Below are 230,686 nucleotides of genomic sequence, written 5' to 3'. Positions count from 1 at the left end.
GATACCTACAAGAAAGACCTGGATGCGATCGTGAGCGAATCCCTGCATTTCGACTGGGAGCAGCTGCGCGAATCCATCAAAACCCACGGCCTGCGTAACTCCACGCTCTCCGCATTGATGCCGTCTGAGACCTCTTCGCAGATCTCCAACGCCACCAACGGCATTGAGCCGCCGCGCGGCCACGTGAGCATCAAAGCGTCGAAAGACGGGATCCTGCGCCAGGTCGTTCCGGATTACGAAAATCTGCAGAACGCCTACGAACTGCTGTGGGAAATGCCGAATAACGACGGCTATCTGCAGCTGGTCGGCATCATGCAGAAGTTTATCGATCAGTCGATTTCCGCCAACACCAACTACGACCCGACGCGTTTCCCGTCCGGAAAAGTGCCGATGCAGCAGTTGCTGAAAGACCTGCTCAACGCCTATAAATTCGGCGTGAAAACGCTGTACTATCACAACACCCGTGATGGCGCGGAAGACGCCCAGGATGACCTGGCGCCGTCAATTCAGGACGACGGCTGCGAAAGCGGCGCATGTAAGATCTAAGGTATTTTTGCCGGGTGGCGCGATGCCTACCCGGCCTACGGTTTTGTAGGCCCGGCAAACGCAGTGTTGCCGGGCGATACAATCTCAACAGGACCCACTCATGGCATACACCACTTTTTCACAGACGAAAAACAATCAACTGCTTGAGCCGATGTTTTTTGGCCAGCCGGTTAACGTGGCCCGCTACGATCAGCAAAAATATGACATCTTTGAAAAGCTGATTGAAAAGCAGCTTTCCTTCTTCTGGCGCCCGGAAGAAGTCGACGTTTCGCGCGATCGCATCGACTATCAGGCGCTGCCGGAACATGAAAAGCATATTTTCATCAGCAACCTGAAATATCAGACGTTGCTCGACTCCATCCAGGGCCGTAGCCCGAACGTCGCGCTGCTGCCGCTGATTTCCATCCCCGAACTGGAAACCTGGGTGGAAACCTGGGCCTTTTCCGAGACGATCCACTCGCGCTCTTACACCCATATTATTCGCAACATCGTCAACGATCCGGCGACGGTGTTCGACGATATCGTGACCAATGAGCAGATCCAGAAACGCGCGGAAGGCATCTCGCACTATTACGATTCGCTGATCGAAATGACCAGCTACTGGCATTTGCTGGGCGAAGGCACCCACACCGTCAACGGCAAAACCGTGACCTTGAATCTGCGCGAGCTGAAAAAGAAACTGTATCTGTGCCTGATGAGCGTCAACGCGCTGGAAGCGATCCGCTTCTACGTTAGCTTCGCCTGCTCCTTCGCCTTTGCCGAACGCAAGCTGATGGAAGGCAACGCCAAGATTATTCGCCTGATCGCCCGTGATGAAGCGCTGCACCTGACCGGCACTCAGCATATGCTGAACCTGCTGCGCTCCGGCAGCGACGATCCGGAAATGGCGGAAATCGCCGAAGAGTGCAAACAGGAGTGCTATGACCTGTTCGTGCTGGCGGCGCAGCAGGAAAAAGAGTGGGCGGACTATCTGTTCCGCGACGGCTCGATGATCGGCCTGAACAAAGATATTCTCTGCCAGTACGTCGAGTACATCACCAATATCCGCATGCAGGCGGTGGGCCTCGATCTACCGTTCCAGACCCGCTCCAACCCGATCCCATGGATCAACACCTGGCTGGTTTCCGACAACGTTCAGGTCGCGCCGCAGGAAGTGGAAGTCAGCTCTTATCTCGTCGGCCAGATCGATTCTGAAGTCGACGCTGACGATCTGAGCAACTTCCAGCTGTAATGAAGCGGATTTTCTTGAGGATTTCTGACACTCGCCTTGAGTGTCAGGATGAACATCCTTCCCTGTTGGCCGCGCTTGAATCGCATAACATCGACGTGGAGTATCAGTGCCGCGAAGGCTATTGCGGTTCCTGCCGCACGCGTCTGGTGTCAGGCCAGGTTGACTGGCTGACCGAACCGCTGGCGTTTATCCAGCCGGGAGAAATTTTGCCCTGCTGCTGCCGGGCGAAAGGCGATATTGAGATCGAGATGTAGTGTTGTCGATGTGTGCGGCCTGATGCCCTCACCCCGGCCCTCTCCCACAGGGAGAGGGGGAAAACATAAAAAAGGGCCTTACGGCCCTTTTGTTTTATTTCGCGTCCAGGAACTGCACCGCTTTATCCGGGAAATCGGTAAACAAGCCGTCGACGCCCGCCTGGTTATACAGCACGTCATAGAGCTGATTAACGTTAGTGGCGTACTCCGGCAACTGATCCGCGCGCACGGTGTACGGATGTACCTGCAGATGGCTGGCGTGCGCCTCTTTTACCATCGCCGTCAGCTTCACCGCGCCCGGCTTCGAGCCTTCCGCTACCAGCATATGGTAATCCGGGCCGATACCGTCGGCGTACTGCGCAATCTGCGCCATCGCCCCCGGCTTGAACATCCAGTCATAGCTGTAGTTCACCCATTTACCATCGGCCTGTTTCTGCTGCGTTTCATTCCAGTCGGTATAGGCGATGAGCTGCACCAGATTGAGATCCATCCCCATCTTCGGCTCCAGCTCATTCTTAATGCGTTTGAGCTCGTTGGCGTCAAAGCACTGCAGATAAACCTTATCCTGCTTGCTGGTGTAGCCATATTCCTTCAGCACTTTCAGCGTGCTGGCGGCAATATCTTTGCCTTCCTGATGGTGGAACCACGGCGCTTTGATTTCCGGGTAGATACCGATATTTTTACCCGTCGAATGGTTTAGCCCCTGTACAAACTCAATCTCTTCTTCAAAGGTATGAATACGGAAATCGGATTTACCCATCGGGAAACGCCCGGGATAGGTTTGCACGTTTTTACCATCTTTCGGCTCAAAACCTTCGGTGAACTTCAGCGACTTAATCTCGGCCAGGGTAAAGTCAATAGCGTAAAAACGACCATCTTTACGCGCCCGCTGCGGGAAACGCTGCGCTACGTCAGTCACCCGATCAAGATAGTGGTCATGCAACACCACCAGCCGGTCGTCTTTGGTCATCACCAGGTCTTGCTCAAGGTAATCCGCCCCCTGAGCGTAAGCCATCGCTTTCGCCGGCAGGGTATGTTCCGGCAGATACCCGCTGGCGCCGCGGTGGGCGATGACAATTTTCTCTGCCGCGACGGCGCTGAAGCACAGCGCCGCACTGGCCAAAATCATTCCGCTCATTAGCGCGGTAAGTTTCATTTTCATCGCCGCTCCTTAGGCTTGTTTCAGTTGTTGATGATGACGACGCTCGCCAAGCATAACGATAATCAGCAGCAGAACCGCCAGTACGCTACCGCCAATCATTACCATGAAGCCGCCGTCCCAGCCGAAGAAATCGACGGTATAGCCAACAATGGCGCTCGCGGCTACGGAACCGCCGAGATAACCGAACAGACCGGTGAAGCCCGCAGCGGTGCCGGCAGCTTTTTTCGGCGCCAGTTCCAGCGCATGCAGACCGATCAGCATCACCGGGCCGTAAATCAGGAAGCCAATGACGATCATACAGGCCATATCGACGCCCGGATTACCCGGAGGGTTCAGCCAGTAAACGATAGTGGCAATCGTCACCAGGGTCATAAAGAACACGCCGGTTGCGCCGCGGTTGCCTTTAAATACTTTGTCCGACATCCAGCCGCACAGCAGGGTGCCGGGGATCCCCGCGTACTCATAGAGGAAGTAGGCCCAGGAGGACTTATCCAGCGCGAAGTGTTTGACCTCTTTCAGGTAGGTCGGCGACCAGTCCAGAATGCCGTAGCGCAGCAGATAAACGAAGACGTTAGCGATAGCGATGTACCACAGCAGCTTGTTTGGCAGAATGTACTGCATAAAGATCTGCTTCGCCGTCAGCTCTTCTTCGTGCTTTTCGCTATAGTCATCCGGATAGTCGTTTTTATACTCTTCGATCGGCGGCAGACCGCAGGACTGCGGGGTATCTCGCATCATCGCAAAAGCAAAAATGGCCAGCAGAATCGCGCCGAAGGCGGGCATATACAGCGCCGCGTGCCAGTCGTTAAACCACGCCATCCCCAGCAGGAACAGCAGCGGCGGAATACCGCCGCCGACGTTATGCGCGCAGTTCCACACCGAGACAATCCCGCCGCGCTCTTTCTGCGACCACCAGTGCACCATGGTACGTCCACACGGCGGCCAGCCCATCCCCTGGAACCATCCGCAAAGGAACAGCAATACGAACATGATCATGATGCTGGAAGTCGCCCACGGCACGAAGCCCATCACCAGCATCACCAGCGCCGCCAGAATTAACCCTGCGGGCAGGAAAATGCGCGGATTCGAGCGGTCGGAGACCGATCCCATGATGAATTTCGAAAATCCGTAGGCGATGGAGATACCGGAAAGCGCGAAACCGAGGTCGCCACGAGAGAACCCCTGCTCAATCAGATAAGGCATCGCCAGCGCAAAGTTCTTACGAACCAGATAGTAAGCGGCATAACCGAAGAAGATGCCAATAAAGATCTGCCAACGTAATCGACGATACAACGGGTCGATTTCCGCCGCCGGCAAACGCGCTTTATGCGCTGCGGGTTTAAAAATACTTAACATATCAGCCTCCGTGGCCATTGCTGTTTCACTGACATCGACGCAAAAAATCTAATTTATTCACGCACTTCTAATTAGGTCGCGATGGTAGGCAAAGCGTAGAACTAATACTGTGAAATATCGCACATTTTGTTACAGATATATGACAAAATTTTCCATTGTGAGCACAAAATCACAGCAAACGCTCGAATTGCGCGCAAATATGCTCGAAATCAAACATTCCACACTTTTGATATGGCTAAATGGTGTAAAACGAAAGTAGAGGACCGGAAGATGGCCGAGACGCAAGAATTTGATGCGCTGATTATTGGCGGCGGCGCCACCGGCGCGGGAATCGCCCGCGACTGCGCCCTGCGCGGGTTACGCGTAGCGTTGATTGAGCGGCACGATATCGCCACCGGCGCCACCGGCCGTAACCATGGTCTGTTGCACAGCGGCGCACGCTATGCCGTCACCGATGGCGAATCCGCGCGCGAATGCATCAGCGAGAATCGCATTTTACGCCGCATCGCCCGCCACTGCATTGAACCCACCAACGGGCTGTTTATCACCCTACCCGAAGATGACATCGCCTGGCAGCAAACCTTTATCAACGCCTGTCAGCAGGCCGGTATCGATGCCAAACCGCTTACCCCCGCTGAAGCTTTGCGTCTGGAACCCGCGGTCAACCCGACGCTGCTTGGCGCCGTACAGGTACCGGACGGCACCGTCGATCCGTTCCGCCTGACGGCCGCTAATATGCTCGACGCCCGCGAACACGGCGCGCAGATCCTCACCGGCTGCGAGGTTACCGGCCTGCTACGTCAGGGCGATCGTGTGTACGGCGTACAGATCTACGATCATCAACGTCACGAAGCGCGCAGTATGCGTGCACAGGTCGTCGTCAACGCCGCCGGGATCTGGGGCCAACGCATCGCGGAATACGCCGATCTGCGCGTCTCCATGTTCCCGGCAAAAGGCTCGCTGCTGATCCTCGACCACCGCATTAATAACCAGGTGATTAACCGCTGCCGCAAGCCGGCGGATGCCGATATTCTGGTGCCCGGCGATACCATCTCGCTGATTGGCACCACCTCGACGCATATTCCTTATGACGAAATTGACGATAACCGGGTGACGACGGAAGAGGTCGATACGCTGCTGCGCGAAGGTGAAAAACTGGCGCCGATCATGGGACGTACCCGAGTACTACGCGCTTACTCCGGCGTCCGGCCGCTGGTCGCCAGCGATGACGATCCCAGCGGACGCAGCGTCAGCCGCGGTATTGTGCTGCTCGACCACGCCGCGCGCGACGGTATGGAAGGCTTTATCACCATCACCGGCGGTAAGTTGATGACCTACCGTCTGATGGCGGAATGGGCCAGCGACGCCGTCTGCCGCAAACTCGGCAATACTGAGCCGTGCCGCACCGCGGAGCGTCCGCTGCCGGGCTCGCAGGAAGCTACAGAAACCACGCTGAAAAAGATTATCTCGCTACCGACACCGCTGCGCGGGTCGGCGGTCTATCGCCACGGCGACCGCACCCCGGCATGGCTCGGCGACAGCCGCCAGCACCGCAGCCTGGTCTGTGAATGTGAAGCGGTCACCGCCGGGGAAGTGCAGTACGCGGTAGAGAATCTGGCGGTGAAGAATCTGCTCGACCTGCGCCGCCGGACCCGAGTCGGTATGGGCACCTGCCAGGGGGAACTGTGCGCCTGCCGCGCCGCCGGGCTGCTACAGCGCTTCAACGTCGCCACACCGGCGCAGTCGTTAACTCAGCTGTCGGAATTTCTTAATGAACGCTGGAAGGGCGTTCAGCCCATCGCCTGGGGCGACGCGCTGCGCGAAAGTGAATTTACCCGCTGGGTCTACCTCGGCTTATGCGGACTGCAAAAGGAGCATCAGGATGAAATTTGATTGCGCCATCGTCGGCGGCGGACTAGCCGGTCTACTGTGCGGGCTGGCGCTGAATCAATACGGCCTACGCTGCGTGATAATCAGCCGCGGGCAAAGCGCGCTGCACTTTTCCTCTGCTTCGTTAGACCTGCTCTCGGCGCTGCCGAACGGTGATACCGTCACAGACGTCGCACAAGGTCTTCAGCAACTGGCCGTTCAGCTTCCTGAACACCCTTACTCCCGCCTCGGCGCAGACGCGGTGCTCGAATACGCCAGGCAGACCGAAACGCTGCTGGCCGCTTGCGGCGCGAACATGCAAGGCGAAGCGCGCCAACCTCATCTGCGGGTGACGCCGCTGGGGACGTTGCGCCCGGCGTGGCTGTCGCCGGAAGAGGTTCCGCTGGCGCCCTTCGCGCAGCAACGGGTATGCCTGGTAGGAATTAGCGGTTTTGCCGATTTTCAGCCGCACCTGGCAGCCGCCGCCCTCGGGCAGAGCGGAGTGAATGCCACCGCCGCGGAGATTGATTTACCGCTGCTTGATGTGCTGCGCGATAACCCTACGGAGTTCCGTGCCGCCAACATCGCCCGCGTGCTTGATAATGAAAACCTGTGGCCTGCCCTGCAGTCCGCGCTGCTGCCGCTGGCGCAAGAGTACGAGCTGCTGATGATGCCCGCCTGTTTTGGGCTCGCGGATAATCGCCTCTGGCATTGGCTACAGGAACATCTGCCCTGCCCGCTGCGTCTGCTGCCGACGCTACCGCCTTCGGTGCCGGGGATGCGCCTGCATAGCCAGCTTCAGCGTCAGTTCATCCGCACCGGCGGTACCTGGCTTGCCGGTGACGAAGTGGTGAAAATCAGCCATCAGCAGGGCGCCGTCGAGGCCGTATGGACGCGAAATCACGGCGATATCGCGCTGCGCCCGCGCTTTACCGTGCTGGCGAGCGGTAGCTTTTTCAGTAACGGTCTCGTCGCCACGCGTGATAGCGTGCGCGAACCGATTCTCGGCCTCGATCTGCAGCAAACTCTGGCGCGCGATAGCTGGTATCAGCGTGATTTCTTCGCGTCACAACCGTGGCAACGCTTTGGTTTAAAGACGGACCCCATGCTGCGCCCACACCTGCTCGGCCAGCCGCTGAGTAATCTTTTCGCTATCGGCTCGCTGCTCGGCGGTTTCGATGCCATTCAACTCGGCTGCGGCGGCGGCGTTTGCGCCGTCACCGCGCTGCATGCCGCCAGACAGATCCACGACCTTGCAGGAGGCCGGCCATGAACGATACCCGCTTTGAAAGCTGCATAAAGTGTACGGTCTGTACCACCGCCTGCCCGGTGAGCCGGGTGAATCCGCGCTATCCTGGCCCGAAACAGGCGGGGCCGGACGGCGAACGTCTGCGTCTGAAAGATGGCGCGCTGTACGACGACGCGCTGAAATATTGTATTAATTGCAAACGTTGCGAGGTGGCCTGTCCATCTGATGTGAAAATCGGCGATATCATTCAACGCGCGCGTGCGCAGTACAGCCAGCAAACACCGACTCTGCGCGATGCTATCCTCAGCCATACCGACCTGATGGGTACCCTTTCCACGCCTTTTGCGCCGCTGGTCAACGCCACGACCGGTTTAAAACCGGTGCGCCGCCTGCTCGATGCGGCGCTGAAAATCGACCATCGCCGCACGCTGCCAAAATATGGCTTCGGCACCTTCCGCCGCGCTTACCGCCAGCTCGCCGCCGCACAGGCGCAGTACAGCGAGCAGGTGGCTTTCTTCCATGGCTGCTACGTCAACTATAACCACCCGCAATTGGGTAAGGATCTGATTCGCGTCGTCAACGCGCTGGGTACCGGCGTGCAGCTCTTATCAAAAGAAAAATGCTGCGGCGTCCCGCTTATCGCCAACGGCTTTTTTGACAAAGCGCGCAAGCAAGCGCACAGCAACGTCGCCGCCATGCGCGAAAACACCTTGCCGATCATCGCCACCTCTTCAACCTGTACTTTTACCCTGCGCGATGAATATCCCCATCTCCTGGATATCGATAACAGCGATCTGCGGGATCGGGTGGAGTTAGCAACCCGCTGGATTTGGAAACAGCTCGATGCCGGCAAAACCCTTCCATTGCGCCCGCTGCCGCTGAAGGTGGTCTATCACACTCCATGTCACATGGAAAAAATGGGCTGGTCGCTATACACCCTTGAGCTTTTGCGCCAAATCCAGGGCCTACAGCTGGAAGTACTGGATTCGCAGTGCTGCGGTATCGCCGGCACCTTCGGCTTTAAGTCGGAAAACTATTCGTCGGCGCAGGCGATTGGCGCACCATTATTTCGCCAGATTGAGGAGAGCGGCGCGGACTTAGTGATTACCGATTGCGAAACCTGCAAATGGCAGATAGAGATGTCCACCAGCAAGCGCTGCGAACATCCCATTACTCTGCTGGCGCAGGCGCTGGGGGCGCCTGCCTGAATCAGTCGATAAACAGCGTCTCGACGACGTTGATCCAGCCATGCTCGCCGCTGACCGGCTTACCGTTGAGCCAGCGGCGCAGCATATTCAGCGCCATCATGGCGCACACTTCTTGTCGCACCGCCAGCCCGTGGCGATTCACGCTGAACTTAACCCGCAGCGCGTGCGTACCTTCCGGCGTCGCCAGCACAAAGTTCAGGTAATCGGCCTCCTGACCGCTGACCGACAATGCCAGTCCGGCAAAATGGTTTACGCGCCGCTCGGCGGCCCAGCGCGCCGATTGCGCTAACGTCTCCTCCTGCGCCGGCACCACTTCGCTGGCGAGAAGCGGCGCGTTCGCCCGCCTCAGCTGCAGCGCCAGCAGGCCGCTGGTGAACTGTTCGCTCAAGGTCAGGCTAAGCTGACGCTCCTGCAGGCAGCGCGCGATCTGCGCCGGTAACCCTTCCGTGCCCTCGAAGATAACGCTCTCCCCGGCCACTTTACGCACCTCTGGCCACAGCGCCAGCATCGCATCGCGCTGCGTCGCGGGACCGGTCAACTTCAGTTCGATAATCGGCATTGACGAGCGATAGCCCATCACCACACCCGGGGGGAGTTGCAGGTGGTTGAGGCTCTGCGCCAACTCGCTTTCCGAACGTCCGAAGGTAGTTAAACGCAGACAAACCGGCGGCGACGGAAGCGTGAAGCGCGCACGTAAACGCGGTACGATCTCCTGCTCGACCATAACTTTGAATTCAGACGGCACGCCGGGGGTGAAAAACATCAGGCAGCGGTTGAGCTGTACGGCGAACCCGCAGGCGGTGCCCACCGGATTATTGATCATTTCGGCGCTGGCGGGGATTTCCGCCTGCTTGCGATTGCTTTGCGCCATTGGCCGACCGCGCTCGGCAAAGAATCGCGTCATCGTCTCCAGCCATTCAGCGTTGAGGACCAAACCTTCGCCTTTCGCCGTCGCCGCCGCCAGCGCGCTAAGATCGTCGCTGGTCGGCCCCAGACCGCCATTCACGATCAGCACATCCGCCTGTTCGCTGCGTTCGCGCAGAATAGCCACCAGCGCGTCGAGGTCATCGCCGACGGTATTGCGGCGCGTTAACGGTAAACCCTGATTAAAAAAGTAATCCGCCAGCCAGGCGGCATTGGTATCGACAATCTGCCCATGCAGCACTTCATCGCCGGTGGACAGCATTTCCACTTGTAGCATTATGAACTCCAGCCTGATAAGTCGAATTACTATAGCGCAAAGGCGCGGGCTGGCGACGAAGAAATTTGGCGCGGCGGCAGGCCGCGCCGGAGGATTAGAAGCTGGCGCTGGCGCCGATGTACGGACCGTCGGCGATAGTGTTATCACGGTTGCCGTCTTTACCCGCCAGGTTCAGATAGCGATAGCCTGCCTGGATGCTAAGCGGACGCATAATGGTCCAGCTGGCGCCGACGTTAGCTTCTTCATAGCTATCGATGCCGCTGGAGAGTGAATCAGGCGAGTAGTAATAGTCGCCGTACAGACGGAAGCTATCGCCGATTTTCCACTGCAGGCCGCCGCCGACCGCCGCCGCGTAACCTTCATCGCCCTGCTTCGGATTGGTGTAGATACCTTTGCCGCCCACGGTCGCCAGGAATGGTCCCAGCGGAATATTCAGACCCAGACCCAGGCCCGCGGCGTCGCCGTCGTTATCGCTATGCAACCAGTTGCCGGAAATTGCCAGGCCGGTGGATTCGGTGCCGAAGCCAACGCCGAGGTTGGTATAGTGCTCGCCGGCTTCGCCGGTAACGCTAATAGCATGGGCCGCCGAGGAAACCATCATTACCCCGGCCAGGGCCATAAAAATGCTCTTTTTCATTATTTACTCTATCCAGAAAAGAAGAATCAAAGAAGTCCCGAAAAAACCAGAAAATTCTACTGCGCACCCGTCAGGAATCAATGACCTGGCGAAATGATTTTTCACAAGAGTGTAACCAGTTGCGTCTTTTTACATCAATACCGACGCGCATTTGCGAAAGAAAGTAAATTCCACCGAATTCAAATTCAGCGTAGTTATATTTAATTAGGTTGTATTGATTAAATAAATATATATTAACCTGCGCAATCAGCGTCGCGCAGGCCGTTTGAAAGAAGCAGAAAAATTAATGGGCGAGCAGGGCCAGACGCTCCGGCGCAAGCCCCGTCAGCTTCGCCACCAGCGCCAGGTCAAGCCCGTTTTCCAGCATCGCCTGGGCAATACGTTGCGTAGCCAATTGTTCTCCCTGTTCAAGACCTTGCTGCAGGCCCTGCTGATGGCCGCGTTGTTCCAGAAACTGGGCAATGTTCATTAGCGTCTCCTTATGCGGCCGTCTGGGGACATTTTGCGCAAGATTACGTAAAAAGGCGACCGGATCGGCGGCATTTCCTGCCTGCAATAAATAGTGAAGCAGCGTCCTGAGCTGTCTGCGGCTAGTGTATCCCAGCGCCAACAGGCTGGCTAGTTGCTCCTGCAGTTCCATCATATCGCGTTGCCGGATATGCTTTTGCAGCAACTCAAGCATCGCGACCCGTCGGTGCTGCATTATTGTATCGTCAGGAAGCACCGTGATATCGATTAAGTGAAAATCCTGATTGTATACCTGCCGCGCGGTTTGCGGATGAGCAAATCCTTCCAGCCAGCACATGGGATACGGCCAGGGCGAGACTTGCCCATGATAAAAAAGCAGCGGGATCACCAATGGCAGTTGTGTATGCCCTTTATCCAGATGCCGCTGCATCGCTGCTATCGCATAACGCATCAGGCGAAATGCCATATGACGGTCCACAGAGCTTTGATGTTCGATAAGCAGATAGATATATCCGTCTCCCGCCTGAGTTTGCAGCGAGTAAAGAATATCGGAATGGCTGGCGCGCAGGTCTTCATCGATAAAACTTCCGGATTCCAACTGCAGCGTTTGCAGATTGCATAATTCTCGCAAATGTTCAGGAAGGTGAATATCCAGAAAATCCCGCGCCGTCGCCCGATGCGACAGCAGGTGTTTAAACACGGCGTCATGTGGGGAATGGGTGGTCCTTTCCATGGTGGCTCTCCATAAGATAATTTCGCCTAACTTAGCACTCTGTAGAGCCAGCGCCGTATTTCCCTTGCGGTTTGCCGAGGCGCCTCGCAAACTGTTTCCTCGATACCCGGCCCGACTCACTGCGAAGGAGAAAAATCATGCGTCAAAGGACGATTGTTTGCCCGCTAATCCAAAATGATGGCCATTACCTGTTGTGCAAGATGGCTGCCGACCGCGGGGTTTTTCCCGGACAGTGGGCGCTGTCCGGCGGCGGCGTGGAACCGGGGGAAAGTATTGAAGAGGCGCTGCGACGCGAAGTCCGCGAGGAGCTTGGCGAAAAACTGCAGTTGACCCACATCACGCCATGGAGCTTCCGCGATGATACCCGCGTGAAAACCTATGCCGATGGTCGCCAGGAAGAAATCTACATGATCTATTTGATTTTCGATTGCACAAGCGCCAACCGCGAGGTCACGATCAACGAGGAATTCGACGATTACGCCTGGGTGAAGGGCGAAGACCTGCAACATTACGATCTTAATGCCGCGACCCGCCTCACCCTCAGCCAGAAAGGGCTGCTTTAAGCCACGGTCAGCAGACGCAGCGTCACCTTTAATCCTCCCAGGCTTTCGCTGCGCGACAGCTGCGGCCGGCTACGATGCAGACGCGCGATATCGTTTACCAGCGCCAGGCCCAGCCCGGCGCCGGGTAGACCGCCGCCATTCTCCAGCCGTCGAAACGGCGTTAGCGCCTGGTTAATCAGGTTTTCCTCGATACCCGGGCCGCTATCCTCCACGCTCAGCGTGACGGCTTCGCCATCGCGATGCAGGCTCAGCGTCACCGTTCCGCGTTCCGGCGTGTAGCGAATCGCATTGTCGAGCAGGTTGGCGCACAGTTCGCCCAACAAAACGCCATCACCCAAAACGTACACCGGCGACTGTTCGCCCTCATAACCCAGATCGATGTTTTTACTGCGCGCCTGAGCAATACGCGAAAAACAGCTATGGTGCACGACCTCCTGCAGATCGACCGCGGCAAACGCCTGCTCGCCCTGCTCCCGGCGTTTCACCGTCGCCAGTTGCAACAAACGTTCGGTGAGTAAAATCGTATCATCCAGCGTCGCGCGCATGGCCTGCAAACTCTCGCGCCACAGCCGCGGATCGTCGCTGGCCAGCGCCACCGAAGCCTGGGTTTTCAGGACCGCCAGCGGCGTTTTCAACTGATGTGAAGCATCGGCGCTAAAGCGTTCCTGCCGGGAGATCATCACCCGCAGGCGGTCGATATAGCGGTTAAAAGCCACGATCAGCAGCCGCGTTTCCGACCACGGCAACAATTCCGGTAGCGGCGTCAGCAGGCCGGGTTCACGGCGCACCATCAGCGCCGAGAGCTGACGCATTGGCCGCAGAACGCGGCGCAGTAGCCACCCCGCCAGTACCAACGTCAACAGCACTAATAAGCCCTGCGACACCCAGGATGAGAACAGCAGTTGCCCGGCCAGCCAGCGCCGCGACTGCAGCGTTTCGGCAATATAAATCTCCGCCATACCAACGATGCCGCCTTCGTTGACCGGCTGCAGCAGGCGCGCCACGCGGATGGCCTGACCGCGGTATTCGGTATGATAAAACCATGCCAGCGCCGGATAAAGTTGAGTTCGTGAAGTGGCCGGCGGCATTGCCGGCAGATCGTCAAAGCCGGAAATCACTTTCCCCTGCGGGTCGACCACCTTGTAATACAGCCGGTCGTTCATGTTGAGTTCAAAGCTGTCCAGCACCACCCAGGGCACATTGACCTCCAGATGGCCGCCGCGCACTACCAGCCGCTCCGCTACGGTACGCGCCGAGGAGAGCAGCGTACGATCGTAGGCCTGCGTCGCCGCCTGCAGTGCGCTCACGTAGCTATTGAATGCCGATAACCCCCATAACAGCGCCAGCGGCAGGCCGAGAAACAGCAGCAGTTGGGCATACAGCGATTGCGGTTTACCCCAGCTCATGCGGCTCACACTCCAGCAGATAGCCCAGCCCGCGTAGCGTAGTGACACGCACGTTACTCTGCTGGAGCTTCTTGCGCAGACGGTGAATGTAAAGTTCGATGCTTTCCGGACTGACGTCGTCGCTGAGGCTAAACACCTGTTCAAACAACTGCTGGCGGGAAACCGGACGGGTACGGCGAAACATCAGCACTTTCAATAGCGCCAGCTCGCGCGGCGTCAGGGGCAACATCTCACCGCGCAGCAGAAAATAGCCTTCATCGCGATATTCCAGATCGCCAAGCTGCTGCACCTCATGGACCTGCCCTTCGCTACGTCGCAGCAGCGCCCGCAGCCGGGCGTCGAGCTCCTCCAGCTCGAAAGGTTTAGGCAGGTAATCGTCGGCGCCGACGTTCAGCCCTTTCACCCGGTCAGCTACCGCGCTGCGCGCGGTCAACAGCAGCACCGGCAGCGTTTGTCCGCGCTTACGTAACCGCTGTACCACCTCGAGGCCATCTAAGCCCGGCATACCGATATCCAGCACCGCCAGCGCATATTTTTCGCTTTGCAGCAGGTGATCCGCCGCCCGGCCATCAAAAACGCAATCCACGGCAAAACCGCCCTGCACCAACGCTTTTTCCAGCCAGTGAGCCAGCTCACGGTTATCCTCGGCTAATAAGAGACGCATATCACATCCTGTAAAGTTGCTGCCGCATTGAAAGGGAAATGAAAGGTAACTGTTTTAACAATCACGCAACCGAATCGCCACATGTCGGTTCACATAATCAGAAAAACATTCCCTGTACCAACTGAGGAAGCCTATGAAAACGCCATTTTTCCGCCATCTTAGCGCCATCGCGCTGTGCCTCTGTACAACCACCGCTTTCGCGGCGCAAGCCCCGTCCCGCACCGAATGTATCGCGCCCGCCAAGCCCGGCGGCGGCTTCGACCTCACCTGTAAGCTGATTCAGGTGAGCCTGATGGAAACCGGCGCGATCGAGAAACCGATGCGCGTCACCTATATGCCCGGCGGCGTCGGCGCGGTAGCCTATAACGCCATCGTCGCCCAGCGCCCGGCGGAAGCCGGAACCGTGGTCGCCTTTTCCGGCGGCTCGCTGCTGAATTTGTCGCAGGGGAAATTCGGCCGCTACGGCGTTGATGACGTGCGCTGGCTGGCCAGCGTCGGTACCGACTACGGCATGATTGCCGTACGCGCCGATTCGCCATGGAAAGACCTGAAGTCATTCATGACCGCGATGGAGAAAAATCCCGCCACTATCGTCATTGGCGCCGGGGCCTCCATCGGCAGCCAGGACTGGATGAAAGCGGCGCTGCTGGCGCAAAAAGCCAACGTTGACCCGCACAAGATGCGCTACGTCGCCTTTGAGGGCGGCGGCGAGCCGGTAACCGCGCTGCTCGGCAACCATGTGCAGGCGGTCTCCGGCGATCTCAGTGAAATGGTACCGTACCTGCGGGGAAATAAGATCCGAGTCCTTGCGGTCTTCTCCAACGAACGTCTGCCGGGCGCGCTGGCCGATGTCCCTACCGCTAAAGAGCAGGGCTATGACCTGGTCTGGCCGATTATTCGCGGCTTCTTTATGGGCCCGAAAGTAAGCGATGCCGACTACCAGTGGTGGGTTGATGAATTCACTAAACTGCAGCAAACCGATGAGTTCAAAAAGCAACGTGAACTGCGCGGCCTGTTTGAATTCAACATGAACGGCAAGGAGCTCGATACCTATGTAAAACAGCAGGTCAGCGATTATCGCGAACAGGCGAAAGCCTTTGGCCTGGCTAAATAATCCGCGGAGGCGCTAATGAGCGATCGTATCTTTGCCGGAGTCTGGCTGTTGTTATGCATTGGCGGCCTGTTTATCGCCTGGCAGATCCACAGCGAATACTCGTATGAACCCGTCGGCCCGCGCCCTTTCCCATTGGGTATTATCGGCCTGATGCTGCTGTGTTCGGCGCTGATGCTGCTGCGTCGCCCGGACGCCATCGAGTGGCCGGGACGACATGTCCTGCAACGGCTGTTAACCATGGTCGTGGTGCTGGTGATCTATGCCTGGGGATTTGAATGGCTGGGCTTTCCGCTAGCCACCGCGCTGCTGACGGCGGTGATCGGCCTGCTGTTCGGCGCCACGCTACCGGCGGCAGGTATTGCCGGCGTGGTGATGGGCGTCTCGTTATGGTACGCCTTTGATACCTTACTTGATGTGACTCTGCCGCTTGGCGTCTGGTTAAATTAACGGAGAAGCTTATGGATACCTGGATCTATCTGTCGCAGGGTTTCGCCGTCGCCATGACGCCGGAAAATCTGCTTATCGCCCTCATCGGCTGCTTTGTCGGAACCATCGTCGGGCTGCTGCCCGGCCTCGGGCCGATTAACGGCGTCGCCATTCTGCTGCCGCTGGCCTTTGCCCTGCACCTGCCCGCGGAATCGGCGCTGATCCTGTTGGCGACGGTCTATATCGGTTGCGAATATGGCGGGCGTATTTCGTCTATCCTGCTGAACGTGCCCGGCGATGCCGCCGCCATCATGACGGCGCTTGATGGCTATCCCATGGCGCAGCAAGGGCGCGGCGGCGTCGCGCTGTCGATTTCCGCCGTCAGCTCTTTCTTCGGTTCGCTGATTGCGATCGGCGGTATTATTCTGTTCGCGCCGCTCCTCGCCCAGTGGTCGCTGGCGTTCGGCCCGGCGGAATATTTCGCGCTGATGGTGTTTGCCATCGCCTGCCTCGGCAGCATGATGGCGCAAAACCCACTGAAATCGTTCCTCGCGGCGTTAATCGGTTTGGGCCTGGCGACGGTCGGCGTCGATGCCAACACCGGGGTTTACCGCTTCACCTTCGACAGCGTCCATCTCTCCGATGGCGTGCAATTTATTGTGGTGGTTATCGGTCTGTTCTCCGTTTCGGAGATTCTGTTGATGCTGGAGAGCACCAGCGGCGGGCAAACGCTGGTGCGTAAAACCGGGCGCATGCTGTTTAACACCAAAGAGGCCGCGCAGTGCGTCGGCGCGACCCTACGCTCTTCCGTGGTGGGTTTCTTCGTTGGTATTCTACCCGGCGCCGGGGCGACCATCGCCAGCGCCATCACCTATATGACGGAGAAAAAAATCAGTGGTAATAGCGATAACTTCGGCAAGGGGGATATTCGCGGCGTGGCGGCGCCGGAAGCCGCGAATAACGCCTCCGCCTGCGGTTCGTTTATTCCGATGCTGACGCTTGGCGTGCCTGGCTCCGGCACCACCGCGGTCATGATGGGCGCATTGACGCTGTATAACATTACGCCCGGCCCGGCGATGTTCACCGAACAGCCGGATATCGTCTGGGGGCTCATCGCCGCGCTGCTTATCGCCAACGTGATGCTGCTTATTATGAACATTCCGCTGATTGGCCTGTTCACCCGCATGCTGACAATCCCGCTATGGTTCCTGGTACCCGCCATCGCCGCCGTTTCCGCCGTTGGCGTCTATGCGGTTCACAGCACCACCTTTGACCTGTTGCTGATGGTTGGCCTCGGCGTGCTCGGCTACATCATGCGTAAAATGCACTTCCCGATGTCGCCGCTGATCCTCGGTTTTGTATTGGGCGAGATGCTGGAGCAGAACCTGCGCCGCGCGCTGTCAATCAGCAACGGTAATCTGGCTATCCTCTGGGAAAGCGGCGTAACCAAAACGCTGCTGATGCTGGCTGTCGCCGTGCTGGTGGTACCGCCGCTGCTGCGTCTGAGACGTAAACAGCGCCAGCGCCGCGCCGAGGCCAATATCGGCTAAACCGGCGAATTGACCCATTCGCGCAGCGCCCGGCGCGAAATCTTAATCCCGCCGTTCTTTAACGTTTCCGGCAGCCGTAGCCACTGTATCGGCTGCTGGAAACGCGCTAACCGTTCAGCACTCCATGCCGCCAGGGTGGTCATTTCGCAGCCATCCTCGCATTCAACCACCGCCACCGGGCGCTGGCCATATTCGACATCATCCTGCGGCACAATAAACACCTGCTGAACCTGCGGATGGGCGAGTATCACGCGCTCAACCTCCTCCGGCTGAATGCCTTCGCCGCCGCTAAAAAAGAGATTATCCAGTCGCCCAATAACCGACAGTCGACCGGCACGTAACTCCCCGCGATCGCGCGTCGCAAACCAGCCTTCATCGTTGGTTAATGACAACAGTTGACCATTCCGCCAGTAGCCGGCGGCCATGCTCGCCGCCCGTAGCCAGATCTCGCCGGCGACAATTTTCACCTCCCGCCCCGGCAGCGCTTCGCCCACATCCGCCTCGCCGTCGGCCTCTTTAGCGCAGACCGTGGAGGCGAATTCGGTGAGGCCATAGCCGCAGAAGCTGCGTATCCCCCGCGCTCGCGCCCTTTCGGTCAGCTCGACGGGGATCGCCGCGCCGCCAAGCAGCACCGCCTTGAGTGAAACATCGGCATCGCCATTCAGCAGGCGCCATAGCTGAGTCGGTACCAGTGAAGCATGGGTACAGCCCAGCAGCGCTTGCTCCAGCGGTTGTCTATCGCGCACCGTCAGCCGCGCGCCAGCCAGCAGCCAACGCCAGATGATCCCCTGCCCGGAGACATGGAACAATGGTAGCGACAGCAGCCAGTCGTCCTCCCCGGCAAACGGCATCAGCGCCAGCACGCCAGCGGCGCTGGCCAGATGGGCGCTGGCGCTATGCACCGCCGCCTTCGGCAGGCCGGTTGAGCCGGAGGTTAACGTCATCGACACCAGCCGTTCGCCATGCCAGCAAACGGCATGGGCGGCTTCTGCCGCCTGCAGAGTTAACGCCGGTAAATTCCCCGGCAGCGTATCACCGTTAAGCACCAGTTGATGCTGTACGGTTAACGCAGGCAGCAGTTCCTGCAGCAATGCCATAGGCAGCTGCGGATTAAGCGGCAGCACCCGCGCCCCGCACTGCAGCAGCGCCAGCCAGGCGAGTAGCGTCTCCGGCTGGTTGTAGGCCCGTAGCGCCACGCCCTGACCTTCCATTACGCCCTGCGCGGCAAAACCAGAAGCCAGCGCGTCAATCCGCGCGCACAGCTCACGCCAGGTCAACGCCTGGTCATTCAGGCGTAGCGCCTGCGACTCGCCGCGTAACTGACGCCAGTGGCGCCACGGCCAATCGGAAAACATCACAGCAGTTGCTCCAGCTCATCAGCATTGAATATTGGCAGCGTACTCTCCGGCCACGCCCGCACCAGCTGCGCGCCCATCAGCGCCAGCGTGTCGAGTCCGGGGATAGTCTGCGGGGTCAGCCAGGCGGCGATCCGCGCCAGCTGCGTTAACCCCAGGCTGGACTCGATCGACGAGCTAATCACCGCGCTCAGCCCCAGCGCATGCGCCGCAGCAACCTGTTGCTGAACCTTTTGCAAGCTGCCGGTCAGCGTCGGTTTGATCACCACCGCGCGCACGCCGGGCTCGGCGACAAAGCGGAAATCCGCCTCGCGCAGGCTTTCATCCCAGGCGATAGCGATACCGGTCTGCTGGCTGAATTCGCGCGAATCGTCGCGGCTTTTGCACGGTTCTTCGAGAAAGGCAATGCGTTGGCGATACGCCGGATTAACGTATTTGGCGAACTGCTGCGCTTTGACCGGCGTCCACGCCCGGTTGGCATCCAGCCGCAGCTGCAGGTCGGGGATCGCTTCCAGCAGCAGATTCACCACCATGCCGTCACGTACCGCCTCCCACAGCCCCACTTTCACCTTAGCGACTTTCTCGCCGGGCATCGCCGCCAGTTTGGCGAACAGTTCATCCGGGTCGCCGGAACAGAGCGGCGCCGCGCGATAATCCGCCGCCTGCGGTAGTTCGCCGCCAAGCTCCGCCTGCGCGCAGCTAATACCAAAAGCAACGGAGGGCTGCATGGGAAGCGGCGGCTCGGCGCCGTCGCGCCAGGCCCGCGCCCACGCCAGCAGCGTCATTTGCGCCTCTTCCAGCGTTTCGTCACTGAATCCCGGCAGGGGAGAAATTTCCCCCCAGCCTTCGCGTTCGCCCTCCTGCAGGCGGATGAACAGCCCATCGCGGGTTTTTAACCGCCGTTCGCGCAGAACCACGCCCGCGTCCATCGGTATCTGCCAGCGGTAAACCTGCGAAACGCGCATTATGGATTCCGTTTAAATTTGCTGAAGTCCGGCTGACGTTTCTGGTTAAAGGCGTTACGCCCTTCTTGCCCTTCTTCCGTCATGTAGAACAGCATGGTGGCGTTACCCGCCAGCTCCTGCAGCCCGGCCTGGCCATCGCAGTCGGCGTTCAGCGCCGCTTTCAGGCAACGCAGCGCCATCGGGCTGTTTTGCAGCATTTCACGGCACCAGCGCACGGTCTCTTTTTCCAGATCCGCCAACGGGACCACGGTGTTCACCAGCCCCATATCCAGCGCCTGCTGGGCGTCGTACTGACGGCACAGGAACCAGATTTCGCGCGCTTTTTTCTGCCCGACGATACGCGCCATATAGGAAGCGCCCCAGCCGCCATCAAAGGAGCCGACTTTAGGCCCGGTCTGGCCGAAGATGGCATTATCCGCCGCGATGGTCAGGTCGCACATCATGTGCAGTACGTGGCCGCCGCCGATAGAGTAACCGGCGACCATCGCTACTACCGGTTTCGGGCAGGTGCGGATCTGGCGCTGGAAGTCGAGTACGTTGAGATGGTGAACGCCGGAGTCGTCCTGATAGCCGCCGTAGTCGCCGCGGACTTTCTGGTCGCCGCCGGCGCAGAAAGCTTTATCGCCTTCACCGGTCAGCACGATGACGCCGATATTGTCGTCATAGCGGGCATCCGCCAGCGCCTGAATCATCTCTTTAACGGTCAGCGGACGGAAGGCGTTGCGCACCTGCGGACGATTGATGGTGATTTTAGCAATCCCGTCAGTCGATTTTTGATAACGAATATCGGTATAGCCTTCTGAGCAATCGTGCCATTCAACGGGGGCATAGAGCATTGCTTCATCAAGAGAGATCATAGAATGTCCTTCAGTTAACTTGCCAGAATCTGCGCCAGACAGGCAATCACCGCCGCGGGGTTGTCCCGGTGCGCGTTGTGTCCGGCATGGTGAATGATATGGGTATCGGCGGCGAGCGCTTGCGCGATAGCGCGAAACTTCGCGTCGCGTTCGCCGCACAGGTAGTGAAAAGGAAAATCGCGAGCCTGCAGAGACGGGCGCAAATCGGCCTGCCGGGCAAGGGAGGTCGCCTCCAGCATCGCCGCCAGCGTAGCGCCGTTATTGTGGCGACGTAGGGCGACCAGCGACGCGCGCTGCGCCGCATTCAGCGAAGCGAAGACCGGCTGCTGATACCAGTCGGCGAAGACCTGCGCTAACGGCTCGCGGCGAAAGCGTTCCGCCCAGGCGCTATCATTGCCGCGCCGCGCCTGCCGCGACGCTTCATCCTGTAGGCCCGGATGTCCGCCCTCGACGATCAGGCCGCGCAGGCCCGCGCGCGGCTGGCAGGCGAAGTTCATCGCCACCCGGCCGCCCAGGGAGTAGCCAACCAGCCAGTAATCCAGGATGTTGTAACTATTTAGGGTAGCCTGCAGTAATTCGCTGACCCCGGCAAAGCCATCGACCGCGATATCCGCCGATCCGCCGTGTCCCGGCAGATCGAGATACAGCCGCGGCCAGGCCGGAAACGCTTCGCCAACCGTACGCCACTCGTCGCGGTCTCCGGAAAAGCCGTGCAGGAATACCAGCCAGGGATAACCCGGCTGGCCGCTTTCAACCGCCGCGTTGAGCGTCACAGCCGGCTTACCTGCGCCAGCAGTTGCTGGAGAGTCTGCGTACCGTCGGTCTCGTTAACCGCCAGCTCAATCACCGTCGCCCCGGCGCGGCGCCACGCGCCTGCCATCGCCTCATCCAGCGACTGCCAGTCATCAGGGCGGTGATAAGCCAGACCGAACATCGCCGCCGCGTGGCTGAAATCCACGTCCTGCGGCATTAAATAGAACTGACGCCTCTCGTCCTGCGGCGTCGGCAGCATAGAGAAAATCTGCCCGCCGTTATTATTGACCACGACCAGCACCAGCGGCGCCGAAGCCTGGCGCAGCAGGGCCAGCGAGTTGAGATCGTATAACGCCGAAAGATCGCCGACGATCGCAAGCGTAGGCCGGGCGCTCGCGCGCTGCACGCCGGCGGCTGTCGCCAGTAGGCCATCGATGCCGCTGGCGCCGCGATTACTATAGACCGGATAACCCGCCGGCAGTTGCCCCAGCGCGTCTATCAGGCGTACCACTAAACTGTTGCCAACAAACAGCTGTCCCTGATCCGGCAAATAGCGCCGAATGCGCTGCGCCAGCTGCGCTTCGCCAAAGGGCTCGTTGCTGGCGACCGCGGCCTGCCACGCCTGCCCGGCAAGCTGCGGGATCACCGTCGCCCACGGCTGGCGTTTCTCCGCCGGATGCAGTTCGAGCCAGCGCTCAACGCTTGAGAGCAGACGGCGACCGCGGTGCTGCGCCGGATCGAGGCGACCGCGCAGATTATCCACCAGCCAGTATTCATCCGGCTCGCAGGTCGCCTGCCACTGGAGCACGCGTTTGCCGGTCAGACTGCTACCGAGTTGCACGACGATTTGCGCCTGCGCCAGTTCGCTGACCGCTTTACCGTTTCCCAGCCACAGGTCGGCGCACGGCAACGGCTGCCCGGTCTGCGACAGGACATCGCCAATCAGCGGCCAGCCGAGGGTTTGCGCCCATTCGGCCACTTTTTTACCTTCCGCGGCGCTCATCCTGCCCGCGACTACTACGCCGCGTTTTTGCCGCCAGAAGAACCAGTCGCGCTGTTTCTCACTCTCCATCTGCAGCGCCTGACGCAACCAGGGTTTATCGCTCTGCCACCAGTTGCCGAGCTGCTGTTGCCACTCCAGCCCGCTATCGTCCATATCGCCATATAGCGGCTCAGCGAACGGGCAGTTGATATGCACCCCGCCGGCATGCAGCTCGCCCAGCGCCTGATCGATGGTCGAGACCAACCAGCGGGCGGAAATATCCTGCGAAGGACGCGGTAAAGAAACGGTCTGCGCAGGATGAGAAGCAAACATTCCCGGTTGGCGGATGGCCTGATTGGCGCCGCAGTCGATAAGCTCCGGCGGGCGGTCGGCGGTCAGCAGGATCAGTTTTTCACCCGTCAGGCCCGCTTCAATCAGCGCCGGATAGAGATTCGCGGTCGCGGTTCCGGAGGTGACAATCACCGCCACCGGCTGGCGGCTGGCCTTCGCCAGTCCCAGTGCCAGGTGACCAAGGCCACGTTCGTCAAAATGAGTGTGATGAATAAAAGCGCGGTTTTCCGCCGCCGCCAGGGTTAAGGGCGTCGAGCGCGAGCCTGGGGCAATGCAAATGTGCTGCACGCCGTGGCGGGTTAAAGCTTCAAGGATCACCGCCGCCCAGCGTCGGTTAAATGCGCTTACTGACATGAAATTGTCCGGTATCAAATATTGATGCTAAGTATAGATAAGGCAGAGTTGCGTCGTTTTGATATACGTCGTCTCTCTACGTTTCTGAAAGTAATAACGTTCGTAGTCCCGCCGCTTTATTTTCTATTTCTTGCCACTCCTGCTGCGGGTCAGATCCGCTGACAATACCGGCCCCGGCATACAGCCGCAGGGTGTCGTTTTCGACTTTTGCCGAGCGCAGCGCCACGCAAAACTCGCTTTGCGCCAGTGAAAGATAACCTGCGGAGCCGGCATACCATTCGCGGGCGAAAGGCTCATGACGGCGGATGAAAGCCAGCGCCGCCTGGCGCGGTAGCCCCGCCACCGCCGCGGTAGGCTGCAGCTGCAGCAAGCAGCGGCTATCGTCGGGCTCGGCCAGTTCGCTCCAGATACAGCGCCGCAGATGCTGCACCTTGCGCAGGCGTACGACCTGCGGCGGCAGAACGTCAAGCGTCGGCGACTCGCCCTGCAAACGCTGGCAGATATCCTCCACCACCAGCATATTCTCCCGCTGGTTTTTATCGTCTTTCATTAGCCAATCGGCCAACTGCTGCGCCCGGGCGTCATCGTGATGGTTAGCGACGGTGCCCGCCAGCGCTTCGGTGCGCAGCAGCGCGCCGCGTCGCCGCCATAGCCGTTCCGGCGTGGAGCCGAGAAACGCCTGCTGCGGGCTAAAGGCCATCAGGAAGTGGAAACAGTTAAGATTGCTGCGCCGACTGGCCGCCATAATGGCAAACGCCTGCAGCGGCGCGCTAAAGCGTAAATCCGTGACCCGCGCCAGCACAACCTTATCCATTTCGCCGGCGCCGATTGCCTGCGTCGCCTGCATAATCAGCTCGCGCCACTGCGGGTATTCCGGCGCATGCTGCTCGCTTCGCAGCGACGGCATCGATGCCGCCGTCGCCTGCTCGCTATTTAATGATTGAAGAAACGCCCGCGCGGCCACCGCGTCGTCAAGCAGCGAGGTCGCGCTATGTACCACCAGCCGTAAAGTCGCTTTACCGCCCAGGCGGCGCCACTCCAGCCGCGGCAGAAACAGATTACCCTGATGAGGGTCGAACGCGTTCAGCCCGCTGATGCGCAGATCTTCCCGCCCCTGCGCGCATAAAAAATCATGCGCCGCGGACAAAGAGGCAAAGGTGGTTACCGCCCCCAGCGCCGCCAGCTCTTCATCACCGTTACGCTGCTGCCAGTAGAATTGCGGCCAGCACGGCTGATGCGCGCACCACAGTAACGGGTCGAAGGCGTCGTTTAACGGGAAGGGGATATCAAAAATTCGCGTGCCGGATGACGGAGGGAAATCTTCAGCCAGGCAACCCAACAGGCTTTCCAGCGCAGTGGAAACAGACAGCACGCGAACCTCCACGAAATTAAAAACCCCACATTATAAAGGGTAGCTGCGATAAATAGCAGTACCCATCATGAGGGAGCGAACCTTAACAGGCCCGGCGAACGCCAGCCACTGGATTCGCTACAGGAGGAAAAGTATAGATAATTGATAGCGATACGCTATTACTATTTAGCTTCTTAATGAGTTGTGATGTCACGCGCCATACCGATATGGGCAATACCGTCCTCATCGTATACGTCCGTCACCGGCACAAAACCAAAGCTGGCATAAAATTTCTGCAGATGCGCCTGCGCCCCAAGATAAATCGCCTTCTGCGGCCAGTTCTGCCGGCAGCTGGCCAGCGCCTGCTCCATCAGTTGGTAGCCCAGTTTCTCGCCGCGCACGGTCGGGCTGACGATAACCCGGCCGATCACCACCGGTTCGAACTCCTCTTCGCTTTTGAGGATCCGCGCATAGGCCACCAGCTCGCCGTCGCGCCAGCCGAGCAGATGACGGTTCTCACCGACTAAATCATCGCCGTCGATATCCTGATAGACGCAGTGTTGTTCGACGACAAACACCGCGCTGCGCAGCTTCAGCAAGGCGTACAGTTGGGCAACGGTGAGCTCACTGTGATGTAAATCCTGCCAGGTCATCATTTGTTACTCCTTATTGATATACTGATGCTTTACCACTCGCCTGAGGACACTGGACGATGGAATTAACATTTTTGGGGACATCCGCCGGCGTGCCGACCCGTACGCGTAATATGACGTCGATAATACTGAATTTGCAACAACCCACCAGCGCTGAAATGTGGTTGTTTGACTGCGGCGAAGGCACCCAGCATCAGTTTCTCCACACCCCTTACCACCCAGGCAAACTGAATAAAATTTTCATCACTCACCTGCACGGCGATCATCTGTTCGGCCTGCCCGGCCTGTTGTGCAGCCGCTCGATGCAGGGAAATTCGCTGCCGCTGACGGTCTACGGACCAAAAGGGATTAAAGAATTCATCGAAACCGCGCTGCGCCTGAGCGGCTCGTGGACCGATTATCCGCTCACTATCATTGAAGTCGGCCCCGGTCTGGTCTTCGACGAAGACGGCTATCGGGTCAGCGCGTACCCGCTCAGTCATCCGGTGGAGTGCTACGGCTACCGCATCGAACAACATGACAAACCCGGAACGCTCGATGCCGCCCAACTGATTGCCGATGGCGTGCGTCCGGGGCCGCTGTTCCATCAACTCAAGCTCGGCCAGCGCGTTGAGCTGGAAGATGGTCGGGTCATTGACGGTAGCCGCTATCTGGGGCCATCGACGCCGGGTAAAACGCTGGCCATTTTTGGCGATACCGCCCCCTGCCCGCAGGCGCTGGAGATGGCGCGCGGCGCGGATGTGATGGTCCACGAAACCACCCTTGAGCAGGCGATGGCGGAGAAAGCCAATAGCCGTGGCCACTCTTCCAGTCAGCAAACCGCGGCGCTTGCCAAAGAAGCGGGGGTCGGCACGCTAATCGCCACCCACTTTAGCTCGCGCTACGATGCCGAAGGCTGCCTGCGTATGCTGGCGGAATGCCGGGAGATTTTCGCTAATACGCTACTGGCGGAGGATTTTATGGTCTATCGGCTGGCGTAAACCGCGGGCATAAAAAAACCGCCGACAAGTCGGCGGTTTTTTATTTATAGCGCAGATTACATCAGCGGCGTCGCCAGCTGCACGATGCTAATCAGCGGCTGCGGCCACACGCCAAGCACCAGCACCAGCAGCGCGGAGATCAGCACCACGATACCGCCGGCGCTGTACTGCCAGTTTGACGGCGCATCGCGGTTCAGCTGCTCCGGGGCGCTCAGGTACAGGCTGACGGCAACGCGCAGGTAGTAGTAGAGACCAATCGCCGAGCCGATCACTACCGCGGCAACCAGCCACCACAGGTGCGCATGCACACCGACGGCCAGCACGTAGAACTTACCGATAAAGCCGAGGGTCATCGGAATACCGGCCAGCGACAGCATCATCACCGTCATTACCGCCGACAGGATCGGACGGTGCCAGAACAGACCGCGGTAGGAGAACAGCGAGTCAGCATCCGGGCCGCGGTACGGGCTGGACATCAGGCTGACCACGCCGAACGCGCCGAGGCTGCTGAACAGATAACCGGCCAGGTAGACGCCCACGGCTTCCATCGACATTTCGCCGCTCTGCAGGGCGATTAACGCCACCAGCAGATAGCCGAGGTGGGAAATGGAAGAGTAACCGAGCAGACGCTTAATGTTGGTCTGGCTCAGCGCCATCAGGTTACCGAAGATGATAGAGGCGAAGGCGATCAGGCCCAGCACCACGCGTACCGCTTCGCTGTCGCCCACCGGCATGTACAGGAACAGACGCATCACCACGCCGAAGATGGCAATCTTGCTGGCGGTCGCCAGGAAGGTGGATACCGGCGCAGGCGCGCCCTGGTATACATCCGGCGTCCACAGGTGGAACGGCACCAGCGACAGTTTAAAGCCAAGACCGACGATCATCAGACCGAGGCCCGCCAGCAGCAGCGGCTCGTGCAGCGCGTTGTCAGCCAGGCTCTTGCCCAGCGCGAGGAAGGACAGGTTGCCGGAGTTCGCATACACCAGCGCCATACCGAACAGCAGGAAAGACGAGGCTGCCGCGGAGAGGATGGTGTATTTGATGCTCGCTTCCAGCGAACGTTTCTGGCGGAAGGCGTAGCCGACCAGGCCGAACAACGGCAGCGAAATTAATTCGATACCGAGGAACAGCGAGGCCAGGTGATTGGCGCCGGCCAGCAGAATGCCACCCAGCGCGGCGATCAGCACCAGCAGGTAGAACTCTTCTTTATTGTCCTTGTAACCCTCAAGCCATGGGTAGGCGAAAGTACAGGTCGCGAGGCTCGCCAACAGCACCAGCCCGGTATAGAGCATCGAGTAACCGTCAACGCGGATCAGCGGGGTGACGTCCATCGCCCCGTTCTGACCGACAAACCAGAGCGAGACCAGCGCGGCGTTTAGTCCGAGAACCGACAACGTGGCATTGAGAAAATGATTGCGTCGCCACGCAATGGAGAGCATCACAACCACCACCGTCAAGCCGACGATCAGCAGCGGTAGCAGTGCGATCAGTTGTTGTGGAGTTATTGTCATGGCGAATTACGGCCTTGTAGTAGAAACAGAATTAACAAACCACTGCTGAATGTTGCTCATCGCAGCATGCGAGGTGTCGAGAATCGGCTGCGGGAAGAAGCCCAACAGCACCAGCAGCACCACCAGCAGCAGGATGATAGACAGTTCACGCAGGGACATCCCCGGCAGCTCTTTCGTCGCGATTTCGCTCTTCGCCTTACCGAAGTAGGCGCGATGCAGCATCGACAGCGAGTAAACGGAAGCGAATACCAGACCAAAGGTCGAGATAACGGTAATCACCGGCACCACTTTATAGCTGCCGAACAGAATCATAAATTCGCCGACAAAGTTACCGGTGCCCGGCATCCCCAGGGTGGCGACAGCGAAGAACATCGACATCGCCGGCAGCCATTTAATTTTGCTCCACAAACCGCCCATCTGGCGCATATCGCGGGTGTGCAGACGTTCGTACAGCTGACCGCACAGAATGAACAGACCCGCCGCGGACAGACCGTGGGCAATCATCTGAATCACCGCCCCTTGATAAGCCAGCTGGCTACCGGTGTAGATAGCAATCAGCACGAAGCCCATGTGGGAAACGGAGGTGTATGCAATCAGACGTTTGATATCGGTCTGGGCGAAGGCCATCCACGCGCCGTAGAAGATACCGATCACGCCCAGCCACATGGCGATTGGCGCAAACTCGGCGGAGGCGTTCGGGAACAGCGGCAGCGCAAAGCGCAGCAGACCGTAGGCCGCGGTTTTCAACAAGATGCCCGCGAGGTCGACGGAACCGGCAGTCGGCGCCTGGGAGTGGGCGTCCGGTAGCCAGCCGTGCAGCGGCACCACCGGCATTTTCACCGCGAAGGCGATGAAGAAGCCGAGCATCAGCATGTATTCCACGCCGTGCGACATCGGGGTTTTCAGCAGCTCTTCATAGTTGAAGGTCCACACGCCGGTGGCGTTGAAGTGAACGAATGCCAGCGCCAGAATGGCGATCAGCATCACCAGGCCGCTCGCCTGGGTATAGATGAAGAACTTGGTGGCCGCCGTGATACGCGTTTTACCGTCAGAGGCTTTGTGACCCCACAGCGCGATCAGGAAGTACATCGGCACCAACATCATTTCCCAGAAGAAGAAGAACAGGAACATGTCGATGGCGAGGAATACGCCGATGACGCCGCCCAGGATCCACATCAGGTTGAGGTGGAAAAAGCCCTGGTACTTTTCGATTTCGCGCCAGGAACAGAGCACCGCCAACACGCCGAGCAGGCCGGTCAGCACCACCATGAGCAGCGACAAACCGTCAATCGCCAGATGGATGCTAATGCCGAAACGTGGGATCCACGGCAGCACGAATTCCGACTGCCACTGCGGAATCCCCGCGGATTGCGTCAGAGAATAGCCGCCCTGCATCCACAGCTGCAGGCCAAGCACCAGCGTCAGTCCCATGGTAATCAGCGCAATCCAGCGCGGCAGTTTCACGCCAAAGCGTTCAGTCTGCCAGCACAGGAAGCCGCCAATAAAGGGGATTAATATCAACCAGGGTAATAACATAGCTAAGTATGTCCCTTATATTTACTCCTGCTCAGGCTATCTCACTCGTCAGCCCAAATCCCGGCAGTGCTCGCAATCCTCACGTACTTCAGTACGCTCCGGTTGCTCTGCGCTGGCGGTCTCCGGTCTGACTTCGCCGATGACGCCTGTACATCAGGAACAGATTTTCAACGAATTCTAAAAATTATTTTTGGGTTTGTAGGCCGGATAAGCGCAGCGCTATCCGGCAATCGTTCATCCAGCCAACAAACTCAACGCAGTACCATCAGCAGAGCCAGCACCACCACCGCGCCGATGCTCATTGAAGCCACATACCAGCGCAGATAGCCGTTCTCGCTCACCAGCAGACCTTTGCCTGCGAAGCGGGACAGAATCGCCGGGATATTCATCAACGAGTTCAGCGGATCGCTCTTCAGCAGCCAGGCAATACCGAGGAATGGTTTCACGAACACTTTGTCGTATAACCAGTCGAAGCCCCAGGCATGGAACCACCAGGTACCGAAGAAGCGGCCAGGCGCGCTGTTGGCGATGGAAGTCACCAGCGTACGTTTGCCCAGCCACAGCCACGCGGCGATCAGGATGCCGGCGATAGCGATAATCCCGGAGGTCATTTCCAGCGTCATCACGCTACCGTGAGCGAGCTCAGTGGTCTGCGGCAGAACGCCTTCCAGAGGCGGCACAATCAGCGCGCCAACGAAGGTGGACAGAACCAGCAGCACAATCAGCGGCAGATGGTGGGTAATCCCCTTCCCTGCATGCGCGTGAATTTGCTCTTTACCGTGGAACACGATGAAAATCATACGGAAAGTATACAGCGAGGTCATAAAGGCGCCGACCAGGCCCGCAACCATCAGATTGATATGGCCGTTGGCCATCGCGCCAGCCAGAATCTCATCCTTACTGAAGAAGCCTGCGGTGATAAGCGGCAGAGCGGACAGCGCCGCGCCCCCCACCAGGAAGCAGACATAAACCAGCGGAATGGATTTGCGCAGGCCGCCCATCTTGAAGATGTTCTGTTCGTGATGGCAGGCGAGGATCACCGAACCGGACGACAGGAACAGCAGCGCTTTAAAGAACGCGTGCGTCATCAGGTGGAAGATCGCCGCGTCCCAGGCCTGCACGCCCAGCGCGAGGAACATGTAGCCAATCTGGCTCATGGTCGAGTAAGCCAGCACGCGTTTGATGTCGGTCTGCACCAGCGCGGCGAAGCCCGCCAGCACCAGCGTGATTGCGCCAACGATACCGACCAGATGCAGCACTTCCGGCGTCATCAGGAACAGGCCGTGGGTACGGGCAATCAGGTACACGCCCGCGGTCACCATGGTAGCCGCGTGGATCAGCGCAGAGACCGGCGTCGGGCCCGCCATCGCATCGGCAAGCCACGTTTGCAGCGGCAGCTGAGCGGATTTACCGACCGCGCCGCCGAGCAGCATCAGCGTCGCCCACTGCAGCGTGGTGCTGCCGTTAGCGAAGTGCTGCGGCGCCAGCTCAACCATTTCACGGAAGTTCAGGGTGCCCAGTTCGTTATAAAGAATGAACAGCGCGAAGGCGAGGAACACGTCGCCGACGCGGGTGACCACGAACGCTTTCATCGCCGCGGCGTTGTTCTTCGGATCGGTGTAGTAGAAACCGATCAGCAGGTAAGAACAGAGACCCACGCCTTCCCAACCCAGGTACATCAACAGCAGGTTATCGGCCAGCACCAGAACGACCATGCTGGCGATAAACAGGTTGGTGTAAGCGAAGAAGCGAGAGTAGCCCTCTTCGCCGCGCATGTACCAGGAGGCGAACATGTGGATCAGGAAGCCGACGCCGGTAACCACGGAGAGCATGGTCAGAGACAGGCCATCCAGCACCAGGTTGAAGCCGATGTTGAAATCACCGACCGACATCCAGTTCCACAGCGGTACGCTGACCGCCTGTTTGCCGTTAGCGAAAAAGTCGACGCCGACGTACGCCGTCACCAGCGCCGCCAGGCCTACCGAGCCCATCCCAACGGTGGCGGAAAGATTTTCCGACCAGCGTCCGCGGGAGAAGGCCAGCAGCACAAAGCCAATCAATGGCAGAAGAATGGTTAAGGCAAGCATGTTCATCCACGCAACTCACTTACTGAATCGATGTTCAGGTTCTGGCGGCGACGATGGAGCTGCAGCAGCAGCGCCAGACCGATACTCGCTTCCGCAGCCGCGAGGCTGATAGCGAGGATATACATAATCTGACCATCAGTCTGGCCCCAGTAGCTTCCCGCGACCACGAATGCCAGCGCGGCGGCGTTAATCATGATTTCCAGGCTAATCAGCATAAATAGCAGATTGCGGCGGATCACAAGACCAGTCAGGCCGAGCACAAACAGGATGGCGGCGAGGATCAGTCCATGTGTTAAGGGGATCATGCGTGTTCCTCCGTTTTTCTTTTGTCGCTGTCGTTCACGCGGTTGCTCAGCACCTCACCGGCGCGCTCTTCGCGGCCAATGTGGAAGGCGACAACCAGGCCCGCCAGCAGCAGCATGGAGGCCAGCTCCACCGCCAGGACGTACGGCCCAAACAGCGCAATACCCACTTCTTTGGCGTTGATCGCCGCGCCGTCGATACCCTGGTCATTGATGCCCAGGATGGCGTAAACGATAACCACCAGCAGCACCGCGGAAAGGATGGCCGGGCCAATCCAGATCCCCGGCTGCAGCCATTTGCGTTCCTGTTCGATCTCGGTGCCGCCCAGGTTGAGCATCATCACCACGAACACGAACAGCACCATAATGGCCCCGGCGTAAACGATGATTTCCAGCGCACCGGCGAAGTAAGCGCCCAGCGAGAAAAACACCCCGGCAATCGCTAACAGCGAAATGATCAGGTACAGCAGCGCGTGCACCGGATTGGTGTGGGTGACGACCCGCAAGGTTGCGAGGATGGCTATCAGGCCACAGATATAAAAAGCGAATTCCATTGCCCCTCTCCTTACGGTAACAGGCTCTTGACGTCGATTGGCTTAGCTTCGTTTTCCGCTTCGCCCTTATCTTTGCCGTCGATTGCCATACCCGCCATCCGGTAGAAGTTATATTCCGGGTATTTGCCCGGACCGGAAATCAGCAGATCCTCTTTTTCGTACACCAGATCCTGACGTTTGTATTCGCCCAGTTCGAAGTCCGGGGTCAACTGAATCGCCGTGGTCGGGCACGCTTCTTCGCACAGGCCGCAGAAAATGCAGCGTGAGAAGTTGATGCGGAAGAACTCCGGGTACCAGCGGCCGTCTTTGGTCTCTGCTTTCTGCAGAGAGATACAGCCAACCGGGCAGGCTACCGCACACAGGTTACAGGCAACGCAGCGCTCTTCACCGTCCGGATCGCGCGTCAGCACGATACGGCCACGATAGCGCGGCGGCAGATATACCGGCTCTTCCGGATACATCTGAGTTTCACGTTTGGCGAAGGCGTGCATCCCGATCATGCAAATACTGCGGACCTGGGTGCCGAACCCTACCAATAATTCTTTTAAGGTCATGTTCAATTCACCCCTTATTGCGCCTGCCAGAGAATGACAGCCGCCGTTACCAACAAGTTGACCAGCGTTAACGGCAGGCATACCTTCCAGCCAAAGGACATTACCTGGTCATAACGCGGACGCGGTAATGATGCGCGGATCAAAATGAACATCATCATGAAGAACGCGGTTTTCAGCGCGAACCAGATGAAAGGCGGTAACCACGGGCCATTCCAGCCGCCGAAGAACAGCGTCACGATCAGCGCTGATACGGTGACGATACCGATGTATTCACCGACGAAGAACAGACCGAATTTCATACCGGAATATTCAATGTGGTAACCATCGGCCAGTTCCTGCTCCGCTTCCGGCTGGTCAAACGGGTGACGGTGACACACCGCCACGCCGGCGATGGCGAAAGTCACGAAGCCGAAGAACTGCGGGATGACGTTCCACAGATGCGCCTGGTTGTTGACGATATCGGTCATGTTGAATGACCCCGCCTGCGCCACCACGCCCATCAGGGAGAGACCAAGGAACACTTCGTAGCTCAACGTTTGTGCGGAAGCACGCATCGCCCCCAGCAGCGAGTACTTGTTGTTGCTCGACCAACCGGCGAACAGGACCGCGTAAACCGCCAGGCCTGCCATCATCAGGAAGAACAGAATACCGATGTTCAGGTCGGCGACCACCCACGACGGGCTAACCGGCACGATAGCAAAGGCCAGCAGCAACGAGGTAAAGGCGATAACCGGCGCCAGAGTAAAGATCACGCGATCGGAGAAGCGCGGGATCCAGTCCTCTTTGAAGAACATCTTGATCATGTCGGCGACCAGCTGCAGCGAACCGCCCCAGCCCACGCGGTTAGGTCCGTAGCGGTTCTGGAACAGGCCGAGCAGACGACGCTCGCCGAAGCTCATGAACGCGCCGCAGGTGACGACCACCAGCAGAATGACCACGGCCTTCAGGATGCTTAACAGAATGTCGATAAGATCCGGCGTTAACCAACTCATGCTTGCGCCTCCTGCAGTGAATCAATACGCGCCCCGGCCAGTACCGGCGCGATGCCCGGCATGCCCATCGGTAAGCCAACCTGTCCTGCGGTCAGCCCTTCAGAGATAACCAGCGGCAGACTCAGCGTCTGGCCTTCTACGCTGAAGGAAACCATCGCCCCGGCGTTGACGCCAAGCTTTGCGGCATCCGCCGGGTTCAGCTTGATGTACGGCTCAGGCATCCGGCTCTGGAACACCGGAGAACGCTGCGACAGCTCATCGCTGCCAAACAGGTGATAGTACGGCGCGATACGCCATTTGCCTTCTTCCGCGTGGAAGCTGGCCGGAACCGCCGTGAAGTACTCCAGCCCGCTGGCGGAAGCTTCAATCAGACGCACGCCCGGATCGCCGTGGCGCAGTTTACCGCCCACTTCATCCTGGAATTTGTTCCATGCCTGCGGGGAGTTCCAGCCCGGCGCCCAGGCGAACGGGATCTGCGAACGCGGCGCGGACGGCTGGTTGTTCCCTTCCATTGAGAAGGCGAACATGGTGTCTTTATCCTGCGGCTGACGCGGCTCGTGCACGCTGATGTTAGCGCGCATCGCCGTGCGGCCGCTGTAGCGGTGCGGTTCACGCGCCAGCTTCTGGCCGCGAATGCGGAAGGTCGCATCCGGCGCGGCATCTTTAATGCCCGCCAGCTGCGGCAGGGCGGCAATCGCCGCATCGATGACGTGGTCCAGCTGCGTCCAGTCAACCTGACGGTTGTTAACGGTACTGTGCAGCGAATGCAGCCAGCGCCAGCTTTCCAGCATCACGGTTTTCGCGTCGTAGTAAGCCGGATCGTAAACCTGGAAGAAGCGCTGGGCGCGGCCTTCGTTGTTCACCACGGTACCGTCGCTTTCCGCAAAGCTTGCCGCGGAGAGCACCAGGTGCGCTTTGTCCATAATCGCGGTGCGCTGATGGTCAACCACCATCACCAGCGGCGCTTTCGCAAGCGCTGCGTCGACGCGCGCGGCGGAAGCATGACGGTGCAGGTCGTTTTCCAGCACGATAACCGCGTCTGCGGCGCCGCTTTCCAGTTCGTCCAGCGCCTCTTCAAGCGAGCCGCCGCCGATCATGCCCAGACCGACGCTGTTCACCGCGCGGGCAACCATCGTGATGCCAACATCGGCGCCGCGGCCTTTCAACGCTTTCGCCACGTTAGCGGCAGCCTGAATGATTTCCATGCTGCCGGCGTTAGTGCCGGAGATAATCAGCGGTTTTTTCGCCCCGGCCAGCGCCTGAACGATCACATCGACTTTACCCTGCAGGTCATGGCTCAGGCCATCAACCGCCGGCGCGCTGTCATCCAGCGCATGAGCGATAGCGAAGCCCAGACGCGCCTGATCTTCCACCGGCGCGCGGTAGGTCCACGCCGCGATGTCATCCAGGCGCGTGTCGTCGATATTAGTGACAAATAACGGATGCTTGGCGCGCTGTCCGATGTTGAGAATTGCCGCAATCTGCCAGTCGGCCACTTTCTGCGCCGCCGCCATTTCACGTGCTTTCCCTTTCACCGCCTGGCGTACCGCCAGGGCAACGCGCGCGCCGGTCTGGGTAATGTCTTCGCCCAGCACCAGTACCGCATCGTAGGATTCGATATCGCGCAGCGTCGGGGTATGGATCCCGCCTTCACGCAGCACTTTAAGCATCATCTGCAGGCGCGCTTGTTCGCCTTTAGCGATGCCGGTATAGAAGTTTTCGCTACCGACCAGCTCACGCAGCGCGAAGTTGCTTTCAATGCTGGCGCGCGGAGAACCGATACCAATGACTTTCTTCGACTGACGCAGGATATCCGCCGCCCCCTGCATCGCCTGTTCGGCGTTGAGCGCGATCAGATCGTCGCCGCGGCGCTGAACCGGCTGACGCGGACGATCTTTGAGGTTTACGTAGCCATAGCCGAAACGACCGCGGTCGCAGAGGAAGTAGCGGTTAACGGTACCGTTATAGCGGTTTTCGATACGACGCAGCTCGCCATAGCGTTCGCCAGGGCTGATGTTACAGCCAATGGAACACTGCTGGCAGATGCTCGGCGCAAACTGCATGTCCCACTTACGGTTGTAACGCTCGGAGTGCGTTTTATCGGTGAAGACGCCGGTCGGGCAAACTTCAACCAGGTTACCGGAGAACTCGCTTTCCAGCGTGCCATCTTCCGGGCGGCCGAAGTAGACGTTGTCATGAGCGCCATAAACGCCCAGATCGGTGCCGTCGGCATAATCTTTATAGTAGCGAACGCAGCGGTAGCAGGCGATGCAGCGGTTCATTTCGTGAGAAATAAATGGCCCCAGATCCTGGTTGCGGTGGGTACGCTTGGTGAAACGATAGCGGCGGAAGCTATGACCGGTCATGACCGTCATATCCTGCAGGTGGCAGTTGCCGCCCTCTTCGCAGACCGGGCAATCGTGCGGGTGGTTGGTCATCAGCCACTCCACCACGCTTTCGCGGAACTGCTTCGCTTCGCCGTCGTCAATAGAAATAAAGGTGCCGTCGGATGCCGGAGTCATACAGGACATCACCAGGCGACCACGCGTGTCTTCCGCGTTCTGATATTGCTTCACCGCACACTGGCGGCAAGCACCGACGCTCCCTAGCGCCGGGTGCCAGCAAAAGTATGGAATATCAAGACCAAGAGAGAGACAAGCCTCTAGCAGGTTGTCCGCTCCGTTGACCTCGTATTCTTTGCCGTCTACATGAATCGTAGCCATTTGCGTGCTTCCAAAAATAAAAAACCTTTAGATTACCAGCGCGTCTTAAGCAGGTTCGGCTGAATACCGTTAATTGCATGGGTATTGCTGAACTGCTGCTTAATGCCAGCCTCGAATTCTTCGCGGAAATATTTGATAGCGCTCTGCAGCGGTTCAACCGCGCCCGGCGCGTGCGCGCAGAAGGTTTTACCCGGCCCGAGGAATCGACACAGTTGCTCAAGGGTTTCGATGTCGCCAGGCTGGCCTTCGCCGCGCTCCAGGGCGCGCAGGATCTTCACGCTCCACGGCAGACCGTCGCGGCAAGGCGTACACCAGCCGCAGGATTCACGGGCAAAAAATTCTTCGAGGTTGCGCACCAGCGGAACCATGCCGATCTCGTGGTCGACGGCCATCGCCAGCGCGGTGCCCAGACGGCTCCCTGCCTTACCAATGCTTTCAAACTCCATCGGCAAATCGAGGTGCGCTTCGGTCAGGAAGTCGGTACCGGCGCCGCCCGGCTGCCAGGCTTTAAACTTCAGGCCATCGCGCATGCCGCCAGCGTAATCTTCGAGGATCTCGCGCGCGGTGGTGCCGAACGGCAGTTCCCAGACGCCCGGATTCTTCACGCGCCCGGAGAAGCCCATCAGCTTGGTGCCGGCATCTTTGCTGGTTGAAATATTCTGGTACCACTCCACGCCGTTGGCGAGAATGGCTGGCACGTTGCACAGGGTTTCAACGTTGTTGACGCAGGTCGGTTTGCCCCATACGCCCGAGCTCGCCGGGAACGGCGGCTTGGAGCGCGGGTTCGCGCGGCGGCCTTCCAGCGAGTTGATAAGCGCCGTCTCTTCACCGCAGATATAGCGCCCTGCCCCGGTATGCACGAACAGCTCGAAGTCAAAACCGGTGCCGAGGATATTTTTCCCCAACAGGCCCGCTTCGGTGGCTTCGGCGATCGCGCGACGCAGATGCTGCGCCGCTTCGATATATTCGCCGCGCAGGAAGATGTAACCGCGGTATGCCTTCAGCGCAAAGGCGGAGATCAGCATACCTTCCACCAGCAGGTGCGGCAGCTGTTCCATCAGCAGACGGTCTTTATAGGTGCCCGGTTCCATTTCATCAGCGTTACACAGCAGGTAACGGATGTTCATGGACTCGTCTTTCGGCATCAGGCTCCACTTCAGACCGGTGGAAAAGCCCGCGCCGCCGCGCCCTTTCAGGCCGGCGTCTTTTACCGCATTGACGATTTCATCCGGCGCCATGCCGCTTAAGGCTTTGCGCGCCCCTTCATAACCGTTTTTGCTGCGATACTCGTCCAGCCACACCGGCTGCTTGTCATCGCGCAGACGCCAGGTTAATGGATGCGTTTCGGCAGTACGAATAATGGTTTTCATTTATACCGCTCCAGGAGGTCAGGAATCGCTTCCGGCGTCAGATAACTGTGCGTGTCGTCATCAATCATCATGGTCGGCCCCTTGTCGCAGTTGCCAAGGCAACAGGTCGGCAGCAGCGTGAAGCGGCCATCAAAGGTGGTTTGACCCGGTTTGATGTCCAGCTTTTTCTCGATAGCCGACTGGATCCCCTGGAAGCCGGTGATATGGCACACCACGCTATCGCAGTAGCGGATCACGTGACGGCCAACCGGCTGGCGGAAGATCTGGCTATAGAATGTCGCCACGCCTTCGACGTCGCTTGCCGGGATCCCCAGCACATCGGCGATCGCATAGATCGCGCCATCCGGCACCCAGCCGCGCTGTTTTTGAACAATTTTCAGCGCTTCGATGGACGCCGCACGCGGGTCTTCGTAGTGGTGCTTCTCGTGCTCAATAGCCTCACGCTCTGCCGCACTCAGCTCAAAAGCCTCGGTTTGTGGTTGTTGATTCTCGTGCATAATTAGCGGTCCACGTCTGACATAACAAAATCGATACTACCCAGATAGACGATAAGGTCGGATACCAGGCTACCGCGGATCGCCGCCGGGATCTGCTGCAGGTGCGCATAGCTCGGGGTACGAATACGGGTACGGTAGCTCATGGTGCTGCCGTCGCTGGTCAGGTAGTAACTGTTAATCCCCTTCGTCGCTTCAACCATCTGGAAGGATTCGTTGGCCGGCATCACCGGGCCCCAGGATACCTGCAGGAAGTGAGTAATCAGGGTCTCAATGTGCTGCAGCGTGCGCTCTTTCGGCGGCGGCGTGGTCAGCGGGTGATCCGCTTTGAACGGGCCTTCCGGCATATTATCGAGGCACTGCTGGAGAATGCGCAGGCTCTGGCGCAGCTCTTCCACTTTTAGCATCACGCGGGTGTAGCAGTCGGAAACGCCGCCGCCGGTCGGGATTTCAAAGTCGAAGTTTTCGTAGCCAGAATAAGGACGCCATTTACGCACGTCGAAGCCGATACCGGTCGCGCGCAGACCTGCGCCGGTGGTGCCCCACTCCAGCGCTTCTTTCGCGGTGTAGGCGGCAACGCCTTTCGAGCGGCCAATCAGAATGGTGTTGCGCAGCGCGGCTTTCTCATACGAATCCAGGCGCTTCGGCATCCACTCAAGGAATTCACGCAGCAGGCGATCCCAGCCGCGCGGCAGGTCGTGGGCGACGCCGCCGATGCGGAACCACGCCGGGTGCATACGGAAACCGGTGATCGCTTCGACCAGATCGTAGATTTTCTGACGGTCGGTAAAGGCGAAGAAGACCGGCGTCATCGCGCCGACGTCCTGAATAAAGGTCGAGATATACAGCAGGTGGCTGTTGATGCGGAACAGTTCGGACAGCATCACGCGGATCACGTTCACGCGATCCGGCACAGTGATCCCGGCCAGTTTTTCCACCGCCAGCACGTACGGCATCTCGTTGACGCAGCCGCCGAGGTATTCAATACGGTCGGTGTAAGGGATGTAGCTGTGCCAGGACTGGCGTTCGCCCATCTTCTCCGCGCCGCGGTGGTGGTAGCCGATATCCGGCACGCAGTCGACGATCTCTTCGCCATCCAGCTGCAGAATGATACGGAATGCGCCGTGAGCGGACGGGTGGTTCGGGCCGAGGTTGAGGAACATAAAGTCCTCGTTTTCGGTGCCGCGCTTCATGCCCCACTCTTCCGGCTTGAAGGTTAACGCTTCCATTTCCAGATCCTGCTTGGCTTTAGTCAGCTCAAACGGATCGAATTCGGTGGCGCGCGCCGGATAGTCTTTACGCAGCGGGTGGCCTTCCCAGGTCGGCGGCATCATGATGCGGCGCAGATTCGGGTGACCGTCAAAGGTCACGCCAAACATTTCCCAGGTTTCACGCTCATACCAGTTGGCGTTAGGGAAAAGTTTGGTGAAGGTCGGCAGATGCAGATCGTTTTCAGACAACGCCACCTTGAGCATGATATCGCGGTTGCGGTCTACTGAGATCAGGTGGTAGAAAACGGAAAAATCCGCGGCTGGCAAGCCATCGCGGTGCGTACGTAAACGTTCGTCCATGCCGTGCAGGTCAAACAGCATCACGTAAGGTTTCGGCAATCTCTTCAGGAAATCACCCACCTCGAGCAGCTGTTCGCGCTTCACCCACACCACCGGAACGCCGGTACGGGTAGGCTGAACGGTAAAGGCATCCGGCCCAAAACGGTTGCGCAGTTCGCCGATCACCGGGTCATCAAGGTGATCGCGGGTTTGCCAGGCTGGTGCGGCGTCATGCGCGGTTAAATCAGTCATATTGTTCACCATTGCAAAAGGTCCGTGGTGACTGCCGGGCGAGGCTTCGCTGCTTTTGTAGATTGATTTGCGAAGTCTGGTTCCCGCCCGCAGGCGCAAGTTAAATCTCGTCCGGAGTCCGCAGATTGGTCACCGCAATTCGTTCGCCGCGTTTACGCTCGCGCTCGGATTGCATGTTGGCGCGATAGACGCCCTGATCGCCAACCACCCAGGAGAGAGGACGGCGCTCTTTACCAATGGATTCCTGCAGCAGCATCAGCGCCTGCATATAAGCTTCCGGACGCGGCGGACAGCCCGGGATGTAAACATCCACCGGAATAAACTTGTCCACGCCCTGCACGACGGAGTAGATATCGTACATCCCGCCGGAGTTAGCGCATGCGCCCATAGAGATAACCCACTTCGGCTCCAGCATCTGATCGTACAGGCGCTGAATTACCGGGGCCATTTTGGTGAAGCAGGTGCCGGCGACCACCATCAGGTCGGCCTGACGCGGAGAGGCACGCAGTACTTCCGCGCCAAAACGCGCAACGTCATGCACCGCAGTGAATGACGTCACCATTTCTACATAGCAGCAAGACAGGCCGAAGTTGTACGGCCAAATCGAGTTCTTACGGCCCCAGTTCACCATGTCATGCAGCGCATGTTCGAGTTTCCCCATATACACGCTTTTATTGACTTCTTGCTCCAGGGGGTCGGTTACGATCTCCTGTTTTTGCAGGGGGTAACGGTCGTTCTCACCGTTAGGATCTATGCGGGTGAGCGTATAATCCATCTTATTGCCTCGCTTTTACTGCATATGACGGTTAGTGGGACTGTCTGTTTCCGGGTTAACCAGCGTGCGACGGGAACGCGCAGGCGTCCAGTCCAGTGCGCCGATGCGAACGAGGTAAACCAGACCAGCCAGTAGCACTAAAATGAAAATTGCGGCTTCCACAAAGCCAACCCAACCGCTTTCGCGAATGGAGGTTGACCATGCGTAGAGATACAGGGCTTCCACGTCGAAGATAACGAAGAACATGGCGACCAGATAAAACTTCGCAGAAAGACGTAAGCGGGCCGAACCAACGGAGTCGATCCCCGATTCAAACGGCGTGTTTTTGCTACGCGCGCGCGCGCGACCGCCGAGGTACCAGCCGCCGACGAGCATCAGGCAGCACAGACCGATAGCGATGATGAGAAATATAGCGAATGCCCAATGATGAGCGATGACTTCAGTGGATGTTGACATACGCATTGCTTAACCAAAAAAGTGTAGCGCCAAAACCCTCTGCTCTTGATGGCAGATGAACGCCACAGCGTTTCACGGGAGGAATAAAAAAATGACCTTGCAAAAAAGCGTCCCTGGTTGATGAGGAAGCCCAAATGCCGTGGCTTTTTACCCCTTTCTTTAACCTTTTGTCAACTTTAACAAAAGTTTTAACTACATTAATTTACATTGGAATCTTTTCATTAACATTAAATGCCCTTTGTTGCGTAATAACCTTGCATATCATTCGGATTTAGTGTTGTTGAATCGTGTCCGTTTTAGACGTAAATCAGTTTCGCCAATCTATTTTGACAGGATTTGGCCGCGATTCCTCCCCCCAAGTAGGGGTATTTTCTTGATCTGTGACACGCTTTTGTTAATTACATCAGAAAAACGGCAACAATCCGTCCGGTTTTTTAACATTAGCAGGAAGTATTGAAACTGCAGCTAAAAACAGGGAAACAATGGCCGCTTCCGGGTCAACCTATTGATTCATATATCAATAAATTATTAAACTGCTTAAAATCCTTGTAAAATATAAAAAAAAAGAGCCACTGACCTCATTTTGTCGATCGGCGGCTCTTTTTTACACTTACATTTTGTTACCGGATTATTGTGATCGATATATGATAATTTGGCTTTATGAAACCAGGGAGCCGTCTCCCCCTTCCGGGGTATAGAGCGTTTCTGTTTTCCACGGGTTATGGTCCTGGCTCAGCGACTGAAAAATTGCCTGCGCCAGCTCGTTTTCCCGCTGTGGATTACAGCTCAACACATAATGGGTATCCGGCAGGCCGGGCAAACCGTCGCTTTTACCCGGCACGCGCAGCTCAGGGCTCATCATTTCAACCGGTCGCGCGGTGACGCCAAGCCCCGCCTTCACCGCGGCTTTTACCCCGGCCAGAGAACTGGCGGCATGCGCCAGATGCCAGGGGACCTGCGCGGCATTAAGCGCGGAAATGATATCTTCACGGAACGGCCCGGACTCTTCGAGCAGCACCAGCGGAACAGATTCTCCGTGCGCCAGTACATAATCCGCGGCGCAGTACCACAGCGTCGGCGAGGTACGCAGCGTCAGGACATCAAATTCGCCGGTTTGATGAGTGGTTAACGCCAGATCGATCTCGCCGCTGCCTAACTTCGCAACGATATCGGCGTAATTCAGGACCTTAATTTCCAGCGTCAGTTTGGGATAGAAGCTGCCGATTCGATTGAGCAGATAAGGCAGGATGGTATCCGCCGTTTCATCGGCAGCGCCGATAGTCAGCGTCCCCTGCAGGCTGCCAAACATTAGCGACATGCAGGCTTCATCATTAAAACGCAGTATTTTGCGCGCGTAGCTGAGCAGTTGGATCCCCTGCTCGGTCAGTAATTTATTACGCCCATGTCGAGCGAAAAGCTCTTTGCCAACCAGTTGCTCCAGGCGCTGCATCTGCTGACTGACGGCGGACTGGGTACGACATACCGCGGCAGCGGCCGCCGCAAAGGTGCTCAGATCGGCGACGGCGACGAAGGTCCGCAGCAGATCGAGATCGAGATTCAGTATCGGACGATTTGCATTTATCATATTTCTTCACTTACAGGCGCTGATGCTGGCCTGCCTTGTTGATGCTGTATCCAGGTTTCCGGCTATTCCATGAGCCTCGTGCCGAGCGGACAATTGCCGCAGATGACAACTGGAAGAACGTCATTGCATGTGAAAGCACTCGTTCGCGACAAATGTGCGAAAAATTTGAGTAATATTTTGTTCGTAGCTCTACGCATTTTTAATTACTGAGACTTACGTTATGTGATGAATCTCAAACAAAGTCTGCAATAACAAATCTCGTTACGCCCGGAAGCCCGACACGCATAACAACGCCTGCTGGAACACAAACAAAAAAGCCTGCAATAACAATATATTAATAAAATCACGCCGTTAAACAGAGGTTTATACGTCGATATTAACCGTCATATCCTAACCGAAAACCACAATATTTATAAGCGCTAATCAGTATTATCTAAGGTAATTTTAAACATTTTTGCAGCACTATAATTAAATTAACAAAACCCGAAATAATCTATGCAATCAAATATACCTGATTCATTAATTGGCATGTTTTATTAAAAAAAATTAACATAGTTGCTACAGTTATCAGCACCCTCTTTCTTATTAGCATAGTGTCTTTTAGCGGTTAAAATTCAGGCAACCCGCTTTTTCCATCAGCAACAAACCAGATAAATATCCATGTATCTGCGCAATATGCGCAACATAAAACCATTCCAAAACCCATATCAGGCACATTATATAAAGAATAACGCCATTACACAGACAAATTCATTACTCTAAAAAAATACTATTCGCAAAATCTTCTCCTGTTAACCCTTCAAAACAGCGGGGATGCGGAGTACATTGTTCCGTGCTGACTTCCACGGCAGGGAGTGGCGATAACAGCTAAAAGGTCAAAGGTTCATGTCCCCTATCGAAAAATCCAGCAAGTTAGAGAATGTCTGTTACGACATCCGCGGTCCGGTTCTGAAAGAAGCAAAACGCCTTGAAGAAGAAGGCAACAAGGTACTCAAGCTGAATATCGGCAACCCGGCGCCGTTCGGCTTTGATGCGCCTGACGAAATCCTCGTCGACGTTATCCGCAATCTGCCGACCGCCCAGGGCTACAGCGACTCAAAAGGTCTCTATTCCGCCCGTAAAGCAATTATGCAGCACTACCAGGCGCGCGGAATGCGCGATGTTACCGTGGAAGATATCTATATCGGTAACGGCGTTTCTGAGCTGATAGTCCAGGCCATGCAGGCGCTGCTCAACAGCGGCGACGAAATGCTGGTTCCAGCCCCGGACTACCCGCTGTGGACCGCGGCGGTCTCGCTTTCCAGCGGCAAAGCGGTGCACTATCTGTGCGACGAATCCTCAGACTGGTTCCCGGATCTCGACGATATCCGCGCCAAAATTACGCCACGCACCCGCGGGATCGTCATCATTAACCCGAATAACCCAACGGGCGCCGTTTATTCCAAAGAGCTGCTGCAGGAGATCGTCGAGATCGCCCGTCAGCACAACCTGATTATTTTCGCCGACGAAATCTACGACAAGATCCTGTATGACGACGCCGAACATCACTCTATCGCCGCGCTGGCGCCGGATATGTTAACCGTCACCTTCAACGGGCTGTCGAAGACCTATCGCGTCGCTGGTTTCCGCCAGGGCTGGATGGTGCTGAACGGGCCGAAAAAGCACGCCAAAGGCTATATCGAAGGGCTGGAAATGCTGGCCTCGATGCGCCTGTGCGCCAACGTCCCGGCGCAACACGCTATCCAAACCGCGCTAGGCGGCTATCAGAGCATTAGCGAGTTTATCATTCCGGGCGGGCGCTTGTATGAGCAACGTAACCGCGCCTGGGAGTTAATCAACGAGATCCCGGGCGTCTCCTGCGTCAAGCCAAAAGGCGCGCTGTATATGTTCCCGAAAATCGACGCCAAACGCTTTAATATCCACGATGACCAGAAAATGGTGCTCGATTTCCTGCTGCAGGAGAAAGTGCTGCTGGTCCAGGGTACCGCCTTCAACTGGCCGTGGCCGGATCACGTACGTATCGTCACCCTGCCGCGTGAAGATGACCTGGAAATGGCGATTTCCCGCTTCGGGCGCTTCCTCTCCGGCTATCATCAGCTTTAATCGCGCCGCCGCCGGTATTTGCATCCGGCGGCGATCCCTGCGCACAATGGAACCCGATGTTGTCACTGCTTAAGGGTTCCTATGAGTCAGAGTCATTTCTTTGCCCACCTCTCCCGCCTGAAACTAATTAACCGCTGGCCATTGATGCGCAACGTGCGCACCGAGAACGTCTCCGAGCACAGTTTGCAGGTGGCGATGGTCACCCACGCGCTGGCGGCGATTAAGAACCGCAAGTTTGGCGGCCAGGTCAACGCCGAACGCATTGCCCTGCTGGCGATGTATCACGATGCCTCCGAGGTCCTCACCGGCGATCTGCCCACGCCGGTGAAATATTTCAATTCGCAGATTGCCCAGGAATATAAAGCGATTGAAAAAATCGCTCAGCAAAAACTGGTCGATATGGTTCCCGATGAGCTGCGCGATATCTTTGAGCCCCTGATTGATGAACACCATTACAGCGAAGAAGAGCAGTCGATTGTGAAGCAGGCCGACGCCCTGTGCGCCTATCTGAAATGTCTTGAAGAGCTTTCTGCCGGCAATAACGAATTTCTGCTGGCGAAAGGTCGGCTGGAAAAAACGCTGGAGTCGCGCCGTAGCCCGGAGATGGATTACTTTATGCAGGTATTTGTCCCGAGCTTCCAGCTGTCGCTCGATGAAATCAGCCAGGATTCACCGCTTTAATATTCAGGCCGGGCAGCCCCTGCCCGGCCTGAATGAATTAAAACGGAAAGAGTACCGGGATCAGCAGTACGCAGACCACCATCACCAGTACGGTGAAGGGCACACCGATTTTGACAAAATCACTGAACGAATATTTACCGGGTCCGAGCACCAGCGTATTAACCGGTGAAGAGACCGGGGTCATAAACGCCGCCGAAGCCGCCATCGCCACTACCATGGCAAAAGGATATGGCGATACTCCCATCGATTTCGCCGCCGCCAGAGCAATTGGCGCCATCAGCACCGCCGTCGCGGTATTCGAGATAAACAGACCAATCGCCGCGCACATCACAAACAGACAACCCAGCATCAAATAGGGGCCTTTACTTCCGGCGACGTCCATTAATCCCTGCACCACTAAATCCACGCCGCCGGTTTTCTGCAACGCCAGGGCGAAGGGCATCATACCCACGATCAAAATGATGCTCGGCCAGTGGATCGCCTTATAGGCGCTCTCGGCGTTAATACAGCGAAACTTGCCCATCAACAGGCAGGCGATGATGGCGGCGATAGGGTTGGGGATTTCATCGGTAAGCATCAGCGCTACCATTAACACCAGGCAGAAAATGGCGTGCGGCGCCTGGCTGTGCGCGGGCGAAGCATCGTTGACCTCTACCGGCATATTCAGCACCACAAAATCGCGGCCGCGTTTAGCCAGCATGGCTATCTGCCGCCAGTTGCCAACTACCAGCATAATGTCGCCTAACTGGAGTTGTTCATCGACTACCGCGCCGTCGAGCGCTTTACCATCACGCTTCAGGCCAACGATATTCAGACCAAAACGGGTACGGAAGGCCATCTCGCGCACCGTTTTGCCGATAAGCTCTGAGTCAGGGATTAACGAAACTTCCGCCATACCGACGTCCAGCGCCTGGTCGGAAAAGTATTCGCCGCGCAGCACCATCGGCTCAAGCATCTGCTCGCCGCAAAACTGCCGCAGATCGACGTCGGATGCCGACATATCGATCAGCAACACGTCGCGGGCGCGAAACTCCGACACCCCGTTAACGTTGACGATCACCCGGCGAAAACGCCGCCAGCGTTCGACGCCGATAACGTTGGCGCAGTAACGTTCACGCAGCTTTAAATCATCAAGCCGCTGGCCGATCATCGGCGAGCCCGGACGAATCGCCAGCCGGCGCGCCCTACCGGTGAGGTGGTACTCTTTGATTAAATCGCGGAAGGTGCTTTTCTTGCGGCCATCGCGGGCGGCGCTGTCATCTTCGCCCTTCAGCATAAAGCGCATCACCAGCATATAGACGATACCCAACACCAGCACCACCAGGCCAATCGGGGTCACGCTGAAGAAGCTGAAGCCATGCAACCCCTCGCGCAGCAGCTCACTGTTGACCACCAGGTTCGGCGGCGTCGCCACCAGCGTCATCATGCCGCTAATCAGCCCGGCGAAGCTTAGCGGCATCATCAGCCGCGACGGCGAGGTATTCATACGCAGCGAGACGCTGAGCACTACCGGAATAAATATCGCCACTACGCCGGTTGAGCTCATAAACGCCCCCAGTCCGGCAACGGTGAGCATCAGGTAGACCAGCATTTTGGTTTCGCTATTGCCGGCAACCTTGACCAGCCAGGAGCCCATCTTAGTCGCCACGCCGGTGCGCACCAGGCCGTCGCCAATGATAAATAAAGCAGCAATGAGAATAACGTTCGGATCGCTAAAGCCGGAGAAGGCTTCGCTGAGGGTTAAGGTACCGCTAAGCACAAACGCAACTATCACCATCAGCGCGATGGCATCCATGCGCACCTTGCCGGTCGCAAACAAGACAACCGCGATGGCCAGTAGCGATAACACCCAAATCAATTCACCGTTCACAACTTATCCTTGTCTGAAGAGGGAGCCGAAATTGTGGCACAAAAAAGCCCCGGCAACGCGGGGCTAAGTCATGAGATTATGCTTTAAGATTCACCTGAACATTGCCATCCGCCTGCCGCTCAATGCGCAAGCTTTCGAGGGTCGTCAGCACCAGATCGGCCTCATCAAGGCGCGGCGCATCGGCCGGAACGTTGACGGCGATGGTGCGGCATCCGGCAGCCAGCCCGGAAAGCAGCCCCGCCGGCGCATCTTCCACCACCGCGCACTGTTGTGCCGGTATGCCCAGCAGCTCGGCGCCGAGCAGATAGGCATCCGGCGCCGGTTTCCCCTTCTTCACCTGCTCGGCGGTAACGAACACTTTCGGCATCGGCAGACCTGCCGCGCGGTGGCGGGCGTGAGCAACCGGAATGGAACCCGAAGTCACGATAGCCCACGGGATCCCCGCTTCATTAAGCGTATTCAGCAAGCTTAACGCGCCCGGCAGTGCGACAATGCCGTCGATATCGGTGGCTTCAATCTGCTCAAGGAAGCGGAACTCGGCCTGAATATCCTCTTCGCTGCGCCCCGGCATAAAATGACGAATCGAAGTGATGGCCTGTTTACCGTGAATGAAACCGAGAATCTCATCGTGCGGAATGCCGAAACGATCGCCCCATTTACACCATGAACGCTCGACCACCGGCAAAGAATCCACCAGCGTCCCGTCGAGATCGAACAGGAAACCTTTACACTGCACGGGCACCTCCATCAGGCATTGATAATTTGGTTAATTTCGTTACTACTCAAGTGATACTGGCGCGGGCAGGAGTGCCAGGCGGCCAGCATACGCTGGTATTTTTCCCACATCGGCGTCTGCGAGTTAAAGCCGTGAGTACCGGCATCGAAGTGGCTATAGCGCCCTTCTACATTGACCATAAAGCGCACGTAGCCGAGATAGCGGGCCTCGGTGGCGACGTCAAAACCAAGGAAGGTCACCCGACGTTCATCGATAGCGGAGGCGTCCTTCAGGTTGGTCCACGAAACGTGCAGCGCGTGGTACATCTCCATGATATCGATAATGGTCCGGCAGGTTTCTTCCGTCAGTTGGCCAAATTCGCGGTCCAGCTCGCGCATTTGCAGCCCATATCCACGCTCGATGATGGTCTGTAGACGGCGGTAACGTTCGGCGTTGTCCGGGTCGAGCATAGTCATCATCTTGTACTGATTGGACAAAATCAGACGCTGCGCATTGGTCATTTCCATTTTTGACTCCTGTAGCACTTACGGCGTGAAATAAAGAAGGCGCATAAATCATGCGCCTTCTTTTATATGCGTTTTCCGTATGGAATTACAAATCATCAAGGAAAGTTTTATCCAGTTGTTTGAAGGCGCGCTTAAGCGTGTCAGCCAACGCCTGGTAATCCGGCTTGCCGTCAACCGGCGCTAACGCCTGCCCGGCCTCTTGTAATTTGCCGCGCACTTCATAAAACCAGTTCAATATTGATGGCGGTAATGGCGTCACGGAACGCTTGCCCAACCACCACAGCCCCTGCATCGGCAGGCTTAAGGCAAACAACGCGGTGGCGACGGCCGGGCCAAGCTGGCCGCCGAGCGCTATCTGCCAGCATAAGGTGAAGACCGCAACCGGCGGCATGATGCGAATCGCGTAGCGGGTAGCGCGAATAATGCGGTTTTCGACAAACACCGGCGCCAATCGCTTATCGAGGGGCCAGGTCTTCGCATAGTGCTGCCCGCGACGAAACAAGCTGAAAAAGCTAACGGGGCGATTCTCAGGGGTCGACATGGCTATACCTCAACTTTACATATAAAACTTAAAATTTTCGTGCAAAACACCAACTGTGCATGACAACGTTCAAAAGATTTTGGCAATGGATGCGGCAATCAGGTATCCTGTGCCCACCTGAGAGGGCGGTTAGACCCTTTTACCAGGTTAGTCAAATTATCGCATATTCTGCTGCTGGCGGAAAATTATGCAAAATGACATAAAATCATATGTACTTCCCTCATCGTGCCAGAAAACAGAACAAGGCATGATGTTAATCATAAATGTCGATGTCATCCTGCGCTACGCTTTGTGACACACTGATGTTTTTTTAGCCACGTATCATAAAAGGTACTTCCATGTCGAGTAAGTTAGTACTGGTTCTGAACTGCGGTAGCTCTTCCCTGAAATTTGCTATCCTGGATGCCGTTAACGGTGACGAATATCTCTCCGGTTTAGCCGAATGTTTCCATCTTCCTGAAGCCCGTATCAAATGGAAAATGGACGGCGGCAAACACGAAGCTGAGTTAGGCGCAGGCGCCGCTCACAGTGAAGCGCTGAACTTTATCGTTAACACTATTCTGGCACAAAAACCAGAACTGTCAGCCCAGCTGACCGCAATTGGCCATCGTATCGTTCACGGCGGTGAAAAATACACCAGTTCCGTCGTCATCGACGATTCCGTTATTCAGGGCATCAAAGACTCCGCTTCCTTCGCACCGCTGCACAACCCGGCGCACCTGATCGGTATCGCTGAAGCGCTGAAATCCTTCCCGCACCTGAAAGACAAGAACGTTGCCGTGTTCGACACCGCGTTCCATCAGACCATGCCGGAAGAGTCCTACCTGTACGCCCTGCCGTACAGCCTGTACAAAGAGCACGGCGTACGTCGTTACGGCGCGCACGGCACCAGCCACTACTATGTGACTCAGGAAGCCGCTAAGGTACTGAACAAGCCGGTTGAAGAACTGAACATCATCACCTGCCACCTCGGCAACGGTGGTTCCGTTTCCGCTATCCGTAACGGTAAATGCGTTGATACCTCCATGGGTCTGACCCCGCTGGAAGGTCTGGTGATGGGTACTCGCTCTGGCGATATCGACCCGGCGATCATTTTCCACCTGCACGACGCGCTGGGTATGAGCGTAGATGCTATCAACAAAATGCTGACCAAAGAGTCCGGCCTGCTGGGTCTGACCGAAGTCACCAGCGACTGCCGCTACGTTGAAGACAACTACGCGGATAAAGCTGACGCTAAGCGCGCAATGGACGTTTACTGCCACCGCCTGGCGAAATACATCGGTTCTTACACCGCGCTGATGGACGGTCGTCTGGACGCGGTTATCTTCACCGGTGGTATCGGTGAAAACGCCGCGATGGTTCGTGAACTATCCCTGGGTAAACTGGGCGTTCTGGGCTTCGAAGTTGATCACGAGCGTAACCTGGCTGCCCGTTTCGGTAAGTCTGGCTTCATCAACAAAGAAGGCACCCGCCCTGCCGTGGTTATCCCGACCAACGAAGAGCTGGTTATCGCTCAAGACGCACACCGTCTGACCGCTTAATTCCACACCGCCAGCGATAACCCTGACGTCTTCGAGTTACCACTTGAAGCATGACGGTAAGCTGGCGGTGCTGTTTTGTATCCCGCCTAAAACTGGCGGTAACGAAAGAGGATATATCGTGTCCCGTACTATCATGCTGATCCCTACCGGAACCAGCGTAGGCCTGACCAGCGTCAGCCTCGGTGTTATCCGCGCTATGGAACGCAAAGGCGTTCGCCTGAGCGTCTTTAAACCTATCGCCCAGCCGCGTTCCGGTGGCGATACTCCAGACCAGACTACCACCATCGTTCGCGCCAGCTCTTCAACGACGACTGCCGCTGAGCCGATGAACATGAGCCACGTTGAGTCGCTGCTGTCCAGCAACCAGAAAGACGTGCTGATGGAAGAAATCATCGCCAACTACCATGCCAACACTCAGGATGCTGAAGTGGTGCTGGTTGAAGGCCTGGTCCCGACCCGTAAACACCAGTTCGCTCAGTCTCTGAACTACGAAATCGCAAAAACGCTTAACGCGGAAATCGTCTTCGTGATGTCTCAGGGCACCGATACCCCGGAACAGCTGAACGAGCGTATCGAACTGACTCGCAACAGCTTCGGCGGCGCGAAAAACACCAGCATCACTGGCGTTATCGTTAACAAACTGAATGCTCCGGTTGATGAACAAGGCCGTACACGCCCTGACCTGTCCGAAATCTTTGACGACTCGTCTAAAGCGAAAGTCGTGAAGATCGACCCGGCTCAACTGCAGAATGGCAGCCCACTGCCGGTGCTGGGCGCGGTGCCATGGAGCTTCGATCTGATCGCCACGCGCGCTATCGACATGGCGCATCACCTGAATGCGACCGTGATCAACGAAGGCGACATCAATACTCGCCGCGTGAAGTCTGTAACCTTCTGCGCGCGCAGCATTCCGCACATGCTGGAACACTTCCGTCCGGGTTCTCTGCTGGTGACTTCCGCAGACCGTCCTGACGTACTGGTCGCTGCCTGCCTGGCGGCGATGAACGGCGTAGAAATCGGCGCTATCCTGCTGACCGGCGGCTATGAAATGGACGCGCGCATCAGCAAGCTGTGTGAACGTGCTTTCGCCACCGGCCTGCCGGTATTCATGGTTAACACCAACACCTGGCAGACCTCTCTGAGCCTGCAGAGCTTCAACCTGGAAGTACCGGTTGACGATCACGAGCGCATCGAGAAAGTTCAGGAATACGTTGCTAACTATATCAACGCCGACTGGATCGAATCGCTGACCGCGACCTCCGAGCGCAGCCGTCGTCTGTCTCCGCCAGCCTTCCGCTACCAGCTGACCGAGCTGGCGCGTAAAGCGGGCAAACGCGTCGTTCTGCCGGAAGGCGACGAACCGCGTACTGTTAAAGCGGCGGCCATCTGTGCCGAGCGCGGTATTGCAACCTGCGTGCTGCTGGGCAACCCGGATGAGATCAACCGCGTTGCGGCCTCTCAGGGCGTAGAGCTGGGCGCTGGTATTGAAATCGTCGATCCGGAAGTGGTTCGCGAAAGCTACGTGGCGCGTCTGGTCGAACTGCGTAAGAACAAAGGCATGACCGAAGCGGTTGCGCGCGAGCAACTGGAAGATAACGTGGTTCTCGGCACCCTGATGCTGGAACAAGACGAAGTTGACGGCCTGGTATCCGGCGCGGTTCACACCACCGCCAATACCATCCGTCCGCCGCTGCAGCTTATCAAAACGGCGCCGGGCAGCTCGCTGGTCTCTTCCGTATTCTTCATGCTGCTGCCGGAACAGGTTTACGTTTACGGCGACTGCGCGATCAACCCGGATCCGACCGCAGAACAGCTGGCGGAAATCGCGATTCAGTCCGCTGATTCCGCGATTGCCTTCGGTATCGAACCGCGCGTGGCGATGCTCTCCTACTCCACCGGCACCTCCGGCGCAGGTAGCGATGTAGAAAAAGTACGCGAAGCGACTCGTCTGGCGCAGGAAAAACGTCCTGACCTGATGATCGACGGTCCGCTGCAGTATGATGCCGCAGTGATGGCTGACGTAGCGAAGTCCAAAGCGCCGAACTCTCCGGTAGCTGGACGCGCGACCGTGTTCATCTTCCCGGATCTGAACACCGGTAACACCACTTACAAAGCCGTACAGCGTTCCGCTGACCTGATTTCCATCGGGCCAATGCTGCAGGGTATGCGTAAGCCGGTAAACGACCTGTCCCGCGGCGCGCTGGTAGACGATATCGTCTACACCATCGCACTGACGGCGATTCAGTCTTCTCAGCAGCAGAAATAATCTCCCGCTGAGACAAAAAAGGCAGCCAAATGGCTGCCTTTTTTATGACGCTAACGCGTAAAGGAAATTACGCTTCGTCTTCTTCCGGCTCGTCGCGATCGTGGCCGGTATTGCCCGCGTTACGGGTCATCCACAGCGCCAGCGCTTTCAGTGAATCGGCGGTGAACTCATCGCAGCGCGCGGTGATCTCTTCCGGCGTCAGCCAGCATACTTCGCTGACCTCTTCTTCCTGCAGGGCGAACGGGCCATGAGAAACACAGCTGAATAAGCTTCCCCAGACGCGGCAGTGTTTATCTTCGTAGTAGAATTGGCCGTGATCGGCAAAAGGCACGCCCGCAATCCCCAGCTCTTCTTCCGCTTCGCGGCGCGCGGAGTCCAGCAGCTGTTCATCCGCCTGCACCACGCCGCCGGCGGTCGCATCCAGCATGCCCGGCATGAAATCTTTGCTCTCGGTACGGCGCTGCACCAGAATCTTGCCCATCCCATCATGAACCACAATATAGGTCGCGCGGTGACGCAGACACTGCGCGCGCATCTGCTCGCGGCTGGACTGTGCTATCACCTCATTGTTTTCATTAACAATATCGACCCATTCTGTGCTTGCCAAATGCTTCTGTTCCGCCATCAGGAAACCTTACTTTTAAGCGCTCTCGCGGCGCGTCTTTACGATTGAGGGGTAAATTACGGGTAAATTGCGGCCTCTGCAATAACCTGATTATCTTTGAGTGCGAAAACCTGCAGCCGATCATCTTCCAGCATGCCGTAGCTGGCGGCAAAGCCGCCTTTCGGGATGCTCACAGAACCAGGATTGAAGAGGAAAATATCGCCGCGTTTCTCGGCAACCGGAATATGAGTATGACCATAAGCCAGTACATCGCCAGCGGCGAGCGGCGGCAAATTATCCGGACTATAGAGATGACCGTGGGTCAGAAACAGGCGGTAGCGTTCGCTGAGCACCTGCTGCCAGGGGGCGGTAATGGGGAAATGCAGCAGCATTTGATCGACTTCGCTATCGCAGTTACCGCGGACGGCGATAATCCGCTGCGCGACGCTGTTCAGCCGCTCGGCGACCTGCGCCGGCGCATACCCTTCCGGCAGCGCGTTGCGCGGCCCGTGATTAAGCACATCGCCGAGGATAACCAGCCACTGCGCCCCGCTCTGCGCGAAGCGTTCCAGAACGCGTTCGGTCGCAGGCAGCGAGCCGTGAATATCGGATGCGAACATCAGTTTCATATCAACCCCTTACCAGACAATACGGTCTGTCTATGATAACGGAACTGCCTGCGCTTATCAGCCGCTACGTTTAGCCGACAGTGCGGCATAACGCTGAACAGATGCCCGCTGCCACTGGAAGGTCGCGTAGTCCGCCAGCGCTTCCGGCACCTCGTCACCGTTCAGCACCAGACGGTTTAGCATCAGTGCAAGATCGGCATCGGCGATACACCATTCGCCAAACAGATTCTGCCCGCCATGCGCCAAAAGCGCGCCGGCGGTAGCAAAGAGTTTAGCCGCGCTGGTTTGCCCCGCGGCGCTGAGCGCCGGCTTCTTCACACCGCCAAACACCACATCGGTGGAGCGTTCTTCGCGTATGGGCATCAGATCGCTGCGCAGCCAGGCCTGCACCTGCCGCGCCCGCGCGCGTTTTTGCAGGTCGTGCGGATACAAGCGCTCCCACTCCGGCGGCGCAAAGCGTTCATCAAGGTATTCGGTAATGGCCGAGGATTCGCTCAGCGAAAAATTATCCACTTCCAGCAGCGGCACGCGCCGTGTCGCGGAGTAGCCCTTCCAGCCTGGCTGCAGATGCTCGCCGCTGTCGAGATTGACGGTCTTAAGAGTGAACGGCAGGCTTTTTTCCTGCAGCGCCACGTACACGGACATCACATAGGGGGAGAAAAAATCGGCATCGGACCACAGGGTAATAACAGGCTGATTCATAACATCCTCAATGAAGCCAGGGGGAGATAAATCAACATAGCTGGTCTGCTATAAGATGTCACTGGCAGCCGCATGAGGATTTCGCAATATAATCTTTGCCCCGCGATTGCGCAGGTCGCCTATACTCGAAACGTTTGCGACCTTCGATGGCGGGAGACCTCATGATCGATCTTTACTACGCACCCACCCCCAACGGCCACAAAATCACTCTTTTTCTCGAAGAGGCGCAGCTGGCCTATCGCCTGATACGCGTCGATATCGGCAAAGGTGAACAGTTTCGCCCGCAGTTTCTGGCTATCTCGCCAAATAATAAGATCCCGGCGATCGTTGACCACGTTCCGGTCGACGGCGGCGCGCCGTTAAGCCTGTTTGAGTCCGGAGAGATCCTGCTCTATCTGGCGGAAAAATCGGGAAAATTACTGAGCGGCGAGCTGCGCGAACGGCATACCACCCTGCAATGGCTGTTCTGGCAGGTCGGCGGTCTGGGGCCGATGCTTGGGCAAAACCACCACTTTAACCATCACGCGCCTCAGGCTGTCCCCTACGCCATTGAACGCTATCAGGTCGAAAGCCAGCGTCTGTATGGCGTAATGAACCGGCGTCTTGAAGCCAGTCCATGGTTGGGCGGCGAGCACTACAGTATCGCCGATATCGCCTGCTGGCCATGGATTAACGCCCACCAGCGCCAACGCATCGATCTTAGCCAGTTCCCGGCGGTGCATAACTGGTTTGAACGCATCCGCCAGCGCCCGGCAACGCAACAAGCGCTACTCAAAACGCAACAGTATTAATCCCCTGCTCGCAGGGCGTGCTTTGATGTATGATTGCGGAAATTACTACACGGAGGAAGCCTGCAATGTCTCAGCCAGACGCCATTATTCGTATTAAGAACCTGCGCCTGCGTACTTTTATTGGAATCAAAGAGGAAGAGATCGCCAACCGTCAGGATGTGTTGGTGAATGTGGTGATTCACTATCCGGCCGATAAGGCTCGCGACAGCGAAGACATCAATGATGCCCTGAACTATCGCACCATTACTAAACGCATCATCAGCCATATCGAGAATAACCGCTTCTCGCTGCTGGAAAAATTAACCCAGGATGTGCTCAATATCGCATGCGAACATCACTGGGTCACTTATGCTGAAGTAGAGATCGATAAACTTCACGCGCTGCGCTATGCCGACTCAGTATCGATGACTATGAGCTGGCGGCGCTAAAACGTTTGTAAGGGAGGCGGTATGAAAATCCTGCTCACTGGCGGTACCGGGCTCATTGGTCGGCATCTTATTACCAGGCTGCTGGAACTTGGGCACCAACTCACGGTTTCCACCCGCAACCCTGAACGCGCGAAAGCCCGTCTCGATCCCCGCGTCACGCTGTGGCGCGGTTTCGAGGGGCAAAACAACCTCGATGGCTTTGACGCCGTCATTAACCTTGCCGGTGAACCGATCGCCGATAAGCGCTGGACGGCAGAGCAAAAAGAGCGCCTGTGCCACAGCCGCTGGGACATCACCCGCCAGCTGGTCGCGTTATTTAAAGCCAGCGAAACACCACCTTCCGTGCTGATTAGCGGTTCCGCTACCGGCTATTACGGCGATCTCGGTGAAGTCGTGGTGACCGAGGAAGAGCCGCCGCACAATGAATTTACCCATAAACTTTGCGCCCGCTGGGAGCAAATCGCCTGTGAGGCGCAAAGCGATCGCACGCGCGTGTGCCTGTTGCGCACCGGCGTCGTCTTAGCGCCGCGGGGCGGGATCCTGGCCAAAATGACGCCCGCGTTTAAGCTCGGCCTGGGCGGACCTATCGGCGACGGTCGCCAGTATCTGGCGTGGATCCATATCGATGATATGGTGAACGGTATTCTGTGGCTGCTGGATAACGATCTGCGCGGCCCGTTCAATATGGTCTCGCCCTATCCCGTGCGTAACGAACAGTTTGCCCACGCGCTCGGCCACGCGCTTAATCGCCCGGCGATTTTCCGCGTTCCCGCCGCCGCCATTCGCCTGCTGATGGGGGAATCCTCGGTACTGGTGCTCGGCGGCCAGCGCGCGCTGCCAAAACGCCTGGAAGCCGCCGGCTTTAGCTTCCGCTGGTACGATCTGGAAGAGGCGCTGAAGGATGTGTTGGGCTAGGTAGATAAACGGGGAGTAACGGCTCCCCGTTCTCTTCCCTGGGGCGGAAGCCGCCTCGCAAATCGTTAATTCCTCGTTCTCCTTGCTACGCTTCTTGTGAAGCGCATTCCAACCGCAAAAATATACTCCTGCCATAACGTCCTGACGAGGAATATACCCTCAAAACACGTTGACACCCGTCAACACTCTTTTTATTCTGAGCAGGATTTAACGATGAAGGAACATCCGGACAAACATATCAGGATGGCGATTGCCACGGCGCTGGCGCGGGGGTGGATATTGCTGCCTGCAGGTAAAAGCGCTCATTGCTTTGGGCGTCTCGTCTGCGGCGTGGCTGAACACCGTGAACATATGATGAGCATTTGGTCGACGCACGCCGTCCCTGAAAACCACGCCCGGCAAATAATCAGAATGGTCGAACGGTGTTCCATCCCGACTACCGCGCGCATCACGCATAAGGAACACTAAACGATGCCGATATTTAATTTTACGCTGACGCTGTCCGGCGTCACCAGTCAAACGCCCGGACTGGAAGATGCGCTCTTTGCCGCAGGCTGTAGCGACGCTCTGGTCTGCTTTTACGGTACCGCGGTCTACCTCGAGTTCGATCGCGAGGGCCAATCGCTGGAACAGGCGGCGCTGTCCGCCATCCGCGATGTAGAAACCGCCGCGCTGCCAGATATCCGCGTGGAGTCCATCGATTCGACATTGGTCGGGCTGAGCGATATCGCCGAACTTATCGGCGTCTCCCGCCAGGCGATCGCGCTATTAAAAGAGGGCGCTCGCGGCAGCGGGCGGTTTCCCGGCCCCGTACAGCGTGTGAAAGGCAATTCCCCTCTCTGGCGCTGGAAATCCGTCGTTGAATGGTTAGTCGCGGAAAAGCGCATCGCCGCCGATTCGCCGATGGTGGCTAACGCCCAACTGCTGGATAGCCTCAACCTGGCGCTACAGCTTCGCCGTTCACCTGAAAATCACCGCGTACAGCGCTACCTGCAAAGTCTGAGCACCACGTCACCCACGGGCTGATTCGCGAGGACGAGCATGTTACCCGGCGCAGCATAGTGGTAAAGTAGGCTTTCGTTTTAGCTGATTAATCGCTTTATGACTACGATAACAACGCCCCGCCTGTTGCTTTCCCGCTTCACTCCGGCCGATTGGCCCTTTTTTCTGCGTCTGCGTCAGGATCCTGACGTCATGCGTTACATGGGTGAGGTGTTAAGCGAAACGGCGCTACGCAGCGTGTTTGAATGCCGCTGCGAAGATACCGGCGTCTTTGTGTTGCGCGATTCGGCCGGCACGCCGCTGGGAGATATTGGTCTGCGCATCAGTACGAAAAATCCGCACGAGGCCGACGTCGGCTACGCGTTACTGCCGCAAGCGCAGGGCCAGGGCTACGCCAGCGAAGCGCTGCGCGCGATTTGTGATTACGGCTTTACCACCCTTGGCATCCACGCCATTAATGCCTGGGTGCTGGGAGATAACCTGGGGTCGTCGCGGCTGCTGGAAAAGCTGGGTTTTGTACGCATTCAGGTGCTGGAACAGGCCTACCACCTCAACGGCGTGGATTACGATGATTGGATCTACCGACTGGAGCGTTAAGTCATTCCCGGCGAGCAAACCCGCCGGGATAGAGGCGATTACTTCAGTGAACCTTTAAGGAACTGCTGCAGGCGCTGGCTTTTCGGGTTGCCGAACAGCTCGTCGGGATGCCCTTCTTCTTCGATTCTTCCCTGATGGAGGAAAATCACGTGTGAAGAGACGTGGCGGGCAAAGCCCATTTCGTGGGTGACGACCACCATGGTTTTCCCCTCTTCCGCCAGTTTTTGCATAATACGCAATACTTCGCCCACCAGCTCCGGATCAAGTGCCGAGGTCGGCTCATCAAACAACAGTACGTCCGGCTCCATCGCCAGCGCCCGCGCGATGGACACGCGCTGCTGCTGACCGCCGGAAAGATGTACCGGATATTTGATCTGCTGGCGTTCATCGATGCCGACTTTCGCCAGATACTTCACCGCCCGCTCGCGCGCTTCCTGTTTGTTGAGGCCGAGCACCTGAATCGGCGCCTCCATGACGTTTTCCAGTACCGTCATGTGGCTCCACAGGTTGAAGTGCTGGAACACCATCGTCAGTCGCGTGCGCAGCAGACGCAGCTGGTTTTTATCCGCGACCTTCAACTGGCCGTCTTTATCGCGCACCAGGCCAATATTCTGCCCGTTGACGATAATCGTTCCTTCGCTTGGCTTCTCAAGAAAGTTAATGCAGCGCAGGAAGGTACTTTTACCGGAACCCGATGAGCCGATAATACTAATCACGTCTCCGGCCTTCGCTTTCAGCGAGACGCCTTTCAGCACCTCGTGCTCGCCGTAACGTTTATGCAGATCGATAACGCTTAATTTATTGTCGGTCATGGCTTTCTCAGTGCGTCGAAGAAGGTTTGATATGCTGCAGCCAGCGCTTTTCCGCCTTGCGGAACAAGCTAATCAGCACATACGAAATAATTAAGTACAGTACCGCGGCGATACCGAAAGCGGTAAACGGCTGATAGGTCGCCGAGTTAATATCGCGCGCGATTTTCAGCAAATCCGGCACCGTGGCGGTAAACGCCAGCGCCGTCGAGTGCAGCATCAGAATGACTTCGTTACTGTACGCGGGCAGCGCAATACGTAGCGCTGAGGGCAAAATAATGCAGCGGTACAGCTTAACTGACGAAAAGCCGTAAGCCCGCGCGGCCTCAATCTCGCCCGGCGCCACCGAACGAATCGCCCCGGCAAAAATCTCGGTGGTGTAGGCGCAGGTATTTAAGGTCAATGCCAATACCGTACAGTTCAGGCCGCTGCGGAAAAACGCATTCAACAGATCGCTGCCTTTGACGATTTCCAGCGTATACATCCCGGAGTAAAACACCAGCAGCTGCACGTACAGCGGCGTGCCGCGGAAAATATAGGTAAACAGCCAGATCGGAAACTGGATGTATTTATTGCTCGATACGCGCCCGATGGCGAGAAACACCGCGAGGATGCCGCCCATCACCACTGAAGCAATCAACAGCCACAGGGTGATCGCCACGCCGGTAAAACGGTAACCGTCGGTCCACAGCAGGGATTTCCAGTACTCCTGAATAATTTCAATCACAGGTCAGCCCTCTTCACACCCACGGAGTAGCGGCGTTCAAGCAGCAGCAGCACACCATTGGAAATCGTGGTAAACACCAGATAGATCGCCCCACAGACGATAGCGAAATAGAACGGCTGCCAGGTACTTTTGCCCGCCAGTTGCGTTGCCTTAACCACGTCTTCCAGACCGAGCAGCGACACCAGCGCGGTGGCTTTGAGAATCACCTGCCAGTTGTTGCCGATGCCGGGCAGCGCATAGCGCATCATTGCCGGAAACAGGATGCGGCGGAACGTCTGCCAGCCGCTGAAGCCAAATGCCGTCGCCGCTTCAATATGGCCTTTCGGCACCGCCAGAAACGCGCCGCGGAAGGTTTCAGTGAAGTACGCTCCATAGATAAAGCCGAGGGTGATAATACCGGCAATCATCGGATCAATATCAAATTGCGCCATGCCGAATGCATCGGTGATGCTGTTAAGGGCGATTTGTAGCCCATAGAAAATCAGCAGCATCAGCACCAGATCCGGCACCCCGCGGATCAGCGTGGTATAGCCTTCAAACACCAGCGCCATAGGCCGGTTGGCGGATAGTTTCGCCCCCGCGCCCACCAGCCCGATAAGGACCGCCAGCACCACCGAGCTAAGCGCCAGCTCAAGGGTGACCAGCGCGCCCTGAAAAATAACCTGTGAGAACCCGTACAGCATGCTGTCTGCCCTGTCTGTCATCGATCGCCGCACGTGAAAACGCGTGCGGCGAGGTACTAACGATGATTAGTCGCCGTACACGTTAAAATCGAAATATTTCTTCGCCAGCTTGTCGTAAGTGCCGTCTTTACGCATCTCGGCGAAAGCTTTATTTAGCGCCTCACGCAGCTCGGTGTCGTCTTTCCGCAGACCCATGCCGGTACCGACGCCAAACAACTTCTCATCCTTAATGGACGGGCCGCCAAACTGATAATCTTTGCCAATCGGCTGTTTGAGGAAACCTTCGCTGGCGGCGACCTCATCCTGGAACGCGGCGTCAATACGGCCCGCGGTCAGGTCGGAATAGATATTGTCCTGGCCCTGATAGGAGACAATTTCAATGCCTTTCGGCGCCCAGTGCTCGTTGCCGTAGGTTTCCTGAGTCGTACCCTGCAGCACGCCAATGCGCTTGCCTTTCAGCTTGCTCAGGTCTGGCGTAATATCGCTGCCCTTTTTCACCACCAGACGGGAATCAGCGGCATAAAGTTTGTCGGTGAAAGCAATTTCCTGCTGGCGCTTTTCGGTGATCGACAACGAGGACATAATCGCATCGATTTTCTTCGCTTTTAACGAGGGGATCAGCGCATCCAGCGGGTTTTCAACGAAGGTACATTGGGTATTGATACGCTTACACAGCTCTTTCGCCAGATCGATGTCAAAACCAATCAATTGACCCTGCGCATTCTTCGATTCGAACGGCGCATAAGTAGGATCGGTACCAATACGGATTTTCTGTGGAATGGCTGCGAATACCGTGGAAACGCTGGAAAGGGCCAGCGCCAAAGAAAGAGACAACGCCAGTTTTTTCATAATTATCCTCAACAGACTGTCATTCTAACGGGTTTATTAGAAGCACTTACGCCAGTTATCGTGCCATTATTCGCCCTGCCAAGGCAAAGCAAAATGCGCATGAAAGCAGATTTTTTTGCATCAGAAACGCTTAACTATGCACTTTCTGAACAAAGAAAAACCGCTATCGCCCCATTCTGGTGCAAGCCATTAACCGCTTGCACCTATCAAGGGCAACAATAACCGCGTCGCAATGGAGCGGCCTGGCATAACCAGACCGCTACAGTCTTAATCGCCGTAGACGTTAAAGTTGAAGTATTTCTTCGCCATTTTGTCGTAAGTGCCGTCTTTACGCATCTCACCCAGCGCTTTGTCGAAAGCGGCTTTCAGCTCGCCATCTTCTTTGCGCAGGCCGATGCCGGTACCATCGCCGAAGTATTTTTTGTCTTTAACGGAAGGGCCGGCAAAGGCGTAATCTTTACCGGCAGGTTGTTTGAGGAAACCTTCGCTGGCCGCGACTTCATCCTGCAGCGCCGCATCGAGACGCCCGGCGGCGAGGTCGGAATAGATCAGATCCTGGTTGGCATAGGCGACAACATCCACGCCCTGGCTGCGCCAGCGTTCGTTGGCATAGGCCTCCTGAGTAGAGCCCTGCAGTACGCCAACATGCTTGCCTTTCAGCGACTCCAGCGTCGGCTGAATCGGCGAGCCTTTTGCCGCGATCAGACGAGAGTCTGCCGCGTACAGCTTGTCAGAGAACGCAATCTCCTGCTGGCGTTTTTCGGTAATCGACAGCGACGAGATAATCGCGTCGATTTTCTTCGCTTTCAGCGAGGGGATCAGCGCGTCAAAATCGCTGCCCACCCAGGTGCACTTCACCTTGATACGCGAGCACAGTTCATTGCCCAGATCGATGTCAAAGCCAATAAAGTTGCCCTTCGAATCCTTCGACGAGAAAGGCGCATAGGTGGTATCGGTGCCGATGCGGATACTTTGCGGCAGCGCCGCAGATACGCTGGCGGCGCTACTGATTCCCATGATTAACGAGAGAGCCAGGATCGTCTTCTTCATAGAAAGCCCTTAAGTGTCGTGATGTTGTTATGTTGTGCGCTGTCTGGTTATGTGTGTTGCCGACGGTTCTTGCAGGTTTTATGCCATTTTCCCGGTGCGTGCCGGTAACAGTGTTAAATTTGTTAATATAAAGTTGCAAGATTGTCTTAGAAGGGAAGATACCAGCATTAACGGATAAACCGCAGCGGCAAAACGCAAAAAAACAAATTAAATGTCGAGGATTTGATCAGGACAACAAAAATGCACCAGTGGAAGGCAAAGGTAAATAAAATGCACCAAACGGGTGCATCAGGCCCCGCCCTGCCAGCGGGTAAACAGGTCCTGCGGCAGGTCAATATCAAACTGATCGATAACCCGGTTAACCGTCTGATTAATCACATCGTCCAGCGTCTGGGGACGATGATAGAAGGCCGGCACCGGCGGCATGATCACCGCGCCCATTTCCGCCGCCTGCACCATTAAACGCAGATGCCCAAGGTGGAACGGCGTCTCGCGTACGCAAAGCACCAGCGGGCGGCGCTCTTTTAACACCACGTCCGCTGCGCGGGTCAGCAGGCCGTCGGTATAGCTATTGACGATGCCGGAGAGCGTTTTCATCGAGCACGGTAGAATAACCATCCCGCTGGTTTTAAACGAGCCGGAGGAGATGCTGGCGGCGATATCGCGCGCGTCGTGTACCACATCGGCCAGCGCCTGCACTTCCCGCAGCGAGTAGTCGGTTTCCAGCGACAGCGTTTGACGCGCCGCCTGGCTCATTATCAGATGGGTCTCGACCTCCGCGACGTCACGCAGCACCTGTAGCAGGCGTACGCCGTAAATCGCGCCGCTGGCGCCGGAAATGCCGATAATGAGTCGTTTCACGATGTTATACCCCTTGCGCATAGTGCCGCAGACTTTGCCGGATTATAGTCTCCGACGCAACCTGGCGGGTAAAAATAAAAAGGCCCGCGGTCTTCGAAAGACGGCGGGCCAGCAACAAGGGACCAATTAGCCTTCGTTATGCATCTCTAAGTTTTCAACTTCGGTTTGCAGTTGCACCGCTTTCGCATCGTCGTTACGCAGAGAATCAAGATAATCGAGATACTGTTGGTCAACGTCTTTGGTGACGTACACGCCGTTAAAGACAGAACACTCGAACTGTTGAATGTCCGGGTTCTCGGCGCGTACCGCTTCGATCAGATCGTCCAGATCCTGGAAAATCAGGCCATCGGCGCCGATGATCTGGCGGATCTCGTCAACTTCGCGACCGTGGGCGATAAGCTCGTTGGCGGTCGGCATATCGATACCGTAGACGTTCGGGAAGCGAATTTCCGGCGCCGCGGAGGCCAGATACACCTTTTTCGCCCCCGCTTCGCGCGCCATTTCGATAATCTGTTCAGAGGTGGTGCCGCGAACGATAGAGTCATCCACCAGCAGCACGTTCTTATCACGGAATTCGGCGCGGTTGGCATTCAGCTTACGGCGCACGGATTTACGGCGCAGCTGCTGGCCCGGCATGATAAAGGTACGACCAACATAGCGGTTTTTGACGAAGCCCTGACGATACGGTTTATCAAGGATACGGGCAATCTCCAGGGCGATATCGCAGGAGGTTTCCGGGATCGGAATAACGACATCGATATCCAGATCTTCCCACTCACGGGCAATTTTCTCGCCAAGCTTCGTGCCCATGTTCACGCGGGCGCTATAGACGGAAATCTTGTCGATAAAGGAGTCCGGACGCGCGAAATAGACGTATTCGAACAGGCATGGGTTGCTGACCGGGTTTTCCGCGCACTGGCGGGTAAACAGCTGGCCTTTCTCGGTGATGTAAACCGCTTCGCCCGGCGCGACGTCGCGCAGAAATTCAAAGCCCAGAGTATCCAGCGCCACGCTTTCGGAGGCGACCATATACTCGGTGCGGCCATCGCCGATATCGCGCTTGCCGAGCACCAGCGGACGAATACCGTTCGGGTCGCGGAAAGCGACCATGCCGTGGCCGATAATCATCGCCACGCAGGCGTACGCGCCGCGGATCTGGCGGTTCGTCGCGGCAATCGCGGCGAAAATGTTATCGGCTTCCAGCGGGTAATGACGGAAATTATCCAGCTCGCTGGCGAAGATATTGAGCAGAATTTCGGAATCGGAGGTGGTGTTGATGTGGCGGCGTTTTTCTTCAAACAGCTTTTGACGCAGCTCGTGGGCATTGGTCAGGTTGCCATTATGGGCCAACGTAATGCCGTACGGCGAGTTAACGTAAAAAGGCTGCGCTTCAGAAGCGCTGGAACTGCCTGCCGTTGGGTAACGGACGTGGCCAATCCCCATATTTCCCTGCATACGCTGCATGTGGCGCGCTTCGAACACATCGCTCACCAGTCCGTTGGCTTTACGCAAACGGAAGCAGTTATTTGCATCAATGGTGATGATGCCCGCGGCATCCTGCCCACGATGCTGAAGCACCGTTAACGCGTCATAAATCGACTGGTTTACCGGCATAACACCGGCGATACCGACAATACCGCACATACGTCTTTTCCTCGTTAAGCTACATCCCAACGCTTATGCTTTGGGCAAGAAACTTGACGAGCTCTGCAGATAGTCAAAGAACCATCTGATAACGAAACTGAACTGCGGGATAAGCTCAGACTTTTGCCAGTCTTCACTTTTTGCCATACCGGTGAAGCTGTCGAGAAAGAACAGAATAGCGGAGACGATCAGCACGCCGCGCAGGGCGCCAAAACAGATCCCCAACACCCTGTCTGTTCCTGACAGACCGGTTTTCTCTACCAGAGCGCCTATCACATAGTTAACGATAGCGCCGACGATAAGCGTTGCGATAAACAATATCGCGATAGCAATCCCATTTCGGACCAGTTCGTCTTCAAAGCCCGTGAACCAGACAGCCAGGTAAGTGTAGTAATGACTGGCGACAAAGAAGGCACATCCCCATGTCACCAGCGATAACGCTTCACGAACAAAGCCGCGGATAAGGCTAACCAAACAGGAAAAACCAATTACCGCAATAATGGCGTAATCAATCCAGACCATATACATCCCACGATTTTACGCCCTGTCGTCCAGTTCGGGGCGCATTCTAACAGAAAAAGAAAACGTTTGCGTAGGGATTTCCGTGCCCTACAGAAATAAAAATGGCGCTGAAAAAACATTCAACGCCATACAGCCTGACGCCTCTTCAGGGCGTATCCGGCAAGGGTTTCAGCAGGTTAACCCGCTTGCTGGCTCACCCAATCGGAGCGGATATGGTTTTTAATTCGGGCTATATCCCATGACCACGCCGCTCAGGCCAGAAATTTGCTGCAGCTCGCCGAGTTGCCCCTTCAGCTTGTCTTTCGACGCATCCGGCCCCACCAGAATACGGGTAATTTTACCCTGAACCGGGGTGGATGGCGATGTCCAGGCTTTAAAGCCCGAGGAACGCAGTTTACCCACGATTTCGTTAACCTTATCGGCATTCTTCAACGCCCCTAACTGCACCACATAGGCTTTTCCGGTCGGCGCCGGAATAGCGGCCTGCTGCTGTTGCGGCTGTGGTTGCGGCTGCGGTTTCGCCGGAGGCGGCGTCTGCGCGACCTGCTGCGGCTGCGGTTTCTCAACCGGCTTCGGCTGTGGTTTCGGCTGCGGCTTGGCGGCCACCACCGGCTCCTGAACTTCATCGAAGCTATTGTTATTCACCGGGATGCGCGACGGATCCAGCGATGGCGCCGCGGCATCTCCCGCTCTCACCTCTTCCGCGGCGCCTTCCGGCGGCTGCGAAGGCAGCGCCTGGGTAGCCGCCGGCAGCATATCCGGCTCATCGCGATCGCCCGGCTTCGGCACCAACGGGATCGCCGCAAACTCATCCTGATAATGTTTTTTCTGACCGTCGAGCAGACCCGGGAGAATAATTACCCCCAGCGCTACCAGTACAATCGTCCCGACTAAACGGTTCTGAAACTTACTCGCCACCGATTCTCCCCGCGTCTATCTCTTCCATTACATGCGCTACCGTGTGGAAGGAACCACACACCAGCACCGTATCTTCGGCTTTGGCATCCGCCATGGCGGCATGCCACGCCTGGGCTACGCTGTCATAACTTTGCCCTGCGCGCAGATGCGCAATCAGCTGATCCGCCGTGGCGCCGCGCGGCCCTTCCAGCGGCGCGCAGTACCACGCGTCTACTTCAGGCGCCAGATTCGCCAGGGTTCCGGCGATATCTTTATCATGCAGCATACCAATAACCGCCAGTACGCGCCCCGTTTTCGCTAAGGTTTTGAGACGCCCGGCGAGATAAGCCGCCGCATGCGGGTTATGCGCGACATCGAGGATCACCCGCGGCGCCTCGCTGATAATCTGAAAACGCCCCGGCAGCATGGCGTGATGAATACCGTCGCGCAGCGCCTGTTCAGCGACGTTAAGCCCGCTGGCGCGTAGCGCCGCCAGCGCCGTCGCGGCGTTCGGCAATGGAACCTGCGGCAGCGGCAGCCCTGCCAACTCGCCCTGACCATCGCTAAAGTTCCATGACTGGCCAGTCACGCTATAACGCCAGTCGTGGTCGCGGCGCAACAGCGTCGCGCCTTTTTCATCCGCCACGTCGGCAATCGTGTGCGGCATATCGGGTTCGCCCACCACTGCCGGTTTGCCGGCGCGGAAAATACCGGCTTTTTCACGGCCAATGCTTTCACGATCCGGCCCCAGCCAGTCGGTATGATCCAGCGCGATGCTGGTGACCACCGCCACGTCGGCATCGACGATATTCGTGGCGTCCAGGCGCCCGCCGAGGCCCACTTCGAGGATAACCACATCGAGCTGCGCCTGCTTAAACAGCCATAGCGCGGACAGCGTGCCAAATTCAAAATAGCTCAGCGAGATATCGCCGCGTGCCGCTTCGATTTCGGCAAATGAGGCGGTATGCGCCGCTTCCGGCAGCTCAGCGCCCTGAATGCGCACGCGCTCGGTATAGCGCACCAGATGCGGCGAACTATACACGCCAACTTTATAACCCGCCGCCATCAGCACGGATTCCAGCGTCCGGCAGGTGGTGCCTTTGCCGTTGGTACCCGCCACGGTAAAGACAAACGGCGCCGGTTTTAGTATCGCCATCCGTCCGGCGACTTCGCTCACCCGCGAAAGCCCCAGATCGATGGCTTTACTGTGCAGATGCTCCAGATAAGAAAGCCACGTAGCCAGGGGCGACGTGGCCTGAGGAATAGGATCTTTTTCCATGATGTCCGCGAGAGTTAACGGTAAAAAAAAGGGCAGCGCCTGTCGGCCCTGCCCTCTGCATTATCAGGCCTCTGGTTCCTGATCCGGTACCGGTGGCACCACCTCGCCTTCGTGAGGCGCATCGGCCTGCGGCGAAGGAAGATTCATCAGTTTCGCCAGGATGCTGGCTAATTTCAGACGCATTTCAGGACGACGGATAATCATGTCGATCGCCCCTTTCTCAATCAGGAACTCACTGCGCTGGAATCCCGGCGGCAGCTTCTCACGCACGGTCTGCTCGATAACGCGAGGACCGGCGAAGCCGATCAGCGCTTTCGGCTCGGCGATATTAAGATCGCCCAGCATCGCGAAGCTCGCGGAGACGCCGCCCATGGTCGGGTCGGTCAGCACGGAGATGTACGGTAAACCGCGTTCCTGCATTTTCGCCAGCGCCGCGGAGGTCTTCGCCATCTGCATCAGCGACATCAGCGCTTCCTGCATACGGGCACCGCCGGAAGCGGAGAAGCAGATTAGCGGGCAGTTGTCTTCCAGCGCCTGCTCAACCGCACGGACGAAACGCGCGCCAACAACGGAACCCATCGAACCGCCCATAAAGGCGAATTCAAATGCCGCCGCCACAACAGGCATGCCGTGCAGGGTGCCTTTCATCACCACCAGCGCGTCTTTCTCGCCGGTCTCTTTCTGTGCAGAGGCCAGACGGTCTTTATACTTTTTCGAATCGCGGAACTTCAGCACATCCTTTGGCTCGAGCTCGCTACCCAGCTCCACGAGAGAACCTTCGTCCAGCAGGCTATGCAGGCGATTGCGCGCCGACATACGCATGTGGTGATCGCACTTAGGGCAAACCTCCAGGTTGCGCTCCAGCTCTGCGCGGTACAGTACCTGACCGCAGCTGTCGCACTTGGTCCATACACCTTCAGGAATACTTGCCTTACGGGTGGGGGTTATATTGCTTTTAATTCGTTCAATCCAGCTCATTGATAACCTTTCTACCTGAACCTGGTCGATGCCAGTTTTGTCGCAAGGGGCGCATAATGCCACTTTTGCCCCTCACAGACCATGAATGTTGCACATTAAATCATAACATCCCGTAACATGGGATAAAAAAGTGGTCGAACCGCTCACACTTTGCGGGCCGAACGTCATAGCAACGCCCGGCGAAAATGCCGCTAAGGGCTTATTTAGCCTGCTTTGCCGCCGCCCGGCGATGGCGAATCACTTCGATAACACCCGGCAGTACCGACAGGACGATAATCGCCACGATCAGCAGCTTCAGATTTTCCTGCACGATCGGCAAATCACCGAACAGGTACCCGGCATAGGTGAACAGCAGTACCCACAGCAGCGCGCCTACCACGTTATACGCCGCAAAATGACGATAGGACATGTGGCCCATTCCCGCCACAAACGGCGCAAAGGTTCTGACGATCGGCACAAAACGCGCGAGGATGATGGTTTTGCCGCCGTGGCGTTCATAGAAGGTATGGGTTTTGTCGAGATAGCTGCGACGGAAAATCTTCGAGTTCGGATTGCTGAATAGCTTTTCGCCGAACAATCTACCGATGGTGTAGTTCAGGGCATCGCCCACAACGGCGGCAATGACCATCAGCGTGACCATCAGGTGTACGTTGAGATCGTTAGTTGGCAGCGCGGAGAGCGCACCGGCGACGAACAGCAGAGAATCTCCGGGCAGGAACGGCGTCACCACCAGGCCGGTTTCGCAGAACAGAATCAAAAACAGGATGGCGTAAACCCAAACGCCATACTGTGCGACCAGCTCCGCAAGGTGCACATCAATATGCAGGATGAAATCAATCAAAAAATGAATCAGGTCCATATTTGTCTTAGCCTTTAGTGACAACCGCCCCCTGTTATGGGGGCGCTGATATTAGTCCGCCAAAAATAGCGGGCCCATCGGCATTACCGGCAGATCGAAATGGGCCGGATAATCCACCGACACCAGATACAATCCTTCCGCTTTCGCCGTCGCGGCAGCCAGAGTCCGGTCCTTCGCCGCCAGCAGTTCTGCAATCCAGCTCTCTGGCTGGTTTCCGGCGCCTACTTCCATCAGGCTGCCGACGATGTTCCTTACCATATGATGAACAAAAGCGTTCGCCTTGATATCCACCACCACATAAGCCCCGTGACGGGTCACGTTGATATGCATCACGTTGCGCCACGGCGTGCGCGACTGACATTGCACCGCGCGAAACGAGGTGAAGTCATTCTCGCCAATTAAACACTGCGCGGCGCGATGCATCCGCCCGGCATCCAGAGGGTGGTAATAATGCGTCACCCCCTGGCTTAACACCGCCGGACGCAGGCGGTGATTATAGATGACGTAACGGTAACGACGGGCCGTCGCGCTGAAGCGGGCGTGAAAATCGTCCGCAACATGCTTCACCCAACGCACGGCGATGTCACCAGGTAAATTCGCATTTACGCCCAGCGTCCACGCGGCGTCTTTACGCTGAGCGCGGGTTTCAAAGTGCACCACCTGGCCGGTACCGTGTACGCCGGCGTCGGTACGCCCGGCGCAGAATACGTGTACCGGTTCGGCCGCCACCTGCGACAGCGCCTTTTCCAGCTTTTCCTGCACGCTGCGCACTTCGTTTTGCCGCTGCCAGCCGTAGTATTTGCTGCCGTCGTACTCGATGCCCAGCGCGATTTTATACACCGGCTGCTGCTGTGCTTCAGACATCAGTACAAATACTCCTGAACCAGCTTCTCGGCGATTTTCACCGCCATCAGCGCGCCGCCAAAGCGCACGTTATCGGCAACCGACCAGAACTGAATCTGCTCGGGCATGCCGTAATCGTTATGCACGCAACCGATGGACAGACGCGCGTTACCGGAAGCATCGCCGACCTGCGTCGGGAACTCGCCCTCTTCAGAAAGCTCGATATCCTCGCCGCGGGTAAAGGCGTCGCGCGCCTCCTCCGCCGCTAGCGGACGCAGCGCTTCAAAATTCACCATCTGCGCATGACCATAGAAGACCGGCGATTGCACGACGCTCGCGGAAATCATCAGGCCGTCATCCTGGAGAATTTTGCGCGCTTCATCGACGATACGTCGTTCTTCGCGCACGCTACCTTCGCGATCCGGCAGAATCGGCAGCATATTGAATGCCAGCTGGCGACCAAAGAAATCGTCTTCATCAATCGGAATACCGTTCAGCAGCTTCGCGCTCTGCCCCGCCAGCGCATCGACCGCTTTTTTCCCCTGCGCCGAGGCAGACAGCAGGTTGGTAACGGTAATACGCGACAGGCCGCCATCATCGATCAGCGGTTTCAGCGCCGTCAGCAGCTGGCTGGTCAGGCTGTTTGGTACCGCAATCACGTTACGGTTGCGGTAGTCGCCGAGCACGAACGGGTTAACGTCCGGCACCACCAGCGGCACGTCCGGCTCCAGCGCGAACAGGCCGCTAAGATCGATAACCAGACAACCGGCGTTGGTGGCTTCTTCGACATACGCCGCGCTGGCTTCGACGCCTGCGGCGAAGAAAGCCAACTGGGCCTGGGTCCAGTCAAATTCGGCGGCGTCCTGCACGATGACCGATTTGCCACCATAACGCAGATGTTCGCCCGCGCTTTCATTGCGCGCCAGCGCATAAATTTCGCCTACCGGAAACTGGCGTTCAGCAAGGGTTTCAAGCAGGGCTTCGCCTACGGCGCCGGTTGCGCCCAGTACGGCAATATTCCAGCCTTCAGACATGGTGGTGTACTCCAGAAAATAGCGACCCTGCCGGATTATCCGACAGGGGCATTAAGAAGATATTAACGAACAGGATGATGTACGGCATTAAAACCGAGCTGACGCAGCAGCGTCGCTGCTTTTTCATCGCTGCACTGTACGTACAGGGACGACCATTCGCGGCGTTCCTGATAATTTTTACGCAGCTTGTCGAATTCGCCGGCAATGCCTGCCACTTTACGCAGCGGCGCATCATCGCGGCGCACATCATACACCAAATGGACCAGCCTTTTTAGCGTCGCCTGATCGAGCGGGCCGTGCAGAGTGATGCGGCCAAATTCCGGCGCTGGCAGTAGCGTATCCAGCGCCACCTGCTGCGGATGACCAATGAACGCGCTATAGGCTTCAAACACCTGAGTGGTGCCGCGCGCTTTGCCTTCAAGGGTATAACCGGCGATATGAGAGGTACCGATATCGACACGCGCCAGCAACTCAGTATTCAGATCCGGTTCGGGTTCCCAGACGTCGAGCACCACGCTCAGTTGCTGCCCGGCCTGCAAGCGCTTGAGCAGCGCCGCATTATCCACCACGGGGCCACGGCAGGCGTTAATCAGAATAGCCCCCGGCTGCAGGCGGCTAATCAGCGCTTCATCGGCAAGATGCAGCGTTTTATACTGTCCGTCTTTAAACAACGGCGTGTGGAACGTCAGGATATCCGCCTGCTGCACTAACTCGTCCAGGCTGCGGAAATCGCCTTCATCGCCGCGATCGGCGCGCGGCGGATCGCAGAGTAACGTTTTAATTCCCAGCGCTTCCAGACGTTTTTGCAAACGCCCGCCAACGTTGCCGACGCCGACGATACCGACGGTGCGGTCAGCCAGCGCGAATCCATCGCGCTCGGCGAGCATCAGCAGCGCCGAGAAAACATACTCCACCACCGCGATCGCATTACAGCCCGGCGCGGCGGAAAAGCCAATCCCCGCCTGCTGCAGCCACGCTTGATCGACATGATCGGTGCCTGCGGTGGCGGTGCCGACAAACTTAATCGTCTTACCGGAGAGCAGCGCTTCGTTCACCTTAGTAACGGAACGCACCATCAGCGCGTCGGCGTCGGTTAACGCTTCCTGCGGAATGGGACGACCGGGAACGGCCTGCACGTCTCCCAAACGGCTAAAAAGCTCACGCGCATAGGGCATATTTTCATCAACGAGGATTTTCACGGTTCAGTACCTGTCTGAGAACGAGAGTAAACCGGGGAAGTGTGCCATAATCTGGCCGCCAGGAACATCATCACCCGGCTTAAGTACAGCACTACGGTAAGGATTCATCATGACACCACCCGTTTCAGGTATGTCCGATCGCCCTCCGGGGACTGGCCCATCCGGCGCATCCGCCGTGGGTCCAAATGCGCTCACCATGCAGCAACGCACCGTTCTGGAGCGGCTGATAACGCGTCTGGTGACGCTGACATCGCAGCAAAACGCCGAAGTGTGGGCCTGCGTGAAGCACGATCTGGGTCTGAAAGGCGATACGCCGCTACTGGCGAGCCATTTCAGCGCGGCTGAGAGCAACCTGAATCAGCGCTTAAGTATCGCTCAGCAAAACCATCACCACCGGCAAATTCTCGCCCAACTCAGCGAACTGCTGACCCAGGGGAATAACCGTCAGGCGGTGAGCGATTATATCCGCCAGAATTATGGTCAAACCGTGCTGCATGCGCTGACCCAGGCGCAGCTGGAGAACGTGCTGCATCTGCTGCAAAACGGCCAGTTGGCGATCCCGCAGCCGCAGCAGCGTACGCCGACGCTGCGTCCTTTGCTGCCGGCGGAACATAACACCCTGAACCAGTTAGTGACCAAACTGGCCGCCGCAACCGGCGAATCGAGTAAGCTTATCTGGCAATCAATGCTTGAGCTGTGCGGCGTGAAATCCGGCGAGCTGATCCCCGCCACCCACTTCACCCCGCTCTCATACTGGCTGCAGGCGCGACAAACGCTGAGCGCGCAAACCGCACCGACGATGAATTCGCTGCAGGCAGCGCTTAAGCAACCGCTGGAGGCGCAGGAGTGGCAGAAAATCGCCGATTTCGCGCAAAGCAGCTGGCAGGTAACGCCAACGACGACCTTAACCAGCCCGCAAGTGCTAACGCTATTAAATAAAGTCTTTGCGCTACGCGTGGCCCGCGCCCAGGCGACAATGGCAATTACCCCGGTCGAGCCACTGCCCGCCCCCCATGCGGTGTATAGTAAAAAAGCGTGGACGGTGGCAATTGCGCTGCTGGTGGTGATTATTCTGCTGTGGCTGGTGCTGTAAGCCTAAAACAATAACGGCGGCCTGATAGCCGCCGTTATGCCTTTATTTACGTAGCGTCAACAGAGTGACCACAATCCCTAATACCGCGCAAATCGCCCCGGCAAGAAAAACGGATGCATAGCCCAACGAGGTGGCAAGCAGGCCAGTCAGCGGGCCGGTGACGCCGTAAGAGATATCCTGAAACGCGGCATAGCCGCCAAGCGCGGTGCCGCGAACCTGAGCCGGAACCCGTTTGACTACCTCAACGCCCAGCGCCGGGAAGATAAGCGAGCAACCGCAGCCGGTCAAAGCGGCGCCCGCCAGCGCCACCCAGGCGCCCGGCGCTTGCCACAGCAGCGTCAGGCCAATAGCTTCAATCAGTAGTGACACCATCGCCACCTTAATGCCGCCGAAGCGATCCGGCATCCAGCCGAACAGAATACGCATCAGGACAAAAGCGCCGCCAAACGCGGTCAACGTGAAGCCGGCCATCGCCCAGCCGTGGCTGGCGAAATAGAGCGAAACAAAGGTGCCGATTACCGCAAAGCCGACGCCCTGCAGGCCGAGACCAATCCCCGGCCGCCAGATCATGCCGATGACGCTCCATAGCGAAGGACGCTCGCCGCCGTGAGCGGGAACTTTACGGACCGTGCCGTTAATCGCCCACGCCAGCAACGGCAGCGCCATCGTGACGCAGGCCAGCGTCGCCACGCCGAAACGGCTGTAAATCAGCAGCCCCAGCGGCGCGCCCACCGCCAGCGCCCCATACATCGCCATGCCATTCCACGACATCACTTTACCGGAACGACGCGGGCCAACCAGCCCTAATCCCCAGCTTAAGTTGCCGGTCAGCAGTTGGCTTTCACCAAAACCGAGAATCAAACGGCCCAGCACCAGCAGGCCAAATTTGGCCATTACCGGCACCGGCAGCAGCGCCGCCGCCAGCCAGGCGCCGCCGGCCAGAGCACAGGCCAACATTCCTTGCAGCACCGAGCGTTTCGCGCCGTACTGATCGGCCAGTCTCCCGGCATAGCCGCGGGTTAAGACCGTGGCGAGAAACTGGATGCCGACGGCCACGCCGACGAGAGTGTTGCCAAAACCGAGATCGTGATGCACAAATAGTGGGATAACCGGTAGCGGCAACCCCACGGTCATATAGGTCAGAAAAACCGCAAAGGTAATGCGAAATAGCGAGAGATTCTCTGAAGCGTTGTTTATCGTTTTTGTCGCTGCGGACATGCGTTACCCCAGTTTTGCAGAGCAAGGCGAGAAGATGGAATGAGAATAATGGCGAGCAATTTGCCTTCTCTCGCCGGGCGCTGTCAAGACGTCAAAAAAAGGGGAGCCTGAGGCTCCCCTGGTTCTGTTTCGTACCAATTAGGCGTTGTATTTACGCATAACCAGAGTAGCGTTGGTGCCGCCGAAGCCGAAGCTGTTGGACATCACGGTGGTCAGCTGAGCATCGGTCGGTTTGGTGACGATGTTAAGGCCGGCAGCCTGCTCGTCCATCTCTTCGATGTTAATGCTTGGCGCGATAAATCCGTGCTCCAGCATCAGCAGAGAGTAGATGGCTTCCTGTACGCCTGCGGCGCCCAGAGAGTGGCCGGTCATCGCTTTGGTGGCGGAGATAGCCGGGCTATTGTCGCCGAAGACTTCGCGGATAGCGCCCAGCTCTTTCACGTCGCCTACCGGAGTAGAAGTGCCGTGGGAGTTCAGGTAGTCAATCGGGGTATCAACGCCGTGCATCGCCATCTGCATGCAGCGCACTGCGCCTTCGCCAGATGGCGCAACCATGTCCGCGCCATCGGAAGTCGCGCCGTAACCGACGATTTCCGCATAGATATGCGCGCCGCGCGCCAGCGCGTGTTCCAGCTCTTCAACCACGACCATGCCGCCGCCGCCCGCGATAACGAAACCGTCGCGGTTCGCATCATAGGTACGGGACGCTTTGTCCGGAGAATCGTTGTATTTGGTGGACAGCGCGCCCATGGCGTCGAACTCGCAAGCCATTTCCCAGCACAGCTCTTCGCCGCCGCCGGCAAAGACGATGTCCTGTTTGCCCAGCTGAATCTGTTCTACTGCGTTACCGATGCAGTGTGCGGAAGTGGCGCAAGCGGAGCTGATAGAGTAGTTGACGCCGTGGATTTTAAACGGCGTGGCGAGGCAGGCGGATACGCCGGAAGCCATCGCTTTGGTGACAACATATGGGCCCACGGCTTTCAGACCACGCGGGCTACGCATGGCATCGGCGCCGAAGACCTGGAATTTCGGGGAGCCGCCGCCGGAACCTGCAATCAGGCCGACACGCGGGTTGTTCTGGTATGCTTCCGGCGCCAGACCGGCGTCGGCTACCGCCTGCTCCATGGACAGATAAGCATAAATGGATGCGTCGCTCATAAAGCGCACTACTTTGCGGTCAATGAGGCCCGTGGTATCCAGTTTGACGTTGCCCCATACGTGGCTACGCATTCCTGAATCCTTCAGCTCCTGAGAGAAAGTGATCCCTGAACGTCCTTCACGCAGAGATGCCAGGACTTCCTGCTGGTTATTACCGATGCTGGAAACGATGCCCAAGCCAGTAATCACTGCACGTTTCATTCAATACCTCTGTAAGTCGCACTATTTTAAGTTTCGAGTCGCACAATAGCGTACACTTGTACGCCGAACAAGTCCGATCAGCCATTTTGTGTATAAATTTGCGCCTTCTGGCACACATCGTTAAGATCGCGCTACGCCTTGTGATTCGAGTAACTTACGTGAAACAAAACGCCATACAACCCGCCAACCTGGAATTCAACGCTGAGGGTACACCTGTTTCCCGAGATTTTGACGACGTTTATTTTTCTAATGACAACGGTCTGGAAGAGACGCGCTACGTTTTTCTCAACGGCAACCGGCTTGATAGCCGTTTCCCAACCCACCCGCGCCCGTTGTTTATCGTCGCGGAGAGCGGCTTCGGCACCGGGCTCAATTTCCTGACGCTGTGGCAGGCGTTTGCTGTTTTTCGTCGCGATAATCCGCAGGCTACGCTGCAAAGATTACATTTCATCAGTTTTGAAAAATTTCCGCTGAAGGCCGACGACCTGCGTCTGGCGCACCAGCACTGGCCGGAACTGGCGCCATGGGCTGAACAGCTACAGGCGCAGTGGCCGCTACCAATCGCGGGCTGCCACCGCCTGCTGCTCGACGATGGCCGCGTCACGCTGGATTTATGGTTTGGCGATATCAACGCGCTTACCGACCAGCTTGATGATTCCCTTAACCGCCAGGTCGACGCCTGGTTCCTCGACGGCTTCGCGCCGGCGAAAAATCCGGATATGTGGACGCCGGGGCTGTTTTCCGCCATGGCGCGCCTGGCCCGCCCCGGCGGCACGCTGGCGACCTTTACCTCAGCCGGTTTCGTGCGCCGCGGGCTGCAGGAGGCCGGTTTTAGCATGCAAAAACGCAAAGGCTTTGGCCGCAAGCGCGAAATGCTAATCGGCGAATTGACCGCCGACGCTCCGACGCTGGCGCGGACGCCATGGTTTGCCCGCAGCGGCAGCCAATCGCGCGAAGCGGCGGTGATCGGCGGTGGTATCGCCAGCGCCCTGCTCTCGCTGGCGCTGCTGCGTCGCGACTGGCAGGTGACGTTGTACTGCGCTGACGATGCGCCCGCCAGCGGCGCATCCGGCAATCGCCAGGGCGCGCTGTATCCGCTATTAAGCCAGCACGATCCAGCGCTGGCGCGCTTCTTCCCGGCGGCGTTTACTTTCGCGCGCCGCGTTTACGACGCGTTGCCAGTGGAATTCGATCATCAATGGTGCGGCGTAACCCAACTCGCCTGGGATGAAAAAAGCGCGCAGAAAATCGCCCAAATGTTGGCGTCAGATATACCTGCGGAGATCGCCCGCGCGGTGACGGCGGATCGGGTCGCTGAACTTACCGGCGTTGATACCGGCTGTGGCGGCATTACCTATCCTGCCGGCGGCTGGCTGTGCCCGCAGCAGTTGACGGCAGAATTGCTGTCGCTGGCGGCAACGCAGGGACTACGCAGCCACTTCGGTTATCCCGTTGAAACGCTCAGCGCGGAGGGCGACGGCTGGTTGCTCAATCAGCAGCATCATCATCAGGCGGTGGTACTGGCGAACGGACATCGCCTGACTGATTTTGCCCAGACCGCGCAGTTGCCGGCTTATCCGGTCGGCGGCCAGGTTAGCCATATCCCCACCACGCCGGGGCTTTCCGCCCTGCGCCAGGTGTTATGCTATGACGGCTATCTGACGCCACAAAATCCCGCGAATCAGCAACACTGTATCGGCGCCAGCTATCATCGCGGCAAGACAGATACCGATTTCAGCGCCGAAGATCAGATGCAAAATCGCCAGCGCCTGATTGATTGTTTCCCGCAGGCGGCATGGGCAAAAGAGGTGGATGTTAGCGGCAACGACGCCCGCTGTGGCGTACGCTGCGCCACCCGCGACCACCTGCCGATGGTGGGCAATGTTCCGGATTATGAGAAAACGTTGACGCAGTACGCCACGCTTCACGAACAGCAGGAAAATGTCGACAGCGCGCCGGTTTATCACAATCTGTTTATGCTCGCGGCATTGGGATCTCGTGGGCTGTGCACCGCGCCATTGAGCGCCGAACTGCTGGCCGCGCAGATGAGTGAAGAACCGCTGCCGCTGGATAGCGACACGCTGGCGGCGCTGAATCCGAATCGGCTGTGGGTGAGAAAACTGCTGAAGGGAAAAGCGGTAAAATAACGGCGACTTGCGCCTTATCCGGCCTACGGTCCGTGCAGTCTGCCGTTAATTTATTCACTACGCAGGCTAAAACTGCCGGCGCTGGTGGCCTAAAAACCCCCGGTGGCGCTGCCGCTTACCGGGGCTACAGCGCTGTGCGATTTGGTAGCCCGGAAGGCCCTGTGCGCTCTCTGCGCCACGGAAAACATATTGCAGAAGAATTAACCGGGAGCGCAAGATACTCTGGAGCGAAACGAGATAAATGCTTTCTCAAGATAAAAGTTGCAAACCGATAACAGTATCTACAGCCTGGTAGCCCCGGTAAGCGCAGCGCGACCGGGGAGAGTCTCCGGATGTCGGCTAACGCCTCATCCGGATGACATCAGTTATCAGGCCTGATTTTTCGCCTGCTGGTACAGGTTATTCCACATCCCCTGCACCAGAATCTGGTCCGGCGGCGACAGTTCGCCCGCGCTAATAGCCTTTTCCAGGCTGCTGGCGACTTTATCATTAATCGCCTGCGCCGAGTGCTCCCCTTCCCCTTCCAGCTCGGCCACCGCCAGCGTCAGGTGGCCGCGCAGATAACCGCCAGCAAACAGTTCGTCATCACTGGCGTGGTCTACCATATCGTCAATTAACGCCAGAATGCGTGATTCAAACTCCGCGATCATCGTCTTTCCTCTTTCATTTGTAATTCGTGGCTTTAGTGCAGGTCTTCCGGCCACGGAAATTGTTCTGCCGTCAGCGGCGGCGTTTGGTAATACTGTTGCAGCGCGCGAATAAAGCGCGCCGGGCGCTCAGGGATCCCCTGCTCCAGATAAGTCATCACCTGGGCATGCACGCGCCGCTGAAACGCAATACGGTCGGGTTCAAAGTCGCCTTCCAGGTTGTCGCAGCTGACGTTAAATGGAAATCCCGCCGCCGTACAGAACAACCAGTCAAAAGCCTGTGGCTTAACCTCGACGTCTTCGAACTTGCTTTGCGTCATTGCATCGCGGCCGTCCGGGCAGTACCAGTAACCAAAATCCACCAGCTCGCGCCGCGCCTTGCCGGCGATACACCAGTGGGAAATTTCGTGCAGCGCGCTGGCGTAAAAGCCGTGGGCAAACACGATCCGGTTATAGGGCACTTCGCTATCTGCAGGAAGATAGATCGGTTCGTCGTCGCCTTTAATCAGACGGGTATTAAAATCATCGGCAAAGCAGCCGTCAAAGATCTCGACCAACTGCTGATAATGGTGTTGCTGTTGCATTAGTGAATTCCCAACCACTGCAAAATCTCAGCCCCGTGGCTGTCGTAAAGAAGTTTAGCGCTCATCACCGCGGAGACGATGACGATCATCGGCCGAATCAGCGACTGTCCTTTACTCAGCACCAGCCGCGAACCGGCGCGAGCGCCGATAAACTGCCCGGCCATCATCACAAAACCGGTAGCCCAAATCACTTTGCCGCCAATAATAAACAGCAGCAGTCCGCCAATATTGGAGGTGGCGTTTAGCAGTTTGGCGTGAGCGGTGGATTTCGCCAGATTAAACCCGGCGAGCGTCACAAAGGCCAGCGCATAAAAAGAACCGGCGCCGGGGCCAAAAAAACCATCGTAGAAACCAACGCTGCCGCCAGCGACCAGCGCGAACGGCAAGCCATACAGGCGACGCTGACGATCGGATTCCCCGAGCTTCGGCATCAGCAAAAAGTACAGCCCGATGCCAATCACCAGCAGCGGCAGGATTTGCTTTAAAATATCGGACTGCACGTGCTGCACCAGCAGCGCGCCCGCCGTCGAGCCGATAAAAGTCATCAGAATATTGAGTTTCTGATCGGCGAGATTCACTACCTTGCGACGGATAAAATAGAGCGTCGCGGAAATGGAACCGCCGCAGGCCTGTAGCTTGTTGGTCGCCAACGCCTGAGCGGGCGGCATACCCGCCGCCATCAGCGCCGGGACGGTCAACAACCCGCCGCCGCCGGCTAAGGAATCAATAAATCCGGCCAGAATTGCGACAAAAAAGAGCGCCACCAGAACCATTGGCGACACCATAAACAGCTCGGCAAAACTATCCATTAGAGAAGATGCTCATCCAGTAGCGCCTGACAGGAAGGCGGCAGCGGAGGCGGCGTCTTCTTCACAGGTGGGGTTGACCCAGGTTTAGGCGGTTCAAACCAGCTTTGCAGCTCGGCTCCGCAGCCATCGCCAGCCGGCGGCGGCGCTTGATCTTCGCACTCGAGGCTGCCCGCCGGGCAGCGCAGGCGCACGTGCATATGGGCGCGATGCTGGAACCACGGGCGGACTTTGCGTAGCCATTGGCGATCGTTACCGGCATCGAGGCACAATTGCTGTTTGATAGCCGGGTTGACGAAAATACGTGTTACATCGTTATCTTCCGCCGCCATTTTAATCAGATTGCTGATTTGCGGGCTCCACAGCGACGGCACCACCCGCTTGCCATCGCGGGCGACTAAGTCCAGCGCCTGTGGTTTCAGCAGTTGCGCGGAGGTCCAGCGGGTCTGCGGCAGTTGCAGGAAAATATCAACATCCAGGCCCGACTGATGGCTGGCGTGGCCGCCGTTAAAGCGCCCGCCGGCAGGCATGCCCATATCGCCAATCAGCACCGTCCCCATACCTTTATTGTGCGCCTGCAAACTCAGTCGCTGAATAAACTGCACGAGATCCGGGTGGCCGAAGTAGCGCCGCTGATCGGTACGCATCACCTGGTAATCAGGGGAGTTCAACGGTAACGGCTGGGCGCCGACGATGCAGCCATTGGCAAACGCGCCAATAGATTGAGCGCTGCCGCTAATCGGCTGGGATATTTTCTGCCACGGCGTCGCCGCCAGGCTGGCGGTGCTGGCCAACAGCGCCAGCAGTGCGATAACGGTATTTTTCATCGGTTACCAGCGTGGAATTGTTGTCGTCACGTCGCCATTCTGCGCGCGCTGACGCATAAAGTGATCCATTAACACGATAGCCAGCATGGCCTCGGCGATTGGAACCGCGCGAATGCCGACGCACGGATCGTGACGCCCTTTGGTGATCATTTCGACTTCTTCGCCGAAGCGGTTAATCGTATGACCGGGAACGGTAATACTGGAGGTTGGCTTCAGCGCGATGTTAGCAACAATTTGCTGGCCGCTGCTGATACCGCCAAGAATGCCGCCGGCGTGGTTACTCTGGAAGCCGTCTTTGGTGATTTCGTCGCGGTTTTCACTGCCGCGCAGTTTGACCACCTCAAAACCATCGCCGATTTCTACCCCTTTCACCGCGTTGATGCTCATCAGCGCGTGGGCGATATCGGCATCCAGACGGTCGAAGACCGGCTCGCCGAGGCCCGGAGGAACGCCATCCGCCACGACGGTCACTTTCGCGCCGATCGAGTCGCCCTCTTTTTTCAGGCCGCGCATCAGTTCATCCAGCGCCTCGATTTTATCCGGATCCGGGCAGAAGAATGGGTTCTGCTCAACCTGATCCCAGTCTTTGATAGCCAGCGGAATATCGCCCATCTGCGTCAGGCAGCCGCGGATAACAATACCGAATTTGGCCGCGAGGAATTTTTTGGCAATCGCCCCGGCCGCCACGCGCATCGCGGTTTCACGCGCGGACGAACGCCCGCCGCCGCGATAGTCGCGCAGGCCATATTTCTGCTCGTAGGTGTAATCCGCATGTCCCGGACGGAACACATCTTTGATAGCGCCGTAGTCCTGAGAACGCTGATCGGTGTTTTCAATCAGCAGGCCAATGCTGGTGCCGGTGGTCACGCCTTCGAAGACGCCAGAGAGGATTTTCACCTGGTCCGGTTCGCGGCGCTGGGTGGTGTAACGCGATGTCCCAGGGCGACGGCGATCCAGGTCGTGCTGCAGGTCGGCTTCGGTCAGCGGAATGCCTGGCGGCACCCCGTCGACGATGCAGCCCAGCGCCAGGCCGTGCGATTCGCCGAAGGTGGTGACGCGAAAGAGTTGTCCAATTGTATTTCCTGCCATCACGGCTCCGTTCTTTTCGTTATGTTTGCGTGTTGTTTTTTTAGTCTTTATAAATGCCGAAATGCGCGCGCGCCTCAATGAGCTGCTGTTTAGTCAGCATAAAGACGCCATCACCGCCGTTATCAAACTCAAGCCAGGTGAACGGCACGTCCGGGTACTGCTCCATCAGATGTACCATGCTGTTACCGACTTCACAAATCAGAATACCGTCGTCGTTGAGGTAATCCGGCGCGCAGCCGAGAATGCGGCGCGTCAGCTTCAGGCCATCGCTACCGGAAGCCAGACCCAGAACCGGCTCGTGTTCATATTCATCCGGCAGATCGGCCATATCTTCTTCATCAACATACGGCGGGTTGGTCACGATCAGATCGTACTGCAGCTTCGGCAGATCGCGGAACAGATCGGAGCGGATCGGGGTAACCTGGTTAATCAGGCCATGTTCTTCAACGTTATGTTCGGCAACGGCCAGCGCGTCCGGGGAGATATCGACAGCGTCGACTTCGGCTTCCGGGAAGGCATAGGCGCAGGCGATAGCAATGCAGGCGCTACCGGTACACATATCGAGAATATGTTGCGGTTTATGGTTTATCAGCCCGGCGAACTGGTTATTGATCAGTTCGCCAATCGGCGAACGCGGTACCAGCACGCGCTCATCGACATAGAATTCATGGCCGCAGAACCACGCTTTGTTGGTCAGGTAAGCGACGGGAATACGTTCGTTGACGCGGCGAATCACGCGCTCGACGATACGATGTTTTTCGCTGGAGGTCAGGCGCGCGGCGCGCATATCTTCCGGTATATCTAACGGCAGGTACAGTGAGGGTAATACCAGCTGTACGGCCTCATCCCACGGGTTATCGGTACCATGACCGTACCAGATGTTGGCGGCGCTAAAACGACTTACCGCCCAACGCAGCATGTCCTGAATGGTCTGCAGCTCATTGACCGCTTCATCAACAAAAATTTTATCCACGCAATCCTCCAGGGCACGCTCTGCTATAAATTCGGCGGCTAGTTTGCCACGACGGCGGCGATAAATCAGCATTCTTGCGCAGCAGGAGTGGGGAAAAATAGGTTTTCCTTGCCTGAAGCGCGGGCGAGTCGGGTAAACTACCGAAAAGAAATAGTGAGATTGGGCAATGAAAAAGAAAACACCGCTAAGCGCGGAGGATCAGGCGCTGTTCCGCCAGCTAATGACCGGCACCCGGCAAATTAAACAGGACACCATCGTACACCGCCCGCAGCGCAAGAAACTCAGCGAGGTACCGCCCAAGCGATTGCTGCAGGAACAGGTGGATAACAGCCACTATTTTTCCGACGAATTTCAGCCGTTGCTCAATACGGAAGGCGCGATGAAGTACGTGCGCGCGGATGTTAGCCATTTTGAGCTGAAAAAACTGCGCCGCGGCGACTATTCGCCGGAGCTGTTTCTCGATCTGCACGGTTTAACCCAACAGCAGGCGAAACAAGAACTCGGCGCGCTGATTGCCGCCTGCCGCCGCGAACACGTCTTCTGCGCCTGCGTGATGCACGGGCACGGCAAACATATCCTCAAGCAGCAAACGCCGCTGTGGCTGGCGCAACATCCGCATATTATGGCGTTCCATCAGGCACCAAAAGAGTACGGCGGCGATGCCGCGCTATTGGTACTGATTGAAGTTGAAGAGTGGTTGCCGCCGGAGCTTCCGTAAACGGAAGCTCCGGGGGGAAAGCCTTAGATTGCTTTCGCCATTCTCAAATTGCAGGGGCTCATCTGCCAGGTGAATTCGCCCTTGCCGTCGGCGTCGAGGGTGACGCAGGCAATGGCTGAGGTCGTAAACATCGGGGGCGTTTCCCCCGGGCACAGCTCTGAGACGAGGTACCCCACCAGCGGCAGGTGTGAAACGACCAGCGCCGTTTTCACGCCTTCATTTGCCAGCGCCTGAAGATAAGCGCTGACCATCCCTACATCGCCGCATGGCGTGAGTTCCGGCATCACGTCGACATCTTTCGGCAGGTTCATGCACTCCCCTACTATGTCCAGAGTTTGCTCTGCACGCAGGTAAGGGCTGACAAGCACCCGCTCAATATCCACTTTTTGACCTTTCAGCCAGGTTGCCATCTGACGAGATTCGTCACAACCGCAAACGGTTAAGGGACGAACGGAGTCACTGGCTGCATCGAGGGCAGCGTCGCCGTGACGCATGATAAAAACTTGCATATTGCACCGCTTTTGTTAACCAGAATCACCGCAACTCGCTCTGCGTAAACAATACGCAGGCGACCCGGTGGCCGGGCATTGTGCCTGATCCATCCAACGAATGAAACGCTGTTTTTTACCTCAATGGCGTAAGTATAGTCAATATTTGTTTACAAAACAGCCAATCAACAGCGCCAGCCAACGTTGGATTTACCTTCTTTTGACCACAACTTAGGTCGTCCGTTCACCAGTGGGCCAAAAGGTCGCCCCCTGCTCGGCCATGCGTAATAAGGTGTCGCACGGAGAAAAACGAGGGCCGTACTGTGCGGCCAGACGCTGCAAGATTGCGGCGACTTCACCCGCGCCGAGGCTATCCATATAGCGGAACGGGCCGCCGAGAAACGGCGGAAAACCTATACCAAAGACGGCGCCGATGTCGCCATCGCGCGCGCTGCGCACGATCTGTTCATCAAAACAGCGCGCCGCTTCGTTGAGCATCATCATCACGCAGCGTTCAGCAACCTGCTGAGCAGACAAACGCGCCTGCGGACTGGCTACTGCCACTAATGGGTAAATAGCGGGGTCAGCCCGTTTTTTGCTTTTACGCCTTTTTGTCTCATAAAGATAGAAACCGCGATTATTTTTTCTCCCTTTGCGATCGTCCTTCAAAATCGCGTCAATGATGTTTGCAGGCGGGCTAAAACGTTCACCAAAAGCGGTCTCCAGTACCGGGATAATCTTAGTGCCGGTATCAATGCCGACTTCATCCAGCAACTGAATAGGTCCGACCGGGAAACCAAATTTAACCAATGCATTATCAATATGTTCAACCGGCTCGCCTTCCAGCAGCAGGCGCATGGCTTCATTGATATAGGGCGCCAGAATACGGTTAACATAAAAACCGGCGCGATCCGCGACCACGATCGGCGTTTTCCCCTGCAGCTTCGCGAGCTTGACCACCGTGGCGATAGTTTGCTCATCAGTCGTTGCGTGCGGGATAACCTCAACCAGCGGCATTTTTTCGACCGGGCTGAAAAAATGCAGACCGATGACCTTCTCCGGCCGGGCGGCCTGAGCGGCGATCTCGCCGATCGGTAACGATGAGGTGTTAGAGGCAAAGATCGTTTGCGGCCCGCAGCATTGTTCGATCTCGGCAACCATCCGCTGCTTGAGCGCCAGCTCCTCAAACACCGCTTCGATCACCACATCGCGATGGGCAAAGCCATGATAATCTGTGGCGCCGGAAATCAGCGCCAGCTGACGATCGCGTTCACTGGCGCGCAGATAGCGGCGACGCACCTGCTTATCCAGCAGATCCCAGCTGTACTTCAGCGCATGATTGATGCCTTTCGCCTGAATGTCTTTTATGCGTACCGGCAGACCGCCTTTACAAGCGGTGACGTAAGCAATACCGCCTCCCATTAAACCACCGCCTAGCACGCCAATGCTATTAAGCGCAGCAGGGTCAGCCTCGGCGCCACGATCTTTTTTCAGATCGGTACTGGCAAAGAAAATAGAGCGTAACGCTTGCGATTGCGGCGTCATCGCCAGTTCGCCAAACGCCCGCGCCTCTTCTGCATAACCGCTGCTGCAGCCGTGCGCCAGTCCGTTTTCTATCACCTGTAAAATACGCTCTGCCGCCGGGTAATTACCCTGCGTTTTTTGCCGGGTCTTTTTTGCCGCCATGCGGAACAGCAGCTGACGGCCCAGAGGCCCGGCAAGCACCCGTTCGCGCGCCGGTACTGTTCGGCTCGCCGGCCGGCCCTGTAGCGCCAACTCAACCGCGGTCTGTAGCAATATCGATTGCGGGACAACATCGTCCACCAGACCGGCTTTCAGCGCCTGACGCGGACGCAATTGTTTACCGGTGAGGATCATTTCGAGCGCCGTACTGACGCCAATCAGCCGCGGCAGGCGTTGAGTGCCGCCCGATCCCGGTAGCAACCCCAGCTGTACTTCCGGCAATCCCAACCGCGTTTTATCATCATCGCTACAGACTCGCCCATGACAGGCCAGCGCCAGCTCCAGGCCGCCGCCAAGGCAGGCGCCGTGAATGGCGGCAATCACCGGGATAGAAAGCGCGTTGATCTCGGCCATGATCTGCTGACCCTGACGCGCCAGCGCTTCGGCCTCTGCGGCGCTGGTACAACGAGCAATCATGTTGATATCGGCGCCGGCGATAAAGTTATCGGGTTTAGCGGAGATAAATACAGCGCCGCGCAGCGCTTTATTCTCGCGGAGCTGACGGATAATCGCCCGTACCTCGCCGCCGAACTCGGCTTTCAGTGTGTTCATCTTTTCGCCGGGCGCGTCGATGGTGATAACGGCGATATTATCCGGGCGAATTTCAAGCGTAAAAGCTGTTGCCGCTTCCATTATTCGGCCTCCAGAACCATAGCGGAACCTAAACCCCCTGCCGCGCAGGCAGTGACCAAACCAAATCCGCCGCCGCGGCGCCGGAGTTCATGCAAGGTCTGCGTAATCATGCGCGCGCCGGTCGCCGCAAAGGGGTGTCCGTAGGCGATAGAGCCGCCCAGCACATTGAACTTGCTGGCATCGACTTCCCCGGTCGCCTGCGCGCGGCCCAGAACTTCCCGGGCGAAACGATTGCTGGCTAAACATTGTAAATTCGCCAACGTCTGCGCCGCGAAAGCCTCATGCATATCAATCAGCGTGAGGTCTGCAAGGGTAATTCCGGCCCTGTCGAGCGCCAGGGGAGTCGCCCACGCAGGGCCCAGCAGCATATCCTGCCAGACATCAATAGCGGTGAAAGCGTAGCTACGCAGATAGCCCAGCGGCGTTAACCCCAACTCTTTGGCCCGGGATTCGGTCATCATGATCACCGCGGCGGCGCCGTCGGTAAGCGGCGTACTGTTTGCCGCCGTGACGCTACCGTGTTTGCGATCGAACGCCGGACGTAACTTCTGGTAATCCGCGAGGGTTGAATTTTTACGAATATTGTTGTCCTGTTCCAGCGGCTCGCGATAAGGCGGCACATAGGCCGTCATCACTTCACTGGCCAATTTGCCCTCTTCCCAGGCGCGGGCGGCAAGCTGATGCGAGCGCAGCGCCAGCGCGTCCTGATCTTCACGGCTGATGCCCCAGGTTTTCGCCATCTGCTCAGCGGTATCGCCCATCCGCAGGCCGGTTGAGTATTCCGCGACAGCTGGCGGCACCGGTAAAAGATCGCGCAGGCGCAGGCGGGAAAAGAGTTTTAGCCGTTGACCAAGGGTACGCGCTTTATTGGCATCCACCAGGGTGCGGGCCAGTTTTTTACTCACGCCGATGGGGAGAACGGAGGAGGAATCCGCGCCGCCGGCAATGCCCGCGCGGATCGTGCCGGCCATCAGGCTTTCGGCAATATTGGCTACCGCCTGAAAACTGGTGGCACAGGCGCGACTAACACTATAGGCGTCGGTATGCACATTCATGCCGGTACCGAGCACGATTTCACGAGCAATATTAGGCGCTTCCGGCATCTGCACAACCTGGCCAAAGACCAGCTGTTCAATCACTTCCGGGGGAACTTCACTGCGCGCCAGCATTTCGCCGACGACCATTTTACCCAGATCAACGGCCGGAACGCCGTGATACGCCGTCGCCTGACGGGCAAATGGGGTACGTAAACCGCTGACAATGGCAATGCGATCGCCCTGACGGGTGATAAGCGGTAATGCCTGACTCATAACACTCCCCTGTTAACCGATAAAACCAAGTGGTCTGACCTGATAACTAGTCTTAACTAATTTTTTACATTAAGCCAATCGGGGAAGAGAAAAAGTGGGAGCCAAAACACATTGAATAGAAAAGATAACGCCTCAGGAAAGAGGCGTTAAGAGAGAGGATTAACGTAACCCCAGCTGGAAGATCAGCGATTCCGCTTCGCAGCTAAAAACAAAATCGATATTCAGCTGCACGCCGCCGTCAACATCGGTGAACGTCGAGTTAATTTTGCACGGTTCAGACTCAACATTGCGGGCTTTTTCGCTCAGCGCGGCGAGCGTCGCTTCCGCTTCAGCGCGGTTGGCAAACACGCGGCTGTAGGAGGCGGTGCAGTCGGTGTTGTCCACAATGGTGCCAACATCCATACAGCAGCAAACTGGGGTTTCATCAGCGCTACATTTACTCATCGTAGATTTCCTCTGTATATGCACCTTTGGTGCCAGACAAATAATGCGCCTATTTTACGCCCGCCCCCGGCCGCCCTCCAGTTGTTAATAGCAAGAAAACGGTTAAGTGACAGAAATCACACTTAAAAATGATCCAAAACAAAAATGCCCCACTTTGGGCATGACGCACCGGGGCAATTTTGCCAGCTGGATCGCGTTTCTGTTATCACAATTGAAAAATCTCATAAACAAACTTGCAACAACTCATCTGGTCAGACCTATACTCAGGCCACTGGTCTGATTTCTCTGTCGTAAAGCAGACCCTACACTTCGCGCTTCTGTTACGGCATGTAACATAGTTTAAATAAAAATAACTCAATGAGGTTATGGGCATGAGCCAGAAAACCCGCTTTACCCAATCTGCCCTTGCAGTGGCTGTAGCACTTGTTTCAACCCAAGCCTGGTCCGCAGGATTCCAGTTAAATGAATTCTCCTCTTCAGGTCTTGGTCGTGCCTATTCCGGTGAAGGGGCAATCGCTGACGATGCGGGCAACGCCAGCCGTAACCCCGCGTTAATCATGATGTTTGACCGCCCGACGATGTCGGCAGGCGCCGTCTTCGTCGACCCGGACGTTAATGTTTCTGGTACCTCGCCTACCGGTAAAAGTCTGAATGCAGACAATATTGCCCCAACGGCATGGGTACCAAACTTCCACTTTGTTTCGCCAATAAACGAGCAGTTTGGTTGGGGTGCATCTATTACCTCTAACTATGGTCTCGCGACTGAGTTTGCTGATGACTATGCTGCCGGCAGTATGGGTGGCAAAACCGATCTCACCACCGTTAACCTCAATTTAAGCGGCGCCTATCGCCTGAACAGCAACTGGAGCTTTGGTTTAGGGTTTGATGCGGTGTATGCGAAAGCGAAAATCGAACGCTACGCAGGTGATTTAGGACAAATCGTTGCCGGTTCCGGCAAGCTGCCGCCAGCGCTAGCGGGCCGGGTCTCCCAGATCCCTGCAGATACTCAGATTGCGCATTTGAACGGCAACGAATGGGGCTTCGGCTGGAACGCCGGTATCCTGTATGAGCTGGACAAAAACAACCGCTACGGTTTCACCTACCGCTCTGAAGTTAAAATCGACTTTGATGGCAACTATAAGAGCGATCTGCCGTCCGCGTATAACCAGATCCTCGGCAACTTCGGTCTACCGGCCGGTACCGATGGCCGTACCACTAACGGCGCGCTGACCCTCAATCTGCCAGAAATGTGGGAGCTGTCGGGTTATAACCGCGTCGCGCCGCAGTGGGCAGTGCACTATAGCCTGACCTACACCAGCTGGAGCCAGTTCCAGGAGCTGAAGGCCACCGGCAGCAATGGTCAGACGCTGTTCTATAAAGATGAAGGCTTTAAAGATGCTTATCGCATCGCGCTGGGTACCACCTATTATTATGACGATAACTGGACCTTCCGTACCGGTATCGCCTTCGATGATAGCCCGATTCCGGCCGGCACCCGCTCCATCTCTATCCCGGATCAGGATCGCCTGTGGCTGAGCGCCGGTACCACCTACGCGTTCAATAAAGATGCTTCAGTGGATGTCGGCGTCTCTTACATGCACGGTCAGCACGTAGAAATTAAAGAAGGTCCTTACACCTTCCGTTCTGAAGGTACCGCCTGGCTGTACGGCGCGAACTTCAACTACCGCTTCTGATAAGCAAACGATATAAAAAAAGGGTGAACATCATGTTCACCCTTTTTCTTTTATGAATCGCGTGGATTACTGCGAATCGATATCTTTCAGCTCATCCTGAATCGCCTGCGCGTTCGGGTTGTCTGCCGGCGTCAGCTTACCGCCATTAGCGATAAAGTCGTGCCGCTGGAAGTAGGCTTCACGCATCAGGATGTACGGATCGGAAGACTGGCGCAGCAGGCCGTCGGAATCCAGCAGCTGAGCGCGAGTTTCAATCCCTTCTACCGCCCATTTACCGATAGACATCGGCCAGGTCAGCCAGGAGAGTACCGGATACAGGCCGTCGGCCATGTCGCCGCCCTCATCACGCAGGGTGAAACTGCCGTAGAACGGTAACTGTACGTACGGGCCGTAGCCCACGCCGTAGTGGCCCAGCGTGCTACCGAAACGATGCGGTTCAACGCGCTGCAGCTGCGGGTTCGCCATACCGGCCACGTCGATCAAGCCGCCCATCCCAAGAATGGTGTTAAGGAAGAAGCGAGTGAAATGCACCATGCCTTTATAGGGATCGCCCTGCAGGAAGGAGTTGACCATTACCGCCGGTTCTTCAAGGTTGCTGGTGAAGTTGCTTAAACCATTACGCGCCGGTTGCGGCACATAATCACGCCAGGCGACGGCAACGGGGCGCAGTACATAAGGATCAACCACATTAAAGTTGAAGTTGAACATGGTACGGTTAAACCCTTCAAGCGGATCTGAACGCCCCTGCGACCGATCGTCAGTGCTGGAACTGGCGCATCCCACCAGCAATGTGGCGCCAAGCGCAAGCGCCGACAGGCGATAATTCATAGGTTTCTCCCTGTTAATTCTGGCTATCGCTGGAGGCATCCGGGACGGCGCCCCCATTAGCATTTTATCGTTGGGTAGCTGCTTTCAGCATAGCCTTCTTTGGCATCAATGTAGCTTCCCGATTCTATACATATTTTGCAATATTCGTATTGCTATTCTTGCCATTGCGCTGAATTTAGGAGCATATCCTGTGCCGCCGCGCTGATTTCTCTCTACGCTTAGTAACAAATACAAAGGGAGAACAGCCATGACCCGACAAAATAGCGCCACCGGCACACATGATAGCGATGAACGAGAAGTTGAAAGCGAAGAGAAGCAACATGGCGAGAAAATAGAAGTGGATGAGGAGCGTCTGCCTTCGCAGGCAATGGCCACCCATGAGGTGATTCGCCAGGAGGGTGAAAAGGAGCTCGAGCGCGATGCCATGGCGCTACTGTGGTCAGCGATTGCCGCCGGCTTATCAATTAGCGCTTCGCTGGTGGCCAAGGGAATTTTTCATGTTCACCTCATCGCCCTGCCCGGCGGTTATTTGTTGGAGAATTTGGGTTACACCTTCGGCTTTATTATCGTCATTCTCGCCCGCCAGCAGCTGTTTACGGAAAATACCGTTACCGCCGTGCTGCCGATTATGCATAAACCCAGCGCCGGTAATATTGCGCTATTGCTACGCCTGTGGGGCGTGGTGTTATTAGGTAATTTATTGGGTGGCGCTATCGCCGCCTGGGCGTTTAATATCATGCCGATTTTCGATGACGCCACCCGTGAGGCGTTTCACAGCATCAGCCAGAAAGTCATGGAGAATACGCCTGGCGAGATGTTCGCCAATGCGATTATTTCCGGCTGGCTGGTGGCGACGATGGTCTGGATGTTCCCGGCCGCCGGCTCGGCGAAAATCATCGTCATCATCCTGATGACCTGGCTCATTGCGCTGGCGGATACCACGCATATCGTCGTCGGCAGTGTGGAAATTTTCTATCTGATTTTCAGCGGCGCCCTGCCCTGGCAGGAGTTCTTCTGGCCCTTCGCGTTGCCGACGCTTGCCGGCAATATCTGCGGCGGCACCTTTATCTTCGCCCTGCTAAGCCACGCCCAGATTCGCAACGACATGACCCAGGAACAGAAAGCCAAAGCGAAGGCCGAAGCAGATAAAAAGGGCTAAACGGCTGCAAATTAAGCAATTAATCGCAATGCGCTTAACGGGCGGCGGAAAAAACGCTATAATCCCGCCGCCTTGTCCCCTTAGTTAAATGGATATAACGAGCCCCTCCTAAGGGCTAGTTGCAGGTTCGATTCCTGCAGGGGACACCATACACACCTCTCCTGACATCTACCAAATTCAATAAAACCCTCTTATAATCAGTGAGAAACCCTCTATTCTGGCTATGCGGCGTCAACTGATGTCTACCCATTTCAACGTGAATCGATAAACACTTGGGGGCCTTAGTGGGGGCTTATCCTGTTCAATGAAAAACGAGGCCCCCAAAAGTGACCTTATATGCGCGTCAGGTCGAGACTGCAAAGCCAAGAGACAAAGCCTATAAGCTCGCTGATGGCGGAGGACTCTATCTCATGGTCAATACTAACGGTTCAAAGTACTGGCGCATGAAATATTGATTTGCCGGGAAAGAGAAAAAGCTCTCATTCGGAACCTACCCGGGCATCTCACTTTCGGAAGCTCGCACTAAACGAGATGAGGCAAGAAAGGTATTGGCGAATGATAAGGATCCCGGAGAGGTCAAAAAAGCCACGCAATTAGCTAAAAACTCTCGGTTACCAACACATTTGAAGCAATAGCTCTCGAATGGTACAGTGCAAAAGTATCTGGTTGGTCAAAGAGTTATGCTGATTACGTCAAGCGAGCTTTTAAAAATAATGTCTTCCCCTATCTAGGCTCTCAGCCAGTTAATGAAATAAAACCACTGGAGCTTTTGTCCGTATTACAACGAATGGAAAAGCGGGGAGCGCCTGAGCTTGCAAGCAAAGTACGTCAGCGTTGTAGTGAGGTTTTTCGGTACGCGATTGTTACAGGTCGTGCCGAATACAACCCTGCTGCTGATCTTGGTAGCGCTTTGCAAGGCCATGAGAAAAAGCACTATCCCTTCCTTACCGCCGGTGAGCTGCCGGAGTTTTTGCAAAAGCTATCAAGCTACTCTGGAAGTCTTATTACTCTTCTTGCAACCCGTTTGCTCATGCTGACAGGCTTGAGAACAGTAGAGTTACGTCTGGCTGAATGGAGTGAAATTGACTTCGATAATCGTATCTGGGAAATTCCCAAAAATAGAATGAAAATGAAACGTCCTCATGTAATCCCGTTATCGGCTCAATCCTTGAGCGCTCTTCGTCAACTGGAAGAACTAACAGGAACCTACCAGCTTATTTTTGCAGGACGCAACGATGTTAACAAAGCGATGAGTGAAGCTAGCGTCAATATGGTCATTAAAAGGATTGGCTATGATAAGAGAGCGACTGGGCATGGTTTTCGCCATACCATGAGTACCATTTTGCATGAACAGGGCTTTAATACAGCCTGGATCGAGATGCAGCTCGCTCACGTGGATAAAAACAGCATTCGCGGCACATATAACCATGCACAGTATCTGGATGGAAGACGAGAAATGATGCAGTGGTACGCTGATTATATTGACAAGCTTCTCAGTTCATCGACAAAAAGTTAGTGGTTGTTCACCCGCACCTGAAGGTGCGGGGAACGCAATTCTTTTATTTTTTGTTTGTTCTATAACCTTCTGGCATATTTACCGCGCTGCATGGACTTTAGCGTGAAGCGATCCAGATCCAGTACTGCTTTCCCTGTCGGAACAAGTTCAGGTAAGCAAGACGTTCGGTCAGATCACGTCGTATTGTGTTTTCGCAAATGTTAAATTCGTCACCAAGGCTCCTGACGGTCAGTGACTCGCCATTGTTGAGGCGGGTTGACCTGATCCCCGTTGATTAATACACCGCGATGTTTGTAATGCCTTCATCAGCAACGTAAGGGTCCCCCTATTAAGAAGCGTTTTTACAACAAAAAACCTTCACATGACCGAACGCCGTTTTCCATTCAGGATACAAAGTGCCTCATCAGCACGATAAACCTCGGCACGGAAGGCTATTCACTTCACATTTAGCATCCTCAAGTACTTACTTTTTCTATTCACGCAGGAAACACAGTGGTATTGTTTTAAGCTAATATCGATGATGTGATACGTACCGCTAACCGAGCTTCCCTGGACCAAGCCCCCTGCTCTAGTACCAGAAGACTGGCCTCTACCGTCAGAATTACCAAATTAAGCATGAGTTTTGAAAATCCCCGCATCTTTGGTTCGATTGCGAGTCTTGCACCAAATTCATATCAACGGACCTCCATGGAGGTCCGTTTTTGCATTCTAAGCCCGCCGACATCAACACTTCTACAATACCTTAACTCCACCTGACCAGCCCCCAGGATTAGATACAACCGCCAGTTAATAATGGCGGTGCATGACCCTGCCTCCGAATATGCTCAAGTCATAATCAGGAATACTGTAGTGCGCCTGCATCAACACCAATTCCCATTCCGACCAGGGTCTGTTTTTCCCTGTTCCAAGGTCAAATTTGACCACTGCCGCCCTCACCGCGCTGACGCTTCTGCCCAGTCTGGTAGCAATTTCTTTTGTTGGCAGATTTCTGTAATGTTTTTCCAGAAATGCTTTCTCTTCACTGCTCCAGCTACTGCGACTAGTGAGCCCGGCAAGGGACGCCTGCCGGAAGATAGCCTTGCGTGAACGCCCGGGCAAGAGTGATATGACATACTCTATGCCTTCTGCATAGTGGGTCCGGAGCAATGCCAGCTCCTCTTCTGACCAGGACTGTGCGACGCCCTGGGACAGACCTAAAAGCTGAACGATTCGGGCCACTCCATGGGCAGACCGGCCAAGCCGCTCCCCGATTTCACGGGCAGACAGCTGACCATAGTGTTGTTCCACAAACGTAATTTCGGTGGCCGTCCACTGTGTCCGGTGATTACGGTGTCGCTGTGTTTTACCCACCCCGTCAGTTCCTTTTACATCACTCACGATGTTTTTCCTGCGCCAGCATATAGACTTGAGCCCGGAGGTGCTGCTCAGCCTGCTGAATCTGCTGCTGACGCTGCGGAGCGTCTTCAGGGAGCAGCTTCAACTGCCGAAGCTGTTCTTCCACCGGCACGGTCTGCCGGAAGCTTGTCAGCATGCCAAAGACCTGCGATTTAAGTTCACTGACGGTGATGTATTTTCCCTTCTGACCATCAAGTGCATTCAGTTTATCGGCAAGAGCCTGAAGCTGCGTCATACCTTCATGCCAGCCGTTCGTTTTATCGACAGGAAGTACTGAGATATTAATCTGCTGCTGCCACTGCTGTACCAGGGTCTTAGCCTGTTCCGGCCACAATACCTGAACCTGTTCGATGAGTTTTCTGGCATAAGTGATATTCCAGTCAGGAGGTAATTTATCCAGCCGGGCAAGCTGCTGCTGTGTCTGTGCGATAAGATCCTTCGGTAACGGAGTCTGCTGACGCAACATCCCCAGTTGTTCAGACGTGAGAGGTGCAGGGAACGGAGCCAGTGAAGCAGCAAGCTGAGTCTGTAGCGGATCCGGACGGTGAAGATACTGCCAACCCCACCCTGCGATGGTGGTTATCACCATCATGGTACACATCCCGGCGACGAAGGATTTCCACTTTTTAACCGGAACAGGCAATGTCGACAGCACTTCCACATTCGACTGCGGTTCCGGTTGCGCAACGTAAACCCACTTCACTGCACTCTCTGGCGTATCTTCATCCGGTCCACCAGCAAAGTCTCTCGTGGATGCTGTCGCCTCATTCATCACGGTGGTAGGCAATACGATACCAGGCTGAATGCTCGACCCGGTAGTGGTTATGCCATCGCTATTTTCCAGCCGAACAGCACTGTTGTGCATCAGGGTACGCAACGTATCGAGCTGACTCAGATGCTTAAGCTCCAGACGCTGCAGTACCTCTCCCAGACCTGTAAGCAGTTGCTCCGCCCGGTACAACTGGCTGAGGTCGCTGTAATTCAGCGGGAGCGAGCGCATTCGTTGCTGCAGGCGCTGACTCAGACTGCTGAGAATTTCCATGCGCGCATGGACTGGCTGAGGCCACAGTGCCCCCCACTGATGGCTTATCAGGGCCTCGAGTATCGTCAGCCCTTCATTGAGCCCGAATAAACCGGCCAGCTGTGCACGCGCAAGCGTATACCAGGCTGCTGTTTGCAATTCCACACCGTTCTGCTCGAACAGTGAGAGACATAGTTTTTCCGCATAACGCCAGTTCACATCCGGGCGAGCCGGATGTGTCAGCTTACTCAGCTCATCACGCAAGGCGGCATAATCCGGTAGCGAGCGCGGGTCACCGCCGGTTTTAATCTTACGTTGGGTAATGTCATTCATGACCAGTTGTCCATTCTGACGTGTCCGGGAATAAGGATGATTAAGGCTTATGCGGCTTCACTTTCTGCATATTCGAGACTCTGCAGATACTGTAGCGCCACCGGGTCGGCGATATATTCAACCTGGCCATGATGACGCTCAACCTCATCGATAATTTTACTGAGTTCAACCCGGAAAAACTCCTTCCGCAGGTTGATTCGGTTAATCCGGTAGCTTTCCAGATGATCATGCAGTGTCTTTTCAAGCGCAGGGGCGTCATCGCAGGAAATCATGGCATGGACGTCAAAATCAAACGGCACGGCTGCTCCGCTCAGTTCTTTCACACGCTCCATAGGTTCCAGTCGTCGGGTCATACCGATTTTAAATACGTTTTCACCGAAGGAGCCAATATTCGAAATCACATATACGTGTCCCTGCTTCGTGAGCTGGGCCATGGATTTGGCGCGTTCATAATGTTGATGCACGTCCTGGATTCTATGCTCCAGCTCCAGACGCTGTCTTTCCAGCTCTTCCCGGTGCGCACCTTCAGCGGCGAGCAGAGCTTCTTCCAGTAAACGCTGCTGCTCAGCAAGGCGTTGCTCCTCCTCTTCCGCTTCGCGCTGCTGCTGCTCCAGTTCATCCTGACGCTGTTTCTCTTCCCGCATCTGACGCCTGAGCTCAGCCTGATATTCTTTTTCTTCCTGCGCTTTTTCAAGCAGGGCGACCTTATCCAGAAACTGCTGTTTTACGCCTTCCCAGTCGGCATTATCTTCCAGTTCCAGAAAGGTGATTTTCTCGCTTGTAGCAGCATAAGCGTCTCTCTCTTTTCTGAGCTGGTCGTACTTGCTTTGCCAGTTATTTACCGTGGTGCCGGAAAGCAGGGTTTTGACTTTGAATTTATACGCGGAGTCCACAATACGCTGCAGAGCCCGGGAGGTTTTATTTCTGGCATTGTGAAAGTCATCCCACTGACCGGAAAGCTTTTTCTTTTCCTGATACAGGCCGCGAGCCACTTCAGTCCTGACCGTTTCGTCAAAGGCTTTCTCTTTCTGGGCCAGGTCCGAAGTTGCCTGTTCAAGCTCCGCGGTTTTCTTCCTGAAGCCCCGGTAAATGAAAACCCGCATTATCAGTGCAACGGCTATCAGTAAGCCAAAGAACAGACCGATGATACCGGCCGGATTCGACACAGATTCAATAAATCGCTCATTAATATTGATTAATGCTCTTACCGCGACATAAATACCCCAGGCAATGACACCAATAATAACCAGAATAATACCCGCCGCATTGTCATCTTTTTTTCTTCGTGCCATGTTTTATTTTTTTCCTTTCTTCTTTTAATCCTGACGATTTAAACTGAAAATGGGCCAGGGGATTAATACTGGTTCCCTGAGCAAATCGGTAAATGGGTATATCCGGGCTTACTGGCCATATAGAGGGGGGCGCATGTGGGCTGTCGGGGTTGGGTACTGACCGGTTCGTCGTTTTCTGCAACACGTTGCGGCTTCTGCTTTTTCGCCGTTGTCATCTTTTTCGTCTTAGCTTTGTGAGTGGAAGTAGACGGTTTTACCGGATTACTGGCTTCTGAGTAACCATACCCGGAACATAATCGTTTCGACTGACTCAGACTCCCGTCATTACAGACAAAGCGGCCATCCGATGTGCAGTGCGCTATGCCGCCTTTTGAACCTGAGCAGGGCAGCCTTCCACGCGCAGCATCAGCCTGTGCCGTAAAAAGAATTCCTGAGACCAGAAGGAAGATTAATTTTCTCATTTCCATATCCGTTATTTATTTCGTTACTTTGGGGCTCTGTTCTCCGTCAGCCATTAACAGTTTCGCCAGGTAATTATGCAATGACTGATAGGCAAAAAATATATAACTATTGATCATTCCGGTTGCACTATGGAAGGAGCTCCAGAATCAAACCAAAAAATGTGCTCTCATCAAAACTCTGCCCGGAGGGGGATAAAGCACCAGGCGGAGTAAAGGTCCAGTGGTTCACCGTGCCTGACCGCATAAATAGTCGCCCAAGAGGCGTCACGAATCCTCCATTATGGAAGGTCGCCTCCACACATCCGCACCGGAGAGTTTATTGACCTCCTCGCGCATCTGCTGGAAGTCATCGTCATAGCCCGGGTCTTGCCCAACGGGCGATGAGCCGGATATCAGGGCTGAGAGTTGCTCTGCCAGCCCTTCGGTATGACACCCGGCAGGCAACAGACAACCGGTCGCCTGCGTAATGCGCCCTTCCGGCTTACCAGCGCGCGGGTGCAGGGACCAGACATACAGCGGGAGCTTCCAGCCAAGCGTTTCCATACGCGCGCTGATGGCATGAGACAGGGAATCCATGATGCTTTCAGAGGGTACCGGCAGCGGCTGTTCCAGTCCTGGTGCTGAGAGCTGGTCAAAGGCCGAGGTGACCCACACCAGCCCATCCACCGGACGGCGACGCAGTTTGCGCAGCGCGGTCAGCCAGGCACTGTCCACTGGAGTATTGAGGTCACCGCCCCATAGTAACAGCGTGCCGCGATCTTCCTGCCAGAGCTGAGCTGTAAGACCCGGGGTCAGTTGCTCCACTTCAGCGGCGGTACCGGTTATCAGAAGGATGCGAGTTTTATGTCCCCAACACCGACCGTAGAGGTTACGCATGGCTTCACGGATGGTATTGACGGTGACGTTACGCGGCTCAGTCTGTTCAACGCGGCCTTCATCGGCTGGCAGAACATTCTTTCGCTTAGACTGGAAACGATACCAGCCCTGTTTAATGGCGAGCGTAATGGTTTTGCCGTGGCGGAACAGCATCAATAAAATCAGGGCTCCGGCAATGACCAGCCCTTTAAATAACGGGGTATGCAGCCCCATCTGATCACCATAGTGCCAGATGCCCCAGGCAATCCCGCCCGCTAAGAGCGCGGAGAACCCCAGTTTTCCCCATCCTCCGCGCCATGCTGAATCACCCGTTGTCATCGTTTCTGTTCCCTGTTTGCACGGTATTAATAAATTTCTGCTCACCATCTGTAGAGAGCATCAGACAGTCGGCTTTTTGTATATTCACGATATCGCTGGCTACTGCAGCCATTATCCATGGAGAAAAGGGGCCGCTAAGCCCGGCATATTTCTCCAGCCAGTGGAGCTGTTCAGGTTTCCAGTAACCGTCATAATCTTGTGCCGCTGCAAGTAAATCAGAAAATGCATCACCCCACTCCACGCTGTCGCCGACAATACTGGCGGTGGCACAAGCCTGAGTCTGGGTCGAGAAAAATGTATCCAATGACTTTTCTGAAATCGCCATGTCAAGTGCCATTGGACGCAAAAGACGGGCGTTAAAGGAGAGGTTGTATTTTGTGGCGACATCATCGGAGGTCAGCAACAGGGCTGCCAGCACATCACTGTACGTATCCCGCCCCTGTGTCTGGTGAATCAGGATCAAATCCACATCCAGCGTCGGTGACTTAATTCGCTCATCCAGTGAAAGGAAGGACTTTGACGTAAGAATCGTCAACGCTGGAACAGGGAGATCCAGAATGGCTGTCTGCCAGGCCTGCGCAAATGCATCCTGCAATACCAATATGTCATCGTGAGAATCTGTCAGTAGCGTGACAGCTGGTACTAAATCTAAAGGCAACTTTGCCAGTACAGGACTTAACCCGGTCAACAGAACTGAAAAATGTGTCTCATGATCTTGCAGATAAATTCGTTGGGTCAGGGATGTGCTCTGCTCCAGCGTTGGCGGGGCTGCAATAAAATTTTGAGGTATCAGATTTGCGGGCAGCATTACACCGCTGTGTAATACAGCGACATTGCGTCCAGACCATTCAATCCACTGTTGTTGCGCATATTCTGCCTCACCGGCTTCAAATTCGTGTCTGTCAAATGCATTGTTATAGAGCCAGCCACGCAGACAGAGAAAGAAAAACCAGACAACTGCAGGGGATGCGGTAACAATCCAAAGATTAAATGTTTGAAGTGGCCCAGCCAGTTGATTGGCATGCAGGACAAACAACAGCACGCACCCGACCAGCGCAAGAACACCCAGCATCATCCACAGGATGAATGAAGGTTCTTCGGGCTTAGCCGATATTGTTGATTTCTGACGCTCCCAGCTCATTACTTATCCTATTACACAATCCGGTGCACTGGAGATCACCTGACAACCGCACTCACAGTGGCAACCATCCACAACCACGGCTTTGCCATCAGAGGTCCATTCAGGCGAACCTTCAATAATGGCATTAATACCGTGCCCCTCTTTTGGGCAACTGACCTTATCGCCCACGAGGGCAACCTTCTTGCCATTTACTACCATTGTTGATGAGGCAGAAATGACCTGGCCGCCGTGCGTGGTGTTATCACCAATCAATACAAAACCTTTAGACATCCGAAGCTCCATTTTTTGACTTCCGCATATTCATATCTTTATGCAGATAAAAGATTATTTCTCTGCTTTAATTTCTTTTAACTTATCACACGCATTCGAATCACCTTCAGAGCAGCTTTTTTGAAATAGCGGGATAGCCTTATTTTGATCTTTAGTTACCCCTTTACCCTCAAAGTACATCATTCCCAAATGATTCATGGCTGAAGGCTCGCCTTGTTTAACTGCAAGTTCAAGAAAATTTTTGGCTTTATCATAATCAACAGCGACACCTTTACCATTAAGATATGCGTAACCTAAATACATCTGAGCTTTAGCGTTGCTGTTTTTCGCAGCCTTCTCATACCAATAATTGGCTTTTTCGTAGCTCTGAGAAGTTTCTTCGCCAGAATAATACATATCGCCTAAATCGACCTGAGCATCCGTGTTTCCGAGTTCAGCAGCAACCTGATAGAGTTCAAAGGCTTTTTTCATATCCTTTGGAACACCCATGCCCATACGATACATATTGGCTATTGTATTTGCATCGTCTGCTTTAGTTGTTGATGTTGGATCTATAGTGACAGTTTCAGCAAAACACAGAGCGGAGGTAAAAAATAACACTAATACATAAAATGGTTTCATAAAAACACCTTTCACAAAAGCATGATAGAACATTAATGGTTTGTGATGTACATCTTTAAAAATCACCATTTACAACGATTACCAATTACCATAAGGGTATTTTTTTCCATTTATAAATTTCTTTATACCCTCGCTATATTCATATCCATTAGGAAAGTTCGTTTCACCTTTGCACATGTCAAGGTCTTTACCTGAAACAGTCGTTATTTTTGTATCATTTAATGGGATATCCGAATGACCATATTGTCTCAACCAGACCCGTACTTTTCCTTCCGGCGCTAATCCTATTAACATCGTTTGCCGATATGCATTTTCCCCAGGTTCTAAGACATCAGGATAAGGGGTTGTCATCTTATTCCAAGTATCCTGAGTAAAGAATAAAGTGGACTGATAAACCTTTTTATCAATGATTGAGTCCCAACAAAATATCATTATCTGTGGCAACCTGTCGGCTTTATTAAACTGGGTGTTCCCCGCAGAGTTACGTTCACTCCATTTACCTACACTGATCCCTTGTGGCTGATCGATAGTCCGATATGTCGATGCATAACCATCAACATCCAACAGTTTTAACAATGTAACCTGTGCTGGTAGAGCTTTTGGTGTGGTAAAGGCAAAGTACCATTTGTCCCAAGGGGTTTTAAGACTATTGGGTTGTTCACTAGCACAGGCACTAACAGAGCCCAAAAGAAATAAGATCGAGATAATTCTGGCATTTGATTTCATGGTTTACTTCTCTGCATATTCTAAGCAACTTAAACTGAGCAAAGGTTCATATGAATAAAGAGTATTGAACACAACTCTGTCTTTGAAATGCGATTATTCACCATGAACCATAAGGATATTTTTTACCCTTGATGAACTCTTTGGTTGTATTACTGTACCCATAGGAAAAATCACTTCCCGTTACCCCTTTACACATATCAAGGTCTTTACCGGAAACTGTCGTTATTTTTGTATCATTTAATGGAATATCTGAATGACCATATTGTCTCAACCAGACCCGTACTTTTCCTTCCGGTGCTAACCCTATTAACATCGTTTGCCGATATGCATTTTTCCCAGGTTCTAAAACATCAGGATAAGAGGTTGTCATCTTATTCCAAGTATCCTGAGTAAAGAATAAAGTGGACTGATAAACCTTTTTATCAATGATTGAGTCCCAACAAAATATCATTATCTGTGGCAACCTGTCGGCTTTATTAAACTGAGTGTTCCCCGCAGAGTTACGTTCACTCCATTTACCTACACTGATCCCTTGTGGCTGATCGATAGTCCGATATGTCGATGCATAACCATCAACATCCAACAGTTTTAACAATGTAACCTGTGCTGGTAAAGCTTTTGGTGTGGTAAAGGCAAAGTACCATTTGTCCCAAGGGGTTTTAAGACTATTGGGTTGTTCACTGGCACAGGCGTTAGCAAAACCCACAAGTAATAAAACCGAAGTTATTCTGGTAATTGTTTTCATAATTTTCCTCCCTGCACACCCAAGCTACACGAATGCAATATATTGAAAAACTAAACATTACTGTGCATTTACCAGCTCCCGTAAGGATACTTTTTATCTTTAATAAAATCAGGAGTTTCTCCATAGTAAATATATCCATCTGGATGCCCTGTCACCCCTTTGCACATATCAAGATCTTTACCTGAAACAGTCGTTACTTTGGTATCATTTAATGGGATATCCGAATGGCCATATTGCCTTAACCATACCCGTACTTTTCCTTCCGGCGCTAATCCTATTAACATCGTTTGCCGATATGCACTTTTCCCAGGTTCTAAAACATCAGGATAAGGAGCGATCATTTTATCCCATGCATTTTGGGAGAAAAATAGAGTTGATTGATATGTTTTTTTATCAATTATTGAGTCCCAGCAAAACATCATTATTTGCGGCAACCTGTCGGCTTTATTAAACTGCGTACTCCCCGCTGAATTCCGCTCACTCCATTTTCCGACACTGATGCCACGCGGCTGATCAATAGTCCGATATGTAGACGCATACCCATCAACATCCAACAACTTCAATAGCGTAACCTGTGCCGGTAAAGCTTTTGGGGTAGTAAAAGCAAAGAACCACTTGTCCCAGGGAGTTTTGATACTGTTAGTTTGCTCACTAGCACAGGCATTAACAGAGCCCAAAAGAAATAAGATCGAAATTATTCTGGCGATTGATTTCATGATTTACCTCCCTGCATATTCCAGACAGCTCGAAGCCACCCCGGATTTGGGCGATTGATATAAAAAAACAAATCGGATGATTTCACTGCCCCGTAGATGGTTTTCACTTTATTCCCGTCCAACCAGACATCTTTTACAACCACAGGATTCCAGTGAGCGGAGCAATGAATATATTTGCCAATCAACTGTAATTCCGGTGAGATAAAAGGCGTCGGCACACCACCACCTCTTACAGTCTTTCCCTGGTCAATTGCTTTTTGACACAACGGCTCAAGCTCAGGAGGAAGTTTCATATCTGGTGATAAAGGGTTATAAGCCTCAAAAATCCCTCCAGCTTCTTGAGCCGCATCCAGCATCACCCGTAAACTAACTTTGCTCCAGTCATTAGTCACTACCCTCTCAATAGTGACTGCCGCCCCAACACGCTTTTGTGTGATGCCACCACGTTTTTTATCCTCGTTAACCAGATAGTCATACCAGGTTTCTGTCTTTACTTCACCACTCGGAATGATCGCACTTAACGCTGGCAGGCTCTTTAAGTCAGGTATTTCAGCCGCTGAACGCCGGTAGATATCAGTCATTTCAGAAGGAATACTTTCACTGACAGTTTCGTTTTGGGGCTGAGTCAGGAAAAGATACTCCTTTTCCCTTGGATTATAGCCACCGCCGATATCCGAATGAACTCCTGGTAAAGCCAGTTCTGGCCACAATTCCTTAATACTGTTCAGGCTGAAGTTGTAGCGGCACTCATGCATTGCCGTGATCTGAAAGACTTTCTGTGCAATATCTGGAGGCAGGTCCAGCTCAACGCCGGGGTTCACACCACTATGAACATCAAAGAGATTACTGACTGTACCTACCGCGCACACGGTATCAAACAACCCCAGAAAGCGGGTTTCACCTGCAGGTTTTCCATGCTGATTTCGTCCACCAAGCCCTTTCGTTATGGCCTGCTGTATGGCTTTATCGTTGTTTCTTACACGGTTAACAAAGTGGCGAGCCGCTGCCGCTCCGCGACTAAATCCAAAAACATCGAACTGAATTTTTTCGATTGCAAAATTTATCCCCTGGTTAAGAGCCAGAAATTGTGAAATCTGTTCAGCAATTAGACCAACGCCTTCATCAGATTTATCAACCACACCATAAAACCAACCGCCCGTCCCCATACTTATCGTGCTATCACTATTCCCCTTATCGGTACCGATCCCCTGTACATAGATAGCGCGTTGATAATCTGATTGCCCTTCAATTACTTCATCATTGGTAGCATAAAGTGTATTGAGCCAGTGAATATTTGAATAATAGCCAATATAACTCCCTGCATTATCAATTTTTTTTCCCAGTTTTTTAGCACAGGCTTCAGCGTCTTCTGACTTCATTCCAACGTCAAGATGAGAGCAGGACTCCAGGATGCGATTCTGGGTATTAAACGCATTATTCCCTGTACCATCAAAAAACATCCCGATCGTGATGGTTATCCCCGGAACGGGTTTTCGTTTGCAGACAACTGTTTTCTCGGAAATATTAACATCAGTGAAATGCTCGCAATCACTGGCTTCCCATGCATGGTAATCACTCATACTTATTCACTCCCTGTTGTTGAATTGCCGGTTCCAAGGATCTCAACTTTTAATTTGCCGGGCATTGTGGTATAAATCGGCAGTGTTTTGCCATTATCATCTGAAATACCATGAAACACCTGCCCGTCAGCTGTCGTCACTTTATATTCAGTCTGAGGGATGATTTTCCCTTCTTCGTCATTCAGAGAGTAAACACCACCATAACCTTTTGGAAATTCAGGGGCTGGCGTGTTCAGCGAAGCTGCTCCCATTTTCTGAGCATTGGCACATTTCAGAAGAATATTTCCAGGACAACCCAATTCAATATTCCCGCCACTTAACTTGATATAGGCCCCACCACAGTTAACGACCAGTTCCGTTGCTGCTGTAATTTCAATTTTGCCTTCGGCACTCGTTACCGTAATATCTTTCTTGGCGATAGCGTCCAGTGCATCATCCTGTGCCTGAATTTCGACTTTCCCCTTCGCAGCAAACAGCTTCATACCCGCCTGACGGGCCAGCATACTGATAGCTTCACCTGCCGCAACCGTGAAACGCTTCATAGCGCTGATGTCTGCATTATTTTGCGCGACGATCCCCACGCTGGCACTTCCCGAGGAAATGCGTACACCTTCCGGGCTGCTGATGCTAACGCCTTGCGGTGCATTCAATACCATCCCCGGCTGCGCCAGTTCCGTCAGTGCATCCGTCAGCATTTTCTGGCTCTGGATATCCGCCGGATACGCCTGAGCACTGTCTGCCGCATCGGAAAGGCTTCTGGCGATACTTAACGCATTTTCAAGCTGTGCCATAGCCTCTTTCATGGAAAGCATTTTGTCACTGGCGAATGGTTGTTTGTCCGCACTAATGAATACACCGGCTCCGCCACGAACGGCCACCCATTTATCGGTGCGTAACTCCGCACCTTCGCCACGAAGCTTCCTGGAAGCGTCTACATTGTGACCTAAATTGAGTTGGGTTTTGCCGCCATACTCCGTACTGAGCTTGACGTGCTCTTCGCCGCGCTTGTCCTCCATCCGAAGCTTGTTCAGGCCAGCTGTGCGGACAACATTGCGCGTACTGTTGGCCTCAGTGACATGGTCAACGTGGCGGGAGTCGTGGAGGGCATAAGCAATGTATGGACGGTCGAGGTCACCTTCATGGAACGCAATGGCAACCTCAGTTCCCTGTATCAGCGGGAAGTGAAAGCCATACTTGTCGCCGCCGTAGGGTTTAGCAAAGCGTACCGGCATACTTTCCATTCCCTGGCGTTTGTCGTCGCGGTCCGCATCGAATTTCACCCGGTACATGCCCGACGCATCCTGCCAGGCGTAGATATCGTTATCTTTGGCGCTGGTCACGCGTGCCATCAGGGTGCCGCTGACCACCGGGCGCTTTTTAGCGGCAGGTCGCCAGCATCGGTTCTCGTAATATGGCATCCCCTCCCACATCACCATCAGGGCATCTTTACGACTGGCGATATAGCTCGTGCGGGTAATGATAATGCCGTTGTCCGTTTCTGATGGCAGGGTAGGCGACACCACACGTTCACTGATGGTCAGCACCTGGGCCGGAGAAAGCAGGGCATCATTACTACAGCCGCTGATAGTCGTCTGCCCGGACAGGAAACGTTCATGTTCAAGGCGTGCCCAGAAGTTACCGGTTTCGGCTGCGGGGGTGATTTTGTCGCCGCGTTCAAGATGACGCGGCAGGTAGTGATACACATCACCGTAGGTCACACCTTCACCATCACCCCTCGTCATGTCTGCCGGTACAGAAGTCAGGATATTCTGGGCTTCACGGTGATTGTAATCACTGGCGGTGACAGAGCGCTCAACTACGTTCTGTCGGACATTAACCCCCCAGACCGAATCTGCTGCATTGTCACTCATGCCCGATGGACTGCTCAGTGGCAGCGACTTACCGAACGTCCATGCACTCTGCTTGTCTGCAAAATGCACCACCTCAGTCTGGGTGTCGGGTTGCAGGGTAAAGAAGTAGAAAATCCCCACTTCAGCCAGCAGACGCTCAATAAACGCGAGATCGTTTTCCTTGTACTGGTTAATCTGTTCACGCTTCGGATAGTCAGCTTTGAGGGTGAACTCATACTCCCAACCTTTCAGGCCATGCTCCTGCAATACTTCAGTGACAACTTCCGGTACTGACTTATTAACGAAGAAGCGGTGGGTACGGAATTGATTGCGCAGCAAAGACAGGAACGGCTCAATAATAATCTGGTACGTCGCCTGGTCACGTGAGCCACTGATACGCTTAAAATGCGTCACCACACCATGCACCACTTTCTGCCCGGTCAGCCCCATCAGAGGCCCGGTCCCCATGGTCAGCGTGGCAGGCTTAGTCAGCAGTTGCGCTGAACTGATATTTTGATCGCAGCTGGTAAAGATAACCTGGTAGTAATAAAGCTCACTCATAAACTCCTTACCGCTGAAAGTTTCCACATCCAGTAAGGCTGTGCAGGACGGAATATCCAGACGATAGCGGTTCAGCCCGCCTTCAGTTAGCGCAGACAGGGTGTTCTTAAGCGTATCTGTCAGACTCATGATATTGACTCCATGGGATAACCTGCAGTCCATGACTTTATTGCCAACGGGTAAGTAACAGGTTCAATCAGGGTACTCAGCGAGTACGAAAAAGGGGGATTACGGTTCCAGCCCCGAGGGCGCAGGCGAGGATTTTCATCAGCAAAACGGTCATTTCAAAATTGTTCATGCCGTATTCGCCGTCACCAGTGATGGGGATAAAGCGCTTAACGATTGTGTAAAAATACGTATCCGGAAGAAACAGTACTCCCGCCACCACTAAAGCTAAAAAGATAAAAAGCTTCATGACGTTATACCGGAGCACTATTCAGAAACTTTAATTGAACCATACGGCCTTGCAATTTCACGATCGGTCAACGGAAAATTGTAAACCACCCCATGATTTATCCCCACGCCGACAACAAATTTCCGTGGCTTATCATGTTTCTTTGAAATTAATATATATTCAACAATAAACCTCCCATTATCAGGAAAGTGATAAAAAGAAGGAGGAATACATAATTTTCCATCAACGATCGTAAGTTCAGGGGAAAAATTAAAGTCCTTTTCCTTCGAGGGAGTTCCGCGCGGATTTATTCCTATGTCAGCAGGTTGATAATCCTGAGCATCTGTAATGTTAAAACATACGTTTTTTCCCTGTTTACTAGCAGAAGTGGTTTCATGGGGGATAAACCTATCTCCCGGGCCTGGACATCCGGTTAAAATCACCAGACACAAACCAGAAAAAACAACAGGCCAACACTTACCAAAACCAAACACTTTTACCATGGGAACCCCCGTAACGCAATTTTGTATTGTTCACGTATTACTGATTCAGTAGTATCACCATCCAGAGTAATAGTTGGATATTTACCGCCCCATAATCGATGCCATATCTTATATCCCTGCGTTTGCAACGTAAAATTATCTGCAATAATCTGTGCCTGTTGCTCCATCGAATATTCACTTAAGAGACGACCATCAAGTATATAGTGATAGTTCACCATCCAGCTAACCAATCCTCTGAAGATTACATTCATCCCTTTTTCACGTTGCCAAACATGCCCCATTTCATGGATGAACATATGTTGAAGATCGTCTGTCGTCTGGGAAAAATCATCGCAGTATTGATCGCGAAAATAGATCTCCCCGTTTGGGGTCATCGCCGTATTGTTATCCTGTAAATTGAAAGGGAGATAACTTTCTCTGTGTATCCATACTTTCGAATAATCAATGGTGGATAAAAAAACGGATTGCGCCAGCTGTATTTCCCCCGCCGTGAGTAGTCTGACACCACCCTCTTTGATTCTGAACCCATCCTGCGTTTCATCAGCCATGTGTAAACTCCAGCCCTATGCCCTCTTCCTCACTCCATCCCAGAGTCAGGGAGTGTGGTTTCTGCTTCGCCGCCATGTGGGTCAGCAACTGCTGACTCAGTACCGGCAGAATCTGCTGATTGAGCAGACTGTCAACGTTACGCGCACCGGTATCGCCTGCGCGTCCTGCCAGATATCCAGCGCACTCAGCTCGGACACCGGGTTCAGGTTGATTTTTTCAAACAGGGATGCATAAACCCCACCTGCCTCAGGACGTTCCAGCAACACGCTCTCGCCACCAGTGGCATTCTCATTTTTTACAGACATCAGCATCTTCCTTTTTAATCCGTTAAATCATCGTGACCGTTATGGCTGTTTCGGGGCCAGGGCTGAAAGTTCGGCTCTGAGTTCTGCACTTAACGCCGGGTCGAGCAGAATTTTTTCCAGCTCCTTTCGGAAAGCCTGGTTATCCAGCAGGTTCGCTTTTAAATCGCGAAGCAGGTTGCGCATGGAAAGCATTGCCTTCAGCTGAGGGATTTGTCGGGAGACCTGCTCCGGGGTGAAATCTTTCATGCTCCGGAAGGTCAGGCTGATGTTGTCTTCACTGCCGTCATCAGCCAGCGTGTTTTTAACGGTCAGATTGATTTTTGGGGAATATTCGGAAAGCACTGAGTCGAAGTTATTTTTGTTCAGGTTAACTTTTTTGCGCTCAGACAGTGGTGCAGACTCCTGACCATTACTGAAGTCACCCGCCACCAGTAATTTCAGCGGGAGCTCGGTTTTCTTGCTGGCTCCCCCTGTATGCAGGTCAAGCTTTAGATTAATACGTGCCTTTGGCACTTCATTCTGGAAACTATCAGCCATCTCATCATCCCTCGGTTTATCGCTGCGTGCACTTTCAGACTAAAGTGATTCACAAGCGATAATAGAATAATGATCGATTCAAGATCAAATATACCGATCTTTAATCGGCATATAGAAAATTCTTAAGAATTTTCCACTAAATGTTAATAGCGAATCGCACTGTCATGCCAGTAAAATGAACTACCACCAGCACACAAAACAAACATTTATGTCGCAGTAGAAAAAACAAACGGACAATTGTTAATAAAATGATATTAAATTGATTTATATCAATATCAGGGGAATTAAAATACCCATGCTTTTTAAAGATATGGTTTTAGATCAGAAAGAGATAAAAGGTTCAGAAATTCATAGCGTTGCTTCATGTGGGAAATACAGCAGTAGCGATAAGGAAAGTATCCGGAACATAATCGGCTTTATGAACTGACTGATAGCGTTTCATTTACTGTCAGAGCTGTATGGCGATCTTATCAGGTTTCAGCACGACAACATGGAGTGCATGGGCCTGGAAAACCGCCATACAGGATGACAAATCATCAGTCACAAGAAATTCAATCGGTGCAATCAACTTGCCCTCATAAGAAAACCCATGAGTCAATGCTGACTTTTTTACCAGAAGTGCAGCAATATCGCTGTATTCCTGGAGCAAAGGAGCGTCATTGTCCCAGTCTTCGTCACTCACCACCTCATTGATCCAGCCCTGCGATTTAAGCTGTTCAATTGCGTACGTCAGACGGTACAAATCTGACTGAGCTGACACAGGACCTGTGCAGTAACTCCACAGATACTTAAGACGATTAAGCAAACTGGCAGCAAGGCCTTTCTGGCTCCCCAGTACCACCAGACTCTCAATATCAGACACGATTGCACGCGGAAACAGTTTTTGCTTATACGCCACAGTCAACCAGCGCATCAAAAATGCATGCGTACTGAGCGGCGACAACGCCTGACCATCCTGCTGCGCGGTACGTAAGGCGACCAGTGCGCACCAGGCAAAATGTGCCAGTGCCATGACGGTTTGTTCCGGGGGTAAGGTATCGTGAGCTTTTTCCATTCAGAAATTATATCGGCGCAGCAGAGATCGGAGAAGTCCGGGATAAGGTGCGTATTTTCAGGTCTGAATAATCAGCGCCAACCGGACTGAGTTATGTCGTCTCATACAGAGCTCAAAAAAGCAGTCCTGGGAGCCGTAAAACCATCAGCTGCGAAAGCGCCCCAGGCGGCCAATCCCTCACTGGAGCTGGCTGCTAATCTGCAGTTGCGTGGGGGGGGCTCACATGCAGCTCAAGACGCTGGGTCAGCATCCGTAAGATGAGCTCCTGGCGCCTTGGTCCCGTCGTTATCGCGCATTGGTATAGACCCAGTCGTTACAGCGCGGGCATTTCTTGCCACTGAAGTAAGTATATTCACACCGGGTACAACGCCAGTTTCGGGTCCGGGTGTTCAGCGCCACTCCCTGAAAGCCGAATTCCGCTCTCGTCAGCCAGCAGAGCCGTATCCTCCCCCTATATCCGAGTGCACCCCCGGATAAATAACCTCCACGCTATTCGCCGGGTATTTGCCGTCCGGGCGGCGAATGGAATCCAGCGGGAAACACAGCCGCTGTTCATGTGCCGAAACCAGATGTACACAGCGTTTGATAAATCCGCCGTAGAACTCTTCATCCGGCAGCTCCTGGCTTCCGTCCGCCCACCCCATATGTCCTTCCGCTACGGGGGAAATATGCGCGACCCCCACTGAAGCAACGGTATCTAACAGGCCCAGAAACTCCACGCTTAATGGGATCTTCAGCTCTCCCACCGCCAGACACTGTTCGGGCTTTGTTTCCCCCTCCCCTGGCTTTGGCAGCAGTTCGCTCAGCCAGTTAACAAAGGTCCTGGCCGCTGCCGCTCCACGAGAAAAACCATACACATACAGCTTAATGCCTAATAGCTTCTGTTTGCCGGGCGTAGCGGGCAGCAGCGCTTTGCGCAGATCTGCGGACATTGCATTCAACAGATTATGGATGGTTTCATAGCGGTTAGCGCTGCCGGTCAGGCCAAAGGAAACCATCGATGTTGCCATCTTTTTGACCGCCTTCCAGCTATCGCCATCCGAGAGCGCATCCTTATCCATGGTCCGTTTGAGAGCATCGACCAGCCGTAGCAGCCCCCAGTTTATCCGGTCTTCGCCGTGTGTTGCCGCGGCGAGTCCCATTATGCTGAAATCCAGATCCATCACCTCCGGGAAAGGAGTACCGACGCCGGGAATATAATATTTGTAGTATTTATTGCCGCCACTGTTGCTGGCATCCAGCAGCTCAGGCCCTTTATCCGCCAACCCACCAGCATAACCCTGGCCAATAGTGGCGCGGAACAGGCGGGCAATATTAGTTGGATGCTTCGGATTGGCGACAAAAAGATCGTGATTAAGGTTATTACCGGTGCCATCAAAAAACAGGCTGATATGCAGTGTTTTGCAACAGGGGGGCTCCACGCGCCGCCCGACGGCCAGCGATAATTGCTGTCGGTAGGCCGTTTCAAGGCTCTCCTGGCGGAGGCTATTCTGCCCTACCAGCGCGGCTTGCGTCGGTAAACGTCCTTGCGCCGGAAACGCAGGCGGGTACCATGCCCGCTCGCTAATTATCGCGGACATAATTTCGGCTCCATCATCTTTATAGGTTCCTTAATGGGGTATCCCGGACTGCCGTAGTTGGCACAACTGGTGGTCACTTTGGCCCGATCGCAAGGCAAAAAATGCACGGTGATCCCGCAGGTTTCCTGTCCCGTATAGTCCGGTACCGAAACTAAAAATGAATGATGTCCACCTAATGCATTGATTTTTTTATACCACTCTTGTATTTCATCTGAATAACTTTGCCACGCCTGATAATATTCTTTTTCACTCATTCTAGAGGTATCAGGCCGTTCTGGCTCTGGGATATCAGGAACATCGCTGGCAAAAGCCACCCCCGTTTCCCAGTTCACCTTTACCGTCATCCCTGGTCTCCATTTCGCAGGTACCTGGTAACAGCATCCACCGCCGCCCCCCTGATACGGCCCGATAATGTCTATTCCCGACTGGCCATCGACGCTGAAAGCGTTAATCGCCCAACGGGTATGATTGATGGCTTTAATGGTTCCCGCCAGCGCCCCCTGGCTGGCGACAGTCAGCAGCAATGCCACCAGTATCACGCGCGGAAATGTTAGGTTCATGGAATATTCCTTTATCAATAACGAGGCATGTGAGTCATGATTTGGTTTTCATTCTGCAAGAGAGTGCCGTTCCACCAGGGTATTCATCACCCATTCCTCGCGATCGTTGTCCAGCAAAATTCCATTTTTTGTCGCATCCAACATCGCCCGAAAGCAGGCTGAAAAGCGTTCCTCTTGGGAGCTGAACAAGCTGTCCGGCAGACTTCGATGGCGAAGAAATAACCTAACGTCGCAAAGACACATCATCACTTCGAATTGCTCATCACTGAAAGCGATTTTCTGGCATTTTTCACCACGCCCAAGCGGAGCGCCGTGACCGATCAATAGTGCCGGCCTGGCATCAAGATCCAGCCAGCTCCAGAAGAGTGCGGGACGACGTAGCTGCGCTTGCTGCTCGGGTTGCAGAATATCGGAAAATAGCCACGGAAATAGACGAGCGTCAAAGTAGCGAAAAAGGCCTGATCGTCCCTCATGCGTTGCATCAACGCAGTCAGTTAGCCATTCGGCTAGCGTGGAGAAAGCCCACTGCGACCCTATTGCCAGTAATGGCGTTCTGGTTTGCGTTTTATACGCCAGTTCGATAAACCACTGCCGCTGTAGCGGGGCATTAAGTGCGATACGAATCAGGAGCGGCGCCATTTCGGGCAGAGATTCCTCCGGCAGACCAAGGTAAAGGGACTGCCATTGAAGAGGGGGAGAAAACTCCTCAAGTGCCGGGATAATGGAATAATCGAGACCGCTCTGGTCAATAATAAAATCAAGATACGCCGTTTCTATTTCGGCACAAAGCGGCTAAGCTTGCTTACCCAGTCACTTATAGATTGCATACTCAATTATGTTTCCCTCTGTAAGAAACGCTCAGGTATGTTGCTATTTCCCCCCTATTTTTATGCTACACACCTTCGCCAACAATAAAAGAATAATGATTGAGATGAGATAAAATTAAGCAACGCCACTAAAAAAATAAAAAATCACTTAAATATATTCATCAATATGAAATAGATAAATCACCCTATGCTAATGGCGTTAAATGTGCAAAATCAGGCAACCGGGAGAGCAATCTGCGCTTCGTAGCGCAGATTGCTCAACTCCACCTTAGTCATGCAAACCGGCGTAAGCCCTGAGTCATCTTTTTTTGCAGGCGGTATACATGAAACAAATCACTATCAGTGATATGCAACAACAGAGCGCGGCCGCCGCGGTCTCGCCCCGCCTACGGGCGCATCGTAACTTCCATCCGGAACTCAGCGATCCGGTACAGCGTCTGGCCATTGCCATGGAGCCGGGAACTTACATTCGTCCTCACCGTCATCCTCATACTTTTGAGCTGCTGCTGCCGTTAAGCGGCCGTTTTGTAGTACTGAACTTCGATGAACAAGGCACCGTGACCCACCGCGTGGTATTAGGAGAAGAATGCACGGCGCTTGAAATGGCGGCCGGTACCTGGCATGCGGTACTGTCGCTCGATCGCGGCGGTATCATTTTTGAAGTCAAGCACGGAGGCTATCAGCCGGTAGCCGAGCAGGATTCCGCGCCATGGGCACCAGCCGAAGGCGCGCCGGGTACCGAGGAATTAATGGCGTGGTATGCCACGGCGCAGGTGGGGGATGGCGGTTTTACTCTCCAGAAGAGCGCCCGCTAATTTATGCCTGCGATGGTTACTATAAAAAGGCGCTGCGGCGTCTTTTTTATTTATCGATACAATCATTAACATCTAACGCATTCAGTTTTAGAGTAATTTATTATAGTTCAAACCCGGTTTACCGTTAATTAAGCATTGTTCTATTCCTTATTTATAAAACAGGGATTATAATTATCTACAGAGGGTATTTTAACCATCCTCCGCCGTATAAATATTATGAACTATAAACTCACATTCCGCTGATGAATAGTTTTTCATGAAAAGGATTGTGTAGTCGAATAAAAACGCTCGCGTTCTGTTAATCAGAACACGCAAACCATTTAAAACATTTATATTAAATTAACGCCATGAATAAGATAGAAAGAAACATTTGGAAGTTGAACAATCTCCCACCGCTGGAGTATTGCTCTATCGCTCGTGCGCAAAAACTCTTGCAGTGCGAACTGGAAGATTTACTTCACTGGCACGATATCGGCGCTATCAGCCTGTGCCTGAAACTGAAAAAAAATCGCGGCACTCTCAATAGCGCCTTAACCAGGAATCAAGGGGTTGGCGACTCGTCATACGGCTACGGTGGTTTTGATGACATTACCAAAGCCAATAAACCCTGGTCTCAGCACTCTAAAATAAACAATATCATCACCCTGAATGAAAATGTGTCGGTCATTGATGCCAATCACGACAGCGCCATCGCCAAAATTAAACTCAACGTTTCAGTTTCTGGTTTATGGCACACTCATTCAAGAAATCTAATGGATGTGCTGGAGAATCCGGACAACATTCAACAAGAAGATTCACTGAGCATTATCTCTCCGGCTAAAAACGTCATCTACTGCAATTTCATTCCTGATAATGATGATAAGCCGACGATTGAGCTAAGCAAGCTGTACATTACCTGTAAAGAAATTGAGAAAATTTACGAGCACACCATCAGTAGTCGTCCGCTGGAACATTCTGAAGCCGCGATGAATTCATATAATGAAAAAACCATTAATGAGCCATCCACGCCGCCACAAAATAAGCTGCTGCTCGAATTCATTAATTATATCATTCAATCTAATCCCGCCTTTAACCGCGACCTACTTAATGCGACAGAAAGCAGTAAACAGCTCGCTTTTAAATCCATCATGGAAAAACTAAAAAAAGAAGGCATCGTCACCAACGAAAATCATTCGATGGCTTCACTCTCTGAACTGATTCTCAATTCATGATACTCATTTTTGTGCGGATTATTCACACGAATAATCCGCTACTGTTACAGTTATAGTGCTGATATCGGCGCACTTTGCTTTCCCGAGTAAAAGCAAAACAGAAAAAGTACGATAAAAGACAAAAAATATCCCCCTACCGCGTTCGCTATCGTCTATATATCTTCTATTGTTTATCACGGTCGATTCACATCGACTTCATCATCTCACGCCAACTATAAGCTCATGCTCAAACTATCCCAATGCCCCATAGCCATTCTCGGTACGCTTGCTTTGTATTGCGGTTCCGCTAGCGCTGAGGTCGACCTCGGCTCAATCGACATTTTTTCCGCCGATAACCCGAATAGCCCGGTGCCTAAAGGATGGGTTCTCGGCGGCGCCGCCATTAGCGGTACCGCACGCTACCAAAAGCAGGACAACGAAACCCACTTTATTCCCGGAGGATTGTATTTTGGCGACCAGTTAATGTATCTCGGCGATCGCGCCCGCTACTACTTTCACCTTGATGACAATATCGCGCTTTACGGCTATGGGCGCTGGCGTTTCGGTAATTTAGATCCCAGCGACGATGCGGCATTCAAGGGAATGGACGAACGTAAAGGGGAACTGGAAGGCGGTATTGGCGCTACCTGGATCACGCCATACGCGCTGATAAGCGCGCGCATCAGTTCCGATATCAGCGGTCGCAGCAACGGCCAGGAGCTGCTGTTATGGGCCGATTTTCCGATTGTTAAAGACAATCTGCTGGTGATGCCCGGTATGGGGCTGATGGTGCGTAGCCATAACATGGCGAACTACTATTTTGGCGGCGTCTCAGCAGGCGAGGCGACGCCCGAGCGCCCGCAGTGGGATACCGGTACGACGGTATCGCCAATGGTCGCCATCATTACCAGCTACCGCTTTAGCCCGCATTGGGTCGCTATGGTAGCGGCAAACTACGAACGCTATGATGACGATATTGCCGATAGCCCCATTGTCCAGCACAGCGGAGAACTGTATGGCATCCTTGGCGTTGGATATACCTGGTAGATAAACCGCATGTCTGGCAAAAATCATCCTCGCGTGAGAGAACTCAGTAGTATTTCGGCAACCAATAAGCAAATCTTATTGACTCAATCATAAATAAGTCTTTTAGCTTATGGCATAAGCTCGCTACCCTGAAGCAGGGTTCAATCTCCAGCCTGCCGCCGACTGAGTTCTTTTACCCGGCCTCTACGCCGGCATGTGCTCTGTAGGCCCGCGCAAGCATAGCGCCGCCTGGCAATAACCGCGGGTAAAAAGCCGCTTTCGAGCCGGATGGCGGCTGTGCCTTATCCGGCCTACGGTCCGTGCCATGGCGAGCTGAAAATTTCTACCGCTGTCCCCATGGTTACTGAAACTGCCGGTGTTGGTGGCTTCAAAATCACTGAGACGTTCCCGGCAGGAGGGGAGCGCAATGTGCTCTGAACTAACACCACATGTTTTTCCCGGACCAAAACAGTTGCAAACCGATAACAGTATCTACAGGAGCCGCTCATGCCTACTCATGATAACTATCTTCAGCGCGCCATTACGCTTGCTGCCAAAAATGTTGAAAACGGCGGCCGCCCATTCGGCGCCGTCATCGTGCGCCAGTGTGAAGTCATTGCCGAAGCGGTGAATACCTTGCACCAGAGCGGCGATCCTACCGCGCACGCTGAACTCAACGCCATCCGCGACGTTTCTCTACGTCTGGGCAATCAGGTATTGCGCGAATGCGTGGTTTACGCCAGCGGACAACCCTGCCCGATGTGTCTGAGCGCGATGTATTTAACCGGCGTGCGCGAAGTCTATTTTGCCAACAGCAATCAGGATGGCGAGCGCTTCAATCTCTCTACCGCCGCTATCTACCAACAATTGCAGCAGCCATTGGATGACCAATCACTCCCCATTCACCACTGCCCACAACCCGAAGGGCTGGCCCTGTATCAGCGCTGGGCGGGTAAAGCGTAATGAGCCAGACGCAACGCAATACGCTGACGTTATTTGTGCTGGTACTGATCGGCATTAATATGCGCCCGCTACTGACCTCGATAGGTCCATTGCTGCCGCAACTGCAACAGGCAACCGGTATGAGCTTTACCCTGGTTTCACTGTTGACCGCGCTTCCGGTCATCGCGATGGGGGTGCTGGCGCTCGCTGGCGGATGGATTAACCGCCACGTTAGCGAAAACCGCAGTATTGCGTTAAGTCTGCTGGCGATTGGCATTGGCGCGCTCCTGCGCGAGCTGGCGCCGCAAAGCGGCCTGCTGCTTAGTAGCGCGCTGCTCGGCGGGATTGGCATCGGCGTGATTCAGGCGATTATTCCCAGCGTCATCAAGCGTCTTTTTCATCGCCGCACGCCGCAGGTGATGGGATTGTGGTCAGCGGCGTTGATGGGCGGAGGCGGCCTTGGCGCCGCGCTCACCCCCTGGCTTGCGCAGCAAAGCGCGCTCTGGCACCACGCGCTGGCATGGTGGACGCTACCGGCCCTGGCTGCGCTCATTGGCTGGTTGCCGATCAGCAAAATGCTGCCCGCCGCGCCGGTTGCCGCATCGGCGCAAGCCGCGCCGTCGGTCTTTCGTCACCATCGGGCCTGGACGCTTGGCCTTTATTTCGGGCTGATCAATGGCGGCTACGCCAGCCTGATTGCCTGGTTACCGCCCTATTATATGCAGCTTGGCCACAGCGCTCAGTTTAGCGGCACGCTTCTGGCATTGATGACCGTCGGCCAAACCGCCGGCGCGCTGTTACTACCGATGCTCGCTCGCCACGAAGATCGCCGTAAGCTGCTGATGTTGGCGCTGGCGCTGCAGTTGCTCGGGTTCTGCGGTTTCATCTGGTGGCCACAACAGTGGCCGCTGCTGTGGGCGGTGAGCTGCGGCATAGGACTGGGCGGCGCCTTCCCGCTGTGCCTGGTACTGGCGCTGGACCATTCACCGCAACCTGCCGTCGCCGGTCGGCTGGTGGCGTTTATGCAGGGCATCGGTTTTATTATCGCCGGTTTATCGCCGTGGCTTTCAGGGCTGCTGCGCAGCCTGAGCGGAAACTACCAGCTAGACTGGGAATTCCACGCCATCTGCGTTTTCCTCTTAATGGCGCTTACCTTGCGCTTTGTTCCCGCACGTTATCCACATCAATGGCGCGCGCCGACGACCGGCCACTAACCTCATCGCGATAGGGTGCAGAAAGTGATTTCTGCACCTTCCCGCCTATAGAAAAAATCCCAAAATCAAATAACTACAGAATGTCAGGGTATTGCTTAAAATCATCGTCGCCGTAATTGAATTTATTACCGAATGAAATTAATGTGTCGCCTATTCACGACAGTCGTAAGTAACTAAAAATTAATAAAAAAATGGATCTTGTTTCCACCATTTTTTAAGCGTACATTAGCGCCATCTGGAGCAGTTAACGCACAGAATTTCGGGTTGCCGCAGCTGCCAGAATAGTCTGGTTTTATCTGCGACAATCCTGCAATGGTTAAAGTTAAATTCATTTAGGCGTTTCGCCAAAATGCGGAGTGACATGTCGTGAAATACTTTTTGATGGGAATTTCTTTTATGGTCATCGTTTGGGCCGGTACCTTCGCCCTGATGATTTAACCTGCTATGCAGTAAAGAGATGGGAGCCAGACGGCTCCCATTTTTTATTCGTGGTGTTCAGCTACCGTTTTACCAGCTGCCGGTAGCAGCCCATCTGCACGGAACATGGATTTGATACCGCGGATGGCCTGACGGATACGATCGCGGTTTTCGATTAATGCGAAACGCACATGAGTATCGCCATAGTCGCCAAAGCCGATTCCCGGCGAGACGCACACTTTGGCCTCCTGCAGCAACTTTTTAGCGAACTCCAGCGAGCCCATCGCCGCATATGGCTCCGGAATTTTCGCCCACACGTACATTGACGCTTTCGGGCATTCAACCATCCAGCCGGCTTCATGCAGCCCTTTCACCAGCACATCACGGCGACGTTTATATTGTTCCGCAATATCACGCACGCACTGCTGATCGCCTTCCAGCGCGGCAATCGCCGCTACCTGCAACGGCGTGAAGGTACCGTAGTCATGGTAGCTTTTGATGCGGGCCAGAGCATTAACCAGCGTTTTGTTCCCTACCATAAAACCAATACGCCAGCCGGCCATGTTGTAGCTTTTTGACAGGGTGAAGAATTCGACAGCCACATCGCGCGCACCGGGCACCTGCATAATCGACGGCGCTTTCCAGCCATCATAGACGATGTCGGCGTAGGCCAGATCGTGCACCACCAGCACGTCATAACGTTTCGCCAGCGCGACGACTTTTTCGAAGAAATCGAGTTCAACGCACTGGGCGGTAGGGTTCGACGGGAAGCCCAGAATCATCATTTTTGGCTTCGGATAACTTTCACGGATCGCGCGTTCCAGTTCATTGAAGAAATCAACGCCTTCCACCAGCGGGACGGAACGGACCTGCGCCCCGGCGATAACCGCGCCGTAAATATGAATCGGATAACTGGGGTTTGGCACCAGCACCGTATCGCCATGATCGAGCGTCGCCAGCATCAGATGCGCCAGTCCCTCTTTCGAACCAATCGTCACGATGGCTTCTGATTCCGGGTCGATATCGACGTCATAACGCTCCTGGTACCAACGCGAAATCGCGCGGCGCAGACGCGGAATACCGCGAGAGGTAGAGTAACCGTGGGTATCCGGGCGCTGGGCAACGGTACAGAGTTTTTCGACGATATGCGGCGGCGTGGCGCCATCCGGGTTACCCATACTGAAATCGATAATATCTTCGCCACGCCGACGCGCAGCCATTTTCAGTTCGGCAGTAATGTTAAAAACATACGGAGGGAGACGATCGATACGCGTAAAACGGCGTTCAGGACTGAATTCAGCCATAGATTCCTCAGATTAACGTTAGCGCCCGGACCGTCCGAGCGACGCGGCCACCGATGTGGCTCGCTTAGAAAATAACCTGAAAAAAAACACGCTGTCGAGAGGGTTGATAAAAAATAATCGTTGGCGCAAAAAATAAGGCATTACTTATTAGCATGCGGCAGAACGCCTCCCTAAAACGTGCATATATTAAATAAACAATTAACATATTGATATCATTTATAATACTTGAATTTATCATCACTCCCCATCAACGCCCTGATAGCTGGAGATATCCACTTATCCCCTTTTATTTTTGTGCTTGTTCCTCATTGATTTCTGCGGCTAGCCTTCTGGCGCGAGGTTTTCTATCATATTGCTTTCCTGCGAATCCTGGGCGCACCCATGCACGATATTTTTAATATGCTGCTGGCGGTTTTTGACCGCGCGGCATTAATGCTCATTTGCCTCTTTTTTCTTATCCGCTTACGCCTGTTTCGCGAACTGCTGCATAAATCGGCGCATACGCCTCGCGAGCTGCTGGCGGTCACCGCCATCTTCTCCATGTTCGCGCTGTTCAGCACCTGGTCCGGCGTTCCGGTAGAAGGTTCTCTGGTCAACGTACGTATTATCGCGGTGATGTCCGGCGGGATCCTGTTTGGCCCGTGGGTCGGCGCGATTGTCGGCGTAATTGCCGGGGTACACCGCTATCTCATTGATATTGACGGTGTGACCGCCATCCCCTGCTTTATCACCAGTATTGTCGCCGGGCTGCTTTCCGGGCTTATCAACCGCAAAATCCCGAAAGCCCAGCGCTGGAAGGTGGGGATTCTGGCCGGGATGCTGTGTGAAACGCTAACCATGATCCTCGTGGTGCTGTGGGCGCCGACGCTGGCGTTGGGGATCGATATTGTCTCCAAAATCGGTATCCCGATGATCCTTGGCAGCATCTGCATCGGTTTTATTGTACTGCTGGTCCAGAGCGTGGAAGGCGAGAAAGAGGCCAGCGCGGCGCGCCAGGCAAAACTGGCGTTGGATATCGCCAACAAAACGCTGCCGCTGTTCCGTCACGTGAACAGCGAATCGCTGCGTCAGGTTTGCGATATTATTCGCCGGGACATCAATGCCGATGCGGTCGCGATTACCACCACTGACCGGGTGCTGGCCTACGTTGGCTATGGGGAAAATAACTATAACGATCGCAACAACGATATCAGCCCAACGACTCGTAAAGCTATTGAAAGCGACACCATCATCATTAAAAACAACGATGAAGCCTACAGAACGCCGGAGATCCACTCCATGCTGGTGATTCCGCTACGCGAGAAAGGTGTGGTGACCGGCACGCTGAAAATTTACTACTGCCACGCGCATCGTATTACCTCCTCGCTGCAGGAGATGGCGATCGGCCTGTCGCAAATAATCTCCACCCAGCTTGAGGTCTCCCGGGCCGAACAGCTGCGTGAAATGGCCAATAAAGCGGAACTGCGCGCCCTGCAGAGTAAAATAAATCCCCATTTTCTGTTTAATGCGCTTAACGCCATCTCCTCTTCCATCCGTATGAATCCGGATACCGCCCGGCAGTTGATTTTCAATTTGTCGCGTTATTTACGCTATAACATTGAGTTAAAAGATGACGAGCAGATCGACATCAAGCGCGAGCTATACCAAATTAAGGATTATATTGCGATCGAGCAGGCGCGATTCGGCGACAAGCTGACGGTGATTTATGATATTGATGAGGACGTCAGCTGCGTCATCCCCAGCCTGCTCATTCAGCCTCTGGTAGAAAATGCCATCGTCCACGGTATTCAACCCTGTCGGGGCAAGGGCGTGGTGACTATCGCCATCAACGAATGCGGAAACCGGGTGCGCATCAGCGTACGGGATACCGGGAACGGTATTGACCCGGCGGTGGTGGCCCGCGTCGAAGCCGACGAGATGCCGGGTAATAAAATTGGCCTGCTGAATGTTCATCATCGGGTGAAACTGCTCTACGGCGAAGGGCTGCATATCCGCCGCTTGACGCCGGGGACGGAGATTGCGTTCTACGTCCCCAACCAGCACGCCCCCGCGACTGAACCGGTATCGCTGTTGCCATGAGCGGAGAAAACATGAAAGTCATTATTGTTGAGGATGAGTTCCCGGCGCAGCAGGAACTCACCTGGTTGATTAACACCCACAGCCAGATGGAGATCGTCGGCACCTTCGACGACGGTCTCGACGTGCTGAAATTCCTGCAGCACAATAAAGTCGATGCCATCTTTCTCGACATCAATATCCCCTCGCTGGATGGCGTGCTGCTGGCGCAAAATATTAGCCAGTTCGCGCATAAGCCGTTCATCGTCTTTATCACCGCGTGGAAAGAACATGCGGTGGAAGCCTTTGAACTGGAAGCGTTTGACTACATCCTCAAGCCTTATCAGGAATCACGGATTATTAATATGTTGCAGAAGCTGTCCAGCGCCTGGCAGCAACAGCAGCAAGTGGCGGTAAGCGGCACGCCCGCGCACAACCCAACCCGCGAAAACGACACCATTAATCTGATTAAAGACGAGCGGATCATCGTCACCAGCATTCACGATATTTATTACGCGGAAGCGCATGAGAAAATGACCTTCGTCTATACGCGCCGTGAATCATTCGTCATGCCGATGAACATCACCGAATTCTGCAGCAAGCTGCCGGCTGCGCACTTCTTTCGCTGTCACCGCTCGTACTGCGTCAATCTGAATAAAATCCGCGAAATTGAACCATGGTTCAACAACACCTACGTCCTACGATTGCGCGACCTTGAGTTTCAGGTGCCGGTCAGCCGCAGTAAGGTAAAAGAGTTTCGCCAGTTGATGAATCTGTAATGAGATGGGCGGCGCCAAACGCCGCCCGACTGAGAGTGGCTTAGAGTATATACCCAAGCGTCTGGCGCAGATGCGCGCCGGAGCCGAGCAGGCCAGGGTTATCATGAACGATGAGATAGACCGGAATATCCTGCACGTAGGCTTTAAAGCGCCCTTTATCTTCAAACCCGCCGCGGAAACCCGACGCCTTAAAGAACTCAAGGAAACGCGGGACAATGCCGCCCGCGATGTACACGCCGCCGAATGTGCCAAGGGTTAGCGCCAGGTTACCGCCAAAGCGCCCCATAATGACGCAGAACAGCGACAGCGCGCGGCGACAATCAATGCAGGTATCCGCCAGCGCACGTTCAGTGACGTCCTTCGGCTGTAGGTTTTCCGGCAAACGGCCATCGGATTTAACGATAGCCCGATACAGATTAACTAATCCAGGGCCGGACAAAACGCGTTCGGCGGACACGTGGCCCAACTCGTTGCGTAACTCCTCAAGAATAATGCCCTCTTCTTCGCTATTCGGCGCGAAATCGACGTGGCCGCCCTCGCCCGGCAGGCTCACCCAGCGTTTATCAACATGTACCAGGTGCGCTACGCCAAGACCAGTACCAGCGCCGTAGACGGCGATCGGTTTACCTTCCGCCGGTTGCGCGCCGCCGAACTGGATCAGATGCTCAGTTTTGAGCATTGGGATCGCCATCGACACCGCGGTGAAATCATTAATGATTTCCAGATGCGCAAATCCGAGGTTCTTTTTCATCTCGGCAATAGAAAAAGCCCAGGTATGGTTGGTCATCGCCACCCAGTCGCCGGTGATGGGGCAAGCAATGGCGATGCAGCCATCCTCGACCTTCACGGTTTGTTCGTCGAGATAGACGCGTACAACGGCCTCAAGGCTTGGGTAATCGAGCCCGGAATAAGTTTTAGCGCGGGAAATCTCCCCGCTTGCGATATCACATAACGCCAGACGGGCGTTAGTTCCGCCGACGTCTCCTACTAAAGCAAATTTTGTCATTCCGTTACGGCTCCGCTAAAGTCAAAATAATTCTTTTCGCACACTGTAAATTCATGGCGACATAACAACAACGACCAACGTACAGCCGCCGGTAGTTTAGCGACATTGGTCACATTTAGACTGTAATCTATGTAACATGCCAGTTTATGTCATACACGCAACGTCAGGTTTGGCCTTAAGTTTATCGTTTCAGCACCATTTGCGCCGAAGCTCTTTACAGAGACAGGCAAAGTAGCGCTTCAGGACATTTAAAAGGAACCCTTCATGCTGCACCCGCGCGCCAGAACGATGCTGTTGTTATCGATACCCGCCATTCTTATTGGTATCGCATCCAGCCTGGTATTGATTGTGGCGATGAAGATAGCCGCAGTCCTACAGAGCATCTTGTGGAGCGACCTGCCGGCACATGTCGGCATTGCCGCCGATAGTCCGCTATGGATAATTGCCATCCTCACTCTCACCGGGATAGCCGTGGGGCTGGTGGTCCGTTTCAGTCCTGGACATGGTGGGCCAGATCCGGCAACAGAATCCTTAATCGGCGCGCCCATCGCCACCAGCGCGCTACCGGGGTTACTGGCGGCGTTGATTCTCGGCCTCGCGGGCGGCGTGAGTCTCGGGCCGGAACATCCGATCATGGTCGTCAATATCGCGCTTGCCGTCGCCCTTGGCTCGCGTCTGTTCCCACGAGTAAGCTCGCTGGACTGGACAATCCTCGCCGCATCGGGAACCATCGGCGCGCTGTTCGGTACGCCGGTTGCCGCGGCGCTTATTTTTTCGCAAACGCTCAATAGCAGCAGCGACGTTCCGTTATGGGACCGGCTATTCGCCCCGCTGCTGGCAGCGGCGGCAGGCGCATTGACGACCGGTATCTTTTTCCATCCCAATTTCACCCTGCCGATCCCGCACTATCCACACCTGCGTATCGTCGATATTATCAGCGGCGCAATCGTCACGCTTATCGCCATCGCCGTCGGCATGGTCGCCGTGTGGTGTCTACCACGTCTGCACGCGCTGATCCACCGCCTGAAAAATCCGGTGTTAATGCTAGGTATCGGGGGGTTTTTACTGGGGATCCTGGGCGTTATTGGCGGGCATATTACGCTGTTTAAAGGGCTGGACGAAATGCAGCAACTGGCCTCTAGCCAGACCCTTGGCGCCGGCGATTTTCTACTCATTGCCGTGGTGAAACTGGCGGCGCTGGTGCTGGCGGCCGCCTGTGGCTTCCGCGGCGGGCGTATTTTCCCGGCGGTGTTTGTCGGCGTCTCGTTGGGGCTAATGCTGCATGCCCACGTTGAAGCGGTACCGGCCGCCATTACCATCTCCTGCGCGATCCTCGGCCTGGTGCTGGTCGTCACCCGCGACGGCTGGCTGAGCCTGTTTATGGCGGCGGTGGTGGTGCCGGATACCACCTTGCTGCCGCTGCTATGTATCGTGATGCTCCCGGCCTGGCTACTGCTGGCCGGGAAGCCGCTGATGATTGCCAAACGCCGCGGCGATTAGCTGCGGTTGTTGCGATCTTCCAGCGCCTGGGTAACCGCGCGTAAGAAGTCAGGGATATCCATTTTCGGCAGCATCACTTCGACCATCGTTAGCTTATCGGAGTTAACGCTATCGGCCATCGCCTCAGCCAGCTCACCGGTTTGCGATACCCGCCAACAGCGGGAAGGCGTATCCGGCGCAAAAGCATCGGGGAAGCGGCTCCAGTCCCACAACGCAATATCGTTGTAGCGCTGTTCTGGTCCGTGGATGGCGCGCTCGACGGTGTAGCCCTCGTTATTCAACAGCAAAATTAACAGTTTTTGCTTATCGCGCAGCATTGAGCTCATCTCCTGGATAGTGAGCTGCGCGGCGCCATCGCCAATGATTAATACCACCCTTCTGTCCGCGGCGGCGGTCTGCGCGCCGTAAGCGGCAGGTAGCGTGAACCCGATTGAGCCCCATAGCGGTTGCACCAGCAGCGTGGCCTGCGAGGGTAGTTTTAATGAGGCGATACCGAATGCCGAGGTCCCCTGATCGGCAAGAATAATATCGCCCGGCCGCAGCTGTTTCTCGACCGTACTCCAGAAGTTTTTCTGCGTCAGATTACCCTGCGGCGCGCCGGAAGCGTCGGGCGCGATGATATCTGGCGCGCGCCATTCCGCGGACAGCTTGCCAGAAACATCAATGAGGGCCGCCAGCGCCTGATCCATCGGGATTCGGCTGAACCAATGATCGCCAACCCGCGCGGCAAACGGCTGGATTTCGATGGTTTTCTCCGTTGGCAAATGATGGGTAAAGCCGGCGGTAATCGTATCGGTAAAGCGTGTACCCACGCAGATGATGGCATCGGCGCTTTCCATCGCTTCGCGGGTTTGCGGCGCGCTGGCGATCCCGCTATAGGTCCCGGCGAACCCCGTTCCCTGTTCGTCAAATAGCCCTTTCCCCATTAGCATGGTGGCGTGGGTAATCGGCGCGGACTTAACCCACTGCTGTAGTGTGTTTTGCAGACCGTAACGCTGAGCGAGAAAATCCGCCAGCAGCGACACGCGGCGACTGCTGCGCAACAATTTGGCCGCGTGCTCGCGAAAGCCGGCAAGCTGGTTTTCATCGGCCGCCGGGCCCTTAATGACCAGCGCGCGGGCCGGCGGCACCGCGCGGGCTTTCGCCACGTCGGCAGGCAGCATCAGATACCCTGGGCGGTGGTGGGTCAGCATGTCGCTTAATACCCGGTCAATTTCATGACAGGCGTTGCCCGCCGTTAACGTCGCCTGAGTACAGGTAATATGTTCGCTCATCCGCGAGAAATGGGTGAAATCGCCATCGCCGAGGGTATGGTGCAGCAGTTCGCCGCGCTGCTGCGCGCCGGTAGATGGCGCGCCCACAATGTGCAGCACCGGGATATGTTCCGCATAGCTACCGGCCACTCCGTTTAACGCGCTTAACTCCCCTACGCCATAGGTGGTTAACAGCGCGCCGGCGCCTTTTATACGCGCATAGCCGTCTGCGGCGTAGGCCGCGTTCAGTTCGTTAGCACAGCCGACCCATCCCAAATTTTGATGGGCTATCACGTGATCGAGAAACTGTAAGTTGTAATCACCAGGTACGCCGAACAGGCGATCGATACCACAATCTACGAGACGATCCAGCAGATAATCGCCAATGGTGTAAGTCGGTTGCATATCCATAATCCTTGTTGTTGTGCAGGTAATCTGAGTATTAGATATGCGTTTTACCTGTCCAGATTGTGAGCAATAATGAGGGTGGAAAGCAAAATTTACGCGTTATCCCCATATACTCCGCATGCAACATTGATTAGTGTAAACGTATACACACCCTGTTTTGATGCGGAGGAAGTATGGTTTACCAGGCAAGCGACACGCGTTATCAGACCATGGAATACCGCCGATGCGGACGCAGCGGCCTGAAGCTACCGGCGATATCTCTCGGTCTGTGGCATAACTTTGGCGATGAGACACAGGTCGAGGTCAGCCGCCAGTTGCTGCGTCACGCCTTCGACCTCGGGATTACCCACTTCGACCTGGCGAACAATTACGGCCCACCGCCGGGATCGGCGGAGAGCAACTTCGGGCGGTTCCTGAAAGAAGATTTTCTGCCCTACCGCGACGAACTCATCATCTCCAGTAAAGCCGGCTATACCATGTGGGACGGTCCTTATGGCGACTGGGGATCGCGCAAGTATCTGGTCGCCAGTCTCGACCAGAGCCTGAAGCGGATGGGTCTTGAGTACGTCGATATCTTTTATCACCACCGCCCGGACCCGGAGACGCCGCTGGAAGAAACCATGCGCGCGTTGGATCATCTGGTTCGCCAGGGAAAAGCGCTCTACGTTGGTTTATCGAACTACCCGCTTGAGCTGGCGCGTCAGGCTATCGCTATCCTCAACGATCTCGGCACACCTTGCCTGATTCACCAACCCAAATATTCGATGTTTGAACGCTGGGTGGAAGAAGGATTATTAGCGATGCTGCAGGCCGAAGGCGTGGGAAGTATAGCGTTTTCACCGCTGGCTGGCGGGCAGTTGACCAACCGCTATCTAAACGGTATTCCGCCAGACTCGCGCGCAGCCAGCAATAGCCGTTTTTTACAGCCGGAACAGCTCACCGCCGAGCGGCTGGAAAAAGTCCGCCAGCTTGACGCCATTGCCGGGCGCCGCGGACAGAAGCTATCACAGATGGCCCTGGCCTGGGTGCTGCGTGAAGATAAAGTGACGTCAGTGCTGATCGGCGCCAGTAAAACGGCGCAACTGGACGATGCCGTGGGTATGCTAAGCAATCGTCAGTTCAGCGCTGAAGAGTGCGCCGCCATTGATGCGATCCTTGCGGTGTAAACTCATTTTTACTTTGGCAAAAAGTGCTATTTCTTGCGATTTAAGAGTTCCCTGATGCTACGCCTCTTTACCGGCTCGTAATATCTGGTTAACAGGTCATTAAGACCCGATCGTGAGGAGAAGAGTATGTTCAGGTCACTGATTCTGGCTGCGGTACTGCTGGCGTGCGCGCCGGTTATCGCCAATGCTGGTGAAATCACCCTGCTGCCATCGGTAAAATTACAAATTGGCGATCGTGACGGTTACGGTAACTACTGGGACGGTGGCGGCTGGCGCGACCGTGATTACTGGCGTCGTCATTATGAATGGCGCGATCATCGCTGGCATCGCCATGATAACGGCTGGCATCGCGGTTGGGATAAACGCGGCTGGGATCGTGGTCGTGCTTACGAGCGCGGCTATCGCGAAGGCTGGAACGATCGCCGTGGCGGCTGGGGCCGAGGCCCTGGCGGCGGGCGCGGACATGGTCACGGGCACCACTAATTGATAAAGGGAGCGAAAGCTCCCTTTTTTGTTGCCGTATTAATCTAATGCGGAACCAATAATCAGCCAGCCGTTCAGCGCCACCACAATCGCCACAATCAGCCAACCGATGCGTTTTACCCAGCGACTGTTTACCAGATCGCCCATTAACCGCGCATCGCTGGTAAAAATCAGCAGCGGCACCAGCGCCAGCGCAATCCCGAAGCTCAGCAATACCTGGCTCATCACCAGGATACGCGTTGGATCCAGCCCCATCATAATCACGATAAACGACGGCAGCATGGTGATAGTCCGGCGAAACCACAGCGGAATATGGAAGCGGATAAACCCCTGCATCACGACCTGCCCGGCAAGCGTTCCGACTACCGTCGACGAGAGACCGGCGGCAACCAGACTGAGACCAAAAATCGTCGCGGCGGCATGGCTAAGCAGCGGTTCGAGAGTTAAATAAGCCTGGTCGAGATCGGCCACGCCGGTGTGGCCGTTGAAGTGAAACGCAGCGGCGGCGGTCGCCATCATCGCCAGGTTAACGAAGCCGGCAATGGTCATTGCAATCGCCACGTCCCAACGCGTGGCGTTATAGCGTTCTTTGCGCGAGCCGTCGTGCAGGTTTTGCGTCAGCGATGAGTGCAGATAGATAACGTGCGGCATAATCGTCGCCCCGAGAACCCCGGCGGCAAGGAATACCGCTTCGCCATTCGGCAGGCTCGGAATAATCATGCCTTTGGCCAGCGGCGCTAACGCCGGCTGCGAGAAGATAAGCTCGACCACATAAGCCACCGCCACAAACAGCAGCAGCCCGCCGATGACTTTTTCCAGCGGTTTCTGCCCGCGACGCTGCAACATCAGGATCAGGAAGGTGGCGACGCCGGTCAGCACCGCCCCCTGTAATAAGGAAACGCCGAGCAGCAGCTTAAAGCCGATGGCCGCGCCGATGAATTCAGCCAGATCGGTCGCCATGGCGATAATTTCCGCCTGTATCCAGTAAAACCACACCACCGGGCGCGGGTAATGGTCGCGGATCTGTTCCGCGAGGTTTTTACCGGTGGCGATACCGAGCTTGGCCGATAACACCTGAATCAGCATCGCCATCAGGTTCGCCCATACCACTACCCATAACAATTGATAGCCAAAGCTGGCGCCAGCCTGGATATTCGTGGCGAAGTTACCCGGATCGATGTAGCCGATGGCAGCAATGAATGCGGGCCCCATCAGTGCGAGCCTCATCTTGCGCGCTGCGCGACCGCTGCTATTCTCAACGCGACTGTTAGTCATTTTCTGCCCCTGGAAATATAGCCTTTGCTATGTTTAATGCTATCAAAATGCGAATGATTATCAAGTTCATTTAGAAAGGTGATAATGATTGCTTTGATAGGAGGGAACGATAGCAGGCCAAATAACGAAACGGGCGTGAAGCTGTCGACAACGCGCCTTTCATCAGATTAGTACATTAATGCAACTTTTAATACCTTTGCATAACATAACAAAAATGTACGATTGATCACTATTTTTGTTATTGGTCACATATCCTTGCAATAGTGTGGATTCGATCTCGTTTTATTTAGGCTTGTTGCATAGAATGTGCACGGAAATTTAACCTGCCTCATATTTGGAGCAAATATGGACCGCGTCTTGCATTTTGTCCTCGCGATCGTTGTGGTGGCTATACTGGCCTTGCTGGTCAGTCACAACCGTAAGCAGATCCGCATTCGTTATGTTATTCAATTACTTGTTATTGAAGTTTTGCTGGCCTGGTTCTTCCTGAACTCCGATGTCGGTCTGGGTTTCGTGAAAGGCTTTTCTGAGATGTTCGAGAAACTTCTCGGTTTCGCCAACGAAGGCACCAACTTCGTATTCGGTAACATGAACGATAAAGGTCTGGCCTTCTTCTTCCTGAAGGTTTTGTGCCCAATCGTCTTTATTTCCGCGCTGATAGGTATTTTACAGCATATTCGCATTCTGCCGATTGTCATCCGCGCGATCGGTACCGTGCTGTCGAAAGTTAACGGCATGGGTAAACTGGAATCTTTCAACGCCGTCAGCTCGCTGATCCTCGGCCAGTCGGAAAACTTCATCGCCTATAAAGATATTCTCGGCAAAATGTCGCGCAACCGTATGTACACCATGGCGGCAACCGCGATGTCTACCGTTTCGATGTCCATCGTCGGCGCCTATATGACTATGCTGCAGCCGAAGTATGTGGTTGCCGCGCTGGTGCTCAACATGTTCAGCACCTTTATTGTTCTGTCGCTGATTAACCCGTATCGCGTTGAGCAGAGCGAAGAAAACCTGCAGATGTCCAATCTGCACGAAGGTCAGAGCTTCTTCGAAATGCTGGGTGAATACATTCTGGCAGGCTTTAAAGTAGCGATTATCGTTGCGGCGATGCTGATCGGCTTTATCGCGCTGATTTCCGCGCTCAACGCCCTGTTCGCCACCGTCACCGGCTGGTTTGGCTACAGCATCTCCTTCCAGGGGATCCTCGGCTACATCTTCTACCCGGTTGCGTGGGTGATGGGTGTGCCGGCGAGCGAAGCGCTGCAGGTAGGCAGTATCATGGCGACCAAACTGGTGTCTAACGAATTCGTGGCGATGATGGATCTGCAGAAAGTGGCAGCGACGCTCTCCCCGCGTGCGGAAGGTATCATCTCCATCTTCCTGGTCTCCTTCGCCAACTTCTCTTCTATCGGCATCATCGCCGGGGCGATTAAAGGCCTGAATGAAGAGCAAGGTAACGTGGTTTCTCGCTTTGGTCTGAAACTGGTTTACGGTTCCACGCTGGTCAGCGTGTTGTCAGCCTCTATCGCTGCGCTGGTACTGTAATCTCAAACAGACGTTAATTAAATAACAAGCCGGGCTGCGTTATCGCCCGGCTTTTTTACGCCTTCAATTCGCTTAACGGCTGTGGTTTGCCAATCAGGTAGCCCTGCAAATAATCGACGCCCAGCGCCAACAGCATCGCCTTTTGCGCCTGAGTCTCTACGTACTCTGCGACGACCGTAAGCTGTTTCGCCCGCGCGATTTCGATAATGGATTTCACGATAATCGCATCAAGCTGGTCGCTCTCGATTTCGTGCACGAAGCAGCCGTCAATTTTTACGATATCCGCCTGCAGGCTTTTCAGACGCTCATAGTTAGCGTAACCGGTACCGAAGTCATCAATGGCGATAGCGCAACCGAACTCACTCAGCAGCTGAATATTATGCATGCTGGTATCCGCATTCGAGAACGCCTGCTCTTCAGTTATCTCAATCGTGATATAAGCAGGCGAAACGCGATAACGCTTAAACAGCGCGATAATCTGCGCGGCGCTATCCTTTTGCATCAGCGTATACGGCAGCAAATTGACGGAGAAGCGTCGGCCGGGATGTTGATCAAGCTGGCTGAACAGCGTTTCCAGCACCAGCATATCGAAGCGCTGGCTGAGGTTAAACTGTGCAATAAGTGGAATAAACCGATCCGGCGTGATAATCGTCTCGCCGCAGCGCATACGGGTGAGGATTTCGTAATAGCCCTCCCCCTCCGCATTTTGAATCGGCTGCGCGTACAGCAGGAGATTACGCTCGTTCAGCGCTTGTTTTATTTTCGTCAGCATCCGCACCTGTTCGGTTGTTTGGTCAGAAACCTCCTCCTGCGCGGTATCTAACGCCAGCACCCGCTGCACGGCGCCAGCCTGCTCCGATAACCAACTAAGCTGGCCGAGCATAGGGTGTAATTCGGTCTCAATGCCGCTGTAACTCCCCCACGCCGCGCCAAACTCTAAATCCAGAACCTGGTTATGCCAGTTAAATTTAGCGTGGTTAAGCATCGCGACGATGTGATTTAGCCGCGCAGCCGGTTCCGGCCCCTCAATCACCAGCAACAACTCGCTACCCGGGAGCTGATAAATTTTATCGCGGTGGTCCAGTAGCGGCTGCAGACGGCGGGCTATTTGCCGCTTGCACTCTACGCGCATCATCATGCCGTAATGGCGGCTAAGGAAGTCCAGATTTTCGATGCGCAGACTGCTAATAACAACCCGCGGCGACTGGCGCAAATGTCCTTCCAGCGCCCGCAAATTGGGTAACCCGGTTAACGGATCTTCTTCAGCTCGATCGCGCCAGCGTTGTTTAATTCTGTCACTACGCGAATAAATATCTGTCATGTAAAACAAACAAATCGTGAATGAAATTAACACCGACAGGACAAATGACAAGGAGTACCCCGACTGAACACCCTGCAGAAAATTTTTGTTATAGGCGACTAAAAAGAATGCCGAAATAGCCCACGTAATGCGAATTAACTCATGCCCCAGACGCCCAATACCAACGAAGTAGAGAATAAAAATAATTGGCACCAGATATCCGGCAATTAAATCGGAATCAAAAGGCGCACAAAGCACCAGCATGATTGTGATTAATGCCATAAACCAGTACAAGGTAAAGGTTCTTTTTTCTTTCACCAGCCACGGTTGACAATGACGCAGCCAAAACACCCGCCGATAACGTGGGCTAACTATCATTCTCATCGGATAATAGAAAGCGGTAGTAAAGATTAAGGCGGCGCATATCAACGCCTGGATATCAATAACGGAATAGATGATTGACGCAGTACTGAAGTAGCTGGAGACGGCAAGCGGGAAGGCGAAGAAGCGCCCGGCCAGATACATCGTCAGCTTAAGCAGGATGGGGGCAAAGAAGCCGCCCCAGAAGATACGACGACCGATATGGCGCTTCGCTGGCCTTCCGCTACGCCATTTTTTTCCCGACAACGAGCGCATGATTGCGAAGGTGAAAAAGACGGAAAATAACTGACAGAATAATAGGATAGCGGCCTGCGCATAGGTTAGATCTATTATAAATGTATTAGTAATTGCAAACGCAACAATCAAGGGAGCAACGGCATAACGACCAAAAATACAAATGGTTGCGTACATGACGCTTAATGGCAGCCATGCCAGATAAATTTGTTTTCCGTCGATAAGGGTTTGCGGAGAAATTAATCGAGAAAGCGGAATAAAAATCAAACAAACAATTAACGCCAGCAGAGTTTTTTTAACTTTGATGTTAAATATGTCAGTCATTATTGTTAATCAACACCTCTGCGGCTAAAAATTATAGGCAATCAGAAAATAGTATGTTGGTTAATAATGGCAGGCAAGAAAATAAACCGAGAAAAATTCCTAAATTACGTTGGTTTTTATTTGCTCGATACACGCTGACGTAAGCTGAAAATCATTTACATTGAGGACGCAAAAGCAAAAACCCCCGCCGTAGCGAGGGTTCGAATTTTGGTGGAGCTAAGCGGGATCGAACCGCTGACCTCTTGCATGCCATGCAAGCGCTCTCCCAGCTGAGCTATAGCCCCACAGGACCTCTTTACGAACCAAATCCGCTGGGTGCAGAATTTGGTGGAGCTAAGCGGGATCGAACCGCTGACCTCTTGCATGCCATGCAAGCGCTCTCCCAGCTGAGCTATAGCCCCGTAACGTAAAGCGTGTCGTGTTGACGGGCGGCATAATATGAATTCCTTCGCCAGGTGTCAACGGCAAAATTACCCCTCCTGATTCAATCGCTGAAAAAGCAGGCAAATAGCTGACAATGCGAGCCTTATCGCAGGCAGGCGTTAAACATGTCACTATTTCCTGTAAAAGGATGCTATAACATGAAGCACTAATTCCCACATATTTACTCAGGAAATAGTATGCTCAAGGAACGAATGACTCCGGAAGAAATTGCGCATCTAACTGGCTTCAGCCGACAGACGATAAATAAATGGGTTCGTAAAGAGGGGTGGCAAACTTCTCCGCGGCCTGGCGTACAGGGAGGCAAAGCGCGTCTCGTACACGTTAACGAGCAGGTACGGGAGTTTATCCGCAATGCCCAACGCGTAGCGGAAACGCCCTCTCCCTATTCGGTCGCCGAGACCGATCTCGAACCCTTATTGCTTACGCTCTGCAAAGAGATGACTCATCGCGAACAGAAGCAGCTAATGTCGCTACTGCTGCGCGAAGGCATTACCGGGTTGTTAAACCGTCTTGGAATACGCGGCCAGTAAAATAAGAATGATGAAACTAAAAGAAAAAATGACGCCTGCAGAGCTTGCCGAAGTTCTGGGTCTGGCCAGACAAACGGTCAACCGTTGGGCGCGAGAACAAAAGTGGCGAACCGAAGCGATTCCCGGCGTCAAAGGCGGGCGTGCGCGTTTGATTGTCATCGATAGGACAGTGATTGATTTTCTGACCAATATTCCGGCATTTCGCCATCTGAATGAAGAGTACCAGCTCGCCGAACAGCCCGGCGGCTACTTTATCAATGAAGCGGATGCGGTATGGCGGCAAATCGCCGATACGCTGCAGCTGATGACCGCCGCGGAACAAACTCACCTGCGCGATCTTCTTGCCCGCGATGGCATTAGTGGCTTCCTGGCGCGGTTAGGTATCAACACTGCGACAAAATAGCGGCGAAAAAAAACGGCAGGATTAACCTGCCGCTTGCTTTAGCTTACGCTCGGCCTCAGGACTGCTGGCTTTCGCGTTCGGCGATAAACGCCAGCGCTTTGTTGATACGTTCAACGCTACGGGATTTACCGATAGCATGAACGGTGACGTCCAGCGCCGGAGATTGACCCGCGCCGGTCACGGCCACACGCAGCGGCATGCCCACTTTCCCCATGCCCACTTCCAGCTCATCGGCGGTCGCCTGAATCGCATGATGGACATTTTCCGCTGTCCAGTCGCTAATGGCCGCCAGCTTATCGCGAACCACTTCCAGCGGCTGACGCGCCACCGGACGCAGGTGTTTCTTCGCCGCATCGGCGTCGAACTCGGCGAACTCTTCATAGAAGTAGCGGCAGCTCTGGGCAATCTCTTTCAGCGTTTTGCAACGCTCGCCCAGCAGCTTAACCAGCTCGGACAACTGAGGGCCGTTACGGGTATCGATATTTTCCTGCTCAATGTGCCACTGCAGATGCGTCGCCACATATTCCGCCGGCAGCGTGTTGATGTAGTGATGGTTTAACCACAGCAGTTTATCGGTGTTGAACGCACTGGCGGACTTGCTCACCGCGCCCAGCGAGAAGAACTCGATCATCTCTTCGCGAGTGAAGATCTCCTGATCGCCATGGGACCAGCCCAGGCGCACCAGATAGTTCAGCAACGCTTCCGGCAGGTAGCCGTCGTCGCGGTACTGCATCACGCTCACCGCGCCGTGGCGCTTGGAGAGTTTTTTACCGTCATCGCCGTTGATCATCGATACGTGCGCATACACCGGTACCGGCGCATTCAGCGCTTTAAGAATGTTGATCTGACGCGGGGTATTGTTGATGTGGTCTTCGCCGCGGATCACGTGGGTGATCGCCATATCCCAGTCATCCACCACGACGCAGAAGTTGTAGGTCGGAGAGCCGTCGGTACGGCGAATGATCAGATCGTCCAGCTCCTGATTGCTGAATTCGATCGGCCCGCGGATTTGATCGTCAAAGATAACCGAACCTTCCTGCGGATTAGCAAAACGCACGACGCAAGGCTCATCGGCGGCGTGATGCTGATGATCATGGCGGCAGCGACCGTCGTAGCGCGGCTTTTCACCGTTCGCCATCTGTTCTTCGCGCAGCGCGTCCAGACGTTCTTTCGAGCAGTAGCATTTATAAGCTGTGCCTGCTTCCAGCATTTCATCAATAACCGCGTTATAGCGATCGAAACGTTTAGTCTGGAAATACGGGCCTTCGTCCCATTCCAGATTCAGCCAGTTCATCCCATCCATGATGGCTTCAATTGCTTCCGGGGTGGAGCGTTCGAGATCGGTGTCTTCAATACGCAGCACAAACTCACCGCCGTGGTTACGTGCAAAAAGCCAGGAATAGAGAGCAGTACGCGCACCGCCAACGTGCAGATAGCCTGTTGGGCTTGGCGCGAAGCGAGTTTTGATTTTCATGAAATGGCCTTACGTTTAATAAAGATGCCGATAGCCGGCAGTGTTCTTGGAATTGATAGGGGAATATTCTAACACCACAGGCTGATTCCTCAATGTAGATCCCGCCTCAACATCACGCTTTACCATTTTTGTTTATAAATCATACGCCGAAGCTGATTTTGCGATCGCTTTGTTTAATTTTACGACGAACAAACAAATTATTTAGAAAAGGCGTTGACTCAATTTCAACTCTCCCTATAATGCGACTCCACACAGCGGGGGTGATTAGCTCAGCTGGGAGAGCACCTCCCTTACAAGGAGGGGGTCGGCGGTTCGATCCCGTCATCACCCACCAACTACTTTACGTAGTCTCCGCCGTGTAGAACAGAAAATTGAGAAGTGGGTGATTAGCTCAGCTGGGAGAGCACCTCCCTTACAAGGAGGGGGTCGGCGGTTCGATCCCGTCATCACCCACCACTTTCTCGCCAGCTGGATTTTCTGTCAAAATGTGAAGTACCGAAGTGGGTGATTAGCTCAGCTGGGAGAGCACCTCCCTTACAAGGAGGGGGTCGGCGGTTCGATCCCGTCATCACCCACCACTTCGGGTCGTTAGCTCAGTTGGTAGAGCAGTTGACTTTTAATCAATTGGTCGCAGGTTCGAATCCTGCACGACCCACCAATGTAAAAAGGCGCCCTAAAGGCGCCTTTTTGCTATGCGCAGAACGCCAGATAGCGGAACGGCCTGCAACGACAGCCAACAATGAAGAACAGGCTATCAATACGCTTCTGACGGAGTTTTTTCACTTTCCACTCCAGGTTCGATAATCGCCACGACGGTACAGGGTGGCGGCGGCATGATTCCATTATTAATCGCTATCAGATTGCCATCCTCTCTTTGCGCAAACAGCGGTGTTGCACCGGGGTTGGTGCTGAGATACTCCGGCCAGCCAAAATTGTTATTCAGGCGAGTGACTTTCATGACTGCGCCTTTCGCTATCAAGCTACTAAGCCGTGCCCAGGTCATTTCAGTATCGAAAAGCTGTTCGTGACGCGTTTCTTTCTCACTACGTCCTTTGGTCACAGGCCCCGTACGGATTGAGAAGACGCGATTATTACCAAATATATGCTGAAAATGCAGGGCGGTCAGCGCATTCTGGTGACGATTAGGCGACAAGGCGATCACCTGACGAATCTCACTCAGATTCAGGTAGTTTTCCGCATGTTCAGACCAGACATTGCCATAATATGTTGGTAACCCTTCCATTCTTGCCAGCCGGTAGTATTCCCAGCTGTTATCGCTCAGCTGAACCGGAATATCGAGTTTTCTGAGCGCCTGGGCCAGGGTTCTGGCGACCGTATTCGCCCCGACAATCAGCACTCCTCGAGGCCTACGTTGCTGCACGCCAAGCCAGCGCGCCAATTGACTGCTGGTAAGGCTTTGCAAAACTACCGTACCTATAATGATTGCGAAAACGACGGTTACCAGCTGATCCGCGTTCTCATAGCCTTTTTTTTGCAGCGTCAAAGCAAACAGGGAACTGACGGCGGCAGCAACGATTCCGCGCGGGGCGATCCAACATAACATCAGCCTGTCACGCCAATGCAAGCTGGAACGCCATGTCGAGACAAGAATGCATAGTGGACGGGCCACAAACTGGACGATCAGCATCAATATCAGCAGCGGCCAGCCCATATCCCAGAGTGCATGGATATCCAGACGGGCCGCCAGGATGATAAATAGCGCTGAAAGTAAGATGGCGGATAGCTCTTCTTTAAATTCAACGATATCCGAGGTCTCAACCTCTCGCATATTAGCCAGCCAGATCCCCAGAACCGTTACCGCAAGCAGACCAGATTCATCCGCCAGCGTATTGGACACGCCAAACGTCAATAGAACGAAGGATAAAACAGCGAAGTTTTGCAGATAACCCGGGATCCAACCACGCCTGAGCGCATTCCCTAAGAACACGCCAAATACCGCCCCGCTCACCAGCCCTATAACGACCGTTTTTGTAAGCATGATCAGCAAATGAAGCCATGTGCCCGTTTGCTCCTGCAAAGTAATAAACTCAAATACTAATAGTGTAAAAATCGCTCCCACCGGATCAATGACGATCCCTTCCCAGCGCAGTACCTGATTAATAGAGGCTGTTGGGCGAACCACTCGCATGAGTGGAGAAATCACTGTCGGCCCTGTAACCACCGTGACCGCCCCGATCAGCGCTGAAATCTGCGGCGTGAGGCCTAAAATCCCCCAGCAGGTTAGTGAGATAACGGCGAAGGTAATCAACATTCCAATTGTGACTAAATTGCGCACAATACCACCCAAGCCGCGAATCTCGTCAAAGCGTAGCGTTAGGGCCCCTTCAAACAGAATGATGGCCACCGACAGCGATACCAGTGGGAAAAGTAGAGGACCAAATAATATATCCGGTTGCAATAAATGCACCCCGGGGCCAAGTAGTACGCCGATGAGCAGCAGCGGCAGGATAGAAGGTATACGTAATCGCCACGCCAACCACTGAGCAAGCAGCGAAGCAATGGAAATAATAACGAGCATAAAAGGGACTGATAATTCCATTTTTACCATTCTCAAATAGCGTCTGGAAAATTCAACAGCTCGGCCGCCCGACAATGACACGCTCCGCTCTATTCTCTGTATAGTGTAAACAAGTTGATCGAACGTAGTGTATTTAAACAATGATTCAAATTGGGGCTGTTGATTTCTGAACAGACTAAATTAGGGTTTTCACCAGGCATGAGAAAAGGAAATATCTACGATTGTGCAGTATAAAAAGTAGCGTTCCCCACCAGCGTTAAGAATGACGCTTAGCGCTGATACAGCGGGTCCTCGACCCTGGCTGATGTAAGGTTTGCGCCCTCTTCGCGTACGATTTCCCATAGCGCCTGCGCCGCGGTCGACAGCGAGCGATTTTTTCGCTGCGCCAGCATCAATTGGCGCTCCACAACCGGGGTTAATCTTTTTACCTGCAAACGGCTGCCCTGCGGCAAGGGTAAAGCCAGCGCCGGCAGCACGCTAATACCAATCCCCGATTCCACCATCGGGAACAGCGTCGCCGGATGACCAATCTCCTGCACGATATCGGCTTTGATGGCGAAACGCGCCAGCGCGGCATCAATCAGCGGCCGACTGCCGGAAGCATAGTCCTGCAATACCAGCCTCTCCCCCTGCAGCTCCTGCCAGTTGACCGATGACTGCCGGGAAAAGCGGTGATCCTCACGGCATAACAACAGAAAAGGTTCCGCCAACACGGACTCGCACTGCAGATCTGCCGCCGTCCCCGGATCGATAACGATACCAAAATCAACCTCGCCCTGACGGATACTTTCCAGCACCCACTGCTGCGGCCTGTCATGCAGTACGAAATCAATATCCGGATAGCGGCGATTGCTATGTGCGATGCATTGCGGGATCAGATGCGCCGAGATGGTCTGGCTGGCGGCGACGCGCACGGTCCCCGTCAACTGCTGCCCTACCCGCCCCGCTTCACGTAGGGTCACATGGAGTTCATCAAGCAAACGCTCAAGCCTGCCCGCCAGCTGATGGCCTGCCTCGGTGAGCACCACTTCACGCGTCGTTCTGTCGAGCAAACGTACGCCGGTCTGGTGCTCCAGCTCCTTAACACTATGGCTTACTGCCGACTGGCTGAGACCAATAATCTCCCCGGCACGGCTAAAACTGCGCGCCCTGGCAACGGTGATAAAGACCCTTAACTGACGTAGCGAGTAATTCATCTTTTTTATTCATGAATAGATGCAATAAATCAATTTTATTTCTCAAAACAAAGAAAGCACAATAGCGGCATCGAATTTCAGGAGCGTTTATGAAACTTTTCCGCATTCTTGATCCATTTACACTGACATTGATTACCGTGGTTCTGCTGGCCTCGTTCTTTCCGGCGCGCGGCGAATTCGTCCCTTTCGTCGAGCACCTCACCACCGCCGCCATCGCGCTATTATTCTTTATGCACGGCGCCAAGCTGTCGCGTGAAGCAATTATCGCCGGCGGCAGCCACTGGCGTTTACACCTGTGGGTGATGTGCAGCACCTTTATTGTTTTTCCGGTTCTGGGGGTTCTGTTTGCGTGGTGGGCGCCGATTAAGGTCGACCCGATGCTTTATAGCGGTTTTATTTACCTTTGTATCTTACCGGCGACCGTACAGTCAGCAATTGCCTTTACTTCGCTCGCCGGCGGTAACGTCGCCGCGGCGGTCTGTTCCGCTTCAGCGTCAAGTCTGCTCGGTATTTTTGTCTCGCCATTGCTGGTAGGACTGCTGATGCATTTGCATGGCGCTGGCGGCGATCTGGAACAGGTCGGTAAGATTATGCTGCAGCTGCTGCTGCCGTTTGTACTCGGCCACCTGTCGCGCCCGTGGATCGGTAGTTGGGTGGCGAAACATAAAAAATGGATTGGCAAAACCGACCAGACCTCAATCCTGCTGGTGGTCTACTCCGCCTTTAGCGAAGCCGTCGTCAATGGAATCTGGCATAAAGTGGGCGTGGGATCGCTGCTGTTTATCGTCGTTGTCAGCCTGGTACTCTTGGCTATTGTCATCGCGATCAATATCTTTGTCGCTCGCCGCTGCGGCTTTAGCAAGCCGGATGAAATTACCATCGTCTTCTGCGGCTCGAAAAAGAGCCTGGCGAACGGGATACCGATGGCGAATATCCTGTTCCCGGCGTCGATTCTGGGAATAATGGTGCTGCCGCTAATGATCTTCCATCAGATCCAACTGATGGTCTGCGCCGTACTGGCTCGTCGCTATAAAGCGCAGACAGACGCCCAACTGGCGCAGGAGAAATCCCGCGCCACGGCAGGTTAACGCGGTTGTTTCAGGGGCTGAACCAGTTGCGTCAGCCCCTCGGTCTTGATCAATAAGGTCAACGCCATCAGCTCGCCGAGATGCCCGGCAGGGAATTGATCCTTACGGGCAAACCACAGCAAATATTCTTCCGGGACGTCGATCAAGCGTCGCCCCTTATATTTGCCAAACGGCATCTCGGTATTAGCAATCTCGATGAGCTGCGCTTTATCCACGTTATTCTCCCAGCAGGCGCATCATTTCGGCTTCATCGATAACCTCGATGCCTAACTCCTGCGCCTTCGCAAGCTTAGAACCCGCCGCTTCGCCGGCGATCACCAAATCGGTTTTCTTCGACACGCTGCCGGCGACTTTCGCCCCCAGCGCGACCAGCCGCGCTTTGGCATCATCGCGCGACAGCTGGCTCAGGCTACCGGTTAATACCACGGTTTTACCGGCAAACGGACTGTCAATTTCTTCCGCCTTCACCACCACCGGCGCCGGCCAGCGGACACCTTCCGCGCGCAGTTGCGCGATAACCTCGCGGTTGCTCTCTTCGGCGAAGAAGTTAAAAGTATGCGTGGCGACGACAATCCCGACGTCGGGCACCTTCTGTAGTTCCTCGATTGAAGCCTGTTCCAGCGCTTCAATCGTGCCAAAATGCGCCGCCAGTCCCGCGGCGGTCGCTTCGCCAACCTCACGGATACCTAACGCATACAGGAAGCGGGCGAAGGTCGTCTCTTTTGCTTTTTCCAGCGCGTTGACCACGTTTTGCGCCGACTTCGGCCCCATGCGATCCAGCCCGGTTAGCTTACCGGCGCTGAGGCGGAACAGATCGGCTGGCGTATGCACGTACTCTTTCTCAACCAGCTGATCGATGATTTTATCGCCCATACCGTCGACATCCAGCGCCCGTCGGGAGACAAAGTGCTTCAGCGCTTCTTTACGCTGCGCGCCGCAGATAAGCCCGCCGGTACAGCGCGCCACCGCTTCTCCTTCTACGCGTTCAACATCGGAATGACAGACCGGGCAATGGGTTGGGAAGATGATTTCACGCGTATGTTCCGGGCGTTCGGAAAGCACTACGTTGACGACCTGCGGGATCACGTCCCCGGCACGGCGAATCACCACTTTATCGCCAATGCGCAAGCCTAAACGTTCGATTTCGTCGGCGTTATGCAGCGTGGCGTTACTGACCAGCACCCCGGCTACGTGCACCGGTTCCAGGCGCGCAACAGGCGTAATCGCTCCGGTACGGCCAACCTGGAATTCCACATCGTTGACGAAAGTCATCTGCTCCTGGGCCGGGAATTTAAAGGCCACCGCCCAGCGCGGAGCGCGGGCAACGAAACCGAGCTGCTCCTGCAACGCCAGCGAATCAACTTTTATCACCACGCCGTCAATATCAAAACCAAGATGCGGACGGTCTTCTTCAACCTGGCGATAGTAAGTAAGCACTTCCTCTGGAGAATGACACAGCTTCACGCGGTCGCTCACCGGCAATCCCCACTGCTTAAACTGCTGCAAACGCGCAGAGTGGCTGGCCGGCAGTTCGCCGCCTTCCAGCACGCCAACGCCGTAGCAGAAGAAAGTAAGCGGTCGCTTCGCGGTAATACGCGGATCCAACTGGCGCAACGAGCCCGCGGCGGCATTGCGCGGGTTAGCAAACACTTTGCCGCCGGTGCGGCGCGCTTCTTCATTAATTTTTTCAAATCCGGCCTGCGGCAGGAACACTTCCCCGCGTACTTCCAGACGCGCCGGAATATTGTCGCCGCGTAGCTTCAGTGGAATAGCGCGAATGGTCCGCACGTTGGAGGTGATGTCCTCGCCGGTGGTGCCATCGCCACGAGTCGCCGCCTGCATCAGCACGCCGTTTTCATACAGGATGCTGACCGCGAGGCCATCGAGCTTGAGCTCACAGCACCATGTTAGATCCGCGGTATCGCTTAAACGGTCCTGCACGCGTTTGTTAAAGGCGAGGAAACTCTCTTCATCAAACACGTTATCCAGCGACAGCATTGGCACTTCATGGCGAATCTGGCTGAAAGAGGCCAATGGCGCCGCGCCCACGCGCTGGGTCGGCGAGTCGGGGGTTATCAGTTCAGGATGTTGCGCTTCGAGTTCGCGCAGTTCACGCATCAGCCGGTCATATTCCGCATCGGGAATCTCCGGAGTGTCCATAACATGATACAGATATTCATGATGGCGAAGGGTAGTTCGCAGTTCAGTCAGTTTTTGTTCGATTGGTTCCATATCGCACCATCAATGATAAAAAACCCCCGACGGGCGGGGGTTCAGATTAAGCAGACGACACGCTAGCGCGTAGATCAGGCGTTAGCCTCTTTTACTTCGCGAATACGATCCTGGTACTCGCGCAGTTTCTGCGGCGTCATCATCCGACGCTGATCGTCAAGCACCACGCCGCCAACTTCATCGGCGATGTACTGCGCCGACTGCAGCATCAGTTTAAAGTTTTGCAGCTCGTCGCCAAACGACGGCACCTGCATAAAGATAGTCACGCCCGGCGTGGTCATATCCACCATCGCATCCGGATTAAAGGTGCCAGGTTTAACCATATTCGCCAGGCTGAACAACACCTGTCCGCTACCGTCCGGGCTTAAATGACGGTGGAAAATATTCATATCGCCAAACTTAAAGCCGGCCTGCTGGATGCTGTTGATCAGCAGTTCACCGTTAAGCTGCGAACCGTGATGCGCGGCGACGTTCATCACGATGACCGTCTCTTTGCGCTCTTTCGGCTGCGGCGCGGCGGCGGGCTGCTGAGGTTCAGCGGCTGGCGCTTCAGGCGCCTGTTGCGGCTGCGGCGCGGCAGGCTGTTGAACCGGCGCAGGTTGTTGAGCAACAGGTTGTTGGACTGGCGCCGGCTGTTGCGCTACAGGCTGCTGCGGCGCAGGCTGCACCGGCTGCTGATATTGCGGCGGTACCGGCTGAGGCTGGGTCGGCTGCGGCTGATGGACCGGCTGCGCAGGGGCAACGTGCTGCGGCGGCTGAACGTGCGGCTGCGGAGCAACAGGCTGCTGCGGGCGCGGCGCGTGCGGCGGCGCCTGATGCACCGGCTCGTCCTGACGCACAGGCTGCTGCACCTGACGCTCGTACGGAGGCTGATACTGGTGTTGCGGCGCCTGACGAGGTGCTTCTTGCTCCCCATATGCGCCGTTCGGGGCGTGATTAACCCGGTGAACGCGAACTTCACCTACGCCTTCAACATCGTCATCAAAGTCATCGCCTTCCGATGTTTCATCGTCGCGAGACTTCATACGTTTCAGTGGGCGATCGCGGAACATCGAGGAACGCTCTTTACGGCTGGTCCAGAAACCATGTACCAGTAAAGCGATTATGGCGATCGCGCCAACAATGATTAATATCAGACGCAAATCCTGCATCATTATATTCTCTGTTGTTCTAACACCTTGCCACCACGGCAAACATTTACTCACTAAGAGTATTTGCCGATTACATCAAGTGCAAGTGCGTCTGCCCCTTTCACCCCATAAAGATGAACTAAATCGTGCTTTTTGCTGTTTTTTCGAACATTTCCTAACTGGTTATTGTCTGGCAACCCGATAAAATAAGCGGGCATTCACACTGAATGTTAAAAAAGGAGCATCGCCTGACTATGGTTTCATCATCCGCAACTACCCCACGTAGCGGCGTCTACTATTTTTCACAAGGCTGGAAACTCATCAGGCTGCCAGGGATCCGACGTTTCGTGTTCCTGCCTTTATTAGTTAACGTCATTCTGATGGGCGGCGCGTTCTGGTGGCTGTTTACCCGCCTCGATAGCTGGATCCCTTCATTAATGAGCCATGTGCCTGAATGGCTTCAGTGGTTAAACTACCTGCTATGGCCGATGGCGGTTATCTCTATTTTGTTGGTATTTGGTTACTTCTTTTCGACCATCGCCAACTGGATTGCCGCGCCGTTTAGCGGTCTGCTGGCGGAACAGCTCGAAGCGCGACTGACCGGCGCCACGCCGCCGGATGTTGGCGTATTCGGCATCATGAAAGATGTCCCGCGCATTATGAAACGCGAATGGCAAAAGTTTGCCTGGTACCTGCCGCGCGCCATCGTTCTGTTGCTGCTGTACTTTATCCCCGGCATTGGCCAAACCGTCGCGCCGGTACTGTGGTTCCTGTTTAGCGCCTGGATGCTGGCCATTCAGTACTGCGACTATCCGTTCGATAACCATAAAGTGCCGTTTAAAACCATGCGCGAGGCGCTGCGCTCGCGGAAGGTCATTAACATGCAGTTTGGCGCGCTGACCAGCCTGTTCACCATGATCCCGGTTCTCAACCTGGTCATTCTGCCAGTCGCTATCTGCGGCGCGACGGCGATGTGGGTGGATTGCTACCGCGATAAGCACGCCATGTGGAAATAGCGAGCTGAGCTGTCTCTTTCAGGGCGGTTCACCGCCGCCCCTTATTTCCGTCTTATTCCTTCTTGCTCATCATTATTTCCCTTCAGCATATAGATATGCTAAATCCTTACTTCCGGATATTGTTTAAGCGGGTATGCTGAAGCCGTACCCCCAAATTTCATACAGTTAAGGACGGGCCATGAGTAAGATTTTTGAAGACAACTCCCTGACTATCGGTCATACGCCGCTGGTACGACTGAACCGCATCGGTAATGGCCGAATCCTGGCCAAGGTAGAATCTCGTAACCCGAGCTTTAGCGTTAAATGCCGTATCGGCGCCAATATGATTTGGGATGCTGAAAAGCGCGGCGTACTGAAACCGGGTGTGGAACTGGTTGAACCAACCAGCGGCAACACCGGTATCGCCCTCGCCTACGTCGCCGCCGCTCGCGGCTACAAACTGACGCTGACCATGCCGGAAACCATGAGCGTGGAACGCCGCAAGCTGCTGAAAGCGCTGGGCGCTAACCTGGTGCTGACCGAAGGCGCGAAAGGCATGAAAGGCGCCATCCAGAAGGCGGAAGAGATTGTCGCCAGCGACCCGGAAAAATATCTGCTGCTGCAGCAGTTCAGTAACCCGGCGAACCCGGAAATTCACGAAAAGACCACCGGCCCGGAAATCTGGGAAGACACCGACGGCCAGGTTGACGTCTTTATCTCCGGCGTAGGTACCGGCGGTACCCTGACCGGTGTCTCTCGTTATATTAAAGGCACGAAAGGCAAAAAAGATCTGATCACCGTCGCCGTTGAGCCAACCGACTCGCCGGTTATCACCCAGGCGCTGGCTGGCGAAGAGCTGAAACCTGGCCCGCACAAAATTCAGGGCATCGGCGCCGGCTTTATCCCGGGCAACCTCGACCTGAAACTGGTCGATAAAGTGGTCGCCATCACCAACGAAGAAGCCATCTCCACCGCTCGTCGCCTGATGGAAGAAGAAGGTATTCTGGCCGGTATCTCTTCCGGCGCGGCTGTCGCCGCGGCGTTAAAGCTGCAGGAAGATGAGGCCTTTACCAATAAGAATATTGTGGTTATCCTACCGTCTTCCGGTGAGCGTTATTTAAGCACGGCGCTGTTCGCAGATCTCTTCACCGAGAAAGAATTGCAACAGTAGTGCCAGTTTGTAAAAACCGTGTAAAAAAGCACCTTTTCGGGTGCTTTTTTGTGGCATACGTCAAAGTTTTACCCCTCCTGGCATTGATTCACCTCGTAGGGTCTGGTATTTAACCAGCACATTTATTTTGAAGCGCGAAATTATTCAGATTTGGATTTCCGCAGGCTGAATCGATTTTATGATTTGGTTCAAGTCTTCCTTTCGCGGCATAATGTTTAATGAAGTGCTAGACGTCAACGGACTTAAGGTCCTCTCAGCGGTTCCGCTGCTGACGCCTTAGCCACACACGTAACGCCGGCGCTAACAATACAGGCTAAAGTTTGGTCGTTAGGCTAGACTTTAGGTCCACAACACTAAACCTATAAGTTGGGGAAATATAATGTTCCAGCAAGAAGTTACCATTACCGCTCCGAACGGTCTGCACACCCGCCCTGCTGCTCAGTTTGTTAAAGAAGCGAAAGGCTTCACTTCTGAGATCACTGTAACCTCCAACGGCAAAAGCGCCAGCGCAAAAAGCCTGTTCAAACTGCAAACTCTGGGCCTGACTCAGGGTACCGTTGTGACCATCTCCGCTGAAGGCGAAGATGAGCAAAAAGCAGTTGAGCATCTGGTTAAACTGATGGCTGAACTCGAGTAAGTTCACGGGTTCTTTTTAATATCAGTCACAAGTAAGGTAGGGTTATGATTTCAGGCATTTTAGCATCCCCGGGTATCGCTTTCGGCAAGGCTCTCCTGCTGAAAGAAGACGAAATTGTCATCGACCGGAAGAAAATTTCTGCCGATAAGGTTGATCAGGAAGTTGAACGTTTCCTGAACGGCCGCACCAAGGCCTCCGCCCAGCTGGAGGTCATCAAAACCAAAGCTGGTGAAACTTTCGGTGAAGAAAAAGAAGCCATCTTCGAAGGGCATATAATGCTGCTGGAAGATGAGGAGCTTGAGCAGGAAATCATAGCCCTGATTAAAGATAAGCACATGACTGCCGATGCGGCAGCCAATGAAGTTATCGAAGGTCAGGCAACTGCACTGGAAGAGCTGGATGACGAATACCTGAAAGAGCGTGCCGCTGACGTACGCGACATCGGTAAACGTCTGCTGCGCAACATTCTGGGCCTGGCAATCATCGATCTGAGCGCTATCGCGGATGAAGTTATCCTCGTTGCCGCCGATCTCACCCCGTCGGAAACCGCACAGCTGAACCTGAACAAGGTGCTGGGTTTCATCACCGACGCGGGTGGCCGTACTTCCCACACCTCTATCATGGCGCGCTCCCTTGAGCTGCCGGCAATCGTCGGTACCGGAAGCGTCACCTCCCAGGTGAAAAACGGCGACTATCTGATTCTCGATGCGGTTAACAACCAGGTTCTGGTTAACCCAAGCAACGAAAAAATCGAAGAGCTGCGTGCGCTGCAGGCGCAGGTTGCTGAAGAAAAAGCAGAACTGGCGAAACTGAAAGATCTGCCGGCCATCACTCTCGACGGTCATCAGGTTGAAGTTTGCGCCAACATCGGTACCGTTCGCGACGTCGATGGCGCTGAGCGCAACGGCGCGGAAGGCGTTGGCCTGTACCGTACTGAATTCCTGTTCATGGACCGCGATTCTCTGCCGACTGAAGAAGAACAGTTTGCAGCTTATAAAGCGGTGGCTGAAGCGTGCGGCTCACAGGCCGTTATCGTTCGCACCATGGACATCGGCGGCGATAAAGAGCTGCCGTACATGAACTTCCCGAAAGAAGAGAACCCGTTCCTCGGCTGGCGCGCCGTGCGTATCGCGATGGATCGTAAAGAGATCCTCCGCGACCAGGTTCGCGCTATCCTGCGTGCCTCCGCTTTCGGTAAGCTGCGCATCATGTTCCCGATGATCATCTCTGTTGAAGAAGTGCGCGCACTGAAGAAAGAGATTGAGATCTACAAACAGGAACTGCGTGACGAAGGTAAAGCTTTTGACGAATCGATTGAGATCGGCGTGATGGTGGAAACCCCGGCAGCCGCGACCATTGCTCGTCATTTAGCCAAAGAAGTTGATTTCTTTAGTATCGGAACCAATGATTTAACGCAATATACTCTGGCAGTTGACCGTGGTAATGATATGATCTCGCATCTTTACCAGCCGATGTCACCGTCTGTGCTGACTCTGATCAAGCAAGTTATTGATGCTTCTCATGCAGAAGGCAAATGGACGGGTATGTGTGGTGAGCTTGCAGGCGATGAACGTGCTACACTTCTGTTGCTGGGTATGGGGCTGGACGAATTCTCTATGAGCGCCATTTCCATCCCGCGCATCAAGAAGATTATTCGTAACACGAACTTCGAAGATGCAAAAGTATTAGCAGAGCAGGCTCTTGCTCAACCGACGACGGACGAGTTAATGACGCTGGTTAACAAGTTCATTGAAGAAAAAACAATCTGCTAATCCACGAGATGCGCGGCCCAAATTACTGCTTAGGAGAAGATCATGGGTTTGTTCGATAAACTGAAATCTCTGGTTTCTGATGACAAAAAAGACACCGGAACTATTGAGATTGTTGCTCCGCTCTCTGGCGAGATCGTCAACATCGAAGACGTGCCGGATGTGGTTTTTGCGGAGAAAATTGTGGGTGATGGCATTGCCATCAAACCTACTGGCAACAAAATGGTTGCGCCGGTAGAGGGTACCATCGGTAAAATTTTTGAAACCAACCATGCTTTCTCTATTGAATCCGATAGCGGCATTGAGCTGTTTGTTCACTTCGGTATCGATACCGTTGAACTGAAAGGCGAAGGCTTCAAGCGCATCGCTGAAGAAGGTCAGCGCGTGAAAGTCGGCGACCCGGTTATCGAATTCGATCTGCCGCTGCTGGAAGAAAAAGCCAAGTCTACCCTGACTCCGGTTGTTATCTCCAACATGGACGAGATCAAAGAGCTGATCAAACTGTCCGGTAGCGTCACCGTTGGTGAAACTCCGGTTATCCGCATCAAGAAGTAATTCTTGCTTGCCGAGAAAATGGCGCCTTCAGGCGCCATTTTTTTATGCCGGCCGGTAGCACTTTTCACTCGCCAGGATTTTCATCCCCTGCGGGCTACTTTCCAGAATCCGCCGTTCGCTATCCGCGACCCATAGCTCGCACTGGCAGCCGCTCTCGTTTTCAAACATCATTCTCGCCCTACAGGCATCTTCCAGAGCGTTCATCCCCATCGTCTCAAAATGGCCAACGGTTCTCCCCTCCCTGCGTACCACTAACCGATAGCTATGCATCGTTATTGCGCTCCCGACGGCGGTAAAATGAGTTCATCGCAGCCCTGACTCTCGGTCCAGGTCATTACCGCCAGCACGCGCTGAGCGGCGGCGCGCGTAGCGTCGCCCAACGGCATGTCGCACACCAGGTTGCTGATGAGCTCGGCGCAGAACAGGTCGCCGGTACCTTTGAGGTCGGTTTCGACGCGAGGATGGACGACCACTTCGACCGCGTCGTCGGTGACCACCAGCACGTTAATAGTCGAAGCATCCAGCCCAGGCGCGCTGGTAATCACCACCCACTTTAGGGTATCGGAAAGCAGACTACGCGCGGCGATCACCGCTTCCTGCTGGTTGTGGCACGGCATGCCGCTGAGGGTTTCGAGCTCGAAAAGATTTGGCGTGATCCCCCGCGCCAGCGGCAACAGGTGGCGGCGATAAGCCTCGGGGATCTCCGCTTTTACGTAGATGCCGCTATCTACATCGCCAATCACCGGGTCAACCAGAATACAGAGGTCGGGATGGTGCACACGGATCCGCTGCAGCCACTGCGCCAGCAGCGCAATTTGCCCGGCGCTGCCCATATACCCGGTGGTTACCGCCCGCAGCTCGCGAAGCGCATCACGCTCCTCCAGCGCCCGCAGATAGCCGCTAAACCACTCTTCCGGGATCACCCCACCGTAGAAAGTATCGTAATGTGGAGTATTGCTGAATAACACCGTGGGCACCGCCATCACCCGCAATTCATGCTGCTTGATTGCCGGTACCGCGATACTGTTACCAACGCTGCCATAGACCACCTGCGATTGCACCGCCACGATATCAACCTCCAGCGCCCGGCTGTGGTCGTTAAAGAGCACGGACTGTATTTCGTCTTGCTGACTCATCCTTTCTCCCCCCGCTGGACAGCGGGTCATACTCTGATTATCATTCGTCCTATGCTAAAATTCATTTTGTCATAGGTCAATAATGTTCACCGGAAAAACCGCAAACGAGATTTTCGATAACATCCGTCATCTGGTGCAGAGCGGCGCGTTGCAACCCGGAGAGGCGCTGCCGCCGGTGCGCGAGCTGGCAGGCGAACTGGCAGTCAACCGCAATACGGTGGCGGCGGCCTACAAGCGGCTGGTGACCTCAGGGCTCGCCGTAAGCCAGGGGCGCAACGGCACGGCCATTAAGGCGCTTAATACGCTTAATGCGGTCGAGGGCGGCGATCCGACGACATCGCTGATTGATATTTCCGGCGGCAATCCGGATCCGCGACGTCTACCGGATATTGGCCGTTTTCTTCCCAAGCTGTCGCGGACCCCGCACTTATATGGCGATGCCGCCGTTGAGCCGCGTCTGGCTAACTGGGCGCGGGAGTGGGTCAGTCGCGATATTGGCCACGAATTTGACATCAACTTGACCAGCGGCGCAATTGACGCCCTTGAACGCCTGCTCTGCGCACTGCTGCTACCCGGCGACAGCGTCGCGGTAGAAGACCCCTGCTTTCTGAGCAGCATCAATATGCTGCGTTACGCCGGTTTCCAGCCCAGCCCTGTCGCCGTCGACGGTGAAGGCATGAACCCAGAGCGGCTTGAAGAAGCGCTGCGCAACGGCGCCCGTGCGGTAATACTGACTCCACGCGCCCACAACCCGACCGGCTGCAGTTTGACGCCCGAGCGCGCACAAGCGATTCGCACCGTGCTCGCCCGCTATCCGCAGACGCTGGCGATCGTTGACGATCACTTCGCCCTGCTCTCAGCGACACGCTGGCACAATCCTCTACCTGAAGGCATTCAGCGTTGGGCGCTGGTGCGCTCAATGTCCAAAACCCTGGGCCCGGATTTGCGCCTGGCGATAGTCGCCAGCGATCCGACCACCTCAGCGGCGCTGCGCCTGCGCCTGAACGCCGGTAGCCAGTGGGTCAGCCATTTACTACAAGAGCTGGCGTTCTCCTGCCTGAATGATAACGCTTTTACCGCTTCTCTGACTGCGAGCCAGCGCCATTATCAGCAGCAAAATCAGCGGCTCGCCGCCGCGTTGGCCCGCCAGGGCGTTGGCGATTTTCCGCCTGGCGATGGTCTTAATTTCTGGCTGCCGCTATCAACCGTCAGCCAGTCGCTGGCGCTGCGTCTGGCGCGTGCCGGTTGGCTGGTGCGTGAAGGTGAAGCCTTTGGCGTGAAAACACCGTCGCACGGCCTGCGCCTGTCGCTGGGCGCTTTAACCGAGGCGCAAATTGAACAACTTGCACACGATTTATCGCTGGTCTTACCTTGTTAAACACGGGAGTTGTTATGCGGATCCACTTTATCGTCCATGAAGTTTTTGAAGCGCCTGGCGCCTATCTGCGCTGGGTTAACGCGCGCGGCTATCAGGCCAGCTGGTCGCGAGTTTATGTCGGGGATCCGCTGCCGGCGAATGCCGAAGGTTTTGATATGTTGGTGGTACTTGGCGGCCCGCAATCACCACGCACTACGCTTGCCGAGTGCCCATGGTTTGATGCCCATGCCGAGAAAAACCTGATTGCCCAGGCGATTGCCGCCGGGCGTATCGTGGTCGGGATTTGCCTCGGGTCGCAGCTTATCGGCGAAGCGCTGGGGGCGCCGGTGATGCAAAGCCCGGAAAAAGAGATTGGCCACTATCCTATCATCCTGACCACCGCCGGACTGCAGGATGACAACATCGCCCATTTCGGTCCATCGGTGGTAGTCGGCCACTGGCACAACGATATGCCGGGCCTGACGCCTGCGGCGGAAGTCCTGGCCTCCAGCGAAGGGTGCCCGCGGCAAATCGTCAAATATAGCGATCGGGTCTACGGTTTTCAGTGCCATATGGAGTTTGACACGGAGGTCATCGAGTTATTAATTACGCACTCGCAACCTGAACTTACCGCCGCAAAAGGCAGGCGCTTTATTCGCAGCGAAGATGAAATGAGGCAATGGGATTATCGCGAGATGAATCAAAAGCTATGGGCGTTTCTGGATAAGCTGGTAGCGAAATACGCACTTTAGGTTAACCGCCCCCCATGCCAGGCATGGGAGGCCGTGATAGCGCGTTTAGATACCCGCCCCCTGGCTGAAGTGTTCTTCGCCGAACACGCCGGTTGAGAGATAGCGATCGCCGCGATCGCAGATGATCGCCACCACCACCGCGCCCGGATTGGCGCGAGCAATACGCAGCGCCCCGGCAACCGCGCCGCCGGAACTGACGCCACAGAAGATCCCTTCCTGTACGGCCAACTGGCGCATCGTGTTTTCCGCATCCTGCTGGTGGATATCCAGCACCTCATCCACCAACGAGGCATTAAAAATGCCCGGCATATATTCCTGCGGCCAGCGGCGGATCCCCGGAATACTGCTGCCCTCTTCCGGCTGCAGCCCAATGATGCTTACCGGCTTCACCTGTTCGCGCAGAAAACGCGATACGCCGGTAATGGTACCGGTGGTGCCCATGCTGGAAACAAAGTGGGTGATACGCCCGTCCGTCTGGCGCCAGATCTCCGGGCCGGTAGTGGTGTAATGGGCGTAAGGGTTATCCGGATTGTTAAACTGATCCAATAGTTTACCCTCGCCACGCTCGGCCATCGCGGCGGCCAGATCGCGAGCGCCTTCCATCCCCTGCTCTTTGGTGACCAGGATGAGTTCAGCGCCGTAGGCGCGCATTGCGGCACGGCGCTCCTGGCTCATGTTGTCCGGCATCAGCAGTTTCATCTGATAGCCTTTTAACGCCGCTATCATCGCCAGCGCGATACCGGTATTACCGCTGGTCGCCTCGATAAGCACGTCGCCTGGTTTAATTTCGCCGCGCTTTTCCGCTTCGACAATCATCGACAGCGCGGCGCGATCTTTTACCGAGCCCGCCGGGTTATTGCCCTCAAGCTTAAGCCAGATTTCGCTGCCGTTGTCCGGCCCCAGACGTTGTAATTTCACCAGCGGCGTGTTGCCGATTGTTTGTTCTAATGTGTTCACTTCAGCTGTCCAATAAAAAGCCCGGCCGCGTCATGCGCTCCGGGCTGTCGGCCGGGTCAGCGCAGCGCCGCCCGGCAAAAGCACGTGGATTTAAGCTATCAGGCCGTCTCTGCCAGAGCAAGTTCGCCGCGCGGTTCGATGCGTTCGGTTCCATTATACAGGCGCGCATTCTGCAAGCCGACAAACAGGCGTTCGCCGCGGGACGGGGCCTCATCGCCCGCCAGCACCACGCTCAGCGGTTCGTCATACCACCCCAGAGGCTGGACAACTAATTGGGTGTAGTGCCCCTTCGGACTGGCTTCCAGCACCTGCACCGGCAATGGCGAATCCAGGCTGGTACGGCGGCTGATATCTACTTCCCACGGTCGCAGGAACAGATCGACCGGCCCCTGATATGCCGGGGTATAGCCTAAAGGCCAGCGGTGGGCGCCGACGTGGAACTGGCCGCCGCGAATGGTGCCCTGCAGGCGGTTAACTTCGCCCATAAACTCGAGCACAAAACGGGTCGAAGGTTCCCGCCACACGCGTTCAGGCGCATCGGCTTGTTCGATATTGCCCTGGCTCATTACCACCACCCGATCGGCGACTTCCATCGCCTCTTCCTGATCGTGGGTAACAAACACGCTGGTGAATTTTAATTCTTCGTGCAGCTGGCGCAGCCAGCGGCGCAGTTCTTTACGCACCTGCGCATCCAGCGCGCCAAAGGGTTCATCCAGCAGCAGAATTTGCGGCTCGACCGCCAGCGCGCGCGCTAACGCTACGCGCTGCTTCTGGCCGCCGGAAAGCTGCGCCGGATAACGGTCGGCAAGATGGGCCAGTTGCACCATCTCCAGCAGTTTGGTCACTTTGGCTTTAATCGCCGCCGCATTGGGACGCTCACGACGCGGCAGGACGGTCAGGCCAAAGGCGATGTTATCGAACACCGTCATATGACGGAACAGCGCATAGTGCTGGAAAACAAAGCCCACTTTACGATCGCGGGCGTGCATCCGGCTCACGTCGGTGCCGTGAAAACGAATATGGCCGCTGGATTGATGCTCCAGCCCGGCGATAATCCGCAATAAGGTGGTTTTACCGGAGCCGGACGGCCCCAGCAGCGCAACCATTTGCCCGGAAGGGATATCCAGCGAGATATCATTCAGCACCTGGGTGCGACCAAACGATTTCTTAATATTGGCAATCTCAATGCTCATGATTTCCCTCCTGTTGCGCGCGTTTTTCCTGATTGGCCAGACGCCATTGCAACATACTCTTTAAAAACAGGGTCAAAATAGCCATTAACGTCAGCAGGGCCGCGGCGGTAAACGAACCGACGGTGTTGTAGTCCTGCTGCAGTAATTCAATTTGCAGCGGCAGCGATAGCGTTTCGCCGCGGATCGAGCCGGAAACGACCGACACCGCGCCGAATTCGCCAATCGCGCGGGCGTTGGTCAACACCACGCCGTACAGCAGCGCCCAGCGAATATTGGGTAGCGTCACCCGGCGGAACATCTGCCAACCGGAAGCGCCGAGCAGGATCGCCGCTTCATCTTCATTGCTCCCCTGACTCATCATGACCGGCACCAGCTCGCGGACCACAAACGGACAGGTGACGAAGATAGTCGCCAGCACCATGCCCGGCCAGGCGAACATGATCTGCAGGTTGTGCTCATCAAGCCAGCCGCCGAGTGGGCCGTTGGAGCCGTAAAACAGTAAATAAACCAGACCTGCCACCACCGGCGAGACGGCGAACGGGATATCCAGCATCGTCAGCAGCAGCTGGCGGCCTGGGAAGGTAAAGCGCGTCACCAGCCAGGCCAGCAGCGTACCGAACACCAGATTCACCGGCACGGTAATCAACGCAATCATCACCGTCAGCCAGATGGCGTGCAGCATGTCCGGATTGGCCAGATTTTCCAGCACCGGCATTAACCCTTTACTGAAAGCCTGGACAAAAATATAAATCATCGGCACCACGAGGATGAAGGCGGATACCAGCATCCCGATGCCGATCAGAAACCATTTGCCCCAGTTGATCCGGGGCGCGTCATAGCGCTTCAATTGAGTAACTTCCGCCATTAGTGACCTACCACGCGTCGACCAAAGCGACTCTGCAGAGTGTTGATGGAGAACAGCAGCAGCAGCGAAGCCGCGAGGATCACCGAGGCAATCGCGCTCGCCGCCGGGTAATCAAACTCTTGCAAACGAATGAAAATCATCAGCGAAGTCACTTCCGTTTTCCACGCGATGTTGCCAGCGATAAAAATCACCGCGCCGAACTCGCCAAGGCTGCGGGTAAACGACAGCGCAATCCCCGCCAGCAGAGCCGGCGACAGCTCCGGCAGCACCACTTTGCGGAAACTCTGTAAGCGCGTCGCGCCGAGGGTTTCCGCCGCTTCTTCATATTCCGGCCCTAACTCTTCCAGCACCGGCTGCACGGTACGCACCACAAACGGAATACTGGTAAAGGCCATCGCCACCGCGATGCCAAGCCAGGTATAAGTCACTTTGATATCAAACTTCGCCAGCCATTCGCCGTACAAGCCATTGACCGAGAACAGCGAGGCCAGCGTCAGGCCGGCCACCGCCGTCGGCAGCGCGAACGGCAGGTCCATCAGGGCATCCAGCAGGGTACGGCCCGGGAAACGATAGCGGGTAAGGATCCACGCCATCAGCAGGCCAAACACACCGTTAAAAATTGACGCCACAAAAGCAGACAGCAGCGTGACTTTATAGGCAGCGACCACCTGCGGGTTGGTAATCACCTCCCAGTACTGCGCCCAGCTCATCTGCGCCAGCTGCATTACCAGCGCGCTGAGCGGCAACAGTAAAATCAGGCACACAAATAGCAGGCTGGTGCCAAGGCTCAGGGTAAAGCCCGGCAGCACGCGCTTGGACGACACAGCCAACATTACTGACGCCCCGCTGCCAGCAGTTTGTCCAGCTCGCCGCCGCTGACGAAGTGGGTTTTCATCACTTCAGGCCAGCTGCCAAACTGGTCTTCCACGCGGAACAGTTCGGTCTGCGGGAATTTATCTTTCAGCGACGCCATGACTTTCGGGTCATTCACGCGATAGTAGTAATCGGTGATGATGGTCTGCGCCTGCGGACTATAGAGATAGTTCAGGTAGGCTTTCGCCGCTTTTTCAGTACCGTTGGCCTTAACGTTTTTGTCTACCCACGCTACCGGGAACTCGGCAAGGATATTGACCTTCGGCACCACTACTTCGAAACCCTGCGCTTCATACTGTTTACGGATGTTGTTAACTTCCGATTCAAAAGTAATCAGCACATCGCCCAGCCCGCGCTCAACGAAGGTGGTGGTCGCGCCGCGACCGCCGGTATCGAAGACCTCGACGTTCTTCAGGAACTGGGTCATAAACTGTTCGGTTTTGGCTTTATCGCCGCCATCGGCTTTATCCGCCGCCCCCCAGGCCGCAAGATAGGTATAGCGCGCGTTGCCTGAAGTTTTAGGATTCGGGAAAATCAGCTTCACGTCGGAACGCACCAGATCGTTCCAGTCGTGAATATTTTTGGGATTGCCCTTACGCACCAGGAAAGCCATGGTCGAATAGAACGGCGAGCTGTTATTCGGCAGACGGCTCTGCCAGTCTGCCGGGATCAGGTTGCCTTTATCATGCAGAATCTGGACGTCCGTCACCTGGTTGTAGGTCACGACGTCAGCCTTCAGGCCTTGCAGAATCGCCAACGCCTGCTTGGATGAGCCCGCATGGGACTGCTTGATGGTCAGCTTGTCGCCGCCGTTTTCTTTTGCCCACTGCTGCTCAAAAGGCGGATTAAGGGCGGCGAACAGCTCGCGGGAAACATCATAGGAACTGTTCAGCAGTTCAGTCGCCTGCGCCTGCGCCACCAGCAGCATGGAAGCCGCCAGCGCCAGATATCCTTTTTTCAGTGATTTAACGGCCATTGCGCACCCTTATCAAAAATGATCATTTACTGATGATCATCATATTTATAACGAGTACGAAAGGAGTAACGGTTTTATATACCGTTTGGCGATTTAGAAGTAGAAAAGAGAATAAGCAACTGGCAAAGCTTTGCTGAAAGCGGCTCGCAGATTCGACGTGTCATTGTGACAAACGGCAGCCAGGGGTGCACTGTGTTTATATGAAAAACACACAGATATTTGCACGTCAGCTCAGACGTAGCTTAACGCCAACAGAACGTCGACTATGGTACTTACTGCGCAACCGCCGTTTTGCTTGCTATAAGTTTCGCCGCCAACATCCCGTTGGTCCCTACATTCTCGATTTTGCCTGCTGCGCAACACGGCTGGCGATTGAACTGGACGGCGGTCAGCACGATGAGAGGCGCGTCTACGATGTTCGCCGCACCCGCTGGCTACAGAGCCAGGGATGGCGGGTTTTACGCTTCTGGAATAATGAGTTTGAAGAGTATGAAGATGCGGTGATGGAGAGAATACTTGAAGCGCTTGACTCGCCGATGCCCTCACCCCGCCCCTCTCCCTGAGGGAGAGGGAGAAAGAGAGTCCGCACGCGGAATCCATAGCCGCAACGTACGTCCCCTCTCACTGAGGGAGAGGGAGAGGGAGAGGGAGAAAGAGAGTCCGCACGCAGAATCCATAGCTGCACCGTACGTCCCCTCTCCCTGAGGGAGAGGGAGAAAGAGAGTCCACCGTGCCGTCCCCTCTCCCCCTTGGGGAGAGGGTTAGGGTGAGGGGAAAAATTACAGCGCCTGAATACGCTCCAGCGACGGCGCGAAGTAATAACCGCCGGTCACCGGTTTAGTGAAGCGCAGCATGGCATCACGCTTACCGTCGGTATCGCCGAACATGCTCAGCAGCTGCTGTTCAATGTTGTACAGGCGCGCGCAGTAGGCGCAGAAGTACAGGCCGTTAGTGCCGCTGGCGGTACCGTACGGCAGGCTCTGGCGGACGATTTTCAGCCCTTTGCCATCTTCTTTTAAGTCCACGCGGCTCAGGTGCGAAGTGACCGGGCGCTCGTCGCCGTCGATCTCTTCATTGGCTTCTTTGGTACGGCCAATCATCATCTCCTGATCCGGCACGCTCATGCGGTTCAGTTGCTTAAGATTGTGCTCCCAGCGTTGCACAAATACGTAGCTGCCGCCCGCGTCAACGCCGTCTTTAATCACCGCGACTTCACGGCGAGTGTCTTCGCCTGCCGGGTTTTCGGTGCCGTCAACGAAGCCGCTCAGATCGCGTTCTTCCACCCAGCGGAAACCGTGAATTTCTTCTTTCACTTCGATGGCGTCGCCGAACGCGGCCATCGCCGCCTGGGCGACGGAAAAGTTCACTTCATGGCGGGCGGATAAAATATGAATTAACACGTCATACTGCGTGGATGGCGCCAGCCCTTTGCCGTAAACCGGAAAATCTTTTAACTCTTCCGCGCCTTCACCACCGCTCAGCTGACGCCAGACGGTATTGCCGAAAGCCACCACCGCGCCGAGTTTGGCATCGGGGAATTTAGCCTGGAAGGTGGCTACTTTATCGACAAAAATTTTGCTCGCTTCGCGCAGGGCGTTAACATCCCCTTTGACATTGGCTTCAATCCAAATCGCCGCGCGGCAATGTTCCGGCAAAATGCCGCTCTGAACCTGAGACATCGCTCCTCCTGAAATGATGCAACCACAACGCTATGACGTTGCTAACGCGCCATTGTAACCGTTTTTATCCGCCCACGTGTCTCTTCAGATCAAATTAGCGACGCCAGATAATTTTGCTGACTTTCCAGTTTTTCAGGGTATCGTCGGACGGCATCAGCTCGTCCGGGCCGCTCCAGTGACCGGTAAAGGCGTAGCTGATGTGCTGGCTACCTGCGGCTTTACATTCCACCACCGCGCCGTTATCGGGAGCGCCTTTCTCGCAGTTGCCGAACGCTTTGCTGTACAGCTCGCTAAACGGAGTACCGATTTTCACGCCGCTGGCGGCAGGAATCGCGCTATCGCGCACGTCAATACGGCTCACCGTACCGCCATCGCCGTTGATGGTCAGCGCCAGCTTGTCATCCTTCAGCGCTTCAAAATAGTGAACTATTTTGCCATCCGTGGTTTTCATTCCGCTGCGCAGACGGTAGCTGCCGCCGAGGGCATCGCTAATCGCCTGCTCATTCAGCGGCGTCGATGCTGTCAGTTTACCCACGCCCTGCTCGGTGACCTCGTTGGAGGAACCAAACCAGTTCCACGGATAGGCAGCCGACCAGTTCACCGCGCTCATCGTTGAGCAGCCGGTTAGCGCCAGCGGAAGCGCGCAGAGCATTAGACGTAGCGATTTCATATCTCAATCCTTCTGATTAATTCAACGCATGTTGGAGTACGCGATCGGCAAAAAGTGCCATTAAAGCGCTTCGAGGCGAAAACAGGCGTGCAACCTGCGGCTGGTTATCAGCCACCATAGCGCATAAATATCGGCCGCCAGCAGGGCGATGGTCAGCCCGGAAGGCGCCTCGCCGGTAAACCACAGCCACGGCTGCCAGGCCAGCAACAGCGCCTGCGAGGCGATCAGCAGCCAGCGCATCAGCGGCCAGAGACGCGGGAAACGCTGACGCTGACCGCTAAGCAGAAATGCCGCGACCGCCGGTACGCCGGGCAGCAAACCCAGCCAGAAGTTATCGTGATCGGGATAGAACAGGCTCAGCAGCGCATCGCCCTGCTGGCGGGAGGCGCCGGCCATGACGAACAGTACCCAGGTGCGCGCCTGCAGCAACAGCACGCCCCAAAACAACAGCGGCAGCCGCAAACGGCCCTGGGCATCGTAATCGGCAGGAATAAATTCAGTATTCTTCATCTTCGATCAGGCGTTTACCCAGGGTGAGTACATCCGAGTGCTCGTAACCGAGACGCTCATACATCCCCTGCACCACTTCGTTATCGTCACGCACCATAATTGAAATTTTCGGGCAGCCGCGGGCGATCAGCTTCTTTTCCAGCCGATTGAGCAGCGCATTGGCTATTCCGCGGCCTCGGTATTCCGGATGTACGCCAAGATAGTAAGCGGAACCGCGGTGACCATCGTAACCGCCCATTACCGTCCCTACCACTTCACCGTTCACTTCAGCGACCAGAAACAAGCTCACGTCGTGGTTGAGCTTACGCTCGATATCCATTTCCGGATCGTTCCATGGGCGCAGAAGATCGCAGCGCTCCCAAAGGGTGATCACTTCTTCGAAATCCTGCTGGCGAAAAACGCGAATCTCCATGGTATTCCCCACCATTTACGGTTAAAAACAGTGATTATGGCGCGAATATGACTGATAGCCAATATCAGGCGAAATCATCGGCAAAAAATGGCATAATATATCTTTGTCATGTATTGAAATGAAAAGTAAAACAATTCTTATTTTGAGTGGTCGTAACGGGAAACGCGATACGATATAACATTGGACATCACTTGTTTACAATTCAGGCCGAATGAGCACTTTTAAACCATTAAAAATACTTGCTTCGCGCCGTCAGGTGCTGAAAGCAGGACTGGCTGCGATGACGCTAACCGGCGTCGCTTCCCAGGCCAATGCCAAAGAACAGCCGCTAAAAACTTCCAATGGACACAGCAAACCCGTCGCAAAGAAAGCAGGCAGCAAGCGCCTGGTGATGCTTGACCCCGGTCATGGCGGCATCGATACGGGGGCAATTGGCCACAACGGTTCGAAAGAAAAACACGTCGTGCTGGCCATTGCCAAAAATGTGCGCAGTATTTTACGCAGCAACGGCATCGATGCCCGCCTGACGCGTAGCGGCGATACCTTTATTCCGCTATACGATCGCGTTGAAATCGCCCACCAGCACGGCGCCGATCTGTTTATGTCGATTCACGCCGACGGCTTTACCAACCCGAGTGCGGCCGGCGCCTCCGTCTTTGCGCTCTCCAACCGCGGCGCCAGTAGCGCCATGGCGAAATATCTCTCCGAGCGCGAAAACCGCGCCGATGAGGTCGCCGGTAAAAAAGCGACGGATAAGGACCATCTGCTACAGCAGGTATTGTTCGATCTGGTGCAAACCGACACCATTAAGAACAGCCTGACGCTCGGCTCGCATATTCTGAAAAAGATTAAGCCGGTGCATAAGCTGCACAGCCGCAATACAGAACAGGCGGCCTTTGTGGTGCTGAAGTCACCTTCCATTCCCTCGGTGCTGGTCGAGACATCGTTCATTACCAACCCAAATGAAGAGAAGCTACTCGGCACAACCGCTTTCCGCCAGAAGATCGCCAACGCTATTGCTTCCGGTATTATTAGTTATTTCCACTGGTTCGATAACCAGAAAGCGCATTCGAAGAGACGTTAATGAAACCCGATGTACAGCAGGTCAAAGCCTTCCTTCTTCAGCTGCAGGATGCCATTTGCGCCAACCTCTCCGCCGTTGACGGCAAGGATTTTGTCGAAGATAGCTGGCAGCGCGAAGGCGGCGGCGGCGGACGCAGCCGGGTTTTACGCGACGGCGGCGTCTTTGAGCAGGCCGGGGTTAACTTCTCTCACGTCCACGGCGATGCGATGCCTGCATCGGCAACCGCCCACCGCCCGGAGCTCGCCGGGCGCAGCTTTGAAGCGATGGGCGTTTCGCTGGTGGTGCATCCGCGCAACCCCTATGTGCCGACCAGCCACGCCAACGTCCGCTTTTTCATTGCCGAGAAGCCCGGCGCCGACCCGGTGTGGTGGTTCGGCGGCGGGTTTGATTTAACGCCTTATTACGGATTTGAAGAAGACGCCATCCACTGGCATCGTACCGCCAGCGATTTGTGCCTGCCGTTCGGCGACGAGGTCTATCCGCGCTATAAAAAGTGGTGCGATGACTACTTCTACCTCAAGCACCGTAACGAACAGCGCGGCATTGGCGGCCTGTTCTTCGATGATTTAAATACCCCGGACTTTGACCACTGCTTTGCCTTTATGCAGGCGGTGGGCAACGGCTTTACTGACGCCTATCTGCCAATCGTTGAGCGCCGAAAAACCACGCCTTACGGCGAACGCGAGCGCGATTTCCAGCTTTATCGCCGCGGGCGCTATGTGGAATTTAATCTGGTATGGGATCGCGGCACGCTGTTCGGCCTGCAGACCGGCGGGCGTACGGAGTCTATTCTGATGTCGATGCCGCCGCTGGTGCGCTGGGAGTATGACTACCATCCGCAGGAAGGCAGCCCAGAAGCCGCGCTGAGCGAGTTCATCAAAGTGAAAGAGTGGATCTGATTTAGGTCTCCTGAGACAAAAAAGCCCCGGAATACCGGGGCTTAATTTTTTGCGTTTACAGCGGCTGGGTCTGCGCTTCCACGACCGCCAGCGCCACCATGTTGACGATACGGCGCACGGAGGCGATAGGCGTCAGAATATGCACCGGCTTAGCGATACCCATCAGTACCGGCCCGACGGTGACCCCTTCCGAACTGGAGACGCGCAGCAGGTTGTAGCTGATACGCGCGGCTTCCATATTCGGCATCACCAGAATATTGGCCGCCCCTTTCAGCGGGCTATCCGGCATACGGTCATTACGGATGCTTTCGACCAGCGCGGCATCGCCGTGCATTTCACCGTCAATCATCAGATCCGGCGCGCTCGCCTTCACCAGCTCCAGCGTTTTACGCATTTTGCTGGCCGACGGGCAATCGGCGGAACCGAAGTTAGAGTGCGACAGCAGCGCCACGCGCGGTTCGATACCAAAACGACGCACGCTTTCCGCCGCCATCAGGGTGATCTCCGCCAGCTCTTCCGGCGATGGATCGTGATTGACGTAGGTGTCGGCGATAAAGGTGTTACCGCTTGGCAGCAGCAGCGCGTTCATCGCCCCGGCGGTGCTGACGCCGTCGCGGAAGCCAAACAGCGGCTGTACCACGCGATAGTGCTCATGATAATCGCCGATGGTTCCGCAGATCATCGCGTCCGCCTCACCGCGATGAACCATGATCGCGCCAATGACCGAGGTGTTGCTAATTACTGCCCGTTGCGCCTGCTCCTGGGTAATGCCGCGGCGCTTCATCAGCTGATAGTACTCGCTCCAGTACTCTTTAAAGCGCGGATCGGATTCATTATTGACGATTTCAAAGTCCACGCCCGGTTTGATCTGCAGACCCAGTTTCTGGATGCGCATTTCAATCACGCTCGGACGACCGATGAGGATTGGCTTCGCCAGCCCCAGCGATACCAGCTCCTGCGTGGCGTGCAGCACGCGGGTCTCCTCACCTTCCGCCAGCACCACGCGCTTCGGCTCTTTGCGCGCCTGGGAGAAGATCGGCTTCATAAACAGGTTGGTTTTATAAACGAACTCGCTCAGCTTCTCGATGTAGGCATCGAAGTCGGCAATCGGCCGCGTCGCCACGCCGGATTCCATCGCCGCTTTGGCAACCGCTGGCGCGATCTTGACGATCAGGCGCGGATCGAACGGTTTCGGAATAATGTACTCCGGGCCAAAGCTGAGATCCTGGTCGCCATAGGCGGAAGCCACGACTTCACTCTGTTCGGCATGCGCCAGCTCGGCGATAGCGTGAACCGCCGCCAGCTTCATCTCTTCGTTAATCGCCGTCGCGCCAACATCCAGCGCGCCGCGGAAAATGAACGGGAAGCACAGCACGTTGTTGACCTGGTTTGGATAGTCGGAACGGCCGGTACAAATAATCACATCGTCGCGCACTTCCTTCGCCAACGGCGGCAGGATTTCCGGCTCCGGGTTCGCCAGCGCGAGGATCAGCGGCGAGCGCGCCATTTTCTTGACCATCTCCGGAGTCAGAACTTTCGGCCCGGAGCAGCCGAGGAAAATGTCCGCGCCATCGATGACATCGTCGAGGGTACGTTTCCCGTCGTCTTCCACCGCGTAGGCCGCTTTGGTTTCCGCCATGTTGGCTTCGCGATCTTTATAGATTACGCCTTTCGAGTCGCAGACCACGATATTGTGTTTCTGCATTCCCAGCGCCACCAGCAGGTTCATACAGGCGATTGCCGCCGCTCCCGCGCCGGAGACCACCATCCGCACATCGGAGAGATTCTTCTCAACCACCCGCAGACCGTTGAGAATTGCCGCGGTGCTGATAATCGCCGTGCCGTGCTGATCGTCGTGGAACACCGGAATATTCATGCGTTCACGCAGTTTCTGCTCAATATAGAAACATTCCGGCGCTTTAATATCTTCGAGGTTGATGCCGCCAAACGTCGGCTCCAGGGCGGCGACGACATTAATGAATTTGTCAGGATCCAGCTCATCGACTTCAATATCAAACACATCAATGCCGGCGAATTTCTTAAACAGAACGCCCTTTCCTTCCATTACCGGTTTTCCGGCCAGCGCGCCGATATTGCCTAAACCGAGGACGGCGGTACCGTTAGAGACCACCGCAACAAGGTTGCCGCGAGCGGTGTATTTGTAAGCGGCCAAAGGATCCTTCTCAATTTCCAGGCACGGCGCGGCAACGCCCGGCGAATATGCCAGCGCCAGATCGCGTTGGGTCGCCAGGGGTTTGGTCGGCGACACCTGAATTTTCCCGGGCACCGGGAACTCGTGGAAATCGAGGGCGCTTTGTTTCAACTGCTCATCCATTTTATGGTTCCTTTCACGTATCGAATCGTAGGGGGTGAAGCGTGATGGCGAGCCGTCGGCCCGCCTTAAGGCGATGCTTAGTATCGCGCCTGACGGCGGTTTAAACTTTGAAGGCCGCCATACTCTTGCCATCACAAAGGTCTGGTTGTTATCAATTTATAATATTTATGTAACCTAGTTTCACGGTCAATGATAGCCCCGTCTGCTATGCTTTTTAGTTATGTACCTCATCACCATCTCTACCGCATAACGACAAGAACTCATGCAACTTATTGTTCCAGGAGTACTTTTTAATGAATCAGCTAGACAGTATCAAACAATTCACCACCGTGGTCGCCGACAGCGGCGACATTGAATCTATCCGCCACTATCAGCCGGAAGATGCCACCACCAACCCTTCGCTGCTATTAAAGGCTGCCGGATTGGATAACTACGCCGGGCTTATCGATGATGCCCTCGCCTGGGCCGCGAAACAGGGCGGCAACCGCGAGGCGCAGGTCGCTAATGCCTGCGATAAGCTGGCGGTCAATTTCGGCGCGGAAATACTCAAAAGCATTCCAGGGCGCGTCTCTACCGAAGTCGATGCCCGTCTCTCCTTCAATCGTGAAAAAAGTATTGAGAAAGCGCGCCACCTGGTCGCTCTCTATCAGGAAATGGGGATCGATAAGTCGCGGATCCTGATCAAACTGGCCTCCACATGGGAGGGGATCCGCGCCGCGGAGGTGCTGGAAAAAGAAGGGATCCACTGCAACCTGACGCTGTTGTTCTCATTCGCCCAGGCTCGCGCCTGCGCCGAAGCCGGCGTGTTTCTGATTTCGCCCTTCGTCGGGCGTATTTACGACTGGTATCAGGCGCGTCAGCCGTTAGAGCCTTACGTGGTTGATGAAGACCCGGGGGTGAAATCGGTGCGCAATATCTACGACTATTTCAAACTCCATAAGTACAACACCATCGTGATGGGCGCCAGCTTCCGCCGTACCGAACAAATCCTCGCGCTGGTCGGCTGCGACCGCCTCACCATCTCCCCGGCCTTGTTACAAGAGCTGCAGGCCAGCGACGCGCCGGTAATACGTAAACTCATCCCCGCTCATCAGATACTTCCGCGCCCGGTTCCGCTAAGCGAAGCGGAATTCCGCTGGGAGCATAACCAGGATCCGATGGCGGTAGAAAAGCTGGCGGAAGGTATTCGCCAGTTCGCCGTCGATCAACGCAAACTGGAAGATCTGCTAGCAGCCAAACTGTCATCCTTTGTCACGGAGTAAACGACTATGTCCCGAAGAGAGCTTGCTAACGCCATTCGCGCCCTGAGCATGGACGCCGTCCAGAAAGCCAACTCCGGCCACCCCGGCGCTCCGATGGGGATGGCGGATATTGCCGAAGTGCTGTGGAACGATTTTCTCAAGCACAACCCGACAAATCCGCACTGGTACGATCGCGATCGTTTCATTTTGTCTAACGGCCATGCTTCGATGCTGCTGTATAGCCTGCTGCATTTGACCGGCTACGATCTGCCGATGAATGAGCTGAAAAACTTCCGCCAGCTGCATTCGAAAACGCCGGGTCACCCGGAACATGGTTATACCCCCGGCGTGGAAACCACCACCGGGCCGCTCGGCCAGGGGCTGGCTAACGCCGTCGGGATGGCTATCGCCGAACGTACGCTGGCGGCGCAGTTTAACCGTCCCGGCCACGACATCGTCGATCACTACACCTGGGTGTTTATGGGCGATGGCTGTCTGATGGAGGGGATTTCACACGAGGCCAGTTCGCTGGCGGGCACCCTGGGATTAGGCAAGCTGATTGGGTTCTACGATCACAACGGTATCTCTATTGACGGCCACGTTGAAGGCTGGTTCACCGACGATACCGCCGAGCGCTTTCGCGCCTACCACTGGCACGTGATTGGCGATATCGACGGTCACGATCCGCAGGCGGTGAAGCAGGCAATCCAGCAAGCGCAGGCGGTAACAGACAAACCTTCGCTGATTATTTGCCGCACCATAATCGGCTTTGGTTCACCAAATAAAGCCGGTTCCGAAGAGTCGCACGGCGCGGCCTTGGGGGAAAAGGAGGTCGCGCTGGCCCGCGAACAGCTGGGCTGGAAATATCCGCCGTTTGAAATCCCGAAAGAAATTTATCAGGGCTGGGATGCGCGGCCGCGCGGCGAGAAAGCAGAACATGCGTGGAATGAAAAATTCGCCGCTTACCAGCAGCAATATCCAGAACTGGCGGCAGAGCTGAAACGCCGTATGGAAGGTGAGCTCCCGGCTAACTGGCAAAAAACGGCCCGCGATTATGTGGCGAAGCTACAGTCGGAACCGGCGAAAATAGCCAGCCGTAAGGCTTCGCAAAATGCGCTTAACGCCTACGGCCCGGATCTGCCTGAGCTGCTCGGCGGTTCCGCCGACCTGGCGCCCAGTAACCTGACGATCTGGTCCGGCTCGAAGTCGATCAAAGAGGATCAGGCGGGTAATTATATCCACTACGGCGTACGCGAATTCGGTATGACCGCGGTAGCTAACGGCATCGCCCTGCACGGCGGTTTTATTCCCTATACCTCGACCTTCCTGATGTTCGTCGAATACGCGCGTAACGCCGCACGCATGGCGGCGCTGATGAAGGCGCATCAGATTATGGTCTATACCCATGATTCAATCGGCCTTGGCGAAGACGGTCCAACGCACCAGGCGGTAGAGCAGCTGGCAAGCCTGCGCCTGACGCCCAATTTTAGTACCTGGCGGCCGTGCGATCAGGTGGAAACCGCCGTCGCCTGGCAGGCGGCCATCGAGCGCAATGACGGCCCTACCGCGTTAATCCTTTCGCGACAGAATCTGGCGCAAATGGCCCGTACGCCGGAACAGGTGCAGGAAATTGCGCGCGGCGGTTACGTTCTGAAGGATGCGGGCGGCAAGCCGGATCTCATCCTTATCGCCACCGGTTCGGAAGTCGAGATTACCGTTCAGGCGGCGGAGACGCTGCTGGCCAGCGGCGTAAACGTGCGGGTGGTGTCGCTGCCCTCCACCGACGTTTTCGATGCTCAGGATGAGGCCTGGCGCGAGTCGGTGCTGCCTTCCGATGTTAGCGCCCGCGTCGCTATCGAAGCCGGTATCGCCGACTACTGGTATAAATATGTCGGCCTGAAAGGCGCAATTGTTGCTATGACCCGCTACGGGGAATCGGCGCCAGCCGACAAGCTGTTCCCGTTCTTCGGCTTTACCGCTGAACATATTGTCGAAGTCAGCCGCAAAGTGCTTAACGGGTGATCCATAATGTGGGCCAGGCGTCTGGCCCCTGCCAGTTATCGCACTGCGGTTGCTGAGCGTAGCGGGTCAAATTAAACCGCTGGCCGTCATAGCGCCAGCGGGTTTGGATCCCGCAATCGCCCGGCGCGCGGCCTTTATCGAATGTCACCAGTTCATGACGCTGCTCATCGAAGCTGGCGTTAATCAACTCAATATCGCGCGGCGCATTGCCGGGCGGCTGGAAAGGCAGCGCCAGCCGCACCTGACGGGCAAGATGCGGCGTTTTGCGCGACACCAGCCACGCCAGCCAGACGGTGTTATACGCGCCCGCTTCGCAACTGGTCATCAACAGAACTTTCTCATCGGTTAGCGCGGTGACGCGGATTTCCCGGCGGAAAGGATCGAGCGAACAGGGGCTGGCGTTCATCCGCTCATTGCCGTAATCGATAAGCTCATTAAGTTCGTCGCGGCTGAGCGGCGACTGCGCTACTTCCGCTTTACCTACGGTTCGCAACGCTGGTGCCGGCGGTACGCTGAGCGGCGGTTCTTCACCTTTGCCGACCCACGCGGTTTCGCTGCCGACCCGCTTTTGCCGATTATCAATAAATAGCAGCGCGGCCTTCAGGCCCTTCAATGAAATGCTTTGCAGACCGTTTTGCAGGGTAATCTCTTTCCCCTCCTGGGCCTGCTGCAGGAAAGCGTCGATACTGACGCTATCGCCGGTTTTAATCAGCTTATCGGCAATCTGCCAGTGTTTGCCGTCAAAATGCAGCGGTTTACCATCCAGTTGCAGCCGCGGGCCGATGGCCGCCAGCGCGGCGACCGGATTACCGACGCCGCCAAGTTCAATGCGCAAAGCGGCATCGGTAGCCGCTCCCGCGCTCCGGCTTAGGGTCATCACCAATCCATGATGCAGCCCGACATTACGCGTGACGCAATAATTTTGATTGTTGCAGGTGACAAGCCAATCTCCAAACAACTGCTGGGCTGGCGCCGCCCACGCCAACGACGTCGGCAGAAAACCGAAAAAAAGCAGTATTAAAACCCGATAAAGCATGAGCGGCACAATCCCGAAGTATGACTGACAGAGTGATTTCTAATTCATCATTATCATCAGCACTGGCGGGGTTTTGCTCAATCAGATTTATCAGAGATCCCGCGACATGAGGCCGGAATTTTGTAGGTATTGCAGCAGGATCACCGCTTTGCCATCCTGGATTTCACCGCTGGCGACCATTTCCAGCGCCCGGACGAACGGCAGTTCCAGCACCTCAATATCTTCATCATCTACGCCGCCGCCCCGGTTAGCGCGCTGCGCCTCGCTGTATTCGGCGATAAAAAAGTGAATCAGTTCGGTCACGCCGCCGGGCGACATATAGAGTTCGAAGACCTTGCGCGCCTCGCCGACCTGATAACCGGTCTCCTCGATCGCTTCCTTGCGGATACACACCTCTGGCGCGTCGTTATCCAGCAGTCCGGCGCAGGTTTCAATCAGCATGCCATCCTGGTTGCCATTCACCCAGGTGGCGACGCGGAACTGGCGCACCAGAACCACACTCTGTTTGCCGGGGTTGTAGAGCAGAACCGTGGCGCCATTGCCGCGATCGTACACTTCGCGTTTGTGACGCACGACGCTGCCGTCGCGGCGCGTCAACTCATAGGTCATGTTGCGCAGTACGAAGTAGTTTTCGGAGAGGATTTTATCTTTAATGACGTGGATATTAAGTGACATGCAAACTCCGCAGCGTGAAATAACCCAGTCATACTACGCCGCGGAGCCTGCTTTGTCGTTAGTGCGTCAGTGCGGAAGCGACGCCCAGGTAGTCCATGATCCCCTGCGCGGCATGCCGCCCTTCCGCCATCGCCGTCACCACCAAATCCGCGCCGCGCACCGCGTCGCCGCCGGCGAAGATCTTCTGATTACTGGTCTGGTAACGATAGCGGCTCTCCACGTTCGCCTTGATCCGCCCGCGGCTATCCAGCTGTACCCCCGCGGCTTCCAGCCACGGCATTGAATGCGGGTGGAAACCAAACGCCATAATGACCGCGTCGGCAGGCATCACAAATTCGCTGCCGGGGATCGGCGACGGGCTGCGGCGGCCCTGAGCGTCCGGTTCGCCAAGCTGGGTGCGCAGAAAACGCACGCCGCTGACCCGGCCATCCTCACCGAGCTCAAGGGTGATCGGCTGAACATTGAATTCAAAACTCGCCCCCTCTTCCCGGGCATTTTTGACCTCTTTTTTCGAACCTGGCATGTTGGCTTCATCACGACGATAGGCGCAGGTGACCTGCTGCGCGCCGTGGCGCAGCGCGGTACGCACGCAGTCCATCGCCGTATCGCCGCCCCCCAGCACGACCACCTTCAACCCGGCGGTATCGATATAAGGTTCATCGGCCAGCGCCTCCAGCCCCATCACCTGTTTGGTGTTGGCGATAAGGAACGGCAGCGCCTCATACACGCCCGGCGCCTCCTCGTTAGGCAGATCGGCTTTCATTGAGCGATAGGTACCGGCGCCAACGAAAACCGCGTCATAGTCTGCAAGCAGTTGTGTGAGTTTGATGTCTTTACCCACCTCGCAGTTCAGTTCAAAGCGGATGCCCATCTGGCTGAAAATCTCGCGCCGACGGGCCAGCAATGATTTATCCAGCTTGAAAGGCGGGATGCCGAACGTCAGCAGGCCGCCGATTTCCGGGTGGCGATCGAACACCACCGGCGCCACGCCGCTACGCGCCAGAAGGTCGGCGCAGGCCAGGCCCGCAGGCCCGGCGCCGATGATGGCAACCTTCCTACCGCTGGCTTTTACCGCCGAAAGGTCAGGGCGCCAGCCGCCAGCCAGCGCCTGGTCGGAGATATAGCGTTCGATATTGCCGATCGTCACCGAGCCGCTCTCATCGCGCAGCGTGCAGGCCCCCTCGCACAGACGATCCTGCGGGCAGACGCGACCGGTGATTTCCGGCAGGCAGTTGGTTTGATGGGAAAGCTCAACGGCGCTGGCGATGTCGCCGGCTTTTACCCGCTCGATCCACTGCGGAATATGGTTATGCAGCGGACAGGTCCACTCGCAGATGCTGCGATCGCCGCATTTCAGACAACGTTGCGTTTCCCGCTGCGCCTGCGCCGCGCTGAACGGCAAATAGATTTCGCCAAAGTGCTGTTTACGCGCATCAGCCGCCAGTTTATCCGCCTCGCCTCGGAGGGGCGTGGCCGCCATCTGGCTAGCCTTATCGTCGGCGGTTGACGCTAAAGCGGTCAAAGTCCGATGTTGCCAGGACGCCGCATCCGCACGCGCCGCCCGCAGCCGCCGCGCTTTCGCCATCTCGCTTAACGCGGAATCGTTCGCCATCTGTAACGCCTGCGCCGGACAATTCTGCACGCAGGCTGGCCCGGCTTCGCGACCATGACATAAGTCGCATTTGTGCGCCGTCGCTCTGCCGTTTGGCGTGACGACGATTTGCATCACGCCAAAGGGACAGGCCACCACGCAGGATTTACAGCCGATACATTTTTCTTCCTGCACCAATACGCTGTCTTCCTGCCGGCTAATGGCGCCGTTAGGACAGCTACGCGCGCAGGGCGCGCCTTCACAGTGACGACAGGTTACCGCGTTACGCTGTTTCTGGTTTTTAATCACGGTAATGCGCGGCAAAAAGCGCTGTGGGGTCAAGACATGTTGTTCGCCATTATGCGCCATCACGCAGGCCACTTCGCAGCCCCTGCATCCGATGCATTTGCGACTATCGCTCATAATAAAGTGGTTCATACATCCTTCCGGCTTATCGCTAATAACCCCTCATTTAGTATGACTGTTTATTACCTGACATCATGACCGTGGGACAATGGTCGTTTGCCCAGAAATCGGCTTTTCTCACCAGAATCCGGTTTAGATCAAAAATATTGACCTGAATGAAATTTTGTTTCATTTAGCTGAGCAATAATAAGCGGCTTTGACGGAATGACAGAAAAGACGTGATAAGCGCATATAAATTCAGAGAGGAGCGACAGACGTTTCTTTACGCTCTCATAAAAGACACATGATAAATTACACTATCTCCTTAATTTCTCCACGATTGCCTGCGGGGTTATCTATAAAGTATCACAGGCTGCGAAATAACAAAAAATGTACACAATGAGGTCCTGATTCCGATGGCGAATTTCTTTATCGATCGCCCCATCTTTGCCTGGGTTTTGGCTATTTTATTAGTCCTGACCGGCACGCTGGCAATTTTGTCGCTCCCCGTAGAACAATATCCGGATTTGGCGCCGCCTAACGTCCGAGTGACGGCCAATTATCCCGGCGCTTCGGCGCAAACGCTGGAGAATACCGTCACCCAGGTTATCGAACAGAATATGACCGGCCTTGATAACCTCATGTACATGTCATCGCAGAGTAGCGCCACCGGTCAGGCAACGGTTACCCTGAGCTTTACCGCCGGTACCGACCCGGATGAAGCCGTACAGCAGGTACAAAACCAGCTGCAATCGGCGATGCGTAAACTGCCGCAGGCGGTACAGAATCAGGGGGTCACGGTGCGCAAAACCGGCGACACCAACATTCTCACTCTCGCGTTTGTCTCTACCGACGGCAGCATGGATAAGCAGGATATTGCCGACTACGTCGCCAGTAACGTGCAGGATCCTCTAAGCCGCGTCAACGGCGTCGGCGATATCGACGCCTACGGTTCGCAGTACTCAATGCGTATCTGGCTCGATCCGGCGAAACTCAACAGCTATCAGATGACGGCGAAAGATGTAACTGACGCCATCGAATCGCAGAACGCGCAAATTGCCGTCGGCCAGTTGGGCGGTACACCATCGGTTGATAACCAGGCGCTGAACGCCACCATCAACTCACAATCGCTGCTACAAACGCCGCAGCAGTTCCGCGATATTACCCTGCGCGTTAATAAGGATGGTTCGGAAGTCACGCTGGGCGACGTCGCCAGCGTCGAAATGGGCGCAGAAAAATATGATTATCTGAGCCGCTATAATCGTCAGGCCGCTTCGGGGCTGGGGATTAAGCTCGCCTCGGGTGCCAACGAAATGGCCACCGCCGAGCGCGTTATCGCCCGTCTTAATGAACTGTCGCAATATTTCCCGCACGGACTGCAGTATAAAGTCGCCTACGAGACCACCTCTTTTGTAAAAGCCTCGATTACCGATGTGGTGAAAACGCTGCTGGAGGCGATTCTGCTGGTGTTCCTGGTCATGTATTTGTTCTTGCAGAACTTCCGCGCGACCCTGATCCCGACCATCGCCGTGCCGGTGGTATTGATGGGCACCTTCGCCGTGCTCTACGCCTGCGGCTACAGTATTAACACCCTGACGATGTTCGCGACGGTGCTGGCTATCGGCCTGCTGGTCGATGACGCCATCGTCGTCGTCGAAAACGTCGAGCGCATTATGAGCGAAGAAGGTCTTTCGCCGCGCGAAGCGACGCGAAAATCGATGAAGCAGATCCAGGGGGCGCTGGTCGGTATCGCCATGGTCCTTTCGGCGGTATTCGTCCCTATGGCTTTCTTCGGCGGCACCACCGGCGCCATTTACCGCCAGTTCTCCATCACCATCGTTTCAGCAATGGTGCTGTCGGTGCTGGTGGCGATGATCCTCACCCCGGCGCTCTGCGCCACGCTGTTAAAACCGATTCAAAAAGGCGAGGAGCATGGTCAAAAAGGGTTCTTCGGCTGGTTTAACCGCACCTTCAACCGCAGCGCCAGCCGCTATGAAACTTTCGTGGGCAAAATTCTCCATCGTTCGCTGCGCTGGATTTTGATTTACGTCCTGCTGCTCGGCGGCATGGTGCTGCTGTTCCTGCATCTGCCGACTTCGTTCCTGCCGCTGGAAGACCGCGGTATGTTCACCACCTCGATACAGCTCCCGAGCGGCTCCACCCAACAGCAGACGCTGAAAGTGGTGCAAAAAGCGGAAGATTATTTCCTCAATAACGAGAAGAGTAACGTCGAGTCAGTGTTTGCTACCGTCGGCTCCGGCCCCGGCGGCAACGGTCAGAACGTCGCACGTATGTTTGTCCGCCTGAAAGACTGGGACCAGCGCGACCCAAAAACCGGCTCCTCGTTCGCTATCATTGAGCGCGCGACCAAAGCCTTCAATAAAATTAAAGAAGCGCGCGTGTTTGCCAGCAGCCCACCGGCCATCAGCGGCCTTGGCAGCTCCGCGGGCTTCGATATGGAGCTGGAAGATCACGCCGGCAACGGCCACGAGGCGCTGATGTCGGCGCGCGACAAACTGCTGGAGCTGGCGGCGAACAACGACCAGCTCACCCGCGTACGCCACAACGGCCTGGACGACAGTCCGCAGCTACAGGTTGATATCGACCAGCGTAAAGCCCAGGCGCTGGGGGTCTCCATTGATGATATTAACGATACGCTGCAGACCGCCTGGGGTTCGAGCTACGTGAACGACTTTATGGATCGCGGACGCGTGAAGAAGGTCTACGTCCAGGCGGCGGCGAAATATCGCATGCTGCCGGACGATATCAATTTGTGGTATGTGCGTAACAGTAGCGGCACCATGGTACCGTTCTCCGCCTTCGCCACCTCGCGTTGGGAAACGGGTTCGCCGCGCCTCGAACGTTACAATGGCTACTCAGCGGTCGAGATCGTCGGTGAAGCCGCGCCTGGCGTCAGCACCGGTACCGCCATGACCATTATGGAAGAGTTAGCCAAACAGCTCCCGAACGGTTTCGGCCTGGAATGGACGGCGATGTCCTATCAGGAGCGTTTGTCTGGCGCTCAGGCGCCTGCCCTGTACGCCATTTCTCTGCTGGTGGTGTTCCTGTGTCTGGCGGCGCTATATGAAAGCTGGTCGGTACCGTTCTCGGTGATGCTGGTGGTGCCGCTGGGGGTTATCGGCGCGCTGCTGGCGACCTGGATGCGCGGCCTGGAAAACGATGTCTACTTCCAGGTAGGTCTGTTGACGGTCATCGGCCTGTCGGCAAAGAACGCCATCCTGATTGTTGAGTTCGCCAACGAGCTGAACCAGAAAGGCGAAGATCTGCTGACCGCCACCCTATCGGCCTGTCGCCAGCGTCTACGCCCGATACTGATGACCTCACTGGCGTTTATCTTCGGCGTGCTGCCAATGGCCACCAGTACCGGCGCGGGCTCCGGCAGCCAGCACGCTGTTGGTACCGGCGTCATGGGCGGAATGATCTCCGCCACCGTGTTGGCCATCTTCTTTGTACCGCTGTTCTTCGTGTTGGTACGCCGCCGCTTCCCGCTGAAAGAGAGGCCGGAATAAACCGTCAAATAACAGAAAAGGCGACTGTCACAGTCGCCTTTTTCATGGGTTAAACATTGTCTTCAGTACCGACAAAGCCAGATTTTATTTACGCAGCATATCTTCGATAAAATCTTTCCAGTTCCCCAGTTCATGTTCAATCATAATAGCCTCTCTTATTATTATGGCGATTTTAGATAAATTCCCCGCTCAGGAGAAGTTCGTCCGATCTATCGCTCTAATCGCTTTTCTTGTCACCGCAAGCCTTGAATACTCTGGCTTGCGGCTACCATAAGCCGGTTCATGTAAATTTAATGTGACATAGAGCAACATTACGCAACATTTTGTTAATATCAGAATTCCTGTAATTCATTATCTTAGTCTGTCGCGAAAAAGAACAAATTTTAATCAGACAAGGCTGAAAAGTTATATTTATCCAGCCGATTCACGTATTATTTAACAAAGCTTATATATTCGGAAAAAACTGAGAAACATATTCTTTTAACATGAAGGTTTAATTATGTTGACCATGTACGGCATCAAAAACTGCGACACCATTAAAAAGGCCCGCCGCTGGCTGGAAGCCCATCAGATAGACTATCGCTTCCATGATTATCGTGTTGACGGACTGGACCGCGAATTGCTGAATACCTTTATTGCCGAATTAGGCTGGGAAGCGCTGCTTAACACCCGCGGCACCACCTGGCGCAAACTCGATGAATCGGTCCGCACTGGGATCGATAATGCCGATGCGGCGGCGGCGTTGATGCTGGAAATGCCGGCAATTATCAAACGCCCATTGCTCTGCGCGCCCGGTCAGCCTATGCTGCTGGGCTTTAGCGAAGCAAACTACGAAAAATTTATTAACGAGGTGTAGTCTATGTCTTGCCCGGTCATTGAGCTGGCTCAGCAGCTTATTCGCCGCCCTTCCCTTAGCCCCAATGATGCGGGATGCCAGGCGTTAATGATTGAACGCCTGCGGGCGATCGGCTTTACCGTTGAAGCGATGGACTTCGGCGATACGCAAAATTTCTGGGCCTGGCGCGGACAGGGTGAAACGCTGGCCTTTGCCGGCCATACCGATGTGGTGCCGGCCGGCGACGCCGACCGCTGGATCAACCCGCCGTTTGAACCAACTATTCGCGATGGCATGCTGTTTGGCCGCGGCGCGGCGGATATGAAAGGATCGCTGGCGGCAATGGTTGTCGCCGCCGAGCGCTTTGTCGCGCAGTATCCGGATCATAAAGGACGCCTGGCGTTTCTCATCACCTCTGATGAAGAAGCCAGCGCCACCCATGGCACGGTAAAAGTGGTCGAAACGCTGATGGCGCGTAACGAGCGCCTTGATTACTGCCTGGTCGGCGAACCTTCAAGTACCGAAGTGGTCGGCGATGTCGTGAAAAACGGCCGCCGCGGTTCACTCACCTGTAACCTGACGATTCATGGTGTCCAGGGCCACGTCGCTTATCCGCACCTCGCCGATAACCCGGTACACCGCGCCGCGCCGATGCTGGCGGAGCTGGTGGCTATCGAATGGGATAAAGGCAACGAATACTTCCCGCCGACCAGCATGCAAATCGCCAACGTGCAGGCTGGCACCGGCAGTAACAACGTCATCCCTGGCGATATGTTCGTTCAGTTCAACTTCCGTTTCAGCACCGAGCTGACCGACGAGATGATCAAAGCACGCATCATCGCGCTGCTGGAAAAATATCAGCTGCGCTATACCGTCGAATGGTGGCTTTCCGGCCAGCCGTTCCTGACCGGTCGCGGCAATCTTGTCGATGCGGTCGTGAACGCCATTGAGCACTATAATGAAGTAAAACCGCAGTTGCTAACCACCGGCGGTACCTCTGACGGACGCTTTATCGCCCGCATGGGCGCGCAGGTGGTGGAACTGGGCCCGGTGAACGCGACCATTCACAAAATTAATGAATGCGTCAATGCCGCCGACCTGCAGCTGCTGGCGCGGATGTATCAACGCATCATGGAACAACTGGTCGCCTGACGACAATAACGATTACCCTGCAGCGCCGCTGCGGGGTAAAAAGAGGACACAGCATGGAATGGCTTATCAACCACTGGTGGATTCTGGTGTTGGTATTTTTAGTCGGCGTGATGATCAACGTGATTAAAGATCTTAATCGCGTCGACCCGAAAAAATATCTCGACAACAAACCGGATCTGCCGCCGCATCGCGACTTCAATAGCAAGTGGGATGACGACGACGACTGGCCGAACAAAGACCAGCCGAAGAAGTAAACCTGCGTTCCCCGTCATCACGCGGGCTGGATGCATTCCCGGGTAGCGGCTGACGCCTTACCCGGGCTACGGCCCGTACCATTGCGAGCTGAAGTTCTTAATTTTACCTCTGTACCCGTGGCTACTGAAACTGCTGGTGTTGGTGGCCTCAAAATTCCCCGGTGGCGCTGCCGCTTACCGGGGCTACAGCGCTGTGCGATTTGGTAGCCCGGAGAAGGCGCAACGCGCCGCGTCCGGAAAACCCTTAAAAAAGTTGTAAACCGATAACAGTATCTACCTATACCAGCCGACGTTGTACCGCGGGGCCATTACAGCATTTCGATTATATCGTCATCTTTCGGCGTACCGCCGCTCAACGCTTCATCAAAATAGTGCTTCGGTACGGTGTAACGCAGACGGTCGAGGGCAAACTGCATGCTCCGGTCATCAATGGCATGTCCGAGATCTTCAACGATATCCAGCGTGACATCTCCACCCAGCTCCTGCAGCCGCTCCTGCGCGGAGACCGCCCACGCCAGATCGATCACCCGATCCTCGCCGCCGTGGATCAGATGCACGGTGGTTTGCGTGGTCGCCGTTTGCGGCAGCGTCGCGTAACGGCCGTTAAAGGCAATTACCCGCGACGCCAGTCCTGGCTCGGCTTTAATACTCTCGAGGGACATAATCGCACCCTGCGAAAAACCGATCAGCGCCGTCGCCTGCGGGCCCAAACCGCTCTGTTTTTGCCAGTAGCGTACCGTTTCAATAAAGGTCGGCATAATGGCATCAATGCGCTGCTGACGATTCTCTTCCGTCACGCCTTGTACCGAAAACCACTGGCGCGCCGGCGCCGGACCGCAGGGCTCCGCACCACCGATACTGACAATGAGCGCGTTGGGAAACAGCGGCGCAAACCAGCTACCTATTTGCCCCATCGAAACCGGATTATCGCCCACGCCATGAAACAGCAGCAGCAACTGTTGCGCAGGCGTCGCCGGGCTCTGAACAATAAAGTGATCGTGTTTCATGGTTATCTCCTGATGTCTCAGATAAACAGGAATCGGGCTCCTGATTGATGCAAGGCAGTTTACGCCGCGCAGAGAATATGACCATGCCATTTAACTGAATGAGTTAGTTAAAAAAATTGCAGCTTCCTGACCCACTCTTCCAGCCGCTGCGCGCGGGCAGGATCGAGTCCCGCCATGGCCGAAGCCGCCTCTTCCCGCAGTCGCGCCAGCAGCGCCTTGCGACCGGATAAGCCGAGGTCCACGCATAGCGCTGCTTCATCCTGCTGCGCTAAGCGCGCGCGTAGCGCCACTAACGGCAGCGGCGTCGCCTGCAGAAGCCGGTTCAGACTCCCGACCGCCGCCAACAGCGGACGATGCGCAAAGGCAAAACCGGCGACCTCCAGCCAGTCCTCCTCAGTAAGCATAGCTGTTTCATCCATCGTCACCGGAGCGCGTTCATCACGCCACTGACTCAGCCAGCGTTCATCCCGCGCCAGCCGTTGATGTTCGCGCCAGGCCAGTTGCCGCCCCTCTTCGCTGAGCGGATAGAGCGCCATCGCCGTATAGCAGCCGCTGCTCGCCTCGCGATGCGTGCCCATGCGCACCAGCAGAAACCCGCAGCGCTGCCAGAAGCGCCATAGTTCAGGGGTAAAACCAAAGCTGACGGAGAGATAGTCACAGCCGTGCGTCTGCTTGACGGCATGGGCGATTAAACACTGCCCCAACCCTTCGCGCTGGCGCGCTGGATGGACGGCAATACGACTGACGCGCCTGCCGGTCAGCGTCGCCGCCAGCGGGCTACCGCCGTGCGCGGCCAATGATTGGGCGACAAGATTGCCGCGCGGGCGGCGATATCCGGCCCAGACGGCGCGGCTAAGCTCAGGTTCGAGACCGCCCTCTTCCACCAGCCACACCGCGCCAGCGACGCCATCCGCGCAGCGAGCCACGGTGAAGTGCTGGCCTGGCGCATCCATCATCCTGCGCAAATCCAGCGGCGAAGTGCGGTAATGAGCGCCGGAAAGCAGTTGATAAGCCTCTGATGGGCGCGTGGGTTGTTCGCGCCAGGCATCCTGGCTTAACGTCTCCAGCTGCGGTTCCCCATGCGGCGCCAGCAGAAATGCCTCATCGTTAAATAACAATAACCGGTCGATAACCGACTCCAGCGGGCAACCCGGCGCCCAGCGAATCGGCGACGACAGGTTATACCGCCGTAGCGTTGGGAAACCGGCGCAGAACTTCAATAAGAAGCCGCGGCCGGTTCCCTCATAGCCCTGAACCGTCGTCGTTAACAGCGTATGGGGAAAACGCGCCGTCAGCTGGCGCAGCGTCGGTGCCGGGATAGCGGCGGCCTCATCGACCACCAGCCAGTCGGCTTTCGCATCGCTTGCCAGCAGCGCATCGGGCGCCATAAAGCATATCTTTTGTCCCGCAAAAACGGCGATGACTTCCGTCGCGTCGCGCGTCGGCGCGGTGACGATGGTGGAGCCGGTGAGCTGATGAATCAACATTCCCGCCAGCGCAGATTTACCGCGCCCGCGCCCGGCGGTGACGGCGGCAATTTCCGGGGGCGATGACAGTAGTGACGAAAGAATGGCGGCCTGTTCGGCCTGCGGGTAGCCATCGGCAGCGTGCCAGTCTCTGCGCGGAGCGACCTCCGGCAACCGTAAGCCGTAGCCCTGTCGCCACAGTGCGACCTCAGGATCCGCGGTGAAGAGCTGGAGACAACGGTGGACAAAGTTAGGGGTGGCGATTGGTTCAGACGTATCGCTCCAGCGCAGCGAATCGCCATCCGCCTGCTCAGGCCAGCGGGCAAAATCCGGCGCCAGCAGCACTAACCAGCTGCCGGCGCGCAGCGTGCCGGCAAGCGCGGCAAAAGCCGCCACGTCAAAACCGTGGCGAGCGTCGAAAAAGGCATGCTGAAATTCGCGCCCGAGCAGCGTTTTCAGCGCGCCCGGCGCCGCGCAGGGCGCCAGCTGTGACGACGGGCCGACCCACAGTCCATCGCCCTCCAGCCGCGCTCGCAAATCCAGGGCTTGCGTCAGGCACCAGTCTTCGTCGCCGCTAAGCACCAGCAGGCGACGAATGCCCTCGCGCGCCATCCGCGCGGTCAGGTGAACAAGCGGTTCCATGAGCAAGCGTTAACGAAGTGAACTGCCAAAGGTATTACACTGCGCAGGATCGCCGCTATCAAAACCGCGTTTGAACCAGGTATAGCGCTGCTGGGAGGTCCCATGGGTGAAGCTGTCCGGCACTACGCGGCCCTGGCTTTGTTCCTGCAGACGATCGTCGCCGATGGCCTCAGCGGCATTGAGCGCCTCTTGCAGATCGCCGGTTTCCATCACATCCTGCTTCTGCATGTTATTGCCCCAGACGCCCGCAAAGCAGTCTGCCTGCAGCTCCATTTTCACCGACAGGCGGTTCACTTCGGTCTGCGAAGCCTGCTGCTGCATCTGACGGACCTTAGGTTCGATGCCGAGCAGTTTCTGCACATGATGGCCGACTTCGTGCGCAATCACGTAGCCCTGCGCAAAGTCGCCGTCAGCGCCGAGTTTGTTTTTCATCTCGTCATAGAATGACAGGTCGATATAGACCGTGCTGTCCGCCGGACAGTAGAACGGCCCCATCACCGATTGGCCGGTGCCGCAACCGGTACGGGTCGCGCCGCGATACATCACCAGCTTCGGCTGAACGTATTGCCGCCCCATCTTTTCGAAAATAGGCCCCCAGGTGTCTTCGGTGGTTGCCAGAATCACGGAGGTGAACTTCGCCGCTTCGTCATCCTTCGGGCTGATGGAACGTTGGGTAGAAGTCTGCTGCTGCGGCATCGGTTCGCCGGTCAGCATGCCGGTTAAATCCACGCCATAATAACCCGCCACCAGAACGATAATCAGCAGGACGATGCCGCCTTTACCGCTTGGAATGCGGAAACCGCCACCACCGCCGCCCAGCGGCGAACCTGAATCACTACGTCTGTCTTCCACATTGTCGCTTTCACGACGCCCTTGCCAGCGCATAAGCACCTCTATTCCATCATGTTACGAATATGAGAGATCGTAGGCGGTTCAGCGGAGGATTACCACAGGAAACAACGAATAAGAGCGCCGGAAGAGACGATTTCTTCCGGCGCGGAGGAGATTAGTCGAGCTTGACGCCCAGACGGTGGGCCACTTCTTCGTAAGCTTCGATCAGGCCGCCGAGACTCTGGCGGAAGCGATCTTTGTCCATTTTATCGAGGGTGTTTTTATCCCACAGACGGCTACCGTCCGGAGAAAATTCATCGCCAAGCACCACTTCGCCTTTGAACAGGCCGAACTCCAGCTTGAAGTCGACCAGAATCAGACCGGCATCATCAAACAGCTTGCTGAGTACGTCATTCGCTTTGTAGCTGAGCTCTTTCATGCGCGCCAGGTTTTCTTTATTCACCCAGCCGAACGTCTCGCAGTAGGATTCGTTGACCATCGGGTCGTGCATGGCGTCGTTTTTCAGGAACAGATCGAACAACGGCGGAGTCAGTTCGATACCTTCTTCAATACCCAGGCGTTTCACCAGCGAGCCCGCCGCGCGGTTACGAATCACGCATTCAACCGGCACCATATCCAGCTTCTTCACCAGGCATTCAGTATCGGAAAGCAGCGCTTCCATTTGGGTCGGGATACCGGCTTGTTCCAGCTTGCTCATAATGAAATGGTTGAATTTGTTATTCACCATACCTTTACGATCGAACTGCTCGATGCGGGCGCCATCCCCTGCTGACGTATCGTTACGGAATTCAAGTACCAGCAGATCCGGGTTTTCGGTGCTGTATACCGTTTTCGCTTTGCCACGATACAACTCAGCTTGCTTTTTCATCTTTCACCACTCCAGTGATATTAAGCCAAAAAATTACGTTTCCGCCCGTAGGCAAAATCAGGCAATTTACCGGACTTTGCGGCCACGCACACGTTTGCGTCACTATACATTAAAAAGGGCCGGATTGCTCCAGCCCTTTTTATTACTTGTTAAATGCGGCCTGGAATACGGCTACCAGGGCGTCATTTTGCGACTGCGTCAGAGTGTGGCCTTTCGGGTCGATGAACTGCAGACTACTGCGGTTATCGAGATCGCCGACCTGCAGTTTATAGTCGCCAGAGACCAGCTGTGGGTCACTGGCGCCCAGTTCCTGCCAGCTGCTGTCAGACAGCGGCTTGTAAGTTACCGCCATGCTGCCCTGGGAGCGAGTGCTGTCGGTCACCTTCATGCCCACTTTTTCAAGCGTGGCCGGCAGTTTCTGCCATACCATGTTGAATGGCGCGCGCACCACCAGCATCGGCAAGCCGGTGTCATCCGCCGCGCTCTGCACGTCGAAGGTCGCGCCAGCGCTTCTCTGCGCCGCGTTCTGCGCATTGGTGGCGTTAGAATCAAGACCGGAAGAGATAACGTTCAGCATCGAGGTGCTGTAGCGCTGCAGAGAAGCCGGGTCAGACACGGGCTTGCCCGCCTGCTCCAGGTTCACCAACTTCACTACCACCGCCTGCTGATAGCCCTGCGGCTTAACGGAGATTTGATAACGGCCACGGTACTGCTGGTCTTCATCAAGGCGGTTCCACTCTACCCAATCGGTATTCAGCGTCTGGCCTGCATCGTCACGCTTGGTGATGGTGTAGTTTTTCGCCTGGATGATGCTGACAACCTGCGCCCATAAAGAACCGCTGCGGCTATTTTCAACCATCAAGGTGGAGGTGTCGCCGTTAAACTGGGTACGCGCGCCGCTGACCAGGGCTAACGCCTGAGCCGGTGGACGAATGTCCAGCGCCTTACCTACCGCGCCGGTGCTCGCGGCAACCGGAATGTTGTAGTCGCCAGTCTGCAGCGGCAGGATCATCCCCGCCGGGGCGTGAAGTTCACTGAGCGGCGCGGCATCTAAATAAGCCTCGTCGCCGCTAACCTGACGCTTATAGCGCGAGTCAGAACTACAGGCCGCGAGGAGTAAAACCAGCGAAACACCCGCAACCTTCGCCAGGCGCGACTTCTGTACTGAGTAAGCCATCAAATCTCCCTAAACTCTACAGCAAACCGGCATGCTTCAGCGCTGCGGTAACCGCTTTCGTACCCGCTTCGGTAATCGGCGTCATCGGCAGGCGCAGCGTGTCGGTCGCTACAAGTCCCAACGCCTTACAAGCCCATTTGACTGGGATCGGGTTGGGTTCGACAAATAATTTTGTATGCAGCGGCATCAGACGCTGGTTAATCGCGCGAGCTTCCGCGAATTGCCCCGCCATCGCCAGTCGGCACATGTCCGCCATTTCACGCGCAGCAACGTTCGCCGTGACGGAAATGACGCCGACGCCGCCGAGCTGGATAAAGTCCATGCCGGTCGCGTCATCGCCGCTCAGCAGAATAAAGTCGTCTGAAACCAGCTCTTTGATCTGGTGAACACGACTTAAGTTCCCTGTTGCTTCCTTAATACCGACAATATTTTTAATTTCCGCCAGGCGACCGACGGTTTCCGGCAGCATATCGCAACCGGTACGGGACGGCACATTATACAGAATTTGCGGCAGGTCAGTATGTTCAGCGATAGCTTTAAAGTGTTGGAACAGGCCTTCCTGGGTCGGACGGTTATAATAAGGAGTGACCGTCAGGCAGCCGACAACGCCGCTATCGTTAAAACGCTTGGTCAGGCTAATCGCCTCTGCGGTTGCATTTGCACCGGTACCTGCAATGACCGGAATGCGGCCATCGGCCAGCTCGAGGGTCATCATTACGACGTCGCCATGCTCTTCATGGCTTAACGTGGCGGATTCGCCGGTAGTCCCTACAGAAACAATCGCCGAGGTTCCGTTGGCGACATGGTAATCAATCAGTTTTTTCAGGCTTGACCGGCAGACATTACCGTTATCATCCATCGGCGTGACAAGCGCTACAATACTTCCCGTGAACATGGGCCATCCTCAGAGCAGAAGTGGGACAAGATTCTCAATGTTACGTTTGGTGCTGCAATAAAAGCAAGAGACCCAACGCCATCTGGGATGTTGTACGCCGGTTTTTTTTATGCTTTCCTAATGTTACCTCACCTTTTTAAAGGAAGAACAGGTTTGACAGCCTCATTACAACACTATCTGGTGATTACCGCTCTGGGCGCAGACCGCCCCGGCATCGTAAACACAATCACTCGCCACGTCAGCAGCTGCGGCTGCAACATTGAAGACAGCCGGTTGGCCATGCTCGGCGACGAGTTCACGTTTATAATGCTGCTTTCCGGCTCGTGGAACGCGATTAACCTGATCGAATCAACGCTGCCGTTAAAAGGAGCCGAGCTGGATTTGCTGATCGTAATGAAGCGCACCTCCGCCCGGCCGCCGCAGGCGATGCCGAATACGGTTTGGATCCAGGTAGAGGTGCCGGACTCGCCGCATATTATTGAGCGCTTTACCGCGCTGTGCGACACGTGGAATATGAATATCGCCGAACTGGTCTCCCGAACTCAACCGGGAGAAGATAAAGACGCCGCTCAGCTATTTATTCAAATCACCGCGCACAGTCCTGCCTCGCAAAACACGACAAATATCGAGCAAGCGTTCAAAGCACTATGTACAGAACTGAGCGCACAAGGCAGTATTAACATCGTTAATTATTCACAGCATGATGAACAGGATGGAGTTTAACCAATGACCCCACTGAAAGCCGGTGATATCGCACCGAAATTTAGCTTACCGGACCAGGACGGCGAGGAAGTAAATTTAACCGACTTCCAGGGACAGCGTGTTCTGGTTTATTTTTACCCGAAAGCCATGACCCCAGGCTGCACCGTACAAGCGTGCGGTTTACGCGATAATATGGACGACCTGAAAAAAGCGGGCGTCGAAGTACTGGGTATCAGCACTGATAAACCAGAAAAGCTGTCTCGTTTTGCCGAAAAAGAGCTGCTGAACTTTACGCTGCTGTCTGATGAAGATCATCAGGTCTGCGAACAGTTCGGCGTCTGGGGCGAAAAATCATTTATGGGGAAAACCTACGACGGCATTCACCGTATTAGCTTCCTCATTGATGCTGACGGCAAGATTGAACATGTGTTTGATAACTTCAAAACCAGCAATCACCATGATGTCGTGCTGAACTGGCTGAAAGAAAACGCATAACCTCTAAATGAAAAACGCCGGGGGATAAAAAATCGCCCGGCGTTTTTTTTGGCTCAATCAGCGCGTCACTCGTCTTCGATAGCCATTCCATCTGGCCAGGCATGCATTACCGCCTTGATAAGCGTCGCCAGCGGAATCGCGAAGAAAACGCCCCAGAAGCCCCACAGCCCGCCAAAAATCACCACCGACAGAATGATCACCAGCGGATGTAAATTCACCGCCTCCGAGAACAGCACCGGCACCAGCAGGTTGCCGTCCAGCCCCTGAATAATCAGGTATACGGCAAACAGGCTCCAGAACTCAGTACCCGCGCCGAACTGGAACAACGCCACGCCGATCACCGGAATAGTGACCACAAAAGCGCCGATATAGGGGATTAACACCGAGAATCCCACCAGTACTGCCAGCAGCAGCGAGTAGTTAAGACCGAAGAGAATGAAGCCTATCCAGGTAGCGACGCCGACGACAATCATCTCCAGCACCTTACCGCGGATATAGTTGGTAATCTGCTGGTTCATCTCCTTCCACACCTGCCCCGCCAGACCGCGATTACGCGGCAATACCCGGCGTACGGCATTCAGCATCTGCTGTTTGTCTTTCAGCAGGAAGAAGACCATCAGCGGAACCAGGACCAGATAAACCGCCAGGGTCAGCAGGCCCACCAGCGAGGCGAGCGAATACTTCACCACCGAATCCCCCACGGTCAACATGCGAGTGCGCACGTTTTCCGCCATCGCATCGATGATGCCGGCATCCACCAATGCCGGATAGCGACGCGGCAGCGTGGCGGCGAAATCGGAAAGCTTATTAAGCATGCCAGGCATATCGCGGATGAGATAAATGCCCTGTTGCCAGGCCACCGGCATCACCACAAAGGCCATCAGCAGCAAGATACCGACAAATAGCACCAGCACCAGCGAGGTGGCCCAGGTTCGCGACAGGCCGATACGCTCCAGGCGAACGGTCGGCCACTCCAGCAGATAGGCCAACACGATGGCGACCAGAAGCGGCGCCAGCAGGCCGCTGAAAAAGAACATAATGCCGAAGCCGGCCAGCAGAATAACCAGCAGCGCTATCGCTTCCGGGTCGCTGAAACGACGACGATACCACTGCATTAACATCTCAAGCATAAACCCTTCCCTGAAGCGCAAATCGCCACAATCCGGGGAATTGTATCTAAGTGTCACAAAAAAGACTTCGCTTTTTATTGGCTATGACACAAACCTGCACAACTGTGCGAATATCATATTTTCAACGCCATCAACCACAGCTAAACTCGCAGAATCTGCGGCACGGGAACATTGGGCCGCGCAACCGGTCAAACTGGCACACCCACATTACAGGACAGAGGTTATGTTCAGGCAGTTAAAGAAAACGCTGGTGGCCGCCGCCGTCGCGTCGCTGACGCTGGGGACGATATTACCTGCCGCCGCTGACTCGGCGGATACGCTGCCGGATATGGGCACCTCGGCAGGAAGCACGCTTTCCATCGGTCAGGAAATGCAGATGGGGGATTACTACGTGCGCCAGCTGCGCGGCAGCGCGCCGCTGATTAACGACCCGCTGCTGGTGCAATACATTAACGGGCTGGGTATGCGCCTGGTCGCCCATGCTAACTCCGTGCGTACGCCGTTCCACTTTTATCTGATTAATAACGATCAGATTAACGCCTTCGCCTTCTTCGGCGGCAACGTGGTGTTGCACTCGGCGCTGTTCCGCTATTCCGATAACGAAAGCGAGCTCGCCTCGGTGATGGCGCACGAAATCTCCCACGTTACCCAGCGCCATCTGGCGCGCGCGATGGAAGACCAAAAACGTAGCGCGCCGCTAACCTGGGTGGGCGCGCTGGGCTCAATTCTGCTGGCGATGGCCAGCCCGCAGGCGGGGATGGCGGCATTAACCGGCACCCTTGCCGGCACCCAGCAGGGGATGATTAGTTTCACCCGTCAGAATGAAGAAGAAGCTGACCGCATCGGTATTCAGGTACTGCAGCGTTCCGGTTTCGATCCGCAGGCGATGCCGGCGTTTATGGGTAAATTACTCGACGAATCCCGCTATTCCAGCCGCCCGCCGGAAATGCTGCTTACTCACCCGCTGCCGGAAAGCCGTCTGGCCGACGCCCGTAACCGCGCCAATCAGATGCGTCCGGTGGTGGTCCAGTCGTCGGCGGATTTCTATCTCGCCAAGGCCCGTACGCTCGGGATGTACAATTCCGGGGAAAATAAGCTCGGCAGCGATCTGCTTGACGCCTGGTCGAAAGGCAATATCCGCGAGCAGCACGCCGCGCTGTATGGCCGCGCGCTATTGGCCATGGAGAGCAATAACTACGATCAGGCGCGCAAAACGCTACAGCCGCTACTCAGCGCCGATCCGCAAAATCCCTGGTATCTTGACCTTGCCACCGATATCGATCTTGGACAGAAAAAGACCACTGACGCGATTAACCGTCTGAAAAACGCCAAAGAGATCCGCACCGATCCGGTCCTGCAGCTGAACCTGGCCAACGCCTATCTGCAGGGCGGGCAGCCGGCGGAAGCCGCTACCATACTCAATCGCTACACCTTTAATAATAAAGATGACGGCAACGGTTGGGACCTGCTGGCGCAGGCGGAAGGCGCCCTGGGTCATCGCGACCAGGAGCTGGCGGCGCGGGCCGAAGGCATGGCGCTGGCCGGCAGGCTTGACCAGGCCATCTCGCTGCTGAGCAGCGCCAGTTCGCAAGTGAAATTGGGCAGTTTGCAGCAGGCGCGCTACGACGCTCGCATCGACCAGCTGCGCCAGCTGCAGGAAAGATTCCGCCCCTATCAGAAAATGTAAGGAGACCACATGTCTGACGCGGTAAAAATTTACCACAACCCGCGCTGCTCGAAGAGCCGCGACACGCTCAGCCTGCTGAAAGCCAACGGCATCGACCCTGAAGTGGTGCTGTATCTGGAGACACCGCCGGATGCCGCGACGCTGCGCCAGCTGTTGAAAATGCTCAATATGAGCAGCGCCCGTGAACTGATGCGCCAGAAAGAAGATCTGTATAAGTCGCTCAATCTCGCCGACCCACAGCTCAGCGAAGAGGCGTTGATTAAGGCCATGGTCGAGAACCCGAAACTCATCGAACGGCCCATCGTGGTCAGCCACGGCCAGGCGCGTATCGGCCGCCCGCCGGAACAGGTGCTGGAAATCGTCAGCTAACCCCTACGCGCCGCCGGTGTTGCCCGCGGCGCGATTTTTTTCGTGGCCGCTTCCAGAAAAAACAGGCCAATCCCCTCGCCTCGCGCAGTAGTGCTACTGTCCGTCCATCACCTGAATCCACTGGACGGATTGCCAATGAATAAAGCTATTTCCACACCGCATGACGCAGTATTTAAAACCTATCTTTCCCATTCGGATACCGCGCGCGATTTTCTCCAGTTGTATCTTCCTGAAGCGCTTAAGAAGATCTGCGATCTGCGTACGCTACATTTAGAATCGGGTAATTTTGTCGAAGAAGATCTCAGACCTTACTACTCAGATATTCTCTACTCGCTGCAAACCACCGCGGGCGACGGCTATATTTACGCGCTGATCGAACATCAAAGCAGTCCCGACCGGCATATGGCCTTTCGCCTGATGCGCTACGCCGTCGCCGTCATGCAGCGCCACCTTGATGCCGGACACGAAAAACTCCCCCTGGTAATCCCGGTACTTTTCTACCACGGCCTGGTAACGCCCTATCCGTTTTCTATGCGCTGGCTGGATGAGTTTGCCGCGCCGGAGCTGGCGACCACGCTCTACCATGGCGAATTTCCGCTGGCGGATATCACCGTCATACCGGATGATGAAATCGCCACTCATCAACGTATGGCAACGCTGGAATTACTGCAAAAACATATTCGACAACGCGATCTGGCGCAGTTACTCGACAAGCTGGGCGAATTATTATTGACTGGATTAGCCACGCAAACACAGGTGCAGGCGCTAATGCACTACCTGGTGCTCGCGGGAAATAGCCGCGAACCGATAAAGTTTATTCGTGAGCTGGCGCGCCGGACGCCGCAACATAAGGAGACGCTGATGACTATTGCAGAATATCTCGAGCAGCAAGGGCTGGAGCGCGGTCTGCTTCAGGGCCGGCAAGAAGGTCTGGCTGAGGGGCGTAAAGAAGAAGCGCTGCGTATCGCCGCCGCGATGTTACGTAGCGGCCTCGCCCCCGCGCTGGTGGCGCAGCTAACCGGCCTGGCAGAGCAGGAGCTGGCGTCGCTTTCGGCCTAAAGCTTCAGGATCTCTTTAACGAATGGGATCGTCAGTTTTCGTTGGGCGGTAATCGACGCGTGATCCAGCTGATCGAGCGTCATAAACAGCGAGCGCATTTCTCTATCCAGCCGCTTGAGCAGGAAACGGCAGACGTCTTCCGGCATCTCGAAACCGCGTAATCTGGCGCGCAGCTGCAGCGCCTGCAGCTTATCTTCATCCGACAGCGGTTGCAGCTTGTAGATTTGGCCCCAGTCAAGGCGCGAGGCGAGATCCGGCAGGCCGAGATGCAGCTGCCGCGGCGGGCAATCGCCGGTGATCAGCAGGCGAGTTTTACCTGATTCGAGAATACGGTTATAGAGATTAAAGATAGCCATCTCCCAGGGCTCATCCCCCGCCACGCACTCGATGTTATCGATACACACCAGCGCCAGTTGCTCCATGCCGTCCAGCACTTCCGGCACGAACCACGTGCGCTTATCCAACGGCACGTAGCCGACGGCATCGCCACGCTGGGATAGCTCAGCGCAGGCGGCATGCAAAAGGTGGCTACGCCCCGCGCCTTCGCGTGACCAGATATAGATGTATCCGCTGTGTTCCTGCCGCAGTACGTTCTGCAGAGCGGCAAGTAGGGAAGGATTATCACCCGGCCAGAAACTCGCGAACGTTTCGTCGTCAGGAAGATACAGTGGCAAAGAGAGCTGTGCCGGAGCGTTCAGATGGACCTCAACATAGGCTTACAGAAAAACGCGAAGAGTTTAACACAGTTTTAGGTCCGGAGAGAACCGGGCAGGATCGCTGCCCGGTATCAGGATCGTTATTTCGCTTCTTCGCTATCCGCGGCGTCCAGCACCACTTCTTCCGGACGCAGGACGCTGATCAGTTTAAAGATCAGGCTCAGGCAGATACCGACGATCGTCGCCAGCGCCATGCCTTTCAGCTCCGCCGCGCCAATATGCACCTTGGCGCCGCTCACGCCGATGATCAGAATGACTGAGGTCAGAATCAGGTTCTGCGCTTTGCTGTAATCGACCTTTGATTCGATCAGCACGCGGATACCGGATGCGCCGATCACCCCGTACAGCAGCAGAGAAACGCCGCCCATCACCGGAACCGGGATAATCTGGATCGCCGCCGCCAGCTTCCCGACGCAGGAGAGCAGAATCGCGATAATCGCCGCACCGCCAATAACCCAGGTACTGTATACGCGGGTAATCGCCATCACGCCGATATTTTCACCGTAGGTGGTGTTTGGCGTCGAGCCAAAGAAACCGGAGACAATCGTCGACAGCCCGTTGGCGAACATCGAGCGGTGCAGACCCGGATCGCGGATCAGGTCGCGCTTAACAATATTGGCGGTCACCACCAGGTGCCCCACGTGCTCGGCAATGACCACCAGCGCGGCAGGCAGAATGGTGAAAATGGCAAACCACTCAAAGCGCGGGGTGTAGAAGGTCGGCAATGCGAACCAGTGCGCTTCGGCGATAGGCGTCGTATCGACTACGCCCATCACGAAGGAGAGCGCATAGCCCACCAGCACGCCGATAAGAATTGGGATAATCGCCAGGAAACCGCGGAACAGTACGGAACCAAAAACCGTCACCGCCAGCGTTACCATCGAAATAATAATGGTTTTGCTGTCGGGGGCTTGACCGTCAGCCGGCAGCAGCCCGGCCATATTCGCCGCCACGCCCGCCAGTTCCAGGCCGATAACCGCCACGATGGCGCCCATCGCCGCCGGCGGGAACATTACATCCAGCCAGCCGGTACCGGCTTTTTTGACAATAAAGGAGACGATGCAGAACAGGACGCCGCACATAATGAAGCCGCCGAGCGCCACTTCATAACCCAGCGGCAACAACAGTAACACCGGGGAGATAAAGGCGAAGCTCGACCCCAGATAGGCCGGAATTTTGCCTTTACAGATAAAGAGGTACAACAGCGTACCGATGCCGTTAAACAGCAGTACGGTAGCCGGGTTAATGTGGAACAGGATAGGCACCAGAACCGTTGCGCCAAACATGGCGAACAGATGTTGCAAACTAAGCGGGATTGTCTGTAAAAGCGGCGGTCTTTCACTCACCCCGATTGCACGGCGCGTCATAATATTATCCTCTGAGAGTCGTTTGTTATTTGTTGTGGGCGTGATTTATTCAAAAAAAAGCCGACTCTCAAAGTCGGCTTTTTATCACTTCATCATTTATTTGGTACCGAAAATCTTATCGCCGGCATCGCCGAGGCCCGGAATAATGTATCCGTGCTCGTTAAGGCCCTGGTCGACGGACGCGGTGTACAGCTCGACGTCAGGATGCGCTTTCTCCAGCGCGGCAATGCCTTCCGGCGCCGCCACCAGCACCAGCACCTTAATGCTCGAGCAGCCCGCTTTTTTCAGCAGGTCGATAGTCGCGATCATCGAACCGCCGGTTGCCAGCATTGGGTCAACCACCAGCGCCATACGCTCGTCAATGTTAGAAACCAGCTTCTGGAAGTAAGGAACCGGCTCCAGCGTTTCTTCATCACGGTAGATACCCACGACGCTGATACGCGCGCTCGGCACGTGCTCCAGCACGCCTTCCATCATCCCCAGACCGGCACGCAGAATGGGCACTACGGTAATTTTCTTCCCTTTGATCTGCTCAACTTCGACCGGACCGTTCCAGCCTTCGATGGTGACACGCTCGGTAGCGAGATCGGCGGTTGCTTCGTAGGTCAGTAAGCTACCAACCTCTGAGGCGAGTTCACGGAAGCGTTTAGTACTGATGTCATGCTCACGCATCAGGCCCAGCTTGTGTTTGACGAGTGGATGTTTCACTTCCACAATCTTCATTCTCTTTCTCCTCTGAGGGGCAGCCACAAAAAAAATCGCGGGATTATACCGCTTTTTGCGGATTGCGCCATACCCATCTTGCTTGACGTATATCAAACAAAGTGATTTATGGATTGTTACACATTATAAAACAAACAAAAAAAGCCGGAGGTTCCCCTTCGGCTTTTATATCTGGCAACGCTACGCTTGTTGGCAACTACAGGTTTTCGCCGTTACTCGCAATAACCTGCTGATACCAGGCAAAAGATTTTTTCCGGCTGCGGGCCAACGTACCGCGCCCCTCGTTATCTTTATCGACAAAGATAAATCCATAGCGCTTTTTCATCTCCCCGGTACCGGCGGAGACCAGGTCGATGCAGCCCCACGGGGTATACCCCATCAGGTCGACGCCATCTTCCACCACCGCTTTTTTCATTTCGGCAATATGGGCGCTGAGATAATCGATACGATACTGGTCGTCCACGCTGCCGTCCGCTTCACGCACGTCAATGGCGCCAAAGCCGTTTTCAACGATAAACAGCGGCAGTTGATAATGATCCCAGAACCAGTTGAGCGAGTAGCGCAGGCCAACCGGGTCAATCTGCCAGCCCCAATCCGATTTCTTCACGTACGGGTTGGAGACCAGGCTGGTGCTTTCGTCGTAATCCAGGTGCGGATTATCGTCAGTCGCTTTGGTGGCGAAGGACATATAGTAGCTAAAACCAATATAGTCGACACAGCCCTCTTGTAACGCCCGGCGGTCGGCGTCGGTAATATCCAGCGTAAAACCGCGGCGCGCGAAGTAGTTGAGCAGATGTTGCGGATAGCGACCGCGTACATGCACATCGGTAAACCAGTAACGACGATGCATGGCGTTCATCGCCATCATCATGTCGTCCGGCGCGCAGGTGAGCGGATAGATAGGACACATCGCGATCATACAGCCAATCTGCAGGGCAGGATTAATCTCGCGTGCCGCCTCTACCGCCAGCGCACTGGCGACTAGTTCATAATGGGCGGCCTGGAACATCACCGGTTCACGGTCTTCGCCGGGCTGATACTTCAGGCCCGAGTTGGTAAAGGGGGCGAAATCTTCATGGAAGTTGGCCTGGTTGTTGATCTCGTTAAAGGTCATCCAGTACTTCACTTTGTGCTGATAGCGGGTAAACACTACCTTCGCGAAGCGGACAAAGAAATCAATGAGTTTACGGTTGCGCCAGCCGCCGTATTCAGTCACCAGGTGGTAAGGCATCTCAAAATGGGAGAGCGTGATCACCGGTTCGATACCATATTTCAGGCACTCGTCGAACAGATCGTCATAGAATTGCAGGCCCGCTTCATTGGGCTCCAGCTCATCACCCAGCGGAAAAATGCGCGTCCAGGCAATTGAAGTACGGAAACACTTAAATCCCAGTTCGGCAAACAGCGCTACGTCTTCTTTATAACGATGATAAAAATCAATTGCCTCATGGTTGGGATAGTTATGACCAGGCAGTACGCCGTCGGTGATCGTTCGCGGCACCCCGTGGGCGCCTGCGGTCATCACGTCAGCGACGCTAATTCCCTTCCCTCCTTCTTGCCAGCCGCCCTCAAGCTGATGCGCCGCTACCGCGCCGCCCCACAGAAAACCTTCTTTGAATCCGGACATATGCTCTCCCTTTAGACGATCGTTATTCGCTTTTCACCAAACAGAAACCGGTTTCATTGGCATAATGATCATTCAACAAAGGCGAGGCAAGCAGAAGACTGTACCCGGTTTCATTTTCGTGAACAGTATCAAATTTGCTCATCTGTAAGCCGTTTTAAATCGAGTGTAAAGCGGGCTCGCAAACGTTTGCTTTCCCTGTTAGAATTGCGCCGATTTTTCTTGCTACCGCAAACGCGTGGAGACTTCGCAGTGACCGATAAAACCTCTCTCAGCTATAAAGATGCCGGCGTGGATATTGATGCAGGCAACGCTCTCGTCGACCGTATTAAGGGCGTGGTGAAGAAAACGCGTCGCCCGGAAGTGATGGGCGGACTGGGCGGATTCGGCGCGCTGTGCGCTCTGCCGCAGAAATACCGCGAACCGGTACTGGTCTCCGGCACCGACGGCGTCGGCACCAAGCTGCGTCTGGCGATGGACCTTAAACGTCACGACACTATCGGTATCGATCTGGTCGCCATGTGCGTTAATGACCTGGTGGTTCAGGGCGCCGAGCCGCTATTTTTCCTTGACTACTACGCGACCGGTAAACTGGACGTAGACACCGCGGCAAGCGTCATCAACGGCATCGCCGAAGGCTGCTTACAGTCCGGCTGCGCGCTGGTTGGCGGCGAAACGGCAGAGATGCCGGGTATGTACCATGGTGAAGATTATGACGTGGCCGGTTTCTGCGTCGGCGTGGTAGAAAAATCAGAAATCATCGACGGCAGCAAAGTGGCTGACGGCGACGTACTGGTCGCGCTTGCCTCCAGCGGCCCGCACTCTAACGGCTACTCGCTGGTACGTAAGATTATCGAAGTCAGCGGCGTTGACCCGCAGACCACCGACCTCAACGGCAAACTGCTGGCCGACCACCTGCTGGCGCCGACCCGTATTTATGTCAAATCGATTCTGAATCTGATTGCCAATGTCGACGTCCACGCTATCGCCCACCTGACCGGCGGCGGCTTCTGGGAAAATATCCCGCGCGTACTGCCGGACAACACCCAGGCAGTGATCGACGAGTCATCCTGGCAGTGGCCGGAAGTCTTCAACTGGCTGCAAACCGCCGGTAATGTCAGCAGCCACGAAATGTACCGCACCTTTAACTGCGGCGTCGGCATGCTGGTCGCGCTCCCGGCAGCCGAGGCGGATAAAGCTATCGCCCTGCTGAACGAGCAGGGTGAAAACGCGTGGAAAATCGGTTATATCAAGGCATCCGATGCCGAACAACGTGTGGTCATTGAATGAAAAACATTGTGGTGCTGATTTCCGGTAACGGCAGTAATCTACAGGCGATTATTGATGCCTGCGCCCGGAAGCAAATCAACGGCACCCTGCGTGCGGTATTCAGCAATAAGGCCGAAGCATTCGGCCTTGAGCGCGCCCGCGAGGCCGGTATTCCGGCCTTTGCGCTCTCGCCGAAAGCGTTTGATAGCCGCGAGGCCTTCGACCGCGAGCTGATGCAGCAAATCGACGCCTTTCAACCGGATTTGGTGGTGCTGGCAGGCTATATGCGCATCCTTAGCCCAGCGTTTGTTGACCACTATCAGGGGCGCTTGCTGAATATCCATCCTTCTCTGCTGCCGAAATATCCAGGGCTGCATACTCATCGCCAGGCGCTGGAAAACGGTGATGAGGAACATGGCACCTCGGTGCATTTCGTCACCGACGAGCTCGACGGCGGGCCGGTGATCTTACAGGCTCGGGTACCGGTATTTCCGGAAGACAGCGAAGATGACGTTACCGCCCGCGTTCAGGCGCAGGAGCACGATATCTACCCGCTGGTGGTGAGCTGGTTTGTTGATGGTCGCCTGCGTATGGAAGCTAACTCTGCGTGGCTGGATAATCGCAAGCTGCCGCCGCAGGGCTATGCCGCTGAAGAATAACTTGTTCTGGCCCCGGAGCAATCGCCGGGGCAACTTCCTCTCTTGTTTCCTCGCTAATTATCTCCGTTTTCCAGACATAGCGCGTTAGGGTTCCAGGCTGCCGGTAATGGGGTCGGGCGCTGATAATCAAATTCGCGCAGTGTCAGACCCGCTACGCCGTTAGCATACAGTACCGGCAAACCGCCGGGATAAGGCTCGACACCCCAAACGCGGCCGCTTTGCGGATTCAAACACCAGGCGTTATCAATCCCCATCCCGGTCGGCGACATCGGATTGCACGGCGGGCGGATATCATAAAGCCCCTGCTCCGCTGCCAGGTTCAGCTTCTGGGTTAGCTGCACGCCGTCAAACAGAATGCGCCGGATCTGACCTGGCGTTTCACTATGCAGGTTTATCGCGCCTTCGCACTCGCCAACCAGCCCGCGGAACTGGATCTGTGAGATTTCGCCGGGTTCAATCGCCGGATCGCGACGGCGCGCGGAAAGGAAAACAGGGTCCGCCTCGCCCCAATGACAGGCCGGCGCGCTCACGCAATCAAAAGCAATGCTGCTAAATATCATCCGCCGTAGCCGCCCGCCGTCGCGGGATATCAGGCCAATGCCGCGATTGGAGTCAAAGATAGTGCAGTTACTCACCAGCACATCTTCAATATCCCGCCAGGTTTCAGTACCAATTTTAAAGGCGCAGCTTTTCGAGCGCAGCGTGCAGTTAACGATGGTTACCTGACGCAACGGTCGCTGGATGCGCTCAGGTTTATCGGTGGTTTTCAAACAGATGGCATCATCCGCCGCGCTGAAATAGCTATTGGCGATATGGACCTGCTGGCAGCTGTCGATATCCAGCGCATCGGTATTAGCCATCGTCAAATCATTGTCGACGGTAACGCCGTCAACCACCACGCCCGTGCAGGAGACCAGATGGATTGTCCACATCGGGGCATGTCGTACGGTGATATTTTCCAGCCGGACGCGACGGCAATTCTCCAGCAAAATGATCCGCGGGCGCGCCCTGGCTGGCGTGCGGTAGCCCATGGCATCAACGCCACGGGAGAACCAGCCGTCAGCGCTGCCGTAAATCTCGCCGCCGCCGCAGATGGTAATATTCTGTGCATCCACAGCATACAGAAAGGCCCGATCTGAAGATTCCGCCCGGCTCAGCGCCGTCGCCTGAGCAAAGTCATCATAGTTTTCGCTAACGATAAGCTCGGCCCCCGGCGACAGCCACAGACAGGTGTTCGACCCTATCCGCAAACCGCCAAGCGCGTACCTGCCGCAATCAACTACCAACTGGCCGCCGCCCGCCTGCGCCAGTTCGTCCAGCGCCTGTTGAAAAAGTTCGGTATCCGGCGTCACGCCATCCGCATGGGGATGGCGCTGCGAAAGATAAATGTTCATAGCATGTCCTGGAAATCAACGTATTGGCTATCTCACCATCTCTCTCGCCCTCAGCGTAGGGTCGAAATCACTACCGCGGAAATATCTGCGTACCCTTTCACATTCCCCGTCACGCTCAGAGGAAAAACGTGAGATAACGCGCATAATTTACCGGCGAAAAAAATGAAAACAGGGCCGTTATCACAGTTATTGCCCTCTTCAACCGCAGCATATGTGAGCAGCATCACGGGATTTATTTCATTTTGTCGCCATTTGGCATGCTGCTCGCAGAACGGTACGAAAAACCGACTGTCGGGATTCTCGCCCCCCTCCCCCTCTTTTACTGTGCAACCTCGCATTCCTTACCAAAGAGATACGCTCATGACGAGGACAGTGACCCCGCAACGAGAAGTCAAAACCCGCAACATCCTCTGCTGGGGGATGGGCGATATTTTCGGCAGCGGCGCGATGACCATCACCGGCCTGTGGCTGCTCTACTTTTATATCGAAGTCGCCGGGCTCTCACCCGCCGCCGCGGCCTCTATTTTCGCCATCGCCAAGATTTGGGACGGCATCACGGATCCGGTGATGGGCTACATTACCGACAACATTCGCACCCGTTGGGGACGGCGACGGATCTTCTTCATTCTCGGCGCGCCGCTATCGCTCTGTTTCGCTCTGATGTGGATAAGTGGTTTTGGCTACGCCTGGTACCTTGGTACCTATCTACTATTCAGCACCGTCTTCACCCTGCTGATGGTGCCTTACGATACGCTGCCTGCAGAGATGACCACCCGCTATGATTTGCGCTCGAAAATGTCCGGCGCGCGAATGTTATTCGCTCAGGCGACAGCCTTTCTCGCGGCGCTGATCCCCGGGCAAATCATGGCCCACGTCGCCGATAAATCGCAGGCGTTTCTCTATATCGGCATTATCTTCGCCCTGCTTTTTGCCTTGCCGTGGATCTTCGTCTGGCGCGGTACCTGGGAGCGCGACAACCTCCCGCCTCCGCAGACGCAGCAAGGTTTAGGCAAAACGCTGCGTTCGCTGTATCGGGAAATGGCCTCGACCTTCCGTCTGCGGACCTTCCGTATTCATATCATGATGTACGTCGGCGGCGCGGTGGCGCTGGATATTTTCGGCTCGCTGTTTATGCACTATATGACCTACGTGCTGCGTGTCGGCACATCGCTGGCTTCGCAGGCCATGAGTCTGATGACGCTGTTTCAGTTCTTCGCGATCCCTTTATTTACCTGGCTTTGCATCCGCGTCGGCAACGGCAACGCCTATAAGGTGGCCATCGCGCTGATCCTCTGCGCGCTACTGTGGTTCAGCCAATTGACCGCTTCTTTCAACCATCTTTCCTGGCTGCTGCTCGGCGGCGCAATCGTGATGGGGATCGCCCGCGGCGGCACCTATCTTATCCCATGGAATGTCTACAATTTTCTGCCCGATATCGATGAAGCCTACACCGGCGTGCGCCGCGAAGGGATCTACGCTGGGGTGATGATGCTGACGCGCAAATTCTCCCAGGCGCTGGCGCTGTTTATCGTCGGCCTGGCGCTGGAAGCCTTTGGATTCACCAAAGGCGCCGAAACGCAGAATACCGCCGCGCTGAATGGCATCTGGTGGGTATTCCTCGTTGGCCCCGGCCTGCTGGCCCTACTGGCGATGTATGGCGCGTTTCGTTTTCGCTTGAGCCAGCCGCGACATCAAATCCTGATTAGCGAACTGGAGCGTCTGCGCGCCGGTGGTCATCCACAGGATGCCAGCCCGCTGGCACGCGAAACCATCGAGCTATTGACCGGCCATCCACATCGCAACGATCGCTGGCAACGCGCCGCCGTTTCTTCTCAAGGAAATCACTATGTCGCAGAAAAACAACCGTCCTGAATTACAGTCACTCATCGAAGCGCTAATCGGCAACTTAACCGCGATTACCGACGATAGCGGCCAGTATTTGCAACGGCTGGCGGATGGCCGGGTGGTTGACACCAAAGGTTGGGACGGCTGGGAGTGGACGCATGGCATCGCCCTGTTTGGCCTGTTTCGCTACCAGCAACTGACAGGATCGCTTCGGGCTCGTGAACTTATTGACGGCTGGTTTAGCGCCCGCTTCGCCGAGGGCACGCCGGAAAAAAACATCAATACCGCTTGCCCGTTTTTAACCCTGGCGCTGCGCTATCAACAGACGCCTCGCAGCGACTGGCGCGCCTACCTGGAAAGCTGGGGAGACGCTATATATCGCCAGATGCCGCGTACCGATGAAGGCTGCCTGCAGCACGTCACCTATGAGGCTCCCCATCATCAACAAATCTGGGACGATACGCTAATGATGGCGGTGCTGCCGCTGGCGATGCTCGGCAAAATGTTTGGTAAATCGCGCTGGCTAGAAGAGGCGAAATTTCAGTTTTTGCAGCACCTGCACTATTTAAGCGACCGCCAAAGCGGCCTGTGGTTTCACAGCTGGCATTTCAACGGCAGACACCATTTCGCCGGCGCGCTGTGGGCTCGCGGCAATAGCTGGATAACGCTGGCGATACCGGAGCTACTGGAGATGCTCGATCTCGACGAGCACGACGCCTTTTACCGCCAGTTGCAAAATACTCTGCAAATTCAGGTCAGCGCCCTTGCCCGCTGCCAGGCCGAAAACGGCCTATGGCCGACGCTGCTCAACGAGCCGGATAGTTATCTGGAAGCCTCTGCGACGGCGGGGTTTGCCGCGGGTATTTTCAAGGCGGTGCGCCTCGGCTACCTCGACGACGCGTTTCTGCCGGTCGCCGAGCGGGCCTGCCGGGGTATAATCGAACATATCTCGCCGCAAGGAGAGTTAACGCAGGTGTCATTTGGCACAGCGATGGGCAACGACCTCGACCACTATCGTAATATCCCCCTGACCGCCATGCCCTACGGCCAGGCAATGGCGATACTGTGCCTGGTTGAAGCCCTACGTCGCACCCTTTAATGCAGTTACCTGAGTGCCGCCAGTTCGGTGCTCAGGCTATCCGCCAGATTACGTGCTCGTACAGGATCGAACATCACGTAAAACGCCGGCGAGGCCTCGCCAATCTGCTGACAAAGCGTTTCCATTTCCGATGCGCAGCGATATAACGCCTGCACGTTGATATGGCAAATTTCCCGCATGCTCCAGCTGTTTTCCACCTCTCGGGCGTAGTGCAGGGTAAAGAAGGCCTTTTGCGCATGGGTAAATAACTGACAATAGAGCGGCAGTCCCTGCCACTCTTCACGCCACCGAAGCGCCAGCGCGGCGGGAAAATCCGCGGTGAGAGCGAACGCTTGCGCCGCTATCCCCAACTGCTGCGCGCTGGCTGCGACTTCATCTTTTTCTTGCGCGATTTGCGTGAGATTAGCCATCGACTTCTGCGGGTCATCGCGGGTGAAGTGGATATCCTGCGCCGAACCGGGTAACCAGTGGCTACGCGCCAGTTGTCCGTAAAGGCTCCACACCGCCTGGCCGTAGCTTTCAGGCAATTGGCTATGGCGATGGAAAACATGGTCACGCACATATATTGACTGGTAGAGCGTCTGCGTCGCCTGTTCAAGCAGCAACTGGAACTGCTGCGCGACATCGGCTGACGGACACCAGCCGTAACGTTGCGCCAGCCATTGCACCAGTAACTGCTGCTGATTTTTTACCGCCCCTTCACCCAGCAACTGACTACAGGCGAAGAGGTTGCATTCGCTTAGCGTCGCAGGGATCCAGTGATTATCGATACTTTCCCAACTGGTTTTACAGATAGCGCCGGTAATGCGCGGGTTGCGACTCTGACACCACAACAGTCGCCCCTGCAGCTCATCAATACGTAAAAACGGCATGACGCCCCATCCCACTTCTTCGCCGGCAAGATCGATATCGATCCATACATCCCGCGTCTGCACCGCCAACAGCGCCGGATTGTTAGGGAAAGCAGGCCAGAAACGTTCCGGCGTGAGTTTTATCGATACCGAAACCGCAGGCGGCAGCGGTTCAATCGCATCCAGTACGACGCTGAGATCGTCATTGCTGGCCGGGAAAACTCGCAGTACCAGATGCTTATTTTGCGCGGCTACCGCCTGGCTCAGGGCATTAAAGCAGCGGCGATAGAGCATCAAGCTTTGCGCCGGCTGGCGAAGACCGTCGCTTTGCCTGACCCACTGCGGGCGAGAGATCGGCAGTAAACCGTCGGTACTGGAGAGTGCAATAATCAAACCGGTGAGCGCCGGCACGCTTTGGCACACGGCGCGCACTTTGTCAGTTAACCAGCGGCTCCAGAAATCGACATCAAAACGCACCCCGCGCGGGGTATCCAGCAGTTCCGGATGCGCTAATAACAGTTCGGTGGGAAAGCTAAGTTCTTTCGCCTGCAGATAAAATCGCAACCCCTGTTCACGACAGCGCAACGCCAGGCGATTGAGATAGATACAGCGCGCTCGTTGTTGGCTCGACAAGCGGTCGTTATAGTCAAAAGGCGTATACCCCTGTGGCGCAACCAGCTTGCCAAATAGCTCGGCCTGCCCCACCACCACGGTATTAAAATCATGCTCAATTGCGTATTCAATCAACCGACAGGCCGACGGCCAGTGCCAGATATCCTGATTGTTAAGCTCCAGCGCCCGCGTTTCCCACATCGTTTCGCCCTCCATTTCGCCCCTGACTGAACATAACGTAAGCAAACAAACGCGTCCGCTTTTTCCTGACATCCGATTGAAAGAAAACTGTCATATTGCTTTGACATAGTTGGACATTCAATGGCAAAGCTCGCCATAATGAAAAAGCGACGTCAATGATCCGGAGTGTGAGTTGTAATGGGCCAGGAAAAGCTATACATCGAAAAAGAACTCAGCTGGTTGTCCTTTAACGAGCGCGTACTTCAGGAAGCGGCAGACAAGAGTAACCCGCTTATCGAGCGCATGCGCTTCTTAGGAATTTACTCCAATAACCTTGATGAGTTTTACAAAGTGCGTTTCGCTGAACTTAAGCGACGCATTCTTATCAGTGAAGAACAAGGTAGTACCGCCCATTCACGTCATCTGTTAGGTAAAATCCAGGCCCGCGTGCTCAAGGCCGATCAGGAATTTGATGGTCTTTATAATGAACTGCTGCTGGAAATGGCGCGTAATCAGATCTTCCTGATTAACGAACGCCAGCTGTCCGTTAATCAGCAGTCCTGGCTGCGCAACTACTTCAAACAGTATCTTCGCCAGCATATTTCGCCGATTCTGATCAATCGCGAAACGGATCTGGTTCAATTCCTGAAAGATGATTACACCTATCTGGCGGTGGAGATTATCCGCGGCGATACCATTAACTACGCGCTGCTGGAAATTCCATCCGATAAGGTGCCGCGCTTTGTGAACCTGCCGCCGGAAACGCCGCGACGCCGCAAGCCAATGATTCTGCTGGATAACATTCTGCGTTACTGCCTGGATGATATCTTCAAGGGCTTCTTTGACTACGATGCCCTTAATGCATACTCGATGAAAATGACCCGTGATGCCGAGTACGATCTGGTACACGAAATGGAATCGAGCCTGATGGAGCTGATGTCCTCGAGCCTGAAGCAGCGCTTAACCGCCGAGCCGGTACGTTTTGTCTACCAGCGCGATATGCCGGACGCGATGGTTGAAATGCTGCGCGATAAGCTCTCCATCTCCAACTACGATTCAATGCTGCCGGGCGGGCGTTATCACAACTTTAAAGACTTTATCGGTTTCCCGAATGTTGGCAAGGCCAACCTGGTCAACAAACCGATGCCGCGCCTGCGCCACCTGTGGTTCGATAAATTCCGCAACGGCTTTGACGCCATCCGCGAACGCGACGTACTGCTCTACTATCCGTATCATACCTTCGAGCACGTGCTTGAACTGCTGCGTCAGGCCTCGTTCGATCCAAGCGTGTTGGCAATCAAAATCAATATTTACCGCGTCGCTAAGGATTCACGGATTATCGATTCGATGATCCACGCCGCCCACAATGGTAAAAAAGTGACCGTGGTGGTTGAACTGCAGGCGCGCTTCGATGAAGAGGCCAATATTCATTGGGCTAAACGTCTGACTGAAGCCGGCGTACACGTTATCTTCTCGGCGCCGGGGCTGAAGATCCACGCCAAACTATTCCTCATTTCACGTAAAGAAGGCGATGAGGTAGTACGTTATGCACATATCGGCACCGGCAACTTCAACGAGAAAACCGCTCGTATCTACACCGACTATTCATTACTCACTGCCGACGCGCGCATCACCAATGAAGTCCGTCGCGTATTTAACTTTATCGAAAACCCTTACCGACCCGTCAGCTTCGACTACCTGCTCGTATCGCCGCAGAACTCGCGTCGTCTGCTGTATGAAATGATCGATCGCGAAATCGCCAATGCGCAGAATGGGCAACCGTCCGGAATTACGCTTAAATTAAATAATCTGGTCGATAAAGGGCTGGTGGACAGACTCTACGCCGCCTCCAGCACCGGCGTACCGGTGAACCTGCTCATCCGCGGCATGTGCTCGCTGATCCCGGGTCTTGAGGGGATTAGCGAAAATATTCGCGTTATTAGTATCGTTGACCGTTTCCTTGAGCACGACAGGGTCTATTGTTTTGAAAACGGTGGTGATAAACAGGTGTGGTTATCCTCCGCCGACTGGATGACGCGCAATATCGACTATCGTATCGAAGTGGCCGTACCGCTGCTGGACCCGCGTCTGAAGCAACGCGTACTGGATATTCTCGATATCCTGTTCAACGATACCGTAAAAGCGCGCTATCTTGATAAAGAACTGAGTAATCGCTACGTGCCACGCGGCAATCGTCGCAAAGTACGCGCACAGATGGCGATTTACGATTATCTCAAATCACTCGAACAACCCGATTAACCTATGCCAATAAACGAAAAAACACCTCGGCCGCAGGAGTTCGCTGCGGTCGACCTTGGTTCGAACAGTTTTCATATGGTGATCGCCCGTGTCGTCGACGGGGCAATGCAGATCATCGGTCGCCTCAAGCAGCGCGTCCACCTGGCCGATGGCCTGGATGAAAACTCGGTGTTGAGCGAAGAAGCGATTACTCGCGGGCTGAACTGCCTGTCGTTGTTTGCTGAACGTCTGCAGGGGTTCTCCCCTTCCAGCGTTTGTATCGTCGGGACGCATACCCTGCGCCAGGCGGCTAACGCGGCGGATTTTCTCAAACGAGCGGAAAAAGTCATTCCTTACCCCATCGAGATAATCTCCGGTAACGAAGAAGCGCGTCTGATTTTTATGGGCGTTGAACACACGCAACCGGAACGCGGACGTAAGCTGGTTATCGACATCGGCGGCGGTTCGACCGAGCTCGTCATCGGCGAAGATTTCGAGCCCCGCCTGGTGGAAAGCCGACGTATGGGCTGCGTAAGCTTCTCGCAGGCCTATTTCGCCGGCGGCGTTATCAATAAAGAAAACTTCCAGCGCGCGCGCCTGGCGGCGGTGCAGAAACTGGAAACCCTGGCCTGGCAATTCCGTATTCAGGGGTGGAACGTGGCGCTGGGCGCCTCTGGCACCATCAAAGCAGCGCACGAAGTGCTGGTCGCGATGGGTGAAAAGGACGGATTCATTACCCCAGAACGCCTTGAAATGCTGGTCAGTGAACTGCTGAAGAATAAAAACTTCGATTCATTAAGCCTGCCGGGATTGTCGGAAGACCGTAAAGCGGTATTCGCGCCCGGTCTGGCCATTTTGTGCGGGGTATTCGACGCGCTGGCGATCAAAGAGCTGCGCCTGTCCGACGGCGCGCTGCGCGAAGGCGTGCTGTACGAGATGGAAGGTCGCTTCCGCCACCAGGATATTCGCAGCCGTACGGCCCAGAGCCTCGCAAACCAGTACAATATCGATCGCGAGCAGGCGCGCCGGGTACTGGAGACCACCACTCAGATGCTCGAGCAGTGGCAGGAACAAAACCCGAAACTGGCGAATCCGCATCTGTCCGCCCTGCTGAAGTGGGCGGTAATGCTACATGAAGTGGGGCTGAACATTAACCACAGCGGCATGCATCGCCACTCCGCCTATATCCTGCAAAATAGCGATCTACCGGGCTTTAATCAGGAGCAGCAGATGCTGATGGCTACGCTGGTGCGCTATCACCGCAAAGCTATCAAGCTTGATGATCTGCCGCGTTTTACCTTGTTTAAGAAAAAACAATTCTTGCCGCTGATCCAACTGCTGCGTCTGGGCGTATTGCTGAATAATCAGCGTCAGGCGACGACTACGCCGCCAAAACTGACATTGAAGACGGAAGCCAATCACTGGACATTAATTTTCCCCCACGACTGGTTTAGCCAGAACGCGTTAGTGCTACTGGATCTGGAGAAAGAGCAAGAATACTGGGAAGGCGTGCCGGAATGGCTGCTGAAAATTACTGAAGAAGAAGCGTAAAGCTGGATTCTTTCACTAAAACGGCCGGGTCATACGCCCGGCCGTTTTTTATGCGACGTCAGCCGCGCAGGCCAGCTGTTCTATCGGAACCGGCATACCAATGTCATAGCCCTGCATATAATCAATCCCCAGTGAAATCACCGCCTGGCGGATCTCCGGCGATTCCACATATTCCGCCACTACCTGCATGTTTTTGATTTGCGCTAACCGGCAAATCGACGCTACGACCTGATAATCCAGGCTACTGGTGACCAGATTACGGATAAAGCTACCGTCAATTTTCAGCATGTCGACGTTAAGCGTTTTCAGCCGCGCATAGCTGGCATAGCCGGTGCCAAAATCATCAATCGCCACCCGGCATCCCAATTCCTGCAACCGCGCGAGCGTTTGTTGCGCCTGCTCCGGATTACTGAGCGAGTGGTTTTCCGTCAGTTCAAAAATAAGCTGCCACGGCTCGATATTATAATGATGCAGCATTTCCTCGACTTCATCCGGGAAACGGCTGCGACTGACCGAGACTGGCGACAGATTGATGGCCAGACGCATGCCTGGCAACGTATGGCGATTATCGTTCATAAAAGCCAGCGTATTGTCGATAACCCAGCTGTCGATGCGCGAAGCCAGGCCAAATTCGTGCGCCGCGGACAAAAAATTATCCGGCGCAACCAGCTCGCCCTGCTCGCCAACCATGCGTAACAGGACTTCATGATAGCTATCGCCGCGCATGCCGACAATTGGCTGCGCCATCAGCCGAAAGCGATTCTGCTCCAGCGCCTGCAGGATCTGGTTCATCATGGACACGCGTTCTTTTAGCCCCTGTTGAACGTGAACGGCGCCGCGGCGCTGCACGTTTTCCGGCTGTCCGCTGGTTAACGACATGTCGGCAATATTATTCAGTTCACCGAGCAGTAAATACAGATGCTTGACCGGAGAGCGCACGTTGCAATAGCTGATCCCGACGGGCGGCTGCAGCGGAATACCATCCCAAATGAAACGGAACTGCTTAATCCGCTCATCCAGCATCACAATGCGTTTTTGATGATCGTCGCTATTCAGGCGTACCACAAGGTCATGGCCCGAAAGATGACAGACCATTTCGTTTGGCTGCAGTAGGTGACTCAAATACTCCGACAGCTGCTGCTTATACTGAATTCGCAGCATCACGCCGTAGTGCCGCCCGAGCAGCTCCAACTCTGGCATGCGTAAAAAGCACAGTACCGACCAGGTCGAGTGGTTTAGCGCCCGGCTCAGGGCGCGCAAATTTGGCATATGAACGACCGGGTCGAGAAAGGCCATTCTGCGAACCCGACGGTGGATCATCCGCTGCTGCGTCGCCAGCATTGCCATATAAGCGATAATAAAAGAGAAAACCAGGTAGCTGGAGGAGGTAATCGCCAGCTGGTTATTGTAGATGGGGGAAAATGGCAAGTAGCTGTAATGAAAATGGATGACCAGAATTAATATCGGCGGCCACACCAGGGAAATAAAACGATAACCAAAGCGCATCGCTCCCCATAACATGACCGGCATAAGTAATGACAATGTATAATTTGTGCTAAATATCGTGCTGTTGACATTTAACGGCATGAATAATAAAGCCAGTATTATTAACAATGCTATTGCCCAGACAATAATTTCCAGCGGTTTTATTTTTTGGTCGATTTGTAAACGCACCTGGGATATAAAGCCGCGTAAATGCAAAGGATTACGAATAACGCGCAGCAAAAAATAGCACAGCGGCACGCCGGTCAGACAACCGACCATCAGCGCCTGAAAAGTGATTAACGATCGTAAACTAAATGGCGTCGTCCCAACCAGCTCCGCCGCGCGCGGATGCAGACCCAGATACTCCGCAAGTTGCGAGATAATGAGAAAAATCACCGAAGGCAGCAGCATTTGCCAGAACAATCGATGCGGCATCAGGGCAACATTGCCGTGGGAAATCTGCTGGCGGCGCGGAACGAAAATACGATATCCGCCCCAGCACAGCACCGCGGGGATCAAAAAATGAAATAACACGCCGATGGCCTGCTCAAAGGTCATGCCGCGCGTAATGGTCAGCAGCAAGCCGATAACAATGCCAGGCAATGCCGCCCAGCCAAAAAATAGCATCAGGCTTAATACTAGCGCCAGCGGAAGGTAATACAGGAAGACGGTATGACCGTTAAGATTCGCGAATGTATTCGCAGCGCGCGCTAATGGCAACAGCAACGTAGGTAAGACGAGCGGTAGTGCCCACCATTTATCCTGATATCGTTTGTATAGTTTAATAATACTCATAGATGCTCGACAGATTACCCCAACTCCTGCGGAGTATATTCAGACAGGCATCCAACCCGACCAGGCTAACCGCGAAAGTAATAACGATGCGGAACAGATGGTCGATTTTAGTGAGCAACAGAATCAAGCAATTGACGCAAATCAATAAACTATTTAGCTAATATTAATAAAACTTATTTTTTTGCGACCTTGTGCAACAACCAAAATCCGTGTAAATACGATGTTCATCTTATATAACATTAAGTAATGTTTTAGCTCTACGATTTTTACACCGCCGACAATTGACCCCACCGCTATACTATGACTTAATAGCCCCATTGCCCGTCTTCGGGTATACTTCAAGGAACCTTTTGTGAGTCAGGCACCCAGTATGCGTAAACGACATCGATTTAACCGTCGCATGACCCGTATCGTACTACTTATCAGTTTTCTCTTCTTCTTTGGACGCTTTGTCTACTCCTCTATCGGCGCCTGGTACCATCATCAGGGCAAGCAAGAGTCGCAGCAATCGACCATCACCATTGATGCTCCCGCGACGCCAACCACTCCAGCCCAGGAATAACGCCTACGGCCAATGTAACGGCTCTTTCGAGAACCCGCGCCCTTCCGCTTTATCTTTCTGTGACAGGGTAAGCAACTGCAGCAAAAATTGACATTCACCCGTCGCGGCGTTCTTTTAACGTTGCTGATTGACTCGACTTCATGGCGTGTTCGCTAATCGTCAGGCATCGTTTTTAATCCAGACCATATGCCCAACTGACATCAAACATCATTACGGGCATAAAAAAACCCTCTGTAAACAGAGGGTTTCGTTCAGCTATCAGCAGGAATTATTCCCACTCAATAGTCGCTGGCGGCTTGCCGCTGATGTCGTACACCACGCGGGAAATACCGTTAACTTCGTTGATGATGCGGTTGGAGACGCGGCCGAGGAAATCATACGGCAGGTGCGCCCAGTGCGCGGTCATAAAGTCGATGGTTTCTACCGCACGCAAGGAGACGACCCAGTCGTACTTACGACCATCGCCCATCACACCGACGGAGCGAACCGGCAGGAACACGGTGAATGCCTGGCTTACTTTGTCATACAGGTCGGCTTTGCGCAGTTCTTCAATGAAGATAGCGTCCGCGCGACGCAGTAGGTCGCAGTACTCTTTCTTCACTTCGCCAAGTACGCGAACGCCGAGGCCCGGCCCCGGGAACGGGTGGCGGAACAGCATGTCGTACGGCAGGCCCAGCTCCAGACCAATCTTACGCACTTCGTCTTTAAACAGCTCTTTCAGCGGCTCAACGAGGCCCATCTTCATTTCTTTCGGCAGGCCGCCAACGTTGTGGTGAGACTTGATGACGTGCGCTTTACCGGTCGCGGAAGCGGCGGATTCGATCACGTCAGGGTAGATAGTGCCCTGCGCCAGCCATTTCACGTCTTCCAGCTTCAGCGCTTCTTCGTCAAACACTTCAACGAAGACGCGGCCAATGATTTTACGCTTCGCTTCCGGATCGTTTTCGCCCTTCAGCGCGGTCAGGAAGCGATCTTCCGCCGCAACGTGTACGATGTTCAGGCCGAAACGGTCGCCGAACATATCCATAACCTGCTCGGCTTCGTTCAGGCGCAGCAGGCCGTTATCCACGAATACGCAGGTCAGATTTTTACCGATGGCGCGATGCAGCAGCATCGCGGTAACGGAAGAGTCAACGCCGCCGGACAGGCCGAGGATGACTTTATCTTCACCCACCTGCTGACGAATACGCTCAACCGCGTCGTCGATGATCTTCGCCGGCGTCCACAGCGCTTCACACTGGCAGATGTCGCGCACGAAGCGCTCCAGCATACGCAGCCCCTGACGGGTGTGGGTGACTTCCGGGTGGAACTGTACGCCGTAGAAGCGTTTTTCTTCATTCGCCATGATGGCGAACGGGCAGCTCTCAGTGCTGGCGACGGTCACAAAGTCGGAAGGGATAGCGGTGACTTTATCACCATGGCTCATCCACACGTCCAGCAGCGGCTTACCGTCAGCGCTCAGCGCATCTTCGATGCCTTTGATCAGCGCGCTGTCGGTCTGCACTTCCACCTGCGCGTAACCGAACTCGCGCTCGTTGGAAGCTTCAACGTGGCCGCCCAGCTGCATGGCCATGGTCTGCATGCCGTAGCATACGCCGAATACCGGTACGCCGGCCTCGAAGACGTACTGCGGCGCGCGCGGGCTGTTGTCTTCGGTAGTGCTTTCCGGGCCGCCGGAAAGAATGATGCCGTTCGGGTTGAACTCGCGGATTTGAGCTTCGGTCACGTCCCAAGCCCAGAGTTCGCAATAGACCCCTAACTCACGTACGCGACGTGCAACCAGCTGGGTGTACTGTGAACCGAAGTCCAGGATAAGAATGCGATGTTTATGAATGTTATCCGTCATTGACGTTAATTCCAGAGAAGTAGCGATGATTGAATAAAAATCGCCCGGCGCGTAGCCGGGCGATGAAAATCAGGAGCCCATGCGGTAGTTCGGGGATTCCTTGGTGATCGTCACGTCGTGAACGTGGCTCTCCTGGATGCCCGCGCCGCTGATGCGCACGAACTCTGCTTTGGTACGCAGTGCATCAATAGTACCACAACCGGTCAGACCCATACAGGAGCGCAGGCCGCCCATCTGCTGGTGAATGATCTCTTTCAGGCGGCCTTTATAGGCAACGCGGCCTTCGATACCTTCCGGTACCAGTTTGTCAGCGGCGTTATCGCTCTGGAAGTAACGGTCAGAGGAACCTTTAGACATCGCGCCCAGGGAACCCATACCGCGGTAGGATTTATAAGAACGGCCCTGATAGAGCTCGATTTCACCCGGGGATTCTTCGGTACCGGCCAGCATGGAGCCTACCATCACCGCGGCGGCGCCTGCGGCAATCGCTTTTGCGATATCGCCGGAGAAGCGGATACCGCCATCGGCGATAACCGGAATACCGGTGCCTTCCAGCGCTTCAACCGCGTCAGAAACAGCGGTGATCTGCGGAACGCCTACGCCGGTAACGATACGGGTAGTACAGATGGAGCCAGGGCCAATACCCACTTTCACCGCGCTGACGCCCGCTTCCGCCAGGGCACGAGCGCCCGCGCCGGTCGCCACGTTGCCGCCGATGATTTGCAGGTCAGGATATTTAGCGCGCGTTTCGCGAATACGCTGCAGAACGCCTTCGGAGTGACCGTGAGAGGAGTCGATCAGCAGAACGTCAACGCCTGCGGCGACCAGCGCGTCAACGCGCTCTTCGTTACCGGCGCCAGCGCCAACGGCGGCGCCAACGCGCAGACGACCGTGCTCGTCTTTACACGCATTCGGTTTACGTTCCGCTTTCTGGAAATCTTTTACGGTGATCATGCCGCGCAGATGGAAGCTATCATCCACTACCAGCGCTTTTTCTACGCGTTTTTCGTGCATTTTCGCGAAGACCACTTCACGGCTTTCGCCTTCACGTACGGTGACCAGGCGCTCTTTCGGCGTCATATAAACGCTGACCGGCTGATTCAGGTCGGTAACAAAACGCACGTCGCGGCCGGTGATAATGCCGACCAGTTCGTTGTCTTCGGTCACTACCGGATAACCGGCGAAACCGTTACGTTCGGTCAGTTCTTTCACTTCGCGCAGGGTGGTAGTCGGCAGAACGGTCTGTGGATCGCTTACCACGCCGGATTCATGTTTCTTCACGCGGCGGACTTCTTCAGCCTGGCGCTCGATTGACATGTTTTTATGAATAAAGCCGATGCCGCCTTCCTGGGCCAGGGCAATTGCCAGGCGCGCTTCAGTTACGGTATCCATCGCCGCGGAGAGCATAGGAATATTCAGACGAATCGTTTTCGTCAGCTGCGTGCTGAGATCGGCGGTATTCGGCAGAACGGTAGAATGAGCGGGAACAAGGAGGACGTCGTCAAACGTCAGGGCTTCTTTAGCGATACGTAGCATGGGCAATATCTCGACCAGGGTGGATAAATATTGCCGTGGCATTATACAGAGCGTAACCGATTGCATCCACCCTTTTTTGCAAATAATACTTGCGATCCCCTCTCAGCGCGTTACTATCGACTGAATAACCTGCTGATTTAGAATTTGATCTTGCTCACATGTTGCCATCTCAATCCCCTGCAATATTTACGGTCAGCCGCCTGAATCAGACGGTTCGCTTACTGCTGGAACGCGAAATGGGCCAGGTCTGGATAAGCGGCGAGATCTCTAACTTCAGCCAGCCCTCTTCCGGCCACTGGTACTTCACCTTAAAAGACGATAACGCCCAGGTGCGCTGCGCGATGTTTCGCAACAGCAACCGCCGCGTCACGTTTCGCCCGCAGCATGGCCAGCAGGTGCTGGTTCGCGCCAACATTACGCTTTACGAGCCGCGCGGCGACTACCAGATCATCGTCGAAAGCATGCAACCCGCCGGTGAAGGCCTGCTGCAGCAGAAATATGAGCAGCTCAAAGCGCTCCTGACGGCGGAAGGGTTATTCGATCAAAGTCACAAGCAGGCGCTCCCCTCACCCGCGCACTGCGTCGGCGTTATCACCTCCAAAACCGGCGCCGCGCTGCATGATATTTTACATGTGTTGAAACGACGCGATCCCTCGCTGCCGGTGATCATCTATCCCACGGCGGTGCAAGGCGATGATGCGCCGGGGCAAATCGTGCGCGCGATAGCAGTAGCCAACCAGCGCCAGGAGTGCGACGTGCTGATCGTCGGGCGCGGCGGCGGTTCGCTGGAAGATTTATGGAGCTTTAACGATGAACGGGTCGCGCGGGCGATTTTCGCCAGCCGCATTCCGGTAGTGAGCGCCGTCGGCCATGAAACCGACGTCACCATCGCCGATTTCGTCGCCGACCTGCGGGCGCCGACGCCCTCTGCGGCGGCAGAGATCGTCAGCCGCAATCAGCAGGAGCTTCTGCGTCAGCTACAGTCCGGCCAGCAGCGCCTGGAGATGGCGATGGATTACTTCCTCGCCAACCGCCAGCGCCGCTTTACGCAGTTGTTTCACCGCTTACAGCAGCAGCATCCGCAACTGCGTTTAGCGCGTCAGCAGGCCGAACTGGAACGCCTGCGTCAGCGGATGCGCTTTGCGCTGGAAAGCCAGCTCAAACGTGCCGACCAGCGCCAGCAGCGCGCCGCGCAGCGGTTGAATCAGCAAAACCCGCAGCCGCGCATCCATCGCGCGCAGTCGCGTATTCAGCAACTGGAGTATCGTCTGGCGGAAAATATTCGCGCCCGACTGAGCGAGCAGCGCGAGCGTTTCGGCAATACCGTGACGCATCTGGAAGCCGTCAGCCCGCTGGCGACGCTGGCTCGTGGCTATAGCGTCACCTCAGCCGGTGACGGCAAGGTACTGAAAAAAATCAAACAGGTGCAGGCTGGCGATGTTGTCACTACCCGGCTGGAAGATGGTTGGGTCGAAAGCGAAGTGACAACCATTACCCCGGTGAAGAAAACGCGCGCCCGCAAAAAAGTCTGATTATCCCCCCGTTTCAAGCGGGGATAACTATACTGCTGTCATGCCCTTTTAACACCGTTCATCCGGCCAGGGAGCGTGATATGCCAGATACTTGTCCTCGTTTCGTGATTCCACCCTACATTTTACGCCGTATTGTCGACCATGGTTCCGTTCAGCAGCAGCGCTGCGCGCAGCAAACGCTGAGCCATGTACAAACCCTGATGGCGCACGTGCCGGGCCGCCCCACCGCCGCCCATGTCGCCACGCCAGGCCAGCTTGAGCGCGACATTTACGATGCCAGGCAGACTCAGGAACTTCCAGGATTCCAGGTGCGCTTTGAAGGACAACCTTCCAACGGCGATGTCGCCGTCGATGAGGCCTACGACTATCTCGGCATCACCCATGAGTTTTTCTGGAAGAGCTATCATCGCGATTCGCTGGACAACCGCGGATTGAAGCTGACCGGCAGCGTCCACTATGGTCACGAATATCAAAACGCCTTCTGGAACGGGCAGCAAATGGTGTTTGGCGATGGCGATGGCGAGATCTTTAATCGTTTTACAATTGCGATTGATGTGGTGGCGCACGAGTTAAGCCATGGCGTTACGGAGAGCGAAGCCGGGCTTATCTATTTCGAACAATCCGGCGCGCTCAATGAATCGCTTTCCGATGTTTTTGGCTCGCTGGTCAAGCAATATCAACGCCAGCAAACGGCAGATAAAGCAGACTGGATAATTGGCGAGGGGCTCCTCGCGAAAGGGATTCACGGCCAAGGACTGCGATCGATGTCGCATCCGGGGACCGCCTATGATGACCCCATTCTTGGCAAAGACCCGCAACCCGCCCATATGAAAGATTTTGTGCATACCCAGCAGGATAACGGCGGCGTGCATATTAACTCCGGCATTCCTAATCATGCTTTCTATCTCGCCGCCAGCGCGCTGGGTGGTTTTGCATGGGAAAAAGCGGGATACGCCTGGTACGACGCGGTTTGTGATAAGTCACTGGCCAAAGACGCCGATTTTTCAGCCTTTGCCAGACTGACGATTCAACATGGCGAAAAACGTTTTGGTAAAGCGGTCGCCGATACGATTCGCCAGGCCTGGGAGGGCGTTGGAGTCACATCATGAACGAGGCCGATCTTAGCGATGACGCGATTATTGAACTGGCGCGTGAAGGCGGTGTCGCCTGGTTCCCGACGCTTAGCGGCATGCGTAAGATTGTCGTAGCGCAACTTAACGAGCAACAAAAACAGCGCATCGCCGCAATACTGCAGCAGTCGTTGCCGCTCGGCAAGCCGCCGGGGCAGCCGGATTCCCCGGGTAGCGGCGACCAGCGTTTCTTTCGTATCCAAATAATCAGCGCCCAGCACTATCACAGCCTGATCATTCTCATCCCGGAAGAGCGCGCGCCGGAGGCGCTGGTTGAACTCTGGCGAAATGGTGAAGGCTGCGTTAGCGATTAACCGAGCACAAATTCGACGCGTTTTTTCGAAATCAGTCCGTGGCCGTGCTGGCAGAAATAATCCACCGCACCGCACGCCTTCAACACTTCCAGCGGCTGATGGCAGTCCGGGCAGCGCGCCTCTAAAGCAAAATCTTTCTCACAGTGCGCGCAATGCGCGCTGTTGCCTTGTGCTTCCAACCGGGCATGACAAATGGGGCAATTGAGTTCCATGGTGTCTCCTTCTCATAATGAATAGCATGAGTTTATCACGTCATACGTCAGCGTTGCTGACCCGGCGAAGCGTTGAATAGGGTAGATAAAAAAACCCGCCAGCGGCGGGTTTCTGCATTATTTGCTTTTTTTGATATGTTTAATCAAGCGCTTACGCTTACGCATCTGGTTCGGCGTCAGGGTATTGCGTTTATTGGCAAACGGGTTTTCCCCTTCCTTGAACTGAATGCGAATCGGCGTACCCATGACATCCAGCGATTTACGGAAGTAGTTCATCAGGTAACGCTTGTAGGAATCCGGCAGGTCTTTCACCTGGTTGCCGTGAATCACCACGATCGGCGGGTTATAACCGCCAGCGTGCGCATACTTCAGCTTCACGCGGCGACCGCGTACCAGCGGCGGCTGATGGTCTTCTGCCGCCATGGTCATAATACGCGTCAGCATGGCGGTACCCACGCGACGGGTGGCGCTGTCGTATGCTTCACGCACCGATTCGAACAGGTTGCCGACGCCGCTGCCGTGCAGAGCGGAGATAAAGTGCACGCGGGCGAAGTCGATGAAGCCCAGACGGAAGTCGAGGGTTTCTTTCACCTGCTCTCTCACTTCCTGGCTCAGGCCATCCCATTTGTTGACCACGATAACCAGGGAACGACCGCTGTTAAGGATAAAGCCCAGCAGCGACAGGTCCTGATCGGAGATGCCTTCACGGGCATCAATGACCAGCATCACCACGTTGGCGTCTTCAATCGCCTGCAGCGTCTTGATGACCGAGAATTTCTCCACGACGTCGGTAATTTTGCCGCGCTTACGCACACCAGCGGTATCGATAAGCACATATTCGCGTTCATCGCGCTGCATCGGAATGTAGATGCTGTCGCGGGTTGTGCCCGGCATATCGTAAACCACCACGCGATCTTCGCCGAGAATACGGTTAGTCAGCGTTGACTTACCGACATTTGGACGACCGACGATCGCCAGCTTAATCGGGAGATCTTGCGGGTTGAAGTCGTCTTCCGGTTCTTCAACTTCTTCGCCGTTTTGCTCGGCTTCAAACTGCGCCCAGTAGGCGGCGTCTTCATCCACTTCTTCCTGCGGATTAACCTCATCCACCCACGGCAGCAGCACATGTTCCAGCAGGCTGGTAACGCCGCGACCGTGCGAAGCGGCGATCGGATAAATATCGCCCAGCCCCAGCGACCAGAAGTCGGCCATCGCCTGATCGACGTCGATGCCGTCGGTTTTGTTCGCCACCAGGAAGGTCGGTTTTTCGCGAGAACGCAGATGTTTGGCGATTGCGGAATCCGCCGGCATCAGGCCCGCGCGCGCATCAACCATAAACAGCACCACGTCGGCCTCTTCAATCGCCAGCAGCGACTGTTCCGCCATCCGGGTTTCCACGCCTTCTTCCGTACCGTCGATACCGCCGGTATCGATACAGATGAATTCGCGGCCTTCCACTTCAGCACGACCGTACTTACGGTCGCGAGTCAGCCCCGGGAAATCCGCGACCAACGCGTCACGAGTGCGCGTTAAGCGGTTGAAGAGCGTGGATTTTCCAACGTTAGGGCGCCCGACAAGCGCGACCACAGGTATCATGTTAAATGCCTCATACAAATTGCAATACAACCTCATTTTACGAGGTTTTTTAAAAAGTCAAAACGGCCCCTGTCTGTCAGGAGCCGTTTATTAAAGCGATACTACCGCGCGAGTTAACGCGTGATTGAATACAGCGTACCGTCTTTGGCCTGGATAAGCAGGCGACCGTCGGCGATAACCGGGTCGGTCAGGAAGCCGGAACTATCGACTTTCTGCTGCGCCACAAAGTGGCCGTCTTCCGGATTGATCCAGTGCATGTAGCCTTCGCTGTCGCCTACCACCAGGCTGCCGTTATACAGCGCCGGAGCGGTCAGCAGACGGTGCAGCAGATCGCTCTGGGTCCACAGCGTTACGCCGCCATCGGTGGTCAGCGCCAGCAGGCGGTCATTCTGATCGACCAGATAGATACGATTGCCGTCAACGATGAAATCGTTCACTGAACCCAGTTCGCGTTTCCAGATAATCTGGCCGCTGCGCAGATCAAGCGCGGTCAGGTTGCCATTATAAGCCAACGTATAAACAACGCCATTAACGATAACCGGCGTGGTGTCAACGTCGTTCAGACGGTCGATCTCAGTCGGGCCGGTAGCCGTAGAAATACGCTGCTGCCAAATCATCTGCCCCTGCTGCATCAGCACGGCGCTGACGCGGCCGTTATCGCCGCCGACAATTGCCGCGCCATAAGCGGTGGCCGGAGCGGATTCACCGCGCAGGGAGAGCGCCGGCATGTCCAGGTTCACGGTCCATTTTACCGCGCCGTCAGTTTCGTTCAGCGCCTGCAGCTGACCGTTACTGGTATGCACCAGTACCATGCCATCGCTAACGACCGGACGAGAAATCGCTTCACCCGCAACACGGCTCTGCCACGCAACGGTACCGTCGCTGGTATTCAGCGCGAACAGCTGCGCCTTTTCAGTACCAACATAAACGTGGCCGCCGGAAACGGTCAGCCCGCCGGAGAGCAGCGCCGGGGCGCGTGAGAACCAGCCGTCTTTTTCCGCCAGGTTCACCGACCAGACTTCTTTTCCGTCTTCAGCGTGCAGCGCTTTCACGGTGCCTTTACGGTCAGCCGCATACACAACGCCGTCAGCAAACGCCGGGTGCAGGTTGGAATAGAAATCACCGATACCATCGCCAACTGAAGTGCTCCAGGACGTGGACGGCGTAAACTGGTTTTCCACCGTCGGCAGCGGTGACATTTTCACCACATCTTCTTCGCTGTTAAACAGCGAGCAACCGCTCAGTAAGGTGACGGAAAGCAGCCCTGGCAAAAGTAATTTACGCAATTGCATCGAGTCCCTCTCAGATGGACAAATTATTTATTTTCATACGCATCATTTCGCTGAGCGCTGGCGATGCATCGCTTTTCACGCCTGCTTCCCAGGCCGCGCGGGCGCCCTGCTTGTCGCCTTTGCTCAGCAGAATTTCACCACGCAAATCGGCGACGATAGCGGTCCAGCCTTCGCCTTTAATGCCTTCCAGGGTTTTCAGCGCCGCATCCGGCTGCTTGAGCTGCAGCTGTACGCGGGCCAGACGCATATTGATAACCGATTTCAGGTTATCATCGGAGGCGGCAGTCAGCCCTTGTTGCAGCTGCTTCTCCGCGCCCTGCAGATCGTTTTTGTCGACCAGACGCTGCGCGAGCTCCAGCGATGCGAACGCGCCATAGGTGTTTTTACTGTCGGCGGCGAATTTCTCCGCTGCGGTCAGCGTTTCAGGCGTACCCGATTTCAGCGCGGAAATGGCATTTTCGTAGGCCAGAGAGGAATCCCGGGCCGAATCCAGCTGATGGGAAGTCCAGTAGCGCCAGCCAACCAGCGCGCCGATCCCTAAAATCACCCCGACGGCCAGCGCTTTACCGTTCTCGGCAAAGAAACGCTTGAGGGCGTCGACCTGCTCGTTTTCGTTGTTGAAAGTTTCCACGCAGTCCTTCTCCTGACTAATGGTTTCCGGGAAATTAACCCAGAAGTGTGCGCAAATGCGCGGCAACGCTATCCTGCGTTACGGTAGTTTGCTCACCTGAGCGTAAATCCTTCACTACCACGTTTCCGTCAGCAATTTCTGACTCACCGACCACCAGCGCGACGCGCGCGCCCCACTTGTCAGCACGAGCGAACTGCTTCTTAAAGTTACCGCCGCCGTGGTTAGTCATCAGCTTAACGCCGGGCAGCGCATCGCGAACCTGCTCAGCCAGACGCATTGCTGCGGACTGAGTATCGGTACCGGAGGCTACCAGGTATATATCGACAACAGGATCGGCTTTAAATTCCGGATTGACTGCCTGAACCAGCAAAACAAGACGTTCCAGGCCCATCGCAAAGCCAACGCCCGGCGTCGCGCGACCGCCAAGCTGCTCAACCAGACCGTCGTAACGGCCGCCGGCGCAGACGGTGCCCTGCGAACCGAGGCTGGTGGTGACCCACTCAAATACGGTGCGATTGTAATAGTCAAGCCCGCGCACCAGACGCTGGTTGACGGTATAGCGAATTCCGGCCGCGTCGAGCAACGCGCACAGACCGGCGAAGTGTTCTTTGGACTCGTCGTCCAGATAATCGCCCAGCGCCGGCGCATCGTTCAGCAGCGCCTGTACTTCCGGATTTTTAGAGTCCAGCACGCGCAGCGGGTTGGTATACATGCGGCGTTTGCAGTCTTCATCAAGCTTATCTTTAAATTGTTCCAGATAGGCAACCAGCGCGTCGCGATAGGCGGCACGCGCCTCCAGCGAACCGATGGAGTTCAGCTCAAGGCTGACGTGATCGGAAATGCCCAGCTCGCGCCACCAGCGCGCGGTCAACATGATAAGCTCGGCATCGATGTCCGGCCCCTGCAGGCCAAAGACTTCCGCGCCAATCTGATGGAACTGACGGTAGCGCCCTTTCTGCGGACGTTCGTGGCGGAACATCGGCCCCACGTACCACAGACGCTGTTCTTGATTGTACAGCAGACCATGTTCGATGCCGGCACGTACGCAGCCCGCCGTTCCTTCCGGACGCAGCGTCAGGCTATCGCCATTGCGGTCTTCGAAGGTATACATCTCTTTTTCAACCACGTCGGTCACTTCGCCGATCGCGCGTTTGAATAACGGGGTCTGCTCTACAATCGGCAAACGAATTTCGCTGTAACCGTAGCTACCAAGCACCTGCTTCAGTGAGCCTTCAATGCGCTGCCAGAGAGCGGTTTCGCCCGGCAGATAATCGTTCATGCCACGGATGGCTTGAATGTTCTTTGCCACGTTTATTCTCTTTATATATAAAAATGAACCCCGGCGCCTTGCGCCCGCAGGTTCAATCATACACGGGAAGCGTATTGCTTCCCAACACGTTATTTTGCTTCAACCTGCTGAACTTCAATACGACGCGCTTCATCCAGCATGGTGGCTTTCGCGCGGATACGCGCTTCCAGCTGGTCGATCATGTCATTATTGTCCAGTCGGTCTTTGCGCACGCCGTCTTCATACAGGCCGCTTTTCTTGTTGCCGCCGGTGACGCCGAGGGTAGAAACCAGCGCTTCGCCTGGGCCGTTAACCACACAGCCGATGATCGAAACATCCATCGGAGTGATGATATCTTCCAGACGCTGCTCCAGCGCGTTCACCGTACCGATGACGTCAAACTCCTGACGCGAGCAGGTTGGGCAAGCGATGAAGTTAATACCGCGGGAACGGATGCGCAGCGACTTCAGGATATCGAAGCCGACTTTAATCTCTTCCACCGGATCGGCTGCCAGCGACACGCGCAGGGTATCGCCGATCCCTTCAGACAGCAGCAAACCTAAACCGATCGCGGATTTTACCGCGCCGCTACGCGCGCCGCCGGCTTCGGTGATCCCGAGATGCAGCGGCTGATCGATCTGCTTCGCCAACAGGCGATAGGATTCAACGGCGAGGAAGACATCAGAAGCTTTTACGCTAACTTTGAACTGATCGAAGTTCAAACGATCGAGATGATCGACGTGACGCATGGCGGACTCTAACAGCGCCTGCGGCGTCGGCTCGCCGTATTTTTCCTGCAGATCTTTTTCCAGCGAACCGGCGTTGACGCCGATGCGGATAGGAATGTTTTTGTCGCGCGCGCAGTCCACGACCATGCGGATACGCTCTTCGTTACCGATGTTGCCTGGGTTGATGCGCAGGCAATCAACGCCATATTCCGCGACTTTCAGCGCGATACGGTAGTCAAAGTGGATATCGGCGACCAGCGGGACGTTGACCTGCTGTTTGATGAGCTTGAAAGCTTCCGCTGCGTCCATCGTCGGGACGGAAACGCGGACGATGTCCGCGCCCACGCGCTCCAGCGCTTTAATTTGATTTACCGTCGCGGCCACATCGGTGGTGCGAGTATTGGTCATCGACTGTACGGCGATGGGAGCCCCATCGCCAATCGGCACATTACCAACGTAAATGCGTTTGGACTTTCTACGTTGAATCGGAGCCTGGTTATGCATGAAAAATCTCCCGCGTTACCCGTCTGTTACTGCGCCGGTGATTGTTCGGCATTAAGGGTCAGACGCGCAACCTGGTTAGTTCTGATAAAACGACTCAAATCGACTGGTTTGCCCAGATACTGGATTTGTACCGCAGCCGGGGCGCCGATTTTCAGCTTATACGGCGCCTGACCGCTCAGGTTCAGGTTCCCGCCTTTACGCTGCAGGCCGCTGAACAGTTTTTTACCGGTCGCATCGCTCACTTCCAACCAGCAATCGGCGCTAAAGTTCATTACCAGATCCTGAGCGGAAGCCGCCGCTGCGGCATTGGCCTGATCGGTAGGCAATGCGGAGGTCGGGGCTGGCGCAGCCGGCGCGGTGGCGGCGGTATCGACGTTCGCCTGCGAAGGGGCGACCACGGCGTTGTTATCCGCCGGCGCGGAGGTAGTCGCTGGCGCGCTCGCGGCTGGCGCAGTCGAGTTATCGACCGGCGCGCTATTGGTATTGGCTGCCGTCGTATCCGGCGCGTTATTCGCCGAACCGGTGTCCAGCGGAATTGACTGGCTGCCGCTATCGCTACTGTTCAGATCGCTGGAGGATTGATCGGCCATGCTGGTGATCTCTTCCTGCTGCGCTTTGTGGTCTTGCCACCACCATGCGCCGCTCAGGCCGATAACCACAAACAAAATCAGCCAGGTAAAGCTCATCAGCCAACCGTCGCGTTTTTTACGACGTTTACCCAGCGAGAAGCTCTGCATCGGCGCCACTTTGGCGGCGCGAATTGGCGCTTGCTTCGCCATCATCGGCAGCAGTTCTTCTTCCGGGATATGTACGAGGCGAGCGTAGGAACGGATATAGCCGCGCAGGAAGGTCGAAGCGAGATCGGCTGGCGCCTTATCTTCTTCAATATCACGAACCGTGGAAACCTTCAGGCATAAGCGTTCAGCCACCGCTTGCTGGCTGAGTCCGAGTTGTTCGCGGGCATTACGCAGGCGCGCGCCCGTAGAGTTTGCTTCTTGATGGTCTTGAGTGGCTTCAGTATTCATTCGCTACAACTACTGGTACGTGAAATTTAAAGTTCAGCGCGGGAAATAGCCTGCGCCGCGAGACACTGCTCAACGTCAACCGACAGTATAAGGCTGTCCGGGCGACTATCACAGAGACTTATCAATATTGAATGCTAAGCGGTTGTTGTACCGCTACATACTGCCTCAAAGTCGACAAAAACGCACCGTAATTATTAACCGAATCAGCGTATTTCGCCTGGCAATTCGACATATTTATGCAGCGCGCAGCGAAAGCTGTGCGCTGCATAACTTATCAGACGGCTTTCACGTCGATCGCTTCGCCCTGCATACGCTTACGCAGCGTACGTTTGGTACGGTCGATTACGTCGCCCGCCAGCTGGCCGCAGGCAGCATCGATATCGTCGCCGCGGGTTTTACGCACGATGGTGGTGAAACCATATTCCATCAGCACTTTGGAGAAACGATCGATACGGCTGTTAGAACTACGGCCATACGGCGCGCCCGGGAACGGGTTCCATGGGATCAGGTTGATCTTGCACGGCGTATCTTTCAGCAGCGCCGCCAGTTCGTGGGCGTGCTCGGTACCGTCGTTGACGTGATCCAGCATGACGTACTCGATAGTCACGCGGCCCTGGTTGGCGTTGGACTTCGAAATATAGCCGCGCACCGAGTTCAGGAAGGTCTCAATATTGTACTTTTTGTTAATCGGTACAATTTCGTCGCGGATGGTGTCGTTCGGCGCGTGCAGAGAAATCGCCAGCGCAACGTCGATCATGTCGCCGAGTTTATCCAGCGCCGGCACCACGCCGGAAGTGGACAAGGTCACGCGGCGTTTGGAGAGACCAAAACCGAAATCATCCAGCATGATTTCCATCGCCGGAACGACGTTATTGAGGTTCAGCAGCGGCTCGCCCATACCCATCATTACCACGTTGGTAATTGGACGTACGCCGGTAGTCTTCACCGCACCGACGATTTTCGCCGCGCGCCAGACCTGGCCGATAATTTCGGAAACGCGCAGGTTACGGTTGAAGCCTTGCTGAGCGGTGGAGCAGAATTTACATTCCAGCGCACAGCCAACCTGTGAAGAGACGCACAGCGTGGCGCGGTCTTCTTCCGGGATGTAGACCGTTTCAACGCGCTGATCGCCAACGGCAATCGCCCATTTGATGGTGCCGTCGCTGGAGCGCTGCTCTTCAACGACTTCCGGCGCGCGGATCTCGGCGACTTCCTTCAGTTTGCCGCGCAGGACTTTGTTGATGTCTGTCATTTCATCAAAGTCATCGCAGCAGTAGTGATACATCCATTTCATCACCTGATCGGCGCGGAAAGGCTTCTCGCCCATGTTTTTGAAAAACTCGCGCATCTGCTGACGGTTTAAATCCAGCAGGTTGATTTTGGCATCTTTATTCGGCACCGTCAGAGCGGCGGTATCAGGTGTGACAATTTGTTCAGACATAATTTTTCCGGCCTCGTTATTACACGTTATGGCCCCAGGTGGGTTGAAAAAGAAACGCCCCGGAGAGCGACTGCTCGTCCGGGGGCGCTATATTCTACAAATTCTGGCGCATCATTGCCACGTTTGCACAAAGCAATGATAAAAAAATCTGTAACTGACTGCTCAATCCTCTAAGGCTTTTCGATTGTCAGGCCACGCCGCGACGGTCGAAAAGACGAGGGTCGTATCTCCAAAGTATTTCAGGTCACAGCGAGGCGGCGAGTTCGCAAATCCCCGGGAGCATAGATAACTATGTGACCGGGGTGCGCGAATGAAGCCAACAAAGCTGTGGCGTGAAAGACGCAGGAGATTAGCGAGTACGCGGGCAAACCTCGCCTTCAGCAAAGAAGAACGCGATTTCGCGAGCAGCAGACTCTACAGAGTCGGAACCGTGGGTGCCGTTCTCGGTGAAGCTGTCAGCGTAGTCAGCGCGCAGGGTACCGGCCAGGGCGTTGTCCGGGTTGGTCGCGCCCAGCAGGTCACGGTGACGCTGAACCGCATTTTCGCCTTCCAGTACGGAAACCACGATCGGGCCGGAGGTCATGAACTCAACCAGACCGTCGAAGAACGGACGGCCTTCGTGCTCAGCATAGAAGCCGCGAGCCTGCTCAACGGTCAGATGCAGCATTTTGGTGCCGACGATTTTGAACCCTGCAGCTTCAAAGCGAGAAAAGATGCTGCCAATAACGTTTTTTGCCACCGCGTTTGGTTTGATGATGGAAAAAGTACGTTCAATAGCCATGATTACCTCTAATTAAATGTTCTGTTGTTGCACATACGATCGTATGGCCTGGCGCGCATTATAATGAGCAACGTCGGCGATGCCTACGGACGAAGGTAACATTTTGTTAAAATAAGATGAGTATTAGCAACACAAACCGCCAACAACAGATTTACCCTGTTTATTGTAGGGTGAAATTGGCGGCCGCCGTTTGCCCCGCCTCATCCATTACCACCAGTTGCCACTCGCCGGGCCTATCGAGCGTAATTATCGTTCTTGCGCCTGCTGCCTCTAACGGTTCACCGTTAATAAACCACCAGCGCCGCCCTTCTCCACCGCTCGTTTGCACGGGTAACATCACCCGCGCCTCGCCCGGGAGCCGTTTTATTACCGCCCCTTCGCGAATGCCGGAAAGCACCAGCGGCGCGGCATCCTGAGTCTGCAGCGGCGGACACGCCTTCGATGCCGTGCCCAGCCGCGCCCGGCGGCGCTCGCTAACCGGCAGCCAGGGTTCTAACGGTAGCGGCCAGACATCAACAGAAGTTTCTGTCGCGCCCGGACAATCCGCGGCGACCCTTTCTCCTGCTGCGTTACGCCACACCGGGAAGCGGATACCGCGCACACCCTCCTGACCCGGCAACAGCAGCGTCGGCGGCTGGCTGGCATCCAGAAGCCAGCTGGCTAAGCGCCGGCGGCAGTTGCTATCGCCAACCGGCAGATCCTGCCCGCCGGGCCAGCAGATAGTGCCGCGGCTGACCGACGGCGGACGCGGGTCGACCGGCAGCCCGCCGCGGCTCATTAACGGACGCGCCAGCAGCATATTATTGACCTGGTTTAACAGCGGCACAGCGCTGGCAAAACCAAACTGCCCCACCACCGGCGTACCGTCTGGCCGTCCGGTCCAGATGCCAATCAAGTAACGCGCGTTGAGGCCTACCGCCCACGCATCGCGATAACCGTAGCTGGTGCCGGTTTTCCACGCCAGCGGCACCGCTTGCGGCAGCGACGCATCGGGTAACGGCTGGGCTTCGCCTGCCAATATCCGCCGGGTGATCCACGCCGCGCCTGGCGACATTAGCGCCCTTTCCACCAGCGGGTCGTCGGGTTTCATGCGCAACCGCGCCGCTTTGCCATGACGGGCGAAAGCGCCGTACGCCGCGACAATATCTTCCAGCCTCGCTCCAGCGCCGCCGAGGATCAGCGACAGATTCGGTTCAGCGCCGGCGGGCAACATCAAGGGAAGGCCGGCATTGCGTAAATTAGCCGCAAAGCGTTTGGGTCCATAGGCCTCGAGCACCTGCACCGCCGGCAGATTCAACGAACGCACCAGAGCCTCGCTGGCGCTCACCGGGCCATGAAACCCGCTGTCGAAATTACCGGGGCGATAATCGCTAAAGCGCCGCGGCACATCCTGTAATAGCGATGCCGGGTGAATCAGCCCGTCATCCATCGCCATCGCGTAGATAAAGGGTTTCAGCACCGAACCCGGCGAGCGCACCGCCGAGACCATATCAATGTGGCCGAAGCGGCTATCGTCGCGGATATCCGCCGATCCCACCCAGCCGCGGACTTTCATATCAGTGTGATCGACGACGACAATCGCCAGTGAGCTGCGCGGCGGCAGACGTGATTTCCAGTTCATCGCCAGATCTTCAAGCTGCCGCTGGAGCCCGGCATCGAGCGTTGTCGTCACCTTTTCATCACGACTTGTCGCCAGCGCCCGGCGCGCAAACAGCGGCGCCAGCTGCGGCATCTGCCGCGGGAAAAGCCACACCGGCTCTTCCATCGCTTCCTGTACCGCCCGTTGCGGCCAGACGCCCTGGCTGAGCATCCGCTCCAGCACCTTATCGCGAGCGGCCTGGGCCCGCTGCGGCCAGCGGTCCGGGCGTAAACGGCTCGGCGCCTGCGGCAGCACGGCCAGTAGCGCCGCCTCGCCGTAGCTGAGCTGGGCGGGCGGTTTGCCGAGATAAGCCCAGCTGGCCGCGCCGATCCCCTGTAGGGTGCCGCCAAACGGCGCGCGGTTCAGATACAGGGTAAGAATTTCGCTTTTTGACAGATTCCACTCCAGCTGCAGCGCCCGCCATAGCTGGCGTAGCTTGCCGCCAAAGGTGCGCGGATGAGGGTCGAGCAGACGCGCCACCTGCATGGTGAGGGTGCTGCCGCCAGATATCACCCGCCCGGAAGTAAGATCCTGCCAGGCGGCGCGCAGCACCGCGAAGGGGTTGACCCCCGGATGTTTCCAGAACCAACGGTCTTCATACTGAATGAGCGCCTGCAGATAGCGCGGCGAAACGTCAGCGATAGCCACCGGGTAACGCCAGACGCCCTGCGCGTCAGCAAAGCGCCACAGCGGCGTGCCGTCTTCCGCCACCACCACGCGGGCAGGAGTGACTTCATGCAGCGGCAGCGGCCACAGACGGTCGGCCGCCAATAGCGCCAGCCACGACAGAAAAATAAACGCCGCCAGCCAGCGCCAGCGGCGTTTTATGCGAGGTAATGCACGCATTTACGGCGTAACGGTAAGCGGGCCGCTGGCCGCCCCTGTTGCCCGCCACTGCGGTACATACATCGATTCCACCTGCGGCTGCGGAACCTGATAGGTGCCAGGCGTCACCGCCCGCGCCAGATAGACCAGCGTCACCGGCTGACCTTCATTAATGGCGACTGCGGCGACAAAGCGGTCGTCGCGGAACTCGATATGCTGAATATCCGCCTGCTGCATCTGGTTAAGCAGATTTTGTACCGCTTCGCCATTCTCCTGCAGGCTGGCGCTGCTATTGGCCAGGTTCTGGTTTTCCAGCTCAAGGCCCGCCGGCAGCAGATCGACCACCAGCGCGTCAGGAACGTTACGTTTGGCGGTCACCTCCAGCTTGACCAGCACCAGTTCGCCGCTACGCAGCGAGGTCAGCGATTTCTGCTGTCCGTGAGTATCGAAAATGGCGCGTTCAATCCCCAACACGTTGCCGCCCGGCTGCGGCGCGCTTTGCGGATAACCGCTGCTATCGAGACGCAGCCACAGCGGCTGATTGCCGGTATTCGTCACCTGTAGCGCCGCCAGCCGATCGCCGTCGAGATTGCGGGTTTGCGCTTTGTCGCTGGCAAGCGGCTGCGCCTGCAGCGAGGTTTGCGCCTGCCAGTTGCCCGGCAGGTCGGCGAGGGTACGCCCGGCAAGGAACAGCGCGTTGGTTTCCTGGGTCGACAGCCAGCGCTGACCGAAGGCTTCTTCCGACAAGCTGCCCAACAGCTGATTTTGTACCTCCGGCAGCAGCTTGTTCTCTTCCAGCAGCGCCAGTTTCAGCGCATCATCGCGAAGTTGGCTGCCGTAATCGCCCAGCCAACGATTCTCATCCTGGCGCGGCGTGGCAACCGCCAGCTTCATGGCCTCATCGCCGCGCGGCGCATCGCCCATGGTTTTCAGCGCAATACCGAGTTGCAGCAGCGGTAGTCCGGATCGCGCCTGTTCGTGACGGCTCCAGATTTCACGCAAGGCGCCGAGCGGCGCTTTTTGCTGGCGCGCCAGCACCAGCGCGGCGTAGGCCTGAGCGGCAAAGCGGCTGGCCTGCGCATCGTCGCTGTAGCGCACGGTCATCAAACCCGGTTCCTGCAGATAGCGCAGCAGGCGCTCGTTGCCCTTATTAAGGGCGTTGACCGGCACGCTATAGCCCTGCTCGCCCGCGCGGACGAGGAAGTC

The 230,686-nt window shown here is 55.5% G+C and carries 208 protein-coding genes, 7 tRNA genes and 7 pseudogenes (2 of these 222 only partly in view); 79 read left to right on the top strand and 143 right to left on the bottom strand.

Annotated elements, in window-relative coordinates; all coding sequences use genetic code 11:
* The 3 genes from nrdA to yfaE all read left to right on the top strand — a co-directional run.
* Positions 1–546, top strand: the 3' portion of a protein-coding gene (gene nrdA / locus ABLV78_RS07490; RefSeq protein WP_015365619.1) for a class 1a ribonucleoside-diphosphate reductase subunit alpha. 1,740 nt of this gene lie to the left of the window's left edge; the window shows 546 of its 2,286 coding nt (coding positions 1,741–2,286); its start codon lies beyond the left edge, outside the window; it ends in the stop codon at positions 544–546.
* A gap of 100 nt (positions 547–646) precedes the next feature.
* On the top strand, positions 647–1,777 hold the full coding sequence (gene nrdB, locus ABLV78_RS07485) for a class Ia ribonucleoside-diphosphate reductase subunit beta (RefSeq protein WP_047043245.1): 1,131 nt from the start codon (positions 647–649) through the stop codon (positions 1,775–1,777).
* Complete coding sequence (yfaE, locus tag ABLV78_RS07480) at positions 1,777–2,031, top strand: class I ribonucleotide reductase maintenance protein YfaE (protein ID WP_015365617.1); 255 nt, start codon at positions 1,777–1,779, stop codon at positions 2,029–2,031. Before nrdB ends, yfaE begins: the two co-directional genes overlap by 1 nt.
* A 94-nt stretch (positions 2,032–2,125) precedes the next feature.
* Here yfaE and glpQ read toward each other — a convergent pair whose 3' ends face one another.
* Positions 2,126–3,193, bottom strand: coding sequence for a glycerophosphodiester phosphodiesterase (gene glpQ / locus ABLV78_RS07475; RefSeq protein ID WP_047043247.1), 1,068 nt, complete (start codon positions 3,191–3,193; stop codon positions 2,126–2,128).
* Positions 3,194–3,202: 9 nt separating this feature from the next.
* Complete coding sequence (gene glpT / locus ABLV78_RS07470; RefSeq protein WP_015365615.1) at positions 3,203–4,549, bottom strand: glycerol-3-phosphate transporter; 1,347 nt, start codon at positions 4,547–4,549, stop codon at positions 3,203–3,205.
* Between the two features lie 270 nt (positions 4,550–4,819).
* On the opposite strand from glpT, the gene glpA reads away from it, so the two are divergent.
* Genes glpA through glpC form a run of 3 tightly spaced genes read left to right on the top strand, consistent with a single transcriptional unit; the run spans position 4,820 to position 8,875 of the window.
* Positions 4,820–6,442, top strand: coding sequence for an anaerobic glycerol-3-phosphate dehydrogenase subunit A (glpA, locus tag ABLV78_RS07465; protein WP_047043249.1), 1,623 nt, complete (start codon positions 4,820–4,822; stop codon positions 6,440–6,442).
* Positions 6,432–7,691, top strand: a complete 1,260-nt coding sequence (gene glpB, locus ABLV78_RS07460) for a glycerol-3-phosphate dehydrogenase subunit GlpB (protein WP_047043250.1) — start codon at positions 6,432–6,434, stop codon at positions 7,689–7,691. The genes glpA and glpB overlap by 11 nt, the downstream gene beginning before the upstream one ends.
* Positions 7,688–8,875, top strand: coding sequence for an anaerobic glycerol-3-phosphate dehydrogenase subunit GlpC (gene glpC / locus ABLV78_RS07455; protein ID WP_047043252.1), 1,188 nt, complete (start codon positions 7,688–7,690; stop codon positions 8,873–8,875). Before glpB ends, glpC begins: the two co-directional genes overlap by 4 nt.
* Position 8,876: 1 nt before the next feature.
* Here the strand turns inward: glpC and ABLV78_RS07450 are convergent, their stop codons facing one another.
* The 3 genes from ABLV78_RS07450 to ABLV78_RS07440 form a co-directional block, all read right to left on the bottom strand.
* Complete coding sequence (locus ABLV78_RS07450; RefSeq protein ID WP_045391423.1) at positions 8,877–10,076, bottom strand: nicotinamide mononucleotide deamidase-related protein YfaY; 1,200 nt, start codon at positions 10,074–10,076, stop codon at positions 8,877–8,879.
* Between the two features lie 94 nt (positions 10,077–10,170).
* Positions 10,171–10,713 carry a YfaZ family outer membrane protein gene (locus ABLV78_RS07445; RefSeq protein ID WP_015365610.1) on the bottom strand — a complete coding sequence of 181 codons (543 nt, stop codon included), beginning with the start codon at positions 10,711–10,713 and terminating at the stop codon, positions 10,171–10,173.
* A gap of 283 nt (positions 10,714–10,996) precedes the next feature.
* On the bottom strand, positions 10,997–11,914 hold the full coding sequence (locus tag ABLV78_RS07440) for an Rpn family recombination-promoting nuclease/putative transposase (RefSeq protein WP_047043255.1): 918 nt from the start codon (positions 11,912–11,914) through the stop codon (positions 10,997–10,999).
* Positions 11,915–12,051: 137 nt separating this feature from the next.
* On the opposite strand from ABLV78_RS07440, the gene nudI reads away from it, so the two are divergent.
* Positions 12,052–12,477: a nucleoside triphosphatase NudI gene (nudI, locus tag ABLV78_RS07435; protein ID WP_047043259.1), complete on the top strand. Its 426-nt coding sequence runs from the start codon at positions 12,052–12,054 to the stop codon at positions 12,475–12,477.
* Here nudI and ABLV78_RS07430 read toward each other — a convergent pair.
* Both ABLV78_RS07430 and tctD read right to left on the bottom strand, forming a co-directional pair.
* The gene (locus tag ABLV78_RS07430) at positions 12,474–13,883 is read right to left on the bottom strand and encodes a sensor histidine kinase (protein WP_047043261.1); all 1,410 of its coding nucleotides are present in this window, start codon (positions 13,881–13,883) and stop codon (positions 12,474–12,476) included. The two genes, nudI and ABLV78_RS07430, sit on opposite strands and share 4 nt — an antisense overlap.
* Complete coding sequence (gene tctD, locus ABLV78_RS07425) at positions 13,870–14,547, bottom strand: transcriptional regulator TctD (protein WP_047043263.1); 678 nt, start codon at positions 14,545–14,547, stop codon at positions 13,870–13,872. The genes ABLV78_RS07430 and tctD overlap by 14 nt, the downstream gene beginning before the upstream one ends.
* A 133-nt stretch (positions 14,548–14,680) precedes the next feature.
* Between tctD and ABLV78_RS07420 the strand changes: the two genes are divergently transcribed.
* From ABLV78_RS07420 to ABLV78_RS07410, 3 genes are read left to right on the top strand one after another with little or no spacing between them, the layout of a single operon-like run.
* Positions 14,681–15,661 carry a Bug family tripartite tricarboxylate transporter substrate binding protein gene (locus tag ABLV78_RS07420; RefSeq protein ID WP_047043266.1) on the top strand — a complete coding sequence of 327 codons (981 nt, stop codon included), beginning with the start codon at positions 14,681–14,683 and terminating at the stop codon, positions 15,659–15,661.
* A 15-nt stretch (positions 15,662–15,676) separates the two neighbouring features.
* A complete protein-coding gene (locus tag ABLV78_RS07415; RefSeq protein WP_047043267.1) occupies positions 15,677–16,108 on the top strand; it encodes a tripartite tricarboxylate transporter TctB family protein in 432 nt (143 codons plus the stop codon).
* Positions 16,109–16,119: 11 nt separating this feature from the next.
* Positions 16,120–17,637 carry a tripartite tricarboxylate transporter permease gene (locus tag ABLV78_RS07410; protein ID WP_015365603.1) on the top strand — a complete coding sequence of 506 codons (1,518 nt, stop codon included), beginning with the start codon at positions 16,120–16,122 and terminating at the stop codon, positions 17,635–17,637.
* Here the strand turns inward: ABLV78_RS07410 and menE are convergent.
* The 7 genes from menE to ABLV78_RS07375 all read right to left on the bottom strand — a co-directional run bounded on the left by menE (position 17,634) and on the right by ABLV78_RS07375 (position 25,261).
* The gene (gene menE, locus ABLV78_RS07405; protein WP_047043269.1) at positions 17,634–18,995 is read right to left on the bottom strand and encodes an o-succinylbenzoate--CoA ligase; all 1,362 of its coding nucleotides are present in this window, start codon (positions 18,993–18,995) and stop codon (positions 17,634–17,636) included. The genes ABLV78_RS07410 and menE overlap by 4 nt on opposite strands.
* Positions 18,992–19,957: an o-succinylbenzoate synthase gene (menC, locus tag ABLV78_RS07400; protein WP_047043272.1), complete on the bottom strand. Its 966-nt coding sequence runs from the start codon at positions 19,955–19,957 to the stop codon at positions 18,992–18,994. Before menC ends, menE begins: the two co-directional genes overlap by 4 nt.
* Positions 19,957–20,814 (bottom strand): 1,4-dihydroxy-2-naphthoyl-CoA synthase, encoded by an 858-nt coding sequence (menB, locus tag ABLV78_RS07395; protein WP_015365600.1) that lies wholly within the window; start codon positions 20,812–20,814, stop codon positions 19,957–19,959. The genes menC and menB overlap by 1 nt, the downstream gene beginning before the upstream one ends.
* A 14-nt stretch (positions 20,815–20,828) precedes the next feature.
* Positions 20,829–21,587: a 2-succinyl-6-hydroxy-2,4-cyclohexadiene-1-carboxylate synthase gene (menH, locus tag ABLV78_RS07390; RefSeq protein ID WP_047043273.1), complete on the bottom strand. Its 759-nt coding sequence runs from the start codon at positions 21,585–21,587 to the stop codon at positions 20,829–20,831.
* Positions 21,584–23,254 carry a 2-succinyl-5-enolpyruvyl-6-hydroxy-3-cyclohexene-1-carboxylic-acid synthase gene (gene menD / locus ABLV78_RS07385; RefSeq protein WP_047043274.1) on the bottom strand — a complete coding sequence of 557 codons (1,671 nt, stop codon included), beginning with the start codon at positions 23,252–23,254 and terminating at the stop codon, positions 21,584–21,586. Before menD ends, menH begins: the two co-directional genes overlap by 4 nt.
* Before the next feature lie 76 nt (positions 23,255–23,330).
* Positions 23,331–24,626 (bottom strand): isochorismate synthase MenF, encoded by a 1,296-nt coding sequence (menF, locus tag ABLV78_RS07380; RefSeq protein ID WP_047043275.1) that lies wholly within the window; start codon positions 24,624–24,626, stop codon positions 23,331–23,333.
* A gap of 173 nt (positions 24,627–24,799) precedes the next feature.
* Positions 24,800–25,261, bottom strand: coding sequence for a GNAT family N-acetyltransferase (locus ABLV78_RS07375; protein WP_047043277.1), 462 nt, complete (start codon positions 25,259–25,261; stop codon positions 24,800–24,802).
* Positions 25,262–25,317: 56 nt separating this feature from the next.
* On the opposite strand from ABLV78_RS07375, the gene rnz reads away from it, so the two are divergent.
* The gene (rnz, locus tag ABLV78_RS07370; RefSeq protein ID WP_015706158.1) at positions 25,318–26,238 is read left to right on the top strand and encodes a ribonuclease Z; all 921 of its coding nucleotides are present in this window, start codon (positions 25,318–25,320) and stop codon (positions 26,236–26,238) included.
* Between the two features lie 56 nt (positions 26,239–26,294).
* Here rnz and nuoN read toward each other — a convergent pair whose 3' ends face one another.
* From nuoN to ABLV78_RS07300, 14 genes are all read right to left on the bottom strand, one after another.
* Complete coding sequence (gene nuoN / locus ABLV78_RS07365; protein WP_015365594.1) at positions 26,295–27,752, bottom strand: NADH-quinone oxidoreductase subunit NuoN; 1,458 nt, start codon at positions 27,750–27,752, stop codon at positions 26,295–26,297.
* Positions 27,753–27,758: 6 nt separating this feature from the next.
* A complete protein-coding gene (nuoM, locus tag ABLV78_RS07360; RefSeq protein ID WP_015365593.1) occupies positions 27,759–29,288 on the bottom strand; it encodes an NADH-quinone oxidoreductase subunit M in 1,530 nt (509 codons plus the stop codon).
* 251 nt (positions 29,289–29,539) lie between these two features.
* A complete protein-coding gene (nuoL, locus tag ABLV78_RS07355; protein ID WP_032712091.1) occupies positions 29,540–31,381 on the bottom strand; it encodes an NADH-quinone oxidoreductase subunit L in 1,842 nt (613 codons plus the stop codon).
* On the bottom strand, positions 31,378–31,680 hold the full coding sequence (gene nuoK, locus ABLV78_RS07350; RefSeq protein ID WP_004865088.1) for an NADH-quinone oxidoreductase subunit NuoK: 303 nt from the start codon (positions 31,678–31,680) through the stop codon (positions 31,378–31,380). The genes nuoL and nuoK overlap by 4 nt, the downstream gene beginning before the upstream one ends.
* Positions 31,677–32,231 (bottom strand): NADH-quinone oxidoreductase subunit J, encoded by a 555-nt coding sequence (nuoJ, locus tag ABLV78_RS07345; RefSeq protein WP_015365591.1) that lies wholly within the window; start codon positions 32,229–32,231, stop codon positions 31,677–31,679. Before nuoJ ends, nuoK begins: the two co-directional genes overlap by 4 nt.
* Positions 32,232–32,242: 11 nt before the next feature.
* Positions 32,243–32,785 carry an NADH-quinone oxidoreductase subunit NuoI gene (gene nuoI / locus ABLV78_RS07340; RefSeq protein ID WP_015365590.1) on the bottom strand — a complete coding sequence of 181 codons (543 nt, stop codon included), beginning with the start codon at positions 32,783–32,785 and terminating at the stop codon, positions 32,243–32,245.
* Positions 32,786–32,799: 14 nt separating this feature from the next.
* Positions 32,800–33,777: an NADH-quinone oxidoreductase subunit NuoH gene (gene nuoH, locus ABLV78_RS07335; protein WP_015365589.1), complete on the bottom strand. Its 978-nt coding sequence runs from the start codon at positions 33,775–33,777 to the stop codon at positions 32,800–32,802.
* Positions 33,774–36,500, bottom strand: coding sequence for an NADH-quinone oxidoreductase subunit NuoG (nuoG, locus tag ABLV78_RS07330; protein ID WP_047043280.1), 2,727 nt, complete (start codon positions 36,498–36,500; stop codon positions 33,774–33,776). The genes nuoH and nuoG overlap by 4 nt, the downstream gene beginning before the upstream one ends.
* Positions 36,501–36,532: 32 nt before the next feature.
* Positions 36,533–37,870, bottom strand: a complete 1,338-nt coding sequence (nuoF, locus tag ABLV78_RS07325; RefSeq protein WP_015365587.1) for an NADH-quinone oxidoreductase subunit NuoF — start codon at positions 37,868–37,870, stop codon at positions 36,533–36,535.
* Positions 37,867–38,367 (bottom strand): NADH-quinone oxidoreductase subunit NuoE, encoded by a 501-nt coding sequence (nuoE, locus tag ABLV78_RS07320; RefSeq protein WP_015365586.1) that lies wholly within the window; start codon positions 38,365–38,367, stop codon positions 37,867–37,869. Before nuoE ends, nuoF begins: the two co-directional genes overlap by 4 nt.
* A 2-nt stretch (positions 38,368–38,369) precedes the next feature.
* Positions 38,370–40,178 carry an NADH-quinone oxidoreductase subunit C/D gene (gene nuoC / locus ABLV78_RS07315; protein ID WP_015365585.1) on the bottom strand — a complete coding sequence of 603 codons (1,809 nt, stop codon included), beginning with the start codon at positions 40,176–40,178 and terminating at the stop codon, positions 38,370–38,372.
* Positions 40,179–40,266: 88 nt separating this feature from the next.
* Entirely contained in the window at positions 40,267–40,941 is a 675-nt protein-coding gene (nuoB, locus tag ABLV78_RS07310; protein ID WP_002913178.1) for an NADH-quinone oxidoreductase subunit NuoB, read from the bottom strand.
* A gap of 15 nt (positions 40,942–40,956) precedes the next feature.
* A complete protein-coding gene (nuoA, locus tag ABLV78_RS07305; RefSeq protein ID WP_002913181.1) occupies positions 40,957–41,403 on the bottom strand; it encodes an NADH-quinone oxidoreductase subunit NuoA in 447 nt (148 codons plus the stop codon).
* A gap of 652 nt (positions 41,404–42,055) precedes the next feature.
* Entirely contained in the window at positions 42,056–42,982 is a 927-nt protein-coding gene (locus ABLV78_RS07300; RefSeq protein WP_045391466.1) for a LysR family transcriptional regulator, read from the bottom strand.
* Positions 42,983–43,867: 885 nt separating this feature from the next.
* On the opposite strand from ABLV78_RS07300, the gene alaA reads away from it, so the two are divergent.
* Positions 43,868–45,085, top strand: coding sequence for an alanine transaminase AlaA (gene alaA / locus ABLV78_RS07295; protein ID WP_015365583.1), 1,218 nt, complete (start codon positions 43,868–43,870; stop codon positions 45,083–45,085).
* An 81-nt stretch (positions 45,086–45,166) separates the two neighbouring features.
* On the top strand, positions 45,167–45,766 hold the full coding sequence (gene yfbR / locus ABLV78_RS07290) for a 5'-deoxynucleotidase (protein WP_047043285.1): 600 nt from the start codon (positions 45,167–45,169) through the stop codon (positions 45,764–45,766).
* A 37-nt stretch (positions 45,767–45,803) separates the two neighbouring features.
* Here yfbR and ABLV78_RS07285 read toward each other — a convergent pair whose 3' ends face one another.
* The 4 genes from ABLV78_RS07285 to yfbV form a co-directional block, all read right to left on the bottom strand.
* On the bottom strand, positions 45,804–47,636 hold the full coding sequence (locus ABLV78_RS07285) for an SLC13 family permease (RefSeq protein ID WP_045391469.1): 1,833 nt from the start codon (positions 47,634–47,636) through the stop codon (positions 45,804–45,806).
* Positions 47,637–47,712: 76 nt separating this feature from the next.
* The gene (locus tag ABLV78_RS07280) at positions 47,713–48,372 is read right to left on the bottom strand and encodes a sugar phosphatase (protein ID WP_047043353.1); all 660 of its coding nucleotides are present in this window, start codon (positions 48,370–48,372) and stop codon (positions 47,713–47,715) included.
* Between the two features lie 11 nt (positions 48,373–48,383).
* Positions 48,384–48,878, bottom strand: a complete 495-nt coding sequence (locus tag ABLV78_RS07275; protein WP_045391472.1) for a YfbU family protein — start codon at positions 48,876–48,878, stop codon at positions 48,384–48,386.
* An 85-nt stretch (positions 48,879–48,963) separates the two neighbouring features.
* Positions 48,964–49,419, bottom strand: a complete 456-nt coding sequence (yfbV, locus tag ABLV78_RS07270) for a terminus macrodomain insulation protein YfbV (RefSeq protein WP_045391475.1) — start codon at positions 49,417–49,419, stop codon at positions 48,964–48,966.
* Between the two features lie 338 nt (positions 49,420–49,757).
* Here yfbV and ackA point away from each other — a divergent pair, with 338 nt between their 5' ends.
* Together ackA and pta are read left to right on the top strand one after the other, a co-directional pair.
* Positions 49,758–50,960 (top strand): acetate kinase, encoded by a 1,203-nt coding sequence (gene ackA, locus ABLV78_RS07265; protein ID WP_045391478.1) that lies wholly within the window; start codon positions 49,758–49,760, stop codon positions 50,958–50,960.
* 118 nt (positions 50,961–51,078) lie between these two features.
* Positions 51,079–53,226: a phosphate acetyltransferase gene (gene pta / locus ABLV78_RS07260; RefSeq protein ID WP_026612251.1), complete on the top strand. Its 2,148-nt coding sequence runs from the start codon at positions 51,079–51,081 to the stop codon at positions 53,224–53,226.
* A 67-nt stretch (positions 53,227–53,293) separates the two neighbouring features.
* Here pta and yfcD read toward each other — a convergent pair whose 3' ends face one another.
* The 3 genes from yfcD to yfcF are packed head-to-tail and all read right to left on the bottom strand — an operon-like array spanning position 53,294 to position 55,161.
* Positions 53,294–53,851 carry an NUDIX hydrolase YfcD gene (gene yfcD, locus ABLV78_RS07255; protein WP_015365574.1) on the bottom strand — a complete coding sequence of 186 codons (558 nt, stop codon included), beginning with the start codon at positions 53,849–53,851 and terminating at the stop codon, positions 53,294–53,296.
* 56 nt (positions 53,852–53,907) lie between these two features.
* Positions 53,908–54,459 carry a phosphodiesterase gene (gene yfcE / locus ABLV78_RS07250; RefSeq protein WP_047043293.1) on the bottom strand — a complete coding sequence of 184 codons (552 nt, stop codon included), beginning with the start codon at positions 54,457–54,459 and terminating at the stop codon, positions 53,908–53,910.
* 57 nt (positions 54,460–54,516) lie between these two features.
* Positions 54,517–55,161: a glutathione transferase gene (gene yfcF, locus ABLV78_RS07245; protein ID WP_047043298.1), complete on the bottom strand. Its 645-nt coding sequence runs from the start codon at positions 55,159–55,161 to the stop codon at positions 54,517–54,519.
* Between the two features lie 161 nt (positions 55,162–55,322).
* Between yfcF and yfcG the strand changes: the two genes are divergently transcribed.
* From yfcG to ABLV78_RS07215, 6 genes and pseudogenes are all read left to right on the top strand, one after another.
* Entirely contained in the window at positions 55,323–55,952 is a 630-nt protein-coding gene (gene yfcG, locus ABLV78_RS07240; RefSeq protein ID WP_047043304.1) for a GSH-dependent disulfide bond oxidoreductase, read from the top strand.
* Positions 55,953–56,017: 65 nt separating this feature from the next.
* Positions 56,018–56,380 carry a dihydroneopterin triphosphate 2'-epimerase gene (gene folX, locus ABLV78_RS07235; protein WP_015365570.1) on the top strand — a complete coding sequence of 121 codons (363 nt, stop codon included), beginning with the start codon at positions 56,018–56,020 and terminating at the stop codon, positions 56,378–56,380.
* Between the two features lie 21 nt (positions 56,381–56,401).
* Positions 56,402–57,295, top strand: a complete 894-nt coding sequence (locus ABLV78_RS07230; protein ID WP_045391489.1) for a TIGR01777 family oxidoreductase — start codon at positions 56,402–56,404, stop codon at positions 57,293–57,295.
* A gap of 213 nt (positions 57,296–57,508) precedes the next feature.
* On the top strand, positions 57,509–57,763 hold the full coding sequence (locus tag ABLV78_RS07225) for a hypothetical protein (RefSeq protein WP_047043307.1): 255 nt from the start codon (positions 57,509–57,511) through the stop codon (positions 57,761–57,763).
* 3 nt (positions 57,764–57,766) lie between these two features.
* A complete protein-coding gene (locus tag ABLV78_RS07220; protein WP_059355878.1) occupies positions 57,767–58,321 on the top strand; it encodes a hypothetical protein in 555 nt (184 codons plus the stop codon).
* 75 nt (positions 58,322–58,396) lie between these two features.
* Positions 58,397–58,952, top strand: a pseudogene (locus tag ABLV78_RS07215) (GNAT family N-acetyltransferase).
* Here the strand turns inward: ABLV78_RS07215 and hisP are convergent.
* From hisP to argT, 5 genes are all read right to left on the bottom strand, one after another.
* Positions 58,933–59,706 carry a histidine ABC transporter ATP-binding protein HisP gene (gene hisP / locus ABLV78_RS07210; protein ID WP_015365566.1) on the bottom strand — a complete coding sequence of 258 codons (774 nt, stop codon included), beginning with the start codon at positions 59,704–59,706 and terminating at the stop codon, positions 58,933–58,935. The pseudogene ABLV78_RS07215 and the gene hisP sit on opposite strands and share 20 nt — an antisense overlap.
* 7 nt (positions 59,707–59,713) lie before the next feature.
* Complete coding sequence (locus tag ABLV78_RS07205) at positions 59,714–60,430, bottom strand: ABC transporter permease (RefSeq protein ID WP_015365565.1); 717 nt, start codon at positions 60,428–60,430, stop codon at positions 59,714–59,716.
* Positions 60,427–61,113, bottom strand: coding sequence for a histidine ABC transporter permease HisQ (locus ABLV78_RS07200; RefSeq protein WP_045391496.1), 687 nt, complete (start codon positions 61,111–61,113; stop codon positions 60,427–60,429). Before ABLV78_RS07200 ends, ABLV78_RS07205 begins: the two co-directional genes overlap by 4 nt.
* A 66-nt stretch (positions 61,114–61,179) precedes the next feature.
* Complete coding sequence (gene hisJ, locus ABLV78_RS07195; protein ID WP_015365563.1) at positions 61,180–61,962, bottom strand: histidine ABC transporter substrate-binding protein HisJ; 783 nt, start codon at positions 61,960–61,962, stop codon at positions 61,180–61,182.
* Between the two features lie 267 nt (positions 61,963–62,229).
* On the bottom strand, positions 62,230–63,012 hold the full coding sequence (gene argT / locus ABLV78_RS07190; RefSeq protein WP_015365561.1) for a lysine/arginine/ornithine ABC transporter substrate-binding protein ArgT: 783 nt from the start codon (positions 63,010–63,012) through the stop codon (positions 62,230–62,232).
* A gap of 49 nt (positions 63,013–63,061) precedes the next feature.
* On the opposite strand from argT, the gene ABLV78_RS07185 reads away from it, so the two are divergent.
* The gene (locus tag ABLV78_RS07185) at positions 63,062–63,190 is read left to right on the top strand and encodes a hypothetical protein (protein WP_161801912.1); all 129 of its coding nucleotides are present in this window, start codon (positions 63,062–63,064) and stop codon (positions 63,188–63,190) included.
* 110 nt (positions 63,191–63,300) lie between these two features.
* Here ABLV78_RS07185 and ABLV78_RS07180 read toward each other — a convergent pair whose 3' ends face one another.
* From ABLV78_RS07180 to pdxB, 10 genes are all read right to left on the bottom strand, one after another.
* Positions 63,301–63,873: a UbiX family flavin prenyltransferase gene (locus ABLV78_RS07180; RefSeq protein ID WP_047043317.1), complete on the bottom strand. Its 573-nt coding sequence runs from the start codon at positions 63,871–63,873 to the stop codon at positions 63,301–63,303.
* Between the two features lie 126 nt (positions 63,874–63,999).
* Entirely contained in the window at positions 64,000–65,517 is a 1,518-nt protein-coding gene (gene purF / locus ABLV78_RS07175) for an amidophosphoribosyltransferase (RefSeq protein WP_047043320.1), read from the bottom strand.
* A 33-nt stretch (positions 65,518–65,550) separates the two neighbouring features.
* Positions 65,551–66,039, bottom strand: a complete 489-nt coding sequence (gene cvpA / locus ABLV78_RS07170) for a colicin V production protein (RefSeq protein ID WP_015706172.1) — start codon at positions 66,037–66,039, stop codon at positions 65,551–65,553.
* A gap of 219 nt (positions 66,040–66,258) precedes the next feature.
* Positions 66,259–66,957 carry a cell division protein DedD gene (dedD, locus tag ABLV78_RS07165; RefSeq protein WP_045391498.1) on the bottom strand — a complete coding sequence of 233 codons (699 nt, stop codon included), beginning with the start codon at positions 66,955–66,957 and terminating at the stop codon, positions 66,259–66,261.
* Positions 66,947–68,215, bottom strand: coding sequence for a bifunctional tetrahydrofolate synthase/dihydrofolate synthase (gene folC / locus ABLV78_RS07160; protein WP_047043324.1), 1,269 nt, complete (start codon positions 68,213–68,215; stop codon positions 66,947–66,949). The genes dedD and folC overlap by 11 nt, the downstream gene beginning before the upstream one ends.
* Positions 68,216–68,278: 63 nt before the next feature.
* Positions 68,279–69,193, bottom strand: coding sequence for an acetyl-CoA carboxylase, carboxyltransferase subunit beta (gene accD, locus ABLV78_RS07155; protein WP_015365554.1), 915 nt, complete (start codon positions 69,191–69,193; stop codon positions 68,279–68,281).
* Between the two features lie 199 nt (positions 69,194–69,392).
* Positions 69,393–70,052 carry a DedA family protein gene (locus ABLV78_RS07150; protein ID WP_047066227.1) on the bottom strand — a complete coding sequence of 220 codons (660 nt, stop codon included), beginning with the start codon at positions 70,050–70,052 and terminating at the stop codon, positions 69,393–69,395.
* Positions 70,053–70,103: 51 nt separating this feature from the next.
* Positions 70,104–70,916 carry a tRNA pseudouridine(38-40) synthase TruA gene (truA, locus tag ABLV78_RS07145; protein WP_032708800.1) on the bottom strand — a complete coding sequence of 271 codons (813 nt, stop codon included), beginning with the start codon at positions 70,914–70,916 and terminating at the stop codon, positions 70,104–70,106.
* On the bottom strand, positions 70,916–71,929 hold the full coding sequence (locus ABLV78_RS07140) for an aspartate-semialdehyde dehydrogenase (RefSeq protein ID WP_045364476.1): 1,014 nt from the start codon (positions 71,927–71,929) through the stop codon (positions 70,916–70,918). Before ABLV78_RS07140 ends, truA begins: the two co-directional genes overlap by 1 nt.
* Before the next feature lie 62 nt (positions 71,930–71,991).
* Complete coding sequence (gene pdxB / locus ABLV78_RS07135) at positions 71,992–73,128, bottom strand: 4-phosphoerythronate dehydrogenase PdxB (RefSeq protein ID WP_045391501.1); 1,137 nt, start codon at positions 73,126–73,128, stop codon at positions 71,992–71,994.
* A 109-nt stretch (positions 73,129–73,237) separates the two neighbouring features.
* Here pdxB and flk point away from each other — a divergent pair, with 109 nt between their 5' ends.
* A complete protein-coding gene (flk, locus tag ABLV78_RS07130) occupies positions 73,238–74,221 on the top strand; it encodes a flagella biosynthesis regulator Flk (protein ID WP_020078229.1) in 984 nt (327 codons plus the stop codon).
* A gap of 42 nt (positions 74,222–74,263) precedes the next feature.
* On the opposite strand, the gene ABLV78_RS07125 is transcribed toward flk, so the two are convergent.
* On the bottom strand, positions 74,264–75,439 hold the full coding sequence (locus ABLV78_RS07125; protein WP_045391503.1) for an MFS transporter: 1,176 nt from the start codon (positions 75,437–75,439) through the stop codon (positions 74,264–74,266).
* Positions 75,440–75,577: 138 nt separating this feature from the next.
* Entirely contained in the window at positions 75,578–76,798 is a 1,221-nt protein-coding gene (gene fabB / locus ABLV78_RS07120; RefSeq protein ID WP_015706178.1) for a beta-ketoacyl-ACP synthase I, read from the bottom strand.
* A 158-nt stretch (positions 76,799–76,956) separates the two neighbouring features.
* Between fabB and mnmC the strand changes: the two genes are divergently transcribed.
* Positions 76,957–78,945, top strand: a complete 1,989-nt coding sequence (gene mnmC, locus ABLV78_RS07115) for a bifunctional tRNA (5-methylaminomethyl-2-thiouridine)(34)-methyltransferase MnmC2/FAD-dependent 5-carboxymethylaminomethyl-2-thiouridine(34) oxidoreductase MnmC1 (RefSeq protein WP_047043356.1) — start codon at positions 76,957–76,959, stop codon at positions 78,943–78,945.
* A gap of 368 nt (positions 78,946–79,313) precedes the next feature.
* Here the strand turns inward: mnmC and ABLV78_RS07110 are convergent, their stop codons facing one another.
* Genes ABLV78_RS07110 through prmB form a run of 6 tightly spaced genes read right to left on the bottom strand, consistent with a single transcriptional unit; the run spans position 79,314 to position 83,871 of the window.
* A complete protein-coding gene (locus ABLV78_RS07110) occupies positions 79,314–79,595 on the bottom strand; it encodes a YfcL family protein (protein ID WP_045391507.1) in 282 nt (93 codons plus the stop codon).
* A gap of 32 nt (positions 79,596–79,627) precedes the next feature.
* Entirely contained in the window at positions 79,628–80,176 is a 549-nt protein-coding gene (locus ABLV78_RS07105) for an elongation factor P hydroxylase (protein ID WP_045391509.1), read from the bottom strand.
* Positions 80,176–80,985, bottom strand: a complete 810-nt coding sequence (locus ABLV78_RS07100; protein ID WP_045391512.1) for a sulfite exporter TauE/SafE family protein — start codon at positions 80,983–80,985, stop codon at positions 80,176–80,178. Before ABLV78_RS07100 ends, ABLV78_RS07105 begins: the two co-directional genes overlap by 1 nt.
* Positions 80,985–81,809, bottom strand: coding sequence for a penicillin-insensitive murein endopeptidase (mepA, locus tag ABLV78_RS07095; RefSeq protein ID WP_015706180.1), 825 nt, complete (start codon positions 81,807–81,809; stop codon positions 80,985–80,987). The genes ABLV78_RS07100 and mepA overlap by 1 nt, the downstream gene beginning before the upstream one ends.
* Positions 81,810–81,812: 3 nt before the next feature.
* Complete coding sequence (gene aroC / locus ABLV78_RS07090) at positions 81,813–82,898, bottom strand: chorismate synthase (protein WP_165430574.1); 1,086 nt, start codon at positions 82,896–82,898, stop codon at positions 81,813–81,815.
* Between the two features lie 40 nt (positions 82,899–82,938).
* Positions 82,939–83,871, bottom strand: coding sequence for a 50S ribosomal protein L3 N(5)-glutamine methyltransferase (gene prmB, locus ABLV78_RS07085; protein ID WP_088389897.1), 933 nt, complete (start codon positions 83,869–83,871; stop codon positions 82,939–82,941).
* A 166-nt stretch (positions 83,872–84,037) separates the two neighbouring features.
* Between prmB and smrB the strand changes: the two genes are divergently transcribed.
* Positions 84,038–84,589: an endonuclease SmrB gene (gene smrB, locus ABLV78_RS07080; protein ID WP_045391516.1), complete on the top strand. Its 552-nt coding sequence runs from the start codon at positions 84,038–84,040 to the stop codon at positions 84,587–84,589.
* Positions 84,590–84,612: 23 nt separating this feature from the next.
* Here the strand turns inward: smrB and sixA are convergent, their stop codons facing one another.
* From sixA to ABLV78_RS07060, 4 genes are all read right to left on the bottom strand, one after another.
* Positions 84,613–85,098, bottom strand: coding sequence for a phosphohistidine phosphatase SixA (sixA, locus tag ABLV78_RS07075; RefSeq protein WP_045391518.1), 486 nt, complete (start codon positions 85,096–85,098; stop codon positions 84,613–84,615).
* 210 nt (positions 85,099–85,308) lie between these two features.
* Positions 85,309–87,453: a fatty acid oxidation complex subunit alpha FadJ gene (gene fadJ / locus ABLV78_RS07070; RefSeq protein ID WP_088389894.1), complete on the bottom strand. Its 2,145-nt coding sequence runs from the start codon at positions 87,451–87,453 to the stop codon at positions 85,309–85,311.
* Positions 87,453–88,763 (bottom strand): acetyl-CoA C-acyltransferase FadI, encoded by a 1,311-nt coding sequence (fadI, locus tag ABLV78_RS07065; protein ID WP_045391522.1) that lies wholly within the window; start codon positions 88,761–88,763, stop codon positions 87,453–87,455. The genes fadJ and fadI overlap by 1 nt, the downstream gene beginning before the upstream one ends.
* A gap of 159 nt (positions 88,764–88,922) precedes the next feature.
* On the bottom strand, positions 88,923–89,207 hold the full coding sequence (locus tag ABLV78_RS07060; protein ID WP_015706185.1) for a YfcZ/YiiS family protein: 285 nt from the start codon (positions 89,205–89,207) through the stop codon (positions 88,923–88,925).
* Between the two features lie 365 nt (positions 89,208–89,572).
* Here ABLV78_RS07060 and fadL point away from each other — a divergent pair, with 365 nt between their 5' ends.
* A complete protein-coding gene (gene fadL, locus ABLV78_RS07055; protein ID WP_072251408.1) occupies positions 89,573–90,901 on the top strand; it encodes a long-chain fatty acid transporter FadL in 1,329 nt (442 codons plus the stop codon).
* Positions 90,902–90,967: 66 nt separating this feature from the next.
* Here fadL and mlaA read toward each other — a convergent pair whose 3' ends face one another.
* Complete coding sequence (gene mlaA, locus ABLV78_RS07050) at positions 90,968–91,729, bottom strand: phospholipid-binding lipoprotein MlaA (protein ID WP_045376992.1); 762 nt, start codon at positions 91,727–91,729, stop codon at positions 90,968–90,970.
* Positions 91,730–91,976: 247 nt separating this feature from the next.
* On the opposite strand from mlaA, the gene ABLV78_RS07045 reads away from it, so the two are divergent.
* The 3 genes and pseudogenes from ABLV78_RS07045 to ABLV78_RS07035 all read left to right on the top strand — a co-directional run bounded on the left by ABLV78_RS07045 (position 91,977) and on the right by ABLV78_RS07035 (position 94,404).
* A complete protein-coding gene (locus tag ABLV78_RS07045; protein WP_047078316.1) occupies positions 91,977–92,888 on the top strand; it encodes a formate/nitrite transporter family protein in 912 nt (303 codons plus the stop codon).
* A gap of 74 nt (positions 92,889–92,962) precedes the next feature.
* Positions 92,963–93,037 (top strand) — tRNA-Arg (locus ABLV78_RS07040).
* 177 nt (positions 93,038–93,214) lie between these two features.
* Positions 93,215–94,404 (top strand): annotated as a pseudogene (locus tag ABLV78_RS07035) (tyrosine-type recombinase/integrase).
* 97 nt (positions 94,405–94,501) lie between these two features.
* Here ABLV78_RS07035 and ABLV78_RS07030 read toward each other — a convergent pair.
* From ABLV78_RS07030 to tla1, 24 genes and pseudogenes are all read right to left on the bottom strand, one after another.
* Entirely contained in the window at positions 94,502–94,636 is a 135-nt protein-coding gene (locus tag ABLV78_RS07030) for a helix-turn-helix domain-containing protein (protein ID WP_242436984.1), read from the bottom strand.
* A gap of 554 nt (positions 94,637–95,190) precedes the next feature.
* Positions 95,191–95,781: a hypothetical protein gene (locus tag ABLV78_RS07025; protein ID WP_226473518.1), complete on the bottom strand. Its 591-nt coding sequence runs from the start codon at positions 95,779–95,781 to the stop codon at positions 95,191–95,193.
* On the bottom strand, positions 95,774–97,153 hold the full coding sequence (locus ABLV78_RS07020; protein WP_088389893.1) for a VasL domain-containing protein: 1,380 nt from the start codon (positions 97,151–97,153) through the stop codon (positions 95,774–95,776). The genes ABLV78_RS07025 and ABLV78_RS07020 overlap by 8 nt, the downstream gene beginning before the upstream one ends.
* Before the next feature lie 47 nt (positions 97,154–97,200).
* Entirely contained in the window at positions 97,201–98,445 is a 1,245-nt protein-coding gene (locus ABLV78_RS07015; protein WP_088389892.1) for a GIY-YIG nuclease family protein, read from the bottom strand.
* Between the two features lie 62 nt (positions 98,446–98,507).
* Entirely contained in the window at positions 98,508–98,906 is a 399-nt protein-coding gene (locus ABLV78_RS07010; protein WP_088389891.1) for a YdcA family protein, read from the bottom strand.
* Positions 98,907–99,299: 393 nt separating this feature from the next.
* Positions 99,300–100,100 (bottom strand): annotated as a pseudogene (locus tag ABLV78_RS07005) (ImcF-related family protein); the annotation flags it as partial.
* Positions 100,087–101,241: a KPHS_23130 family T6SS system protein gene (locus ABLV78_RS07000; protein WP_088389890.1), complete on the bottom strand. Its 1,155-nt coding sequence runs from the start codon at positions 101,239–101,241 to the stop codon at positions 100,087–100,089. The pseudogene ABLV78_RS07005 and the gene ABLV78_RS07000, both read right to left, overlap by 14 nt.
* 3 nt (positions 101,242–101,244) lie before the next feature.
* Positions 101,245–101,511: a PAAR domain-containing protein gene (locus ABLV78_RS06995; RefSeq protein ID WP_061276910.1), complete on the bottom strand. Its 267-nt coding sequence runs from the start codon at positions 101,509–101,511 to the stop codon at positions 101,245–101,247.
* Between the two features lie 54 nt (positions 101,512–101,565).
* Positions 101,566–102,132 carry a tetratricopeptide repeat protein gene (locus tag ABLV78_RS06990; protein WP_165430575.1) on the bottom strand — a complete coding sequence of 189 codons (567 nt, stop codon included), beginning with the start codon at positions 102,130–102,132 and terminating at the stop codon, positions 101,566–101,568.
* A gap of 78 nt (positions 102,133–102,210) precedes the next feature.
* Positions 102,211–102,858, bottom strand: a complete 648-nt coding sequence (locus ABLV78_RS06985; protein WP_088389889.1) for a DUF2931 family protein — start codon at positions 102,856–102,858, stop codon at positions 102,211–102,213.
* A gap of 97 nt (positions 102,859–102,955) precedes the next feature.
* Positions 102,956–103,603, bottom strand: coding sequence for a DUF2931 family protein (locus tag ABLV78_RS06980; protein ID WP_088389888.1), 648 nt, complete (start codon positions 103,601–103,603; stop codon positions 102,956–102,958).
* A gap of 68 nt (positions 103,604–103,671) precedes the next feature.
* Positions 103,672–104,319 (bottom strand): DUF2931 family protein, encoded by a 648-nt coding sequence (locus ABLV78_RS06975; protein ID WP_088389887.1) that lies wholly within the window; start codon positions 104,317–104,319, stop codon positions 103,672–103,674.
* On the bottom strand, positions 104,316–105,899 hold the full coding sequence (locus tag ABLV78_RS06970) for a T6SS phospholipase effector Tle1-like catalytic domain-containing protein (RefSeq protein WP_088389886.1): 1,584 nt from the start codon (positions 105,897–105,899) through the stop codon (positions 104,316–104,318). Before ABLV78_RS06970 ends, ABLV78_RS06975 begins: the two co-directional genes overlap by 4 nt.
* Before the next feature lie 2 nt (positions 105,900–105,901).
* Positions 105,902–108,439 (bottom strand): type VI secretion system protein VgrG, encoded by a 2,538-nt coding sequence (locus ABLV78_RS06965; RefSeq protein WP_088389885.1) that lies wholly within the window; start codon positions 108,437–108,439, stop codon positions 105,902–105,904.
* 76 nt (positions 108,440–108,515) lie between these two features.
* Positions 108,516–108,725, bottom strand: coding sequence for a hypothetical protein (locus ABLV78_RS06960; RefSeq protein WP_088389884.1), 210 nt, complete (start codon positions 108,723–108,725; stop codon positions 108,516–108,518).
* Positions 108,726–108,742: 17 nt separating this feature from the next.
* Positions 108,743–109,207 carry a putative T6SS immunity periplasmic lipoprotein gene (locus tag ABLV78_RS06955; protein ID WP_228279841.1) on the bottom strand — a complete coding sequence of 155 codons (465 nt, stop codon included), beginning with the start codon at positions 109,205–109,207 and terminating at the stop codon, positions 108,743–108,745.
* Positions 109,201–109,755, bottom strand: a complete 555-nt coding sequence (locus tag ABLV78_RS06950) for a type IV secretion protein Rhs (protein ID WP_165430576.1) — start codon at positions 109,753–109,755, stop codon at positions 109,201–109,203. The genes ABLV78_RS06955 and ABLV78_RS06950 overlap by 7 nt, the downstream gene beginning before the upstream one ends.
* Positions 109,748–109,909: pseudogene (locus ABLV78_RS06945) on the bottom strand (hypothetical protein); the annotation flags it as partial. The pseudogene ABLV78_RS06945 and the gene ABLV78_RS06950, both read right to left, overlap by 8 nt.
* Positions 109,906–110,067, bottom strand: a pseudogene (locus ABLV78_RS06940) (type VI secretion system contractile sheath large subunit); the annotation flags it as partial. The pseudogenes ABLV78_RS06945 and ABLV78_RS06940, both read right to left, overlap by 4 nt.
* Before the next feature lie 33 nt (positions 110,068–110,100).
* Complete coding sequence (gene tssB, locus ABLV78_RS06935; protein WP_088389883.1) at positions 110,101–110,598, bottom strand: type VI secretion system contractile sheath small subunit; 498 nt, start codon at positions 110,596–110,598, stop codon at positions 110,101–110,103.
* A gap of 448 nt (positions 110,599–111,046) precedes the next feature.
* The gene (locus ABLV78_RS06930; protein WP_226473803.1) at positions 111,047–111,610 is read right to left on the bottom strand and encodes a DUF2913 family protein; all 564 of its coding nucleotides are present in this window, start codon (positions 111,608–111,610) and stop codon (positions 111,047–111,049) included.
* Positions 111,611–112,092: 482 nt separating this feature from the next.
* Positions 112,093–113,232, bottom strand: a pseudogene (locus ABLV78_RS06925) (Tle1 family T6SS lipase effector); the annotation flags it as partial.
* Positions 113,220–113,792, bottom strand: coding sequence for a DUF3304 domain-containing protein (locus ABLV78_RS06920; protein WP_047045769.1), 573 nt, complete (start codon positions 113,790–113,792; stop codon positions 113,220–113,222). The pseudogene ABLV78_RS06925 and the gene ABLV78_RS06920, both read right to left, overlap by 13 nt.
* Positions 113,793–113,840: 48 nt before the next feature.
* Positions 113,841–114,542: a toxin Tle1 chaperone Tla1 gene (gene tla1 / locus ABLV78_RS06915; protein WP_226473804.1), complete on the bottom strand. Its 702-nt coding sequence runs from the start codon at positions 114,540–114,542 to the stop codon at positions 113,841–113,843.
* A gap of 400 nt (positions 114,543–114,942) precedes the next feature.
* Between tla1 and ABLV78_RS06910 the strand changes: the two genes are divergently transcribed.
* The 6 genes from ABLV78_RS06910 to ypdK all read left to right on the top strand — a co-directional run bounded on the left by ABLV78_RS06910 (position 114,943) and on the right by ypdK (position 120,244).
* Positions 114,943–115,434 carry a WbuC family cupin fold metalloprotein gene (locus ABLV78_RS06910; RefSeq protein WP_045391542.1) on the top strand — a complete coding sequence of 164 codons (492 nt, stop codon included), beginning with the start codon at positions 114,943–114,945 and terminating at the stop codon, positions 115,432–115,434.
* A 347-nt stretch (positions 115,435–115,781) separates the two neighbouring features.
* Positions 115,782–116,645: a hypothetical protein gene (locus tag ABLV78_RS06905; protein WP_045391545.1), complete on the top strand. Its 864-nt coding sequence runs from the start codon at positions 115,782–115,784 to the stop codon at positions 116,643–116,645.
* A gap of 222 nt (positions 116,646–116,867) precedes the next feature.
* Entirely contained in the window at positions 116,868–117,671 is an 804-nt protein-coding gene (locus ABLV78_RS06900; RefSeq protein WP_223683741.1) for a MipA/OmpV family protein, read from the top strand.
* A 486-nt stretch (positions 117,672–118,157) separates the two neighbouring features.
* On the top strand, positions 118,158–118,613 hold the full coding sequence (locus ABLV78_RS06895) for a nucleoside deaminase (protein WP_088389881.1): 456 nt from the start codon (positions 118,158–118,160) through the stop codon (positions 118,611–118,613).
* Complete coding sequence (locus tag ABLV78_RS06890) at positions 118,613–119,806, top strand: cyanate transporter (protein WP_047045754.1); 1,194 nt, start codon at positions 118,613–118,615, stop codon at positions 119,804–119,806. Before ABLV78_RS06895 ends, ABLV78_RS06890 begins: the two co-directional genes overlap by 1 nt.
* A 366-nt stretch (positions 119,807–120,172) precedes the next feature.
* On the top strand, positions 120,173–120,244 hold the full coding sequence (gene ypdK, locus ABLV78_RS06885) for a membrane protein YpdK (protein ID WP_077777854.1): 72 nt from the start codon (positions 120,173–120,175) through the stop codon (positions 120,242–120,244).
* A 44-nt stretch (positions 120,245–120,288) separates the two neighbouring features.
* Here the strand turns inward: ypdK and alaC are convergent, their stop codons facing one another.
* The gene (gene alaC, locus ABLV78_RS06880) at positions 120,289–121,527 is read right to left on the bottom strand and encodes an alanine transaminase (RefSeq protein ID WP_047078323.1); all 1,239 of its coding nucleotides are present in this window, start codon (positions 121,525–121,527) and stop codon (positions 120,289–120,291) included.
* A 381-nt stretch (positions 121,528–121,908) separates the two neighbouring features.
* On the opposite strand from alaC, the gene ABLV78_RS06875 reads away from it, so the two are divergent.
* Positions 121,909–123,606, top strand: a complete 1,698-nt coding sequence (locus tag ABLV78_RS06875; protein ID WP_047045749.1) for a sensor histidine kinase — start codon at positions 121,909–121,911, stop codon at positions 123,604–123,606.
* 11 nt (positions 123,607–123,617) lie between these two features.
* Positions 123,618–124,361, top strand: a complete 744-nt coding sequence (locus tag ABLV78_RS06870; RefSeq protein WP_047066271.1) for a LytR/AlgR family response regulator transcription factor — start codon at positions 123,618–123,620, stop codon at positions 124,359–124,361.
* Between the two features lie 40 nt (positions 124,362–124,401).
* Here the strand turns inward: ABLV78_RS06870 and glk are convergent, their stop codons facing one another.
* Positions 124,402–125,367, bottom strand: coding sequence for a glucokinase (gene glk, locus ABLV78_RS06865; protein WP_047078324.1), 966 nt, complete (start codon positions 125,365–125,367; stop codon positions 124,402–124,404).
* Between the two features lie 264 nt (positions 125,368–125,631).
* Between glk and ABLV78_RS06860 the strand changes: the two genes are divergently transcribed.
* A complete protein-coding gene (locus ABLV78_RS06860) occupies positions 125,632–126,867 on the top strand; it encodes an ion channel protein (protein ID WP_088389880.1) in 1,236 nt (411 codons plus the stop codon).
* On the opposite strand, the gene ABLV78_RS06855 is transcribed toward ABLV78_RS06860, so the two are convergent.
* Positions 126,864–128,525 (bottom strand): alpha-keto acid decarboxylase family protein, encoded by a 1,662-nt coding sequence (locus ABLV78_RS06855; RefSeq protein WP_047078325.1) that lies wholly within the window; start codon positions 128,523–128,525, stop codon positions 126,864–126,866. The genes ABLV78_RS06860 and ABLV78_RS06855 overlap by 4 nt on opposite strands.
* A 176-nt stretch (positions 128,526–128,701) precedes the next feature.
* On the opposite strand from ABLV78_RS06855, the gene mgrA reads away from it, so the two are divergent.
* Positions 128,702–129,694: an L-glyceraldehyde 3-phosphate reductase gene (gene mgrA / locus ABLV78_RS06850; RefSeq protein ID WP_088389879.1), complete on the top strand. Its 993-nt coding sequence runs from the start codon at positions 128,702–128,704 to the stop codon at positions 129,692–129,694.
* A gap of 126 nt (positions 129,695–129,820) precedes the next feature.
* Positions 129,821–130,177: a DUF2502 domain-containing protein gene (locus ABLV78_RS06845; protein ID WP_013878154.1), complete on the top strand. Its 357-nt coding sequence runs from the start codon at positions 129,821–129,823 to the stop codon at positions 130,175–130,177.
* A 39-nt stretch (positions 130,178–130,216) separates the two neighbouring features.
* On the opposite strand, the gene ABLV78_RS06840 is transcribed toward ABLV78_RS06845, so the two are convergent.
* Complete coding sequence (locus ABLV78_RS06840; protein ID WP_045391579.1) at positions 130,217–131,452, bottom strand: Nramp family divalent metal transporter; 1,236 nt, start codon at positions 131,450–131,452, stop codon at positions 130,217–130,219.
* 345 nt (positions 131,453–131,797) lie between these two features.
* Between ABLV78_RS06840 and nupC the strand changes: the two genes are divergently transcribed.
* Positions 131,798–133,000: a nucleoside permease NupC gene (gene nupC, locus ABLV78_RS06835; RefSeq protein ID WP_013878156.1), complete on the top strand. Its 1,203-nt coding sequence runs from the start codon at positions 131,798–131,800 to the stop codon at positions 132,998–133,000.
* A 55-nt stretch (positions 133,001–133,055) separates the two neighbouring features.
* On the opposite strand, the gene ABLV78_RS06830 is transcribed toward nupC, so the two are convergent.
* From ABLV78_RS06830 to ABLV78_RS06820, 3 genes are all read right to left on the bottom strand, one after another.
* Entirely contained in the window at positions 133,056–135,239 is a 2,184-nt protein-coding gene (locus ABLV78_RS06830) for an EAL domain-containing protein (protein WP_047045744.1), read from the bottom strand.
* Between the two features lie 208 nt (positions 135,240–135,447).
* Positions 135,448–135,523: transfer RNA gene (locus tag ABLV78_RS06825), tRNA-Ala, on the bottom strand.
* A 41-nt stretch (positions 135,524–135,564) separates the two neighbouring features.
* Positions 135,565–135,640, bottom strand: a tRNA-Ala gene (locus ABLV78_RS06820).
* 219 nt (positions 135,641–135,859) lie between these two features.
* On the opposite strand from ABLV78_RS06820, the gene ABLV78_RS06815 reads away from it, so the two are divergent.
* Positions 135,860–136,213, top strand: coding sequence for a YfeC-like transcriptional regulator (locus ABLV78_RS06815; protein ID WP_013878158.1), 354 nt, complete (start codon positions 135,860–135,862; stop codon positions 136,211–136,213).
* A gap of 7 nt (positions 136,214–136,220) precedes the next feature.
* Entirely contained in the window at positions 136,221–136,616 is a 396-nt protein-coding gene (locus ABLV78_RS06810; RefSeq protein ID WP_047045741.1) for a YfeC-like transcriptional regulator, read from the top strand.
* A 55-nt stretch (positions 136,617–136,671) separates the two neighbouring features.
* Here ABLV78_RS06810 and gltX read toward each other — a convergent pair whose 3' ends face one another.
* The gene (gene gltX / locus ABLV78_RS06805) at positions 136,672–138,090 is read right to left on the bottom strand and encodes a glutamate--tRNA ligase (RefSeq protein WP_020078209.1); all 1,419 of its coding nucleotides are present in this window, start codon (positions 138,088–138,090) and stop codon (positions 136,672–136,674) included.
* Positions 138,091–138,348: 258 nt separating this feature from the next.
* Here gltX and ABLV78_RS06800 point away from each other — a divergent pair.
* From ABLV78_RS06800 to ABLV78_RS06785, 4 genes are all read left to right on the top strand, one after another.
* Positions 138,349–138,424 (top strand) — tRNA-Val (locus tag ABLV78_RS06800).
* Between the two features lie 46 nt (positions 138,425–138,470).
* Positions 138,471–138,546, top strand: a tRNA-Val gene (locus tag ABLV78_RS06795).
* A 46-nt stretch (positions 138,547–138,592) separates the two neighbouring features.
* Positions 138,593–138,668: transfer RNA gene (locus ABLV78_RS06790), tRNA-Val, on the top strand.
* A gap of 4 nt (positions 138,669–138,672) precedes the next feature.
* Positions 138,673–138,748 (top strand) — tRNA-Lys (locus ABLV78_RS06785).
* Positions 138,749–138,844: 96 nt separating this feature from the next.
* On the opposite strand, the gene ABLV78_RS06780 is transcribed toward ABLV78_RS06785, so the two are convergent.
* Positions 138,845–140,650: a cation:proton antiporter gene (locus ABLV78_RS06780; RefSeq protein ID WP_047043545.1), complete on the bottom strand. Its 1,806-nt coding sequence runs from the start codon at positions 140,648–140,650 to the stop codon at positions 138,845–138,847.
* A 248-nt stretch (positions 140,651–140,898) separates the two neighbouring features.
* Complete coding sequence (locus tag ABLV78_RS06775) at positions 140,899–141,825, bottom strand: LysR family transcriptional regulator (RefSeq protein ID WP_045392579.1); 927 nt, start codon at positions 141,823–141,825, stop codon at positions 140,899–140,901.
* 89 nt (positions 141,826–141,914) lie between these two features.
* Between ABLV78_RS06775 and ABLV78_RS06770 the strand changes: the two genes are divergently transcribed.
* Complete coding sequence (locus ABLV78_RS06770; protein WP_045392582.1) at positions 141,915–142,913, top strand: bile acid:sodium symporter family protein; 999 nt, start codon at positions 141,915–141,917, stop codon at positions 142,911–142,913.
* Here ABLV78_RS06770 and ABLV78_RS06765 read toward each other — a convergent pair.
* The 3 genes from ABLV78_RS06765 to zipA all read right to left on the bottom strand — a co-directional run bounded on the left by ABLV78_RS06765 (position 142,910) and on the right by zipA (position 146,299).
* On the bottom strand, positions 142,910–143,128 hold the full coding sequence (locus tag ABLV78_RS06765) for a DUF3820 family protein (RefSeq protein ID WP_013878164.1): 219 nt from the start codon (positions 143,126–143,128) through the stop codon (positions 142,910–142,912). The genes ABLV78_RS06770 and ABLV78_RS06765 overlap by 4 nt on opposite strands.
* Position 143,129: 1 nt before the next feature.
* On the bottom strand, positions 143,130–145,145 hold the full coding sequence (ligA, locus tag ABLV78_RS06760) for an NAD-dependent DNA ligase LigA (protein ID WP_045392584.1): 2,016 nt from the start codon (positions 145,143–145,145) through the stop codon (positions 143,130–143,132).
* A 74-nt stretch (positions 145,146–145,219) separates the two neighbouring features.
* Positions 145,220–146,299, bottom strand: coding sequence for a cell division protein ZipA (zipA, locus tag ABLV78_RS06755; protein WP_045392587.1), 1,080 nt, complete (start codon positions 146,297–146,299; stop codon positions 145,220–145,222).
* Positions 146,300–146,529: 230 nt separating this feature from the next.
* Between zipA and cysZ the strand changes: the two genes are divergently transcribed.
* The 5 genes from cysZ (at position 146,530) to crr (ending at position 151,402) form a co-directional block, all read left to right on the top strand.
* Positions 146,530–147,291 carry a sulfate transporter CysZ gene (gene cysZ / locus ABLV78_RS06750; RefSeq protein ID WP_047043535.1) on the top strand — a complete coding sequence of 254 codons (762 nt, stop codon included), beginning with the start codon at positions 146,530–146,532 and terminating at the stop codon, positions 147,289–147,291.
* A 178-nt stretch (positions 147,292–147,469) separates the two neighbouring features.
* Complete coding sequence (gene cysK / locus ABLV78_RS06745) at positions 147,470–148,441, top strand: cysteine synthase A (RefSeq protein WP_045362238.1); 972 nt, start codon at positions 147,470–147,472, stop codon at positions 148,439–148,441.
* A 379-nt stretch (positions 148,442–148,820) separates the two neighbouring features.
* The gene (ptsH, locus tag ABLV78_RS06740; RefSeq protein ID WP_000487600.1) at positions 148,821–149,078 is read left to right on the top strand and encodes a phosphocarrier protein Hpr; all 258 of its coding nucleotides are present in this window, start codon (positions 148,821–148,823) and stop codon (positions 149,076–149,078) included.
* Between the two features lie 44 nt (positions 149,079–149,122).
* On the top strand, positions 149,123–150,850 hold the full coding sequence (gene ptsI / locus ABLV78_RS06735) for a phosphoenolpyruvate-protein phosphotransferase PtsI (protein WP_015365498.1): 1,728 nt from the start codon (positions 149,123–149,125) through the stop codon (positions 150,848–150,850).
* 42 nt (positions 150,851–150,892) lie between these two features.
* Positions 150,893–151,402: a PTS glucose transporter subunit IIA gene (crr, locus tag ABLV78_RS06730; protein WP_015365497.1), complete on the top strand. Its 510-nt coding sequence runs from the start codon at positions 150,893–150,895 to the stop codon at positions 151,400–151,402.
* A gap of 42 nt (positions 151,403–151,444) precedes the next feature.
* On the opposite strand, the gene ABLV78_RS06725 is transcribed toward crr, so the two are convergent.
* Both ABLV78_RS06725 and pdxK read right to left on the bottom strand, forming a co-directional pair.
* Positions 151,445–151,672 carry a hypothetical protein gene (locus ABLV78_RS06725; protein ID WP_047043526.1) on the bottom strand — a complete coding sequence of 76 codons (228 nt, stop codon included), beginning with the start codon at positions 151,670–151,672 and terminating at the stop codon, positions 151,445–151,447.
* Between the two features lie 2 nt (positions 151,673–151,674).
* The gene (pdxK, locus tag ABLV78_RS06720) at positions 151,675–152,538 is read right to left on the bottom strand and encodes a pyridoxine/pyridoxal/pyridoxamine kinase (RefSeq protein ID WP_015703132.1); all 864 of its coding nucleotides are present in this window, start codon (positions 152,536–152,538) and stop codon (positions 151,675–151,677) included.
* Between the two features lie 82 nt (positions 152,539–152,620).
* Between pdxK and ptsJ the strand changes: the two genes are divergently transcribed.
* Both ptsJ and ABLV78_RS06710 read left to right on the top strand, forming a co-directional pair.
* On the top strand, positions 152,621–153,916 hold the full coding sequence (gene ptsJ, locus ABLV78_RS06715) for a MocR-like B6 salvage transcription factor PtsJ (protein ID WP_047043523.1): 1,296 nt from the start codon (positions 152,621–152,623) through the stop codon (positions 153,914–153,916).
* 14 nt (positions 153,917–153,930) lie between these two features.
* Positions 153,931–154,647, top strand: coding sequence for a type 1 glutamine amidotransferase (locus tag ABLV78_RS06710; protein ID WP_047043520.1), 717 nt, complete (start codon positions 153,931–153,933; stop codon positions 154,645–154,647).
* 45 nt (positions 154,648–154,692) lie between these two features.
* On the opposite strand, the gene cysM is transcribed toward ABLV78_RS06710, so the two are convergent.
* The 5 genes from cysM to ABLV78_RS06685 form a co-directional block, all read right to left on the bottom strand.
* Entirely contained in the window at positions 154,693–155,604 is a 912-nt protein-coding gene (cysM, locus tag ABLV78_RS06705; RefSeq protein WP_047043515.1) for a cysteine synthase CysM, read from the bottom strand.
* A 98-nt stretch (positions 155,605–155,702) separates the two neighbouring features.
* The gene (cysA, locus tag ABLV78_RS06700) at positions 155,703–156,797 is read right to left on the bottom strand and encodes a sulfate/thiosulfate ABC transporter ATP-binding protein CysA (protein WP_047043512.1); all 1,095 of its coding nucleotides are present in this window, start codon (positions 156,795–156,797) and stop codon (positions 155,703–155,705) included.
* Positions 156,787–157,662 (bottom strand): sulfate/thiosulfate ABC transporter permease CysW, encoded by an 876-nt coding sequence (cysW, locus tag ABLV78_RS06695; RefSeq protein WP_047043509.1) that lies wholly within the window; start codon positions 157,660–157,662, stop codon positions 156,787–156,789. The genes cysA and cysW overlap by 11 nt, the downstream gene beginning before the upstream one ends.
* Positions 157,662–158,495 carry a sulfate/thiosulfate ABC transporter permease CysT gene (cysT, locus tag ABLV78_RS06690; RefSeq protein ID WP_015365489.1) on the bottom strand — a complete coding sequence of 278 codons (834 nt, stop codon included), beginning with the start codon at positions 158,493–158,495 and terminating at the stop codon, positions 157,662–157,664. Before cysT ends, cysW begins: the two co-directional genes overlap by 1 nt.
* Positions 158,495–159,511: a sulfate ABC transporter substrate-binding protein gene (locus ABLV78_RS06685; protein WP_015365488.1), complete on the bottom strand. Its 1,017-nt coding sequence runs from the start codon at positions 159,509–159,511 to the stop codon at positions 158,495–158,497. The genes cysT and ABLV78_RS06685 overlap by 1 nt, the downstream gene beginning before the upstream one ends.
* A gap of 200 nt (positions 159,512–159,711) precedes the next feature.
* On the opposite strand from ABLV78_RS06685, the gene ABLV78_RS06680 reads away from it, so the two are divergent.
* Positions 159,712–160,074, top strand: a complete 363-nt coding sequence (locus ABLV78_RS06680; protein WP_072047982.1) for an endonuclease domain-containing protein — start codon at positions 159,712–159,714, stop codon at positions 160,072–160,074.
* A gap of 216 nt (positions 160,075–160,290) precedes the next feature.
* Here the strand turns inward: ABLV78_RS06680 and ABLV78_RS06675 are convergent, their stop codons facing one another.
* The 4 genes from ABLV78_RS06675 to ABLV78_RS06660 all read right to left on the bottom strand — a co-directional run bounded on the left by ABLV78_RS06675 (position 160,291) and on the right by ABLV78_RS06660 (position 162,782).
* Positions 160,291–161,190, bottom strand: coding sequence for a Dyp-type peroxidase (locus ABLV78_RS06675; protein ID WP_047043506.1), 900 nt, complete (start codon positions 161,188–161,190; stop codon positions 160,291–160,293).
* 94 nt (positions 161,191–161,284) lie between these two features.
* Positions 161,285–161,860 (bottom strand): RpoE-regulated lipoprotein, encoded by a 576-nt coding sequence (locus ABLV78_RS06670; protein ID WP_047043503.1) that lies wholly within the window; start codon positions 161,858–161,860, stop codon positions 161,285–161,287.
* Between the two features lie 60 nt (positions 161,861–161,920).
* Complete coding sequence (locus tag ABLV78_RS06665) at positions 161,921–162,370, bottom strand: DUF2919 domain-containing protein (RefSeq protein ID WP_047043500.1); 450 nt, start codon at positions 162,368–162,370, stop codon at positions 161,921–161,923.
* The gene (locus tag ABLV78_RS06660; RefSeq protein WP_045392622.1) at positions 162,357–162,782 is read right to left on the bottom strand and encodes a GNAT family acetyltransferase; all 426 of its coding nucleotides are present in this window, start codon (positions 162,780–162,782) and stop codon (positions 162,357–162,359) included. The genes ABLV78_RS06665 and ABLV78_RS06660 overlap by 14 nt, the downstream gene beginning before the upstream one ends.
* A 211-nt stretch (positions 162,783–162,993) precedes the next feature.
* Between ABLV78_RS06660 and amiA the strand changes: the two genes are divergently transcribed.
* Together amiA and hemF are read left to right on the top strand one after the other, a co-directional pair.
* Positions 162,994–163,866: an N-acetylmuramoyl-L-alanine amidase AmiA gene (gene amiA, locus ABLV78_RS06655; protein ID WP_045392625.1), complete on the top strand. Its 873-nt coding sequence runs from the start codon at positions 162,994–162,996 to the stop codon at positions 163,864–163,866.
* Positions 163,866–164,765, top strand: coding sequence for an oxygen-dependent coproporphyrinogen oxidase (hemF, locus tag ABLV78_RS06650; protein ID WP_047043497.1), 900 nt, complete (start codon positions 163,866–163,868; stop codon positions 164,763–164,765). Before amiA ends, hemF begins: the two co-directional genes overlap by 1 nt.
* A 55-nt stretch (positions 164,766–164,820) precedes the next feature.
* Here hemF and maeB read toward each other — a convergent pair whose 3' ends face one another.
* Positions 164,821–167,100 (bottom strand): NADP-dependent oxaloacetate-decarboxylating malate dehydrogenase, encoded by a 2,280-nt coding sequence (maeB, locus tag ABLV78_RS06645; protein ID WP_015365481.1) that lies wholly within the window; start codon positions 167,098–167,100, stop codon positions 164,821–164,823.
* Positions 167,101–167,393: 293 nt separating this feature from the next.
* Here maeB and tal point away from each other — a divergent pair, with 293 nt between their 5' ends.
* Together tal and tkt are read left to right on the top strand one after the other, a co-directional pair.
* Positions 167,394–168,362, top strand: a complete 969-nt coding sequence (gene tal, locus ABLV78_RS06640; protein ID WP_045392631.1) for a transaldolase — start codon at positions 167,394–167,396, stop codon at positions 168,360–168,362.
* 6 nt (positions 168,363–168,368) lie between these two features.
* On the top strand, positions 168,369–170,363 hold the full coding sequence (gene tkt / locus ABLV78_RS06635) for a transketolase (protein WP_047043494.1): 1,995 nt from the start codon (positions 168,369–168,371) through the stop codon (positions 170,361–170,363).
* On the opposite strand, the gene ABLV78_RS06630 is transcribed toward tkt, so the two are convergent.
* From ABLV78_RS06630 to aegA, 3 genes and pseudogenes are all read right to left on the bottom strand, one after another.
* Positions 170,353–171,399 (bottom strand): DUF1176 domain-containing protein, encoded by a 1,047-nt coding sequence (locus tag ABLV78_RS06630; protein ID WP_042892993.1) that lies wholly within the window; start codon positions 171,397–171,399, stop codon positions 170,353–170,355. The two genes, tkt and ABLV78_RS06630, sit on opposite strands and share 11 nt — an antisense overlap.
* 77 nt (positions 171,400–171,476) lie before the next feature.
* A pseudogene (nudK, locus tag ABLV78_RS06625) lies at positions 171,477–172,074 on the bottom strand (GDP-mannose pyrophosphatase NudK).
* 58 nt (positions 172,075–172,132) lie between these two features.
* Complete coding sequence (gene aegA, locus ABLV78_RS06620) at positions 172,133–174,103, bottom strand: formate-dependent uric acid utilization protein AegA (protein ID WP_047043491.1); 1,971 nt, start codon at positions 174,101–174,103, stop codon at positions 172,133–172,135.
* Between the two features lie 383 nt (positions 174,104–174,486).
* On the opposite strand from aegA, the gene acrD reads away from it, so the two are divergent.
* Positions 174,487–177,600 carry a multidrug efflux RND transporter permease AcrD gene (gene acrD, locus ABLV78_RS06615; RefSeq protein WP_047043488.1) on the top strand — a complete coding sequence of 1,038 codons (3,114 nt, stop codon included), beginning with the start codon at positions 174,487–174,489 and terminating at the stop codon, positions 177,598–177,600.
* A gap of 84 nt (positions 177,601–177,684) precedes the next feature.
* Here the strand turns inward: acrD and ypfM are convergent, their stop codons facing one another.
* On the bottom strand, positions 177,685–177,744 hold the full coding sequence (gene ypfM, locus ABLV78_RS06610; RefSeq protein WP_087867655.1) for a protein YpfM: 60 nt from the start codon (positions 177,742–177,744) through the stop codon (positions 177,685–177,687).
* A 355-nt stretch (positions 177,745–178,099) separates the two neighbouring features.
* On the opposite strand from ypfM, the gene ABLV78_RS06605 reads away from it, so the two are divergent.
* The 3 genes from ABLV78_RS06605 to ABLV78_RS06595 are packed head-to-tail and all read left to right on the top strand — an operon-like array spanning position 178,100 to position 179,841.
* Complete coding sequence (locus tag ABLV78_RS06605) at positions 178,100–178,456, top strand: ArsC family reductase (RefSeq protein WP_015703145.1); 357 nt, start codon at positions 178,100–178,102, stop codon at positions 178,454–178,456.
* A 3-nt stretch (positions 178,457–178,459) separates the two neighbouring features.
* Positions 178,460–179,587, top strand: coding sequence for a succinyl-diaminopimelate desuccinylase (dapE, locus tag ABLV78_RS06600; protein WP_020078199.1), 1,128 nt, complete (start codon positions 178,460–178,462; stop codon positions 179,585–179,587).
* 53 nt (positions 179,588–179,640) lie between these two features.
* Positions 179,641–179,841 carry a YpfN family protein gene (locus ABLV78_RS06595; RefSeq protein ID WP_015365470.1) on the top strand — a complete coding sequence of 67 codons (201 nt, stop codon included), beginning with the start codon at positions 179,641–179,643 and terminating at the stop codon, positions 179,839–179,841.
* A 308-nt stretch (positions 179,842–180,149) separates the two neighbouring features.
* On the opposite strand, the gene ypfH is transcribed toward ABLV78_RS06595, so the two are convergent.
* The 6 genes from ypfH to dapA all read right to left on the bottom strand — a co-directional run bounded on the left by ypfH (position 180,150) and on the right by dapA (position 186,748).
* Positions 180,150–180,848 carry an esterase gene (gene ypfH, locus ABLV78_RS06590; RefSeq protein WP_047043485.1) on the bottom strand — a complete coding sequence of 233 codons (699 nt, stop codon included), beginning with the start codon at positions 180,846–180,848 and terminating at the stop codon, positions 180,150–180,152.
* Between the two features lie 107 nt (positions 180,849–180,955).
* A complete protein-coding gene (locus tag ABLV78_RS06585; protein ID WP_047043483.1) occupies positions 180,956–182,956 on the bottom strand; it encodes a tRNA(Met) cytidine acetyltransferase TmcA in 2,001 nt (666 codons plus the stop codon).
* A gap of 9 nt (positions 182,957–182,965) precedes the next feature.
* Positions 182,966–183,841 carry a KPN_02809 family neutral zinc metallopeptidase gene (gene ypfJ, locus ABLV78_RS06580; protein ID WP_047043480.1) on the bottom strand — a complete coding sequence of 292 codons (876 nt, stop codon included), beginning with the start codon at positions 183,839–183,841 and terminating at the stop codon, positions 182,966–182,968.
* Between the two features lie 121 nt (positions 183,842–183,962).
* On the bottom strand, positions 183,963–184,676 hold the full coding sequence (gene purC / locus ABLV78_RS06575) for a phosphoribosylaminoimidazolesuccinocarboxamide synthase (protein ID WP_047043477.1): 714 nt from the start codon (positions 184,674–184,676) through the stop codon (positions 183,963–183,965).
* A 142-nt stretch (positions 184,677–184,818) separates the two neighbouring features.
* On the bottom strand, positions 184,819–185,853 hold the full coding sequence (bamC, locus tag ABLV78_RS06570) for an outer membrane protein assembly factor BamC (RefSeq protein WP_047043476.1): 1,035 nt from the start codon (positions 185,851–185,853) through the stop codon (positions 184,819–184,821).
* 16 nt (positions 185,854–185,869) lie between these two features.
* Complete coding sequence (dapA, locus tag ABLV78_RS06565; RefSeq protein ID WP_015365464.1) at positions 185,870–186,748, bottom strand: 4-hydroxy-tetrahydrodipicolinate synthase; 879 nt, start codon at positions 186,746–186,748, stop codon at positions 185,870–185,872.
* A gap of 153 nt (positions 186,749–186,901) precedes the next feature.
* Here dapA and ABLV78_RS06560 point away from each other — a divergent pair, with 153 nt between their 5' ends.
* Entirely contained in the window at positions 186,902–187,471 is a 570-nt protein-coding gene (locus ABLV78_RS06560) for a glycine cleavage system transcriptional repressor (protein ID WP_015365463.1), read from the top strand.
* 3 nt (positions 187,472–187,474) lie between these two features.
* Entirely contained in the window at positions 187,475–187,945 is a 471-nt protein-coding gene (bcp, locus tag ABLV78_RS06555) for a thioredoxin-dependent thiol peroxidase (RefSeq protein WP_015365462.1), read from the top strand.
* 65 nt (positions 187,946–188,010) lie between these two features.
* On the opposite strand, the gene ABLV78_RS06550 is transcribed toward bcp, so the two are convergent.
* Positions 188,011–189,075, bottom strand: coding sequence for an AI-2E family transporter (locus ABLV78_RS06550; protein WP_045392657.1), 1,065 nt, complete (start codon positions 189,073–189,075; stop codon positions 188,011–188,013).
* Positions 189,076–189,298: 223 nt separating this feature from the next.
* Between ABLV78_RS06550 and bepA the strand changes: the two genes are divergently transcribed.
* The 3 genes from bepA (at position 189,299) to ABLV78_RS06535 (ending at position 192,190) form a co-directional block, all read left to right on the top strand.
* Entirely contained in the window at positions 189,299–190,762 is a 1,464-nt protein-coding gene (bepA, locus tag ABLV78_RS06545) for a beta-barrel assembly-enhancing protease (protein ID WP_047043473.1), read from the top strand.
* A 9-nt stretch (positions 190,763–190,771) separates the two neighbouring features.
* A complete protein-coding gene (arsC, locus tag ABLV78_RS06540) occupies positions 190,772–191,131 on the top strand; it encodes an arsenate reductase (glutaredoxin) (RefSeq protein ID WP_047043470.1) in 360 nt (119 codons plus the stop codon).
* Between the two features lie 135 nt (positions 191,132–191,266).
* Positions 191,267–192,190 carry an Rpn family recombination-promoting nuclease/putative transposase gene (locus ABLV78_RS06535; protein ID WP_047043467.1) on the top strand — a complete coding sequence of 308 codons (924 nt, stop codon included), beginning with the start codon at positions 191,267–191,269 and terminating at the stop codon, positions 192,188–192,190.
* Here the strand turns inward: ABLV78_RS06535 and ABLV78_RS06530 are convergent.
* The 4 genes from ABLV78_RS06530 to ABLV78_RS06515 all read right to left on the bottom strand — a co-directional run bounded on the left by ABLV78_RS06530 (position 192,187) and on the right by ABLV78_RS06515 (position 196,623).
* Positions 192,187–192,888: a DnaA inactivator Hda gene (locus ABLV78_RS06530; protein WP_026612247.1), complete on the bottom strand. Its 702-nt coding sequence runs from the start codon at positions 192,886–192,888 to the stop codon at positions 192,187–192,189. The genes ABLV78_RS06535 and ABLV78_RS06530 overlap by 4 nt on opposite strands.
* Before the next feature lie 98 nt (positions 192,889–192,986).
* Positions 192,987–194,273 (bottom strand): uracil permease, encoded by a 1,287-nt coding sequence (gene uraA, locus ABLV78_RS06525; RefSeq protein WP_045379877.1) that lies wholly within the window; start codon positions 194,271–194,273, stop codon positions 192,987–192,989.
* Between the two features lie 96 nt (positions 194,274–194,369).
* Positions 194,370–194,996 carry a uracil phosphoribosyltransferase gene (upp, locus tag ABLV78_RS06520; RefSeq protein WP_015370402.1) on the bottom strand — a complete coding sequence of 209 codons (627 nt, stop codon included), beginning with the start codon at positions 194,994–194,996 and terminating at the stop codon, positions 194,370–194,372.
* Between the two features lie 196 nt (positions 194,997–195,192).
* Complete coding sequence (locus tag ABLV78_RS06515; RefSeq protein WP_047043464.1) at positions 195,193–196,623, bottom strand: 6-phospho-beta-glucosidase; 1,431 nt, start codon at positions 196,621–196,623, stop codon at positions 195,193–195,195.
* A 249-nt stretch (positions 196,624–196,872) separates the two neighbouring features.
* Between ABLV78_RS06515 and purM the strand changes: the two genes are divergently transcribed.
* Entirely contained in the window at positions 196,873–197,910 is a 1,038-nt protein-coding gene (gene purM / locus ABLV78_RS06510) for a phosphoribosylformylglycinamidine cyclo-ligase (protein WP_047043459.1), read from the top strand.
* The gene (gene purN / locus ABLV78_RS06505; protein ID WP_045392675.1) at positions 197,907–198,548 is read left to right on the top strand and encodes a phosphoribosylglycinamide formyltransferase; all 642 of its coding nucleotides are present in this window, start codon (positions 197,907–197,909) and stop codon (positions 198,546–198,548) included. Before purM ends, purN begins: the two co-directional genes overlap by 4 nt.
* Positions 198,549–198,601: 53 nt before the next feature.
* Here purN and ABLV78_RS06500 read toward each other — a convergent pair whose 3' ends face one another.
* The gene (locus tag ABLV78_RS06500; RefSeq protein WP_047043456.1) at positions 198,602–199,942 is read right to left on the bottom strand and encodes a glycoside hydrolase family 28 protein; all 1,341 of its coding nucleotides are present in this window, start codon (positions 199,940–199,942) and stop codon (positions 198,602–198,604) included.
* Between the two features lie 360 nt (positions 199,943–200,302).
* On the opposite strand from ABLV78_RS06500, the gene ABLV78_RS06495 reads away from it, so the two are divergent.
* Together ABLV78_RS06495 and bglB are read left to right on the top strand one after the other, a co-directional pair.
* Positions 200,303–201,814, top strand: a complete 1,512-nt coding sequence (locus ABLV78_RS06495) for an MFS transporter (RefSeq protein WP_512171881.1) — start codon at positions 200,303–200,305, stop codon at positions 201,812–201,814.
* On the top strand, positions 201,789–202,886 hold the full coding sequence (bglB, locus tag ABLV78_RS06490; protein WP_348865198.1) for a beta-galactosidase BglB: 1,098 nt from the start codon (positions 201,789–201,791) through the stop codon (positions 202,884–202,886). Before ABLV78_RS06495 ends, bglB begins: the two co-directional genes overlap by 26 nt.
* Positions 202,887–202,891: 5 nt before the next feature.
* Here the strand turns inward: bglB and ABLV78_RS06485 are convergent, their stop codons facing one another.
* Positions 202,892–204,550, bottom strand: a complete 1,659-nt coding sequence (locus tag ABLV78_RS06485) for a hypothetical protein (RefSeq protein ID WP_047043542.1) — start codon at positions 204,548–204,550, stop codon at positions 202,892–202,894.
* 177 nt (positions 204,551–204,727) lie between these two features.
* Between ABLV78_RS06485 and ppk1 the strand changes: the two genes are divergently transcribed.
* A complete protein-coding gene (gene ppk1, locus ABLV78_RS06480) occupies positions 204,728–206,788 on the top strand; it encodes a polyphosphate kinase 1 (protein ID WP_047043447.1) in 2,061 nt (686 codons plus the stop codon).
* A gap of 3 nt (positions 206,789–206,791) precedes the next feature.
* Positions 206,792–208,318 carry an exopolyphosphatase gene (gene ppx / locus ABLV78_RS06475; RefSeq protein ID WP_045392691.1) on the top strand — a complete coding sequence of 509 codons (1,527 nt, stop codon included), beginning with the start codon at positions 206,792–206,794 and terminating at the stop codon, positions 208,316–208,318.
* Positions 208,319–208,366: 48 nt separating this feature from the next.
* Here ppx and ABLV78_RS06470 read toward each other — a convergent pair whose 3' ends face one another.
* Positions 208,367–210,598 carry an EAL domain-containing protein gene (locus tag ABLV78_RS06470; protein WP_045392694.1) on the bottom strand — a complete coding sequence of 744 codons (2,232 nt, stop codon included), beginning with the start codon at positions 210,596–210,598 and terminating at the stop codon, positions 208,367–208,369.
* A gap of 370 nt (positions 210,599–210,968) precedes the next feature.
* Between ABLV78_RS06470 and ABLV78_RS06465 the strand changes: the two genes are divergently transcribed.
* Positions 210,969–211,160, top strand: coding sequence for a YfgG family protein (locus ABLV78_RS06465; RefSeq protein WP_045392697.1), 192 nt, complete (start codon positions 210,969–210,971; stop codon positions 211,158–211,160).
* A 268-nt stretch (positions 211,161–211,428) separates the two neighbouring features.
* Here ABLV78_RS06465 and guaA read toward each other — a convergent pair whose 3' ends face one another.
* Entirely contained in the window at positions 211,429–213,006 is a 1,578-nt protein-coding gene (gene guaA, locus ABLV78_RS06460; RefSeq protein WP_015703162.1) for a glutamine-hydrolyzing GMP synthase, read from the bottom strand.
* 69 nt (positions 213,007–213,075) lie between these two features.
* Entirely contained in the window at positions 213,076–214,542 is a 1,467-nt protein-coding gene (gene guaB / locus ABLV78_RS06455; protein ID WP_015370334.1) for an IMP dehydrogenase, read from the bottom strand.
* Positions 214,543–214,700: 158 nt separating this feature from the next.
* Between guaB and xseA the strand changes: the two genes are divergently transcribed.
* The 3 genes from xseA to ABLV78_RS06440 all read left to right on the top strand — a co-directional run bounded on the left by xseA (position 214,701) and on the right by ABLV78_RS06440 (position 217,518).
* Positions 214,701–216,074 (top strand): exodeoxyribonuclease VII large subunit, encoded by a 1,374-nt coding sequence (gene xseA, locus ABLV78_RS06450; RefSeq protein WP_047043444.1) that lies wholly within the window; start codon positions 214,701–214,703, stop codon positions 216,072–216,074.
* A gap of 80 nt (positions 216,075–216,154) precedes the next feature.
* Positions 216,155–217,183, top strand: a complete 1,029-nt coding sequence (locus tag ABLV78_RS06445; RefSeq protein ID WP_047043441.1) for a M4 family metallopeptidase — start codon at positions 216,155–216,157, stop codon at positions 217,181–217,183.
* Positions 217,180–217,518 (top strand): protealysin inhibitor emfourin, encoded by a 339-nt coding sequence (locus ABLV78_RS06440; RefSeq protein WP_047043438.1) that lies wholly within the window; start codon positions 217,180–217,182, stop codon positions 217,516–217,518. Before ABLV78_RS06445 ends, ABLV78_RS06440 begins: the two co-directional genes overlap by 4 nt.
* On the opposite strand, the gene ABLV78_RS06435 is transcribed toward ABLV78_RS06440, so the two are convergent.
* The 11 genes from ABLV78_RS06435 to ABLV78_RS06385 form a co-directional block, all read right to left on the bottom strand.
* The gene (locus ABLV78_RS06435) at positions 217,515–217,730 is read right to left on the bottom strand and encodes a zinc ribbon domain-containing protein (protein ID WP_047043436.1); all 216 of its coding nucleotides are present in this window, start codon (positions 217,728–217,730) and stop codon (positions 217,515–217,517) included. The genes ABLV78_RS06440 and ABLV78_RS06435 overlap by 4 nt on opposite strands.
* A gap of 117 nt (positions 217,731–217,847) precedes the next feature.
* Positions 217,848–219,326 carry a ribosome biogenesis GTPase Der gene (gene der / locus ABLV78_RS06430; protein WP_015370328.1) on the bottom strand — a complete coding sequence of 493 codons (1,479 nt, stop codon included), beginning with the start codon at positions 219,324–219,326 and terminating at the stop codon, positions 217,848–217,850.
* Between the two features lie 113 nt (positions 219,327–219,439).
* A complete protein-coding gene (bamB, locus tag ABLV78_RS06425) occupies positions 219,440–220,618 on the bottom strand; it encodes an outer membrane protein assembly factor BamB (RefSeq protein ID WP_045392712.1) in 1,179 nt (392 codons plus the stop codon).
* Between the two features lie 10 nt (positions 220,619–220,628).
* The gene (locus ABLV78_RS06420; RefSeq protein WP_045392715.1) at positions 220,629–221,249 is read right to left on the bottom strand and encodes a YfgM family protein; all 621 of its coding nucleotides are present in this window, start codon (positions 221,247–221,249) and stop codon (positions 220,629–220,631) included.
* A 34-nt stretch (positions 221,250–221,283) separates the two neighbouring features.
* The gene (gene hisS / locus ABLV78_RS06415; protein ID WP_015703166.1) at positions 221,284–222,558 is read right to left on the bottom strand and encodes a histidine--tRNA ligase; all 1,275 of its coding nucleotides are present in this window, start codon (positions 222,556–222,558) and stop codon (positions 221,284–221,286) included.
* An 89-nt stretch (positions 222,559–222,647) separates the two neighbouring features.
* The gene (gene ispG, locus ABLV78_RS06410; protein WP_015370324.1) at positions 222,648–223,769 is read right to left on the bottom strand and encodes a flavodoxin-dependent (E)-4-hydroxy-3-methylbut-2-enyl-diphosphate synthase; all 1,122 of its coding nucleotides are present in this window, start codon (positions 223,767–223,769) and stop codon (positions 222,648–222,650) included.
* A gap of 26 nt (positions 223,770–223,795) precedes the next feature.
* A complete protein-coding gene (gene rodZ, locus ABLV78_RS06405; protein WP_047043431.1) occupies positions 223,796–224,794 on the bottom strand; it encodes a cytoskeleton protein RodZ in 999 nt (332 codons plus the stop codon).
* A gap of 274 nt (positions 224,795–225,068) precedes the next feature.
* Entirely contained in the window at positions 225,069–226,235 is a 1,167-nt protein-coding gene (gene rlmN / locus ABLV78_RS06400; protein ID WP_015370322.1) for a dual-specificity RNA methyltransferase RlmN, read from the bottom strand.
* A 349-nt stretch (positions 226,236–226,584) separates the two neighbouring features.
* Positions 226,585–227,016, bottom strand: coding sequence for a nucleoside-diphosphate kinase (ndk, locus tag ABLV78_RS06395; protein WP_004866348.1), 432 nt, complete (start codon positions 227,014–227,016; stop codon positions 226,585–226,587).
* Positions 227,017–227,176: 160 nt separating this feature from the next.
* Positions 227,177–229,501 carry a peptidoglycan glycosyltransferase PbpC gene (gene pbpC / locus ABLV78_RS06390; protein ID WP_165430578.1) on the bottom strand — a complete coding sequence of 775 codons (2,325 nt, stop codon included), beginning with the start codon at positions 229,499–229,501 and terminating at the stop codon, positions 227,177–227,179.
* Positions 229,502–230,686, bottom strand: the 3' end of a protein-coding gene (locus ABLV78_RS06385; RefSeq protein ID WP_047043425.1) for an alpha-2-macroglobulin family protein. 3,759 nt of this gene lie beyond the right edge of the window; the window shows 1,185 of its 4,944 coding nt (coding positions 3,760–4,944); the start codon falls outside the window, past its right edge — the gene reads right to left on this strand; it ends in the stop codon at positions 229,502–229,504.

It is taken from the genome of Klebsiella sp. CN_Kp075, from assembly GCF_040065055.2.
GTDB lineage: Bacteria > Pseudomonadota > Gammaproteobacteria > Enterobacterales > Enterobacteriaceae > Klebsiella > Klebsiella aerogenes.
This window is presented reverse-complemented; position numbering and strand designations above follow the sequence as displayed.

What these genes read in the sequence shown, in the direction of transcription:
- sixA (WP_045391518.1), bottom strand. Translation starts at nt 85,098, where the DNA reads ATGCAAGTTTTTATCATGCGTCACGGCGACGCTGCCCTCGATGCAGCC.
- ptsH (WP_000487600.1), top strand. Translation starts at nt 148,821, where the DNA reads ATGTTCCAGCAAGAAGTTACCATTACCGCTCCGAACGGTCTGCACACC.
- nuoH (WP_015365589.1), bottom strand. Translation starts at nt 33,777, where the DNA reads ATGAGTTGGTTAACGCCGGATCTTATCGACATTCTGTTAAGCATCCTG.
- acrD (WP_047043488.1), top strand. Translation starts at nt 174,487, where the DNA reads ATGGCGAATTTCTTTATCGATCGCCCCATCTTTGCCTGGGTTTTGGCT.
- nrdB (WP_047043245.1), top strand. Translation starts at nt 647, where the DNA reads ATGGCATACACCACTTTTTCACAGACGAAAAACAATCAACTGCTTGAG.
- rodZ (WP_047043431.1), bottom strand. Translation starts at nt 224,794, where the DNA reads ATGAATACTGAAGCCACTCAAGACCATCAAGAAGCAAACTCTACGGGC.
- mepA (WP_015706180.1), bottom strand. Translation starts at nt 81,809, where the DNA reads ATGAAAAATACCGTTATCGCACTGCTGGCGCTGTTGGCCAGCACCGCC.
- ndk (WP_004866348.1), bottom strand. Translation starts at nt 227,016, where the DNA reads ATGGCTATTGAACGTACTTTTTCCATCATCAAACCAAACGCGGTGGCA.
- nuoJ (WP_015365591.1), bottom strand. Translation starts at nt 32,231, where the DNA reads ATGGAATTCGCTTTTTATATCTGTGGCCTGATAGCCATCCTCGCAACC.
- ABLV78_RS06440 (WP_047043438.1), top strand. Translation starts at nt 217,180, where the DNA reads ATGAACGAGGCCGATCTTAGCGATGACGCGATTATTGAACTGGCGCGT.
- ABLV78_RS06855 (WP_047078325.1), bottom strand. Translation starts at nt 128,525, where the DNA reads ATGCAACCGACTTACACCATTGGCGATTATCTGCTGGATCGTCTCGTA.
- ptsJ (WP_047043523.1), top strand. Translation starts at nt 152,621, where the DNA reads ATGTTCACCGGAAAAACCGCAAACGAGATTTTCGATAACATCCGTCAT.
- nudI (WP_047043259.1), top strand. Translation starts at nt 12,052, where the DNA reads ATGCGTCAAAGGACGATTGTTTGCCCGCTAATCCAAAATGATGGCCAT.
- ABLV78_RS06980 (WP_088389888.1), bottom strand. Translation starts at nt 103,603, where the DNA reads ATGAAAACAATTACCAGAATAACTTCGGTTTTATTACTTGTGGGTTTT.
- ABLV78_RS06905 (WP_045391545.1), top strand. Translation starts at nt 115,782, where the DNA reads ATGAATAAGATAGAAAGAAACATTTGGAAGTTGAACAATCTCCCACCG.
- nuoK (WP_004865088.1), bottom strand. Translation starts at nt 31,680, where the DNA reads ATGATCCCCTTAACACATGGACTGATCCTCGCCGCCATCCTGTTTGTG.
- ABLV78_RS06955 (WP_228279841.1), bottom strand. Translation starts at nt 109,207, where the DNA reads ATGGTAAAAGTGTTTGGTTTTGGTAAGTGTTGGCCTGTTGTTTTTTCT.
- amiA (WP_045392625.1), top strand. Translation starts at nt 162,994, where the DNA reads ATGAGCACTTTTAAACCATTAAAAATACTTGCTTCGCGCCGTCAGGTG.
- ABLV78_RS07430 (WP_047043261.1), bottom strand. Translation starts at nt 13,883, where the DNA reads ATGAGCTGGGGTAAACCGCAATCGCTGTATGCCCAACTGCTGCTGTTT.
- tal (WP_045392631.1), top strand. Translation starts at nt 167,394, where the DNA reads ATGAATCAGCTAGACAGTATCAAACAATTCACCACCGTGGTCGCCGAC.
- yfbR (WP_047043285.1), top strand. Translation starts at nt 45,167, where the DNA reads ATGAGTCAGAGTCATTTCTTTGCCCACCTCTCCCGCCTGAAACTAATT.
- der (WP_015370328.1), bottom strand. Translation starts at nt 219,326, where the DNA reads ATGATACCTGTGGTCGCGCTTGTCGGGCGCCCTAACGTTGGAAAATCC.
- ABLV78_RS07045 (WP_047078316.1), top strand. Translation starts at nt 91,977, where the DNA reads ATGACCCGACAAAATAGCGCCACCGGCACACATGATAGCGATGAACGA.
- purC (WP_047043477.1), bottom strand. Translation starts at nt 184,676, where the DNA reads ATGAAAAAGCAAGCTGAGTTGTATCGTGGCAAAGCGAAAACGGTATAC.
- ABLV78_RS07010 (WP_088389891.1), bottom strand. Translation starts at nt 98,906, where the DNA reads ATGAGAAAATTAATCTTCCTTCTGGTCTCAGGAATTCTTTTTACGGCA.
- nuoI (WP_015365590.1), bottom strand. Translation starts at nt 32,785, where the DNA reads ATGACCTTAAAAGAATTATTGGTAGGGTTCGGCACCCAGGTCCGCAGT.
- ABLV78_RS07410 (WP_015365603.1), top strand. Translation starts at nt 16,120, where the DNA reads ATGGATACCTGGATCTATCTGTCGCAGGGTTTCGCCGTCGCCATGACG.
- cysT (WP_015365489.1), bottom strand. Translation starts at nt 158,495, where the DNA reads ATGTTGGCTGTGTCGTCCAAGCGCGTGCTGCCGGGCTTTACCCTGAGC.
- bepA (WP_047043473.1), top strand. Translation starts at nt 189,299, where the DNA reads ATGTTCAGGCAGTTAAAGAAAACGCTGGTGGCCGCCGCCGTCGCGTCG.
- glpC (WP_047043252.1), top strand. Translation starts at nt 7,688, where the DNA reads ATGAACGATACCCGCTTTGAAAGCTGCATAAAGTGTACGGTCTGTACC.
- ABLV78_RS07015 (WP_088389892.1), bottom strand. Translation starts at nt 98,445, where the DNA reads ATGGCACGAAGAAAAAAAGATGACAATGCGGCGGGTATTATTCTGGTT.
- ABLV78_RS06780 (WP_047043545.1), bottom strand. Translation starts at nt 140,650, where the DNA reads ATGGAATTATCAGTCCCTTTTATGCTCGTTATTATTTCCATTGCTTCG.
- ABLV78_RS06900 (WP_223683741.1), top strand. Translation starts at nt 116,868, where the DNA reads ATGCTCAAACTATCCCAATGCCCCATAGCCATTCTCGGTACGCTTGCT.
- ypfJ (WP_047043480.1), bottom strand. Translation starts at nt 183,841, where the DNA reads ATGCGCTGGCAAGGGCGTCGTGAAAGCGACAATGTGGAAGACAGACGT.
- ABLV78_RS06810 (WP_047045741.1), top strand. Translation starts at nt 136,221, where the DNA reads ATGATGAAACTAAAAGAAAAAATGACGCCTGCAGAGCTTGCCGAAGTT.
- rlmN (WP_015370322.1), bottom strand. Translation starts at nt 226,235, where the DNA reads ATGTCTGAACAAATTGTCACACCTGATACCGCCGCTCTGACGGTGCCG.
- ABLV78_RS06445 (WP_047043441.1), top strand. Translation starts at nt 216,155, where the DNA reads ATGCCAGATACTTGTCCTCGTTTCGTGATTCCACCCTACATTTTACGC.
- glpT (WP_015365615.1), bottom strand. Translation starts at nt 4,549, where the DNA reads ATGTTAAGTATTTTTAAACCCGCAGCGCATAAAGCGCGTTTGCCGGCG.
- ABLV78_RS06680 (WP_072047982.1), top strand. Translation starts at nt 159,712, where the DNA reads ATGAAAAACACACAGATATTTGCACGTCAGCTCAGACGTAGCTTAACG.
- truA (WP_032708800.1), bottom strand. Translation starts at nt 70,916, where the DNA reads ATGTCTGAAGCACAGCAGCAGCCGGTGTATAAAATCGCGCTGGGCATC.
- glpB (WP_047043250.1), top strand. Translation starts at nt 6,432, where the DNA reads ATGAAATTTGATTGCGCCATCGTCGGCGGCGGACTAGCCGGTCTACTG.
- ABLV78_RS06985 (WP_088389889.1), bottom strand. Translation starts at nt 102,858, where the DNA reads ATGAAATCAAATGCCAGAATTATCTCGATCTTATTTCTTTTGGGCTCT.
- ABLV78_RS07230 (WP_045391489.1), top strand. Translation starts at nt 56,402, where the DNA reads ATGAAAATCCTGCTCACTGGCGGTACCGGGCTCATTGGTCGGCATCTT.
- menC (WP_047043272.1), bottom strand. Translation starts at nt 19,957, where the DNA reads ATGCGCGTTTCGCAGGTTTACCGCTGGCAGATACCGATGGACGCGGGC.
- ABLV78_RS07420 (WP_047043266.1), top strand. Translation starts at nt 14,681, where the DNA reads ATGAAAACGCCATTTTTCCGCCATCTTAGCGCCATCGCGCTGTGCCTC.
- flk (WP_020078229.1), top strand. Translation starts at nt 73,238, where the DNA reads ATGACACCACCCGTTTCAGGTATGTCCGATCGCCCTCCGGGGACTGGC.
- ABLV78_RS06770 (WP_045392582.1), top strand. Translation starts at nt 141,915, where the DNA reads ATGAAACTTTTCCGCATTCTTGATCCATTTACACTGACATTGATTACC.
- ABLV78_RS06465 (WP_045392697.1), top strand. Translation starts at nt 210,969, where the DNA reads ATGCGTAAACGACATCGATTTAACCGTCGCATGACCCGTATCGTACTA.
- ABLV78_RS06965 (WP_088389885.1), bottom strand. Translation starts at nt 108,439, where the DNA reads ATGAGTCTGACAGATACGCTTAAGAACACCCTGTCTGCGCTAACTGAA.
- ABLV78_RS07415 (WP_047043267.1), top strand. Translation starts at nt 15,677, where the DNA reads ATGAGCGATCGTATCTTTGCCGGAGTCTGGCTGTTGTTATGCATTGGC.
- gltX (WP_020078209.1), bottom strand. Translation starts at nt 138,090, where the DNA reads ATGAAAATCAAAACTCGCTTCGCGCCAAGCCCAACAGGCTATCTGCAC.
- ABLV78_RS06950 (WP_165430576.1), bottom strand. Translation starts at nt 109,755, where the DNA reads ATGGCTGATGAAACGCAGGATGGGTTCAGAATCAAAGAGGGTGGTGTC.
- ABLV78_RS07105 (WP_045391509.1), bottom strand. Translation starts at nt 80,176, where the DNA reads ATGCAACAGCAACACCATTATCAGCAGTTGGTCGAGATCTTTGACGGC.
- upp (WP_015370402.1), bottom strand. Translation starts at nt 194,996, where the DNA reads ATGAAGATTGTGGAAGTGAAACATCCACTCGTCAAACACAAGCTGGGC.
- ABLV78_RS07020 (WP_088389893.1), bottom strand. Translation starts at nt 97,153, where the DNA reads ATGAATGACATTACCCAACGTAAGATTAAAACCGGCGGTGACCCGCGC.
- fadJ (WP_088389894.1), bottom strand. Translation starts at nt 87,453, where the DNA reads ATGGAAGCGGCAACAGCTTTTACGCTTGAAATTCGCCCGGATAATATC.
- hisJ (WP_015365563.1), bottom strand. Translation starts at nt 61,962, where the DNA reads ATGAAAAAACTGGCGTTGTCTCTTTCTTTGGCGCTGGCCCTTTCCAGC.
- ABLV78_RS06485 (WP_047043542.1), bottom strand. Translation starts at nt 204,550, where the DNA reads ATGTGGGAAACGCGGGCGCTGGAGCTTAACAATCAGGATATCTGGCAC.
- ABLV78_RS06895 (WP_088389881.1), top strand. Translation starts at nt 118,158, where the DNA reads ATGCCTACTCATGATAACTATCTTCAGCGCGCCATTACGCTTGCTGCC.
- ABLV78_RS06595 (WP_015365470.1), top strand. Translation starts at nt 179,641, where the DNA reads ATGGAATGGCTTATCAACCACTGGTGGATTCTGGTGTTGGTATTTTTA.
- nuoC (WP_015365585.1), bottom strand. Translation starts at nt 40,178, where the DNA reads ATGGTGAACAATATGACTGATTTAACCGCGCATGACGCCGCACCAGCC.
- ligA (WP_045392584.1), bottom strand. Translation starts at nt 145,145, where the DNA reads ATGGAACCAATCGAACAAAAACTGACTGAACTGCGAACTACCCTTCGC.
- ABLV78_RS07275 (WP_045391472.1), bottom strand. Translation starts at nt 48,878, where the DNA reads ATGGAAATGACCAATGCGCAGCGTCTGATTTTGTCCAATCAGTACAAG.
- dapE (WP_020078199.1), top strand. Translation starts at nt 178,460, where the DNA reads ATGTCTTGCCCGGTCATTGAGCTGGCTCAGCAGCTTATTCGCCGCCCT.
- ABLV78_RS06860 (WP_088389880.1), top strand. Translation starts at nt 125,632, where the DNA reads ATGCTGCACCCGCGCGCCAGAACGATGCTGTTGTTATCGATACCCGCC.
- ABLV78_RS06815 (WP_013878158.1), top strand. Translation starts at nt 135,860, where the DNA reads ATGCTCAAGGAACGAATGACTCCGGAAGAAATTGCGCATCTAACTGGC.
- fadL (WP_072251408.1), top strand. Translation starts at nt 89,573, where the DNA reads ATGGGCATGAGCCAGAAAACCCGCTTTACCCAATCTGCCCTTGCAGTG.
- ABLV78_RS06960 (WP_088389884.1), bottom strand. Translation starts at nt 108,725, where the DNA reads ATGAAGCTTTTTATCTTTTTAGCTTTAGTGGTGGCGGGAGTACTGTTT.
- nuoF (WP_015365587.1), bottom strand. Translation starts at nt 37,870, where the DNA reads ATGAAAACCATTATTCGTACTGCCGAAACGCATCCATTAACCTGGCGT.
- menB (WP_015365600.1), bottom strand. Translation starts at nt 20,814, where the DNA reads ATGATCTCTCTTGATGAAGCAATGCTCTATGCCCCCGTTGAATGGCAC.
- uraA (WP_045379877.1), bottom strand. Translation starts at nt 194,273, where the DNA reads ATGACGCGCCGTGCAATCGGGGTGAGTGAAAGACCGCCGCTTTTACAG.
- purN (WP_045392675.1), top strand. Translation starts at nt 197,907, where the DNA reads ATGAAAAACATTGTGGTGCTGATTTCCGGTAACGGCAGTAATCTACAG.
- ABLV78_RS06665 (WP_047043500.1), bottom strand. Translation starts at nt 162,370, where the DNA reads ATGAAGAATACTGAATTTATTCCTGCCGATTACGATGCCCAGGGCCGT.
- alaC (WP_047078323.1), bottom strand. Translation starts at nt 121,527, where the DNA reads ATGGCTGAATTCAGTCCTGAACGCCGTTTTACGCGTATCGATCGTCTC.
- ABLV78_RS07140 (WP_045364476.1), bottom strand. Translation starts at nt 71,929, where the DNA reads ATGTCTGAAGGCTGGAATATTGCCGTACTGGGCGCAACCGGCGCCGTA.
- arsC (WP_047043470.1), top strand. Translation starts at nt 190,772, where the DNA reads ATGTCTGACGCGGTAAAAATTTACCACAACCCGCGCTGCTCGAAGAGC.
- ABLV78_RS06585 (WP_047043483.1), bottom strand. Translation starts at nt 182,956, where the DNA reads ATGGAACCGCTTGTTCACCTGACCGCGCGGATGGCGCGCGAGGGCATT.
- cysW (WP_047043509.1), bottom strand. Translation starts at nt 157,662, where the DNA reads ATGGCGGAAGTTACTCAATTGAAGCGCTATGACGCGCCCCGGATCAAC.
- aroC (WP_165430574.1), bottom strand. Translation starts at nt 82,898, where the DNA reads ATGGCAGGAAATACAATTGGACAACTCTTTCGCGTCACCACCTTCGGC.
- ABLV78_RS06605 (WP_015703145.1), top strand. Translation starts at nt 178,100, where the DNA reads ATGTTGACCATGTACGGCATCAAAAACTGCGACACCATTAAAAAGGCC.
- ABLV78_RS07220 (WP_059355878.1), top strand. Translation starts at nt 57,767, where the DNA reads ATGCCGATATTTAATTTTACGCTGACGCTGTCCGGCGTCACCAGTCAA.
- cvpA (WP_015706172.1), bottom strand. Translation starts at nt 66,039, where the DNA reads ATGGTCTGGATTGATTACGCCATTATTGCGGTAATTGGTTTTTCCTGT.
- ABLV78_RS07100 (WP_045391512.1), bottom strand. Translation starts at nt 80,985, where the DNA reads ATGGATAGTTTTGCCGAGCTGTTTATGGTGTCGCCAATGGTTCTGGTG.
- hisP (WP_015365566.1), bottom strand. Translation starts at nt 59,706, where the DNA reads ATGACCGACAATAAATTAAGCGTTATCGATCTGCATAAACGTTACGGC.
- nuoM (WP_015365593.1), bottom strand. Translation starts at nt 29,288, where the DNA reads ATGTTATTACCCTGGTTGATATTAATCCCCTTTATTGGCGGCTTCCTG.
- yfcF (WP_047043298.1), bottom strand. Translation starts at nt 55,161, where the DNA reads ATGAATCAGCCTGTTATTACCCTGTGGTCCGATGCCGATTTTTTCTCC.
- yfcD (WP_015365574.1), bottom strand. Translation starts at nt 53,851, where the DNA reads ATGGCGGAACAGAAGCATTTGGCAAGCACAGAATGGGTCGATATTGTT.
- ABLV78_RS06875 (WP_047045749.1), top strand. Translation starts at nt 121,909, where the DNA reads ATGCACGATATTTTTAATATGCTGCTGGCGGTTTTTGACCGCGCGGCA.
- aegA (WP_047043491.1), bottom strand. Translation starts at nt 174,103, where the DNA reads ATGAACCACTTTATTATGAGCGATAGTCGCAAATGCATCGGATGCAGG.
- yfcG (WP_047043304.1), top strand. Translation starts at nt 55,323, where the DNA reads ATGATCGATCTTTACTACGCACCCACCCCCAACGGCCACAAAATCACT.
- maeB (WP_015365481.1), bottom strand. Translation starts at nt 167,100, where the DNA reads ATGGATGAGCAGTTGAAACAAAGCGCCCTCGATTTCCACGAGTTCCCG.
- ABLV78_RS07225 (WP_047043307.1), top strand. Translation starts at nt 57,509, where the DNA reads ATGAAGGAACATCCGGACAAACATATCAGGATGGCGATTGCCACGGCG.
- cysK (WP_045362238.1), top strand. Translation starts at nt 147,470, where the DNA reads ATGAGTAAGATTTTTGAAGACAACTCCCTGACTATCGGTCATACGCCG.
- ABLV78_RS06970 (WP_088389886.1), bottom strand. Translation starts at nt 105,899, where the DNA reads ATGAGTGATTACCATGCATGGGAAGCCAGTGATTGCGAGCATTTCACT.
- ABLV78_RS06830 (WP_047045744.1), bottom strand. Translation starts at nt 135,239, where the DNA reads ATGACTGACATATTTAACATCAAAGTTAAAAAAACTCTGCTGGCGTTA.
- yfcE (WP_047043293.1), bottom strand. Translation starts at nt 54,459, where the DNA reads ATGAAACTGATGTTCGCATCCGATATTCACGGCTCGCTGCCTGCGACC.
- argT (WP_015365561.1), bottom strand. Translation starts at nt 63,012, where the DNA reads ATGAAGAAGACGATCCTGGCTCTCTCGTTAATCATGGGAATCAGTAGC.
- folC (WP_047043324.1), bottom strand. Translation starts at nt 68,215, where the DNA reads ATGGAAAAAGATCCTATTCCTCAGGCCACGTCGCCCCTGGCTACGTGG.
- ABLV78_RS07200 (WP_045391496.1), bottom strand. Translation starts at nt 61,113, where the DNA reads ATGCTGTACGGGTTCTCACAGGTTATTTTTCAGGGCGCGCTGGTCACC.
- ypfH (WP_047043485.1), bottom strand. Translation starts at nt 180,848, where the DNA reads ATGAAACACGATCACTTTATTGTTCAGAGCCCGGCGACGCCTGCGCAA.
- bamB (WP_045392712.1), bottom strand. Translation starts at nt 220,618, where the DNA reads ATGCAATTGCGTAAATTACTTTTGCCAGGGCTGCTTTCCGTCACCTTA.
- ABLV78_RS07060 (WP_015706185.1), bottom strand. Translation starts at nt 89,207, where the DNA reads ATGAGTAAATGTAGCGCTGATGAAACCCCAGTTTGCTGCTGTATGGAT.
- ABLV78_RS06995 (WP_061276910.1), bottom strand. Translation starts at nt 101,511, where the DNA reads ATGTCTAAAGGTTTTGTATTGATTGGTGATAACACCACGCACGGCGGC.
- cysZ (WP_047043535.1), top strand. Translation starts at nt 146,530, where the DNA reads ATGGTTTCATCATCCGCAACTACCCCACGTAGCGGCGTCTACTATTTT.
- ABLV78_RS07000 (WP_088389890.1), bottom strand. Translation starts at nt 101,241, where the DNA reads ATGAGCTGGGAGCGTCAGAAATCAACAATATCGGCTAAGCCCGAAGAA.
- yfaE (WP_015365617.1), top strand. Translation starts at nt 1,777, where the DNA reads ATGAAGCGGATTTTCTTGAGGATTTCTGACACTCGCCTTGAGTGTCAG.
- ABLV78_RS06685 (WP_015365488.1), bottom strand. Translation starts at nt 159,511, where the DNA reads ATGGCCGTTAAATCACTGAAAAAAGGATATCTGGCGCTGGCGGCTTCC.
- ABLV78_RS06990 (WP_165430575.1), bottom strand. Translation starts at nt 102,132, where the DNA reads ATGAAACCATTTTATGTATTAGTGTTATTTTTTACCTCCGCTCTGTGT.
- tssB (WP_088389883.1), bottom strand. Translation starts at nt 110,598, where the DNA reads ATGGCTGATAGTTTCCAGAATGAAGTGCCAAAGGCACGTATTAATCTA.
- accD (WP_015365554.1), bottom strand. Translation starts at nt 69,193, where the DNA reads ATGAGCTGGATTGAACGAATTAAAAGCAATATAACCCCCACCCGTAAG.
- bglB (WP_348865198.1), top strand. Translation starts at nt 201,789, where the DNA reads ATGTCGCAGAAAAACAACCGTCCTGAATTACAGTCACTCATCGAAGCG.
- tkt (WP_047043494.1), top strand. Translation starts at nt 168,369, where the DNA reads ATGTCCCGAAGAGAGCTTGCTAACGCCATTCGCGCCCTGAGCATGGAC.
- ABLV78_RS07300 (WP_045391466.1), bottom strand. Translation starts at nt 42,982, where the DNA reads ATGATAAATGCAAATCGTCCGATACTGAATCTCGATCTCGATCTGCTG.
- pbpC (WP_165430578.1), bottom strand. Translation starts at nt 229,501, where the DNA reads ATGCGTGCATTACCTCGCATAAAACGCCGCTGGCGCTGGCTGGCGGCG.
- ABLV78_RS07150 (WP_047066227.1), bottom strand. Translation starts at nt 70,052, where the DNA reads ATGGACCTGATTCATTTTTTGATTGATTTCATCCTGCATATTGATGTG.
- folX (WP_015365570.1), top strand. Translation starts at nt 56,018, where the DNA reads ATGTCTCAGCCAGACGCCATTATTCGTATTAAGAACCTGCGCCTGCGT.
- cysA (WP_047043512.1), bottom strand. Translation starts at nt 156,797, where the DNA reads ATGAGCATTGAGATTGCCAATATTAAGAAATCGTTTGGTCGCACCCAG.
- nuoN (WP_015365594.1), bottom strand. Translation starts at nt 27,752, where the DNA reads ATGACAATAACTCCACAACAACTGATCGCACTGCTACCGCTGCTGATC.
- nuoE (WP_015365586.1), bottom strand. Translation starts at nt 38,367, where the DNA reads ATGCACGAGAATCAACAACCACAAACCGAGGCTTTTGAGCTGAGTGCG.
- ABLV78_RS07125 (WP_045391503.1), bottom strand. Translation starts at nt 75,439, where the DNA reads ATGTCCGCAGCGACAAAAACGATAAACAACGCTTCAGAGAATCTCTCG.
- dapA (WP_015365464.1), bottom strand. Translation starts at nt 186,748, where the DNA reads ATGTTCACGGGAAGTATTGTAGCGCTTGTCACGCCGATGGATGATAAC.
- mlaA (WP_045376992.1), bottom strand. Translation starts at nt 91,729, where the DNA reads ATGAATTATCGCCTGTCGGCGCTTGCGCTTGGCGCCACATTGCTGGTG.
- ABLV78_RS06840 (WP_045391579.1), bottom strand. Translation starts at nt 131,452, where the DNA reads ATGACTAACAGTCGCGTTGAGAATAGCAGCGGTCGCGCAGCGCGCAAG.
- smrB (WP_045391516.1), top strand. Translation starts at nt 84,038, where the DNA reads ATGAAAAAGAAAACACCGCTAAGCGCGGAGGATCAGGCGCTGTTCCGC.
- ABLV78_RS06845 (WP_013878154.1), top strand. Translation starts at nt 129,821, where the DNA reads ATGTTCAGGTCACTGATTCTGGCTGCGGTACTGCTGGCGTGCGCGCCG.
- nuoB (WP_002913178.1), bottom strand. Translation starts at nt 40,941, where the DNA reads ATGGATTATACGCTCACCCGCATAGATCCTAACGGTGAGAACGACCGT.
- ABLV78_RS06670 (WP_047043503.1), bottom strand. Translation starts at nt 161,860, where the DNA reads ATGAAATCGCTACGTCTAATGCTCTGCGCGCTTCCGCTGGCGCTAACC.
- ABLV78_RS06500 (WP_047043456.1), bottom strand. Translation starts at nt 199,942, where the DNA reads ATGAACATTTATCTTTCGCAGCGCCATCCCCATGCGGATGGCGTGACG.
- ABLV78_RS06470 (WP_045392694.1), bottom strand. Translation starts at nt 210,598, where the DNA reads ATGAGTATTATTAAACTATACAAACGATATCAGGATAAATGGTGGGCA.
- ackA (WP_045391478.1), top strand. Translation starts at nt 49,758, where the DNA reads ATGTCGAGTAAGTTAGTACTGGTTCTGAACTGCGGTAGCTCTTCCCTG.
- glk (WP_047078324.1), bottom strand. Translation starts at nt 125,367, where the DNA reads ATGACAAAATTTGCTTTAGTAGGAGACGTCGGCGGAACTAACGCCCGT.
- purF (WP_047043320.1), bottom strand. Translation starts at nt 65,517, where the DNA reads ATGTGCGGTATTGTCGGTATCGCCGGTGTTATGCCGGTAAACCAGTCG.
- ABLV78_RS06660 (WP_045392622.1), bottom strand. Translation starts at nt 162,782, where the DNA reads ATGGAGATTCGCGTTTTTCGCCAGCAGGATTTCGAAGAAGTGATCACC.
- ABLV78_RS06675 (WP_047043506.1), bottom strand. Translation starts at nt 161,190, where the DNA reads ATGTCTCAGGTTCAGAGCGGCATTTTGCCGGAACATTGCCGCGCGGCG.
- ppk1 (WP_047043447.1), top strand. Translation starts at nt 204,728, where the DNA reads ATGGGCCAGGAAAAGCTATACATCGAAAAAGAACTCAGCTGGTTGTCC.
- tctD (WP_047043263.1), bottom strand. Translation starts at nt 14,547, where the DNA reads ATGCGTCTCTTATTAGCCGAGGATAACCGTGAGCTGGCTCACTGGCTG.
- ABLV78_RS06930 (WP_226473803.1), bottom strand. Translation starts at nt 111,610, where the DNA reads ATGGCACTGGCACATTTTGCCTGGTGCGCACTGGTCGCCTTACGTACC.
- ABLV78_RS07185 (WP_161801912.1), top strand. Translation starts at nt 63,062, where the DNA reads ATGTGTGTTGCCGACGGTTCTTGCAGGTTTTATGCCATTTTCCCGGTG.
- ABLV78_RS07375 (WP_047043277.1), bottom strand. Translation starts at nt 25,261, where the DNA reads ATGATGACCTGGCAGGATTTACATCACAGTGAGCTCACCGTTGCCCAA.
- ispG (WP_015370324.1), bottom strand. Translation starts at nt 223,769, where the DNA reads ATGCATAACCAGGCTCCGATTCAACGTAGAAAGTCCAAACGCATTTAC.
- crr (WP_015365497.1), top strand. Translation starts at nt 150,893, where the DNA reads ATGGGTTTGTTCGATAAACTGAAATCTCTGGTTTCTGATGACAAAAAA.
- ABLV78_RS06550 (WP_045392657.1), bottom strand. Translation starts at nt 189,075, where the DNA reads ATGCTTGAGATGTTAATGCAGTGGTATCGTCGTCGTTTCAGCGACCCG.
- mgrA (WP_088389879.1), top strand. Translation starts at nt 128,702, where the DNA reads ATGGTTTACCAGGCAAGCGACACGCGTTATCAGACCATGGAATACCGC.
- ABLV78_RS07440 (WP_047043255.1), bottom strand. Translation starts at nt 11,914, where the DNA reads ATGGAAAGGACCACCCATTCCCCACATGACGCCGTGTTTAAACACCTG.
- ptsI (WP_015365498.1), top strand. Translation starts at nt 149,123, where the DNA reads ATGATTTCAGGCATTTTAGCATCCCCGGGTATCGCTTTCGGCAAGGCT.
- ABLV78_RS06535 (WP_047043467.1), top strand. Translation starts at nt 191,267, where the DNA reads ATGAATAAAGCTATTTCCACACCGCATGACGCAGTATTTAAAACCTAT.
- menD (WP_047043274.1), bottom strand. Translation starts at nt 23,254, where the DNA reads ATGTCAGTAAGCGCATTTAACCGACGCTGGGCGGCGGTGATCCTTGAA.
- glpA (WP_047043249.1), top strand. Translation starts at nt 4,820, where the DNA reads ATGGCCGAGACGCAAGAATTTGATGCGCTGATTATTGGCGGCGGCGCC.
- ABLV78_RS06910 (WP_045391542.1), top strand. Translation starts at nt 114,943, where the DNA reads ATGAAACAAATCACTATCAGTGATATGCAACAACAGAGCGCGGCCGCC.
- ABLV78_RS07445 (WP_015365610.1), bottom strand. Translation starts at nt 10,713, where the DNA reads ATGAAAAAGAGCATTTTTATGGCCCTGGCCGGGGTAATGATGGTTTCC.
- ABLV78_RS06890 (WP_047045754.1), top strand. Translation starts at nt 118,613, where the DNA reads ATGAGCCAGACGCAACGCAATACGCTGACGTTATTTGTGCTGGTACTG.
- rnz (WP_015706158.1), top strand. Translation starts at nt 25,318, where the DNA reads ATGGAATTAACATTTTTGGGGACATCCGCCGGCGTGCCGACCCGTACG.
- pdxK (WP_015703132.1), bottom strand. Translation starts at nt 152,538, where the DNA reads ATGAGTCAGCAAGACGAAATACAGTCCGTGCTCTTTAACGACCACAGC.
- ABLV78_RS07110 (WP_045391507.1), bottom strand. Translation starts at nt 79,595, where the DNA reads ATGATCGCGGAGTTTGAATCACGCATTCTGGCGTTAATTGACGATATG.
- nuoA (WP_002913181.1), bottom strand. Translation starts at nt 41,403, where the DNA reads ATGCGTATGTCAACATCCACTGAAGTCATCGCTCATCATTGGGCATTC.
- ABLV78_RS06710 (WP_047043520.1), top strand. Translation starts at nt 153,931, where the DNA reads ATGCGGATCCACTTTATCGTCCATGAAGTTTTTGAAGCGCCTGGCGCC.
- guaB (WP_015370334.1), bottom strand. Translation starts at nt 214,542, where the DNA reads ATGCTACGTATCGCTAAAGAAGCCCTGACGTTTGACGACGTCCTCCTT.
- zipA (WP_045392587.1), bottom strand. Translation starts at nt 146,299, where the DNA reads ATGATGCAGGATTTGCGTCTGATATTAATCATTGTTGGCGCGATCGCC.
- ABLV78_RS06975 (WP_088389887.1), bottom strand. Translation starts at nt 104,319, where the DNA reads ATGAAATCAATCGCCAGAATAATTTCGATCTTATTTCTTTTGGGCTCT.
- ABLV78_RS06920 (WP_047045769.1), bottom strand. Translation starts at nt 113,792, where the DNA reads ATGAACCTAACATTTCCGCGCGTGATACTGGTGGCATTGCTGCTGACT.
- ABLV78_RS06630 (WP_042892993.1), bottom strand. Translation starts at nt 171,399, where the DNA reads ATGCTTTATCGGGTTTTAATACTGCTTTTTTTCGGTTTTCTGCCGACG.
- glpQ (WP_047043247.1), bottom strand. Translation starts at nt 3,193, where the DNA reads ATGAAAATGAAACTTACCGCGCTAATGAGCGGAATGATTTTGGCCAGT.
- fabB (WP_015706178.1), bottom strand. Translation starts at nt 76,798, where the DNA reads ATGAAACGTGCAGTGATTACTGGCTTGGGCATCGTTTCCAGCATCGGT.
- guaA (WP_015703162.1), bottom strand. Translation starts at nt 213,006, where the DNA reads ATGACGGATAACATTCATAAACATCGCATTCTTATCCTGGACTTCGGT.
- alaA (WP_015365583.1), top strand. Translation starts at nt 43,868, where the DNA reads ATGTCCCCTATCGAAAAATCCAGCAAGTTAGAGAATGTCTGTTACGAC.
- ppx (WP_045392691.1), top strand. Translation starts at nt 206,792, where the DNA reads ATGCCAATAAACGAAAAAACACCTCGGCCGCAGGAGTTCGCTGCGGTC.
- ABLV78_RS06870 (WP_047066271.1), top strand. Translation starts at nt 123,618, where the DNA reads ATGAAAGTCATTATTGTTGAGGATGAGTTCCCGGCGCAGCAGGAACTC.
- ABLV78_RS06495 (WP_512171881.1), top strand. Translation starts at nt 200,303, where the DNA reads ATGACGAGGACAGTGACCCCGCAACGAGAAGTCAAAACCCGCAACATC.
- ABLV78_RS07450 (WP_045391423.1), bottom strand. Translation starts at nt 10,076, where the DNA reads ATGCTACAAGTGGAAATGCTGTCCACCGGCGATGAAGTGCTGCATGGG.
- xseA (WP_047043444.1), top strand. Translation starts at nt 214,701, where the DNA reads ATGTTGCCATCTCAATCCCCTGCAATATTTACGGTCAGCCGCCTGAAT.
- nuoL (WP_032712091.1), bottom strand. Translation starts at nt 31,381, where the DNA reads ATGAACATGCTTGCCTTAACCATTCTTCTGCCATTGATTGGCTTTGTG.
- nupC (WP_013878156.1), top strand. Translation starts at nt 131,798, where the DNA reads ATGGACCGCGTCTTGCATTTTGTCCTCGCGATCGTTGTGGTGGCTATA.
- hemF (WP_047043497.1), top strand. Translation starts at nt 163,866, where the DNA reads ATGAAACCCGATGTACAGCAGGTCAAAGCCTTCCTTCTTCAGCTGCAG.
- ABLV78_RS06515 (WP_047043464.1), bottom strand. Translation starts at nt 196,623, where the DNA reads ATGTCCGGATTCAAAGAAGGTTTTCTGTGGGGCGGCGCGGTAGCGGCG.
- bamC (WP_047043476.1), bottom strand. Translation starts at nt 185,853, where the DNA reads ATGGCTTACTCAGTACAGAAGTCGCGCCTGGCGAAGGTTGCGGGTGTT.
- nuoG (WP_047043280.1), bottom strand. Translation starts at nt 36,500, where the DNA reads ATGGCTACGATTCATGTAGACGGCAAAGAATACGAGGTCAACGGAGCG.
- bcp (WP_015365462.1), top strand. Translation starts at nt 187,475, where the DNA reads ATGACCCCACTGAAAGCCGGTGATATCGCACCGAAATTTAGCTTACCG.
- ABLV78_RS06435 (WP_047043436.1), bottom strand. Translation starts at nt 217,730, where the DNA reads ATGGAACTCAATTGCCCCATTTGTCATGCCCGGTTGGAAGCACAAGGC.
- yfbV (WP_045391475.1), bottom strand. Translation starts at nt 49,419, where the DNA reads ATGTCGACCCCTGAGAATCGCCCCGTTAGCTTTTTCAGCTTGTTTCGT.
- fadI (WP_045391522.1), bottom strand. Translation starts at nt 88,763, where the DNA reads ATGAGTCAGGCATTACCGCTTATCACCCGTCAGGGCGATCGCATTGCC.
- ABLV78_RS06725 (WP_047043526.1), bottom strand. Translation starts at nt 151,672, where the DNA reads ATGCATAGCTATCGGTTAGTGGTACGCAGGGAGGGGAGAACCGTTGGC.
- ABLV78_RS06775 (WP_045392579.1), bottom strand. Translation starts at nt 141,825, where the DNA reads ATGAATTACTCGCTACGTCAGTTAAGGGTCTTTATCACCGTTGCCAGG.